This window comes from Paenisporosarcina macmurdoensis (assembly GCF_042658845.1).
Taxonomy (GTDB): domain Bacteria; phylum Bacillota; class Bacilli; order Bacillales_A; family Planococcaceae; genus Paenisporosarcina; species Paenisporosarcina macmurdoensis.
Genome location: NZ_JBHSRI010000025.1, coordinates 447,682 through 678,367 on the forward strand (window position 1 = coordinate 447,682; position 230,686 = coordinate 678,367).

General features: G+C 38.4%; 209 protein-coding genes, 1 tRNA gene, 2 pseudogenes and 3 riboswitches. Of the genes and pseudogenes, 136 read left to right on the forward strand and 76 right to left on the reverse strand.

Annotated elements, in window-relative coordinates:
- From ACFPYN_RS15880 to ACFPYN_RS15890, 3 genes are all read right to left on the reverse strand, one after another.
- Nucleotides 1-741, reverse strand: a 741-nt coding sequence (locus tag ACFPYN_RS15880) for an SDR family oxidoreductase (protein ID WP_377735519.1), incomplete at its 3' end; no start/stop codon positions are given.
- Nucleotides 742-928: 187 nt separating this feature from the next.
- The gene (locus tag ACFPYN_RS15885) at nucleotides 929-2,308 is read right to left on the reverse strand and encodes a Glu/Leu/Phe/Val family dehydrogenase (RefSeq protein WP_377735520.1); all 1,380 of its coding nucleotides are present in this window, start codon (nucleotides 2,306-2,308) and stop codon (nucleotides 929-931) included.
- Between the two features lie 207 nt (nucleotides 2,309-2,515).
- Complete coding sequence (locus tag ACFPYN_RS15890; RefSeq protein WP_377735521.1) at nucleotides 2,516-2,776, reverse strand: hypothetical protein; 261 nt, start codon at nucleotides 2,774-2,776, stop codon at nucleotides 2,516-2,518.
- A 208-nt stretch (nucleotides 2,777-2,984) separates the two neighbouring features.
- Here ACFPYN_RS15890 and ACFPYN_RS15895 point away from each other — a divergent pair, with 208 nt between their 5' ends.
- Nucleotides 2,985-3,128: a hypothetical protein gene (locus tag ACFPYN_RS15895; protein ID WP_377735522.1), complete on the forward strand. Its 144-nt coding sequence runs from the start codon at nucleotides 2,985-2,987 to the stop codon at nucleotides 3,126-3,128.
- Nucleotides 3,129-3,565: 437 nt separating this feature from the next.
- Here the strand turns inward: ACFPYN_RS15895 and ACFPYN_RS15900 are convergent, their stop codons facing one another.
- The 3 genes from ACFPYN_RS15900 to ACFPYN_RS15910 form a co-directional block, all read right to left on the reverse strand.
- Nucleotides 3,566-3,691 carry a hypothetical protein gene (locus ACFPYN_RS15900; RefSeq protein WP_377735523.1) on the reverse strand — a complete coding sequence of 42 codons (126 nt, stop codon included), beginning with the start codon at nucleotides 3,689-3,691 and terminating at the stop codon, nucleotides 3,566-3,568.
- An 808-nt stretch (nucleotides 3,692-4,499) separates the two neighbouring features.
- On the reverse strand, nucleotides 4,500-4,940 hold the full coding sequence (locus ACFPYN_RS15905; RefSeq protein ID WP_377735524.1) for a DUF2269 family protein: 441 nt from the start codon (nucleotides 4,938-4,940) through the stop codon (nucleotides 4,500-4,502).
- Nucleotides 4,941-4,943: 3 nt separating this feature from the next.
- Nucleotides 4,944-5,291 (reverse strand): ASCH domain-containing protein, encoded by a 348-nt coding sequence (locus ACFPYN_RS15910; protein ID WP_377735526.1) that lies wholly within the window; start codon nucleotides 5,289-5,291, stop codon nucleotides 4,944-4,946.
- Nucleotides 5,292-5,423: 132 nt separating this feature from the next.
- Between ACFPYN_RS15910 and ACFPYN_RS15915 the strand changes: the two genes are divergently transcribed.
- Nucleotides 5,424-6,353 carry a catalase family peroxidase gene (locus tag ACFPYN_RS15915; RefSeq protein ID WP_377735527.1) on the forward strand — a complete coding sequence of 310 codons (930 nt, stop codon included), beginning with the start codon at nucleotides 5,424-5,426 and terminating at the stop codon, nucleotides 6,351-6,353.
- Between the two features lie 111 nt (nucleotides 6,354-6,464).
- Here ACFPYN_RS15915 and ACFPYN_RS15920 read toward each other — a convergent pair whose 3' ends face one another.
- Both ACFPYN_RS15920 and ACFPYN_RS15925 read right to left on the reverse strand, forming a co-directional pair.
- Complete coding sequence (locus ACFPYN_RS15920) at nucleotides 6,465-7,220, reverse strand: DUF4825 domain-containing protein (protein ID WP_377735528.1); 756 nt, start codon at nucleotides 7,218-7,220, stop codon at nucleotides 6,465-6,467.
- A complete protein-coding gene (locus ACFPYN_RS15925; RefSeq protein ID WP_377735529.1) occupies nucleotides 7,213-7,725 on the reverse strand; it encodes an RNA polymerase sigma factor in 513 nt (170 codons plus the stop codon). Before ACFPYN_RS15925 ends, ACFPYN_RS15920 begins: the two co-directional genes overlap by 8 nt.
- A gap of 180 nt (nucleotides 7,726-7,905) precedes the next feature.
- On the opposite strand from ACFPYN_RS15925, the gene ACFPYN_RS15930 reads away from it, so the two are divergent.
- Nucleotides 7,906-8,439, forward strand: a complete 534-nt coding sequence (locus ACFPYN_RS15930; RefSeq protein WP_377735530.1) for a flavodoxin family protein — start codon at nucleotides 7,906-7,908, stop codon at nucleotides 8,437-8,439.
- Nucleotides 8,440-8,682: 243 nt separating this feature from the next.
- The gene (locus ACFPYN_RS15935) at nucleotides 8,683-9,507 is read left to right on the forward strand and encodes a squalene/phytoene synthase family protein (protein ID WP_377735531.1); all 825 of its coding nucleotides are present in this window, start codon (nucleotides 8,683-8,685) and stop codon (nucleotides 9,505-9,507) included.
- Nucleotides 9,508-9,601: 94 nt separating this feature from the next.
- Here ACFPYN_RS15935 and ACFPYN_RS15940 read toward each other — a convergent pair whose 3' ends face one another.
- The gene (locus ACFPYN_RS15940; RefSeq protein ID WP_377735532.1) at nucleotides 9,602-10,885 is read right to left on the reverse strand and encodes an ammonium transporter; all 1,284 of its coding nucleotides are present in this window, start codon (nucleotides 10,883-10,885) and stop codon (nucleotides 9,602-9,604) included.
- 12 nt (nucleotides 10,886-10,897) lie between these two features.
- Nucleotides 10,898-11,239: a P-II family nitrogen regulator gene (locus ACFPYN_RS15945; protein WP_377735533.1), complete on the reverse strand. Its 342-nt coding sequence runs from the start codon at nucleotides 11,237-11,239 to the stop codon at nucleotides 10,898-10,900.
- 675 nt (nucleotides 11,240-11,914) lie between these two features.
- Here ACFPYN_RS15945 and ACFPYN_RS15950 point away from each other — a divergent pair.
- The 4 genes and pseudogenes from ACFPYN_RS15950 (at nucleotide 11,915) to ACFPYN_RS15965 (ending at nucleotide 16,305) form a co-directional block, all read left to right on the forward strand.
- Nucleotides 11,915-13,036 carry an amidohydrolase gene (locus ACFPYN_RS15950; RefSeq protein WP_377735534.1) on the forward strand — a complete coding sequence of 374 codons (1,122 nt, stop codon included), beginning with the start codon at nucleotides 11,915-11,917 and terminating at the stop codon, nucleotides 13,034-13,036.
- Between the two features lie 130 nt (nucleotides 13,037-13,166).
- Nucleotides 13,167-13,886, forward strand: a complete 720-nt coding sequence (locus tag ACFPYN_RS15955) for a 3-ketoacyl-ACP reductase (RefSeq protein WP_377735536.1) — start codon at nucleotides 13,167-13,169, stop codon at nucleotides 13,884-13,886.
- A gap of 168 nt (nucleotides 13,887-14,054) precedes the next feature.
- Nucleotides 14,055-15,106: pseudogene (gene cax, locus ACFPYN_RS15960) on the forward strand (calcium/proton exchanger).
- 125 nt (nucleotides 15,107-15,231) lie between these two features.
- Entirely contained in the window at nucleotides 15,232-16,305 is a 1,074-nt protein-coding gene (locus tag ACFPYN_RS15965) for an FAD-dependent oxidoreductase (protein WP_377735538.1), read from the forward strand.
- 224 nt (nucleotides 16,306-16,529) lie between these two features.
- Here ACFPYN_RS15965 and ACFPYN_RS15970 read toward each other — a convergent pair whose 3' ends face one another.
- A complete protein-coding gene (locus tag ACFPYN_RS15970) occupies nucleotides 16,530-16,793 on the reverse strand; it encodes a hypothetical protein (RefSeq protein ID WP_377735539.1) in 264 nt (87 codons plus the stop codon).
- 108 nt (nucleotides 16,794-16,901) lie between these two features.
- On the opposite strand from ACFPYN_RS15970, the gene ACFPYN_RS15975 reads away from it, so the two are divergent.
- The 6 genes from ACFPYN_RS15975 (at nucleotide 16,902) to ACFPYN_RS16000 (ending at nucleotide 24,004) form a co-directional block, all read left to right on the forward strand.
- Entirely contained in the window at nucleotides 16,902-18,089 is a 1,188-nt protein-coding gene (locus ACFPYN_RS15975) for an alanyl-tRNA editing protein (protein ID WP_377735540.1), read from the forward strand.
- Between the two features lie 99 nt (nucleotides 18,090-18,188).
- Entirely contained in the window at nucleotides 18,189-20,309 is a 2,121-nt protein-coding gene (locus tag ACFPYN_RS15980) for a type IA DNA topoisomerase (RefSeq protein ID WP_377735541.1), read from the forward strand.
- 11 nt (nucleotides 20,310-20,320) lie between these two features.
- Nucleotides 20,321-20,743, forward strand: coding sequence for a protein-tyrosine phosphatase family protein (locus ACFPYN_RS15985; RefSeq protein ID WP_377735542.1), 423 nt, complete (start codon nucleotides 20,321-20,323; stop codon nucleotides 20,741-20,743).
- Between the two features lie 363 nt (nucleotides 20,744-21,106).
- Nucleotides 21,107-21,532 carry a hypothetical protein gene (locus tag ACFPYN_RS15990; protein ID WP_108584905.1) on the forward strand — a complete coding sequence of 142 codons (426 nt, stop codon included), beginning with the start codon at nucleotides 21,107-21,109 and terminating at the stop codon, nucleotides 21,530-21,532.
- A gap of 180 nt (nucleotides 21,533-21,712) precedes the next feature.
- Nucleotides 21,713-22,510, forward strand: coding sequence for an alpha/beta fold hydrolase (locus tag ACFPYN_RS15995; RefSeq protein ID WP_377735543.1), 798 nt, complete (start codon nucleotides 21,713-21,715; stop codon nucleotides 22,508-22,510).
- A gap of 246 nt (nucleotides 22,511-22,756) precedes the next feature.
- Entirely contained in the window at nucleotides 22,757-24,004 is a 1,248-nt protein-coding gene (locus tag ACFPYN_RS16000; RefSeq protein WP_377735544.1) for a M48 family metallopeptidase, read from the forward strand.
- Nucleotides 24,005-24,123: 119 nt separating this feature from the next.
- Here ACFPYN_RS16000 and ACFPYN_RS16005 read toward each other — a convergent pair whose 3' ends face one another.
- Both ACFPYN_RS16005 and trhA read right to left on the reverse strand, forming a co-directional pair.
- Entirely contained in the window at nucleotides 24,124-24,585 is a 462-nt protein-coding gene (locus tag ACFPYN_RS16005) for a transporter (RefSeq protein ID WP_377735545.1), read from the reverse strand.
- 281 nt (nucleotides 24,586-24,866) lie between these two features.
- Nucleotides 24,867-25,514 carry a PAQR family membrane homeostasis protein TrhA gene (gene trhA / locus ACFPYN_RS16010; protein WP_377735547.1) on the reverse strand — a complete coding sequence of 216 codons (648 nt, stop codon included), beginning with the start codon at nucleotides 25,512-25,514 and terminating at the stop codon, nucleotides 24,867-24,869.
- A 142-nt stretch (nucleotides 25,515-25,656) separates the two neighbouring features.
- On the opposite strand from trhA, the gene ACFPYN_RS16015 reads away from it, so the two are divergent.
- The gene (locus ACFPYN_RS16015) at nucleotides 25,657-26,265 is read left to right on the forward strand and encodes a DUF1836 domain-containing protein (protein WP_377735549.1); all 609 of its coding nucleotides are present in this window, start codon (nucleotides 25,657-25,659) and stop codon (nucleotides 26,263-26,265) included.
- A gap of 99 nt (nucleotides 26,266-26,364) precedes the next feature.
- Nucleotides 26,365-28,119, forward strand: coding sequence for a DNA helicase RecQ (gene recQ, locus ACFPYN_RS16020; RefSeq protein ID WP_377735550.1), 1,755 nt, complete (start codon nucleotides 26,365-26,367; stop codon nucleotides 28,117-28,119).
- Nucleotides 28,120-28,403: 284 nt separating this feature from the next.
- Here the strand turns inward: recQ and ACFPYN_RS16025 are convergent, their stop codons facing one another.
- Nucleotides 28,404-29,900 (reverse strand): MDR family MFS transporter, encoded by a 1,497-nt coding sequence (locus ACFPYN_RS16025; protein ID WP_377735552.1) that lies wholly within the window; start codon nucleotides 29,898-29,900, stop codon nucleotides 28,404-28,406.
- Nucleotides 29,901-30,771: 871 nt separating this feature from the next.
- Entirely contained in the window at nucleotides 30,772-31,632 is an 861-nt protein-coding gene (locus ACFPYN_RS16030) for a VOC family protein (RefSeq protein ID WP_377735553.1), read from the reverse strand.
- Nucleotides 31,633-31,937: 305 nt separating this feature from the next.
- Here ACFPYN_RS16030 and ACFPYN_RS16035 point away from each other — a divergent pair, with 305 nt between their 5' ends.
- The 9 genes and pseudogenes from ACFPYN_RS16035 to ACFPYN_RS16075 all read left to right on the forward strand — a co-directional run bounded on the left by ACFPYN_RS16035 (nucleotide 31,938) and on the right by ACFPYN_RS16075 (nucleotide 40,272).
- Nucleotides 31,938-33,437 carry a spore germination protein gene (locus ACFPYN_RS16035; RefSeq protein WP_377735873.1) on the forward strand — a complete coding sequence of 500 codons (1,500 nt, stop codon included), beginning with the start codon at nucleotides 31,938-31,940 and terminating at the stop codon, nucleotides 33,435-33,437.
- Nucleotides 33,438-33,454: 17 nt separating this feature from the next.
- Nucleotides 33,455-34,537, forward strand: a complete 1,083-nt coding sequence (locus ACFPYN_RS16040) for a GerAB/ArcD/ProY family transporter (RefSeq protein ID WP_377735555.1) — start codon at nucleotides 33,455-33,457, stop codon at nucleotides 34,535-34,537.
- The gene (locus tag ACFPYN_RS16045) at nucleotides 34,537-35,643 is read left to right on the forward strand and encodes a Ger(x)C family spore germination protein (RefSeq protein ID WP_377735556.1); all 1,107 of its coding nucleotides are present in this window, start codon (nucleotides 34,537-34,539) and stop codon (nucleotides 35,641-35,643) included. Before ACFPYN_RS16040 ends, ACFPYN_RS16045 begins: the two co-directional genes overlap by 1 nt.
- Nucleotides 35,644-35,704: 61 nt before the next feature.
- Nucleotides 35,705-36,247: pseudogene (locus ACFPYN_RS16050) on the forward strand (MFS transporter); the annotation flags it as partial.
- A 97-nt stretch (nucleotides 36,248-36,344) separates the two neighbouring features.
- On the forward strand, nucleotides 36,345-36,959 hold the full coding sequence (locus tag ACFPYN_RS16055; protein WP_377735557.1) for a PH domain-containing protein: 615 nt from the start codon (nucleotides 36,345-36,347) through the stop codon (nucleotides 36,957-36,959).
- A gap of 347 nt (nucleotides 36,960-37,306) precedes the next feature.
- Entirely contained in the window at nucleotides 37,307-37,981 is a 675-nt protein-coding gene (locus tag ACFPYN_RS16060) for an SOS response-associated peptidase (protein ID WP_377735558.1), read from the forward strand.
- Between the two features lie 17 nt (nucleotides 37,982-37,998).
- Entirely contained in the window at nucleotides 37,999-38,739 is a 741-nt protein-coding gene (locus ACFPYN_RS16065; RefSeq protein WP_377735559.1) for an ABC transporter ATP-binding protein, read from the forward strand.
- On the forward strand, nucleotides 38,717-39,751 hold the full coding sequence (locus ACFPYN_RS16070) for an ABC transporter permease (protein ID WP_377735560.1): 1,035 nt from the start codon (nucleotides 38,717-38,719) through the stop codon (nucleotides 39,749-39,751). Before ACFPYN_RS16065 ends, ACFPYN_RS16070 begins: the two co-directional genes overlap by 23 nt.
- A gap of 11 nt (nucleotides 39,752-39,762) precedes the next feature.
- Complete coding sequence (locus ACFPYN_RS16075) at nucleotides 39,763-40,272, forward strand: GNAT family N-acetyltransferase (RefSeq protein WP_377735561.1); 510 nt, start codon at nucleotides 39,763-39,765, stop codon at nucleotides 40,270-40,272.
- Nucleotides 40,273-40,737: 465 nt separating this feature from the next.
- Here ACFPYN_RS16075 and ACFPYN_RS16080 read toward each other — a convergent pair whose 3' ends face one another.
- Nucleotides 40,738-41,862 carry an NADH-dependent flavin oxidoreductase gene (locus ACFPYN_RS16080; RefSeq protein ID WP_377735562.1) on the reverse strand — a complete coding sequence of 375 codons (1,125 nt, stop codon included), beginning with the start codon at nucleotides 41,860-41,862 and terminating at the stop codon, nucleotides 40,738-40,740.
- 274 nt (nucleotides 41,863-42,136) lie between these two features.
- Between ACFPYN_RS16080 and ACFPYN_RS16085 the strand changes: the two genes are divergently transcribed.
- The gene (locus tag ACFPYN_RS16085) at nucleotides 42,137-42,652 is read left to right on the forward strand and encodes a GNAT family N-acetyltransferase (RefSeq protein ID WP_377735564.1); all 516 of its coding nucleotides are present in this window, start codon (nucleotides 42,137-42,139) and stop codon (nucleotides 42,650-42,652) included.
- A 7-nt stretch (nucleotides 42,653-42,659) separates the two neighbouring features.
- Here the strand turns inward: ACFPYN_RS16085 and ACFPYN_RS16090 are convergent, their stop codons facing one another.
- Nucleotides 42,660-43,316: a phosphatase PAP2 family protein gene (locus ACFPYN_RS16090; protein WP_377735565.1), complete on the reverse strand. Its 657-nt coding sequence runs from the start codon at nucleotides 43,314-43,316 to the stop codon at nucleotides 42,660-42,662.
- A 113-nt stretch (nucleotides 43,317-43,429) separates the two neighbouring features.
- Here ACFPYN_RS16090 and ACFPYN_RS16095 point away from each other — a divergent pair, with 113 nt between their 5' ends.
- Entirely contained in the window at nucleotides 43,430-43,936 is a 507-nt protein-coding gene (locus tag ACFPYN_RS16095) for a hypothetical protein (protein ID WP_377735567.1), read from the forward strand.
- A 103-nt stretch (nucleotides 43,937-44,039) separates the two neighbouring features.
- On the opposite strand, the gene ACFPYN_RS16100 is transcribed toward ACFPYN_RS16095, so the two are convergent.
- From ACFPYN_RS16100 to ACFPYN_RS16115, 4 genes are all read right to left on the reverse strand, one after another.
- Entirely contained in the window at nucleotides 44,040-44,882 is an 843-nt protein-coding gene (locus ACFPYN_RS16100) for a DUF1028 domain-containing protein (RefSeq protein ID WP_377735568.1), read from the reverse strand.
- Nucleotides 44,883-44,906: 24 nt separating this feature from the next.
- A complete protein-coding gene (locus ACFPYN_RS16105) occupies nucleotides 44,907-45,956 on the reverse strand; it encodes a potassium channel family protein (protein ID WP_377735570.1) in 1,050 nt (349 codons plus the stop codon).
- 80 nt (nucleotides 45,957-46,036) lie between these two features.
- Nucleotides 46,037-46,714 carry a VC0807 family protein gene (locus ACFPYN_RS16110; RefSeq protein ID WP_377735572.1) on the reverse strand — a complete coding sequence of 226 codons (678 nt, stop codon included), beginning with the start codon at nucleotides 46,712-46,714 and terminating at the stop codon, nucleotides 46,037-46,039.
- Nucleotides 46,711-47,457 carry a MerR family transcriptional regulator gene (locus ACFPYN_RS16115; RefSeq protein ID WP_377735573.1) on the reverse strand — a complete coding sequence of 249 codons (747 nt, stop codon included), beginning with the start codon at nucleotides 47,455-47,457 and terminating at the stop codon, nucleotides 46,711-46,713. Before ACFPYN_RS16115 ends, ACFPYN_RS16110 begins: the two co-directional genes overlap by 4 nt.
- Nucleotides 47,458-47,717: 260 nt before the next feature.
- On the opposite strand from ACFPYN_RS16115, the gene ACFPYN_RS16120 reads away from it, so the two are divergent.
- The 8 genes from ACFPYN_RS16120 to ACFPYN_RS16155 all read left to right on the forward strand — a co-directional run bounded on the left by ACFPYN_RS16120 (nucleotide 47,718) and on the right by ACFPYN_RS16155 (nucleotide 55,009).
- Nucleotides 47,718-48,173, forward strand: coding sequence for a YaiI/YqxD family protein (locus tag ACFPYN_RS16120; protein WP_377735574.1), 456 nt, complete (start codon nucleotides 47,718-47,720; stop codon nucleotides 48,171-48,173).
- A gap of 101 nt (nucleotides 48,174-48,274) precedes the next feature.
- The gene (locus ACFPYN_RS16125) at nucleotides 48,275-48,430 is read left to right on the forward strand and encodes a YpzG family protein (RefSeq protein WP_377735576.1); all 156 of its coding nucleotides are present in this window, start codon (nucleotides 48,275-48,277) and stop codon (nucleotides 48,428-48,430) included.
- A 236-nt stretch (nucleotides 48,431-48,666) separates the two neighbouring features.
- Nucleotides 48,667-49,473 (forward strand): ABC transporter permease, encoded by an 807-nt coding sequence (locus ACFPYN_RS16130; protein WP_377735578.1) that lies wholly within the window; start codon nucleotides 48,667-48,669, stop codon nucleotides 49,471-49,473.
- A 4-nt stretch (nucleotides 49,474-49,477) separates the two neighbouring features.
- Complete coding sequence (locus ACFPYN_RS16135; protein ID WP_377735579.1) at nucleotides 49,478-50,257, forward strand: ABC transporter ATP-binding protein; 780 nt, start codon at nucleotides 49,478-49,480, stop codon at nucleotides 50,255-50,257.
- Nucleotides 50,258-50,270: 13 nt separating this feature from the next.
- Nucleotides 50,271-51,344: an ABC transporter substrate-binding protein gene (locus tag ACFPYN_RS16140; protein WP_377735580.1), complete on the forward strand. Its 1,074-nt coding sequence runs from the start codon at nucleotides 50,271-50,273 to the stop codon at nucleotides 51,342-51,344.
- 342 nt (nucleotides 51,345-51,686) lie between these two features.
- On the forward strand, nucleotides 51,687-52,400 hold the full coding sequence (locus ACFPYN_RS16145) for a LytR/AlgR family response regulator transcription factor (protein ID WP_377735582.1): 714 nt from the start codon (nucleotides 51,687-51,689) through the stop codon (nucleotides 52,398-52,400).
- A gap of 61 nt (nucleotides 52,401-52,461) precedes the next feature.
- Nucleotides 52,462-53,562, forward strand: coding sequence for a sensor histidine kinase (locus ACFPYN_RS16150; protein ID WP_377735584.1), 1,101 nt, complete (start codon nucleotides 52,462-52,464; stop codon nucleotides 53,560-53,562).
- Between the two features lie 130 nt (nucleotides 53,563-53,692).
- Nucleotides 53,693-55,009 carry an ATP-binding protein gene (locus ACFPYN_RS16155; protein ID WP_377735586.1) on the forward strand — a complete coding sequence of 439 codons (1,317 nt, stop codon included), beginning with the start codon at nucleotides 53,693-53,695 and terminating at the stop codon, nucleotides 55,007-55,009.
- 528 nt (nucleotides 55,010-55,537) lie between these two features.
- Here the strand turns inward: ACFPYN_RS16155 and ACFPYN_RS16160 are convergent.
- Together ACFPYN_RS16160 and ACFPYN_RS16165 are read right to left on the reverse strand one after the other, a co-directional pair.
- Nucleotides 55,538-56,026, reverse strand: a complete 489-nt coding sequence (locus ACFPYN_RS16160; RefSeq protein WP_377735587.1) for an SRPBCC family protein — start codon at nucleotides 56,024-56,026, stop codon at nucleotides 55,538-55,540.
- A complete protein-coding gene (locus ACFPYN_RS16165; protein WP_377735589.1) occupies nucleotides 56,023-56,793 on the reverse strand; it encodes a metalloregulator ArsR/SmtB family transcription factor in 771 nt (256 codons plus the stop codon). The genes ACFPYN_RS16160 and ACFPYN_RS16165 overlap by 4 nt, the downstream gene beginning before the upstream one ends.
- 174 nt (nucleotides 56,794-56,967) lie before the next feature.
- Between ACFPYN_RS16165 and ACFPYN_RS16170 the strand changes: the two genes are divergently transcribed.
- Both ACFPYN_RS16170 and ACFPYN_RS16175 read left to right on the forward strand, forming a co-directional pair.
- Entirely contained in the window at nucleotides 56,968-58,413 is a 1,446-nt protein-coding gene (locus ACFPYN_RS16170) for a circularly permuted type 2 ATP-grasp protein (RefSeq protein WP_377735590.1), read from the forward strand.
- A complete protein-coding gene (locus tag ACFPYN_RS16175) occupies nucleotides 58,413-60,293 on the forward strand; it encodes an alpha-E domain-containing protein (protein ID WP_377735591.1) in 1,881 nt (626 codons plus the stop codon). Before ACFPYN_RS16170 ends, ACFPYN_RS16175 begins: the two co-directional genes overlap by 1 nt.
- Nucleotides 60,294-60,568: 275 nt before the next feature.
- On the opposite strand, the gene ACFPYN_RS16180 is transcribed toward ACFPYN_RS16175, so the two are convergent.
- Nucleotides 60,569-62,209, reverse strand: coding sequence for a tetratricopeptide repeat-containing diguanylate cyclase (locus tag ACFPYN_RS16180; protein WP_377735592.1), 1,641 nt, complete (start codon nucleotides 62,207-62,209; stop codon nucleotides 60,569-60,571).
- Nucleotides 62,210-62,467: 258 nt separating this feature from the next.
- Between ACFPYN_RS16180 and msrB the strand changes: the two genes are divergently transcribed.
- The 9 genes from msrB to ACFPYN_RS16225 are packed head-to-tail and all read left to right on the forward strand — an operon-like array spanning nucleotide 62,468 to nucleotide 70,115.
- Nucleotides 62,468-63,568 carry a peptide-methionine (R)-S-oxide reductase MsrB gene (gene msrB, locus ACFPYN_RS16185; RefSeq protein ID WP_377735593.1) on the forward strand — a complete coding sequence of 367 codons (1,101 nt, stop codon included), beginning with the start codon at nucleotides 62,468-62,470 and terminating at the stop codon, nucleotides 63,566-63,568.
- A 29-nt stretch (nucleotides 63,569-63,597) separates the two neighbouring features.
- Complete coding sequence (locus ACFPYN_RS16190; RefSeq protein ID WP_377735594.1) at nucleotides 63,598-64,728, forward strand: ABC transporter substrate-binding protein; 1,131 nt, start codon at nucleotides 63,598-63,600, stop codon at nucleotides 64,726-64,728.
- A complete protein-coding gene (locus tag ACFPYN_RS16195; RefSeq protein ID WP_377735596.1) occupies nucleotides 64,712-65,515 on the forward strand; it encodes a hypothetical protein in 804 nt (267 codons plus the stop codon). Before ACFPYN_RS16190 ends, ACFPYN_RS16195 begins: the two co-directional genes overlap by 17 nt.
- Nucleotides 65,512-66,234, forward strand: coding sequence for an ABC transporter permease (locus tag ACFPYN_RS16200; protein WP_377735597.1), 723 nt, complete (start codon nucleotides 65,512-65,514; stop codon nucleotides 66,232-66,234). The genes ACFPYN_RS16195 and ACFPYN_RS16200 overlap by 4 nt, the downstream gene beginning before the upstream one ends.
- The gene (locus tag ACFPYN_RS16205) at nucleotides 66,231-67,094 is read left to right on the forward strand and encodes an ABC transporter ATP-binding protein (protein WP_377735598.1); all 864 of its coding nucleotides are present in this window, start codon (nucleotides 66,231-66,233) and stop codon (nucleotides 67,092-67,094) included. The genes ACFPYN_RS16200 and ACFPYN_RS16205 overlap by 4 nt, the downstream gene beginning before the upstream one ends.
- Before the next feature lie 2 nt (nucleotides 67,095-67,096).
- Complete coding sequence (locus ACFPYN_RS16210) at nucleotides 67,097-67,699, forward strand: CDP-alcohol phosphatidyltransferase family protein (protein WP_377735600.1); 603 nt, start codon at nucleotides 67,097-67,099, stop codon at nucleotides 67,697-67,699.
- Nucleotides 67,686-69,038: a dihydrolipoyl dehydrogenase family protein gene (locus ACFPYN_RS16215; RefSeq protein WP_377735601.1), complete on the forward strand. Its 1,353-nt coding sequence runs from the start codon at nucleotides 67,686-67,688 to the stop codon at nucleotides 69,036-69,038. The genes ACFPYN_RS16210 and ACFPYN_RS16215 overlap by 14 nt, the downstream gene beginning before the upstream one ends.
- Complete coding sequence (locus ACFPYN_RS16220; protein ID WP_377735602.1) at nucleotides 69,035-69,709, forward strand: TVP38/TMEM64 family protein; 675 nt, start codon at nucleotides 69,035-69,037, stop codon at nucleotides 69,707-69,709. Before ACFPYN_RS16215 ends, ACFPYN_RS16220 begins: the two co-directional genes overlap by 4 nt.
- 34 nt (nucleotides 69,710-69,743) lie before the next feature.
- Entirely contained in the window at nucleotides 69,744-70,115 is a 372-nt protein-coding gene (locus ACFPYN_RS16225) for a DUF1499 domain-containing protein (protein WP_377735603.1), read from the forward strand.
- A 33-nt stretch (nucleotides 70,116-70,148) separates the two neighbouring features.
- On the opposite strand, the gene ACFPYN_RS16230 is transcribed toward ACFPYN_RS16225, so the two are convergent.
- Nucleotides 70,149-70,967, reverse strand: coding sequence for a DegV family protein (locus tag ACFPYN_RS16230; RefSeq protein ID WP_377735604.1), 819 nt, complete (start codon nucleotides 70,965-70,967; stop codon nucleotides 70,149-70,151).
- Between the two features lie 101 nt (nucleotides 70,968-71,068).
- On the opposite strand from ACFPYN_RS16230, the gene ACFPYN_RS16235 reads away from it, so the two are divergent.
- The 7 genes from ACFPYN_RS16235 (at nucleotide 71,069) to ACFPYN_RS16265 (ending at nucleotide 76,233) form a co-directional block, all read left to right on the forward strand.
- Nucleotides 71,069-71,836, forward strand: coding sequence for a DUF1295 domain-containing protein (locus ACFPYN_RS16235; protein WP_377735606.1), 768 nt, complete (start codon nucleotides 71,069-71,071; stop codon nucleotides 71,834-71,836).
- A 334-nt stretch (nucleotides 71,837-72,170) separates the two neighbouring features.
- On the forward strand, nucleotides 72,171-72,509 hold the full coding sequence (gene ytxJ / locus ACFPYN_RS16240) for a bacillithiol system redox-active protein YtxJ (protein WP_377735607.1): 339 nt from the start codon (nucleotides 72,171-72,173) through the stop codon (nucleotides 72,507-72,509).
- 116 nt (nucleotides 72,510-72,625) lie between these two features.
- On the forward strand, nucleotides 72,626-73,468 hold the full coding sequence (locus ACFPYN_RS16245) for an STAS domain-containing protein (protein WP_377735608.1): 843 nt from the start codon (nucleotides 72,626-72,628) through the stop codon (nucleotides 73,466-73,468).
- 15 nt (nucleotides 73,469-73,483) lie between these two features.
- Complete coding sequence (locus ACFPYN_RS16250; RefSeq protein ID WP_377735875.1) at nucleotides 73,484-73,999, forward strand: GNAT family N-acetyltransferase; 516 nt, start codon at nucleotides 73,484-73,486, stop codon at nucleotides 73,997-73,999.
- A gap of 93 nt (nucleotides 74,000-74,092) precedes the next feature.
- Nucleotides 74,093-74,467 carry a nucleotide excision repair endonuclease gene (locus ACFPYN_RS16255; protein ID WP_377735609.1) on the forward strand — a complete coding sequence of 125 codons (375 nt, stop codon included), beginning with the start codon at nucleotides 74,093-74,095 and terminating at the stop codon, nucleotides 74,465-74,467.
- A 128-nt stretch (nucleotides 74,468-74,595) separates the two neighbouring features.
- Complete coding sequence (locus ACFPYN_RS16260) at nucleotides 74,596-75,636, forward strand: hypothetical protein (RefSeq protein WP_377735610.1); 1,041 nt, start codon at nucleotides 74,596-74,598, stop codon at nucleotides 75,634-75,636.
- Between the two features lie 147 nt (nucleotides 75,637-75,783).
- Nucleotides 75,784-76,233 (forward strand): GNAT family N-acetyltransferase, encoded by a 450-nt coding sequence (locus ACFPYN_RS16265; protein ID WP_377735612.1) that lies wholly within the window; start codon nucleotides 75,784-75,786, stop codon nucleotides 76,231-76,233.
- 131 nt (nucleotides 76,234-76,364) lie between these two features.
- On the opposite strand, the gene ACFPYN_RS16270 is transcribed toward ACFPYN_RS16265, so the two are convergent.
- The 3 genes from ACFPYN_RS16270 to ACFPYN_RS16280 form a co-directional block, all read right to left on the reverse strand.
- On the reverse strand, nucleotides 76,365-77,120 hold the full coding sequence (locus tag ACFPYN_RS16270; protein ID WP_377735614.1) for a hypothetical protein: 756 nt from the start codon (nucleotides 77,118-77,120) through the stop codon (nucleotides 76,365-76,367).
- A 2-nt stretch (nucleotides 77,121-77,122) separates the two neighbouring features.
- A complete protein-coding gene (locus ACFPYN_RS16275; protein WP_377735615.1) occupies nucleotides 77,123-77,653 on the reverse strand; it encodes an RNA polymerase sigma factor in 531 nt (176 codons plus the stop codon).
- A gap of 492 nt (nucleotides 77,654-78,145) precedes the next feature.
- Entirely contained in the window at nucleotides 78,146-78,448 is a 303-nt protein-coding gene (locus ACFPYN_RS16280) for a hypothetical protein (protein ID WP_377735617.1), read from the reverse strand.
- 145 nt (nucleotides 78,449-78,593) lie between these two features.
- On the opposite strand from ACFPYN_RS16280, the gene ACFPYN_RS16285 reads away from it, so the two are divergent.
- Entirely contained in the window at nucleotides 78,594-78,935 is a 342-nt protein-coding gene (locus tag ACFPYN_RS16285; RefSeq protein ID WP_377735618.1) for a PadR family transcriptional regulator, read from the forward strand.
- Nucleotides 78,925-79,617, forward strand: coding sequence for a DUF1129 family protein (locus ACFPYN_RS16290; RefSeq protein WP_377735619.1), 693 nt, complete (start codon nucleotides 78,925-78,927; stop codon nucleotides 79,615-79,617). Before ACFPYN_RS16285 ends, ACFPYN_RS16290 begins: the two co-directional genes overlap by 11 nt.
- A 164-nt stretch (nucleotides 79,618-79,781) precedes the next feature.
- On the opposite strand, the gene ACFPYN_RS16295 is transcribed toward ACFPYN_RS16290, so the two are convergent.
- From ACFPYN_RS16295 to ACFPYN_RS16310, 4 genes are all read right to left on the reverse strand, one after another.
- Entirely contained in the window at nucleotides 79,782-81,149 is a 1,368-nt protein-coding gene (locus ACFPYN_RS16295; RefSeq protein ID WP_377735620.1) for a YjiH family protein, read from the reverse strand.
- 13 nt (nucleotides 81,150-81,162) lie between these two features.
- Nucleotides 81,163-82,476, reverse strand: a complete 1,314-nt coding sequence (locus ACFPYN_RS16300) for an aspartate aminotransferase family protein (RefSeq protein WP_377735621.1) — start codon at nucleotides 82,474-82,476, stop codon at nucleotides 81,163-81,165.
- Nucleotides 82,473-83,813 carry a sigma 54-interacting transcriptional regulator gene (locus ACFPYN_RS16305; protein ID WP_377735623.1) on the reverse strand — a complete coding sequence of 447 codons (1,341 nt, stop codon included), beginning with the start codon at nucleotides 83,811-83,813 and terminating at the stop codon, nucleotides 82,473-82,475. The genes ACFPYN_RS16300 and ACFPYN_RS16305 overlap by 4 nt, the downstream gene beginning before the upstream one ends.
- An 846-nt stretch (nucleotides 83,814-84,659) precedes the next feature.
- Nucleotides 84,660-85,649: an aldo/keto reductase gene (locus ACFPYN_RS16310; RefSeq protein WP_377735624.1), complete on the reverse strand. Its 990-nt coding sequence runs from the start codon at nucleotides 85,647-85,649 to the stop codon at nucleotides 84,660-84,662.
- Between the two features lie 142 nt (nucleotides 85,650-85,791).
- Here ACFPYN_RS16310 and ACFPYN_RS16315 point away from each other — a divergent pair, with 142 nt between their 5' ends.
- On the forward strand, nucleotides 85,792-86,487 hold the full coding sequence (locus tag ACFPYN_RS16315) for a class I SAM-dependent methyltransferase (protein WP_377735625.1): 696 nt from the start codon (nucleotides 85,792-85,794) through the stop codon (nucleotides 86,485-86,487).
- A gap of 25 nt (nucleotides 86,488-86,512) precedes the next feature.
- On the opposite strand, the gene ACFPYN_RS16320 is transcribed toward ACFPYN_RS16315, so the two are convergent.
- Nucleotides 86,513-87,013 carry a hypothetical protein gene (locus tag ACFPYN_RS16320; protein ID WP_377735626.1) on the reverse strand — a complete coding sequence of 167 codons (501 nt, stop codon included), beginning with the start codon at nucleotides 87,011-87,013 and terminating at the stop codon, nucleotides 86,513-86,515.
- Between the two features lie 185 nt (nucleotides 87,014-87,198).
- Here ACFPYN_RS16320 and ACFPYN_RS16325 point away from each other — a divergent pair, with 185 nt between their 5' ends.
- The 5 genes from ACFPYN_RS16325 to ACFPYN_RS16345 all read left to right on the forward strand — a co-directional run bounded on the left by ACFPYN_RS16325 (nucleotide 87,199) and on the right by ACFPYN_RS16345 (nucleotide 93,552).
- Nucleotides 87,199-88,047, forward strand: coding sequence for a DUF1206 domain-containing protein (locus ACFPYN_RS16325; protein ID WP_377735628.1), 849 nt, complete (start codon nucleotides 87,199-87,201; stop codon nucleotides 88,045-88,047).
- 386 nt (nucleotides 88,048-88,433) lie between these two features.
- A complete protein-coding gene (locus ACFPYN_RS16330) occupies nucleotides 88,434-89,369 on the forward strand; it encodes a DMT family transporter (protein ID WP_377735629.1) in 936 nt (311 codons plus the stop codon).
- Between the two features lie 407 nt (nucleotides 89,370-89,776).
- Entirely contained in the window at nucleotides 89,777-91,234 is a 1,458-nt protein-coding gene (gene dacB / locus ACFPYN_RS16335; protein ID WP_377735877.1) for a D-alanyl-D-alanine carboxypeptidase/D-alanyl-D-alanine endopeptidase, read from the forward strand.
- Between the two features lie 78 nt (nucleotides 91,235-91,312).
- Nucleotides 91,313-92,149: a GNAT family N-acetyltransferase gene (locus tag ACFPYN_RS16340; RefSeq protein ID WP_377735630.1), complete on the forward strand. Its 837-nt coding sequence runs from the start codon at nucleotides 91,313-91,315 to the stop codon at nucleotides 92,147-92,149.
- 77 nt (nucleotides 92,150-92,226) lie between these two features.
- Nucleotides 92,227-93,552 (forward strand): DUF2254 domain-containing protein, encoded by a 1,326-nt coding sequence (locus tag ACFPYN_RS16345; protein WP_377735631.1) that lies wholly within the window; start codon nucleotides 92,227-92,229, stop codon nucleotides 93,550-93,552.
- Between the two features lie 74 nt (nucleotides 93,553-93,626).
- Here ACFPYN_RS16345 and ACFPYN_RS16350 read toward each other — a convergent pair whose 3' ends face one another.
- Nucleotides 93,627-94,199: a GNAT family N-acetyltransferase gene (locus tag ACFPYN_RS16350; protein WP_377735632.1), complete on the reverse strand. Its 573-nt coding sequence runs from the start codon at nucleotides 94,197-94,199 to the stop codon at nucleotides 93,627-93,629.
- Between the two features lie 111 nt (nucleotides 94,200-94,310).
- Entirely contained in the window at nucleotides 94,311-94,754 is a 444-nt protein-coding gene (locus ACFPYN_RS16355; protein ID WP_377735634.1) for an NUDIX hydrolase, read from the reverse strand.
- 98 nt (nucleotides 94,755-94,852) lie between these two features.
- Here ACFPYN_RS16355 and ACFPYN_RS16360 point away from each other — a divergent pair, with 98 nt between their 5' ends.
- Complete coding sequence (locus ACFPYN_RS16360; RefSeq protein WP_377735635.1) at nucleotides 94,853-95,941, forward strand: AI-2E family transporter; 1,089 nt, start codon at nucleotides 94,853-94,855, stop codon at nucleotides 95,939-95,941.
- A gap of 63 nt (nucleotides 95,942-96,004) precedes the next feature.
- Here ACFPYN_RS16360 and ACFPYN_RS16365 read toward each other — a convergent pair whose 3' ends face one another.
- The 7 genes from ACFPYN_RS16365 to pepT form a co-directional block, all read right to left on the reverse strand.
- Nucleotides 96,005-96,232, reverse strand: a complete 228-nt coding sequence (locus tag ACFPYN_RS16365; protein WP_377735637.1) for a hypothetical protein — start codon at nucleotides 96,230-96,232, stop codon at nucleotides 96,005-96,007.
- A gap of 22 nt (nucleotides 96,233-96,254) precedes the next feature.
- Entirely contained in the window at nucleotides 96,255-96,560 is a 306-nt protein-coding gene (locus ACFPYN_RS16370; protein ID WP_377735639.1) for a DUF3243 domain-containing protein, read from the reverse strand.
- A 93-nt stretch (nucleotides 96,561-96,653) separates the two neighbouring features.
- Nucleotides 96,654-97,352 (reverse strand): hypothetical protein, encoded by a 699-nt coding sequence (locus ACFPYN_RS16375; protein ID WP_377735641.1) that lies wholly within the window; start codon nucleotides 97,350-97,352, stop codon nucleotides 96,654-96,656.
- Between the two features lie 2,182 nt (nucleotides 97,353-99,534).
- On the reverse strand, nucleotides 99,535-100,203 hold the full coding sequence (locus tag ACFPYN_RS16380; protein ID WP_377735642.1) for a hypothetical protein: 669 nt from the start codon (nucleotides 100,201-100,203) through the stop codon (nucleotides 99,535-99,537).
- Nucleotides 100,204-100,206: 3 nt separating this feature from the next.
- Entirely contained in the window at nucleotides 100,207-101,031 is an 825-nt protein-coding gene (locus tag ACFPYN_RS16385; RefSeq protein WP_377735879.1) for an ABC transporter ATP-binding protein, read from the reverse strand.
- Nucleotides 101,032-101,798: 767 nt separating this feature from the next.
- Entirely contained in the window at nucleotides 101,799-102,764 is a 966-nt protein-coding gene (locus ACFPYN_RS16390; RefSeq protein WP_377735643.1) for a DMT family transporter, read from the reverse strand.
- 11 nt (nucleotides 102,765-102,775) lie between these two features.
- Nucleotides 102,776-104,002, reverse strand: a complete 1,227-nt coding sequence (gene pepT, locus ACFPYN_RS16395) for a peptidase T (protein ID WP_377735644.1) — start codon at nucleotides 104,000-104,002, stop codon at nucleotides 102,776-102,778.
- 155 nt (nucleotides 104,003-104,157) lie between these two features.
- Between pepT and rpmG the strand changes: the two genes are divergently transcribed.
- Nucleotides 104,158-104,307 carry a 50S ribosomal protein L33 gene (gene rpmG / locus ACFPYN_RS16400; RefSeq protein ID WP_377735645.1) on the forward strand — a complete coding sequence of 50 codons (150 nt, stop codon included), beginning with the start codon at nucleotides 104,158-104,160 and terminating at the stop codon, nucleotides 104,305-104,307.
- Nucleotides 104,308-105,194: 887 nt separating this feature from the next.
- Here the strand turns inward: rpmG and ACFPYN_RS16405 are convergent.
- Entirely contained in the window at nucleotides 105,195-105,842 is a 648-nt protein-coding gene (locus tag ACFPYN_RS16405) for a glycerol-3-phosphate acyltransferase (RefSeq protein ID WP_377735646.1), read from the reverse strand.
- A 140-nt stretch (nucleotides 105,843-105,982) separates the two neighbouring features.
- Nucleotides 105,983-106,099: riboswitch (SAM riboswitch) on the forward strand.
- Between the two features lie 117 nt (nucleotides 106,100-106,216).
- On the opposite strand from ACFPYN_RS16405, the gene ACFPYN_RS16410 reads away from it, so the two are divergent.
- The 16 genes from ACFPYN_RS16410 (at nucleotide 106,217) to ACFPYN_RS16485 (ending at nucleotide 122,164) form a co-directional block, all read left to right on the forward strand.
- Nucleotides 106,217-107,506: an O-acetylhomoserine aminocarboxypropyltransferase/cysteine synthase family protein gene (locus tag ACFPYN_RS16410; RefSeq protein ID WP_377735647.1), complete on the forward strand. Its 1,290-nt coding sequence runs from the start codon at nucleotides 106,217-106,219 to the stop codon at nucleotides 107,504-107,506.
- 17 nt (nucleotides 107,507-107,523) lie between these two features.
- Nucleotides 107,524-108,570: a homoserine O-acetyltransferase MetX gene (gene metX / locus ACFPYN_RS16415; protein WP_377735648.1), complete on the forward strand. Its 1,047-nt coding sequence runs from the start codon at nucleotides 107,524-107,526 to the stop codon at nucleotides 108,568-108,570.
- A 638-nt stretch (nucleotides 108,571-109,208) separates the two neighbouring features.
- The gene (gene cpaB, locus ACFPYN_RS16420; RefSeq protein WP_377735649.1) at nucleotides 109,209-109,919 is read left to right on the forward strand and encodes a Flp pilus assembly protein CpaB; all 711 of its coding nucleotides are present in this window, start codon (nucleotides 109,209-109,211) and stop codon (nucleotides 109,917-109,919) included.
- Nucleotides 109,920-109,978: 59 nt separating this feature from the next.
- Entirely contained in the window at nucleotides 109,979-111,136 is a 1,158-nt protein-coding gene (locus tag ACFPYN_RS16425) for an AAA family ATPase (protein WP_377735650.1), read from the forward strand.
- 13 nt (nucleotides 111,137-111,149) lie between these two features.
- On the forward strand, nucleotides 111,150-112,499 hold the full coding sequence (locus ACFPYN_RS16430; RefSeq protein WP_377735651.1) for a CpaF family protein: 1,350 nt from the start codon (nucleotides 111,150-111,152) through the stop codon (nucleotides 112,497-112,499).
- Complete coding sequence (locus ACFPYN_RS16435; RefSeq protein WP_377735652.1) at nucleotides 112,496-113,422, forward strand: type II secretion system F family protein; 927 nt, start codon at nucleotides 112,496-112,498, stop codon at nucleotides 113,420-113,422. Before ACFPYN_RS16430 ends, ACFPYN_RS16435 begins: the two co-directional genes overlap by 4 nt.
- A gap of 4 nt (nucleotides 113,423-113,426) precedes the next feature.
- Complete coding sequence (locus tag ACFPYN_RS16440) at nucleotides 113,427-114,359, forward strand: type II secretion system F family protein (RefSeq protein ID WP_377735653.1); 933 nt, start codon at nucleotides 113,427-113,429, stop codon at nucleotides 114,357-114,359.
- A 28-nt stretch (nucleotides 114,360-114,387) separates the two neighbouring features.
- Entirely contained in the window at nucleotides 114,388-114,594 is a 207-nt protein-coding gene (locus tag ACFPYN_RS16445; protein WP_377735654.1) for a hypothetical protein, read from the forward strand.
- Nucleotides 114,595-114,615: 21 nt separating this feature from the next.
- A complete protein-coding gene (locus ACFPYN_RS16450) occupies nucleotides 114,616-116,007 on the forward strand; it encodes a vWA domain-containing protein (RefSeq protein ID WP_377735656.1) in 1,392 nt (463 codons plus the stop codon).
- Between the two features lie 15 nt (nucleotides 116,008-116,022).
- On the forward strand, nucleotides 116,023-117,801 hold the full coding sequence (locus ACFPYN_RS16455; RefSeq protein ID WP_377735658.1) for a hypothetical protein: 1,779 nt from the start codon (nucleotides 116,023-116,025) through the stop codon (nucleotides 117,799-117,801).
- A 324-nt stretch (nucleotides 117,802-118,125) separates the two neighbouring features.
- The gene (locus ACFPYN_RS16460; RefSeq protein ID WP_377735659.1) at nucleotides 118,126-118,890 is read left to right on the forward strand and encodes a hypothetical protein; all 765 of its coding nucleotides are present in this window, start codon (nucleotides 118,126-118,128) and stop codon (nucleotides 118,888-118,890) included.
- A 20-nt stretch (nucleotides 118,891-118,910) separates the two neighbouring features.
- Complete coding sequence (locus ACFPYN_RS16465; protein ID WP_377735660.1) at nucleotides 118,911-119,345, forward strand: DUF4234 domain-containing protein; 435 nt, start codon at nucleotides 118,911-118,913, stop codon at nucleotides 119,343-119,345.
- A gap of 28 nt (nucleotides 119,346-119,373) precedes the next feature.
- A complete protein-coding gene (locus tag ACFPYN_RS16470; protein ID WP_377735661.1) occupies nucleotides 119,374-119,982 on the forward strand; it encodes a hypothetical protein in 609 nt (202 codons plus the stop codon).
- Between the two features lie 88 nt (nucleotides 119,983-120,070).
- Entirely contained in the window at nucleotides 120,071-120,463 is a 393-nt protein-coding gene (locus tag ACFPYN_RS16475; protein ID WP_377735663.1) for a pilus assembly protein, read from the forward strand.
- Nucleotides 120,460-121,104, forward strand: coding sequence for a hypothetical protein (locus ACFPYN_RS16480; RefSeq protein WP_377735664.1), 645 nt, complete (start codon nucleotides 120,460-120,462; stop codon nucleotides 121,102-121,104). Before ACFPYN_RS16475 ends, ACFPYN_RS16480 begins: the two co-directional genes overlap by 4 nt.
- A 199-nt stretch (nucleotides 121,105-121,303) precedes the next feature.
- Complete coding sequence (locus ACFPYN_RS16485) at nucleotides 121,304-122,164, forward strand: hypothetical protein (RefSeq protein WP_377735665.1); 861 nt, start codon at nucleotides 121,304-121,306, stop codon at nucleotides 122,162-122,164.
- 46 nt (nucleotides 122,165-122,210) lie between these two features.
- Here ACFPYN_RS16485 and ACFPYN_RS16490 read toward each other — a convergent pair whose 3' ends face one another.
- Nucleotides 122,211-123,704: a glycine betaine uptake BCCT transporter gene (locus ACFPYN_RS16490; RefSeq protein ID WP_377735666.1), complete on the reverse strand. Its 1,494-nt coding sequence runs from the start codon at nucleotides 123,702-123,704 to the stop codon at nucleotides 122,211-122,213.
- 493 nt (nucleotides 123,705-124,197) lie between these two features.
- Nucleotides 124,198-124,428 (reverse strand): helix-turn-helix domain-containing protein, encoded by a 231-nt coding sequence (locus ACFPYN_RS16495; protein ID WP_377735667.1) that lies wholly within the window; start codon nucleotides 124,426-124,428, stop codon nucleotides 124,198-124,200.
- Between the two features lie 102 nt (nucleotides 124,429-124,530).
- Between ACFPYN_RS16495 and ACFPYN_RS16500 the strand changes: the two genes are divergently transcribed.
- The 7 genes from ACFPYN_RS16500 (at nucleotide 124,531) to ACFPYN_RS16530 (ending at nucleotide 133,517) form a co-directional block, all read left to right on the forward strand.
- Nucleotides 124,531-125,409 carry an EamA family transporter gene (locus ACFPYN_RS16500; RefSeq protein WP_377735668.1) on the forward strand — a complete coding sequence of 293 codons (879 nt, stop codon included), beginning with the start codon at nucleotides 124,531-124,533 and terminating at the stop codon, nucleotides 125,407-125,409.
- Nucleotides 125,410-125,694: 285 nt separating this feature from the next.
- The gene (locus tag ACFPYN_RS16505) at nucleotides 125,695-126,387 is read left to right on the forward strand and encodes a response regulator transcription factor (protein WP_377735669.1); all 693 of its coding nucleotides are present in this window, start codon (nucleotides 125,695-125,697) and stop codon (nucleotides 126,385-126,387) included.
- A 157-nt stretch (nucleotides 126,388-126,544) separates the two neighbouring features.
- Nucleotides 126,545-128,731 carry a histidine kinase dimerization/phospho-acceptor domain-containing protein gene (locus ACFPYN_RS16510; RefSeq protein ID WP_377735670.1) on the forward strand — a complete coding sequence of 729 codons (2,187 nt, stop codon included), beginning with the start codon at nucleotides 126,545-126,547 and terminating at the stop codon, nucleotides 128,729-128,731.
- Between the two features lie 257 nt (nucleotides 128,732-128,988).
- Nucleotides 128,989-130,011, forward strand: a complete 1,023-nt coding sequence (locus ACFPYN_RS16515; RefSeq protein ID WP_377735672.1) for a potassium channel family protein — start codon at nucleotides 128,989-128,991, stop codon at nucleotides 130,009-130,011.
- Nucleotides 130,012-130,066: 55 nt separating this feature from the next.
- The gene (locus ACFPYN_RS16520; RefSeq protein ID WP_377735674.1) at nucleotides 130,067-131,839 is read left to right on the forward strand and encodes a mechanosensitive ion channel; all 1,773 of its coding nucleotides are present in this window, start codon (nucleotides 130,067-130,069) and stop codon (nucleotides 131,837-131,839) included.
- A gap of 602 nt (nucleotides 131,840-132,441) precedes the next feature.
- Entirely contained in the window at nucleotides 132,442-132,927 is a 486-nt protein-coding gene (locus ACFPYN_RS16525; RefSeq protein ID WP_377735675.1) for a plastocyanin/azurin family copper-binding protein, read from the forward strand.
- Between the two features lie 113 nt (nucleotides 132,928-133,040).
- Complete coding sequence (locus ACFPYN_RS16530; protein ID WP_377735676.1) at nucleotides 133,041-133,517, forward strand: DinB family protein; 477 nt, start codon at nucleotides 133,041-133,043, stop codon at nucleotides 133,515-133,517.
- 488 nt (nucleotides 133,518-134,005) lie between these two features.
- Here ACFPYN_RS16530 and ACFPYN_RS16535 read toward each other — a convergent pair whose 3' ends face one another.
- The 5 genes from ACFPYN_RS16535 to ACFPYN_RS16555 form a co-directional block, all read right to left on the reverse strand.
- Nucleotides 134,006-134,644 carry a response regulator gene (locus ACFPYN_RS16535; RefSeq protein WP_377735677.1) on the reverse strand — a complete coding sequence of 213 codons (639 nt, stop codon included), beginning with the start codon at nucleotides 134,642-134,644 and terminating at the stop codon, nucleotides 134,006-134,008.
- Nucleotides 134,619-135,680 (reverse strand): sensor histidine kinase, encoded by a 1,062-nt coding sequence (locus ACFPYN_RS16540; protein ID WP_377735678.1) that lies wholly within the window; start codon nucleotides 135,678-135,680, stop codon nucleotides 134,619-134,621. Before ACFPYN_RS16540 ends, ACFPYN_RS16535 begins: the two co-directional genes overlap by 26 nt.
- Nucleotides 135,677-136,381, reverse strand: a complete 705-nt coding sequence (gene liaF, locus ACFPYN_RS16545; RefSeq protein ID WP_377735680.1) for a cell wall-active antibiotics response protein LiaF — start codon at nucleotides 136,379-136,381, stop codon at nucleotides 135,677-135,679. The genes ACFPYN_RS16540 and liaF overlap by 4 nt, the downstream gene beginning before the upstream one ends.
- A gap of 174 nt (nucleotides 136,382-136,555) precedes the next feature.
- A complete protein-coding gene (locus ACFPYN_RS16550; RefSeq protein WP_377735683.1) occupies nucleotides 136,556-137,203 on the reverse strand; it encodes a PspA/IM30 family protein in 648 nt (215 codons plus the stop codon).
- Nucleotides 137,204-137,216: 13 nt separating this feature from the next.
- A complete protein-coding gene (locus ACFPYN_RS16555; RefSeq protein ID WP_377735684.1) occupies nucleotides 137,217-137,573 on the reverse strand; it encodes a lmo0954 family membrane protein in 357 nt (118 codons plus the stop codon).
- 193 nt (nucleotides 137,574-137,766) lie between these two features.
- On the opposite strand from ACFPYN_RS16555, the gene ACFPYN_RS16560 reads away from it, so the two are divergent.
- The 12 genes from ACFPYN_RS16560 to ACFPYN_RS16615 all read left to right on the forward strand — a co-directional run bounded on the left by ACFPYN_RS16560 (nucleotide 137,767) and on the right by ACFPYN_RS16615 (nucleotide 152,848).
- Nucleotides 137,767-138,936 carry a thiolase family protein gene (locus ACFPYN_RS16560; RefSeq protein ID WP_377735685.1) on the forward strand — a complete coding sequence of 390 codons (1,170 nt, stop codon included), beginning with the start codon at nucleotides 137,767-137,769 and terminating at the stop codon, nucleotides 138,934-138,936.
- Nucleotides 138,933-139,703, forward strand: a complete 771-nt coding sequence (locus ACFPYN_RS16565) for a 3-hydroxyacyl-CoA dehydrogenase (protein WP_377735686.1) — start codon at nucleotides 138,933-138,935, stop codon at nucleotides 139,701-139,703. The genes ACFPYN_RS16560 and ACFPYN_RS16565 overlap by 4 nt, the downstream gene beginning before the upstream one ends.
- Before the next feature lie 12 nt (nucleotides 139,704-139,715).
- Nucleotides 139,716-140,864, forward strand: coding sequence for an acyl-CoA dehydrogenase family protein (locus ACFPYN_RS16570; protein ID WP_377735687.1), 1,149 nt, complete (start codon nucleotides 139,716-139,718; stop codon nucleotides 140,862-140,864).
- Between the two features lie 18 nt (nucleotides 140,865-140,882).
- Complete coding sequence (locus ACFPYN_RS16575; protein WP_377735689.1) at nucleotides 140,883-141,434, forward strand: nucleotidyltransferase family protein; 552 nt, start codon at nucleotides 140,883-140,885, stop codon at nucleotides 141,432-141,434.
- A gap of 950 nt (nucleotides 141,435-142,384) precedes the next feature.
- Nucleotides 142,385-143,665 carry a DUF4139 domain-containing protein gene (locus ACFPYN_RS16580; protein ID WP_377735690.1) on the forward strand — a complete coding sequence of 427 codons (1,281 nt, stop codon included), beginning with the start codon at nucleotides 142,385-142,387 and terminating at the stop codon, nucleotides 143,663-143,665.
- Between the two features lie 4 nt (nucleotides 143,666-143,669).
- Complete coding sequence (locus ACFPYN_RS16585; RefSeq protein WP_377735691.1) at nucleotides 143,670-144,761, forward strand: metallophosphoesterase; 1,092 nt, start codon at nucleotides 143,670-143,672, stop codon at nucleotides 144,759-144,761.
- Between the two features lie 68 nt (nucleotides 144,762-144,829).
- A complete protein-coding gene (locus ACFPYN_RS16590) occupies nucleotides 144,830-145,441 on the forward strand; it encodes a DedA family protein (RefSeq protein ID WP_377735692.1) in 612 nt (203 codons plus the stop codon).
- Nucleotides 145,442-145,450: 9 nt separating this feature from the next.
- On the forward strand, nucleotides 145,451-146,278 hold the full coding sequence (locus ACFPYN_RS16595) for an undecaprenyl-diphosphate phosphatase (RefSeq protein WP_377735694.1): 828 nt from the start codon (nucleotides 145,451-145,453) through the stop codon (nucleotides 146,276-146,278).
- 421 nt (nucleotides 146,279-146,699) lie between these two features.
- Nucleotides 146,700-148,244, forward strand: coding sequence for a diguanylate cyclase domain-containing protein (locus ACFPYN_RS16600; protein ID WP_377735695.1), 1,545 nt, complete (start codon nucleotides 146,700-146,702; stop codon nucleotides 148,242-148,244).
- Nucleotides 148,245-148,491: 247 nt separating this feature from the next.
- Nucleotides 148,492-148,669, forward strand: a riboswitch (cobalamin riboswitch).
- 180 nt (nucleotides 148,670-148,849) lie between these two features.
- The gene (locus tag ACFPYN_RS16605; RefSeq protein WP_377735696.1) at nucleotides 148,850-151,072 is read left to right on the forward strand and encodes a ribonucleoside-diphosphate reductase subunit alpha; all 2,223 of its coding nucleotides are present in this window, start codon (nucleotides 148,850-148,852) and stop codon (nucleotides 151,070-151,072) included.
- Between the two features lie 13 nt (nucleotides 151,073-151,085).
- A complete protein-coding gene (locus tag ACFPYN_RS16610; RefSeq protein WP_377735697.1) occupies nucleotides 151,086-152,126 on the forward strand; it encodes a ribonucleotide-diphosphate reductase subunit beta in 1,041 nt (346 codons plus the stop codon).
- Nucleotides 152,127-152,434: 308 nt separating this feature from the next.
- Complete coding sequence (locus ACFPYN_RS16615; RefSeq protein WP_377735698.1) at nucleotides 152,435-152,848, forward strand: VOC family protein; 414 nt, start codon at nucleotides 152,435-152,437, stop codon at nucleotides 152,846-152,848.
- A gap of 211 nt (nucleotides 152,849-153,059) precedes the next feature.
- Here the strand turns inward: ACFPYN_RS16615 and ACFPYN_RS16620 are convergent, their stop codons facing one another.
- From ACFPYN_RS16620 to ACFPYN_RS16640, 5 genes are all read right to left on the reverse strand, one after another.
- A complete protein-coding gene (locus ACFPYN_RS16620; protein ID WP_377735699.1) occupies nucleotides 153,060-154,586 on the reverse strand; it encodes a tripartite tricarboxylate transporter permease in 1,527 nt (508 codons plus the stop codon).
- Nucleotides 154,587-154,604: 18 nt separating this feature from the next.
- Nucleotides 154,605-155,054 carry a tripartite tricarboxylate transporter TctB family protein gene (locus tag ACFPYN_RS16625; protein ID WP_377735700.1) on the reverse strand — a complete coding sequence of 150 codons (450 nt, stop codon included), beginning with the start codon at nucleotides 155,052-155,054 and terminating at the stop codon, nucleotides 154,605-154,607.
- A 56-nt stretch (nucleotides 155,055-155,110) separates the two neighbouring features.
- Entirely contained in the window at nucleotides 155,111-156,118 is a 1,008-nt protein-coding gene (locus tag ACFPYN_RS16630; RefSeq protein ID WP_377735701.1) for a Bug family tripartite tricarboxylate transporter substrate binding protein, read from the reverse strand.
- 139 nt (nucleotides 156,119-156,257) lie between these two features.
- Entirely contained in the window at nucleotides 156,258-156,947 is a 690-nt protein-coding gene (locus ACFPYN_RS16635; RefSeq protein ID WP_377735702.1) for a response regulator, read from the reverse strand.
- Nucleotides 156,944-158,542, reverse strand: a complete 1,599-nt coding sequence (locus tag ACFPYN_RS16640) for an ATP-binding protein (RefSeq protein WP_377735703.1) — start codon at nucleotides 158,540-158,542, stop codon at nucleotides 156,944-156,946. Before ACFPYN_RS16640 ends, ACFPYN_RS16635 begins: the two co-directional genes overlap by 4 nt.
- A gap of 306 nt (nucleotides 158,543-158,848) precedes the next feature.
- Between ACFPYN_RS16640 and ACFPYN_RS16645 the strand changes: the two genes are divergently transcribed.
- The gene (locus ACFPYN_RS16645) at nucleotides 158,849-160,045 is read left to right on the forward strand and encodes an MFS transporter (RefSeq protein WP_377735704.1); all 1,197 of its coding nucleotides are present in this window, start codon (nucleotides 158,849-158,851) and stop codon (nucleotides 160,043-160,045) included.
- A gap of 232 nt (nucleotides 160,046-160,277) precedes the next feature.
- On the opposite strand, the gene ACFPYN_RS16650 is transcribed toward ACFPYN_RS16645, so the two are convergent.
- Nucleotides 160,278-161,078, reverse strand: coding sequence for a TIGR00266 family protein (locus ACFPYN_RS16650; protein WP_377735705.1), 801 nt, complete (start codon nucleotides 161,076-161,078; stop codon nucleotides 160,278-160,280).
- A 178-nt stretch (nucleotides 161,079-161,256) separates the two neighbouring features.
- On the opposite strand from ACFPYN_RS16650, the gene ACFPYN_RS16655 reads away from it, so the two are divergent.
- From ACFPYN_RS16655 to abc-f, 5 genes are all read left to right on the forward strand, one after another.
- Nucleotides 161,257-162,735: an aldehyde dehydrogenase family protein gene (locus tag ACFPYN_RS16655; RefSeq protein ID WP_377735706.1), complete on the forward strand. Its 1,479-nt coding sequence runs from the start codon at nucleotides 161,257-161,259 to the stop codon at nucleotides 162,733-162,735.
- 34 nt (nucleotides 162,736-162,769) lie between these two features.
- Entirely contained in the window at nucleotides 162,770-163,942 is a 1,173-nt protein-coding gene (locus tag ACFPYN_RS16660) for a saccharopine dehydrogenase family protein (RefSeq protein ID WP_377735707.1), read from the forward strand.
- A 14-nt stretch (nucleotides 163,943-163,956) separates the two neighbouring features.
- Nucleotides 163,957-165,162, forward strand: coding sequence for an acyl-CoA dehydrogenase family protein (locus ACFPYN_RS16665; RefSeq protein WP_377735708.1), 1,206 nt, complete (start codon nucleotides 163,957-163,959; stop codon nucleotides 165,160-165,162).
- A gap of 39 nt (nucleotides 165,163-165,201) precedes the next feature.
- Nucleotides 165,202-165,336 (forward strand): RAxF-45 family protein, encoded by a 135-nt coding sequence (locus tag ACFPYN_RS16670; RefSeq protein ID WP_377735709.1) that lies wholly within the window; start codon nucleotides 165,202-165,204, stop codon nucleotides 165,334-165,336.
- Nucleotides 165,337-165,437: 101 nt separating this feature from the next.
- Nucleotides 165,438-167,309: a ribosomal protection-like ABC-F family protein gene (gene abc-f, locus ACFPYN_RS16675; RefSeq protein WP_377735711.1), complete on the forward strand. Its 1,872-nt coding sequence runs from the start codon at nucleotides 165,438-165,440 to the stop codon at nucleotides 167,307-167,309.
- A 913-nt stretch (nucleotides 167,310-168,222) separates the two neighbouring features.
- Here the strand turns inward: abc-f and ACFPYN_RS16680 are convergent.
- On the reverse strand, nucleotides 168,223-169,536 hold the full coding sequence (locus ACFPYN_RS16680) for a short-chain fatty acid transporter (protein ID WP_377735713.1): 1,314 nt from the start codon (nucleotides 169,534-169,536) through the stop codon (nucleotides 168,223-168,225).
- Nucleotides 169,537-169,717: 181 nt separating this feature from the next.
- On the opposite strand from ACFPYN_RS16680, the gene ACFPYN_RS16685 reads away from it, so the two are divergent.
- Complete coding sequence (locus ACFPYN_RS16685; protein WP_377735714.1) at nucleotides 169,718-171,889, forward strand: beta-propeller domain-containing protein; 2,172 nt, start codon at nucleotides 169,718-169,720, stop codon at nucleotides 171,887-171,889.
- A gap of 43 nt (nucleotides 171,890-171,932) precedes the next feature.
- On the opposite strand, the gene ade is transcribed toward ACFPYN_RS16685, so the two are convergent.
- Nucleotides 171,933-173,684 (reverse strand): adenine deaminase, encoded by a 1,752-nt coding sequence (gene ade, locus ACFPYN_RS16690; RefSeq protein WP_377735716.1) that lies wholly within the window; start codon nucleotides 173,682-173,684, stop codon nucleotides 171,933-171,935.
- Between the two features lie 276 nt (nucleotides 173,685-173,960).
- Between ade and ACFPYN_RS16695 the strand changes: the two genes are divergently transcribed.
- Entirely contained in the window at nucleotides 173,961-174,707 is a 747-nt protein-coding gene (locus ACFPYN_RS16695) for a threonine/serine exporter family protein (RefSeq protein ID WP_377735717.1), read from the forward strand.
- A gap of 13 nt (nucleotides 174,708-174,720) precedes the next feature.
- Nucleotides 174,721-175,179, forward strand: coding sequence for a threonine/serine exporter family protein (locus ACFPYN_RS16700; protein WP_377735718.1), 459 nt, complete (start codon nucleotides 174,721-174,723; stop codon nucleotides 175,177-175,179).
- Between the two features lie 45 nt (nucleotides 175,180-175,224).
- Here the strand turns inward: ACFPYN_RS16700 and ACFPYN_RS16705 are convergent, their stop codons facing one another.
- Nucleotides 175,225-177,234 carry a sensor domain-containing protein gene (locus ACFPYN_RS16705; protein WP_377735720.1) on the reverse strand — a complete coding sequence of 670 codons (2,010 nt, stop codon included), beginning with the start codon at nucleotides 177,232-177,234 and terminating at the stop codon, nucleotides 175,225-175,227.
- Nucleotides 177,235-177,463: 229 nt separating this feature from the next.
- Between ACFPYN_RS16705 and ACFPYN_RS16710 the strand changes: the two genes are divergently transcribed.
- The 3 genes from ACFPYN_RS16710 (at nucleotide 177,464) to ACFPYN_RS16720 (ending at nucleotide 182,210) form a co-directional block, all read left to right on the forward strand.
- Complete coding sequence (locus ACFPYN_RS16710) at nucleotides 177,464-178,375, forward strand: DMT family transporter (RefSeq protein ID WP_377735722.1); 912 nt, start codon at nucleotides 177,464-177,466, stop codon at nucleotides 178,373-178,375.
- Between the two features lie 288 nt (nucleotides 178,376-178,663).
- Nucleotides 178,664-180,406, forward strand: a complete 1,743-nt coding sequence (locus tag ACFPYN_RS16715; protein ID WP_377735723.1) for an ABC transporter ATP-binding protein — start codon at nucleotides 178,664-178,666, stop codon at nucleotides 180,404-180,406.
- Nucleotides 180,387-182,210, forward strand: a complete 1,824-nt coding sequence (locus ACFPYN_RS16720) for an ABC transporter ATP-binding protein (protein WP_377735724.1) — start codon at nucleotides 180,387-180,389, stop codon at nucleotides 182,208-182,210. Before ACFPYN_RS16715 ends, ACFPYN_RS16720 begins: the two co-directional genes overlap by 20 nt.
- A gap of 38 nt (nucleotides 182,211-182,248) precedes the next feature.
- Here ACFPYN_RS16720 and ACFPYN_RS16725 read toward each other — a convergent pair whose 3' ends face one another.
- Nucleotides 182,249-183,313 (reverse strand): acyltransferase family protein, encoded by a 1,065-nt coding sequence (locus ACFPYN_RS16725; RefSeq protein WP_377735725.1) that lies wholly within the window; start codon nucleotides 183,311-183,313, stop codon nucleotides 182,249-182,251.
- Between the two features lie 122 nt (nucleotides 183,314-183,435).
- On the opposite strand from ACFPYN_RS16725, the gene ACFPYN_RS16730 reads away from it, so the two are divergent.
- Entirely contained in the window at nucleotides 183,436-184,308 is an 873-nt protein-coding gene (locus ACFPYN_RS16730) for a GNAT family N-acetyltransferase (RefSeq protein WP_377735726.1), read from the forward strand.
- Between the two features lie 344 nt (nucleotides 184,309-184,652).
- On the opposite strand, the gene ACFPYN_RS16735 is transcribed toward ACFPYN_RS16730, so the two are convergent.
- On the reverse strand, nucleotides 184,653-185,840 hold the full coding sequence (locus ACFPYN_RS16735) for a GTP-binding protein (protein ID WP_377735727.1): 1,188 nt from the start codon (nucleotides 185,838-185,840) through the stop codon (nucleotides 184,653-184,655).
- A 252-nt stretch (nucleotides 185,841-186,092) separates the two neighbouring features.
- The gene (gene helD / locus ACFPYN_RS16740) at nucleotides 186,093-188,321 is read right to left on the reverse strand and encodes an RNA polymerase recycling motor HelD (protein ID WP_377735728.1); all 2,229 of its coding nucleotides are present in this window, start codon (nucleotides 188,319-188,321) and stop codon (nucleotides 186,093-186,095) included.
- Between the two features lie 210 nt (nucleotides 188,322-188,531).
- Here helD and kynA point away from each other — a divergent pair, with 210 nt between their 5' ends.
- Together kynA and ACFPYN_RS16750 are read left to right on the forward strand one after the other, a co-directional pair.
- Nucleotides 188,532-189,392 (forward strand): tryptophan 2,3-dioxygenase, encoded by an 861-nt coding sequence (gene kynA / locus ACFPYN_RS16745; RefSeq protein ID WP_377735729.1) that lies wholly within the window; start codon nucleotides 188,532-188,534, stop codon nucleotides 189,390-189,392.
- Nucleotides 189,393-189,404: 12 nt separating this feature from the next.
- Entirely contained in the window at nucleotides 189,405-190,133 is a 729-nt protein-coding gene (locus ACFPYN_RS16750) for a glycerophosphodiester phosphodiesterase (RefSeq protein WP_377735731.1), read from the forward strand.
- Nucleotides 190,134-190,257: 124 nt separating this feature from the next.
- Here the strand turns inward: ACFPYN_RS16750 and ACFPYN_RS16755 are convergent, their stop codons facing one another.
- Nucleotides 190,258-191,289: a DUF2804 domain-containing protein gene (locus ACFPYN_RS16755; RefSeq protein WP_377735732.1), complete on the reverse strand. Its 1,032-nt coding sequence runs from the start codon at nucleotides 191,287-191,289 to the stop codon at nucleotides 190,258-190,260.
- A 143-nt stretch (nucleotides 191,290-191,432) separates the two neighbouring features.
- On the opposite strand from ACFPYN_RS16755, the gene ACFPYN_RS16760 reads away from it, so the two are divergent.
- From ACFPYN_RS16760 to ACFPYN_RS16775, 4 genes are all read left to right on the forward strand, one after another.
- Nucleotides 191,433-191,503: transfer RNA gene (locus ACFPYN_RS16760), tRNA-Ala, on the forward strand.
- A 342-nt stretch (nucleotides 191,504-191,845) separates the two neighbouring features.
- Nucleotides 191,846-191,949: riboswitch (purine riboswitch) on the forward strand.
- 203 nt (nucleotides 191,950-192,152) lie between these two features.
- Nucleotides 192,153-193,034, forward strand: coding sequence for a 5'-methylthioadenosine/S-adenosylhomocysteine nucleosidase (locus ACFPYN_RS16765; RefSeq protein WP_377735881.1), 882 nt, complete (start codon nucleotides 192,153-192,155; stop codon nucleotides 193,032-193,034).
- A gap of 389 nt (nucleotides 193,035-193,423) precedes the next feature.
- Nucleotides 193,424-193,888 carry a staygreen family protein gene (locus ACFPYN_RS16770; RefSeq protein ID WP_377735734.1) on the forward strand — a complete coding sequence of 155 codons (465 nt, stop codon included), beginning with the start codon at nucleotides 193,424-193,426 and terminating at the stop codon, nucleotides 193,886-193,888.
- Between the two features lie 241 nt (nucleotides 193,889-194,129).
- Complete coding sequence (locus ACFPYN_RS16775) at nucleotides 194,130-194,675, forward strand: DUF6241 domain-containing protein (RefSeq protein ID WP_377735735.1); 546 nt, start codon at nucleotides 194,130-194,132, stop codon at nucleotides 194,673-194,675.
- A gap of 99 nt (nucleotides 194,676-194,774) precedes the next feature.
- Here the strand turns inward: ACFPYN_RS16775 and ACFPYN_RS16780 are convergent, their stop codons facing one another.
- Nucleotides 194,775-195,041, reverse strand: a complete 267-nt coding sequence (locus tag ACFPYN_RS16780) for an ATP-binding protein (RefSeq protein ID WP_377735736.1) — start codon at nucleotides 195,039-195,041, stop codon at nucleotides 194,775-194,777.
- Between the two features lie 320 nt (nucleotides 195,042-195,361).
- Between ACFPYN_RS16780 and ACFPYN_RS16785 the strand changes: the two genes are divergently transcribed.
- A complete protein-coding gene (locus tag ACFPYN_RS16785; protein WP_377735737.1) occupies nucleotides 195,362-195,946 on the forward strand; it encodes a site-2 protease family protein in 585 nt (194 codons plus the stop codon).
- A 337-nt stretch (nucleotides 195,947-196,283) separates the two neighbouring features.
- Entirely contained in the window at nucleotides 196,284-196,769 is a 486-nt protein-coding gene (locus ACFPYN_RS16790) for an amidase domain-containing protein (protein ID WP_377735738.1), read from the forward strand.
- Nucleotides 196,770-196,825: 56 nt separating this feature from the next.
- Here ACFPYN_RS16790 and ACFPYN_RS16795 read toward each other — a convergent pair whose 3' ends face one another.
- The 4 genes from ACFPYN_RS16795 to ACFPYN_RS16810 all read right to left on the reverse strand — a co-directional run bounded on the left by ACFPYN_RS16795 (nucleotide 196,826) and on the right by ACFPYN_RS16810 (nucleotide 201,587).
- The gene (locus ACFPYN_RS16795) at nucleotides 196,826-197,686 is read right to left on the reverse strand and encodes a DegV family protein (protein ID WP_377735739.1); all 861 of its coding nucleotides are present in this window, start codon (nucleotides 197,684-197,686) and stop codon (nucleotides 196,826-196,828) included.
- A gap of 117 nt (nucleotides 197,687-197,803) precedes the next feature.
- Complete coding sequence (locus ACFPYN_RS16800; RefSeq protein WP_377735740.1) at nucleotides 197,804-198,373, reverse strand: glycerol-3-phosphate acyltransferase; 570 nt, start codon at nucleotides 198,371-198,373, stop codon at nucleotides 197,804-197,806.
- Nucleotides 198,374-198,628: 255 nt separating this feature from the next.
- The gene (locus ACFPYN_RS16805; protein ID WP_377735741.1) at nucleotides 198,629-200,431 is read right to left on the reverse strand and encodes an adenylate/guanylate cyclase domain-containing protein; all 1,803 of its coding nucleotides are present in this window, start codon (nucleotides 200,429-200,431) and stop codon (nucleotides 198,629-198,631) included.
- 19 nt (nucleotides 200,432-200,450) lie between these two features.
- Nucleotides 200,451-201,587 (reverse strand): HD domain-containing phosphohydrolase, encoded by a 1,137-nt coding sequence (locus tag ACFPYN_RS16810; protein WP_377735743.1) that lies wholly within the window; start codon nucleotides 201,585-201,587, stop codon nucleotides 200,451-200,453.
- 144 nt (nucleotides 201,588-201,731) lie between these two features.
- Here ACFPYN_RS16810 and ACFPYN_RS16815 point away from each other — a divergent pair, with 144 nt between their 5' ends.
- Nucleotides 201,732-202,082: a DUF3307 domain-containing protein gene (locus ACFPYN_RS16815; RefSeq protein ID WP_377735744.1), complete on the forward strand. Its 351-nt coding sequence runs from the start codon at nucleotides 201,732-201,734 to the stop codon at nucleotides 202,080-202,082.
- A gap of 27 nt (nucleotides 202,083-202,109) precedes the next feature.
- Nucleotides 202,110-202,685 carry a nitroreductase family protein gene (locus ACFPYN_RS16820; protein WP_377735745.1) on the forward strand — a complete coding sequence of 192 codons (576 nt, stop codon included), beginning with the start codon at nucleotides 202,110-202,112 and terminating at the stop codon, nucleotides 202,683-202,685.
- 1,208 nt (nucleotides 202,686-203,893) lie between these two features.
- Here the strand turns inward: ACFPYN_RS16820 and ACFPYN_RS16825 are convergent.
- Nucleotides 203,894-205,291, reverse strand: a complete 1,398-nt coding sequence (locus ACFPYN_RS16825) for a dipeptidase (RefSeq protein ID WP_377735746.1) — start codon at nucleotides 205,289-205,291, stop codon at nucleotides 203,894-203,896.
- A gap of 165 nt (nucleotides 205,292-205,456) precedes the next feature.
- On the opposite strand from ACFPYN_RS16825, the gene ACFPYN_RS16830 reads away from it, so the two are divergent.
- From ACFPYN_RS16830 to ACFPYN_RS16845, 4 genes are all read left to right on the forward strand, one after another.
- Nucleotides 205,457-206,710 (forward strand): hemolysin family protein, encoded by a 1,254-nt coding sequence (locus ACFPYN_RS16830; protein ID WP_377735747.1) that lies wholly within the window; start codon nucleotides 205,457-205,459, stop codon nucleotides 206,708-206,710.
- A 303-nt stretch (nucleotides 206,711-207,013) separates the two neighbouring features.
- Entirely contained in the window at nucleotides 207,014-207,559 is a 546-nt protein-coding gene (locus tag ACFPYN_RS16835; protein ID WP_377735748.1) for an RNA polymerase sigma factor, read from the forward strand.
- A 313-nt stretch (nucleotides 207,560-207,872) separates the two neighbouring features.
- Nucleotides 207,873-209,327 (forward strand): phospholipase D family protein, encoded by a 1,455-nt coding sequence (locus ACFPYN_RS16840; RefSeq protein ID WP_377735749.1) that lies wholly within the window; start codon nucleotides 207,873-207,875, stop codon nucleotides 209,325-209,327.
- 326 nt (nucleotides 209,328-209,653) lie between these two features.
- Nucleotides 209,654-209,785, forward strand: coding sequence for a hypothetical protein (locus ACFPYN_RS16845; RefSeq protein ID WP_377735888.1), 132 nt, complete (start codon nucleotides 209,654-209,656; stop codon nucleotides 209,783-209,785).
- 47 nt (nucleotides 209,786-209,832) lie between these two features.
- Here ACFPYN_RS16845 and ACFPYN_RS16850 read toward each other — a convergent pair whose 3' ends face one another.
- Genes ACFPYN_RS16850 through ACFPYN_RS16860 form a run of 3 tightly spaced genes read right to left on the reverse strand, consistent with a single transcriptional unit; the run spans nucleotide 209,833 to nucleotide 212,695 of the window.
- Nucleotides 209,833-211,407 carry an ABC-F family ATP-binding cassette domain-containing protein gene (locus tag ACFPYN_RS16850; protein WP_377735750.1) on the reverse strand — a complete coding sequence of 525 codons (1,575 nt, stop codon included), beginning with the start codon at nucleotides 211,405-211,407 and terminating at the stop codon, nucleotides 209,833-209,835.
- Between the two features lie 36 nt (nucleotides 211,408-211,443).
- Nucleotides 211,444-211,626, reverse strand: coding sequence for an SE1832 family protein (locus tag ACFPYN_RS16855; protein ID WP_377735752.1), 183 nt, complete (start codon nucleotides 211,624-211,626; stop codon nucleotides 211,444-211,446).
- 46 nt (nucleotides 211,627-211,672) lie between these two features.
- Entirely contained in the window at nucleotides 211,673-212,695 is a 1,023-nt protein-coding gene (locus ACFPYN_RS16860; RefSeq protein WP_377735753.1) for a hypothetical protein, read from the reverse strand.
- A gap of 121 nt (nucleotides 212,696-212,816) precedes the next feature.
- On the opposite strand from ACFPYN_RS16860, the gene ACFPYN_RS16865 reads away from it, so the two are divergent.
- The 10 genes from ACFPYN_RS16865 (at nucleotide 212,817) to ACFPYN_RS16910 (ending at nucleotide 225,709) form a co-directional block, all read left to right on the forward strand.
- Complete coding sequence (locus ACFPYN_RS16865) at nucleotides 212,817-213,482, forward strand: NAD(P)H-binding protein (RefSeq protein ID WP_377735882.1); 666 nt, start codon at nucleotides 212,817-212,819, stop codon at nucleotides 213,480-213,482.
- A 27-nt stretch (nucleotides 213,483-213,509) separates the two neighbouring features.
- Entirely contained in the window at nucleotides 213,510-215,357 is a 1,848-nt protein-coding gene (locus tag ACFPYN_RS16870) for a cation:proton antiporter (RefSeq protein WP_377735755.1), read from the forward strand.
- Nucleotides 215,358-215,443: 86 nt separating this feature from the next.
- Nucleotides 215,444-216,007, forward strand: coding sequence for an NADPH-dependent FMN reductase (locus tag ACFPYN_RS16875; protein WP_377735757.1), 564 nt, complete (start codon nucleotides 215,444-215,446; stop codon nucleotides 216,005-216,007).
- A gap of 281 nt (nucleotides 216,008-216,288) precedes the next feature.
- Entirely contained in the window at nucleotides 216,289-218,460 is a 2,172-nt protein-coding gene (locus ACFPYN_RS16880) for a DNA topoisomerase III (protein ID WP_377735758.1), read from the forward strand.
- A 125-nt stretch (nucleotides 218,461-218,585) separates the two neighbouring features.
- Nucleotides 218,586-219,080 (forward strand): Cys-tRNA(Pro) deacylase, encoded by a 495-nt coding sequence (gene ybaK, locus ACFPYN_RS16885; protein ID WP_377735759.1) that lies wholly within the window; start codon nucleotides 218,586-218,588, stop codon nucleotides 219,078-219,080.
- Between the two features lie 105 nt (nucleotides 219,081-219,185).
- Entirely contained in the window at nucleotides 219,186-219,803 is a 618-nt protein-coding gene (locus tag ACFPYN_RS16890) for a YczE/YyaS/YitT family protein (RefSeq protein WP_377735761.1), read from the forward strand.
- Between the two features lie 65 nt (nucleotides 219,804-219,868).
- The gene (locus tag ACFPYN_RS16895) at nucleotides 219,869-220,957 is read left to right on the forward strand and encodes a hypothetical protein (RefSeq protein ID WP_377735762.1); all 1,089 of its coding nucleotides are present in this window, start codon (nucleotides 219,869-219,871) and stop codon (nucleotides 220,955-220,957) included.
- Between the two features lie 95 nt (nucleotides 220,958-221,052).
- Entirely contained in the window at nucleotides 221,053-223,152 is a 2,100-nt protein-coding gene (locus tag ACFPYN_RS16900; RefSeq protein ID WP_377735763.1) for a peptidase M6, read from the forward strand.
- Nucleotides 223,153-223,716: 564 nt separating this feature from the next.
- The gene (locus ACFPYN_RS16905) at nucleotides 223,717-224,907 is read left to right on the forward strand and encodes a glycine C-acetyltransferase (RefSeq protein WP_377735765.1); all 1,191 of its coding nucleotides are present in this window, start codon (nucleotides 223,717-223,719) and stop codon (nucleotides 224,905-224,907) included.
- Between the two features lie 100 nt (nucleotides 224,908-225,007).
- Complete coding sequence (locus tag ACFPYN_RS16910) at nucleotides 225,008-225,709, forward strand: DNA alkylation repair protein (protein WP_377735767.1); 702 nt, start codon at nucleotides 225,008-225,010, stop codon at nucleotides 225,707-225,709.
- Between the two features lie 272 nt (nucleotides 225,710-225,981).
- On the opposite strand, the gene ACFPYN_RS16915 is transcribed toward ACFPYN_RS16910, so the two are convergent.
- Nucleotides 225,982-226,608 carry a hypothetical protein gene (locus ACFPYN_RS16915; RefSeq protein ID WP_377735769.1) on the reverse strand — a complete coding sequence of 209 codons (627 nt, stop codon included), beginning with the start codon at nucleotides 226,606-226,608 and terminating at the stop codon, nucleotides 225,982-225,984.
- A gap of 241 nt (nucleotides 226,609-226,849) precedes the next feature.
- On the opposite strand from ACFPYN_RS16915, the gene ACFPYN_RS16920 reads away from it, so the two are divergent.
- Nucleotides 226,850-227,791: an L-threonine 3-dehydrogenase gene (locus ACFPYN_RS16920; RefSeq protein WP_377735771.1), complete on the forward strand. Its 942-nt coding sequence runs from the start codon at nucleotides 226,850-226,852 to the stop codon at nucleotides 227,789-227,791.
- Between the two features lie 134 nt (nucleotides 227,792-227,925).
- Here ACFPYN_RS16920 and ACFPYN_RS16925 read toward each other — a convergent pair whose 3' ends face one another.
- The 3 genes from ACFPYN_RS16925 to ACFPYN_RS16935 form a co-directional block, all read right to left on the reverse strand.
- Nucleotides 227,926-229,281, reverse strand: coding sequence for a YjiH family protein (locus ACFPYN_RS16925; RefSeq protein ID WP_377735772.1), 1,356 nt, complete (start codon nucleotides 229,279-229,281; stop codon nucleotides 227,926-227,928).
- Between the two features lie 158 nt (nucleotides 229,282-229,439).
- The gene (bshB2, locus tag ACFPYN_RS16930; RefSeq protein WP_377735773.1) at nucleotides 229,440-230,135 is read right to left on the reverse strand and encodes a bacillithiol biosynthesis deacetylase BshB2; all 696 of its coding nucleotides are present in this window, start codon (nucleotides 230,133-230,135) and stop codon (nucleotides 229,440-229,442) included.
- A 16-nt stretch (nucleotides 230,136-230,151) separates the two neighbouring features.
- The gene (locus tag ACFPYN_RS16935) at nucleotides 230,152-230,502 is read right to left on the reverse strand and encodes a YojF family protein (RefSeq protein ID WP_377735774.1); all 351 of its coding nucleotides are present in this window, start codon (nucleotides 230,500-230,502) and stop codon (nucleotides 230,152-230,154) included.
- Between the last annotated feature and the right edge of the window lie 184 nt (nucleotides 230,503-230,686).

The following is a 230,686-nucleotide window of genomic DNA, read 5'->3' on the forward strand; positions in this document are numbered from 1 at the left end:
ATAATATTTTCCGCTTATTGAAGCTACTTCATTACTAGTAGCTAAATAAATCGCTGTTTGAGCACCTTGAGATGGCGTTAAAAAGAAAGGTTTTAACAAATTAACAACGAAACGCCCGAATTCTGTTTTTCGATCAATGCCTAAATTAGTTGAGACAGCTCCAGGATGGACTGCGTTGATCGTTACGTTCGTACCTTCTAATCGCGTAGTTAGCTCGTGCATAAAGAGCAAGTTGGCTAACTTTGAACGACCGTATCCTTTAGCTACGTTATAACCACGGGACATTTCCATGTCCTGTATATCGATTTTTCCCCACTTGTGTGCACCGGATGAAACTACAATGATTCGACCTTGAGTTGCTCGCTGTAATTCACTCATCAATAATTGTGTTAAATAAAAATGGCCTAAATGGTTAACGCCTAGTTGGGATTCATGCCCCTCAGAAGTGAACTCACGTTTAATAGTGACGACCCCAGCGTTGTTTATGAGGACATCTAAATGGTCAAATTTAGATTGGAACGCACTAGCAAAATTACGGATACTTTCAAAAGAACCCAAATCTCCCTGGATAAGTTCGATTGAGCTTGATTCGCTCAGTGAAATCGCATCCTTTAATGCAGCAAGTCCTTTTTCTTCATTGCGGCACATCATGACGACATGAAATCCTTGTTTGGCGAGTTCAATCGTTGTTGCTAATCCCATACCGGAGTTCGCACCTGTTACAATGGCAATTTTCTTCAATTAATACACCTCTTTTATTGGAAAGCAAAGTTAACTATTGCTGTTGATCTTCCACAAAACAGCTACGCTTTCCTAGGGCGAGCGTCAACACTCCACAGGCCAACAAGGTTACTGGTCATGAAGGGATTGTTTTCATACTGGCTAGCTCATGCGACCTGCACCTAGCGCAACTTGACGAAAAAAACACTTAATACAACTTACCTTGTTTGTATAAAACGGTCGACAGACGTGTGACAGAGTGAATATAACAATTTTGACGGAGCGGGAAAGGGTCGCCAAAATATTGTGGAAGGATTAAATCCATTGTTGTTTGCATTTTTACAAGTAACTGTTTAAACACTTCTTCCTCTGTATAGAACTGTGTTTCACGCCCTTGTAACCATTCCAAATAAGAAACTATTACACCACCTGCATTCGCTAAGATATCAGGAATGATGATTACGCCTTTTTGGCTTAAATAATCATCCGCTTCTTGCGTTGTGGGTGCATTGGCTCCTTCAATAATAATACGTGCTTTAACTTCTGCCTTATTTTGATTATTTATTTGATTTTCAAGTGCGGCTAAGAATAATACATCGACATTCATCGTTAATATATTTTCGCGAGGTTGAATCACAGCGCTCACAGTTATTGCTTTTAATTGTTCGTCAGTAGTTGGTAAGTCGCCGCGATTTCTTGCTGTAAATTCAACGAGAGCAGGGATATCTAGTCCATCTGCGTTAAATAAAGTGACGTTGCGATCACTAACAGCGACAACCTTGTTTTGTATGTTCTGACATCGATATGCTTCTAAAGCAGTAACTGAACCGACGTTCCCAAATCCTTGTACCGCGACTGTTAATGGTCGATTTATATATTCAAGAGCCGTTTTTGCAAAAGGATTTGTAGAAGTAGCTAATGTCTTTTCATTTGCAGTGACATAGTCATGCAATAAATAACGGAAAGTAAAGTAAACGCCTTTCCCAGTCGCTTCTCGACGACCTAATGAACCCCCATTGACCACGCTTTTCCCGGTGAAACTGCCAAGATACGGACTACCTTGGTTGATTTTTTTGTATTCTGCCATCATCCAGTCCATTTCGCGTTCTCCTGAGCCCACATCTGGTGCTGGAATGTCCTTATCAGGTCCAATGACATTATTGAAATAACGAACGTACTTGATACAAATGCGTTGCAATTCTTGTTCTGTGAATGCTTTAGGGTCAATAACGATTCCACCCTTGCCTCCACCAAAAGGAACATTGTGAAGAGCATTTTTTAACGTCATAAGGAAAGCTAAATTAACAACTTCTTCTTCATTAACAGACTCATGAAAACGAATCCCACCTTTATAAGGACCTAATGCGTCGTTATGATGTACTCGATACGATGGGATACGTACCACTTCGCCGTCTTTTAGGGGAACACGTAGAAATGACTTATGTATTTGATTAGGTGTTGAAAGAATGGCATTAAGTGAGGTAAATGCAGTTTTACGCATGTCTCCTTTTAAATCAGGTAAAAAGGTCTCGTTTTCCAATAATGCATTCAGTGATTGTTGTACGATGGATCGAGTTTGTTCTTCCATAGTAAAGCACCTCCGCTAATAATTTTGTCTAGTATATTCATACCCTTAGCATCCTGATATAAAACAGGTAAAAACCCATCAGCAAAATCTGATGGGTGATCCAAATTATCAAGAGAATTGATTTTGTGTAAATGAATGACTGCCATATTGTTGGGTAGTTTAATTAGTAAGTTCTTAAAGGGGGAAGATTGAAGTAGACATGTTTACCTAGTGAAGAGTGTTTAGTTCGTCCTTCTTCTGATTTAACTCTTGTTGAAGAGAAAGAATCGGGTCCGTTTGCCCTTGATTTTTAAGAGCATTTTCCACAGCACGATCGGCTTGTTCAATCATATGTTGAGCTTGTTGAATAAACTCCTCTGAGGGATTTGTAAAAGCTTTGCCTACAGCCTGGGATACATTGTCCACAGAATTGTGCAACCGTGTAATGACCGAATCTTCTTTCCAACTCATTTTAGTGTGATCTTCCATTTGCAAAGTCCTCCTTATATTCGACCGAGAAATCAATACATCCTTACTATGGCAAGATAGCCCCATTTTATGCATAGAGAGGATGGATTGAAAAAAAATCTGGATATAGAGATGTCTCATTGACGTACATGTAAGAGTTTTGTTATCAATTAGGGTTTGTTAAACTTTACTGTTATTTATCGTGCATTGCGCTAGCTGCACGATTCGTATGAGCCAACAAGTATTTATAGGAAAATATGGGGAAAATGATTTAAAGGAATCAACAGCAGGTTTAGGTTTCGGTATGCTAGGCGAAAATTTATTCTTTCCTTTTAATATCAACAGAATTATAAAATCCAACAAAAATAAATGAAGCAGAAAGAGGTCGAAATAGTATCTTCGGCTGAATATCTACATGAAGAAACCTACTATTGTTTAGTTAACTAAAGCAAGGTTACTGTGTGCTTTCAGGTTGCAAGTGAGCGAAGAACGCTCACCCGCCGCAGGATGAACTATATAGATAGTTGGGTGAAGTGATGAAGTCACAAGCCCAACTTACCCACCACTACCAAAGCACCAGTAATATACGAATGTCTCCTTTGTGATGCAGAAGAGAAAATTCCATACCAAGTAGTAAGAGATTTTGATCGAATGGACGATGGAGATCCAACTGTTCCGCCTATGTTTGAATGTGAACATTGCGGAGCGCAAATGTGTCCGAAGGTATACAAAGGAATACATGGAATGGTGTATAAAATATCGGACATAAAATAAACAAAAAAGGACCGGGCGCACTTTGACCGGTTTTTCTTATTGAGTCAGACTCAGCCGATGCTCAGTCTGACTTTTTGGGTTGACGTCTGAAAAAAAGAAGATGACGTCTGAAAAACCAGGATTCACGTCTGAAAAATCGCCATCGACGTCTGAAAACGTCATGTCTTCCTTCCAAAGTGTCCCTCACAACCACAGAAAAGGCTGTGGAGCAAAGCGAGCAGCCCCATTTGGCATTTATTTTTACATATAATAGCTGAGCGATGGCTCAGTTGTGAAAATCGAGGTTCACGTAGGAAAAAAGTGTGATGACGTAGGAAAAAACGTCCGTCACGTAGGGAAAATCGCCATCGACGTAGGAATCCCTCCATATTTGTGCGTGTTGATGAGATCCACAATTTGAGGGGCAATTGTGTCTACGTCTCCCACCGTTTATTGTTTTTTTATAATGAGTGTCACTGCTGACTTTAAAGAATGGTCTGAAATAAAGTAAGAAGAAGGAGACCGAAATATCATCTTCGGTCGAATATCTACTTATAGATAATATCTATTCTCTAATAAACCAGACGATCTTAACTGTGAGCTTCCAGGTTTTCAGGGAGAAAAGGACGAATCCCCGCCGCAGAATGATCGGAAAAAATAGAGTGGGGGCTTGTGACGAAGTCACAAGCCCCCACTCTTTGTTCCCTAGATTATAGTGCAGCAAAGAATGCGTCCGAAGCGCACTGAAAACCTCTTTGTGTCAACAGGAATTCTTAAATTAGATTTCTTTAACGAGTCCCGTCGGGTTTTCTTATTTAGATCATTGTACAGCAGGTAAGCGTCCGAAGAGGACTGGAAACCTGTATTACTGAATAAATGTAATCAATGTTTCGGTTTGTAATTTAGCTTTAACATGCCCATCACTTAAGTACACAATAATTTGGTGACAAAAAGACGTAGAGATGATTGCTCATCTTACGCCTTTTTGAAGTTACCACAACGTCGGTTTTATAACCATTAAAGCGAGCATTAATACCAATAAAGTTATATAAATCCATGTAGCTTTATGAAGTTTAGTAATTAATTTTAATCGGTCAGCACCTGGTTGGACAAACTTCTTGAGTGTCCCTGAAAATCCATTGGCTAGAAAGAAAATAGAGACTACCATAAGCCCAATTGTCATTACGATCCAAGGTGTACTCCAAGGCCATGGTCCTAGGTAGACGAGTAAAATACCTGAACCTACGAGAACATGACCTGCATGTTTAATTAACCGGACTATAGAACGGAAAATGACAATATAAGCTGTTTCTACTGCCGCATCTGCTTGGGGCATCTTTTTTAAAATCGCAAATAATACAAAAAGCGGACCAACCGAAACAGCAGCACTCAGAACATGAATTAAAACAATAAAAACATACCAATCATTCATTTTTTATACTTTTGCTGGGCTGAATTCATGAACCCATACTGTCATTGTTGGTAACCAAGGCATACCAGGATGGTAGGACAAAATAGATTCTTTATAATCTTCTACAGATGTGAAACCTTCTTGTTTTGCATGCTCATCTGTTAAATCACCAAGTGCTTGGTTGTAAACAGCGTCTACAACGAACGACTGCCCTTTAAGTTCCATAATTTCACCGATATCTGCATAACGACCGTTACGACGAGTGGCAGTTTTTTCGCCTTGCAATACTTTCTCAACGTCATATTCCAAAGTAACTAAACGTTCTATAGAACACGTTTTTGGAGGTAAATTTGCTTCGTTTTGATTCGTCATTTTAAATTCCACCTTTATATAAGTTAATTTAAATTGTTTATTGGGTATCTTGTTAGTAAACATTCATTCTAAGTGTACACGTTAAATAGAATTTGAACCATGATTTGATGAATTTATTAGGGAGGATTCAATATGATTGAAGACACATCTGAAACGGTATTAGCAAAAAGGGCTGTAAATCGAATAGAAGAAATAGCAGGAACATTTCCAGGCTACCGCCGTGCGCATGCAAAAGGGGAGTTATATGAAGCTACGTTTACGCCAACTGGTGAAGCCACACCGTTTACGATAGCATCACACTTAAGAGATAGTGAAGTTGAGGCAATTGTTCGTTTTTCAAATATCTCACCAAATCCATCAACAGCCGATGTTCTTGCAGCAGTTAAAGGGTTGTCAGTGCAGTTTCTATTAAATAATGGTGATGTGGCTAATTTAGTGAGTATAACGATACCTATATTTGTGACGAAATCACCACAAACATTTTTTGATATATTAAATACAGTAAAATCTTTCAAGGATGGCAAACCTCATTTTAAAGATATGGTTAAGCTTTTTACCTCCTATCCTGAAAGTCGAGCTGCCTTTCAAATGATTCGTAAACTCAAAAATCCGAAAAGTTATGCAACAGGTCGCTATTACGCAGTGCATGCATTTTATTTAGTAAATGAATTGGGTTTAAGAACGCCCGTCAAATTCGAATGGGAACCCGAAGCGGGTATAGAAACATTGTCTATCAAAGAATCTGCGTCTTTACCTTCAGATTTTTTAGAAACTGAAATGATCGATCGTTTAGAGAGAGAAGAAGTGCGTTTTCGTTTACATATTATCATTGGGAAACAGGATGACCCTACTGACGATCCGACAAAAGAATGGCCACAAGATCGACAACGACTAGAAGCGGGAGTTTTACGCATAAAAGCAAAAGCAACTGTAACTAAAGATAACTTCATTTTTGATCCAACTGTTTTACCCACAGGTATCGAATGTTCGGATGATGAAATCTTACCGTTTCGAAAAAATACCTATGCAGTCTCCTACGAAAGAAGAAAAAAGGGCGAATAACAGAAAGATATACACAATAAAAAGCAAACTGTCCACAAAATGTGTATAAAATTCAGAAAATGAGATGTTATCCACATGTGGATAACATCTCATTTAATTAAATTTAGTAATTTATTGTGTTGAATAAAATTCATCAATTGCGGAGTCACTTTTTATTACTGGAAGGACTTCATGTTCCCATGATTCAGAATCGCTAAGGTAATCGTTCATATTACGACCATATAATGCTTCGATTTCTGTTCGAGTGAATTGGAATTGATTCATCTGGTCCGCCGTTGGTTCTAAGTTAACATCGATGGAATCTAAGTTATCAATAACCATGAAAAGTACGGTAACGTTGTATAGAATCATTCTTTTTTTATCTGCCCAATACTCTTGATATTTACTAGATGTCAATTTTTCTTGGCCTTGCCAACCATAATTAATGGTTAAACCATAGGGGGGCTTTTTCGTTTGCAATTCAAAGGTTTTTCTACTCTGCGCACCAGGAAGCCCCTCCAAAATTGCACCAACAGTACTGTTATCACCTATATAAGATCCTTTGAATTGTGCGTGATCCTCCAATTTATAAGTACTTCCTTGGAATGAAATTGATGCATTCACGGAAGGTTCGAGATTGGTAGAGGACAAGAGATTGTTTCCTTGAATTGAGTTGAAAATGAAAAATGCCAGAAGTGCAAAGACCGTAATACCAGCTAAATTAATGAAGACGTGCTTATATGAATCACGACTCCTTTTTGTGGGAGATTCATTGTGTAATTCCTTAAGCAAAATAGAATGAATCGTATATTTAGACTCGCTAGACATAGTTGGTTTTGGTAACGAATTCAGTTTTTCATCTATCCGATGTTCTCGATTATTAGTCACCATCAATCCCTCCTATTTGCTTAAGTAAAGCTTTTTTTGCTCGATGATAAGTAGACCTAACTTTGTTTTCAGTCCAGTTTAACGTTATTGCAGTTTCGAAAGTGGACAATCCACTGATTCCCCTTAAAATCAAGATTTCTTTATGTTGTTGGTTAAGTGAATGAATTGCTTGAATAAGTTCAAGATTTTCTTCGTTCAATCCAACAATGTTTTCCGGAGTAAGTTCGGTTATAGGTTCTATTCTCGTATCGAAGAACAGGATATCTTTCCATTTATTGCGCTGTCTTTTTCGTATTTCATCAATAGCTAGGTGCCGAGCAATACTGTATAACCATGTTTTTGGACTTGCCTTCCGATTAAAGGATTCATAGGATTTAATTGCCCGTATATAAACTTCCTGGACTAAGTCTTCAACGTCCCGAGATCCTATTCTGTAAAGAAAGTACTGGTAGATCGCATCACTATACAAATCAAACCATTGTGAGATTTGTTTATCTTTGTCCATTGCAACCTCCAGAATTCTGTCGTTATTTATTAGTCGAATTGTTAGTGGGTTTATCGCATGTTAATTGAAAAAGAATTAAAAGTTTAAAATTATTGTGTTATTAGGCAAAATTGGCATGATTCGAGCATACACTAATACTTGCCTACATTTATGACTAAACCTAAAGGAGAACAAACCAATATGAGCATTGCTGTGATATATGGAAGTACTCGCTTGCATGGAAATACTGAACAATTAACGGAATATGTAATAAAAGGACTTGAAGTTGAGAAGATTTTCTTGCGTGATTTTCTGATTCAACCAATCGATGATCGTCGTCACACAGAAGGTGGATTTCAACCTGTAGATGATGATTATAGTGTGTTAGTTGAACGTATGATGAAGCACGATACCTTTATATTTGCGACACCTATTTATTGGTACAGTATGTCTGGGACCATGAAGAATTTTATTGATCGTTGGTCACATACGATGCGGGATGAAAAATTCCCTGGTTTTAAAAAACAACTTGGAACGAAAAAAGCCTATGTCGTAGCAGTAGGTGGAGACAATCCCTATTTAAAAGGACTACCGCTTATTCAGCAATTTAACTATATCTTTGAATTCATGGGCATTTCTTTTGGCGGTTATGTGCTTGGCAAAGCGGGTCGTCCAGGCGACATATCCGAAGATACCGCTGCAATTTCAGCTGCTGTAAATTTGATGAGAAAATAGGTAACAACTAAGTCAATTATATTGGGAGAATATAATGCCAGGCACCAGGTGGTTCTGTGGGACAAATAATGTCCCACAAGAAACAAGGTACCTGGCACTTTATTATCAGTTTCTTGAATTTTCTTTCATTAGAACTTACGGAAGACCAATTTTATTGTATGATAAGAGGATTAAGTATTCAGAAATAGTGCTATCATAAGAAGTACATAGTAGAAAAAGTAATTGGAACGGGAGGAATCGAGTATGAGCGAGGCTGTCTTATTACAACGAGAAGCGATGGATGTATTAAAACAAACGAGTCGGACTTTTTTTATTCCTATAAACTTTCTAGAGCCGACCTTGCGAAAAACGGTGGCTTCTGCTTATTTATGTATGCGTGCGATTGATGAAATTGAAGATCATCCCGATATGGAAGCAGAAACAAAGCGCCAATTGTTGACGGCGATTAGTGAAAGTATGAAAACTTCTTTTGACGCTGATAAGTATCGTGCACTTATTCAGCCTTATCAAAACTTGCTTCCAATCGTGACTCAACGGCTAGCAGATTGGATTTTATTATGTCCACCAGATGTAGTTGAAAAGGTTAAAGCGTCGACTGCTGATATGGCAGAAGGCATGGCGAAATGGGTCGTTAAAGACTGGCGTATACGGACCAAAGAAGATTTAGATGATTATACGTATTATGTGGCTGGCCTAGTGGGCTGTATGTTATCTGATTTGTGGAAATGGCACGATCATAATATTGAAACTGATCGCGAGAAAGCGATTGCTTTTGGACGAGGCTTACAAGCCGTAAATATTTTACGAAACCAAGAAGAAGACTGGGAGCGAGGCGTTCGTTTCTTGCCAGATGGTTGGGAGCGAGAAGATTTATTCTTATATGCTAAGCAAAACTTAGCGATGGGTAGCGAATACGTAAAAGATATTAACAATCGTGGGATTACTATGTTTTGTAAAGTGCCGCTTGCACTTGCGAGCAGTACCTTAAAAGCGATGAAAATAGGTCGCGAGAAAATTACACGTAAAGAAGTAGAATCAATCGTTGCCGAGCTTGAAAATCAAAATTGATTTATTAATATAAAGTGCCAGGCACCAAGGGTTTGGTGGGACATTATTTGTCCCGCTTGCCCTATGGATGTCTGGCACTTTTAATTGTGTAAAGCTATCTTGCTTCTACTGATTTTCCGAGCTGTGTAAGACGTTGGGCAAAATCATCAGATAGAGGGGCTGACCCTCTAAAGGTGTCCTTAAATTCATAAGCTTGTGTACCGTGTTCATAGAAATCCAGTCCGACAATTTCTGCTTCTTTTGAAACACGCAGTGAGCTAAACGCACGAATGACAAGCAAGCTTCCGCCGACAGTTAATGATGTCCAAGCGATGATAGCTGCAATCCCAATGATTTGCACCCCAAGTATTCCAACTCCGCCTCCATAGAATGCACCATTAGTAGTATCAAATAATCCTACAGCAAGTGTTCCCCAGATCCCTCCGATTCCATGGACAGATATCGCGCCAACCGGGTCATCAATTTTTGCTTTGACGTCAAAGAAACGAATGCTTTCAGTCATAATGACTCCTGCGATAAGACCAATAGCAATTGCGCCAATAAGGGATACATTCGCGCAGCCTGCGGTAATACCCACGAGACCACTTAGAGCGCCGTTTAGTGATAGAGACGCATCCATTCTTTTGTAGCGTAATTTTGTGTGAAGAGCTGTAGATAGAACTGCTGCCGATGCAGCAAGAAGTGTATTGGCAATGACGGTAGGTACTAGTGTCGTATCCGCTGCTAATGTACTAGCACCGTTAAAACCAAACCATCCAAGCCATAAAATAAAGACACCAAGCGCACCAAGAGGAATGCTATGACCGGGAATGACATTAACAATTTGACCGCTATATTTACCGATGCGCGGTCCGATTAACCACGCTGCAACTAATGCACCAACTGCGCCTGTTAAATGGACGACTGATGATCCAGCAAAATCAATGAAACCAAGTTGAGATAACCAACCGCCGCCCCAAACCCAGTGCCCTACAACTGGGTAAATAATTCCTGTCATAGCGACTGTTAATAGAAGGTATGCAGATAATTTCATACGCTCTGCGACAGCGCCTGAAATAATAGTTGCGCATGTTGCAGCAAATACTGCTTGGAAGACGAAGAATCCAATATCTTCACGTCCCAATAATGCGAACCCTTCTGTCCCAATCATTCCAAATGCAGACGGGCCAAACATAAGTGCAAATCCAACAAAAAAATAGAGGATTGAGCCTAGTGATACGGTCAATATATTTTTCATTAATATATTTACGGTGTTTTTTGAACGAGTAAATCCAGTTTCAACCATTGCAAACCCTGCATGCATAAAGAATACTAAAATTGCACCAATCATCATCCACATCATGTCGACAGAACTTTGTACTGCTTCAATTGCCTCCATATTCATACCCCCTTAGTATACGGCTACTGCGCCGCGTTCTTTTGTTCGAATTCGAATTGCTTCATCTACCGGGAAAATAAAAATTTTCCCATCTCCAACTTCACCTGTAGCTGCGTACTCTAAAATGGCTTCAATAACAGGTTCAACTAAGTTCTCTTCAACGACCATTTCTAATTTCAATTTTGCTGAGAATTCCATTTCGTAAGCATTGCCACGAAAAAGCCCGGTTCTTCCTTCTTGTCTTCCGCACCCAGCAATTTCAGTTACGCTTAAACCATCAATACCTTCTAACGCTAATGCTCTCCGAACATCTGAAAACACATCTGGACGAATAATTGCCTCAATTTTTTTCATTTTCCATGCTCCTTTCTTGTGCTTCTACTAACATATGTTAGCTTTCCTAACATGATAATTCAGAATAGTGAAAAAATCAAACTATTTTTTCATTTGATGTTAGATTTTCTGACATGAAGTATAAAAAAGGAGGGTTTCTTTAGACAAAAATAGCGGCTGTTGTAAAGACAACGGCCGCTACTACCTATTTATGATGTTGATTAATCGTGCAAATTTCACCTAAATAAATTCGTGCATTTTCCAACTAAGATAAAACCGCGATCATTATTTTTGTGCTTCAAAGAAAATAAATGCAAGAGTGTTTGTTTCATGGTAATGGAAATTCGAGAGTGAAAATCAGCTTAATGGACAACTAGTAACAATGAGTGGACGGAAATTGCTATTGAGTGGACGACCACACCCAGCGAGTGGACAGAAATCAAAGTTGAGTGGACAACAAACCATGATGAGTGGACAACCCGCTAAAGCATCGTGATTCCTCCAATAATAAAAAATAAATTCATAGTAGAAATAAGCTGATTATTCACCTAGGAAGGGGAATTTCGATTTAAAGAGAATTGTATGTAGAGTGTATCTACCAATGATTGTATCAAATAAGCTTAATGGAGTATGATAAATTTGGAAGTGAATATTTATACATAAAATTATCCACAGACCGATAAAAGGAGTAGACAGATGAAAATGGATCAGCAAATAGAACTACAAATTCAACAGTGGTTTTGTCATTTCCATGCCCACCCTGAAATAAGTTGGAATGAAATCAAAACAACGGCTAAAATCGCAACCATATTGGATGAGCTTGGCGTTAAATATCAGACATTTAGTGATGTTACGGGGCTAGTCGCTGAAATCGGAAGGGGCCCGGAAGTAGTTGCTGTTCGGGCGGATATCGATGCACTGTGGCAAGAAGTAGATGGAGTTTATCAAGCGAATCATTCATGTGGCCATGATGCTAATATCTCGATGGTTCTTGGCGCATTGCTTTATTTGCAAGGGCGTTCATTGGAAAAACGAGTTCGGTTTATTTTCCAACCTGCAGAAGAAAAAGGGAATGGTTCCATGGCGATGATGGATCGTGGGGCAGTGGATGATGTTACGTACTTATTTGGCATTCATTTACGACCAGTGGAAGAATTACCTTTTGGAAAAGTAACACCTTCTATCCATCACGGAGCTGGTGTTTTTTGTGAAGGTAAAATTGTAGGAGGGGATGCTCACGGCGCGCGTCCTCACCAAGGAAAGAATGCAATTGATGTCCTAGTTGCCATCCATCAATATATCAAGTCCATTTACGAATCACCATTTGAACCGTATTCGGTGAAACTGACAAACATGCACGCAGGTGGGGGAAGTCTAAATATTATCCCTGGGACGGCTACCTTTGCTATTGATGTTCGGGCACAATCCAATGCAGTATTAACACTCTTACAGGAAAAAGTGAGCGCAGGTCTTGCTCATATAGGGAATTTGTTTGATGTGGACGTATCATTCAAATGGAGTGATTACACGCCAGCTGCAGAGGTATCTGAGGAAGCTGCAAGCCTTGCAGGTGCAGCAATATGCGAAGTGGTAGGTGAAGAACATACAGCTCCCGCAGTTATTACTTCAGGGAGTGATGATTTTCACTTTTACACAATCAAGCATCCTTCAATAAAAGCGACCATGATAGGCGTGGGAGCAAACTTATCACCTGGTCTTCATCATCCTGACATGTCGTTTGACCACGACGCACTTGATATCGGTGCCCGAGCTCTTGCTGCTACCGTGTTGCGAGCAGCTCAACAAACTCGAGGATAGGATGAAGAAGAAGGTGTAGATGAGGCAGTTTTCTTTCAACCATTCTTTTGATTCGTTATACTGCCAATGAGGAAATTGCTTCTAATGAACCTTGAGGCATTCACTACATAAAGATTAGGAGGAATCCATTGTGTCAACAAATCTAAAAGGCAAAAACGCCATTATTACCGGTGCAGGACGTGGGATTGGTCGTGCTATAGCCATTGCTTTAGCATCTGAAGGTGTTAATGTAGGACTACTCGCTCGTTCGGAAGAACATTTGCAAGAAGTGGTAAAAGAAGCGGAAGCACAAGGTGTGAAAGCTGTTTTCGCAACGGCCGATGTTTCTTCAAATGACGAGGTCACGAAAGCCATTCATTCATTGACTAGTGAGCTTGGAACCGTTGATATTCTGATTAATAATGCAGGTATTGGGAAATTCGGTAAATTTATGGACCTTGAGGTTGAGGAATGGGAAAAAATTATTCAAGTCAATTTGATGGGTGTTTATTATGTAACACGTGCAGTATTACCTGGCATGATTGAACAGCAATCTGGAGATATTATTAATATTTCTTCTTCGGCAGGTCAAAAAGGTGCACCGATTACAAGTGCATACAGTGCATCAAAATTTGGTGTTATGGGCATTACAGAATCATTAGCGATGGAAGTACGCAAACATAATATTCGTGTATCTGCATTGACTCCTAGTACCGTAGCCACTGATTTAGCGATTGACAATGATTTAACAGATGGCAATCCTGATAAAGTGATGCAACCTGAAGATATCGCCGAATTTATCGTTTCGCAATTAAAATTAAATAAACGTATCTTTGTAAAAGAAGCTGGACTTTGGTCAACGAATCCATAGAATCTGCTTAAAAGATGATGCCAGGTAGAGAGAAGAATATCACTCTCTTACCTGGCATTTTGCTATTTTTGAAAAACAATTTCAAAACATGTGTAATATTTTCAGTTACTTGGGTATGGATAAGGAATATTATATTTCATTTCATTTCATTAATTGGAGAGTGACGGTATGAATCGGATTTTTACTATTCTTGTTATGATTGGAGTACCATTAACAGCGATAGGATCGTTTTTGCATTGGTCTAGTATCGCGATGTTTATGATATGTTCAGTAACTGTTATTGCCATTTCAAGTTTCATGGGACGAGCAACAGAGAGTCTTGCGATAGTAAGTGGACCTCGTATTGGTGGTTTATTGAATGCCACATTTGGAAACGCGGTTGAATTAATTATCTCGATATTTGCCTTGCAAGCTGGATTAACTGGTGTGGTTTTAGCATCATTAACGGGATCAGTGTTGGGGAACTTATTGTTAGTAGGAGGGCTTTCCTTTTTCTTAGGAGGCATTAAATTTAAAAGACAAAAATTCAGTATTCACGATGCACAGCATAATTCTGGATTGCTTGTTTTTGCAGTCATTGTGGCATTTGTTATTCCAGAAATCTTTTCAATGTCCATGAACGAGACGAAAACGCTGCAATTGAGCGTCGGTATTTCGGTTATTATGATTGTTTTGTATTTAGCAGGACTATTTTTCAAATTGGTCACACATCGTGGAGTGTATGCCCATAGCGAAGAAGGTCTAGAATCGGAACATGAAGAACCAGAATGGACGAAGAAGAAATCATTAACTTAGTAGTAGCGACTTTAGCGGTTGCGTTTGTATCTGAAAGTCTGGTCCATACATTTGAAGCAGTTGGAGAACAATTTGGATGGTCTGAACTATTTATCGGGGTCATCATTGTAGCGATTGTCGGAAATGCAGCAGAGCATTCATCTGCAATTATAATGGCAATGAAAAATAAGATGGATGTCGCTGTGGAGATCGCTATTGGTTCCACATTGCAAATCGCCATGTTTGTAGCACCGGTACTAGTCATTATTTCTTTGTTTATGCCAACTGCCATGCCATTGGTATTTACGATTCCAGAACTCGTTGCCATGGCGACGGCTGTATTATTAACAATTAGCGTATCTAACGACGGCGAGTCCAACTGGTTTGAAGGGCTCACATTACTGGCAGCATATTTAATAATGGGCATAGGGTTTTACTTGTTGTAAGGGTAAAAGTTTAGAGAAAATAATGTGCTAGGCATCCAGTTGGTCTATGGGCTATAAAAACGTCCTGCTAAAGACTTTGGTGACTGGCACTTTCGCTTTGATGATATAAGAAAAGGGGTGAGCAGATGGTGGATATTTTGTTAGTGGGAGGTGGACACGCGCATTTAGGAATTTTGCGTAGAATCCGAATGAAGGCGGTCGATTACCGAGTAACACTCATTTCAGCTTCAACTTACCAATATTATTCGGGAATGTTTTCTGGATTTACGGAAGGACTATATTCAGAACAAGAGATTCGAATAAATGTAGAAGAGTTATGCCAGCAATCAGGTGTAACGTTTATTAAAGATACGATTGTTCATGTAGATGCTACTAACCGGAAATTAGTTGGTACTACTGGCATAGAATATGGTTTTAAGTTAGTTTCATTTGATATAGGGTCAAACATTGGGTCATTAGATGGGTCAATTAAGCAAATAGAAATCAAACCAAATTACGTGTTCCCTAATGAAATTCATACATTTCGTGAAACAGCGTTTCCTGTTGTTGTGGGTGGTGGGGCTGCAGGTGTTGAAATGGCATTGTCGGTTCAAGCGTGGCGACTTAATAATGGATATAAATCGAATGTCACAGTTATCAGCTCTTCGCCCCTTTTATCTTCGGTCAGCGAAAAAGCCTCATCTAAAATAATGAAAATTGTTAAACAAAAAGGAATTGTAGTTCATGATCAAGATGAAATACAAGAGACGTCTAGACAGCAATTGACTACAAAAAAGGGAAGGAGAATAGCGTGCTCGCAACTACTTCCTTTAACCGGAGCAAAAGCGAGTACTTTATTCGCTGAATCATCACTAACACTTGATGAAAATGGGTTTTTACTAGTTGAAAGTACATTGCAAGTGAAAGATTATCCCTGGGTTTTTGGCGCAGGGGATTGTGTAACCATTCGTACGAATCCGGAGTTACCTAAAAACGGTGTGTTTGCTGTGAGACAGGAACCTGTATTATGGGAGAATATCAATCTCTATTTAACAGGTAAACCCTTAAAAAGCTTTGTACCTCAGAAGAAATTCTTATCGATTTTGTCCGTGGGTCAACAACAAGGACTTATTACATATGGTAGACATGCGTTTTATGGAAGATGGGCTTGGCGTCTAAAACATAGTATAGATATGAAATTCATGAATAAACACAAGTGACATCACATCAAAAAAGCCTTTGATCACAATTCAAATACACATCATAATGTCAAAAGTTCTTGAATGGCTTCATCCGCTTGGAGGGTTTTTCTTATTGGATTTTTGAAGAGCGAGTGCTCATTTGGAAAATACTCCTCAAAGTTGGGGGGAATCGTGGTTCGAGTTGGAATCAAGATATTTTGCAGCTTGAACGAAGGATGCCCAAACAGAAAAAGCTTTTGACATTAATCAGTCAAAAGCTTTTTCTGTGTCAGTGTATCAACATATTGGGCAATTTCTGAAATCGACTGAAATTGTTGCCCTGTATTGCGGTAAATTGAATTAAGGATATCCAGTTCATTAGATGCAGGATTAGTAACTTTTTTATAACCCGAAATCGTTGGATCGAAAAAACTGCCTATCATAAGTTCACGAAACTTATGAGGAATGTCCATCCGATTCTTACTGTGTGGAGCATTAGATATTTGTTGTCGTAAGTCTATATTCATTCCATGGCTCCTCGATACAAAATGATGGTACAGTATTCTATATACCCATTTTCATTGCTTTTTACACAAATGCAGGTCAAAACTGTGCCATTAAAGGAGTTCGTTTAAGTGAAACGTAAATTATTTTATGTAGATCCATACCAACAAAGAGGTATCACGGAAGTTGTAACTTTAGCAAAAGACGACTTAGAAAGATGGTACGTCACTTTAGAAGAAACTTTATTTTTTCCGACTGGTGGAGGTCAGCCTAATGATGTCGGCCGAATCAAAGACATAGTGGTTTTTGATGTGGAAGAAGTTGAAGGCGAAATTCGACATTACATTGCCGAGCCCTCACTAGAAGTAGGCGAATCAGTAGACATGGAAATTAATTGGCACCGTCGCTTCGATTTTATGCAACAACATACAGGTCAACATATCTTGACTGCATCTTTCGTCGAGTTATTTGGCATTCAAACGACTAGTTTTCATTTAGGCAAAGAAATAGTAACAATTGATCTTGATGTGAAAAAGGTTTCTGATGAGCAGTTGCTTGAGGTAGAAAAACGAGCAAATCAAATCATACTTGAAAATCGTCTCATTGAAACCAAGTGGGTCAGCAAAGACGAACTAGATGCGTATCCTCTACGAAAACAAGTGGCTGTCGAGGAAGATATTCGATTAGTCATTATTCCAGATTTTGATTATAACGGTTGTGGAGGAACTCATCCCTCATCAACTGGTCAAATCGGAACAATAAAAATTCTTGACACAGAAATGCAAAAAGGCAATGTGCGGCTTCATTTCGTTTGTGGCAACAGAGTGGTAGATCAACTTCATCGCAAACAAAAAACATTGCAAGAAGTGACTCAGTTATTAAGCGCTTCAGAAGATGGAGTGGTCAAATCGGTTAAAGTGTTATTGGAAAATGGCAAGAAACTGGAGAAGACGCTTGAAGAAGCCCATCAACAATTGCTGAACTACGAAGTCAAAGAACTTCTTGGTAACCAGAAAGAAGAAACTGTGTCCATTGAGCGTGTATTCCGACACCGTTCAATACAGCAATTACAAAAACTTGCACGCCTTACCGTTGCAGAGGCAACAAATAGTCAGTTAATTTTTATCGCAGAAAATGATGGTTTACTACAAGTTGTATTAGCACGAGGAACTGACAATCAAGCGAATATGAAACAATTAATTGTTCAAATCCTGCCACTCATAAATGGCAAAGGGGGAGGTTCGGAAAACTTCGCTCAAGGAGGCGGCGAGACGGACTTAACTGGTGAACAATTATTGGAGAAAATTCATTCGTTTTAATATATTGAAATAGCAAAGTCTTTATGCATAAAGTAGAATATGCGTTCGGTAAATGCTATAATTTCCCTAAAGATTTATATAAAGAAAGGTGGGGGTTTGGTGAAACCAGTGATTATTGCAGAAAAGCCAAGTCAGGCAAAAGCGTATGCAGATGCTTTCAAAGTGAAAAAGAATGAAGGTTTTTTTGATGTGCAGCCATGTGAAGCGTTTCCACAAGGTGCCTATATTACTTGGGGAATCGGTCATTTAGTCGAGCTGCGTGATCCAAAGTCTCATGACCCGAAGTGGACAAAGTGGTCACTTCAAACGTTGCCTATATTACCAGTAGAGTTTCAGTTTCAAGTTGCCAAAGGAAAGGCGAAGCAATTTGGTATTATCAAAAAACTAATCTATGAAACGGATACCGTAATAAATGCGTGTGACGTTGATCGCGAAGGGTCTAATATTTTCTATAGTATTTTTGATTACACACGCGCGCGCAATAAAACAATCAAACGGTTATGGATCAATTCACTAGAAGTAGATGAAGTACGTAAAGGATTTCTTCAGTTACAAGATAATCGCAAAGATTTGTTAATGTACGAAGAAGCCAAGGCACGTCAAATGAGTGATTGGCTCGTTGGCATGAATGGCTCCCGACTTTACACGCTCCTCATTCAACAAAAAGGAATTCGAGAAGTGTTTTCCATTGGCCGAGTTCAATCACCTACTGTTTATCTAATTTACCAACGTGCTCTTGAAATAGAACGCTTTGTTCCTGAAGCTTTTTTTGAATTAGAAGGAACGTTCCAGGCTGAACACGGTTCATATAAAGGAAAAGTGAAAGGCAAAATGAAGGCGATCGAAGAAGCCCAAGAACTTTTACAAAAACATCTAATAAACGGGACACTACCAGGAACGGTTCAGCAATTAAAGAAGGAAGACAAAAAAATACTGCCTCCAAAATTGCATGCTTTATCAACTATTCAAGCCACTGCCAATCGCAAGTGGAAATACAGTCCTGCGAAAGTATTGTCAACGATGCAAAGTTTATATGAAAAGAAACTCGTCACCTATCCTAGAACAGATACTCAATTCATTACACCAAATGAATTTTCGTATCTTGAAAGCCAAGTGGAAGCATATCAACAGTTAATCCAACAACCTTTCGACGTTGTTTCAAGAAAACCAAGTAAACGCTATGTCGACAGTTCAAAAGTACAGGAGCATTATGCCATTATTCCTACTAAAAAAATCCCGACTGAGAGAGTTTTGGCTGGTTTGCCAAGTGAAGAACGAAATTTATATGAAGAAGTTTTACGAACCACGCTAGCCATGTTTCATTCAAATTACTTATACCAAGAAACGACAGTGACGACAGAAGTAAATGGACTTGCATTTTTTTCGACGGGTAAAACGGAAATAGACAAGGGTTGGAAAGAGTTGTTTTCAAATGACAAAGAACCTAAAGGGACGAAAGAGCCGACCTTGCCAAAGCTTGTACTTCATGAACAAGTGAAAAGCAAAGTAGCGATTAAAGAAGGTCAAACTACGCCACCAAAGCCATATACCGAAGGTCAACTTATTGCCATGATGAAAACATGTGGAAAGTTTGTGGAAGATGCTACCGAAACTGAAATTCTAAAAGAAGTAGAAGGTCTCGGGACAGAAGCGACTCGAAGCGGAATTATTGAAACCATTAAGCGACACGGGTATATTGAAGTGAATAAAAACATCGTTGCTATAACAGAAAAAGGACGAGTTCTTTGTGAAGCTATCGAAGGTAACTTACTTGCAAGCCCTGCAATGACAGCGAAATGGGAAGCATATTTGAAAAAAATAGGCACTGGCACAGGATCTTCAGAATTGTTTTTAGGAAGCATTGCCAAATTTTTAAATCACTTGATTCAAGAAGTCCCAGCTCAACTTCACGATAAGACTTTTCACATGACAACAACTGAAACCTCTGTAGCTAGAAAAGAAATTGCAACTTGTCCTACGTGTCAAAAAGGAACCATTATTTCCAGAAAGAATTTTTATGGCTGCTCTGCTTATAAAGAGGGCTGCAAGCAGACGTTTCCAGCTAATTATTTAAAGAAGCGTTTATCGGACAAACATATTGAAGATTTATGTACACAGGGTAAAACACAAGGAATAAAAGGTTTTGTTTCTAAAACAGGTAAAAATTTCGATGCAAAACTTGTCTTAACGAATGGTCAACTTAAATTAGATTTCCTTTAGGAGGATTACAAATGAATGAAAAACATTACCAAGCGTTAATCGATGATCGTATTTTTGTAGGTGGAGTTGCAGATGTAGAAAGCGCAATAGAAGATGAAAAAATTGATGTCGTCTACGATTTGCGGGCAGAAGTTGCAGCATCTACCAGCCATATTAGTAAACATCAACCAATTGTAGATGACGGCGAATTTCAAGATGAGTCTATACGTACAGGAGTAAAGCAAATTGTTCAAGATTACCAAGAAGGTAAGAAAATTTTCTTCCATTGTAATTCAGGACGTGGTCGCACGGGAACAATGGCAGTAGCTACGTTAATGGAACTTCGTTTAGCAGATACAATTGAAGAAGCCGAAGCAAAAGTGAAAATGATTCGACCTGAAATCGATGTGAAACCTCAATTCAAAGAAGCATTAAAGCGAATATATGGAGCATAAATAGCATAGAATAAGTAAGTAATCTTCTGAATTGAAGGTTGCTTGCTTTTTTTGAGTGAGCATAAAAATCCTGGATTTTGATTTGCCGCAACCTCGTGTTATTAAGATGCCTAAAGTTACAGGTAGGTTATTCGTTTTGAGTGGTTCATTTCAAGGCGTTCACCAATAAAGTTCTCATGCAAATGCATCAAAAAATTATTATTAATTGTAAAGAATAACTTAAATCCCTTGAACAGCAAGGATTGTATGCTTCGACAAAATTTTTAAAATGGTCGTAAGGGAACTTTTAACCGATTTAGTAAGTGAAATTTCATTAAAAAAGGTGTATACTTACATTAAGAGAACTTTTAGAAGAGGTGAAGTATGGAGAAAGATCAAATTCCAAGTGCAGTCAACAAGGACTTCTTGACAAATGAATTAGGGTTAATTCAACACTTAAATACAACCATATTTAAGAAAAGAGATTTTTTTGTATTGTCACCGTCAGTTCAAAACAAGTCTAATGGATTTGATTTAAGAGAAGTTAGCTTGAACAAATATAATCGAATCGCTCATAATGGATATTTACTTATTCGTTACAAAGAACGTTTCTTGATTGCAAAACTTGCTAATTTCAGAAAAAAAATGATGCGTGAAGAACTTAAAGCAACTAGTACTTCGAAAACGTCTCATTGGAAGTTTATTGTTAAGGAATCTCCTACATTACACGTCGTTTGTCAAACTGACAGTGATGAAACGTATCCCCTACAAGAGCCATCAAGTAATCAATTAATTAAATTCTTTCAATAAATAATGGAAAGCATGCGTATACATCATACGTATGCTTTTTTTGTTGCGAAAAGAATGAATTTGTAAAATTACTATGTATTTTTTTGTTGCTATTTATACAAAAAATTTAAATTCTTGCTTAAAAGTTTTGAAATACGGGTATTTGTATGACAAAACCTAAAATGGGAGTTGTAAAAAGTTATGATTATGAGAGATCATCATCAAATAGAATTATCAAATCTGACGTTAGCGTATCAAGATAGTGGAGAAGGAGATGCTATCGTGTTGCTTCATGGTTTTTGCGGAAGCCATGCTTATTTCGACAAAATAATCCCCACCTTATCTGAAAGGAATCGAGTCATTGTGCCGGATTTACCTGGACATGGTGATTCCACTTTTCCTAAAGGAAATTATGAGATGGAGTATATGGCGGATACGTTAAAAGAGTTATTAGACGGTTTGAATTTGGATAAAGTAACGTTATTTGGCCATTCTTTAGGCGGATACATAACATTGGCATTTGCAGAAAAGTATGAGGAACGACTTCATGGGTATTCATTAATTCATTCAACAGCACTTCCGGATTCTGAGGATGCAAAAGAAGGTCGGAATGCGGCGATTGAAAAAGTAGAATCGGAAGGTGTTTCATCACTGATTAATGATTTGATTCCGAAGTTATTTGCTCCTGAAAATTTGGAGTCACATGCAGAAGATGTGGAAAAAGCAAAAAATATTGGCTATGAAACAACTAATGAAGGTGCAATCGGCATGCTAAAGGCAATGAAAAATCGTCCGGATCGAAATCATGTATTAAAGAACAGCAATCTGCCTGCCCTTCTAATTGCGGGTGAAAAAGATCAAGTGATACCTCCTGAAAAAACATTTTCAGTGCATAAAGATACTATTTCACAAGCATTAATTAAAGGTTCTGGTCATATGAGCATGATGGAGAAGCCGGAAATCCTAATATCCGAAATCCAACATTTTTTAAAATCCTAATGGCTAATTAACGTAAAAAACCAATGTTCTCTTGAACATTGGTTTTTTACTTTTTTAATGTGGGTTAGCATGTGGATAGAAAAGGAATTGAGGAAAATCGGTGGAGTACCTGTAACTCCTATACCAGAATAATTAACAAAAAGATTATTTGAATATATTCCCATTATTTAAGATATTGACTTTATACTAATCATCCTATAATTTTAGAGAGTTATGTAATTTTTATACAAAAGGGGAAACGAACAAGTGAAGACACCAAGTTTAACATCAGACAGAGAAACAATTTATTTTATCCTAAGTATTATTTTTAGTGTTTTTATCTACATTTTCGTTGCCGTTTCAATCATTGGAATTGGTATAGCGGTTTCAATTTTAGCGATTATACTGTATGCAAATTTAATTATGCTTGGATCCATTAGAGGGAATGGCATTCGTATTCAACAAAATCAATTCCCGGATGTATATGAGCGCGTGGTGGCTTTGTCTAACACGATGGGTTTGAAACGTGTCCCGGACGTATTTATCGTACAATCCGAAGGTGTATTAAATGCGTTTGCAACACGTTTCCTCGGACGAGATATGGTTGTCATTTATTCAGAGGTATTTGAACTTGCTAGACAAGGTGGAGCAGCTGAATTAGATTTTATCATTGCCCATGAACTGTCCCATATTAAACGCCGACATGTTTGGAAGAACATTCTTTTAGTACCGGCCAATTTCATTCCTTTCTTATCAGAAGCTTATAGCCGTTCATGTGAATATACATGTGACCGAGAAGCTGCTTATTATACTCAAAATGGCATTGCAGCAAAACGGGCTTTAACGATTTTAGGTTCAGGTAAAGATTTATATGTAGAAGTAAATGAACAAGCCTATTTAGAGCAAATCAAGAGTGAGTCAAATGTTGCCGTTTGGTTAAGTGAAGTATTATCGAGTCACCCACGTTTGCCGAAACGTATTCAAGCGATTGGTCAATATATGAACGTGGAAGGAACTCCTTCCTATAAACCAAATCAAGGGAAAATCGCTCTTGGTGTGGCATTATTATTTGGTGGACTGTTCGGTGTCTACATGTTAACGATCTTGTTATTCACAGCAGGCACAGTTGTATACGCTAAGTTAATTCCTGATTTTCTTCCAGAAGAATTTTCTGAAATGGAACCGTCTGAAGGAGAGACTCCCCTTATGACTGCTGTCTACAATGGAGATGCGGAAGAAGTAAGAGGTTTAATTGAAGAAGGGTTCGATTTAGAAGCAAAAGATGCTGATGGCTATACAGCTTTACACTATACAACATTCTCTGGAGAAAATGAGATAGCACTAGTTTTATTAGAAGCTGGAGCAGATCCAAATTCTCAAGACGATTATTCAAATGTACTAGTGAATGCAATATACAGTGAAAACTATGAATTAGCATCGATGCTTTATGATTATGGAGCGGATCCAGCAAGATCCATCAGGCGAGTCTGCTTATTCCGTTCTAGATGTGGATAACGAAGAAGATTTTCTACGTATGATAAAAGAGTAAGTACCTCATATGAAAGAGGACGTTGCGAAAGTCAGGATTGCCGACTTTCAAAACGTCCTCTTGTTTTAATTGAGAATAAATTTACTTAAAAACATTGGAAAGATGTAATTCTGTCTAAATCCGTTCCATAGTAACTCCATCTGCGTCCATTCCATCTAAATCCAGCAACGGATTCACGACCGACGAATGTTGGATAAAGCCAGAAAGAACGACCGTTTCTTAGCCATACATAAGTAAAGCGGAACAAACATCCACGAATTGCACCAGGATCTACTGCAAATATTTGTGCTCCGCCTCGAGCTCCAGCAGGTTGTTGTGGAACGAATGATGGTGGTGGTCCAGTTGGTGCGCCAGTTGATGGTGGGCCACCTCCAGGGAAACCAGGACCTTGACCAGGAAATCCTCCTTGACCTGGGAAACCAGGTGGTCTCATTTGACCAGGGGGACTTGGGAATCCAAAGCCTGGCCCTCCTTGACCAGGAAAGCTTGGTCTTCCAAAGTTAGGTGAGTCATCACGGGGGAGAAATGGGAAAAATTGATTAACCAAAAATGGGTACCTCCTTTAATCTGTATTCGAGTTAGTATATGGCTTTATCGGAGAATAGTTTGGGTGCTATAGATAGGCATAATAGGAGAGGAAATCGGAAGAACGCAAAAAAAATGCCATGCACCTAGACGATTATGGAGAAGAACTCCATAATCGCGCAAGGTGATTGGCACGCTCAAAACATTTAGCAAAAGCTTCTTGGAGAGTGGTTTCCGACCATTCAACTTGGTTTTCCGACCATTCACTTGCAGAAAGACACCGTATGCCTCATATCACACATTTTATAACACATACATATAAACGCATAAGAAGTGGAATATCGATCCTAATAAAATGAAGATGTGGAAGATTTCATGGAAGCCAAGAAATTTAGATTGTAAAAATGATGGTTTTGCACCGTAAATAATCCCGCCAATTGTGTACATTAAGCCACCTAAAACGAGTAACCAGAGACCCGTGGAGCTTAATGCCTCAGATAGAGGTAAAGCTAGGAACACGATGATCCATCCCATTCCTATATAGAGGCCAGTAGAAAGCCATCTTGGAGAGTTGAACCATACCATTTTAAAAAGAATTCCAGCGATTGCGATGCCTGAAATAACCGAAAATAACACAAATCCTGTAGAGCCGTTTAAGGCGATTAAACAAAAAGGGGCATACGATCCAGCAATTAATAAGAAGATCATTGAGTGGTCAAGTCTTCTTAAAAAAGCAATGACTCGGTCACTTTTAAGCACCATATGGTAAATGGCTGAAGTTGAATACAATAAAATCATGCTAGCTCCAAAGATTGTCACAGCAACGAAATGCAAAGGTGGTGCCGCATTTATTGATGCCTTAAATATCAAAGCAATTAACGCAACAACTGACAGAACGGCACCGACTAAATGTGACAATGAATTAAAAGGTTCTCGAATATAAGTGTGCAATTTAATACCTCCACGGTTATAAGTAGTTATTTATACTACTTATAACAATATACGTATATCGCCATATGGTCAACATTTACGATTGCTAATTTTTACGTTACAATTACACGAGTAAATGTTAATGAAAATAGAGGGATGTTAAATGGAAAACACAAAAGACATACTCAATAAACTTTCTTTAGAAAACAATATTTCACTTCAGGAAATGCCCGATATTGATTTATATATGGATCAAGTCATTCAATTATTTGATCATACGTTTAAAACGATTAAACGCAATGCTGATGAAAAGATTTTAACGAAAACAATGATAAACAACTATGCAAAAGGAAAGCTTTTTATTCCAATTAAAAATAAAAAGTATTCAAAGAAGCATCTCATTTTAATCAGTTTGGTCTACCAACTAAAAGGTTCTTTATCCATCAATGACATCAAATCTACTTTGGATGTCATTAACGATAAATTGACAAATGAAGACTTTGAACTTGAAAAATTCTACAAAAGTTTTCTATCCATTCAACAAAGAAATGCGGTAGACTTCGAGCAGGAATTCCAAAAAAGAGCAAACGACGCACATAGTGAAGTGGCTAAAATGGAAGAAAGCGATAGAGACCATCTAGAGAAAATCCTCTTAATCCTCTCTCTCGTCAACATTAGTAACTCATATCGCAAAGCGGCAGAACTGTTAATCGACGAATTAAAAGAAGAGACGATAAAAGGGACTAGCACTCCAATCAACAAAAAAGCTTAATTCCTATTAAAAAGCGTATTCTAGCTCGAATTACGAATACTTTAAATACTCATAAAAAGTGCCTGGCACTTTCAACCTGAAACAGAAGGAGTGACCACATTGTTAGACCAAGCAAGAAAGTATCTGCAAACCTACTTTGGTTATGAAACTTTTAGAACTGGACAAGAACAGGTAATTAATCAAGTGCTAAATGGAGAGAATTCCATTTGTGTTATGCCAACTGGTGGAGGAAAGTCCATTTGTTATCAGATTCCAGCATTGGTTTTAGAAGGAACCACCATTGTTGTTTCTCCACTTATCTCACTAATGAAAGATCAAGTTGATACATTAATAGAAGCGGGAATTCACGCTGCTTATATCAATAGCTCACTGAGTCATGAAGAAGTACGAGACGTGATGTACGATGTTCAACGAGGTGCGGTTAAACTTTTATATATCGCTCCAGAACGATTAGACTCGCAGTCGTTTTTAAATGAATTACGTGGAATACCAGTACCTTTAATTGCGGTAGACGAGGCGCATTGTATTTCGCAATGGGGTCATGATTTCCGACCAAGTTATCGTTTAATTAGCAGAATGACGGAGTTGTTTCCAAATACGCCTACTGTCCTTGCATTAACTGCAACTGCAACACCTCAAGTACGCGAAGATATTTGCCGCATTCTCCAAATTACTGAAGAAAATACAGTGATGACTGGATTTGAACGGTCTAATTTAACATTTTCAGTAATACGTGGACAAGACCGTGAAAAGTTTGTTAAAGACTATGTAATGAAAAATGAAAACGAATCAGGGATCATTTACGCCGCGACACGAAAAACAGTTAATCATATTTATGAGATGCTTCAAAAACGTGGGATTAGCGTAGCGAAATATCATGGCGGGATGTTCGATGAGGACCGTAGCTACGAGCAGGAAAGGTTCTTAAAAGACGAAGTTCAAGTGATGGTCGCAACGAATGCATTTGGAATGGGAATCGATAAATCAAACATTCGCTATGTCATTCATTATCAGTTGCCTAAAAATATGGAAAGTTATTATCAAGAAGCAGGCCGTGCTGGTCGAGATGGATTACCTAGTGCATGTACGGTGTTGTATGCTTCTCAAGACGTCCAAACTCAGCGGTTTTTAATTGACCAAGCACAAGATCCAAGTCGTATTCCTGGAGAACTGATTAAGTTGCAGGGTATGGTCGACTATTGTCATACAGAAAATTGCTTGCAGCAATTTATTATTCAATATTTTGGGGACACGTATGCAGACAATTGTGGGCAATGTAGCAATTGTACCGACCAACGTGAAAGTCAAGATGTCACACAAGACGTTCAAATGGTCCTTTCATGCGTCATTCGAATGGGTCAAAAATTCGGTAAAACGTTAATCGCTCAAGTATTAACAGGATCTCGAAATAAAAAAGTATTAGAATTTAGATTCGATAAACTATCAACTTATGGAATTTTAAAACACTATAATGCTAAAGATGTAGCGAATTTAATGGAATTTATGATATCACAGGAATTATTAGCTGTAGATCAAGGGTCATTTCCAACTGTCTATGTGACTGAGCAAAGTAAAGAAGTACTAAAAGGCAATCGCCAAGTATTGCGAAAAGGTGCGATCGTCACGCAGCAGGTTGCCGACAATGATCCGTTATTTGAAGAACTTCGAGTACTTAGAAAGCAATTGGCTGATGAATCAAATGTACCGCCTTTTGTTGTTTTTTCAGATAAAACATTAAAAGACATGTGTGCTAAACGACCGAAAAACGATGGAGAATTTCTTGAAGTCAGTGGTGTCGGTGCTAACAAACTCGAGAAATACGGGGAAGCATTTTTGATCGCCATTAATCAATGAGTAAAAGGATTTCGAATTATATAAAAGTCCTCTGGTGAAAATAATAAAGGTTTCATCTTGGAACACATTGTCCATCAGTTCTACATTTATTTGTTTGGGAATGGTAAAGCATGCTGTTGATATTGAAAGAAACGAGTACATTTGTCCTAGCACAAGGACGATAAATGAACAACTTAAACTGAGCCATTTGTTAAGAAATAATCTATTAAAGAAGGGCTTTTCCCATCGTCATTAATCATGACAGATAGGAAAAGCCCTTTTGACTGTTTTTCTATAAGATATAGTTATTTATCTTTTGACACTTCTAACTTCTCATTGCCCATAAAGTAAACAGCGACGATCGCGATGGCAATCGGGAGGAGTGACCATAAGAATGTAGCTGAAATGGAATTAGACATGGCGTTGATGATGACATCCAAAATATTTGGTGGGATCATCTGCCGTTGTTCAGGTTGAAAAACAGTTTGTAAATTGTCGATTGTCTGTGTTGCTTCACTAGAACTACCTAGCTTCGCTTGAATTTCACTAGTCAACAGTTTGGTTTGCAAGGATCCAAATATTGTGATCCCAAGCGCCAACCCCAGTGAGCGGAAAAAGGAATTGGTTGAGTTGGCAGAACCGCGATGATGATATTCCATCTTGTGCATACTTGCTGAAGGTAATAATGAGAATGAGAATCCTACACCCAAACCAACTAATACCATAAATAGACTAAGTAGTACGCGACTTGTTTCAGGAGAAATCGTTGACATCAGAGCCATACCGATTGCATAGAAAACCACTGAAATCGCCATGATTTTCTGATAAGAAATTTTGGTTTGAGTAATCCCCGCAAAAGCACTTCCCGCAACAGAACCAAGTAACATTGGCATCAATATAAAGCCAGCATTTGTGGCAGAACCGCCGTACACGGCTTGTACAAAAATTGGGATGAATATTGTCAATCCAACAAACGTGGCTCCATATAAAAATGCCAGTACTTGTGATGATGCGAATAAGCGATTTTTAAACATCCAAAATGAAATGATTGGTTCTGATGCTTTTGTTTCTGCCCATAAAAATACGATGGAAAACACAATAAAAATGCCGAATAACGTGTAACTTTGCCACGAATTCCATGCGAATTCCTTACCACCAAGCTCCAGTCCAAACATCAGACTTACGACAGCTGTTATCAGAGTAATTGCTCCAAGCCAATCTATTTTTAATTTCGCGGTTTGCTTGGTCTCTTTGTAGAATTTTAAAATCAAGAACAACGATACAATTCCGATTGGAACGTTCACATAAAACACCCAGTGCCAACTAATAGTGTCTGTAATAAAAGCACCAAGTAAAGGCCCCAGAACGCTGGAAGCGCCGAAAACTGCTCCCAATAAACCGGTCATTTTACCTCGTTTTTCAGGAGGGAATATATCGAAGACAATCGTAAAGGCTATTGGCATTAAGGCGCCGCCACCGATACCTTGAATAGCTCGGTATACGGCCAATTGAGGTACAGACTGCGCAATCCCGCATAAAGCTGATCCGATTAAGAAGATAGTTATTCCAAAGACGAAGAAGCGCTTACGTCCATACATATCTGACAATTTGCCGAAAATGGGCATCCCAGCCAATACGGCAACAGCGTAAGCCGAAGTAATCCATACATAACTCTCAACTCCACCTAAATCAGCTAATATCGATCCCAGTGCCGTCGCAACAATCGTGTTGTCCATTGCTGCCATCAAAATAGCTAACATCAAGCCTGTCACTACAAGGCGTAATTTTGATTTTTCTACCATATTAATTTCTCCTCTAATGTAAAAATATATAAAGTGCATACTGTAAAATAGTATAGCAATAGAGTTCTTGAAAGAGAAATTTCATAATGCGATTGTATTGGAGAATGCGCTCCATAATTTGGCCGTATAGATGAAGGATGAAAGTTAATTTAAAAATTGGAATAATAATCAAGTAGAGTTGAAATTAGAAAAATTAAAACGTTGAAAAGAATTGATAAAATGGTGAAAATCCGTGAGCTTAAGTGATGAAGTAGAATTCATTCGAAAACAAAGAGTGAAGGTATACGAAGAACATTCAAAAGTTATTCCGCAAGGTCATGAAGATACTTTGAGTAAGTCAATGTTAACTGGATGATTTATTTTTAATAGAAATTAAATTAAGCCAAGCTACGTTTATATAAAACGTAGCTTGGCTTTTTTATTGATGGATATGACGGAAGAAAGAATATGGGGCTGTCTAATAAGTCCCTAATATTTTTGAACATTGTAACCAGTCTATAATTGTCTGTCTTGCTCATGATGAACTTATGGTTGATTGGAGTGGAAGACGGCGACTCCAGCGGAATTAGCATGAGGCGAAGACCCCGCAGGCAACAAGTTGTGTTTCCACAACTTGTTTGCGACGAGTAACCGCAGGAGCAGATGTTTTTTGCTCGTCGAGGAGGCTGAGGCCATGCCCGCGGTAAGCGTCCGTCTGAAACGTAAATCAAACTCTACAAATATAAAAAAGGGAACTGCCCTTAGTCAGATTTCATGACTTTTAGGACAGCCCGTATTCTTTACGACAAGTAACCGGCAGGAGCTGCTCATGATGAACATGATGCTAGCACAAATGGACGGTAACAGCCCAAAATGTTAAGGAACTACCAAGTTAAATTTTTCCCACGAACATCTGCACTTCAATCCCCGAAGGATCAATCGCACTTACAAAATCACTTTGTACTGAAACGGTCGCACCAATTCCTTGTAATTGCCCAACCACTTTTTGTCTTGTTTCATCACTTGGATAAACAATTGAATAGCTTTTCAGTCCGAGAGTATGCTCATTACGATCAATCACAGTTGGACGTCCCCAAACATTAAGTGCGATGTGATGATGATAGCCATTTGAAGAAATAAACATGGCTTGTGTTCCATAACGATTGACGATATCAAATCCTAATCCTTGTACATAAAATGTTTCTGCCTCAGCTAAATTTGCCACACGAAGATGAATGTGGCCCATTACGGTTCCTGCAGGAATTCCACTCCATATTGTCTCTTCTGCACTCGCCACAAGACTTTCAATATTTAGAGGATCAACGGTCATTTCTACGTCTCCATTTTGCCAATTCCACTGGTCGGGACTTCGGTCGTAATAAATTTCTATGCCGTTCCCATCTACGTCATTTAAATAAAGTGCTTCACTTACTTTGTGATCAGAAGCACCGCTAAACGGATAGCCAGAGCTGTGTATGTGATTAAAAATAGTACCAAGTTCTTTCTTTGTAGGTACTAAGAATGCCATATGATATAGTCCTGCTGCATTTGGTACAGGGCTATTTTTAACCGTAGATTGTTCAATTGTTAATAGTGCATCCTGTCCATTAGCCGTGAAATTCACGATAGAAGGTGTTTGGTTAAGAATACGAAGTCCTATTATGTTTTCGTAAAATATGGTCGAGCGAGAAAGGTCTGCCACGATTAATTGGACATGTTTTGTATAAGTAGTTGGATGTTGATGAAATGTCATATGGGCTATCTCCTTTTTAGTTACGTTTATTAAGTAACTTACTTTATGTAAGTAATATTAGATTAGGTCGCATGATATGTCAACAGTTACGTTTTTTCGTATATATTTCTTCGCATTAGGCAAAGCTTGATTCAAATAAAAAAGCCTTCAACGCGAAGGGAAGTGACTAAATGAAAATATGGAAACGAGCACGGAAATTGATATTGGAGAGTAAGAAGAAACTATCAAATCAGGCTCAATCGAAGAATAAAACTAAGGATTCAAAAATAAAACCAAAGCCACAAGCTCTAACAATTAATAAAACTATGCCTGCTGAAAAAAAGCTAGAGCAAGAAACAAAGACTCAAACTACAGCAGAAAAGAAGTCGAAGTCAAAAAATCAGTCCAAAACCGAGTCTCAAAATTCACCAGAATCAATTTCACTTGAGTCTATAAAAACTGAGCTTAATGGTATTGATGATGCCGTTTTTAAAGATTTCCAAACAAAAGAAGGCGTAATAACGGTTATTTATTTGAGTTCTCTTATTGATCCTTTGACTTTACATAAAACTATTGTATTGCCTCTAGTCACTGACGATAAACAAGTATTAAAGTCTTATGAAACAGTTGATGGATGGGACAAAAAAGCTATTCTTTTGTCTATTGCGAACGGTGATACTATTCTTTATCACCAAGAGCAACGACAATACTTAAAAGCACAAACATTTAGCCCACCTCAACGCGCCATTTCTTCTTCAGAGATGGAATCAACGGTCATTGGTCCACAAGATGCATTTACAGAGTCTTTAAAAACCAACCTATCATTAATTAAAAGAAGAATTCAACAACCTGGATTAAAAAGTAATAATTATGTTATCGGAAAAGAAACTAACACAAAAATTTCGATTATTTATATAGAACATATCGTTAATAATGAAAATCTTCAGCGTATTAAAGAACGAATAAGTGATCTTGATTATGCTGGATTTATAGATATCTCCATTCTAAAACAATTGGTTGAAGATAATCCGTTTTCACCGTTTCCTCAATTTGGAATGACTTCTAGACCGGACAATGCGGTCAACTGTTTGTTAGACGGGCGTATTGTTATCGCCATGGAAAATAGTCAAAGTGTCATGATTTGCCCTTATTCATTTATTGAATTGTTCAATTCTCCAGAAGACTTTTATAACAGATGGTCAACTGCGTCGCTTTTAAGAATATTACGATTTACAGGGTTTTTTATTACGATAATGCTAACTCCTCTGTACATTTCAGCACTTTCTTATCATCCAGGAATTCTTCCTTTTGAATTGTTAATTAATATTCAGGAATCTAGAAGTAAAGTGCCTTTTCCACCGGTGATTGAAGTGCTTTTTATTGAACTCGTCATTGAGATTTTAAGAGAAGCTGGATCTCGAATGCCCACGAAAATAGGTCAAACGATTGGTATAGTTGGAGGTATTGTTATCGGTACTGCAGCAGTAGAAGCTGGTCTAATCAGTAATACACTGGTTGTGCTTGTTGCTATATCGGCTTTATTATCATTTCTGTTGCCGAATTTTCTAATGAGTAATGCAAGTCGCTTCGTTCGATATATTTTCATCCTAGCGGCTGGTTTATTTGGAATGCTTGGTCAAATGCTTGCTTTTGCATGGTTATTTAATCATTTATTGAATTTGACATCTTTAGGTACTCCATTTATGACGCCAGTTATCCCAAGGAAATGGTCCGATATGTATAACAGTGTTGTTCGATTGCCATTAGCATTTATACAAAAGAAGACAGGTATGTCTAGAGCGAAACAAATGAATAAGGATTCTTAATAAGGGGGTGTTGTGAATTGGATGTAACTAAAAAGAAAGTATTAAATGGCTATCACGTCATTTTTCTCGTTCAGAATGTAATGATTGGTATGTCCCTTTTGTCATTAAATAATTCTTTAAGTGCAGTCGGCTACAGTCAATGGTGGTTTCCGATTCTTTTTGGTATCATCGCAAATATTACACTCATTCCCATGGTCTGGCTTTCACTGCAGTATAAAGATGACGATTTGTTTGATATACACGAAAAATTACTGGGGAAATGGATTGGGAAATTCTTAAATACTTTTTTAATTATTTACGCTGTTGTCCTATTTTCGGCTATCATTCAACACTATCTAGACTTAATTCAAATTTCTGTACTACCTGAACGAAAAATAACTGGTCACTTAATTTTATTTATTTTGTTAACCGTATTCATTGTAAAAGGTGGAATCAAGTCACTTGCAAGATTTTGCATTCTGACATTTTTTTTAATGGGTTGGATCGTCTATTTTTTGAGGTGGGGAATAATGTATGGTGAAGTTAGCCATTTATTACCTCTCTTTAATTTTTCATCATCGGAATTTTGGGAGGCTTTTAGAAATGGCTATAACTCGATGATTGGATATGAGTTTCTTATGTTCTTCTTTCCCTATATTATTCATCCTCAAAAAGCTTTCAAGCACGCTTCAATTGGCATATGGATTACTATCCTTTTTTATCTCTCTGTTACCATTGTAGGAGCTATGTATTTTTCAGAGTGGCAACTTGAAAACTTATTCTTTCCTATCCTAAAATTATTTCAAGCAGTGGATCTGACGTTTGTAGAACGTATAGATACATTTGGGATAACTATTTGGGTGTTTTTAATTTTAACCACTGCTGGAGCTTATCTATGGATGGCGAAAAAAGGAATAGACTCTGTGCGTGAAAAAAATAGTAACTATCACATTTATGCTGTGGCTATCTTTACGTATATCATCATAAATCTTCCTTTCACTCAAGTGATGAAAGAAACATTGTATGAGAAAGATTTCTATGTCAGTTATGGATTAATTTTATGGCCAACCGTATTATGTATTGTCCATTTGGTCAGATGGAAGAAAAAAGAGGTGGTTTGATGAAAAGAAAAGAGTTCTTGGTTGTGTTATCTTCAATTCTTTTGTTAAGTGGATGTGCTCAACAAATTAATCAACAGTCTTTAGAGAAACTAGGATTGATTAGTGTGATAGCTTTCGATTATGTTGATGATGAAACAATGAAGATGACCGTGATTATGCCTCAACCTGCTATGGAAGCCGAGAAGCATACACAAGTTTTCACAGTAGAAACAGACATGTTACACAAAGGTCTAGCTGAAATTACAACGAAAGCAGAAAAAACGGTCACATTAAGTCAACTTCGTGTCGTTTTGTTTAGTGAGGAATTTGCTAGAAAAGGTAAAATGAAAAAATTAATAGAACTAATATATCAAGATCCAGACGTTAGATCAAACACATATGTTGGTATTGTAAGGGATTCTGCTGAAAAAATACTGACAAGCGAATATCCAGATAAACCAAATACAAGTGTATATATTAATAATACCTTTCAACCGAAACCACATACTTTTTACAGCCCTTTTACAACGATTCATGACTTTGTCTTCGATGAAACGAATCCACTACTAGACTCAATTGCACCATATGTTGAATTGAAAGATGAATTAATCAGTGTTGAAGGAATTGCAGCCTTCAAAGATGGCGGATTGACTTATGTATTTACCCTCCAACAAGGATTGTATGTTCAAATGCTAAGAGGGCAAAATAAGTTATCTATTTTATCATTGAATTTTGGTAACGATTCTTCTAAAAAAGAAAAAGTGGTTCTAGAATTTATTGAATCTAAATCCAAAATAACTTCCAACCACGACTTAGAATCTCCAAAATTAACGATTACGCTGAAATTTGAAGGGACATTAAGTGAATATGAAGGTGAAAAAAAATTAGAAGAAAAACAAGAATTAGCAAAACTAGAAAAACAAATAAGTGATCAAATTGAAGATGATGCCATGAAAATGCTTCAAAAAAGTCAAGAACTATCGATAGATCCAATTGGCCTTTTTGAATCCTTTCGTATGAGGTACAAAGGAGACTGGCCTAGTGACTTGACTGAAGAACTGTTAGCAAAAGCAGAATTTAAAATTGAAGCGGAAACAAAAATATTGGGTGTAGGGTCATTAAAATAATTGTCATGATTTTTATCAAAACCTGCGAAATGCAGGTTTTTTACTTTACACTTAAAGAAGAGCACTCGCTATTTCAACTGTTGGTTTATTTGTTTCGTTTTCGTATACCAGCATCATGTCTTTCATTTCAATTTACGCTCAATCGTTAGGAATGATCGAGACAGCCAGTTATTTTTTCCTGGTTTTTGCAGTGGCTATGCTCATTTCACGACCATTTACAGGTAGGTTATTTGGTGAAATGGGTCCAAATGTAGTGATTATACCGGCAATTCTCATATTTGCGATAGGTTTATTTGTCCTTAGTATGACCACTTCAGCTTGGATGATGTTACTTGCGGGAGCATTTATTGGGATAGGATATGGGACACTATTGCCTTGTTTCCAAACACTGGCCATTCAAACTTCACCTAAACATCGAAGCGCTTATGCAACAGCTACATTTTTCACGCTATACGATACAGGCATAGCTGCAGGTTCATTCATCTTAGGGATTGTGGCCATCTATTTAGGCTATGCCAATATGTATATGGCATTAAGTGGATTTGTCATTCTAATTGTCGTTTATTATAAATGGATTATGAAATCAAGTAATGGGAACATTTAAGTTATCCACATAGTTATCCACATTTTTATAAAATTCGAAACTTTCTGTGTGTTTTATCGTAATTATAGTTGAGCTTGAATTTTAAGGAGGAAATCAGATGTTTAAAAAATTAGCAGCAGATGCACTGGGTTTATCCGATATTGGCATCGTCGTTCCAAAAGCAGATTTTGATAAAACAGAGTCAGACGATTTTGTTATGCATGAGTCGGGTGAAGAAATCTTCTTCCTTATTAAAACGAAAGCCGATGAATATTGCTTTACCAACAAAGCATTAATTCATGTGGATGGCGCAAATGCGATAAGCAAGAAACGCATACTTAAACGTTATGAATATGCCTATAATCCAATAACAAATGTCGCGCTAGAAACAGCTGGAACCATAGACTTAGATGTAGAGATTAAGTTTACTATGGGCAACATGCCACTAACGGTTGATATTCATAAGCGGTTTTTAGCTGAAATTAAGGATTTATATAAAGTGTTATTTGCGATTTCTGTTGAAGTGAAAGAAAATGAGAAAAAATATGCCATCGCTGAGAGCAGCTTGTCATATGCCTCGCAATCAATGGGACGCCACGGGAACAATGAAGTAACGCCAGCACAATCATTTGAAGATATCACTCGATTCGCACATGACTGGATGCATGAAAATCGGTCGAAATATGCTAAAAAAGATTTTAAAGATATTTTCGAGTTATATATTAATCAATAATCTTGAAATCATCCAAGCCGTCCTTCTCATATGAGAGGGGCTTTTTTTTTGAAGATAAGTAAATATAAATTTGTTAGAGTTACACCTTCGAACGTGGACAATGGTTATCGTCCACTCACTGTGGGTTTTCATCCATTCAACTTGGGTTTCCGTCCACTCGCTAAACGTAATCTTCCATTCGCTTGAAGAAGGACACCCTTCTCCCCCAAATGGACAACGTTTTCTATGTGTGACTAATCGTCATTTCTAGAGTTATTATATTAGTATTAGCATGATATATTTCATTGCTGGATAAAGGAAATCTATGTTGTGTAGCGAATTGGTTCTTAAAGAGTGGAGGGTTACATATGTGTGGACGCTATAGTCTGTTCGCTAATTTTATGGAAATTGAAGAACGATTTGGTGAAGCTACTTTTGATAGTGAAGAATATGAAGAAAGCTACAATATTGCACCTTCACAAATGGTCCTCTCAGTCATAAATGATGGATTAAAAAACCGTTTAGGCTTTTTAAAATGGGGACTTGTTCCATCTTGGGCGAAAGATCCAAAAGTGGGCTTTAAAATGATTAACGCGAGAGCTGAAACTGTGCATGAAAAACCAAGTTTTCGTGAAGCGTTAAAGAAGAAAAGATGCCTAATCGTGGCTGACTCATTTTATGAATGGAAGCGAACGGAAGACCGAAAAATTCCAATGCGCATTCAAATGAAGAATAATGAACTTTTTGCAATGGCTGGTCTATGGGAATCTTGGAAGTCACCGAGTGGGGAACTTGTTCACACCTGCACAATCCTAACAACTGAACCAAATGATTTAATGTCGACCATTCACGATCGAATGCCTGTTATTCTTAAACGAGCAGATGAACAAACATGGTTGAATCCTGCTGTGAAAACTATTGATGAATTAAGACCATTTTTGATTCCTTTAGAAAATGGTTTACTAGAAGCATATGAAGTGTCTGATAAAGTGAACTCACCTAAAAATAATGCACCAGATTTGATTGTTAAAGTAGGGGAATAAAAGAGAGGTGAGTGTGTATGAACATTTTACATGTTAACGATGTAAGCAAATCTTATGGAAAACAGCAAATCCTTTGGAATGTTCATTTTTCAGCACAGCAAGGCCAAATCGTGGGTCTTATCGGTCCCTCGGGATCTGGAAAAACGACTATTATTAAACTCATTATGGGAATGGATCTTCCGTCGTCTGGTAATGTGGAAGTTTTGAATCAACAAGTTCCGAATCTTATTTTACTAAAGCAAATTGGATATATGGCACAGTCAGATGCACTGTATCAAGACTTGACGGGTATTGAAAATTTAAGGTTTTTTGCATCCATGTTTTTGATGAATAAAAAGGAACAACAACAACGAATTGCGTATGTTGTAAACCTTGTTCAATTAGAAAATGTGTTAAATAAAAGAGTGGCAACTTATTCGGGTGGTATGAAACGTCGGTTGTCATTAGCAGTAGCACTTATTCAAAATCCGCCATTATTAATTCTTGACGAACCGACCGTAGGGATAGATCCTGAGTTGCGGAAGTCGATTTGGCAAGAACTTACAAGGTTGAAGAATGAAGAAAATAAGACGATTATTGTGACCACACACGTCATGGACGAAGCAGAAAAATGTGATGTCCTTGCTATGATAAGAGAAGGACGTGTGATAACAACAGGCTCTCCTCAAAAACTAAAAGACGACTATCATGTGACTAACTTAGAAGAAGTTTTCTTGGAAGCGGGAGGGGTAGCTCATGCGCATCAGAGCACTAGTTAAGCGGATCGTTTTGCAACTTGTCCGTGACAAACGTACACTTGCCTTGCTATTTGTTGCGCCACTGCTGATTTTAACGCTTATGCATTTTCTATTTACTAGCAATGAAGATTCTTCAAAAGTTGGTGTAGAAGGTTTGTCGGATGAGATGGTCGAGCAACTAGAAAAGGTAGAAATTGATGTTGTCACTTATCAAGAAACGACGAATATAGAGGACGCCATTATTGAAAATGAATTAGAGGGCTACCTTGTTTCTAAAGCTGGAACATTAAGCTTAACAATTGAAAATACAGATCCTTCTCGTTCGAAGTTCTTACAAACAAAAATTCAACAAGCATTTGCTATGGGCAGTGGCAAATCCGATTTGATGAAGGGCGAATTAACCACGAATTATATGTATGGTAGCGAAGATACAACTTTCTTTGACGTGCTGAGTCCTATATTAGTCGGCTTTTTTGTATTTTTCTTTGTGTTTTTAATTTCAGGTATAGGGTTGTTGCGTGAACGGATGACGGGAACACTAGAGAGGTTATTGTCTACCCCTATCCGCAGATGGGAAATTGTCCTTGGCTATTTAATCGGCTATGGATTATTCGCTATTATTCAAACGATTATTGTAGTTGTTTATTCTGTTAACGTATTAGATATGGTGTTGGTTGGTTCCGTTTGGCATGTGCTAATCGTAAATGTTTTAATTGCGCTCGTCGCTTTAAGTCTGGGAATTTTACTTTCGTCATTCGCGGCTTCCGAGTTTCAAATGATTCAATTTATCCCTTTAGTTATTGTTCCTCAAGTGTTCTTTACTGGAATTATTCCTATCGCTGGAATGCCGGAATGGTTGCAAGTATTCTCTAAGATCATGCCGATTTCTTATGGGGCTAACGCATTGAAAAGCATAATGTATAAGGGAATGGGTTTAAGTGAAATACTTACAGACTTAGTCGTGCTGATTGGGTTTGCCACTGTGTTTATTGTTCTTAATATTATAGCTCTTAAAAAGTATCGAAAAATTTAGAGGTGATTAATGTGAAAATTATAGAAACAGAACGGCTTGTTTTACGACATATGAAGACTGAAGATGCTAAATTTATGCTAGAACTGTTAAATGAACCCGCGTGGATTAAATATATTGGAGATCGAGGTATTCGTACAATAGATGAAGCAATAAAGTATATCGAAGATGGGCCAATGACCATGTATGAAGAAAAAGGCATTGGTTTGTACTTAGTTGAGCTAAAAGAAAGCGAGACGCCAATTGGTATATGTGGTCTAATTCAGCGAGATTTCTTAAAAGATGTAGATTTGGGGTTTGCCATTCATTCAAAGTATTGGGGAAACGGCTATGCATGTGAAGCAGCTCAAGCAACATTGATTTATGGAAACGAAGTTTTAGGGTTCCAACGTATCGCAGGTTTTACATCACTGGATAATGAAAAATCCGCGAAGTTACTGCTTAAATTGGGAATGATAGAAGAGGACAAGATAAAGTTTGCTTCAACACAAGAAGAAGTTAGATTGTTTGCTATAAAATATTAAGCTATGTTAAGTATTACTGTTGATATTCTGCAAAACAGCTACGTTTTACTATGGCGAGCACCACATGGGTCGCCCTAGTAAAACGTCCGCATGTCTGTTTCTGCATCGCTACGCTAGCTTCGAAACATGAAAGGGCGTTGCATCGCTTTACTGCTTCGAAACTTGGACGTGCGTTGCAATGGAAATAAATAAAATGGGTTAACAGAGCCAATTATGGAGCGCTCTATTACTATTGTTGTTTTTTTGTATGAATGCTTTAGAAAAAAGATGATTGATTGGAGTGGAAGATGGCGACTCCTGCGGAAATAGCATGAGCAGAAGACCCCGCAGACGAGCTTGCTCGTCGAGGAGACTGAGGCCATGCCCGCGGAAAGCGTCCATCTGGAACGGAAATCAACCTTACTAAATATAAAAGGAACTGCCAAAAGTCATGGATTATGACTTTTGGACAGCTCCTTTTTATTTTTATACGCCGGGAACCCAACCTGGATTATTCAATATTCGCTGCCATAGTGGGGTTGGCATTACTAACTCTTGCTGCTTATCAATATCGAGTTTCGTCACGATTTCTTCTTCGCGACCTTGTTCTATTTTCTGTACCCACTCAGGATCGATTAATAATCCGCGTCCAAGACCGATTAGAGGGATACCTGATGTTAAGGCATTCCCTGCATCTTCAGCGGTATAAATAGAACCTACTCCGATGACTGGTACACGATCACCAACAGCTTCTTGGATAATTTCAATACGAGAACGTGTGTCTTCAACGCCACGTTTAGGAGTAGACCAGAAATCCATAAGTGAAACATGAAGATAATCTAAGTTTTTATTTGCTAATTCATCAATTAACACTAATGTATCGGACATCGTAATTCCTGGAGTTTCTGGTTCTTCAGGTGAGAAACGATAGCCGACAATAAATGGTGTTGTTGCATGTTCTTTTACCACGCGTTGAACTTCATCTACAATCGCTAATGGGAACGTCAATCGCTTCTCTAATGACCCACCAAATCGATCCGTGCGTCTATTAGAGTGCGGAGAAAAGAATTGTTGTATTAAATACGTGTTAGCACCATGGATTTCGACACCATCATAGCCAGCTTCAATGGCACGGCGAGTGGTTTGTCCAAAATCAACAATAATGGCTTCGACTTCAGCTTCTGTCAGCTCACGAGGAACCGGTTTACCTTCAGAAGGGTATGCAATAGGACTCGCACTTACAACGTCACCATTTGGGGCAATATCTGCAGGCACTTGTCGCCCACCATGGAAGATTTGCAAAATTGCTTTTGAACCTTCGTCTTTAATTGCTGTTGCTAGACGACGTAGACTTGGAATCATCTCGTCTGTATGTCCCGCGAACTCACCAGGAAAACCTTGGCCGTTCGGAGTAACGTATGTACAGGCTGTAATAACCATACTAACGCCTTTCGAGCGGTGGATATAATAATTAACTTCATCATCGGATACCGTGCCATCTGAATTTGAAGAGTAGTTCGTCATAGGGGCCATAATCACACGATTCTTAAGTTGTACACCATTTGGTAATTCAAATGGTTCTAGTAATGGTTTATATTTTTCGTTTACCATATATAATGACCTCCTGATTAATTAGTTTCAGAGCGAAAAAGGGATGTTCGAATTTCGTTGTAACTCTCCAATTAGCTCCAAATAATTAGAGTTTAATTAATTCTGTGATAAGGTAACTTTATGTCTTATTGTTGGCTGTAGTCAAAAATTCTGCCTATATAATATGTCGCTAGAAGTATCAGATTATTAGGAAATTGAGAACAATAGAGGTATTAAGACAAAAGAGGTAGAAGGTTAACACAAATACTTAGTATTAAGAAAATAGGTGTAAAGCATGCAAATACGAACTGAAACTATAAATGATTATAAGCACGTATTCAACCTCAATTACTTGGCATTTGATAATAGGGATGATGAGGCCAAGTTAGTTGAACGCATTCGTTTTTCCAACTGTTTTATACGACAATTGTCGTTAGTGGCTGAGGAACAAGAGGAAATAGTTGGCCATGTTTTATTTAGTAAGGCTAAAATCATTCAAGAAGATGGGGAGAAGGAAGTCCTCGTACTGGCTCCAATGGCTGTAAACCCTTCTGTTCAAAAGAAAGGAATCGGCAGCAATTTAATTAAAGAAGGTTTAAGAAGAGCAAAAGATTTGGGTTATGGTCTTGTGTTTTTGATCGGGCACCCAAATTATTATCCAAAGTTTGGTTTTCAGCCTGCAAGAAATCACGGCATGGAACTAACACAATTTGAAGTGCCTGACGACGTATTTATGGTTTGTGAATTAATAGAAGGTGAGCTTCAACAAACGAATGGAGAATTACGCTATCCTCCCGTATTTTTGGGGTAATAGTTTGTTAAGTATGGGGGTATTTCGTGTGAGTTTTTTCATATATCTTTTCTTTTATATACTGAAAACACCAGATAGAAATCATCAACCAAAAGGCACCAACAAAAAAACCACCAAGCACATCACTAGGATAATGAACGCCTAAGTAAATGCGGCTAAAGCCAATCGTAAGTATCATTATGGTGCTAAACAGAATGAGTACCTTGCGACCCCTAGAAGTAGGGATATGACGCCATAATAAAATTGAAAGAATTCCGTATACAGTCATGGCATTCGTCGCATGACCACTTGGAAAACTGTATCCACCGATCTCGATAAGCCGATGTAAATCCGGACGAGCTCGATGAAAGATTTCTTTTAAAAACCGAAATATATAGTGGGAACCCATTAGGACTAAGATGAATAAAAGAATTTCTGATCGATCATGCAGGACGAAGTAAAGAACGATTGCGCCTAGAACTAAAATTATATTAATAAAAGATCCTGAACCAATATAAGAGAAGAACTTCATAGTTGCAGTTAAAAATGGATTCTCTAAACGTTGAATAAAAATGATAATTAATTCATCTAAATAAATGATATCTTTAGATTTTATTAAAGGTATCATTGAGACAAAACCAACTAGAGTGATAAGTAGGAGCGAAAATCTTAACTTTGAGTTCATTGACAGCATCTCCTCAATACACAAGAATTAATGAAGTAGGGATATAAACCTTTATTTGTATGAATAACCCAATTCATTAGATTTGTCGTATACTACTAGAGGGGGGCAATAATTTGAAAAAATACATAATAATAAGTGGGTTACTGCTACTAGTGGGGTGTTCTAATGGCTTAGATACATCGAAGCTGAGTGAATCACAACAAGGTGAAGAGGGATTTATTAAGTTTTACAGTGCACCGTCTGTTGAAGTGGCAATAGATGCGTTGCCGTATAAAGTCAATCTGCCCGAGCAATTGCCATTCGAAACAAAGGGATTTAAATCTTTAGGAATTACAGATTTCGGTGGTAAAGGTCAACACCCCGAAGCGCAGTTCATCGCGATAGATGAACAAGAAAATAACTTAATCCTTTCAACTTCGACAGCACATCAAGATTATCCAGATAGTAATCCTGAAAAAATCACATTAGACAACGGCTACCAAGCTTTTTATACTGCGCCAAATGGACTCGATGTAATTGTAAAAGAAATCACTTATTCGTATACATTAATCATGCCAGACTTGGAAGAAACACAAGTAAAAGATGAATTGATGAAATTAGCTGAACAATTATCTGAATAGATATGCCACTAAAATGAAAGAGGTTGACCTATGAGCAGAGTGTGTCTACTCATGGGTCAGCCTCTTATCTGCGAACTATCGATACTTAAACAAGGTTCGTATGTTATTTAATTCGCATATATTCAACGACTTTTTGATCAATCATGCCACGTGGTTGCACTCTCTCATCAAAGTTCTCAATCAAATGATATGACTGAATAGCATCTAATAAATCATCATGTTCCGATAGTTCACGCTGCAAATGTCCATTTTCATATAATAGTTCTTGAAGTTCTTCTGCGAGAGGTCCTTCAATTGTCACTATATCTTCAGGCAAAGTAGGTTCGAAATAAAGTTTATGTAATTTTAATAAACGGGCTAATTCTTGAACTGGATCCGTGTGATCATCAACTCGAAGATCTATATAGCGGTCATTATATCCACCGTAACTTCCGTTTTCTTTAACAATTAACAAAGCGGCTGACTGTCTTCCTCGACTATCTCCACCAGCAGCATCCCCGGCAAGTAAGCTTGCTAGTAAACGTTCTGCTAACGAACCTTGTGTTTGTAGAAATGTAGATTCCATTGCTTCAAGTGTATGTTGATCCACTAAAATATTCCCTTGTGCTGCAAAGTTGTCTCCTGCAGAACCACCAGCCCAGTCGAAACAATCATCTCCAGTAAATGTAACACTGCGTCCTTGGGCATCCACAATCCCAACTTGTCTAGAAGCAGAGTTATCATCATTTCGAACCAACTCTTCTAATACTTCATGAGGGGTAAAGCCATTTTCTAACATCTCAAGTCCGTGCTCCCCATAATTTAAGTTCGCCCAGGACTGTGTTGCAATAGCACCAACTCCTGCTTTTGCAAATGGTACGACAGCACCGACGCTTAAAAACTTTGAAGCCACGGCAACTCCTAATTCTTTTGTTTCTGGATCAAAACCTACGATTGAAAATGTCATGAAGAAAACCCCCTTGTTTATAGATTAATGTTTATTATTTACGATCAATTTACGATGTGTGTCTTCATTACAAATTACATACAACACTGCATCTGAGGGGATTTCCTCAAGCAATCGGCGATTAATATCCATTTGTTTGCGATCTGCAATTAGAGTTGCTCCTTTTGCTAATAAATCATGAAAAGCGTCCCCATACGTTAGCCATTTCGGATCAGTATTCACTTCAAACAAATCCTCGCCGATACTACGACTAATTAATTGCGTGACGATGGTACTGACATTTTGATGCATTGCAGAACGAACAGCAAGTAGAGAGGTCGTTTCTTGAGACAAAATAAATTCATCCACTTTGACATGAGCGAAATTGGGGATTTGTTTTTTTGTCATGATTTCCACTGTTGTGTGAACGTGAGTAGCTAAACGTTCAACTGTTATGGCAATCGTCAACGTTTTTGCATCTCTCAAGGATGGTATTTGAATTGTATCATCTGAGAAAATAATAACGGATTTGGCTTTTTTAATATTCGCCCGAATAAATGTCTCTTCTTCAGAAGCATCACCTTGGACATAATGCACACGCTCGTTGGCAACATCTACCGGCGAAGTAGGAAGGGTATCAATAATGACAACTTCACTAAATGAATCTGATGATAATATTTCTTCCATAGCGGTTTCCGTTTTCTTTCCCCAACCAACAATGATAATGTGATTTTCTTGTGTATATGCCAACTTGCCTTCCTCCTTTCGTTTTCTAAATATAGAAAACGAATCTACTATCTTCCCAATAACAACACCAAGTAAGCCAATCCCTAGCAAATACATAAGGACGGTGAAAAGTCTTCCTGCAGCCGTCACAGGTGAATAATCACCATATCCTACTGTAGAAAAAGTAGTCATGACAAAGTAAAATGATGTTAGCAAACTTTCAAATGTATCTGGCTCCAACAAGTAAATCGTACCCGTACAAAATACAATAAAGATAAGGGCTGCAAGTAATAAGGATAAATTTTTCATACGAACTAAGCTGAGTCCTATTTTTAAGAAAAAATGCATATACGAACCTCCACGCGACAAAATTTCATTTAATTCAGTGTACCGTTTTTTAGAATGATGTACTAGGTTTTAGGAAGAGCAAAGTTTTAAATTGATACAACTTAGTGTGCTTCTTCAAGCTTTTCATTTGCAGCAGTAGAATTTTTAATAGGCCAGTCAATTTCATGTGTTTGCATATAAGTAGTGACCTTTTTGGATGATATTAAATAGCAAACAAAAATAACAATCCCGAAAATTAATCCTAAAGCTTTTCGTAAAAGAATAAGATGCATAAAGGCTTCTACACCATGGCGCATTATTAGTAATGCCATCACTGAATTCATAACCAATCCTTGTATGACAAAAAGGGCAGTAATAAGTTGAAACCACTTAATATTTTCTTTTATCGAATAAAGATGATGACTATTCGCCCGTGGAAATCCTTGTAAATAAGCAAAGTCTACTGCAAAATAAAGCGCAAGTGGTTTTCTACCTAACATGGATACTAAGTATACAACAGTAAATGCAAATCCTAACCAGACCGAATTCCACAGCATCTGTATGGCCGAACCTGAAAGCAGATCCAAAAGTGTACCGAGTAACAGAGATATCAAAATGAACAGTCCACCCACACTGAATTGCCGATCTTTTGAAAACCTAAAAATTGTGTAGACGAATCCTGGTGCAGTGGAGAGAAGCATTGCATAATAGTCACCTGTAAAATCTCGCAAGTAATTCCAAATGAAGTAGGGAAGAGCTATAAAGACTATGATTTCAATTCCTATAAACTTTGTTTTCATAAGAGCCTCCGCGACATGTAATAACCGATTGCTTTCTCAACAAAGGATCCGATTGCTGGATCTATTTGATACATGCCAATCTTGCCATTGGAGTTTTTGTGTTTAGCCCAAACCTTTTGAGCTAATTCAAAGTCGCCTTGGTATAGTTGATCAAGTAAATCTACATATCGTTTTGCAAATTGTTGTGCTAGATCACTTTGGTAATCAAGTGGAAGGTTCAAACGTATTTCATTTATTATAAAAATATATTCATCCATTATTTCATGATCATCACCGATTTTTGGAATCGATTTAAGAATAGCTATTTCCTCAGATGAAAAGTCCTTATTCCAGAGTTCTTCTAATTGCTCAAGTGAAGTCACTTTCAAGGATTTTGGGATAATCTTGTTGACTTGTTGCCAATTTGTTAATTGTTCGAGTTCACTAACTTGCAACAATGAACGTATTAAACCAATTTTTTCATCTAGTTGAGATCTTTCCAACTCGAAAATGTTTAACTGCAGTTTTAAGGTGGATTTATGATCCGAATTATTATTGTTTAGCACTTGTTGAATCATCGATAATGAAAGACCTAATTTTTTATATATCCTGATTGAATGCAATTTTATAAAGTCATGTTCTTCATAATAGCGATGTCCACCATCGCTTATTAAAGAAGGTTTAAGCAAACCAATTTCATCATAATATCTAAGCGTCCTTACTGTTGTTTCACTTTCTTTTGCAAGCTGACCAATTGAATACATTAAATCCCTCTCTTCCAGTCCTTACCAGTATTATAATACCTAACGTAACGTTAGAAACAAGAGGATAATTCAGAAAATTTAAATGCTCTTTACATATGGCTTTGTTAAAGAATGGTGTTGATATTGAAGAACAGACGGTAATCTACAGTATGGTTTAACAGAGCTTTACCTATTAATATTTTAGTCAAACTAAGAGTAATGAAATAGAAGTTTTAAGCTAATCATGAATATAATACTTTGACTGAGAAAGGAGAGATCTAATGATAAACATCCTAGTCGACGCAGATGGTTGTCCAGTTGTAGATTTAACCATTCAATTCGCTACACAATATAAACTCCCTGTCACGTTATTTTGTGATACTGCTCACAATATGCAACGTGAAGGTGCAAAGACTATTATGGTTTCTAAAGGCATGGATGCGGTGGATTTTGAACTCGTCAATCGAGTGAAACCTGGGGATATCGTGATTACACAGGATTATGGATTGGCAGCCATGGTTTTAGCAAAAAGAGGCCTCGTGATGGATCAAAATGGTCGAGAGTACACCAATGAAAATATAGATCAACTTTTACATAGTCGCCATATTGCGAAAAAAATTCGTCAAGCAGGTGGACGGATGAAAGGGCCAAAAAAAAGGCGGAAAGAAGATAATGAGAGCTTTGAAATCGCCTTCAATGCATTAATTCTGCAACAAATAAATAAGCAAGAAGGGTAAAACGGTTGATGGGTATTTAAAAATTTAGCATAGCTCAGAGGATTTCACTCATACTAATTACGATTTCTTCTTTTCATTCTTAAAAAAAGAGGTGAGAGGTAATGAGTAAGAAACAACCAATGGATGTAAAATCCGCGGAGATTCATCACAACTGGACGAGACCTAAGAGAACCAATACCCAAGTCAACGGACAAACCGAAGAATCAAAGTCTACTCAGATTTTAAAAACCAGCGCCAAAATTTACCGAAATGGATAAGTTGAATAAGAAGAAATTTTGACCCAGAGATGTTTCTGGGTCTTTTATTTTTGTAAGAAAATGGGTTAATCGGAATAAACGCAGCGTGAAACGGAATAAACCACTTCACAACAGCACCACGCCAAACAATAGAATATACACTTCTATAATTGCACTAATGCTACTCAGACCGTCTTAGATTCCATGCACATATCTTACTATACCTACATATTATTTGGATGAAGAGGTGGTGAAAAATGACGGAGTTAAAAAATCCCATAGAAACGGAACAACAGGAATGGCGTAAGCAACAAATACAACAACGATTGAAGACTTGGCTGACCATTTTTTCGCCACTATGCCTCTTGCTTATTTGGCAATTCTTATCTCAAAGCGGGTTGATTGATGCTCGGTTTTTTCCACCACCAACTGCTATTGTCTCCACATTTATTGAACTGCTGACAACTGGTGAGTTATTTCACCACATAAACATTTCGTTATTTCGAATTTTAGTTGGATTCTTACTAGGTGTAATTCCTGGTATCATAATCGGGCTGTGCATGGGCTTATATGCACCGGTTCGCCACTTTATTTCTCCTCTTATTATGGCGTTAATGCCTATTCCTACACTTGCGTTATTGCCGCTTATCTTGATTATCTTTGGGATTGGAGAAGTATCGAAAGTCGTCACCATCGCCGGAAGTGTGTTTTTCCCAGTCGTCATAAATACAGTTGCAGGTGTTATCTCAATTGATTCTATTTACTTGGATGTAGCGAAAAACTATGGTGCTAATCGGAAGGATTTCTTTATGAAAATTGCTTTACCTGGCTCGCTTCCTTTCATGTTAGAGGGGATACAAATGGGGCAGGCAATCGCGTTGTTGACGATTGTAGCAGCTGAGATGATGGGCGCAAGATCGGGGATTGGTTATTTAATATGGACGTCTTACAGTGCGTTTTTATTAAAGGAAATGTTCGTTGGATTGATTCTTATTTCATTCTTTGGCTATGTCTTTTCATTATTGTTGCGGTGGTTGCAACGAAAGCTAATACCTTGGAGGTGACGATATGGAATCGAAACCCAAAATTTCCATTCATCAATTGACGAAAGTATTTTATAAGAAAGAAAATAGTGTCACTGCGATCGAAAACATCTCTCTTGATATAGAAGATGGGGAATTTGTTTGTCTTGTTGGACCGAGTGGTTGTGGAAAGACGACACTGCTTCGAATATTAGCTGGACTTGAAAATCAAAGTTCAGGTGACTTTACTATTGAAAAGAGTGACCAGTTTCGTCCCAATCAATCCATGGTCTTTCAGGAAAGAGGAATATTACCTTGGTTAACAGTTGAGGAGAATGTAGCGTTCGGGTTAACAATGCGTCATTTGCCAAAGTCGCAAATTAAAGAACGAACAACGTACTTTATTAACAAAGTAGGTCTTACGAAATTTTCAAAAATGTACCCGAAAGAACTATCAGGAGGAATGATGCAGCGAGTTAGTATTGCGCGAGCTTTTGCGAACGATCCTGAAATTTTGTTAATGGATGAACCATTCGGAGCTTTAGATGAGCAAAATAAATACATTTTACAAGAGGAATTGTTATCGATTTGGTCTGAAACGAAGAAAACGGTGTTGTTCATCACACATAGTATCGATGAAGCACTGTATTTGAGTGATCGCGTACTACTTATGAGTGCTCAACCTGGCAGGATAGTCGCTGAAATGAAAATAGATTTGCCGCGACCCAGAAAACTAGAAGACATTCGATCAAATCCTGAAATGGCAGACAAATTTCTAGAGATTTGGCATCACTTGCAGGTAGAAGTGCAAGGTTCAAGATTGTGAAGGGAGTGTATAGATGAAAAAGTGGTTAGGGATAGTAGGTGTATTAATCTTACTGGTTGGAGGCTGTTCGGAAAAAGAGGCGGTCAAAGTTAATGACGACGTAAGCAAAGATAACCCATCAGGAGATTTAGCACCTTTAAGCGAGAAAACAAAAGTTGTGATCGCGGAGGATGGCTCAGCTTCTGGTGCAGGCTTTTATATCGCCAATGAAAAAGGGTATTTTGATGACTACAATATTGAAGTTGAGTTTGCGACATTTGCAAATAGTGACGATATGTTGCCTGCACTTGCTTCTGGAGAAGTTGACATTGCTGGCGGTATTTCATCAGCTGCATTCTTCAATGCGATTGCACAAGGTATTGACGTGAAAATTATTGCAGATAAAGGGCATAATGCCAAAGGGCGTTCCTATTTTACTTTTGTAATTGGTGCCGACAAGCAAGATGAAATTAAAGACTATAGTGATTTAAAAGGGAAAAAGATTGCTGTATCCGGTGAACACGGAGTAGATGATTATATCTATCAATTAATGCTTGAACACGCAGGTCTTGCAAAAGATGATGTGGAATTTGTGCTGATGCCTGACTTCGGCACCATGTTAGCGGCTATTGAGAATGGCTCGATTGATGCAGCATTAAATATTGAGCCCCTGATTACTCAAGGTGTAACACAAGGCATTCATGCGCGTTTTGGTGATGCAACAGACTTTGCACCCGAAGCACAAATTGCAATGGTGCTTGGCTCGCCTCAATTTATGAACGATGAACAAGATGTATCATTGCGCTTTATGGCAGCTTATTTAAAAGGTGTTCGTGATTACAATGATGCTTTCATTAAGGGCGAAGGTAAGGACGAAATTATCGACATTATGACACAATACACGGCGTTAAAAGACGCGGCAGTTTGGGAAGATGTTTTTGTTACGGGACTAGACCCAAATGGCAAAATGTTCATTGGTGATATACGTGATCAGTATGAAATGTATAAGAAAAATGGAGCCATTCGTGGCGAATTCAAATTTGACGAAGCAATTGATACTATGATTACTGAAAAGGCAGTTGAAATTATAGGAGAATATGAAAATTAGTAGTGTACTCTAAATAACAAGATTTTGATAGAAAAATATAGGAGGAAAGGGCTAAACGTCATGGTTTAGTCCTTTTTAAATGCCGAAAACGATAGTTCATATGAAGTAGCCGATATAGTGTGTCGATATGTTGGTTAATTGCTGTTAAATGTGCTTAAAATGACTCTCAAAGGTTTAGGATTGTCTGAATAATTACGGGGGTTATCATAGGATTTATAATAGGAATAATATTATTTCCCAAATATCAATGAGATTTATACATATAAACCAGTAATTGCCACGTTACCATACTACTATTCGTAGTAAAATTATTATGTGACTTAAAAGATTGGGGTTGATGTCTTGACACCTTTTAAAGTTCTGCTAGCAGACGACCATCAAGATTCACTAGAGGTAGTAGATGCTTATATAAAAGAACATCCTAATTTCGAAGTAATTGCTACCTGCAACGACGGTGAAGAGTTAGTATCAAAAATAGCTACTTATAAACCTGATATTGTCATAACAGATGTTATAATGCCGAAATTAAATGGTGTGGAAGCGATTAAGAAAGCTATGCAATTCCATGAAAAATTAAAGGTTATATTCGTCACAGGTTACGATGAATTTGCAGTAGAAGCTTTTAATCTGGAAGCTGTAGATTATATTGTGAAACCAGTAGAACTTTCTAGACTATACGCTGCATTAGAAAAGACACAAACGGATAACCGATTAAAAGTGTTAACGACCATGAATAGTAGAAAGAAGCTACCTTTTAAATTTAATGGATCCATGTTTTTTATTCCATATGACGATATCTTCTTTATCGAAAAGACAGGGAAAAAGTGTTTAATTCATACAAAAGAAGGAACGTTTGAAACATATGAACGAATAAGTGTTCTTGCCCGATTATTAGATAAATCCTTTTTTCTATCCCATAGATCAAACATTGTGAACCTCGATAATATCCTATATATAAAGCCAAAGAATGAAACATTTTTAGCTTATTTTCGGAATTTTGATAAGCACGCACATATTTCAAAACTAAAGATCAAAGAAATTGAAACTTTGTTATAGCGAAGTAGTATCTAATGGGGAAAATAGGAGTATTCAAAATTCTTCTACATGGAGGTGACAGATGACTGTCAAGAAACAAATCGTTAAGGTCGAGAGAGAGCTGCTGAAGTTTTCCTATATTATAGTGAATAAAGATTTATATATAGAAGATGTCTTTCAAGATGAGATTGGCTTATTTCCGATAGGCATCTCGAACCTTAAAGGCAAACCCATTGAGAAGGTTATTAATAAAGATTATGTGGATTTAGTCTCTAAAATCGGAATTGAAAAAAGCGAAGAATCTCCTGTTTTATATGAATTACTAAATGAACTAGATGTGGAATATGAAGTTGAAGTCCTTCCGTTTGGTCATAATATCATGATATTTATAAAATCTAAAACAAATGATAAAGACAAATTAATTGCTTTAACTAAAAAAAATAAAAAACTTGAAGCTAAGCATCATGAACTGATACTTGCAAAAGAACATGCAGATCGTGCCAATAGAGAAAAGACGGATTTACTACTTTTGCTGGGTCATGAATTTAGGAATCCATTAAATAGTATTAATGGATTCCTACATCTATTAATGTCTAACTCTGAAGAACCTTTAACAATGGATCAACAAAATCGAGTATCGAAAATAGGTAATGCTAGTAAGCAATTAGAAATGATCATGAATGATGCGATTGATTTTGTTCGCTTAGATCAAGTTAAACTGAGAGTCAAGACAGAAAACATAGATGTTTATGGACTTATTGATGATTGTATCCAGGCCCAATCTTTAGATGCTTCTGCAAAGAATATAAAGGTGATTCATCAAAAAGGAGAACCAAATCTATCAATTCTTTCAGATTCCAATAGGTTAACCCAAGTGTTGATGAATGTTTTATCAAACGCTGTTAAATATACAAATGAAGGCGGATTCATTCATGTTAACAGTTATAAATATGCAAATAGGTTGCTCATCGAAATAAATGATTCTGGTGTCGGTATTCATGACAATGATTTAGCGTTTATATTCTCCCCGTATTATCGTTCTTCTTCAACAGACTCTATGTCAACTGGATTAGGAATAGGTTTGTCGTTGGTCAAGCAGATTCTTACTGAGTTAGGTGGTTCCATTCATGTAACGAGTGAGTTAAAAGTAGGCAGTCGTTTTATTATAGAATTACCCATTTAATAGATATATTTGATCTAGGTTTGTCGTATTTTCTTATTAAAGAACCTTAGACTTGAGATAGATGGGTCGTCAAGATTGAAAAAGATTGCTAGCTAACTCAAGTGAATTTAAAAGAATATGGGTGTAATTAATGACTTCCTTAATTAGAGATATTTTTTTGAATGTATCATTAAGTATCACTATTATTACGTTGTGGAAATTCTTCTCTCAAAAAAATATAAATTCGGATTTTTACCAAAAGTCTAGTATGGCATTAGCTGGAATTTTGTCGATTTTACTATGTCTATTATTTCCATTGGATTTTTACGAGAAATTTGACTTCCATTTCTTACATATCCCTATTGGAATAATTGGGTTGTATGGAGGGGGTGCTGTAAGTTCTATTATGTTTATGGTAGCTTTTCCATTAGTTTTTCTGTTTGCTGATAGACTGGAATTAGCTATCATTCTTCTAGTTTGCCAAACTGTTGTGAATATCATCATGAGCAACTATTTTCTAAAGTGGAAAACAAATATGAAAATAGTAATTGGTACTTTGCTTACTACAGTAATTTCAGTCATATTATTGGCCACTTTGATTGTTCAAAATCCAGGAGACAATAGCATTGTTAACTTTGCTCTGGGAATACTCTGCTTGCAAATAATAAGTGTGGCGTTTTACTTTTATCTAATCGAAACATTTAAAGTAACTCAAGTTTCGAGAGAGTCTTTAATAAAAGCAGAAAAAATGCAAGGATTATATCATCTGGCAGCTGCTTTTGGACATGAAATAAGACAACCTCTTACAATTTCAAAAGGAATGCTGCAATTGTTAACAGAAGGTAAATGGCCAGCCGATAAACAACAGGAGTTTCTCTTAGCGTCTATCGCAGAAATAAATAGAGCTGAAAAAATAATTAAAAACTATCAAATATTTGCGGAACCTTATCCAAGTAAAACAGAACGATTCGATTTGGTTAATGAGATTCAACAAGTTATTAATCTAATAGAACCTATTACTGATATGACCAATATTCAAATCCAATCAAATCTGTCAGCTGCTTGGATTAATGGAGATAAAGCTAAAGTTGAGCAATGCCTAATTCATATTTGTACAAATGCTATGGAAGCCATGGAATCCGGAGGGCGTCTAACCATTCGTTCGAAGAATATCAACGGGAAATCAGTCATAGAAATTTCTGATACAGGGATCGGAATGACGAAGAAGCAAATAACTAGATTAGGTGAACCTTTCTTTAGTTTAACTGACCAAAAAGGTACTGGCTTAGGTATGATGGTCGTGTTCAGAATAGTGGAAAGCATGGGCGGTAAACTAGAGATTGACAGCGAAGTTGGCAAAGGGACAAATGTGAAAATTATTTTTACTGAAAATGACTCAGATCAGGGCTTAGATTCTATTATTAATCCAATCCATAAAGCAGGAAAAGACTATTCTATACTAGAGTAGTCTTTTCCTGTTTTTTTATTAAGTCAGACTCAGCGGTTGCTCAGTCTGACTTTTTGGGGTTGACGTCTGAAAAAAAGAAGATGACGTCTGAAAAACCAGGCTTCACGTCTGGAAAATCGCCATCGACGTCTGAAAACGTCATTTCTGCCATCCAAAGTGCCCCCTCACAACCACAGAAAAGGCTGTGGAGCAAAGCGAGCAGCCCCATTTGGCATTTATTTTTTACATATAATAGCTGAGCGGTGGCTCAGTTGTAAAAATCGAAGTTCACGTAGGAAAAAAGAGTGATGACGTAGGAAAAAACGTCCGTCACGTAGGAAAAATCGCCATCGACGTAGGAATCCCTCAATATTTGTGCGTGTTGATGAGATCCACATTTTGAGGGGTAATTGTGTCTGCATCTCCCACTGTTTATTCCCTAGATTATAGTGCAGCAGGGAATACGTCCGAAGCGCACTGGAAATTTCTTTGCGTCAACAGGAATTCTTCAATTAGATTTCTTTAACGAGCCCCGTGGAGTTTTCTTATTTATTTAGTATATTTTCTTGAGAACACCTTGAAAGCAAACCTAGATAAAACACCTTGTACACCAGATTTCGGAATATGGGCGTTCGATTGTCCATTCTCGACATATTGTTGTAGGTGAAGAAGCGTATCATCCCAACCTTTGGAACACATTTTGTAGCATGATAATGATGGGGTTAAACCAGTATGTTTAAACTCGACAGTTGTTTTTCCTGGTCCAATAGAACGTAATAGGAAAGTTACATCCGTTCCTTTCCACTCATTCCAACCTTCAATGCATGTCCAATGAACTTTTTCATTCGGGATGAGTTCCACTATTTTCATTGAATTAAATAATAATCGCTCGAAGCGAAATGAGTGAACTCCACCGATTTCAGTGCTTATGTCGCAATCGACGGTCCACCAACTTTTTATGCCTTTTTCAGTTGTAATTGCTGCGTATACTTCTTCTACAGGTGCCGAAAGTTCAAATTGCTTTACATAGTTAGTCATTCATTTTCCTCAACATATACTTTTAATTTATTTAAAAGTAAAGTCCATCCATTCGAATGAGATTCTTCCCATTTAGGATCTAATAATCCAACAGCACTATGTGATAATTTTACCGTCGTTGCCTCGCCATGACTTTCCAATCGGTAGCTATAATGACTATTTACGGCACCTTGCATTCCTAATAAGCCTTGCAAACGAATTTCTACATGTTCTTTGTAGTATAGAACCGTCCCCCAAATTGCTCCTTGTCCATTTCCCCAGTTCTCCATAAAAAATCCACCAACTTTAGGATCAAAAGTAATGTGTGAGTTTTCCTCTTCAAATCGGAATTCCCACCAATCATTAATATCGTAAATAAGAGAGTGAGAAACATCTTTTAGTGGTGCGTTTATTTCTATTTGCTGTTCAATTTGAAAAGAACTAATTTCCGTTTTCATATGGTTACTACCTCCATTTTCTAATTTTGCTTTCAATTTAGTTAAAGATATTGAGAGTGTAGATTCATATTTACTGACCCAGCGATTATACACTTCTTGAAGGGGGATGATATTTAAGTAATTTAATCGTATTCTTCCTTGTCTTCTTACGATGATTAAATGTACATCGTCCAGTACCTTTAAATGCTTCATAACTGCATATCTAGATACATCAAAGTGTTCACTTAACTCACCAGTAGATAATGGACCCTTCGTTAATAAATCAAGAATATCTACACGAGTTGGATGGGATAGAGCTTTAAAGAGATGAGTAACTTCTTCGTTAATCATGATATGGATTCCTCACACCCTTTTTAATAATATGTTACTAAAAGGTAACATATTATTTTTTTGAAAGCAAGCTTGTTGTTATGGGAAAAAGAGCAAAAATATGAGAAAAGATATGGTACACTAAAGTTACTATATTCATAATTTTCTTACTATACATCAAGAGAGGGTGTTGACATGTTTACTTCGTATAAAGTAGAACCATTTTTTGATGAGATGTTGAAGGCAAGTGGAAAACCGAAGGACCATTATGAAAAGTTTTATGATATGATTAAAAATTTTTCTGTTGAAGAACTTAAAGAAAAACATGAAACAGCCCAACTATCTTTTTTAAGACAAGGTATAACCTTTACGGTCTATCATAATAATGTGGGTGCTGAGCGGACGATGCCGTTTGATTTCGTTCCAATCATCATACCGCCAAAAGACTGGGATATTATAGAAAAAGGCATGGTTCAGCGCTCTGAAGCGTTAAATTGTTTTTTGCAAGATGTGTACAATGACCAAAAAATTATTGAGGATGGTATCATTCCACGAAATCTGGTTGAAGAAAACCCTTATTATTATGCTAAACAAATAAAAGGAATTAAAATTCCGTTAAATAATCATATTTTTCTCGCTGGTATTGATTTAATTAGAGATGAAAATGGCGAATACTTAGTGCTAGAAGACAATTTGAGAAATCCTTCGGGAATTTCATATGTCTATCAGAATCGCTACGTGATGCGTCAAGTTTATCCAGAGTTCTTTGCTAAACATTCTGTTCAAACACTAGAACATCAAGTAACTTTTTTACATGAAGCGATAATGGACCACGCACCTAAAGGAATTGCAAATCCTCGTGCAGTTTTACTAACTCCTGGAACTTATAATTCAGCGTATTATGACCATGTGTTTTTAGCACAGCAAATGGGATTACAAATGGTTGAAGGCCGGGACTTAATTGTCACAAACAACATTGTTTATATGAAAACAATTCGTGGGCTTGAACGTGTAGATATCATCTATCGTCGTATTGATGATGACTATTTAGACCCTGACGCCTTCCTTGAAGATTCGACACTAGGAGTTAAAGGATTATTAGATGCGTATCGATTAGGGAATGTAGCCATTTTAAATGGCATAGGTAATGGTGTTGCAGATGATAAAGCGATGTATGTATATGTACCTGATATGATTCGTTACTACTTAAATGAAGAACCAATCATTAAAAACGTTACAACCTATCGATTAGAGGATCCTATTCAAAGAGAATGGGTGTTAGAACATTTACACGAATTAGTGGTCAAAAATGTAGGAGCTTCTGGTGGATATGATATGCTTATTGGACCACATGCAGCAGAAGAAGAAATCGAGAGATTCAGAGAGAAAATTCTTGAAACACCTCATCAATATATTGCACAACCGACCATCAAATTATCAAGAGCTCCAGCCTATCAAGGGGAAGAATTTTACCCTTGTCATGTGGACTTACGTGTATTTGTGATGAGAGGAAAAGAAACGCATGTATTCCCAGGTGGTCTATCTCGAGTGGCATTGAAAAAAGGTTCCCTTGTCGTAAACTCATCGCAAGGTGGCGGTGGTAAAGATACGTGGGTCATGAAGTCTGGGGGATTGAGCTAATGTTAAGCCGTGTAGCAGATTCACTCTATTGGATGGCACGAAATATTGAACGTACTGAATTAAATACACGCATTTTAGACGTTCATTTAACACAAATGGTTGAAACCTCGAGTGAAGATTTGTTAGATGGGAAACACTGGAAAATATTATTTGAATCATGTTCGACAAAAGAGGAACTTGAAGAACTGAAAAATAATCCAGAAGCACACGATGAAGAGTATCTGCGATTTTTAGCGTTTGATTCAGATAATGAAAATTCTATCTTCAGTTGTATTCGAGTGGCACGAGAAAATGCGCGAATCAGCCGGGACCATTTGCCAAACGAGCTTTTTGAAATCTGGAATGATTTATATCTTTTTACACATCAAGCAGAACAAGAGCAGTTTTCAATTCATAAATTACGTGCATTTTTGCGCAATGTCAAAGTGACAGCATTAACAGCTCAAGGCATAATAGAGTCTGGTATGTCTCGAAGTGTGGCATATCGAATGATTAAAATTGGCAAATGGTTGGAGCGAGCAGAAAAAACAGCTCGTATATTAAATGTTGTATGTGAACAAACACGAGAAACACAGCTATCGTATAAAGGGGACGATTATTATGCGTGGTTGTCTGCCTTAAGAATGTTAAATGGCTACGAAGCTTACTTAAAAGTAAATCGTCCAAAAATGGATCCTAAAACCATTTTAACTTTTTTAATTGCAGACGAGTCTTTCCCAAGATCGATTCACTACAATATGAATCATGTCCGAGCTGCCGTTGATATTTTAGAAAACGCGAAGATTGCCCATTATTCTTCAGAATTATATTATGCACTCGAAAGTCTGAAGAACGATTTTGACGAAATATCTATTCAAGAATTAAATTCAGACGATATGTTAGCTTTTTTAAATCAATTCCAAAATAAGTGTAATGCAGTCGGTCAAATATTCTCTAAAACATATTATTTAATTGAACCAGTTGCTAAACAGGAGCAAACTCAAATAGTTGGCATCCCGCAACAACTCAATTTTGAAAAAGCTTCATCCATGAAATACAAGATCGAACATACGAATATTTTCGAATACGATTCATGGGTTGACCAAAGTATGAACTCCATACGACTTAAACCACGCACAGATGAGTGTCAGCGCTTGCTATCCTACCGCACAGATATATCGCCTGTAGCACTTACGAAGGAACATGTAGACATTTGGGGTAATAATGTGGAATCATTCTTTATTGCAGATCATCACAAGCATTTAGAGGTAAAGGCAACGTCGGTGGTGAGCATTCAAAAGAGTCCGTGGATTCATCGAATTGATTATTCACCTGAAATGCATGCCATTTTCCATTCTGATTTATTCAGAAGTCATTATTTAGCGTATTTGAGCAATACAGCTTACACATATTTAACGCCCGAACAAATTGAGGTTGTTGATTCGGATATTGGGCAAATGGCGAACCCAGTACAGTATGCTATTGACGTAATGGGCTACTTATATAATCGTTTTACGTATGATGGCTCTTCTACGAACGTTTCAACGAAGGCACTAGAATCGTTTGATTTGAAGAAAGGTGTTTGCCAAGACATTGCACATGTCATGCTTGGAATCCTACGTACTAAACACATTCCAGCAAGATATGTCAGTGGGTATCTATATGTAGGCGAAAATTCTGCATTGGTCGGTGACGCAGCGAGCCATGCTTGGATTGAAGTGATGGTACCTGGTATTGGCTGGGTAGGTCTGGATCCAACCAATAATGTGGAATCACTTGAAAATCATATTCGCGTAGGTGTTGGACGGGATTATGGTGATGTCAGTCCTGTACAAGGCGTCTATCGTGGCGGAAGTCATAAATTAGATGTCAAAGTATCAGTAAGCTTAATTGAACAATAAGAATAGGTATTTATGATATTAAGATAAAAAAAGATGACTCGGAATTTTTTTCCGAAGTCATCTTTTTTATTAAAGTTATACCTTCGAAATTGGAGATGGATCTTTCGTCCATTCAATGTCAGTTTCCGTCCATTCAACTTAGATTATTGTCCACTCGCGTAACATTTCCGTCCATTCGCTTGCAGATGTACACCATTCCTCCAGAGAAGGACACTTCTGTCTATAGTGAGGAATCCTGTACCACGAGTTGATCTAGAATCCGCAAAATGCTTATATCACAAGACGCGAATTTCTACTCGATTCCGTCCATTATTTTTTGCGCGATAAAGCTCATTATCAGCCATTACATACATGTCGAGCACCGGAGTTAATTGAGATTGCTTGCAATGAATTGCACCAACACTAATGGTAACTGGATGAGTTTTTCCGTTAAAATGATAAGTCAGATTTAAGTCTCGTACCGCTTGTCTGATTGATTCTGCAAATTGTTTCAATTCATTCACTTCTAATCCATTCGTAAAGCAAACAAATTCCTCACCACCATAGCGTCCAAGAATGCCTTTTTGATTACCAAACGCCGATTTCATGCAAGCTGCAACCTGTTTTAAACATTCGTCCCCTTGCACATGTCCGTAGCAATCGTTATAGCGTTTAAAATAATCGATGTCCAACATCATTAAAGCGATATCTTGATCTATATGTGATTCCTCATTCCAAACTTTTTGAAGATATTTAGTGACTTCTCTTCGACTGGCTACTTTTGTCAATTCATCGTAATAAACTTCGTCACTTAAATCTACATTAGCTTTTTCAAGTTTAACTAATAGCTTTTTCTGAATGGCAATTTCATTTTCTAATTGCTCATTCATTTTTGAGATTTGTTCTACTTCTTTCCCAGTAAACACCTTATTTAATTCAATCTGAATGATTTTAAGTTTTTGAGAAACTACTTGAGTTTCAATGGCTTGTTCTACAATGTGATATCTTTTGAAATAGTCCAGAGCCAGATGGTATTGTCCTTTTTCCTCGTAAAATTCAGTAAGAATAGTGTAAATTACACTTAATTTTTTTCTGGCGTGTATTTGTTCAGCATGTTGAACAGCTTGATTCAGATAATCTAAAAAATAACTTTCATTTTCCAAACGCTCCATTTCGGCCAAGTTAACCAATACTTCAATAGTGTAGAATTTATTACCTGTGTGCTCCAATCGTTTCAACGCACTGTCATAAAAATGTCTAGCTTGTTCAAACTCTTTTTTAATGAAATGAATTTTCCCGATTTTATTTTCAACTTCAGCCAAAGATGTAATATCATCAAGCTCAATTAACATGTCATAGCTTTTTTGTAAATAGTCATAACTGATATCCAAGTTCGAGTTTTTAAAATGCATCTCGCCGATGTTTTCTAAAATAACTGCTACGTTCATTTGCAAATGATTGTCTTGCGAAATTTGCAGTGCCTGTTCAAAAGCAGCAAAGGCTTCTTCTTCATTACCTACTTCCCGATATACTTCGCCTAAATTATTGTATACGCGACTGCTGACTAAGAAGTCTTCTAAATCCTTTAAGTGAAACAAAGCATTTAAAAAGTACTCCAAAGCTTGTTCGTATTGAGCGTAGTAAAAATAAACGACTCCTATTAAATTTAATGCTTCTGCCATGCCTCTATTGTTTTCTAACTTTTCGTACAATTGATAGGAGTCGTAAGCATGGTCATAACATCGCTCAAGTTCAGTCATTGAACGGCAAGCCAAGCCCATTGCAAATAGAGCAGAAGCTTGTGATGTTTCGAAATCGTTTTTTTCTGCAATTAATTTAGCTTCATAAGCTATTTCATATGCTTGAGATGGATTTTGAAACGCTATCCTTCTAGATTCTTTTATTAAATCCGTCAGTTGTTCAGAAACCAAATCCATGCTCATCACTCCTCTACAAATTTCATTCTACTTATTTCGACATTTTTTATCAATAAACCTTCTCATCAGAAATAGGAATATTGGATTACGTCTGAAACTCCAGAATAGAATAAAGGATACAGAAAACACTTATGCCTATTCGGGAAGCCGATACAAGCTCGAGGCAAGTGTCCGAAACACATTGAAGGGTCTTGTTATGTGCAATATGATAGGTGGATATGAAATAATAGGTGAAAACGCTAACGGAGGGTGAAACAAATGAAATTTAAACTTAAATGGATCGTCGTCGCCCTGATCGGTATTGCGATTGTCATTGGACTCGTTCTATTTATGAATTATCAGCAAGCCAAATCAAATGGTAGTGAATCAGTTTCATATAACGAGGGACAAACGGCTATTTTTGCAGGAGGATGTTTCTGGTGCATGGAACCGCCTTTTGAAAAATTAGTCGGTGTTGAGTCTGTTGTGTCTGGTTACACAGGGGGCGAAGAAGTGAATCCGGCATACAATGACGTAGCTTCAGGTAAAACTGAGCATTTGGAATCCGTGATTATCACGTTCGATCCGGAAGTTATTTCATACGAAGAATTACTAGAAGTTTTCTGGCGTCAAGTAGACCCAACAGACGCTGATGGACAATTTGTAGATCGTGGACCTCAATATGCAACGGCTATTTTTTACACAAATGAACAACAAAAAGAACTTGCGGAAACATCTAAGCAAAAAATGCAAGACAGTGGAATTTTCGAAGGTGAGCTGGTGACGCCTATTCGACAAGCTATGACATTTTACGAAGCAGAAGAATATCATCAAGATTATTATTTAAAGAGCGAACAGCGGTATGAATACTATCGTGACCGTTCTGGTCGTGATCAATTTATAGATAAAACATGGGCAAATCAATCTGAGCTCGAAATAGAATCATACACTAAATACAGTGAGCAAGAATTGCGAGACAAATTGACGGATCTTCAGTTTGAAGTTACTCAAAATGATGCAACAGAGCCCGCATTCAATAATGAATACGATAAAAATGAAGAAGACGGAATTTATGTGGATATCGTTTCTGGGGAACCTCTGTTTAGTTCGCTTGATAAGTTCGATTCTAAAACGGGATGGCCAAGTTTTATTCAGCCATTAGAAACAGCAAATATCATCGAAATTGAAGACTTTACACTGGGAACAAAGCGAATGGAAGTGAGAAGTCGTCATGGTAATTCGCATTTAGGTCATGTTTTCGAAGACGGACCAGAGCCAACAGGATTACGCTATTGCATGAATTCCGCTTCAATGCGTTTCATTCCAAAAGAAGATCTTGAAAAAGAAGGCTATGGTAAATACGTCGATTTATTTAGGTAAACAGTTATTGTGTGAGAGTTGGGGAGACCATGAAAAAACTACTTTTTATAGCTATATTGGTGTTTGTCCTAACGGGTTGTGCGAATGGCAACGAAAGGCAATCTGTCCAATTTTACATGTGGGGTGGCGATGAAAATATTAACAAATATATTGATCAAACCGTTGCCCCTTATGTACTGAAAGAATTCGATATTGAATTAAAACGTGTAGCCATGGAAACGAATGATTTCATGAGCAAACTCCAAAATGAAAAATCTGTAGGTCGAAAAGAAGGTTCAATTGACCTTATTTGGATTAATGGAGCTGCTTTTAAACAAGGCAAAGACAATGAGCTATTATCAGGTGATATCTTGAGTGATGTAGGAAATTCGCAGCGTTTTGAGCAAATTCTAGTAGTAACGGATAGTGGAGAACCAATTGACGGATTAGAAATCCCATGGGGTAAGACTTCATTTGCATTCCAAGTAAATACTGAAAATGTTAAGCAACCCCCAATGACAATCGATGAATTTACAGCATGGATTCAAAAAAATCCTGGGAGATTTACGTACCCAGACGCTAAGGACTTCACAGGAAACGGTTTTATTCGTCAACTAGTTTATGCCTTGAATCCGGGTCAAATAACAGGTGATCCAAGCATTGAGCAGCGCCAAAAAGTCTACGACTATTTAATTGATATCAAACCGAATTTATGGCGTGAGGGGAAAGATTACCCGAAAACACTGCAACAACTTGATCAAATGTATGGCAGTAATGATGTTGACTTTACGATGGGCTTTAACGAGCGACGCGCTCTTCCTTTTATTGAAAATGGCACGTTCGGCAAATCAACACGAACACTTGCTTTAAATGGTGAAGCGATTACAAATGCACATTATTTAACCATTCCTTTTAATTCACCTAATAAAGAAAAGGCATTACAAGTGATCGAAGCGTTAACAAATTTTCCAATGCAAGCGGAAAAATTAAAAAGTGACGTATGGGGAGATGGCTCTGTTTTAGCGGTGGACCAATTAACGGCTGACCAACAAGAAAAGTTGAAGTCTATTGAATCCACAGGAGACCATTATTTAAATGAATGGGAAAGCCAAAGTGATTTTTCGGCGGAGATGATTCAGCTCATCGAAAAAGAATGGAGAGACTATGTCGTTCGTCCATAAAACTGGAAGTATACTTATCATCATTATTGGAACTGTTAGTTTACTGGCAGTCGCTTTATTAGTTGTTGATATGTTGCGCTTAGTAGAACTAGTCCATCCTCTACCAACTTGGCAAGATTTTGTAGAGCCAATGACTCGTTTACTATGGTCTTCGATTTTAGCTTTGGTTGCGACGGTCATCAGTATCGTATCGGGTATATGGATCGTTCGTGGATTCTATTTACAAAAAACATTGAAGGCATCAGTGGATAGACTGTCGATTGCTTTTTACTTTCCTCATTTTATTGTGGCATTATATGTATTGGCATTGGCTAATAGTATGTATGAGTGGATGAATTTTTATCACCCAACATTCGGTTTTTTAGAAATATTACTTGCCTATTGGTTAAAAGAAGTGCCTTTTGTGGTGTTTTATTTAACCGTTACTTACACGTCTCTTGATCTTCAATCTCGCCAATTGATTCACCTCTTTGGTGGAACTAAGTGGCAACAATTTGTTCATGTTGAATGGGTAGCGATTAGAGGGCAAGTTCTAGAACTTTTCCTCATTCTATTTGCTTTTATCATTACGGCTTATGAGGTGCCTGCACTTATAGGAAGTAGTGTATATCCATTATTCGGTCCCACCATATTCGAATACTATTATTCCATCGATTTGGCCCAACGTTTCATGATTGATGTTTTGTTATTTGGGGTAGCGTTGACTTTGGTTGTTTCAACAATCGCTTTGTTAGCTTGGACAAGTCGAACACGGCAAGCATACGGAAAAGGGAGACAGACGTTATGAAGAGAATACTTTTCTTTAGCTACATCATGATGCTGCTCTATACGGTATGGCTTTTTGTGAATGGGAAAATGACGTTTTCATTTATTATGGAAGATCCATCAATTGGTCTTGCACTTACTTACACCATCTTGATTACAGCGATCACCATCTCATTAAATGTCATCTTTGGCCTGCTGGCTGGTTGGCACTTAGCAAGGAAAGTTAGGCTATGGCATGATGTATTTGTCTTATTGCCACTTATTCTGCCAGTCATTGCGGTGATGGGCGGACTCCAATTGGCACTTTTGTTGATAGGCATACCAGACCACTTAATGGGAGTGGTGCTTATTCATTTAATGGTTACACTTCCATTCTCCATTCAAATTTTTAAAAATCGATTTTTAGAACTGGAAAAAGGAATTCCCTCACTTGTACGATTATTTAAAGGTTCCAACCAAACGATGTGGGTATTTGTTTACTTCCCCCTGTTAAGCGGCAGTTTATATACAGTTGTTGTGCTCACAACAGTAATTTCTCTTAGTCAGTATGCGATTACAGCGTTTATCGGTGGAGGACTAATCCCAACCGTCACAACCTTGCTATTTCCTTACTTGCAATCGTCGAACTTTTATATTGTACATACGTCCGTGTTCGTTCTCATTACAATGATTGGTATATTTGCATTGGTGATGAAATTACTGATCTCAATCTCTAAAAAGGTGGTGACTTCGTTTTTATGATGGAGTTACGAAACGTCTCAAAAATATTTGAAGGTAAAATGGTTCTTGAAAATGTGAATCTTTCTCTGAAACAAGGGGAAGTCATGACAATCCTCGGAAAGTCGGGCAGTGGAAAGTCGACATTACTGCAACTAATAGCAGACATGGCATCAGTTGATTCAGGCGAAATTCATAAAAGCAAAGAAACGATGTGTGCGTATATTACGCAAAAGCCTCTATTGTTTAGTCATATGACGGTTTTGCAAAATATCGCATTTCCATTGAAATGCCAGGGTGTCGGAAAGAAGGCTCGACATGAAGCAGCATTAAAGTGGTTGGAAAAAGTTGAACTTTTTGGACTAGGAAATCGTTTTCCTTATGAGCTTTCAGGGGGTCAGCAACAACGCGTGTCCATTGCGCGTGCATTTGTTTATCAACCGGATGTTCTTTTAATGGATGAACCTTTTGCAAATTTAGATGTGAAGTTAAGTAGACAACTTCAACATCTTATCTTTAATGAAATGAAACAGCGTAATATCGCAGGTATTTTTGTGACACACAACTATGAAGAGACGAAAATGTATGCAGATCATACATTTTTATTGCAAGAGGGTGTGCTTACCAAAATGTCTGACGAAGAAGTTGAATTGTATTTCAATGAGGGTATTGAAATAGAGGGTCAAATAGTTGGGGTTTCTGAATGGACATTGTCAAATAAACCAAGTGACACATCCATCCCAGTTCGTTTGGAAAAAGAAATCAAATTATACGGCGTTGATTTTACAGTAGTTACTTTGCCAAATGGGCAAATGCAATTTGTTAAAAGGCAGGAAGAAACAAATAGTGCAGAACCTTTGTATCTGGTATTGAAGGAGGAGTAAGGATGTTAGATACGAAAGGACAACCATATATACAACCTCTGTTAGATACAACGGCCGATACATTTGTAAAATGGCATTTGTCAGCAAATGTTGTAACTGGTATTGCTGTTGGGATAGGAATTATGGCAAGTGTGTGGATTTATGTAGACTTGATTTGGCTAGGTCTTGTTTTCTTATGGTTGTCGGGCTTTCTAGATGCTGTGGATGGGACGATGGCTAGGAAAACAAAACCTTCTGCATTAGGCACCGTCCTTGATGTTACGTTTGATCGAGTTGTCGAAGGTGGAATTATTTTAGTGCTCGCAATCAAATACCCTGAGCATGCAGTTCTGTTGCTTATCTTAATGTTTTCTATCCTGATTGCAATGACGTTATTTTTAACGATTGGCAATGTGGCACCGAATTCAGGGAAAAAAAGTTTTCATTATGCAACTGGTTTAGCAGAGCGAACAGAAGGATTTATTTTACTTTCGATTATGGTGATCTTTGCACCGATATGGCTGTTTTGGTCAACCTTACTTTTTATCATCATAGAAGTGTTGAGTACGGTTTTGCGTTTCGCGGCTTTTGCGAAGGAAGAGAGGGAAAATCATGAAAGAACATAAAGTGGTCGTCATTGGGGGCGGCTCTGGTGGTTTATATACAGCCGCTGGACTGGCTAGGCTTCATGTTGATGTAGCCCTAGTCAATATTACTGAAAAACTAGGTGGAGATTGTCTCCATTCAGGATGTGTCCCATCAAAGTCCTTAATTTATGCATCTACACAAGGAATGACCTGGGAACAAACGACGGAGCATATAAGAAAAGTCATAGCAGAGATCCAAGTTCATGATTCAGTTGAACGATTTGAAGGTCTTGGGGTATCCGTCTATATCGGACATGCGAAATTTGTCAGTCCCTATGAAATTGAAGTAAATGGGCAACGAATTCGCGCGAAGAAATTTGTGATAGCTACTGGTTCAAAACCACGTGAATTACCCATTGAGGGCATTGAAACTATAGGCTATTTAACAAATGAATCTTTATTCCATTTGAAAGAACAGCCAAAGTCATTAGGAATTATTGGAGCGGGACCTATTGCACTTGAACTTGGACAAGCGATGTCGAAACTTGGAACGAATGTGCACATTATTAATCGTGACAAAGAAATTCTAGGACAATTTGATCGTTCTATTCGAACAACTGCAGCAAGTTATTTTGACAAAGAGATGACATTCTATCACCAAGCACAAGTTGAACGAGTCGAAGCTCAAGGAAATCAAAAGCTTCTTATTTTCAACGATGGAAAACAACTGCTGGTGGACGAAATTATGGTTGCAGCAGGTAGGGTTGCAAATATTGGATCTCTGCGACTCGAAAATGCAGGAGTTGCTATGAAAGAAGGCTTTATCAAAGTAACAGATACACATCAAACAACAAAAGCTCATATTTATGCCATTGGTGATGTAATCGATACGTATGCTCATACACATGCAGCTGGATTAGAAGCTCGTGCTGTTATCGAACATATTATATTTCCAAAAAAGAAGAAGGACCTCTATTTCGACTTTTCAGCTATTATTTACACGTCGCCTGAAGTGTATCAACTATTCGGTAATGAAAACGAAGTTGTTGAGACTTTACAAGTAACATCGAAAGATATCGATCGCTATAAAACAGAAAATATGGAAGATGTCATTATTCGTATTGGCATTGATAAAAAAGGGAATATCATTAATGCTCAAGCAGTCGGGCCACATATAAGTGATCTAATGCAGCTCGTTGCCTATACAAAACGTATGAAGAAATCCATTTCAACATGGTCTAGCATGACGGTGCCATATCCGACACATGCACAGATTTTACAACAAATCGCTAATACGTATATGTCACGTACTCTTGAAAAACCAATCGTGCAAAATTTGATCAAAACGTATATATCCATACGTGGATTAGGTAAATGAAAACCCAAACTGTTTGGCAAGAATGGCGAAAAATCATCTTGTTTATTGGATTTGCACTTATATGTTTGATCGTCCTATATGCTTTTGATGTAATTGACAAAATTGATATCGAGGCTACAAGTAACGCTGTTAGGGAATTAGGCATTTGGGGTATGGTATTGTATGTTATTGCGTACACCATACGACCCTTATTTTTCTTCCCAGCAACGCTCTTAACCTTATTCGGTGGCTATACGTTTGGTCCATTCCTTGGAACGGGATTAGATATCATAGGTGCCGGGAGCGGCGCGGTGTTAGCATTTATTGTAGCTCGTTACTTAGGTAGAGAAAAAATCGAGCGATTTGTAAAAGGCAAAAAAATTGAGCGTTTTGATCAAAGCATTCAAAAAAATGGCTTTATGGTTGTTCTTTATTTGAGATTGATCCCCTTAATTCCATTTGATTCCATTAACTATTCCCTTGGTTTAAGTTCAGTCAAATTGAAACCATATATGGCCGCCACTTATTTAGGCATTATTCCCGGAGCGTTTGTACTCAATTACATCGGTTCTTCACTACGAACGATGGATGGGAATCTTTGGATTGCGATTGTCTTATATGGTGTGATGATCATACTGCCGATTATCGTAAAGAAATATAAGGGAACTTCACAAATTCCTCTTGAAAAATAGAGTGATAAATAAGTGAATAGGAAGGGGAGTATATATGAAACTGGGTGTAACAAATGGTCAATTACAACCTGTTGAGGACAAACCGAATAGCGTATCAAGTCAAACAGACATTCAACGCAATTTTATGGAGCCAATTCCTTATTCAGATAATCGGCTACAATCACGTAGTAAAATCAAAGCAATAGTAACAAACATGAAACGAATAGAATTAGTGGAAGAAAAAGATGATTACTTGCACTATATAGAAACGTCAAAAGTGTTCAAATTTAAAGATGATGTAGAGTTTTATTTTGATGATTTCAATCAAGTGATTCAGTTCCGTTCGAAATCAAGAGTGGGGCACACGGATCTTGGAGTAAATAGAAAACGCATGAAAAAAATCACGGACGCTTTTAAGCGTCCGTGATTTTTCCTTTGAAAGATAAATAAGTCAGGAAGTTTAGAGTTTCGATACAATCGCAAAACTTCCTTGTCCCCCGTGTATGGCTATTATTGGGCTAAGTTCACCGATATTTACTGCCTGAGTTGGAAACTTAAGCTGGAGTTGTTGCTTCACTTCGTTCGCGACTTTCTCATCCCCACAATGCAGCACCCACATGTCACTTGAAGGCAGTTCAAAATCATTAATCATTTGAAGTATGGCTCTCCTTCGAGTCCGTATTTTATGAGCCACTTGAATGGTTCCTTCTTTAAACTTGAGAATGGGATGGATTTTTAACAAGCTCCCCACCAGAAAGCCTACTTTTCCGATTCGACCACCTTTCAGCAATTGATTGAGATCCGCAACAAAAATCCTATTGTGATACATATTATCTTTATGATTTAAGGATTGGCTAATTGAGAGAGCGGTTAATCCCTCTTTTTCTAATAACCTACCTTGTTCAATAAGGTCGTACAGTGGCCATGAAACGATTTTGGAGTCTACTAAGTGGACAGGAATCGACAAAGATTTAGCAACCGAGGCTACAGTGTCGAATGTGCCACTAATTTGTCGTGAGATGAGAACGGCTATGATTACGTCATATTTTTTTTCTAAAGCTTGAAATAGATTTTCAATATCATAAACAGTTGGCTGAGAAGACTTTGGAGAAGATTCAGAACGACTAAGTAAATCGTAGAAACCTTCAGCAGTTAAGTCTATGCCGTCTTTATATGAGGTGTTTTCGTGATTGATTTGCAATGGAACTACATACAAATCGGAATGATTAGCATCTTTCGGTAAATATGCCGAACTATCTGTTACCCATGCAATTTTCATATTTTTCCCTCCATTAGAACATTCAATCGAGCCAGTCTTTGTGTTACTAAGTATAATGAATGTAATCAATAAAATAAAAAATGAATGTGCAGGTGAGTCGAATGTTGGTGATAATTGCCGCATTATGTATGATTTTGTTTATGAGTGTCATTTGGATGATTGCTGTGAAACTTGATAACTATTCAATCGTGGATATTATTTGGGGAATAACGTTCATCTTGACAACCGTTGTCGTTCTTGTCTTTACAGGAAATATTAATGTTGTGTCCTTGACGATAGCTGCACTGGTTATTATCTGGGGACTTCGCTTGTCGATTTATTTATTTTCGCGAAATGCGGGGAAACCTGAGGATTATCGTTACGTTGACATGCGTAAAAAGTGGGGAAGTAAAGTTAAGCAAACGGCATTTGTTCGAGTGTTCATGTTACAAGGAACTGTTTCTCTATTATTCTCATTAGGTATATTCCTAGGTATTAGTAAAAGTGACACGATATTATCGATGTGGCCCGTCTATGCAGGTGTAGTTGTTTGGATTATTGGGTTTTTATTTGAAGCGGTTGGAGATGCACAGTTACGTGCTTTCATTCAAAAGCCAGCAAATAAAGGTCGGGTTATTACAACGGGTCTTTGGAAATATACACGTCACCCAAATTACTTTGGAGAATCGACACAATGGTTTGGTATTAGTATTGTTGCGTGTGCAGTACCATTTGGCTGGATCTCGTTTATTAGTCCCTTGCTATTAACGTTCTTCCTAATGAAAATTTCTGGTGTTCCTTTACTTGAAAAGAAAAATCGTCAGAAACCTGGCTATGCAGAATATGCTGCAAAAACAAGCGTATTTGTGCCAATGCCTCCTAAAAATTAAATCAATAAAGCCAAGTCGTCGAAATTAAACGACTTGGCTTTATTGTTGATTGGTACGCGTGAGGGAATATATCGTGACTAGCGAGTGATATATCGGGAGTAAAGAGTCGGATATCGTGACTAAAATGCATGATATCGTGACTATGCGAAATCCGCACAAATGAACGTGCTTGAAATGGTGACATTTGAATAGCCAAATGTCACGATGCTTGTGGTGTATAGTGGTCTCTATAAAGTGATGATCTCGATAAACATCTAATAGAAAGACAAATCACGTGCGATATATTAAGATATTAGACATAATAGAATAAATAGCGTTGAAAGGATGAATCCACATGACTACATATACAGAAATTACAACACTTCCACAATGGGAGACTATTTTACAACAGTCGAAAGAAAAACCATTTTTGCTTTTAAAGCACAGTACAACTTGTCCAGTCAGTGCCGCAGCATATCGTGAATTTACATCAGCTGAAACGGAACTTGATATGTATTTAGTAAAAGTTATTGAAAGTCGTTCAGTATCCAATGAAATAGGAAGTAATTTAAGTGTGCAACACAAATCACCCCAACTCTTTTTAGTATCAAATGAAGAACCGGTATGGCACACATCTCATTGGAATATTACTGAGACAAACATTATTGAAGCTATACAACATCATCAAGGATAAAAACAGGTAAACCCCGCTCAATGGTATGTTGAGTGGGGTTTTTTGATGAAAAATTATTAGATGTTTATGTTTTTTTAAGATTTTTATAGTAAAATTCTCTTAAGAAGTTTGATTGAATGAAAACATATAAGGAAGTGAGACGAATGGATTCAATAAAGCAGGTAGGCCAATATTTAATTGAAAACTCGGATTCTATCTCACTTGAAATGGTGAATTTGAGTTTAGAGAAATTAGAAATAGAAATTCCAGAAGAAATTATTCAACAATCTGTAAAGGCGAATGCGGAATTTTTAGTATTACTTGCAGATTCTTTCAAAGAAAGTAATGAGAATGCAGCAGAAGAATTAATAGAGTGGAGTAAAAAGTATGGAGAACAGCAAGCGTCTATGCTCTCACAACTCTCAGCTCTTATTAAACCTTATGCTGAAAACCGCTTAGCGTTTATGAAGCGTATTACACAGATTTCAATGGATCATAAATTAACCACTGAAGATGTTGTGGCGATTAATAACCGTGTCAGCTACCTCATGGACGTCAGTATGATTGAAACGATATTTGCTTATGAAGCTTACCGCGATGGATTAATGAGAGAACGCCAAAAAGAAATTAACGAATTGTCAGCACCGATCGTACCTATTCAAAAAGGAATTGCTGTTCTCCCATTAATAGGAGTCATCGATTATCCACGTGTTCAACATTTATTAAATAACGTTCTTCCAGGTATTCCAATGGTTGATACGGAACATTTAATTATTGATTTTTCAGGTATTTTAACGATTGATGCTGAAGTAGCTCAACATATTTTCACCATTCATAATGTACTTGAGCTGTTAGGCATCCATGTATTGTTCACAGGTATTCGTCCTAATTTATCGATGGCAGTTGTTCAAGCAGGCATTGATTTTACCGCGTTCCACACATTTGGCAGTGTCAAACAAGCAATAGAAAGCTTAAATTGATAACTTGAGGTGACTATAATGGTTCAATTAATAAAACCAACTGTTAATTTGCAGCCAGCTTATTTGTCCTTCTATGAAGAATGGAAAGCATCAGAAGAAATGATGGTACCATGGGTTATTGAAAAAGATCCGAGTGATTTTCCAAATATGGTCCAGTCTTTATTAGATGCCGAAAAAGGAATTGGCCTACGAGAAAATTTTGTTCCTGATTCAACATATTGGCTAGTAGATGAGGAATACAGAATACTAGGTGTTGTAAACATTCGCCATACTTTAAGTGATTATTTATTTAAGGCAGGCGGACATATTGGGTATGGGGTTCGGCCTTCCGAGCGACAGAAAGGCTATGCCACTAAAATGTTGGAACTAGCTTTAGAAGAAACGAAAAAGCTTGGAATCAATCCTGTATTAGTGTGTTGTGACGCTGTAAATCTCGCTTCAGATAAGACCATACGCAATAATGGCGGCGTGGAAGATATAGATTTTGTTGAAGACAACGGAAATGTGATTAAACGATATTGGATTGGCTAAAGCTTTCTTTGTAGGAATGAATATCGAGATCATAGATTTTTGACGCCATTTGTGATAGCATTACACTTTAAAGAAGTGAGGACGTGATCGAATATGATTAAAATTGAATTACCAAAACCAGATATTACGATTGTACAACGTGTGCAAGATCGTTCAAATGATGAACCAGAAATTCCTTCAGTTTTCGGCTTTATTGATTTTCATCAAATTGCCCGCGATAAAGGCGGAATTATTATGTTCTACAACAAAGAAGAAGAGCTTTTGTTCGTAGGAAAAGCACGTAAAGTAAGACAACGTGTTAAAAAGCATTTTGAAGATAATGTTTCACCAATTAAAGATCATCGTGATGAAGTAACGAAAATTAAGATTTTTTATGTGGATGATGCAATGGAACGTGAAATTTACGAAACATATGCGATCAATAAATTTGTAGCGAAGTACAATGTAGATAAAAAATTCGCACATTAATATGTAGAAAAGCTGACTATTTATAGTCAGCTTTTTTTATTGCGTAAAAATAATTACGGTTCAAAGAAATTCGTGTTGCTTTAAAAGGTAATTTTAATTACTATTGAAAGTAAGGAAGGGGTTTTGAAATGGATGATATTCGATTGAACGTCGCATTACTTAGAAGGAAAGTTCCAAACTTAACAACTGCTGCAAAATCAATTGGCATTCGACCAGCAACAGTATCCAATTTGTGCACAGGTAAAATTGATTTAGGAAAAGCGGAGGTCCGTACTTTAGTAGGTCTTGCCACACTAGCTAATTGTTCAGTAGATGAATTGATACTTCGAGGGGAGAAATTGAATATGATTGAGACACAAATTAAAACATTAGATTTCTTTGCACCACTTGTAAAAGGCGGTACGACTGGAATAGTAGCTAGACCAGGCATGGGCCAAATTGTGATCTTAGCCGAACTAATGCATCGATTTAAAGAGAGTGAATACACAACCGTGTTTTTACTACCCGTTAAGAATCATCAAGAACTAGAAGGAACGACTGAATTAGCTAATATTGTAACGACAACAATCGATGAAACATTTAAAATCTTAACTTCACAAATTGGCGATGTAATTTTCATTACAGACAAGAGTTATATTGTGTCTGGTGAACTATTTGATCTGCAAGAAAAATTAGTTGCAGAAAGGGTACAAAACATCACAACGATACTTGTCGATCTTTCTGGAGAAGTGGTAGATGAAGAGTTGCCGTATGGTCCACTTGAAACATTGTGGCAACTTGATGCAGATTTAGCTATACGTCACCAATTTCCAGCCGTGCATCCGATTTATTCCACGTCTTCTATTTTAGAAGGAATTGAATTAGATCAACGTCATTTTAATCTTAGACAACGTACTCAAAAATTACTACGTAGATATCGTGAGTTGCGTTCAGTGATGACAGTGCATGGTAGGGAGAAAATTCCTGCAGGGGAGTTGGAAACATATCACAGGGGCGAACGACTGGAAGCCTACTTTACTCAACCACTATTTGTTGCAGAAGACTTTACAGGAAAGCAAGGGAAAGCTGTACGGTTGGCGCTGACTCTCCAAGACGTGGAATCGATCTTAGAAGGAAAGACAGATCACCTATCGGTAGATGAACTAAGATATTGTGGAAGTTTAGTGTGATGTCACAGAGAGTGGGAATTCACCACTCTCTTTTTTGTCGAAATACATGAGGAATCTAATCTGAAAATAAAGGGAATAGGTGTGTATGTATCGAAATAGTATATAGTATGAATTATTAAATAATTTAACTAAACAGGAGGAACTCAGATGACTTTTAAAGTTCAACGAATAGAAGATTTAAAGAAAGTCGATGTGTCGCAGTTGGTAACCGAAAGTGAAGAAGAAGGTTACCGTTTCTTAACTCGTTTAGTAAATGATTATGAAGATGGCTCTAATACGTTTAATAAAAATGGGGAAGCTCTTTATGGTGTGTGGGAAGGTCCTGAAAAATTAGTCGCAATTGGCGGAATTAGTCAAAATCCATACACAGAGAATAAGGATGAAGCTCGACTGAAGCGATTTTACACACTTGGTGATGCACGTAGACAAGGCGTAGGATCTCAATTACTTTCGGAACTAGTGAACCATGCAAAAGGAAACTTTAAAAAAATCACATGTCGTACAGAATCAGCAAAAGCAGATGCTTTTTATAGGGCAAACGGCTTTGAAGAAACACATGATACACCTGAAACCACTCATGTAATGAAATTAGGGTAACTATAAAAAAAATGAGGATTCGCAAACACATGCGGATTCTCATTTTTTGAAGGAGTGTTCATATTGGCTAAAGTAACTGGAATTGGTGGCGTGTTCTTTAAAAGTGAGGTCCTAATCAAATTACGCAAATTCTATAATTCGACGATTTCGAAAGTTTCCAGCATACGATGGAATCTAGCGCCATGACCTTCAGCAGCTTCAAGGAAATAGTATTGCGTGATAATAAAACTTCCTTCTTTGCCATTACTGATGACATAGGCATGGACCACTACACTATCTGGTTGATTCCCATTAATCCCATGTAATAAATAGCCAGTTACCGGTTCTGTAACTTCTTCAATGGCTCTTAGTTCAGGGAAATCCTTCTTCAGCCCTTCTTCATATTGCTCTACAAGTAGTTCTGGTTTAATATCAGGAAGTTGTTTGATTTCCATTGATACATCTGGATAGTTTTCAGGAAGCGGATCTTTCGTCGTAATGAGGTCCGATTCTTCGCCTTTGATCATCTTGTAGCGCTCTTCATCGACATAGATGACGTACTCCGAGTCAGTTCCTTCATTTAGTTGAACTTTCGTTTCTTCATCTTGACCTTCGATATTTTGGATCACTTCTTTTTCAGGGACAAACATATCCTTAATTCCTTTTACAAATGCCGCGCCTGTATCTGTTTGCAAACTCAATGTTATTAATATACCTGCAGCTGCTGTCAAAATAAGTGGCATTACACGGCTTCTTTTTTTCGTTTTTCTACTATCTTTTCTAGTCTTTCTTTCTGCGCTGAACAACTCGTTTTCTAACATAACCCAAATTTCATCCTTCAGTCCAAGACTATCCTTCTCTGTTCGTGCATGAAGGTCATCTATTGCTTTTTTATCAATATTACTCATTTTTAGGCATCCTCCTTTTCGGTTGAAACCAACTGATCTTGCAGTCGTTTCCTTCCTTTGAACAATCTGGACTTTACTGTGTTTTGATTAAGGTCAAGAATGTCAGCGATTTCTTTCTCGCTGAAACCCTTTACGTATTTTAGAATGAGTGGGATGCGCTGTGTGTCATCTAGCGACTGAATCACTTCGTATAAATTGGAAAGACGATTAACAGATTCCACTGGCAGGGAAGGGTCATTTTCTAAGTCGGGATGTTCGAACTTGGAGTATGCTGAATCCTTCTTTAGTAACCGCATGCATTCATTAGTTAAGATCCTATAAAACCAAGGATCAAATGGTAGGTTCGGATTGTAGCTTTCTATTTGTCGGAATACACGAATGAAAGTTTCCTGTACAGCATCCTTAGCCATTTCACGATTCCGTGTAATCGCAGAAGCTGTTCGAATGGCATATCCTGAATAGGCTTCGTAAAAACGTCGAAAAGCATCCTTATCCCCCGATTGTATTTGTATAATCCATTCATTATTATTCAATCATTATTCACTCCTTCCGGTACAACGATAATTTGTTACTCTTACTATATTTACCCTTAGAAAGGCTCAGAAGTTTTCGGTGTTGAAAATAATGATTAAAATGAGTCAAGTTCATCATTCTTAAATCGGAAGTTAATACAAACTGAGATTCTTTCGATTTCCGTTACGGACAGTCCGTATGACACTTCGTCCAATATCTTTGCGATGAGTAACTGCAGGAGTATGTGTCTTTTTCCTGCAATTCACTCCAATTTAAAATGCACTTCAATTATTCGTGTATTATTTATCAAAAGGCATTTTTGAAATTGACTCATGAATACGAATTTGATTAACGTGTTAGCTGTTCTTAATTAGATGTACTTTATCACATTCGTATGTGAAATGTGGTGAGGATTATGGAAGCCAAGGAACCTGGGAAGATAACAACACGTATGAAGGCTTGTATCGAAAATCGGAATAAAATAAAACCTAGCTATGCAGCAACACGCTGCGTTATCTAGGTTTTTGTGAGTTGATTTTAAGAAAGATACGAATAAATGCAATGAAGACAAGAAGGGCAGAACATCCCCAGGCGAAGAACATGGATAATTCTAGATCGATATTTGTGCGGAGGACAGGGTGTATTTGTTCATCAAAAAGATAATATAAGAAGGGACTGCTTCCTCCAATAAATAAAAGAATTGCGACAAGATATCTCCAACTGGACAACAATGTACTGGAAAAAAGGATGATGCCAAGAATAAGAGGAATCAGGATTTGTAGCAACTGTATCATCATATTAATGGGATCTGTCATGAGGATATCTCCTTTTTTACCTCCATTCTATGTTTGACAATGAGCGATTATCAATATAAACTAACGTTAGCTACTTTGTAAAACAAGGTAGCTGGTATTTTAATCGCTATCTTGTTATACAACGTACTGTGAGGGAGGAAAGGTCATGTCACTTAGAAGCCAGCTGCTAAAAGGGATATTAGATGGATGTGTACTGGCAGTTATTGCGAAAGCACCCGTTTATGGCTATGAACTTTCGAAAAAATTGCAAGATCTTGGTCTCGGAGACGTAAGTGAAGGAACGATTTACCCTGTGTTATTACGTTTACAAAAACAAACACTAATAATGGGGGAAATAAAACCTTCAGAATCTGGTCCAAACCGTAAATATTATTCGCTGACGCAAGAGGGTATTGTAGCACTCGAAATGATTTCAACTGAATGGCAACTACTATCGGTACCGATTAATGCTTTATTAATGAAAGGAGAATGTACTCATGAACGTTAATGAACTAATCAAACAAAATAATGAAAAACGAGAAAATCTGAATGAAGAAAATAAAAAATATTACACAGACTTGATGTTATACATTCGCACAAAATTAACATTGTCTGAACAACAGGCAGAAGAAGTTCTAATGGAAATCTTAGATCACTTATTGGAAGCTCAAGAAGAAGGGAAGACAGCTAGTCAAGTATTTGGGGGAAATCCACAAGCATTTGCAGATGAACTCATTGAACAATTGCCTGAAGAAGAGAAGCGTGACATGGTCAAATTTATAGGACAACTGGCATTTAGTTTAGTGGGCTGGTTTTTAGTGACACGTGGATTGGTATTACTATTATTCACTAATTTTGTGGGTGCAAGCACGACGGTTTATATTATTCCAACACTTATCATTTTCGGATTGCTTGCAGGTATTGTGTTTTTAAGCGTCAAAGTAATATTTGGATTAATTCATCAGTCACTCTTCAAAGAAAAATCAGCCGATAAGATGAATTTGATTAAAGTTGGATTGTTTGGGGGAGGAAGTTTCGCAGTAATATTAGGAGCGAATTATTTTATTCGAGGTTTTGGTCCATCGTTTGAATTTCCTTGGTCAGCATCAATTGGAGCGGGTACCGTTTTTCTATTAATTTCCTGGTTGATGAAATTCAAAACGAAGCACTCTATTGTTTCCAAAGGATAGCCTTTGGAGTGAATTTGCTCCTTGCAAGCACTAGGTGAATTTTCTAAACTAAGTGTACTTCTTATAGTGCATCTTGATCTATCCGAAAAACGGAATTAGCCCCGCTAAATGCGATGCTAATTCCATTTCGTTTATAATAGAGTTATTCGTAACAAGCCTTAATTTTAAGAAACGAACAGGTGAGCGAATAGAACAATGATTGGTAAAGTAATGATTGTACGTAAAACAAAGATAATCACAAGTTCCATGAAGTTAACTGGAATATTTGAGCGTAAAATCAAAATGCCGATTTCAGACATATAGATTAATTGCGTTAGTGATACACCAGCTAAGACGAATTTTGTAAGATCACTCTCAATGCCACTACCTAATATTGCAGGTAGGAACATATCTGCAAAGCCTACTAAAATAGTTGGTGCAGCTTCAGCAGCTTCTGGTAACCCTAGTAAAGTTAATACCGGAATTAACGGATACGAAATGATTTTGAATAATGGCGTGTATTCAGCAAGTATTAGTGCTAGTGTACCTAGAGCCATAACAAGTGGAATCAAACCTAACCAGATATCTAGTACAGTCTCAGCACCAGACTTTGCAAGATGCTTCGCACTACTAACTTGGTTAGCCTTACGACGTGCTTCATCGAACCCCCATTTAACTAATGAAACTCCTTCTGGGATCGTGTCATCAATTTGTTTGCCAACTGGCTCGTAGTAAGTATCTTCTTTACGTGACAATGGTGGAATACGTGGCATGATAATCGCTGCCACTACACAAGCAACTGAGACAGCAATATAGAATGGCAGGAACAAGTGACCGATACCAACGACATTTGCTACAACAAGACTAAAGGCAACAGAAGCGATGGAGAATGTTGTGGCAATAACAGAAGCTTCACGTTTTGTATAATAGCCTTCATCATATTGCTTCATTGTTACCAAAACCCCAACTGGTGCAGCCCCCATCCAAGATGCCATGCAGTCAACTGCTGAACGGCCAGGTAGCGTAAACACAGGTCGCATCACTTTATTAACTAATGCACCTACAAACTCCATTAATCCGAATTCAACTAACAATGGTAATAAAATACCAGCAAATAAAAACCATGTTAGCAACACTGGAGCTAAATCATATAACACTACGCCACCAGTATTCCTAGAAGAAATGGCTTCAGGTCCAATTTCATAAAACGCCATAATCCCTACTGCAAACCCAACGACTCGAACGATTAGACCGAATGGGCCAGTAATGAAAATAGACCGTAAAAATGTTGAATTTTGAACAAAGGTTGGTTTCAATGCTGTTGCCGCTATGGTTGCGACTGCTGAAAAACCGAGTAGTAATAAAATAAATGCAGGAATCCACTCACCAAATGTAGTCTGTAAATATGAAGCTAAAATCCCAACCCCGATTGTTACTTGTCCGTCATACTTGACGGGCACTAAAAATAACAATGCCCCGATCAGTGACGGAATGATAAACTTCCATGTTGCTGACGATGAAATCGTCGTTTCCCCTTTGTAAATCGTAGTCATGTTCATTTCCCCCTTATGCTTTGTAAGCTAGTAGTGCTTGATTCAAAACATCAATCCCTGTATCAATCTGTTCTTTGGAAATAGTTAACGGTGGAATCATTCGAATGACTTCACCTGAGTTCCCACATAGATAGAAAAGTACACCCCTTTTTAAGCATTCGTCTAATACTTCCATCACGGCTTGGCCATTTGGTTTGCCTGTTTCAGGAACTTGAAGTTCAATGCCTATCATCAAACCAACGCCTCTAATATTTTTAATAAGTTTATGTTTCTTTTTCAACTTTTCAAGTTCCACTAAAGCATAAGCTCCCATATTCGTTGCGTTTTCAAGTAACCGTTCTTCTTTCAATACTTCAAGTGAAGCAAGTGCTGCTGCACAAGCAATGGGATTACCTCCAAATGTTGTGCCGTGAGTACCTAGTGGCCATTTAGCCATTAACTCTTTAGATGCAACAGTTGCGCTTAGAGGGAGACCAGCGGCAATCCCTTTAGCAATCGCCATAATATCTGGAGTAACCCCAAATGTTTGCGCTGCAAACCAGTTGCCCGTTCGACCAAAGCCAGTTTGAACTTCGTCAAAAATCAATAAGATGCCATGACGATCACAAATCTCTCGAATTTTTGCTAGCCATTCTTTCGGAGGAATAATATAGCCGCCTTCTCCTAAAATTGGCTCTAAAATCATACAAGATACTTCTTCTGGTGTTACTTGATGGTTAAAAAGTTTCTCAACATCACGTTCTAGTTTTTCCGGGAAGAACGTTTCAGGATTTGCTCCTTCAGGTAAATCATCTGGATGCGCATACGGCAATTGATAGGTTAACCATGAAGGTTGTAAAAACTTTCGATACTTACTTTTGGAAGTGGTTACACTTAAAGCTCCGATTGAACGTCCGTGGAAACAACCAGTAAATGACACGACATACGGTCGTTGAGTTGCATATTTCGCTAATTTAATTGCGCCTTCAATTGCTTCAGTTCCACTGTTGGCGAAGAAGAAGTTATCAAGTTTCGGAGGCAATATTTGTTGTAATTCATGTGCTAGTCTTAAAATAGATTCATAGATTATGACTCCAGAAGGTCCATGAATTAACGTGTCTGCACTATCCTTAATTGCTTGAACGACTTTAGGGTGACGATGTCCAACGTTTTCTACGGCAATACCTGAAGTGAAGTCTAAATATTTCTTTCCATCCGCTCCGTAGTAATAACAACCCTCAGCTTTAATTACGGGTAAATTGGGATGGTCTTTTGCCATGCTGGGTGCGAGTAAGTTTGCAATTGATCCGACGAGATGCTGAAAATCTTGTTGTTTTACTGTCGTCATTCGGTCTCATCTCCTATTTGGGTGTGTAAATGTTTTTTTAACTTACGAACAACAGAAGGTTGGCTTATTCCTAATACACGTGCCATTTCCGTTGTCGTCTTATAGTGGTTCTGTGCATTCAATAATACTTTTTTCTCAACAAAATCTAGAATAGTTGGAAGTGTTTGTCCTTCAATCTCAAAACCTATTTGTTCTTCATCCATTGGACGGTAGTTAGCAGGCAAGTCTTGAAGAGTGACAACATTTGTTTCACTTTCGATGAAGCTACGTTCCAGTACATTTTGTAGTTCGCGGAAATTACCTTCCCATTTCAGTTGGAGGAGATACACATATAAATCATCTGTAATTTTTTTAGGGTCATTGTATTTCTCGGTTAATTTTTGCATGAACTGAGCTATAGCTTTTTCTAAATCCTCAGGTCTTTCGCGTATTGGTTTTATTTGAATGGGAGCTATATGCAGTAAATAAAATAAGTCTTCGCGTAATACACCTTGTTTTACTAATTCGTCTAATGGAGTTTCACTTAACGCAATAATTCGAGTTGAATGTTGGTTGTTTAGTAGGTTGAATAGAATCGTTTGAGAAGAAATAGATAATTGGTCAATTTCTTTTAGGACAAGGGAACCACCATCTGCAAGAGATAAATAACCTTGTGACATAGACTCTTTGTTGCCAGTGAAAGCGATTTCAAAAACTGTATCAGGTATCGTGCCGCAATTAACTTCGATAAACGGTCCATCACTTCGATTGCTTTGTGAATGAATAAATTTCGCTAACGAAGTTTTACCAACACCGCTTTCACCATGTATGACAATCGGTGCATCAATTCGTGCCATTTTAAGAGCTGTCTTTATTGCACGGATTGAAGAAGGACTTTCCATAATGGAGCCAGCCATTTGAATGTGCTGATCTCGTAAATGAGCTAATTCTTCTTTAACTTTGGACATTTCAGTTTCTAAATCTTGTAAGTATTCCTTCATGACAATTAGTTCAGAGAGTTCAAAAGAATAACTAATCACAAACTCAACTTCACGCTGATCATTGAAAAGCGGAATTCCTGTAATAAGTACTTTGCGACCAGATGGAGTCGTCTGAACGGTAACCACTTTCTTCTTTTTCTTGACCACTTCAGGAGTAATAGCAGGTGAAAAAATCCCTTGCGCTTCTAAGTCATAAACAGACTTACCTAAAAGGTCTCCAGGCGATAAACCATAATGCTCACCACTGATTTGAGTTACTTTAATAATTTTGCCTTCACGAGTAGTAATGATGATATCTTCATCATGTGTATCTATAATTTCTTCATCAGTATTTGGAAGTAATAACATCGAATTCATTATTGTACTCCTTTATTCATTCTTGTATAGAACTATACAATAGTGAATAATCTAATTACAAGTACAATTTAAATTATTCTAATAATTTATTTATTCTCAGATAAAGTCTCTGTTGTATATTGCGCATTCAGCACGTGACGTATGATCTGTAAACAGATTGTATTTGCGAATTAAAAAGGAGCTAAGTGATTACGTCACTTAGCTCCTTTTTTCATGATTTAGAGAATGTAGCAGTGATTTTTGATGTGAAGTGACCCAAAAAGCCCTTCAATATAGAGGGTATCTCCCTTGTTTTGCATTTAGTTGTAAAATTTGAGTGTTTAGTTGTAAAAAAGGAGCACTTAGTTGTAATTTTGAACGATTTAGTTGTAAAAATCACGGGTTTAGTTGTAATAGTAAAATTATGGAATAATAAACGAAGGTGTCACTAACAGAAAAGGCTTTTGGTGGCAGCCAAAAGCAGTAATCTGGTCTTTAGTAATGATGTTTTGCAATGAAGGTTTTGATGTCACTTCACTTTCGTTTATCGCACAATGGCATTATCCTAGATCCTTAGTTAAAGGATAATTTTAATACACATTAAAAAGACGCCATATTAAGGCGTCTTAGGTCGTTGACAAAATTATTTTTATAATCAGATCACTCAATCTTTGTGAAGTTGTCTGCCGGTGTTTGACGATTAAGCATAAGGACCGTTAGCACTTTTTCAAACTTCTGGTAAAGTATTAGTAGCAGTCTCTGCTGGTTTTTTATACATTCCAAATCAAGTTTGTCTGATACGCCATATTAAGGCATCAAGTTTAGTTATAAATCTATCCGAATTAATGTCCAATTGGAGTGTTTTCACTAGTATTTCTTGCCAATCACTTTCCATGAAGTACGAGAAATTTCTTCGAGTTCTGAAGCATCAAGTTTGAATGTCAAAGCACCCACATTGTCTTGGGCATGATGAACTTTTGTGGCACCAGGAATTGCAAAAACGGTCTCTCCATGATATTGAATAGTCCAGTTTAACGCAACTTGACTCGCACTGACATTGTACTTTTCGCCAATGGCATCCAGTAAAGAAATGAGTGGTTTAGATTCTGCTAAACCAGCTTCTTTAAACTTACGTTGAAGTTTTCGAGGACCTTTTGCATCTCGGATTAACGCAGGATTATCATGGAATTTACCTGTTAACAATCCTTGTTCAAGAGGTGAATAGGCAATAATAGAAATCCCAAGATCCTTTGCACGGTCAAGTGTGCCGTTCTCTTCAATGCGACGGTCAAGTAGGCTATATTTCACTTGATTCGAGGCAAGAGTGAGTCCGTTTTCAGTCAATATCCGATGTGAATTGACCATGGCAGCAGCACTGAAATTACTAACACCCACATGTTTGATATGACCGTTTTTCACAAGTTCAATCATCGCTTTTATTTGTTTATCAACAGAAGAAAGGGAGTATGGTTGGTGGATTTGATACAAATCAATCGGACGATTATCCAATGCTTCTTTTCTGATATCAATTGTTTTTGTAATAGAGGCAGCCGTTCGAAACATAGGCCACCATTTGGTTGCGATTTTAGCATCTTGTGCTGATGCCCCAATATTAGTAAGGGCTTTGGCTAATATCTTTTCAGATTCTCCACCACCGTACACCTCTGCTGTATCGAACCAATTGATTCCGCCATCTAAAGAAGTTTTTATGATATCTTCGGTCAATTGATCATCTAAAGAACCCCAAAACTTACCAACGACGCCAGTCCCTTTGCTAAACTGCCAAGTTCCGAGTCCGAGGGGGGACAAGAGTAAATCTGTTTGACCTAAAGGTCGTTTCATTATATTGTTTTTCATAGACTTCAGCCTCCAAAAGAGCGGTATTTGGGGTAAGTGTAACACTTATTCTCAGAAGTTAGCGAATCTCTAGCGGTTTGAAAGTTTCATTAAACTATCACATAATAAAACTAGCATGTTTACATACAAAGGGGGAAGAACAGTGAAAGACGATTTAGAATTTGATATGGAAATGGCAAGAGAATATGATAAAGGGATTCGAAGAGCATTACCTACATACGATGCGATGTTCCGCATGGTTCAGTCTTTTTTGCGAGCTCATGTAGAAGACGAAGCTAACGTCCTTGTGATTGGTGCAGGTGGAGGAAATGAAATCGTTACATTTGGCAAAGCCAATCCTACATGGACGTTTGCTGGTGTTGATCCGTCGGAAGCGATGCTAGAAGTAGCTTTACAAAAAGCAAAAAATGAAGGCATTGAAGAGAGAGTATCTATATACACGGGGACTGTTGAACAAATTGACTTTAAAGAAACATTCGATGCAGCCACATGCTTACTTGTTCTTCATTTTGTTGAAACCATAGAAGAAAAACTGAGTTTATTAAAAACAGTAAAGGAATTGCTGCAACCAGGATCACCTTTTGTTCTCGTGACAATGTATGGCAATCAATCCAAACCAGAATTTGATGAACGCATGAATTTATGGAAGTCCATTTGGCTAGATTTAACGGACTTAACACAAGAAGATGTGAACGGGATGGAAGAATCAGTTCGAGAATTGTCTTTTATTTCTTCCACTCAAATAGAGGAACTTTTAGAACAAGCCGGTTTTGAAAGAGTTACACAATTCTTTTCTACCACACTGTTTGGAGGGTGGATAGCACATTCTGACAAATAAAAAGACAAGGCATTGGCCCTGTCTTTTATTCTGTCACGGGTGCTTGAAAATAAAAGTTAGCTTTATTGGATAGCTCTAGAGGATCAAGCTTATGAAAATCAGTGTTGTTTAAATTTCTTCGTTCAAACACCATCTTAAATATGGTCCCGTTATAGTCAGGATTACCTTCTAAATTCTCAATCGGTGTTTCAATGGCTAAATCCACTTCTTGTACTTCTAATTGTCGCTTTACATCTTGTAGGACATTTGCACAACTTTCGAGTGTATCTGCTTTAAAATCTTCATACGTTTCATCTTCAAAAGCATAGGTTGATACGATGATTTTCATGTTCCCATTTTCTTCGTCAAATTCAATAAGGTTCACAGCGTCATCTTCAATTTCATGACGGTATCCGAAGTTTTCCATGATGGAGTTACTAATGGTTTGATCTAATTCGCTAATTGGAGTTATGCTTTCTTCCGAACTGGCTACGTCAGAACAACCAGCAAGTAAAGCAAAAAGGAATACCATAAGTATTTTATTCATTGGGCAGTCTCCTTTAAATTGATTCGAGAAAATTATAATCGATTAACTGATGAATTGGTATATCTTTCATTGCGCACCAGAAAATAAATTTCTATTTTTAGACAACTCCCAATCAAAATAGGTTTCTACTTTTATTAGAACGGGAAATATAGTTGTAAGATTACTAGTAGAGGAAGTGTCCTAATTTGAACACGCCAACAAAAGCACAAGCTAAAGATAAAATGAAGGAAGCAAAACCGTGGGTACGTCGATTCGGGCGTTTCGGGTATATGGCAAAAGGCGTAGTTTATGGAATGATTGGGGTGCTGGCAGCTCTTGCAGCTTTTGGACCAGGTGGTGAAACGACAGGAACTTCCGGTGCATTGCAATCTATTGCAGAAATGCCATTTGGAGAAGTAGCATTGTGGATCATCGGAATTGGTCTAATAGGTTACATTGTATGGGATTTCATTAAGGCTATTAAAGATCCTGAAAACGAAGGTACGGATGCAAAAGGTCTCATAAAACGTACAGGTTATTTTATTAGCGGAATCATCTATGCGAATTTGGCGTTTGGTGCCATTAAACTGGCAAGCCACACTGGAAATGCTGGTAGTGGAGACTCAGAGAAAACGATGTCAGTAAACTTGATGGAACAACCTTTTGGCGAGTGGCTTATTGGATTAATTGGAGCAATCATTATCGGTTATGGTTTGTATGAACTGTTTAGTGGAGTGAAAGAGAAGTTTATGGAGAAATTCAAGACAAATGAAATGAATGCTAAGGAACGTAAAGTGGCACTAATTTCAGGAAAAGTGGGACTAATTGCACGTGGCGTCGTCCTATGTATGGTTGGATTCTTTTTTATTAAAACAGCTTATACCCATGACGCAAATCATTCAAAAGGTCTCGGAGGGGCTTTAGACGAATTGGCAAGTCAACCATTTGGTCAGTTCATACTTGCAATGGTTGCCGTTGGACTAATTTTATACGGAATTTATCAAATCATTCGAGGTCGTTACCAACATATGAACTTTGGACATAAAGGGAAATGAAAAACGAGGAGCTGTCCTTAAAGTCATTAATATGACTAAGGGTAGTTCCCTTTTTATATTTTGTGCATTAGATTCCGTTGCAGCGCACTACCATGTTTCGAAGTAAGCGTAGAGATGAAACAGGTGGACGCTTTCCGCGGGTATGACCTAGCCTCCTGAGGCCAACAGGATGTTGCACACAATGGTGTTACCACTCGGTGTGGCTTTCTTAGACTAGCCCGCCTGCGACGAGTAACCGCAAGAGCACTTTATTTATATGAAGGGCTTTTTAGACTATGTTTATCCAATAATTCTTTAGTAGAAATAGAATATGATAGTATTAGTTAATAGCGAGAAAGATTAGAAAACTATTAGCGAACGAAGGTTCAGTAAAGGAAGTACTAATTATGCGGGTCTATGTAGCACTTATTTCTCTTAGTCTCATTTGGGGATTATCTTTTGTATTCATTTCGATTCTTAGCGAACCAGCAGGTGTTTGGGGAACGGTTTTTATTCGCTGTTTAGCAGGGGCATTATTATTGATACCATTGCTATGGTATAAAAGGAAAGACATCATAAAACCGATTCCTTGGAAACCGTTATTAATAGTTGGTGTGATAAATGCAGGTTTGCCATGGGGATTAATTGCTCTTAGCCAAACTCAAATTGACAGTAGTTTAGCAGCCGTCCTCAATGCCTTTACACCGATATTTACCGGGTTAATGGGGTTGCTATTTTTTGGCTCCGTATTACTGAAACAACAATGGATCGGAATAGCGACTGGTTTTATTGGCATTTTGATTATCATGGACTTTGATATTTCTTTACTATTTGGTGAAAGTTTTGTGGGGATTGGAACGATGGTCTTAGCGACGATGTTTTATGGTTTCTCTTCACATTATGTACGCAAACATTTAAGAAATGCGGGTATCATATTTGTCACAACGAGTACGTTAATCGTTGGAGCAGTTGTAGGTGGGGTAATGATGCTTCTTACAAATCCCAATCAATTACAAACGCTTACACAAAGTGTGAATGGAGAAATCATTTTTGCTATTGTTGGACTTGGTTTCTTTGGTTCAGGAATTGCCCATTTATTGTTTTTCTACTTAATGAGAGAAAGAAGTCCGGAATTCGCGACATCCGTGACTTATTTGATTCCAATTTCGGCGATTTTCTGGGGCTATTTTTTGCTAAAAGAGCCAATTTCACTTCATATGATTATGGGCTTACTGGTCATTTTATGTGGCGTGTATTTAACAACTCGTCCAAAACTCACCTTTCGTTTTTTTAGAAAAGCTACGTTAAAGAATGCTGATCTGGAAGAACGAACGAAAGAGTAAATTTGCACTTAGCATGTAAATGAACGAGGTTAAAACGCCACATCCTGCGCCACAGAGACTAAAAGATAAGAAAACACCATACGATGCCACAACAAATACGGTTGTGGTTTTTTCTATGTCTCTGGAAAACAGTAGTGTTTTATCTGGTTGTCATTTTATTCTGAATAGACTTGGGAGAAACGAGCATAATGGGACGAAAGATGTGGAAGTTCTGTTAATTACAGCATGTTTGCATCGCAACGCACATATATAGAAATAGACAATCATCATGACATCTATGAGAAAAGAACGGATTTTAAAAAGTTTCCACAAAATACATAATATTCAAATTATATTATGATATGCTCATTTCCATACTATCTTTTAGGAGGGAAAACATATTGAGAATTAAAAAATATATAGTTGTCATGTTAATTGCCGTTCTCGCGTTTTTGCCGTTTCTCTTGGATGGCAATCAGCAAAAAGTAATAGCCACGGACGATTATGCTCAGCTAGGAAACAGTATCAATAAAATCCTTCAAGATGAACGTCTGGATGGTGCAACAACCGCAGTCAGTATTCGAAAGGCCACAACTGGTGAAATCGTCTATGATCATTTTGGTGAAACTAGATTACACCCAGCATCCAACATGAAACTCCTGACAGCAGCTGCTGCTCTAGAAACACTCGGTGAAGATTACCGTTTTTCAACGGAAGTGTTAACTGATGGTCAAGTAAAAGGTGGCGTGTTGCAAGGAAACGTTTACTTGAAAGGTAAGGGAGATCCAACACTGTTGAAACAAGATTTTGATGTTTTTGCAGAAAATCTTGCTTCTAAAGGCATTAAGAAAATTAATGGCAAGTTAATTGGAGACGACACATGGTACGACAATATTCGTTTATCGTCAGATATTAACTGGACGGACGAATCTTACTACTATGCAGCACAAGTTTCTGCACTTACCGCATCTCCAAATGCAGACTATGATGCGGGTTCAGTTATTGTTGAAGCACATGCTAATGGAAGCATCGGAGAATCAGCTACCATTAAAGTGTTACCAGAAACTGATGTAGTGAATATCGTTAATCGATCTAAAACAGTCGCATCAGGTGGAACAAAAACCATTACAATAGAGCGTGAACATGGTACAAATAACATCGTTATTGAAGGAACGGTTCCAGTAGGTGGAACTGTCACACGTGAATGGATTGCCGTATGGGAGCCTTCGTATTATGCACTTGATCTTTTCAAAAAATCTCTAATGGAAAAAGGGATAACGTTTGGAGGACAATCACAAGTCACTCTTGGTAAAACGCCGAAGCAAGCGGAATTGATTACATCAAAAAATTCTATGACCCTTAAAGAATTAACTATCCCATTTATGAAACTTAGTAATAATTCTCATGCTGAGGTATTGGCAAAAGAAATGGGTAAAGTGATATATGGTGAAGGTAGCTGGGAAAAAGGACTTCAAGTAATTGAAGAAAATTCTGCAAAACTAGGTTTGAATATGGAGACGATTTTGATTCGAGATGCTTCAGGTATGTCTCATATCAATTTGATTCCCTCAAATGAAGTAACAAATCTTCTCGTTTCTGTCCAAAAAGAACCATGGTACCAGACATTTTTAGCCTCACTCCCTATAGCAGGTGTGGGTGAACGTTTTGTTGGAGGTACTTTGCGCAATCGTATGAAAACTGGTGCAACTGTTGGCAATGTCAAAGCTAAAACGGGAACGTTAACAGCAGTTTCTGCTTTAGCGGGCTATGCCACCACGAAAGACGGTGAGTTGCTTGTATTCTCAGTGATTATTAACAATGATTTAGCAGCTGTTACTCCAATTGAAGATCAAATTGCCACGGCTATAGCCAACTATACAAAATAAAAATAACGACTAGCTTCCCATATTAAAATGTGGGAAGCTATTTTTAGGTAGTAACAATATGAATACAAGGAGACTCAAATGTTAACAACAAAACAATTACAGGATATTGAGACACTGCAAAAAGAATGTGAAAGACATGATAACTTACAGCTGAAATTAAACTGGGAAATGTTGCGTAACCGAGAGACTGATCAATTGGATTTTTTAACGTATGACAATGAAGAATTGATCGCATTCTTGGGTGTGTATGCATTTGGTTCAACTGCAGAAGTGTGCGGAATGGTGAAGCCAAGTGAACGACGACAAGGTCATTTTTATGAATTGTTTAGTAAAGCGAAAGTGGATTTGAAACTCCACGGATTTAAAAATATTTTACTTAATGCTCCAGCAAGTTCTGAGGCTGCAAAAGCATTTCTAAATGCTGAAGGAGCCATTTATAAATTCACTGAGCATCAAATGTATTGGCAACCACAATTGCTCGAAGCTTCTGAAGGTTTCACTTTGAGACACGCAACCAGTAACGATATCGACATGAGAGTTCGGCTAGACATCGAAGCGTTCGGAGTGTCAGAAGAGGATGCTAAAGTAATGGAAAGTCGAATTGAAAGTGATGAAGATACCGATATGTTCATGATTACAATGGATGACAAAACGATTGGGAAAATTCGAGTGAAAAGAGAAGATGGCGAGGCTTGGATTTATGGTTTTTGTATTCTTCCCGACTACCAGGGGAAGGGAATAGGGAGTAAAGTGTTGAGAAAAGTTGTCAAAGACCAAAGTTCGTTAGGGCACTCTGTTCATTTAGAAGTGGAAACAAAAAATGAACATGCGTTAAAGTTATACGAATCTGTTGGATTTAAAGCAATACATGCACAAGATTACTATGTATATCAAATTAAAACCGACTCCAAGTGAGTCGGTTTTGCATGTCATCTATTTTCATTTAAAATGCTATGATAAAGTTAGTTTACAAGGACGAAGGAGAGGATTTTATGGATCGATATTGGTTGAAAATAAAAGAAAGCATTTGGTTTATACCGACGTTGTATAGTTTATTTTCAGTAGTATTGGCGATCATTTTTTCGACTATTGATCATTTATTTGATCAAACGCTATTATTGTATGTACCCCATGTGTTACTGACGACCGTTGATCTAGCGCAAACAATCTTAGGGGGATTATCAGCAGCTTTACTGACGATGACGACTTTTACATTCTCCACAATAATGGTGGTATTAACCACTTACTCTTCGCAATTCTCACCACGGACATTGAAAAATTTTGTGCGTGACCCAATGGTTTGGAGAGTGTTAGGTGTCTTCATGGGAGGCTTTATTTACACCACATTATCGTTGCTATTTATGCAAGAATCGATTGCAGGTGAGTCTGTTATCTCGTCATTAATTGGTGTGTTGTATGCCATGATTTGCTTGATTTTCTTTGCTGTTTTTATACATCATATTGCTCGGAATATCCAAGTGAATACATTAATTGAAAAGCTAACAATCGAAGGAATTGACGCAGTTGGATGTTATGAGGCATTTTTGAAACGGGAAGATATGACAACCCAAACAAATGATAATTGGACAATAAGAGGGACAGCTTATCCAATAACTGCTCGACGTGATGGCTATTTACAATTGGTTGATATTGAACAACTTATTGCATTAGCGCAAAAACATAAGGGTAAAATCGAAATGAATTGCTATATTGGAGATTTTGTTCAAGAAAAAACCCAGGTTTTTACGCTTTATACAAAGGAACAACTCACTCTTCAAGAAATAGTTGGCAACCTTTTTGTTGTGGGTGGTGAGCGAGATACACGGCAAGATCCAGTTTTCGCCATTCAAAAAATGGTTGAAGTGTCTCTTCGCGCTATCTCACCAGGAATAAATGATCCGAACACGGCTATACATAACATACATCAATTAGGCAGATTACTAGGTTCGTATAGCCGACTTCCAAGGAGAGATTTTATCTTTATGGATGAAGATAAACAATTAAGAGTAAAAATGAGCATACATACATTTGAAGAAGTGCTGTATCACACTTTTCACCAGTTAAGACATTACGGGAAAAGTGATATTTCTGTATTGGGTGCGATTACAGACTCATTAACAATGGCGGCTGATCTTTCACCACTAGAGAGCAAAAAAGACATTTGGCTTATTCAACTATATGTTCTTGAGGGGATGGAGAATAGTGATTTCCAAACATTAGATCGCGTTTTCTATCAAAAGAAGATTGATAAATTAGCGAATCTAGTTGGAGAAGGATCGGTCGATTTAAAAATTTTTATGACAGATGAAAGTAACTAGTCGATAAAGTTTACTCAATTTCCATAAAAAAATGCGAAAGCATCAGGAAAGAAGATGTTTTCGCATGGCTTTGATTAATATTCTTTTAACATATTGCGTTTTTTCTCAGTGTTGTACTCAAGAACTTCATTTGACGGGTCATAAGATTCGCCATAGAAATGTTCGTCTTTAAAAGTATGAATGTTTTCATACGTCCATTTCATAGCTTTATAAATGTCTAGTTCATCTTGATTAACTGGAGACCAATATAAAATTTCTAATACCGTATTCTCACCTGTCGCAAGAGAACGACGGATATAACCTATGCGAGATGCATGTTTGAAATCTTCACGAGCATAGAATTTAAGGCGTTTTTCAGTATCAGTATCTTCATAATTAACTGGTTCAACTTCGAGCAAGATAGGTTTGTTTTTTTCTTTTAATTGATTTAAGAGTTTGCGACCTAAACCTTCTCCGCGTGCGTCTTTAGAAACAAATAAGTAATCGACAAAGACAAAGTTTTCAAACTCAACGTACATTAGCACGTGTTTTGGTCCCTCATCTTTTATATAAACATTACCTTTTTCAGCAAGTAACGTTTCCATATGTTCTTTTGACTTCATTTCTTCGATGGGGAAATATTGATTGAGTTTTTCGTACCAATTCATTTAAACAGTCTCCTTAAAAATTTATTTTACCCGGAGTTTTTGTTTGTGTAATAATGTAAGAGGAAAAAAGTAGGCGAGAAAAAATCCTCGATATTATATTTACCCACTTAGTTAGATATCTAAACATTTTCTTAAAAAGTTTTTATTTGAAGCTAATAGTTGATGTGGCAGGTTGTCAATTGGAAAGAAATTTAAACTCAGAGTCTCTTCTGCGTTTGCTTGAAGTGTACCTGTAAAGGTCTTCGTTTGATAAACCACCGTCACTGAATAAAATTCATCCCCATTATCAATCTTAAAATAATAGTCAGGACCAGAAAACACCTTACATAATTCTAAGTCTGAAACGCTTAATCCAGTTTCTTCTAAAACTTCTCGACTGGCGGTTTCTTCCAAACTTTCACCTAAGTCCATTAATCCACCGGGTAAACCGAATAATCCTGGTTTACGTTCTTGCAATAATATTTCATTAAACTCATTTTGAATGATGACTACTGCTCCCGGTAAGATAAGGGGACGGTGACCAACATATTGACGGATTTCTTGATAATATTCCATAATTACGTCCTCCCTTAATCATTTAAACTATGTATACCCGTTATTGCCAAAAATAACTTATAATAAGAGGTACTAACACATTCAAGGAAGTGAATTTATTGACGAAAAAGCTTTGGTTTCAAGTAGGAGTCGGAATACTACTCGGATTATTAATAATTCGGATGTTTATAGAAGTAAAAGGGATTTTTTCTCCTCTCGTTATTATCGGTCAAACCATCTTTTTGCCTCTATTACTGGGGGGCGTATTATTTTACTTATCTAGACCAATTCTTAACTATTTAGATTCAAGAGGCTGGAAAAGATGGACAAGTTTATTAGCTATCTTTGTAGCAATGGGTCTTGTGTTCTGGATTTTCTCGGCCTTAATAGGTCCTGCCATAACGAAACAAGTAAACGATTTGGTAGATGAAGCACCTGCTATTACTAAAGACGTTGAGGAAATGATTGCGGTAGCTCTCGATCAAAAGAACAGGCTTCCTGATGCGATAGAACAATCAATAAATGATCAATCTAGTAAAGTGGCAGACATAGCTAGAGGATTTAGCAACTGGGTAATTGTCTTCGTTCAAAGTTTAGCACAAGGGTTATTTGCATTAGTTTTAGTACCATTTTTCCTTTTTTATATCTTGAAAGATCATGAAAAATTTGCCCCGTTTATTGCTAATTTCTTTAGTGGGGAACGCAAAACGTGGATTCGTAAAACGCTAGTAGACATCGATGGAACATTGAAGGCGTACATTCAAGGTCAGCTAGTTGTCAGTGTAGCAGTTGGGATTATGTTACTCATAGGCTATTTAATTATTGGTTTAGATTACGCAATCCTTTTAGCGTTTTTTGGATTGCTAACAAATGTAATACCATTTTTAGGTCCGTTTATTGCAGTTGTTCCCGCGCTCATTATTGGTTTTATTCAAGAGCCACAAATGGCCATTTATGTAGCAATTATCATGCTCGTTGCTCAACAAATTGAAAGTAATTTAATCTCGCCTAACGTAATGGGAAGAGCGCTCCATATCCATCCATTAACTGTCATTACGATTATTTTAGCTGCTGGAAATATTGCTGGATTATGGGGAGTCATTTTAGCCATTCCTACGTATGCAGTTATTAAAACGATATTGAAAAATGCTTATGCGAGACGCACCGAAATTAAAGAAGCGGCAACATCAACGGTAGAAGAAGAATAATTCGTTTTTAAAAATTCATATAAATAAACCCCGGTACTCAAAATTGAGCGACCGGGGTTTATTTTATTCAGGATATCTGTCTTCACTTGCTGATGTATCTTTAGTATGACGTTTATCTTTTTCGTCTTTAACTTTTTGATTTAATTCCTCGATAGGAATAGCATCAACCGTTTGCATATCTTCATGCATATCGAAAAGACTTTCTTCTTCAGTTTTAACTAAATCGGGATTGTCTAATTTACGCCCTTTTTGATTCTCACGTTCTTTTTCGTCAAAAGGTTTGTTCGTCATGTCAATCCGTCCTTTCACATACTTATTTTCTCACCATATTAACTAACATGTGAGATAGAGCATGTTGTTGATCTTTGTCGCCAGACTTCCATAATTCTTGTAACAAGTTTTCTTCACTGTTTTTTGGTTCTTCATTTTTAGCTAAATAACCAGCAACCATTTCAGCTGTTTTCGCTAATTGCTCTTCACCAAGTCCTAATTTTTCACCAATTGCAACTTTATCGCCCAAATAAGATTTAAAGGTTGAAAAATTCGCTAAAATTTCATCTTTCTTTTCAGGACTAACGTTGTTTAATTCTTCTTGAACTTTACCTTGAATGTTTTCCATGTCATAGACACGCTCCTTTTCATCTTCTTAGATTAGGTTTATCCTAATTACTCACAGCTAAAACCTATGGATGTGTAAAATGGGTATTTTATACTATTCGAGTGGACAAAATCCACACTTTAGTAAACCAGGCACATCTTTTGAAAAACAACAGGTCGTACGAACCGTAGTATTCAATAGTTGTGCAGGTTCTAAACCTTGTAAATATGTGGAAAAGAGAGATTTTGGAGCTATTCCTACCCAAACTTCATCTGATTTTAAGATTTCCAGATCTATTCTGGCTTGCTTTGAAGTAGTGGGTTGAGAGAGCATAACTGCGTAATGCCACAACAGAAAACCAAATACATTTTCCCATAATGTTAAAGGGGAGACAGAAGAGTGCTTACGGATTTCTACAAGTAAAGAATGGATTTGATCCTTTAAAATTTTCTGTATGATTAATTGGCGAGGCTGTTTTTCAATATCGACGTAGTGAATTTTATCAATATACATGCTAATGCCTTTATTTCCATATTCCACATTTGCAGCAAATTGTAAGTCATCAAGTTCACCCAACCAAACTTCATCGTATGTGGCTAGCATGACAAATTGTGTCGAGGCAAACATGCCGTAGCGACGCATTAAGTAGGAGGCAGCAACTGTTCTGTTATCGATGCCTGTAATTGCTTGTACAATTGATAAGAAGTCAACTTCTTGTAATTGTTTCAGTGTAAATAGCGGATGTAATGGAGCTGTGATATACGTGCTATACATATTTAATTGTCTGATTTGATCGTTCGTTAAAGTAGTCATGGCTTAAGTATACAAAACTTCAACGAATAAAGTATTGACTTGTTAAGTGATAATGATTATCATTATCGTATAAGAAAAATTTCTTTCTGAAAATCAGGGAAGAAACCATGTCAGCGACTTTTCTCCAAATCGACGCTGACGTAACGCAACCTTAACCCCCCTCATCGTTAAGTTGCGCAAGTCAACATTATCTGATCCATGCGCTATTGCATGGATCTTTTTTGGTTCTTCGGAGCAAGAAGGTTTTCAATGCGCTTCGGACGCTTCCTCTGCTGCATGATAATCTAGAGATTAAAGAGTGGGGCAGGGATTTCATCCTGCGCTCCATGAAAACCTGTACGGGCACAGTTAAGATCGTTATGGGTTACTAGAGAATAGATACTGTCTATACGTATATAGTCGGCCGAAGATGCAAATTCGGCCTCTATTGTGCTTACTTTATTCAGACCAATCTTTTCTAATCTAAGGCAAATAGGTTTTCAGTGCGCTCCGGATGAATCTTCTGCTGCACTATAATCTAGAGAACAAAGAGTTGGGCTTGTGACTTCGTCACTTGCCCAACTCTATTTTTATAGTTCATTCTGCGGCGGGGATTCGTCCTTCGCTCCCTTACAACCTGGACACGCCTAGTTAAGTTCGTTTGGTTTACTACAGAATAGACACTATCTTTATGTAGATATTCGACCGAAAATGATATTTTGGTCTCTTTCTGCTTACTTTATTACAGACCAATCTTTTTCTAATCTAAGGCAAATAGATTTTCAGTGCGCTTCAGACGCTTTCTCTGTTGTACTATAATCTAGAGAACAAAGAGTTGGGCTTGTGACTGCGTCACTCGCCCAACTTTCTTTTTTCAGATCATACAACGGCGGGGATTCGTCCTTCGCCCCTGAAAACGTGGTCGTTCATAGTATATTATTTATACGGTAATCAAGAATTGACACTCTTTACATGGATATTTGGCTGAGGATGCAATTTCCGCTCCTTTTGTGCTTACTTTATTTCAAACCATTCTTTAAAGTTAGTAGTGACAGCAAAATAGACAGTGGTTGATGTTGAAAATCCCTTTTTTCATTCATCCGATAAATCTCAGTCTGACTTTTCGAGGTTGACGTCTGAAAAATTAGCGTTGACGTCTGAAATATGGGCATTTACGTCTGAAAAACATAAATGACACAAAATTTGGGGCACCACTTTTCTTTATAGATGATTCTGCGGCGGGGATTCGTCCTTCGCTCACTTACAACCTGGACACGCCTAGTTAAGTTCGTTTGATTTACTACAGAATAGACACTATCTTTATGTAGATAGTCGACTGAAAATGATATTTTGGTCTCTTCCTGCTTACTTTATTCAGACCATTCTATAAAGTTAGTGTGATACTTACTCTAAAGAAAAAATAAAGGCGTGCTAGCCAGAGACACAAATGGTTTTTATTTGTGGCTCTGGTTGGCAACCTGGGGGTAGTTCTTTAAATTGAGCGGGCGCTAATCGCTCGCAGGACATTTCGCTCCGATGAGAGGCACAATTGACCTTTAAATTGTGCCTCTCATCAACACGACACACTCTCGCGGGCTCGTTAAAGAAAAAAATTCCCAAAATAAAGAAATGAAAAAGTAGCCGAAATTGTATCTTCGGCTACTTGGATTGCTGAAAAAAAGTGACGATTCTCTAGTAAACCAAATTTAATAAATTATTTGCTATCAGGTTGTAGGGGAGCGACGAAAGCATCCGAGCCGCAAAATTATCTGTAAAAGTAGAATGGGGATGTGACATCGTCACATCCCCATTCTACTCAATCTCTAGATAATAGTGCAGCATGGAGTTGCTTTCCAAAGCTCTCCGGAAACCTGAGAATAAATTGATTTGCATGTAGTCGTGTATCCCCTCAAATTGTGTCTCTCATCAACACATCACACTCTCGCGGTCTCTTTAAAGAAAGAACTCGCCAAATGCAATAGTTAGCCGAAATTGTATCTTCGGCTACTTGGATTACTGGAAGAAGTGACTATTCTTTAATGAACCAAAATCCAAACACCATTTTCTAACAGGTTGTAGAGGAGCGACGTAAGCAGCCGAGCCGCAAGATAAAGATGCAGCATGGTGTTTTAAAAGCTCGCCGGAAATCTGCGTGATAAAGTAATTCTTAATTTTATTATTGTGAATAAAAATTTCAGTTCGCTTATTTAGCGTGAGGACAGTACGGACATTTTTTCGTATTAGGCATTTCTTTCAATAAACAACAGGTGATACGTTTGTAGTCTTTCATTGCATCGAGTGCTGATTGGTTTTGCAAGTATTGTTTAAATGGAGAACGTCTCAAATGTGGTGTCCAAGTGCTGTCGAGCAATAAATAATCTAAATCCGTCGACGCTGACTCCACACCTTTTTCAAGTAACTGACTGTAAACCCAAATGACATATCCCCAAATGTTTTCCCAAAGTATTAATTTCGAAATAGTCGCTTGTTTACTAAAGTTTTCAACAAGTGGATGGCCATAAGTATCTAGCACGAATCGCAAAGCTTGTTGGGAATTTTGGACTTCTATAAAATCTTCGCTAGCTACAGTGAACTTAAATGTATATTCATCGTGTATAATCCCTACTTGTTTCAATGAACCAGTAAAGACTTTCTGATGAACTGCAATGGTTTGAAATTGAGCTGCTAAAAAGAATCCAAGACGACGAAAAAAAACAGATGCAGCTACGGCATCCATAGGCGCATCCGTCACGTCTCGTACAGTTTGAAGCAACTGTTTACTACCGATTTCAGTTTGTATATCCCCAAGCGTCATCAGTGGTTTTCTAGCATCATCAACAAATACTGAGAGTCCTTCGAGTGATTGCTTCATACCTTAGGCTCCTGTAGAAGAGCGTATTTCAGGTACCACGCAGCGTCCGCGTCCAAAAGGAATACAGTGAGGCGTACCGAACATAGGGTCTTTCGAAACTTGGCACTCCATTCCAAAAACAGAACGCACTAAATCACATGTAATGATATCTTCCGGTTTTCCTTGTTCATGAACTTTCCCGTCTTTAATAGCGATGATATTGTGTGCATAACGAGAAGCTAAATTCAAATCATGTAACACCATTACGATGGTGCGATCTTTTTTCTCGTTTAATTCAAACAATAAATCTAAGATCTCTATTTGGTGTGTCATGTCTAAGTATGTTGTTGGTTCGTCAAGTAAAATGACATCCGTGTCTTGTGCAAGTGTCATTGCAATCCAAGCTCGTTGACGTTGACCACCTGATAATGTATCAACCGCACGGTCACGTAAATCACTAATGCGAGTTGCTTCCATTGCTGCTTCCACTTTTTCAGTATCTTCTTCCGTCCAGCGCTTTAACCAAGATTGGTGTGGATAACGACCTTGTTTTACTAAATCATAAACCGATAAGCCTTCGGGCGACACAGGGGATTGTGGTAAAATGCCCATTTTTTTAGCTACGTCTTTAGAAGTCATGCGATGTACATCTTTGCCATCTAATAGTACAGAACCGTTTGTTGGCTTTAATAGGCGTGCAATTGAACGAAGAAGAGTGGACTTGCCACAACCGTTACTACCAACAAAAACAGAAATTTCTCCACGAGGTATATGTAAATCCAAATTCTCAAATAATAATTGATCCGTGTATCCAATTGAAAGGGATTCAGTTTTAATAGCAGTAAACATAATTGTATGGCCTCCATCTAACTGATAGGTGTTCTCAATAGAATTAATCATAACATAGAACCTTCATCTGGTGAGAATCATTTTCATCGTTTTACTGAAAAATTATTACAAAGGTGTGAAGGGAGGTTCACTTTATAAAGCAAATTGACATTGTGCCGATAGATATCCAAAGTGGACGAAATCGTTATGATTAGAATCCTTTTTTAAAAGAAAGTATATAATTTTAGTTCCATAAATCCAGTGTTTTTAGGTTTTTTGGACAAAAAGATTGATTCATTAATATTGTTGATTTCCGTTTCAGGCGGACGCTTTCCGCGGGGCGGGCGGTGAGCCTCCTCGGTCGCTTCGCGATCTGCGGGGTCTCACCTGTCCCGCTGATCCCGCTGGAGTCGCCGCCTTCCACTACAATCCATGAAGTGAGTAGTAACAAACAAGAAAACCTATCAATTGCTTATTGCGAAGACACGAATAAATGATTCTAAGTTAGCTAGAGATAAAACCAACCTATAATCGTAGTTGCCATCTATATTAGTTGATTGAAGCGCAGGTGGCGACTTCTGCGGAAATAGCATGAGCTGAAGACCCCGCAGGAACACAGTGACGAGGAGACTGAAGCCATGCCCGCGAAAAGCGTCCACCGTAGCGAAAATCAACAGGCTACTCTGGTTACTCTTCTTAAAAGGTCCTGGCGCACTTTACCCGGTTTTTCTTATGGTACTTAAAAAAAGTAGAAATGATGATTAAACAAAAAAACAAGCAAGATCTGTCTAAGCGACGGACCTTGCCTGTTTTTGTTTAAAAATTTTCGTGTAAAAACTGTGTAAAATAAGTCCGATAATAATGATAACTAATCCTATAAAAGCAATGGGTTCAGGTAAAGGCACACCTAGCAACATCATTTCGCCTGCTATTACAAATAAGATCTGCGTAGCTTGAGTTGCTTCAACGGCAGCAAGTTTTCCTTGATTTTCTCGAACGCGATCTGTAGCCATAAAAAACAAAGTTGTTGCAATAACACCTGAACTGATACCAACGATCAAACTTTGGAAAACTTGGCTACCCGAAGGAAGTCCTACTGAAAAGACTGCATAACTAGCGAGCAATAGCCAGACAGGTAGTGTTGCGATTGTCATCCCCAGAACACGACTAATTGGATCAAGACGTCCCCCCGTTAATTCCATCATTTTACGATTACCAAGAGGGTAGGCGATTGCTGCAACTAGGACAGGTAATGTTCCGAGCAAAAGTGTTCTTGGGGACACATCATTTGCATGAGGGATTTGTATCAGTATTATGCCAATCAAAATCACCATAGAAATTACAAGAGACACTAGAGGGATTTGTTGTCGAACTTTACGAATCCCATTCGATGTATGAATCGTTATTAAAAACAAAGGAGCTAATAACACACCTGCGATGATGGTCACTTGCCATGTCCCCGAAATGAGCCAACCTGGACCATAGGCTGCGGCATATGTAATAGGAGCATAGAATAAAACAAACGCAACAAAGCTCCATACAAACCAGGAAACAGGACGAGATTTCATTTCAGCTATGAGGGTTCCCATTCTTCCTCGAAGACCGACCAATACCATCAAAAAAGGGACCATGAAGAAATAGCGTAATGACGCACTCCACATCCAACTGCCTCCGGAAAGCTCCATTGAACGGTTCAAAATAAATGTCACCGCAAAAAATAAAGATGCCAGAACTCCAAGTCCTATCTCTTTCAAGATGTCACTCCTTAAACTTGTCTTTCAAATAGTTGAATCATTTCAATCATTACTTGAGTAGCTTTTTCCATATTATCAACTGAAATATATTCATATTTTCCGTGATAGTTTTCTCCACCTGTAAAGATGTTTGGAGTCGGTAATCCCATATAAGACAATTGAGATCCATCTGTTCCTCCTCGGATTGGAAGGACTAAAGGTGTAATTAATAGATTTGTCATAGCTTGATGAGCAATATCAACAATTTCTTTAACGGGCTCTATTTTCTCACCCATATTGTAATATTGATCATTTAGTTCAACTGTAATAGCATTTGGACCAAACTCTGATTTCACTTCAGCAGCAGCTTTTTCAAATAATGCTTTTTTTACTTCAAATTTTTCTTTATCAAAGTCGCGAATGATATATGATAACTGTGCTTCTTCCACATGGCCGCTAAAATTCATTAAATGAATAAATCCTTCATAGCCTTCAGTCTTTTCAGGAACTTCTTGTGCTGGCATTTGAGACTGGAACTTCATGGCGATTGTTAAAGCATTGACCATTTTGTTTTTTGCAGAACCTGGATGTACGCTAGTTCCATGCGTGATAACTTTAGCCGCTGCTGCATTAAAACTTTCAAATTGTAGTTCCCCTAGAGGACCACCATCCATTGTGTAGGCATATTTCGCATCAAATTTCTCGACATCAAATTTATGAGGACCACGACCAATTTCTTCGTCAGGAGTAAAAGCAATTCGAAGCTTCCCGTGTTTAATGTCTGGGTTTTTAATTAGAAATTCCATAGCCGTGACAATTTCAGCAATACCTGCTTTATTGTCAGCTCCTAATAATGTCGTACCATCTGTTGTAATTAATGTATGGCCAATATAATTGTTTAGCTCTGGAAAATCGCTAGGAGACATAAATGTTGTTTCATTTAATGTGATGTCGCCACCTTCGTAGCAGTCGATTCGTTGAGGATTCACATTTTTCCCTGTATAATCCGTTGCTGTATCAACATGAGCTAAGAAGCCAATGGTTGGCATTTCATGATCTGTATTGGAAGGCAATGTGGCAAATAAGTAACCACTTTCATCAAGTGAAATTTCTTCCATACCGATAGATGCTAATTCTTTTTCAAGTTCATGCAGTAAATCCCATTGTCCAGGTGTTGATGGACATGTCGAACTGTTTGCATCAGATTGTGTGTCTATTTTCGCATAGCGAACAAGGCGTTCAATTAATATTTCTTGCATCCCATTCCACTCCCTTAATTTCAATAAATCTATTATTAGTTTATCATTATTGGAATCATCTAGGAATAAAGATAATTGCAATTGGCGGTAAAAGAAATAGTATGGTATATTATAAAACGTAATCATTACTATTTAATAAATTGGAGGATATCATTATGAGAGTAAATATCACGTTAGCTTGCACAGAGACAGGCGACAAAAACTATATTTCAACTAAAAATAAACGTAACAATCCAGAACGTATTGAGATGCAAAAGTATTCAAAACGATTAAAGAAAATGACATTGCACCGCGAAACTAAATAATAGGCTTTGTATTTACTGTTGTAAATTGTACATTTGCGTTAGGGGTTGTCCTAAAAGTCATAAAATATAAATATTGGTGTTCCATATTTATATTTAGTAGAAGTTGATTTTCGTTGCAGGCGGACGCTTTCCGCGGGCATGTCCTCAGCCTCCTCGACGAGCAAGCTCGTCTGCGGGGTCTTCCGCTCATGCTATTCCCGCTGGAAAGATATTGGACGAACTGTCATTCGTCCAATATCTTTGCGACGAGTAACCGCAGGAGCAGTCTTTTTTGCCGCCTTTCACTCCAATAAACCATAAGTTCATGTGCAAAACAGACAATTATAACTTTTTACAATGTTCTAAAGTAGGTGCAGAAAAAAGAATCAATTTTCTCCACTTATTTTATATTAGGGACTTATTAGGCAGCCCCAACAAGTTTGAAAACCACATACTTGTGGCTCTCGTTCTCTATGCTTTTTCTTCTTGAAGGTGCATAAATACTCTATTGTTTGTTTTTTATTTTGCCACAAGGGTTCAGTATATTATGATGATACTTATTAAATTTAATTTAACTTAACTCATGCCAATTTATCTTGAAAATAAAAGCAGCAAGAAGAGGCCAAAATAGTATCTTTGGCCGAACATCTATGTCAAGAAACCCTCTATTCTGTAGTAAACCAAACCCGAATAATTATGTGCTTACAGGTCACAAGCCCATCCCTTTTAGTCTCTAGATTTATTGTGCAGCAGGTTTAGCGTCCGAAGCGAACTGGAAACCTGTCATCCTTAATAACGGTCAAAGTTTCGTTTCTTGAATTTTATTACTCCACGCTCTTGCGTGGTTCTTCAATATCAACTGCATTCTTCAACTTAGCAAAGTAGTAAAAGCGATCTTCTCATAAATTTCATGAGGACATCGCTTTTTTCTTTTTCAAAACAGTAGAAACTTTAGGTTCAGTTCCAATCCTTATTCGCAAGATATTTTCTCTATGTTTCCAAATAGCTAAAGTGAAAAGAGTTAGTGAGATGATGGCTGGCCAAAGTCCTTCTGTAAACCAAAATACATACACTAAAAATGTTAAGTATAAAAAAAGAACGCCTAATGGTAAATAGTCAGTTAAGAGAGATAGTAAGATTAGCAATGCCAATCCGACACAACCCATTCTCCAATCGACAGCAAACATTATTCCAATAAGGGATGCCGTTCCTTTGCCGCCATCAAAATTCATCCACAAAGGAAAATTATGTCCGATGATGACAGCTGCTCCCATTAATAAAAGCAGAGTAGGGGTGTCATCAGTAAAGAGACTGTGCTTATGTAATATCCGGGCTAAAAATAGGACAGCGATGAGTCCTTTACCAATATCAAGTAGAGCTACTAAAGCCCCGAATTTCAAACCTAAGACAATCGTTGCATTAGACGCTCCAGAATTTTTTACTCCTTGCTCTTTTACCTTCACACCCGATACCCATTGTGCGATATAGGAGCCATGTAAACTGCCAATAAAATAGCCTGCTAGGATAATCAGTAGCGCAAGTAAAGCAAGATTCATAATCTCAACTCCTTATATCTGCTCAATCATTAAACGTTTGAATATAGTCTGAAGTTTCGAAAAAAATAAATAATTAATTCTTGACTTTTTCTTCCTGTGGAACATATACTGTTTCTCAAGATGGAAAATTGAATCAAATACTCTTATCAAGAGTGGCGGAGGGACTAGGCCCTACGATGCCCAGCAACCGGCAAGTGAAGAACTTGCAAAGGTGCTAATTCCTACAGATTTCTTCATGTGGATCTGAAAGATAAGAGGAGGTATACGCATTTGCGAGCCCCCTCTTCTTAAGTGAAGAAGGGGCTTTTTGTATTCCAAAACTCCTCTTTCTCCTCCACTCTTCCATCTAAACCACAAATCAGGAGGAAAAAACAATGACAAATCTTCAACCAGAAACGCTACTTTTACACGGGGGACAGCAGCCAGATCCAGTAACAGGTTCTCGAGCAGTACCCATTTACAAAACAACTTCTTTTGTGTTCAGAGATACTGAACATGCTCAAAATTTATTTGCTTTGCAAGAGGCAGGAAATATTTATTCTCGAATAGGCAATCCGACAGTGGATGTATTTGAACAACGAATTGCTTTACTTGAAGGGGGTACTGCCGCAGTAGCACTTTCGAGTGGGATGGCAGCCATTGCATTTTCTATTCTAAATGTTGCTGGAACAGGTGATGAAATCGTTGCGGCGAGTAATTTGTACGGTGGGACATATAATTTATTTGCAAACACACTCCCAAGGTATGGAATTACAGTGAAATTTGTTGACTCAACAAATCCTGAGAATTTCCGTGATGCCATTACTGAAAGAACCAAAGCAATATTTGGTGAAATTATTGGAAACCCAAGCCTTCATGTATTAGATGTTGAGGCAGTTTCTAGCATTGCACATGACAACGGAATACCTTTGATTATTGATAATACATTCGCGACTCCATACGGATGTAATCCTATTGAATTCGGTGCAGATGTAGTCGTCCATTCCGCCACAAAGTGGATTGGTGGACATGGCACATCTATCGGAGGAGTAGTAGTGGATGCAGGAACGTTTGACTGGAATAGCGAAAAGTTTCCAGGGTTTACGGAGCCAGATCCAAGTTATCATGGATTGCGATATGCAATTGACGTTCCTCAAGTCGCGTTCGCCATCAAACTTCGTGTTCAATTACTGCGTGACTTTGGTCCGTGTCTAAGCCCAGAGAACGCATTTGCTTTTTTGCAAGGTCTTGAAACATTGCATTTACGTGTCCCTAAACACAATGAAAATGCTGCAGCGGTGGCTGCATATCTAGAGAGTCATCCTGCAGTGGAGTGGGTTAATTTTAATGGATTTGAATCACATCCATCACATCAACTGGCTAATAAATACTTAAAGAATGGATACGGTTCAATTGTGAATTTTGGGATCAAAGGAGGTCGAGATGCTGGTCGGAAAATTATCGATAGCGTTCAAATTTGGTCTCATGTTGCTAATGTAGGTGATGCTAAGTCGCTTATTATTCATCCAGCTTCTACTACACATCAACAGTTAAGCGGAGAAGAATTAAGGAAATCAGGTGTCACTGAAGAATTGATTCGACTTTCAGTAGGATTAGAGTCGGTAGAGGACTTAGTAGCGGATTTAGAGCAAGCGATAGAAAAAGCAATCGTCGTACCGATTTAACTTGGAGGTGAGTTTTAGTGGTAATAGGAAGTGTAGGAATAGGAAACTTCCAAACAGAGTCAGGAGAACTGCTCGAACAAGTCGAACTTTCATATGAATCGTTTGGTCCATCAGATGCACCTGTAATTCTAATTTGCCATGCTTTAACTGGAAATCAATATGCAACCGGAACTCCGGAAAAACCCGGATGGTGGAGCGGGTTAATTGGAGCAGGGAAAATAATTGATACAAATGTATTTCAAGTAATTACGTGGAATGTTCTGGGTGGTTGTTCAGGTTCAACTGGTCCATCAACGATTAACCCCACAACCGGTGAATCATATCGCGCGTCCTTCCCAACTATTACAATTCGAGATATGGTCCATGCTGAAAAACAGGGATTACTCGCATTGGGAATTGATAGACTCCATGCAGTAATTGGGGGTTCACTTGGTGGCATGCGCGTTCTAGAGTGGGGGCTCCTTTACCCAAAAGATATGGATGTACTGGTTCCTTTAGCAGTTACTCCTTATCTAAGTGATACAGGAATTGCCTTTAACTATATTGGTATCCATGCAATCGAAACAGATGCAAACTATTGCAATGGAAACTATATGTGTTCTTCACATATCAAAGGGTTTGAAACAGCACGTATGGCCGGGTTAGTTACTTATCGTAGCGAACAATTACATAAAGACCGTTTTGCTCGAAAAACCACAAGTACTGGTTTGTTTGAAATTGAATCCTATATGAAATATCAAGGAACTAAACTAACAAACCGTTTTGATGCCAATAGCTACCTTACACTGTTAAGAGCTATGAATACACATGATATAGGAAGAGATAGAGGCGGAATTGAACAAGCAGCTAAGAAATATGAGGCAAAAGTTATCGCTATAGCATTCACGCATGACTTACTTTATCCGCCTGAGGACGTGCATTCTTTTACAAAACTAATTCCTAATCGTCAATTTTACTTGGTGAACACGAAATTCGGTCATGATGGATTTTTAGCCGAATTTGATAATTGGGGTGCTCTATTAACGGATCATTTAAGGGCTAAAGAATGGCAAAATATTAAGTGACGCTCTGACTTTGCGGACTAACGATCCTATTGTAAAGTGAGAGATAGTCTAGTATAAGAGTTTACAATAAAATATAGACATAAAGGCATGATGCCAATTACTCAAATGAATTACATTATTAAAAGAATGCTATTGGATAAAGATTGGTAAATAGTTAACTTTGGTAAAAACAAAATAGATCCTATAACTTGTCATTGGAAGCCGCTAAATTCTCTCTATACATAGAGAATTTAGTGGTTTTTATTTATGAAATAACATGACAAAATGTTGATTAGTTTAATTTAAATCATTGATTATCCTAATATCAGTTTAATTGGAAATCAGTGGAAAAAATAAAGAATCAATAGTCCCGACTTTTAACATATAAAGGATATATACAGGTTAATATGAATTGTTTTGTGTTAAAAATAATCATTATTACGTTAATTAAATTAATTTCCCATTATATAGGAAGAAATAAGTGCACATAAATAGGTTTATAGACACGGTGCAAAGGAACTAATGCAACTATTTGCTGGGTAAGCAACTTTGACAATAGAGGAAGGTAATGGTAAATGTTAAGTGTTATTATTGTAATATTTTGAAGTGTTTTGCCTGAATAGGTATTTTTATACCATGTTGAAATGAGGAATCGTGAAATGTTAGAGGCGAAAAGAAGAGCGGCCATATTTTTTATTTTGGCATTTATCTTAGCATCAGCTACTGGTTATATGGTGCTACAAAAAGTTAAAGACTTAAATTCGGATTTAGGGGCAATGACAAAGATTTATGTAGCAAAAGCGGATATTCCATCAAGGACAGTTATTCAAAAGAATCAAATGACTGTAATGGAGTTACCTAATAAGTTTGTTACGGATTCGCACATTACCTCTTTTAGTGACTTGGAATCTCAAGTATCCGTCGTCCCTCTTTCGAAAGGTGACATGATTACGCAAAATATGATTAAACCCGCCTCCAATCTACAAAATGAGAACAATAGATTAGTAACTTTACATCGTACGGATAAAGTACAATTCGATCAAGTAATCGAAGCGTTAGACCGAGTAGATATTATTGTATCAACTGATAATAAAGGAGAGCGTAATACCTCTGTTTTCATGAAAGATGTCGTCGTCCGCTTTTCTCAAGGGTCTGGTGAAAAATTTGCGGGTGTTGCAGTCGAAGTGACGGCTGAACAGGCTCCAAAATTGATACATATGCAAAATTATGCAGATCACATTCGAATTTTAAAAGCTAATGTGGGTCAAAATAGTGTCCCTTCCGAAGAAACTGAAGATCAAGCCGCACTAGTGGAAGAACCTGCGGAGACGAAAGTCGAAAAAGAACCGGTAGTTACAACACCTGAATAAAATGCTATTCGCATAGTAGCCTAGACTTTGGACAGTAAGATGGAAAAGAGGTTGAAGTGATGGAATCATCCGCAAATATATTAATTGTTAGTGAATTACAACAAAATACATCGCAGTTAAAGACAATTGCTGAGAGTTTTTCAAATGAAGTAACAAGTGTGAATTATTCAGATGCAATTCGAGAGATGAACCGAGAAACACGTGACATTGTCATAGTCTCCCAATCGGAAACTGAGGCATCTGTAGAATTAGTCCAATCAATTCGTATGGTCAATCCAGCGTGCCTTCTATTATTTGTAGCAAATGCTTCTGATTTTACGTTACTTCGAAATATTATCCGTTCAGGAGCAGATGAATTTTTTGTCTTTCCGGATGAAACTAGTTTGTTCACAAGTAGGTTCCCTACAATCGTCAAGAATTATGAAATCAAAAAAAATTCAATGGAAGAAGCAGCTGTAACGTACGGTCGTAATCGAGGACAAATTCTTTCTTTCTATAGTGGAAAAGGAGGAAGTGGTCGTACGTTAATCGCTTCTTCAGTTGCACAAACCTTAAAACTCGAGTCCACAGCAGAAGTGATCCTAATTGACTTAAACACTCAGTATGGTGGCATTGAAAATGTATTCTCTATCGAATCGAATCGGTCACTAGCCGATCTAATGCCAGTAGTTGAAGAACTGAATGAAAGCCATATTAGAAATGTTGCGGAGACTCAGCAAGACTCTAAATTAGAAATATTAATTAGTCCTTGTGATGCGGAGGTTGCGGAATTAATTGGCGAAGAGTTTATCGCTAAATTAATTCGGACATGCCGACGATCCTTTGATTACGTGCTGATTGATTTACCAAGTCATATGAATGCTCAAGTCGTTACGGCACTTGAAGAATCGGACAAAATATTTTATATATTATCACCTGATACATCTGCGATGAAGACTTTAAAGCAATTTGAGACGCTAAGCTCTAGATTAGGTATTCATTTAGCGAATCGCATGGAAATCGTACTGAATGAAATTGCGAAGGAAAATGAAGTACAACAAACTGATTTGAAAAATGTCTTGAGATTTCCAATCGCGGCTTCGATTCGCAGGGATATAAAAGGACTGCAACCTTATATAAATAAAGGGATGCCAGTAAGAACAATCCAAAAAGAACGTAAACTAATTCTTTTTGCAAAAGATATTAGGAAATTCTCGCGAGATTTATTAAAGCAATAGGAGGTGAAGAGGATTGAGTTCACTGTTTGTAAAAAGAAAAGAGAAGCTACTTGTACAGAAAAAGCCCTCCTCTTATGAATATGAAAACCACCTCGTCGATGAATTAGTAGAGCATTACAAGGCTCGATTATTAAGAGATACGAATTTAGAAGCATTAACAAAATTGTCTTCTGGAGAAATGCGATTGCGTATAGAGCAATATGTCTCAACCTTTATGTCTGAAGAGAAAGTAATTATATCAAGACATGATAAAGAGCTGCTGATTACAAGAATTCTTGATGAATCCGTTGGTTTTGGTCCATTAGAGCCGCTCATAAATGATCCAGAAATCACGGAGATTCTTATTAATGGCTATCAAGAAGTATATGTTGAGCGCAGAGGTAAGTTAGCAAAAATTCATATCTCATTCAGGAGTGATGAGCATGTTCGACACATCGTTGATCGAATAGTAGCTCCTTTAGGGCGACGTATAGATGAGAGTTCTCCAATGGTAGATGCTAGATTACCTGATGGAAGTCGGGTAAATGCAGTCATATCCCCAATTAGTTTATCAGGCACTTTAGTATCCATACGAAAATTCAGAGCAGATCCATTTAAACTGGAGGATCTAATTGAATTCAACTCTTTAGATGTATCAATGGCTACATTTTTAGATGGCATTGTCCGAGCAAAAATGAATACCTTGATAAGTGGCGGAACTGGTTCTGGTAAAACCACCTTATTAAATGTTATTGCAACATCAATACCAGAAGGTGAACGAGTTATTACTATAGAAGATTCTGCTGAACTTAGACTCGATCGACCCAATGTTGTTGGAATGGAAGCAAGGACAGCAAATGTGGAAGGTAAAGGGGAAGTTAGCATTCGTAACTTAGTGCGAAACGCTTTACGTATGAGACCTGACCGAATCATTGTCGGTGAAGTTCGAAGTGGAGAAGCATTTGATATGTTACAAGCGATGAACACGGGTCATGAAGGTTCGATAACAACTGTCCATGCAAACAACGCTGATGATGCATTAAGACGTGTCGAGTCAATGGTCATCATGGCAGGAATGGATTTGCCTTCTACAATCATACGTGAATATATTGCAGGGGCCTTAGACATTATTATCCAAGCTACACGATTGACAGATGGAACGCGTAAAATCGTTTCTATCTCTGAAGTTCAAAAAAATGATGGCAAACATAAAATTGTTGAAATTTTTAAGTTTGAACGGATAGGCCTAACAAAAGATGGAGATGTCGAAGGGTATTTCACGCCAACTGGAGAGGTACCTCAGTGTCTAAATAGAATACGCGTATTTGGAATTGAAATGGATGAATCGTTATTTGTTCCAGTTAAGCGTGGTGCCGCCGTATGATTGAAGCGTTTCTTGCAATGTTGACCGTTTTGGTGCTAATCATTGGAATGTATTTTTTCCTTGGATATCGAAAGGAAAAGAGAGAATGGCGAAAAAATGTTCAGCAATTCTACCGAGATGGTGAACGAAGAAAAAGTATGCTGATTGTTATTGGAACGAAATACGATGAAACGGAATCTGCTAAAATTCTAGAAAAAAAATTAGTAGATGCGAGTATTGGATTTACACCTTCTGAATTTATTGGCGCTTTAATCGTATCTTATATGGGCCTAGTCATATTTCTACAGACTTTCTTTAATTTGAATATGCTTTTATCTTTAGTCATTGCCCTCCTAATGATAGAAGGAGGACGACGTGTTCTATTCATCATTCGTAAGAATAAAAAGAAACAATTGTTAGTAGAGCAATTACCAGAGATATGTAGAGTCTTAGCTAATGCGACGCGCGCTGGGATGACACTTAACCAAGGTATTCAACTTGTTTCTCATGAAATTGCAGCACCAGCAAAGATGGAATTTAAACGGTTAGCTCATGAATTATCACTTGGTATTGACTTCAATGCTGGAATTCGTAGCATGGAAAAAAGAGTGGACGATAAAGAATTCCAATTATTCACGGCCACCATGCTGATCCAAAAAAAAGCTGGGGGTAACTTATACGCCGTTCTGGATGAGATGAGTAAGACATTGGAAGAACGAAAATTATTAAAACAAGAAATTAAAACAATGACTGCAGAGCAACGCTACATTTCATATATAGTGCCGGTAATTCCTATTTTTCTAGTACTAATGATGAATAATATTATAGATGGATTTTTAGAGCCACTCTTTACTGGATTGGGATTAATCCTACTAGCGTTCTTCTTAACCGGAACTATATTAACATTTGTAATTGTACGAAAAATTACAAACATAAGGGTGTGATGTAATGGATGGCATTATCGCATTATCAGTCCTAATCTTCGTACTCTTTATTGGTATTGCTCTTCGTTCTTCGTTTGTGTATTGGCGTGAACGAAAAGAATTAAAAGAAACAGTAGAAGAATCACTTTTTGTATTTGATGAATTTTATCGAAAAACATCGCGCAAAGAAAAATTGATGGCACGAATGTTTAAATTTGCAGATGACTTTGCTGAGCTAGGTCAACGAATAAATTTCTTCAGTGAAAATGAAGAGGTCGAAAAGTGGTTGATTCAATCAGGACATCCTTATGAATTAACTGTCGAACGTTTCCAAGGCTTAAAAATGTTTTTAATGATTGCTGGATTTTTTGTCGGTGGAATTTCACTCATATTGCTTTTGCCATTTTCACAATTCATGATTATTTTACTTCCGATTTTCGGATACATGGCTGCAATCTTATGGATACGGTCTAAAGCAAAAAATAGACAAACTGAAATCTCATATCAACTTCCTGATTTTCTTGATACGATGAGCGTTACATTGCAAGCTGGTGTAGCAATGGATCAAGCGATTCGTGATATTGTTCCATATTTTGAAGGCCCAGTTAAAGAAGAGTTTGGACGTTTCATTCAAGAAATAGGGTTGGGTGTTCCACGATCTGAAGCCTATCGAACATTACTGGTTCGTAATAATTCCAAAGAGTTTCAACTATTAATAAAGTCCTTAATTCAAGGAGAGCGACTGGGCGTTCCCATTGCAGATACATTTAAACAACAAGCAGAAGAAATGCGGAAATTGAAGAAAGAAATGATCAAAGAACAGGCAGCGAAAGCATCGCCAAAAGTAACACTAGTTACAACTTTTTTGATCTTACCATCTGCTCTCGTTTTAATCGGGGGATTGATGATAATCAATATGTTTAACCAAAATAAGGGTATTTTTGATCTATTCCAATAAAAACAAACTCAAAGGAGAGAAAAACAAAATGAAAAACTTACTAATGAACGCATGGATGAATATGATGGTACCTGTAAAGAACGAAAAAGGGGCACAATCTCTAGAATGGTTGGGATTAGCTGCACTATTAATTTTGGTATTAGGAATTGTTTCAACAGCGGTAAGTAGTCAATCGTCTGGAATTACTGGAATAATTGAAAGTATCATTTCAAAAATCACTAGTATGGTCGGTTAATATTTACCTAGGGGGAATTTGATGAAGAGAATAACCACATTTTTACTATTCGCATTGCTTATTCTACTTACTGGATGTAATGCAGACGAACCTAAAGAGACTGGTATTGTACCAGGTGAAACAATAAAAAATGAGGAAAAAGAACCCGAAGAAAAAGAAACTGATTCGCAAGAGAATGGAACTGCAAAGAATACCGAAGTAGAATCTCAACCACTTCCAACGACATTGAATGAACTAGCTTTATTGCCTCCGGGCTATACGGAACGCTTATCAATTGTTGATGAAAAAGATCAAAAAGAGATTTTGAAATTGACAAAAGATTTACCAGAGATCTCAAAAGATATGTCAAATGAAGAATTAGATAATTATTACAATCAATTATTGGCTTTGTTTCAACGAGACTTTAAAGGGCCGGAAGATATTATTGATAAATTAAAGTTTCAAACGATTGGTAATCCAGAAATAGAAGATCCACGCAAACAGTTCAAAGAAAACTTAAACGTCATGGTTATATTAGATGCTTCTGGAAGCATGGGTAAAAAGATTGGCTCCCAAACTCAAATGGAGGCTGCTCAAGCGGCAATTAAGAAATTTGTAAACGGATTGCCAAAAGAAGCAAATGTAGGATTACGTATTTATGGTCAGGAAGGGACAGGAAATCAAGCAGACAAAGCTCTTTCTTGTAGTAGCAGTGAGTTGCTGTACCCGATTTCACCATTTGATGCAGCAACATTTAATGAATCTTTATCAAAAGCAAAACCAGCAGGATGGACACCTATCCAACTTGCTCTAAACGAAGCACAAAAGGATTTAGCAGCATTTAAAGGTGATGAAAACACAAATATCGTGTATCTGGTAAGTGACGGAATATCCACTTGCGAAGACGATCCAATTACAGCGGCAAAATCATTATACGATTCAGATATTACGCCAATTGTTAATGTCATCGGTTTTAATGTAGATAGTGATGGTCAGAAACAATTAAAAGAGATCGCAAAAGTAACAGAGGGCACTTATCAAGATGTTACGAGCGAAAAATCTCTTCAAAATGAGTTGGATCAGGCTAAAATGCTTGCTGAAAAGTGGGAACAGTGGAAAGAACAATCAACTAAAGAAGTTGGTTATGAACAAACGAGTAATAACATAGACATCTTTGTTTATATGGTTGATGAAGAAGGCAAATACATTTATGAACGACAACAAATTGGCTTTATTCTCACATATCTTTTTCAAAAACAAGACAAAATGTCGCAAGAAAGTCATGATTATTTAACGACTAAACACAATGATTACCATGCGTGGATTAAAGAAGAATATGACAAATTAAAAGCTGAGTTAAAAACTTTAAATGAATTGAATTCGCAAGAAGCTATAAAATCCTTAGAAGAAACGTATCAAAACAGTACTCCATAATAAGGAGGTGCATGAATGAGGAATAGCGGAGTGAAAAGATTATTTGCCATTACCATGATTTCTTTTTTATTGTTTTGGACAGCTGGACCATCTATTATGTTGGCCACATTTATTACACCTGGAACACCAATAGCGCCTGGTACTGCAATTAAACCAGGTGACCCAATCTCGGGAGGACAATTTATTGCTCCTGGGGAAGTACTAACTCCTGGTGACTCTTATTTACCAGGTCAACCAGGGTACGGAAACATCCCTTCTGTGTCCGGTCAACCGATTATTCCAGGTACAACAATAACAAATGGCATATTTATTACACCTAACTATGTAAGCGCACCATTTAGTGGTTGGCAACTTGGTACACCAATAACTGGAGGTCAAGGACCAGATGGTGGACAAGGCGGTACAGGAGATGCTGGCACAGGAGGCACTCCAGGAACCGGTGGACAAGGCGGATCAGGAGATTCTGGAACAGGAGGCACTCCAGGAACTGGTGGACAAGGCGGATCAGGAGATGCTGGAACAGGAGGCACTCCAGGAACTGGTGGACAAGGCGGTACAGGAGACGCTGGAACAGGAGGCACTCCAGGAACCGGTGGACAAGGCGGTTCAGGAGATGCTGGAACAGGAGGCACTCCAGGAACTGGTGGACAAGGCGGATCAGGAGACGCTGGAACAGGAGGCACTCCAGGAAGCGGTGGACAAGGCGGATCAGGAGACGCTGGAACAGGAGGCACTCCAGGAACTGGTGGACAAGGCGGTTCTGGAGACTCTGGAACAGGAGGCACTCCAGGAAGCGGTGGGCAAGGCGGTTCTGGAGACTCTGGAACAGGAGGCACTCCGGGAAGCGGTGGGCAAGGAGGTTCAGGGGACTCTGGAACAGGAGGCACTCCGGGAAGCGGTGGGCAAGACGGTTCAGGAGGCGGTTCTGAAGATTCCAATAGCCAGGTGGATCGTGGAGTAGCAGGTGACATCGCAATTGTTGCAGGTAATGTGAAAAAATATGTATTCGGGTTTGGTGATACGGTTCTTCAAGGGGCTACTGCACAATACGCCGGATACACTATTAATGAATTAGCATCTGGAAATTATAAAATTACGGGTCAATCCAGCATTAACAACCAATTCTTTAACCATTTTTATGATAAGTTCAAGAAATACGAGCTGAATGATCGAAATGCATACTTGCCGACCCATGGAGCTAACCCGAGATTTAATCGAGTAGATGCTTTTATAGATAGCAAAAAAATTGCAGATATCACTTCTCCAAAAACATTCATAAACTCAGCTTGGAAAAGCGCTAAGAGCAGTATGAATAAAGGTTTTAATTTATTTTCAAAAGACTTCTATGGAAAATCGAATTTGATGAAATTGAATGGTCCTGTCAATTTGGCGCTAAGTTCATTCAATAGCATCTACGATTATTCAGCAGGAGGTAAATCATCAATAGGACTAGCATCCACTGATTTTGCAGCTGATCTGACAACTGATGTAGCAATTGGCGTCGGAACCACTGCCTTATCCACTATAGGAGCCAGTATGGCGGCAGGTGCGATAGGAGGCTCAGTGGTTCCGGGATTAGGTACCGTTGTTGGGGCAGCAGCAGGTTTGTTAGTAGGTTTGACTGTCACACTACTGTTGGAAACAGGCCCTGGTAAAGCTGTGAAAAAAGCTGTTAGGGATGGCGTTAAATTTGTCTATGATGGCGCAGTAAGTGGCGTCAAAGCTGCAGGGAAAGGTATAGCAGATGGAGCAAAAGGTCTGTTTGACGGAGCTAAGAGTCTATTTGGCTTTTAACTGAAGAGAGGGTGGCAACCCTCTCTTATTTTTCATCAAAATTATTGAGAGAGGTGATTACATGTTCAGTATGAGGAAATTAATACAGGCAATTGGAGCCAGTATTCTAATCACGGTCTTATTTTCTTTCATAATCGGTTTTTTTAATATTCCATCTTTTAGTGGCTATATCGTTTTCCAAATGATTTTGACATACGGTTCTCTTGGATACTTTTCCGTGAAGTGGAACCCTAAAACTCCGTATACAGCAGCTTTTCTGGGGGCAACAATTGTTTCCATCCTCAGCATACTCACCTCGTATTTTTTACTGAATATCTTGGTGTTATGGGATCCAGCTGGAATTGGGCGGAGCATGACCTGGGCAGTACTGCTGACATTGTTGGTAGCAATCATCACGGTTTACATGCAGCAACGGAAGGTAGGAACATTAGTATGATTGGTGAAGCATTCAAAATCTACAGTCGTAACTGGTTTCCTATTCTAATGTGGAGTTTTATCATCATTGCACCAATTACTGTTTTCAGTTATTTGGGGATTGTCTATGTATATAGCAATGATATTTTACATAATGAGTCCTTTCTAGCAGGGTGGTTGCTAATGCTAAATTTCATTTTATGCATCCCTCCCTTTTTGAAAATGGTCAAAAAAGATGGAATGGATGAAACGATAAAAGTTACGGAAGGTTTGTTTTTCTTTGCAAAAAGATTCGGTGTGATTTTACTCGTTGCAACAATTGTTTATGCTTTAGGATTGATGGGCATGTATTTATTATTCATACCAACCGTGGTTGCTATTTTATTTTTGATTATTTTCCCGTTTTTCGTGGAGTCGCTGAGTGTCTGGGAAACTATTAAGCAGACTTTCAGGAAAATGAGAGACGAGAACCTATCGATTATTGGAGATATCTTGGTTATTGCTGGTTTGAACATTGTTTTATGGACAAGTTTAATGATGTTTTTAGAAAGTTATGAAACGAGTATTTTGGCATTTTTAATCATACGTGTCACTCTTAATGTGTTAATTCTTCCTATTTTGTACATATATTTGTCTTTGAGGTATAGAAGTGATGATTTTGCTTTGGATATTTAGTTGAGGAGGGAGTTGCATAGATGGTCAGCAAAGTTGAAAATAAAGCTCCTGAAAAGAAAATCAAAAAGATAAATGTCTTTTTAATGGTGATTTTATCTTTCATCACAATGGGAACATATATTGGCTATTGGTTTGTAAAAAGAAGTAAGGACATTGAAAGGTTAGAGCTTAATCACCACGTGTCATTCGGAACTTGGAAATTGTTTACTGGCCTTTCTTTAGGAATGTTACTTATCCAATTATTTGGTGGGATGATTTTAAGCGAAGTAGGATTATTAACAATGGATTCTATAAATATGATGTTTTCATTTCTATTTGTTGGCATCTTGTATTATTCCGTATTTAGAATTAAAGAAGTAATCGAAGAAAACTCTGAAATTGAATTTAACAAATATGCCTTATTTTTCATGCATATCTACTATGTACAATACAAATTAAATCGAACATCCCTGTAAAACTGGTGTTCTAAAAGAGGTGTAACTATTGGAAACCCAAAAAATGACTACAAAGAGCGTTTCATTTACTAACAACCGCATTTTCATAACGTTTGCACTGTTTCTGCTGCTGGGCTTGCCAGCGAGTTTCATTCCTGAAGAAACATATCTAAAATGGTTATTGATCAATTTCAGCATTGCTGTGCTTCTGACAGTAGTTAATTACATGATTTGGACGAAACAGAAGAATGATAGCAAAAGGTATTTTTCACTACACTCTTTTGTGATGATGCTCGGTTTGGCATTTTACGCAACATCTCCAATATTAAGATTAATTTACCCTTCCATGTATTTTTGGATTCTTTTAGGTGGGTTGATTCTGTACACTGTTTTCCTACTTTCGAAGTACGATGCAATTGCTGGTGGACTATTAAATCCTAGAAAAAAAGGGTTCAAATTATTGGTTTTTTCCTTTTTTTCTATCGTCTTTGTAGCGGGAAGTAGCATATGGGGTTATATGCTAGCATCAGATGCTGCACCGGTAAATGAAGTGGCTATTATCATGTTTTTCTTGGGACTCTTCTTATTGATGGTAGCACCGTCAATGCTTGTCACACCAAAGCGTGCAGAAGAATTGAAAGCTCCAGAACATAATTAATAAAACTGTAAAGTTGTTTAAGAGCATGTTAATAAAATGGCTGCAAGAATGAATGAGAACTTGTAATTTAAAAAGATGAGGTGATTGTATGAAGGGTATTAAAGCTATAAGAAATGAAAAAGGTGCTTTAAGCATAGAATTTTTAGGGATTCTTCCTTTCTATTTCATGTTCTTCGTACTGCTATGGCAAGTCGTTGCTTCCGGTTATGCGATCATGAGCTTAAAATCTGCAGCCAACGATGGTGCATCTGTGTATGCAATGTCGGAAGATATAGGTGAGGCTGAAAATACGGTTATGCAATCAATCGGTGGTAGTGCGCTTTTAACAGGCGCCAGTGTCTCGATTAGCCCTCAAGGAAACGGTACTTTTACTTTATCAGTAAGTGCTCAACATCCACTTGTTTTTGTACCAACTGAGTGGAAAACTAAAACTGCCGTTTCGCTCAATTCAAAAGCTGCAGGTAAGGTGTTTGTTCCATGAAATATTTAAGTAATGATAGAGGTAACTCTGCTTTTTATTTGATTTGGATTATTGGTATTTCAGCAGTTATTTTCGTTATTGTGGTGAATATTGCCAAAGTTTATGTGGTCAAACAACATGCAGCTACTGCTACTCAACAAGCAGCTTTTGCTGGAACGGTCGTTTTATTGGAAGCGACACAAGAAGGAATCGAAAGTTTTGATAGTGATTTAACAAAGTCTGCAGCTCAAAAAGTAATAGATAAAGGTAAATCGATTGAAGATCAGATTGATGAAAAAGTGGACGAATTTGTCGAGCAAGATGAAGATCTTCAAATAGCTTACATCAAAGCTTATAATTTGGTTCTTCCTGAAAAAATAGAAAAACATCCTCAATTTAAAAAAGAAATGGCAGATACTTTTAGAAATTCTGGACTTAGTGGGAAGTTACTTAGTATAGTCCAATCAACGATCACAGCAAACGAAGCGAATGCCGAATCAGTTGAAGTATTGCTATCCGATACGAAATGGCGTGTAGAAGTTACAGCAGATGCTACGTATAAGACGATTACAGATGGAACCTACCTAAAGTCATTCACTTCCGATATTAAGCAAAAAGGAATAGGACCATCACTTCAATATCTGGAAAGTATACCTTTCTAATGAATCAGTCCTGGTAAATCCATGAGGACTGATTTTTTTCGTGTAAAATTGATTATGCTCAAATGAATCCACTGATAATATTGGAGCTTCGCTTTTATTATTTGGTTAGTAAGATGTTTGAAATTATTGTGTCTGCTTTTATGGTGCCAAAAGAAAATGTTGAAAGACTTTAATATAAAAAAGATAAGGGGGTGAAAGGATGACAAAAGTAGTCGGCTACGCATTCATATTATTTGGGATAGTTATGGGCATTTATAGCACAAGTCAACTTTTTTCGGAATTATGGTTTGCCATATTTATGATCGTTGTTTTTTCGTATGGTCCATACCTTGTGGGCAATAAGTTGAGATTGTCTACTAAAGATTTCAAGAAAAGTTTTTGGCAACTTACTGGAGCTTTTATTGTCGGAGTGATTTTGACACCAGGTTTTCTATTGTATATACAAAATCAAAGTGATGTGTTGGAGAAGATTTATGATGCTGAAAGTGAATTCTACTTTTTTAAATCAGGAACCGGAAGTAATGTAGCAATTGTTTTTGCAGTATTTTTTGTTCTAATTACTTCACTCGGATACAGAGTGGCAAACGGATGGAAAGCGGGAGGGCATCTACTCACAGGATCGATTGTCGCATTGGCTCTATTCTTTTTCGTTTATCAATATATGACATTTGATTCGTATAGCGGCATCCACAAGGAGCGAGGATATGTGAGTAAAGCGTGGAATGAAGAAGAAATAGGATTATCGTTTGGATCGATTAAAGAGTTCAGGATTGTACCGTATGTCCGATATGGCGCCGTTAGTAATCCATCTGAGGAAACAGAATTTATGTGGCGATTAATTATTGTCCCGCTGGACGGGAAAGAATTTGTATACAACAGACAATCGATTGATGGGAACTGGTTGTCACAAACAAAAGCACTGCAGGAAAAAGCAACGAAAGAGCATATTCTTTTCACGGTCATTCCTATGGATGCTAACACATACAAATGGTATCAAACTGAATTAGAATTGACTGAAGTAAATCCAAAACCTTATAACGAATTTTTTGGAATCAAATAAAAAGCCAATCACTCAAGAGAACTGAGTGATTGGCTTTAATTTATGATTATGATTTAGAAATTTTCATTCTTTTTACTTCATCAGTAAGAGATTTATACAAGGATACCATCATCAGTACCATGATCAAGGAGAATGGGAAGGCGGCTACAATTAACAGGTTCTGCAAGGCGCTTAAGCCATCTGCTGATAATAAAATTACTGCAATTGAAGATTGTGCAATTCCCCAAACAACTTTTACCATGTTTGATGGATTTAACGAACCATTAGTTGTTTGCATTCCTAGCACGAATGTTGCCGAGTCTGCTGATGTGATAAAGAATGTACTGATCAAGATGACCGCAATAATCGATAACACCATAGACATAGGCAATTCATTGAAGACAGCAAATAATGTTTCTTCCGTTTTTAACCCAGTTAAATCAGTTACTTTTTGTTGAATGTTTATTGCCGTTGAACCAAATGCTGCGAACCAGAAGAAACTCACTAGGGATGGTATTAACAGTACCCCAATTAAGAATTCTCGAATAGTACGTCCTTTTGATACACGTGCAATAAAGATTCCGACGAATGGTGACCAAGAAATCCACCAAGCCCAGTAGAAAATCGTCCAACCGTTAATCCATTCACGATTTCCTGCATCAAGAGGTGCCGCGCTGAAACTCATGCGAACTACATTTTGTAAATAGCTACCTAAAGAATCAGTAAACATGTTGAAAATTAATAATGTCGGTCCAAGGATGACAACTAAGGCTAAAAGAGTAACCGCTAATATCATATTCGCATTGGATAAATACTTAATGCCTTTACTTAATCCTGACCAAGCCGAAATTAAGAATAATACTGTTACGACAGCGATAATAACAACTTTCACCCAGTATTCATTTGGAATACCGAAAATATAAGATAATCCACCGTTAATTTGAATAGCACCAAAGCCAAGAGTAGTGGCAACTCCCACGACCGTTGCGAAAACGGCGAAAACATCTACTAACACGCCCCAAGGACCGTTCATTTTGTCTCCGAAAATCGGCTTCAATGTTGCTGAAATTAACCCAGGCTCTCCTTTACGGAACTGGAAATAAGCGAGTGCTAAAGCGACAATCGCATAAATGGCCCATGCATGTAATCCCCAATGGAAAAACGTGTAACGCATGGATTCTCTAAAGGCATTTCTTGTTTCTGGATCAGCCGTTGCAGGACTAATTGCATAATGAGATAGCGGTTCTGCAGCTCCCCAAAACACAAGTCCAATACCCATACCAGCTGAAAATAGCATGGAGAACCAAGAAATTCTTGAATACTCAGGTCGATCTGTATCCTTACCTAAACGGATTTTACCAAAAGGACTTACAATAACAATTATAGTGAAAAGCACCATAAGTGAAACGACGCTTAAGTAATACCATCCGAAGTTAGTAGTAATAAAAGATTGCATTGTTCCTGTTAGTTTTTCGAAACTAGTAGGTGCGAATGCTCCAAACCCTACGGCTAACGCAACTAATGCTAACGCATACCAAAATACATTTGTAATATTCTTCATGTTTCCCCCTCAAGTCTCTTGTTTATTTTGTGACACAATGGTTCACACTACGCAACTTATTGGTTAATGTCAAATGACCATGTACCATAAGTGTAGGTAAACGATCAATATTATAGTCATATTAACCTGAAAGGTCACTAGTTATTAATACCTGTTTATTAAGATAGTTAAACCTTGTAATAGTTGGGAATTTAGGAGTTTTCTTCAATGTGAATTATTTTGATGTAACTCCTTGAATCAAACTAAGTAATGGATTCAAGGAGTTTACCGTCGGGGTTAGACTTATTAGAGTTTTTCGAGTTCATTGTTCTATAAGTCGGATATCTTCTTTTCGATGTCTAGATCTATGCGCCAGCTCACAACTAATGGCAGCAGGAAGTTGGGGTATGAAGGTCGCGAACTTAACCTTCCTTCCTCAAATGTGAAAGCAAGCTGTTCAATCGAATCTCTTGCTGCCCCGGTGATGAGTTAAAGTAATGCTTTACCTTTCATGTCAGTCTTCGTCTTTCACGTCGATGTCATCTGGAATAGGCGTATTGCGCCATTCATCGATTTGGCGTTTGACGTCTTCAACTTGTTCCAAGTGACGTTCGAATTGAGATTGGTTAATTAAATATTGTTCCCCATCATGGACTGATTTTATGCGTCCGTCTAATACATAACGACGTACTTGTTGTTCAGGCATGCTTAAAAAATCAGCAGTTTCTTCTATTGATAAATACACAGGCGACACACTCCTTTTTCTTCATTATAGTTTACGAAATAGCGTATCTCAATATACATAAAATATGGTAAAGTACAGTCAACAACTACTTGAGGTGACTTTATGAAAACGGTGATCCCTTACTTCCTTGTTTTACTAGCTGCTGTGTTATGGGGCACAACTGGAACAGCTCAAACCTATTTACCGCAAAATGCTCAACCTTTAACCATTGGTGCATCTCGATTAGCAATAGGTGGATTTTCATTATTAATTATTATGATTCTAATGAAAAAAATCAATTTCCGCACGTGGCCGTGGAAAACAACGATTGTTGCAGCTCTATGTATGGCTTTATTTCAACCCTTGTTTTTTACTTCAGTCCGAGTTACGGGAATAGCTATTGGAACAGTAGTTGCAATTGGTAGTGCACCAATCTTTTCGGGTTTGATTGAGTGGTTTTACCTCAAATTGAGACCGTCTCGTGCATGGATAATGGCTACGGCACTTTCAGTTATCGGATGTAGCCTATTATTTTTAAACAAAGATGCATTAACGGTGAATCCACTGGGAGTAACTTTATCACTAATAGCTGGTTTTGTATTTGCCATATATACAATTGTTAGTAAAGCGCTATTAGCAAAAGTCGAAGCAATTCCAGCAGTTGCTATGACATTTTCAATAAGTGCGATTATGTTAATGCCCTTTTTATTTATTTTTGATAGTTCATGGGTTACTGAACCAGCTAATATAGCAACCATTTTATACTTAGGTTTTATGACAACAAGTGTTGCGTATATTCTCTATTTAAAAGGTCTTCAAAAAGTACCTTCCTCATCTGCAGTAACTTTATCTCTGGGAGAACCTTTAACTGCTGCTGTCCTAAGTGTGTTTATTGTAGGGGAAGTGTTAAGTGCAGTTTCTTGGGTCGGAGTGCTTCTTCTACTCGGAGGAATTGTCGTATTAACATTCAGTGGAAGAAAACGAGCAAAAAAAATCGAATAAATGAAAAGTGTCTCTGTCCCTAGAGACACTTTTTTAACTTTTTCGTGGAATATATGGGCGAAGCGGATTAAATCGCAGCCCAAGCCGATTAAAATGGATATCAAGCGGAATAAACCACCAATGAAGCCGAATAAACAGAAGGCGGAGCCGATTATATCACCAATGGAACACTCGAAAGAGATAGCAACTTCATTTCTTAAGAAAATCTTCACTTTTATGCTAACTGTTTGTTAAGAATTGGTGGATACAATTGGTATTATAAGAAGTAGAGAAGAGGTGCAGCGGATGACACAATTTACGGTACTCGTAACGGATGACGATCAAGACATTCGAGATGGGATAGAAATTTATTTGAAAAATGAAGGTTACCGGGTCTTAAAAGCTTCGGATGGCTTAGAAGCATTAACGATATTAGAAACTAATGATGTTCATTTAATTCTTCTCGATATTATGATGCCAAATATGGACGGCATTCAAGCTACATTTAAAATTCGCTCAGAGCGCAATATTCCTATCATCATGTTAAGTGCTAAGGCCGAAGACTCCGATAAAATACATGGCTTATCCGTTGGAGCAGATGATTATGTCACGAAGCCATTTCATCCCATGGAGCTCATGGCAAGAGTGAAGTCACAGTTACGCCGCTACGTGCACCTCGGAACATTTAAAGAACAGAAATCAACGATTCAAATAGATGGACTTTCACTCGACATGGAGTCTAAAGAAGTAACACTCGATGGAGAATCCATCAGATTAACGCCGATAGAATACAAAATCACGGAGCTGTTAATGACAAATGCAGGCAGAGTGTTTTCAATTGGTGACATTTATCAACGCGTTTGGAACGAGCAGGCTTATAACGCAGAAAATATCGTCGCTGTTCATATACGTAAAATTCGAGAAAAAATCGAAACAGATCCTAAAAATCCTAGATATGTAAAGGTGGTGTGGGGCATTGGCTATAAAATCGAAAAGTAAGGCTTCGCATTGGTTATCCATTGTTGCACTCACTATCGGGATGCTTAGTCTCATGTATTGTTATTCGTTTATTCAACAATTGATTGAGCAAGGTTTTTTACACTCTAATCGAACCATGGTGCAATTGACGCGCATGTTGAAAGGAGGGGCTTAATCAATGAAGAATAGTGCATGGGTCTTTTTTGTTTTAATTAGTATCGTCTTATTTGCGGTTACCTCAGTCGTTTCTGTTGGACCAAAATACGTTGGTGGATCATATTATGAGTCTGGAAACTTCCAGGAGTCTTTTGATTATAAAATTCAAGAAATAGGACCAATTTTACTAAGTAGACTGGATGTTGATGAAGAAATTGAAAACCTACAAGTAGAGCCATACGAAGTAGAACAATACCGGGTTTATTATGGTTCCCAAATAGACCAGATAAGAATGGTTCAAGAACAATACCAAGAAATGATCAACGAAGCGGAACAAAATGGTGAAAGCGTTATAAAGGAAGAACTTGAAAAAGTCCGTGACAACAAAATCGCTGAAATACGGGAAATGGATGACGATACCGTTCGCGAAAAAATACTTTCTGCCAAAAAAGAAGTATTGCGTAAATATGATGCACATATTTCAAATGCCGTTTCACAAGTAAAGGTAAATCAACAATCACTTGCTTATAAATTGAAAAATGTTGAAACAGGTGAAAGTTTCGTATTTGGAGATATAAATGAAGAAGCAGCATATTCGAAAGTTTTCAACCAGAAAGAAGGATATTTGACCGTCTCTTCAATTGACCAAAATTATAGTCAGGAAAATGATGAGTTAGAAGCATTGTCGATTTACAATCTATACGAATTGGTTGGGGATGAGTCATCTCAATTTAGTGGCACGTTCATCATACCTAAAAACATGGTATCAAATGAACAGCTAGCAGAAATGCGTCATTACGAGCAAAGCAAATGGTATTTTATTGCAACTTGCATGTTGGGATTATTGTCAGCAGCGGGAGCTTTTTGGCTATATAGAAAGAAAAAAGTAGAAGTCCTTATTATTCCGATGCCTAACTGGATAAGACAGTTAAGCCTTGAATGGCGTATAGGAGGCATATTAGTTTCTGTATTTGGATTGTTTTGTACGTATTATCCATTAACGGAACGCATTGATGGCATGAGGTATGATCACCTAATTGGAGTTAATATAGTAAACACTGGATTGTTATATATCTTTTTGATTGTGTTCTTAACATTAACAATTGTTCAATTAATTTGGTTGTTTAACGACTTCCAAAATAATAATTTCAAACAACTATGGAAAAATAGCAGTATCCCAAAATTAACAGGCATGATTCAAGAAGTCTTTTTGAAGCGTTCTCTAGGAAACCAATTCGTGATGCTCTTGGTTGTCGTATTTTTAGCAGGGCTAGGTCTTGGAGGTGTAGTCATATTGCCGGTCCTAATCGTGGCATATGCACCACTTTTCGTATTAGTCTTTCTTCCTGCTATGTATTTACTAGTCAAACGCGTGGCCAATTACAACAAGCTAGCCATAGCTACTGAACAAATGGCAAAAGGACAATTAATTGGAGATATAGAGATTCGTGGGAAATCTGTTTTTGCAGAACATGCAAAACATTTGAATAAACTACGTGAAGGCGTGCGCATGTCACAGTCTGAACAAGCGAAAAGTGAACGTTTAAAAACGGAGTTGATTACAAATGTGAGTCATGATTTAAGAACACCGTTAACATCGATCATCACGTATACGGATTTATTGAAGAAACCTGACTTAACAAATGAAGAACGCCTATCGTATGTTGCCATTTTAGATCGTAAATCACAGCGGCTAAAAACATTGATTGAAGATCTATTTGAAGTATCAAAAATGGCTAGTGGCAATATGGAACTTCATAAACAAAAGGTTGATTTATCACAATTGATGCAACAGGCATTGGCTGAACATGAGGAAGAAATTCAAGGAGCTAATTTAGATTTCCGCGTAACTCCTCCTGCTAAATCTTTACACGCTTATGTAGATGGGCAAAAATGGTGGCGAGTACTGGATAATCTTATCGTCAATTCAATTAAATATACGTTACCTGGAACACGTGTTTATGTAACTTTAAAAGAAGAAGATGGTTGTGCATTATTTATAATTAAGAATGTCACTAGATATGAACTTGGTGAAGATGTGGATGAATTATTTGAACGGTTCAAACGTGCAGATACATCGCGTCATACAGAAGGATCAGGGTTAGGCTTAGCCATTTCACAGTCTATTGTAGACTTGCATGGCGGATCCATGCGCATTGAGTTGGATGGGGATTTATTTAAAGTCACCGTGTCAATTCAGACCATTTAAGTAGTACTTACTTTATTCAAACCTAAAAAGAACCCAAATCGCAATTCGATTGGGTTCTTTTTAGTGTTAAGAAACTAAAAGTTAGATTCGAAATGTGAATAATACATAATTGGTCGATTAGTCACGATTACGAACAACTTCTACTTAATTAATAATATTATCCATAAATTACCGCGCGATAAATTGATGGAACCGTGTTAAAAAGATGCAAATGGGGTATTTAAAAGAAGGATGAAAAAAAATGAGTGGGTGATTACATGAATACATCGAAATGGATGGACTTACGCACGCGGTTCCGTCATATATTATTCGCTATCATAGGCTTAATTATTTTGGTGGTTGTCGCTACAAGTGGTTTTATGGCTCTAGAAAATATAGCTTTATTCGATGCTTTTTATTTAACGATTATTTCCTTAATGACTGTAGGATACGGGGATATAGTTCCGGAAACGGACGCAGGAAAAACATTCGCATTGATACTAATCCCTCTAGGTGTTGCTGTCGTGACATACGCAATGGGTGCAGTTGCTTCTTATTTCATTGAACATCAACTTTCAGTAAAGGTGTGGAATAAACGAATGGAACATACAATTAAACATTTGGAAGGTCATATCGTTGTTTGTGGATTAGGTAGAGTTGGTAAACAAGTGTTTGAACAATTAAAAGAAGAGGATGTACAAGTCGTTTACATTCATGATTCTGAAGAAGAAATGGTTGAAGTTTTGTCAGAAGGAGCACTACGAATAATAGGTAGCCCGTTAGATGATGGAGTATTAAAAGAAGCAAATGTTGAAAAAGCGAGAGGGTTAATCGCAACTTTACCTAGCGACTCAGACAATGTATTTATTACGATTAAAGCTAAAGCCTTAAATGAAAAGCTTGAAGTCGTGGCTCGAGCAGAAAACGCAGGGTCAGAAGAAGTATTGCTTCGAGCAGGAGCTAGTCGAGTAATAAATCCTTCTACCATTGGAGGTCGTGAATTAGTGAGTTCCGTATTGCGACCACAAGGTACTGATTTAGTTAACCTACTTATTCATACAAAAGAAAAAGAACAATCTTTAGAAGAAATATCTCTCGAAGATGCGTGCAAGTTAGTAGGTAAAACATTAAAAGAAGCAGCCATACGCTCAGAGATGGGTGTTACTGTATTAGCGATTCGTCGAGGAGACAAATTAATTAGCAATCCTTCAGCGGATGAAAAATTACAAGAAAAGGATATTCTCGTTATTTATGGAGAGAAAGATGCCAGTGAAGCGTTTAAAAAGGAATGCAGAGGGTAAAAGAAGATTGTTGAGTTATTACAAATAATTATGAATTTTCAAAGGAGGATACATGATGATGGATCAGTTTTATTGGAGAGATACACTCTCGTTTTTACCAGAACTTTTGCTAGCTTTGTTGGTATTATTAATTGGATTTTTTGTGGCAAAGTTCTTAGAAAATCTTACGTTTAAAGTATTACGTAAAGCTCGTGTAAACGAACGCTTAGGAAATAAGAATGAAAAATGGACAGTCGAAAAGATAATAAGCAAGGTCGTTTTCTTTGTTGTCTTAATTTTGGCGTTTGTTCTATTCTTTAACATTTTAAACTTAAATACTATGGCAGCACCTTTTGTATCTATGTATTCAGGCTTAACAGGTGCCGTATTAAACATTTTAAAAGCAGGCTTAATTCTATTATTTGCTTGGATATTGGCTACAGTTGTGAAAAAAGTCATTCAAATGGCTGGCAACAAGCTGAACTTAAACAAATATGTTGAGAAAACAGGAATGGATCCAAATCCAGCAGAACAAGCAAAATGGACAGATACAGCAGCTAATGTTGCATATTATCTTATTTTCTTGTTATTTATCCCAGCCATATTAAATGCGCTAGGAATTGACGGACTAAGTGGACCATTTGAAGGAATGTTAGCTAGCTTCTTTAACTTCATTCCGAAGTTAGTGTCTGCAGCGATTGTATTCTTTATTGGTTGGTTTGTTGCGAAACTAGTTCGTAACTTACTAGAGAAGTTTTTACAATCAGCAGGAGCAGATCGTTTAGCAGAACGTTTGAATATTTCTTCATTCTTTGAAGGTTCAAGCATTTCAAAAGTCGTAGGAATCATCGCGTTCATCTTAATTATGATTCCAGTATCAATTACTGCACTTGAAATTTTAGATTTAGACGGCATTTCAGGACCTGCAGTAGGGATGTTAAATGATATTTTAGGGATGTTACCGAAAATAGCAATTGCTATTGTTCTAGTATTAGTTGGTATCGTTGCAGCTAAATGGGTGAAAGATTTAGTAGTTTCATTACTTGAAAAACTGGGTGTCAACTCAATCTTCGGTAAAATGGGCTTCAAATCAGGAACTGGTTCAGCACCAACATTTGCAACACTATTAGGTACAGTTGTACAAGTTGTCATCATCTTATTGTTTGTAGTAGAAGCTTTACAACTACTTGAACTTGAATTCATGGTGACATTAGCAACAGGAATATTTGCATATTTACCTTCAGTTCTTGCTGCCATTATTATTCTAGCAGTTGGTTTCTGGTTAGCTAATCTTGCTGAACAATTAGTAGGAAGTGTGATGAGTCATTCTTCTGGCACACCTCATGTACTACGTTATGTAGCAAAATATGCGATTCTTGCATTCGCATTCTTTATGGCTTTAGATCAATTAGGTATTGCAGCTTCAATCATTAACTCAGCGTTTATTCTAATCTTAGGTGGCGTTGCATTAGCATTTGGCCTAGCATTTGGACTTGGCGGACGCGATCATGCGGCTCGTTACTTAAGCAAAATGGAAAAGAGTTTAGCAAATGCTGAAGTGTCAAAAGAGAACTATAAAGCTGAAAAAGAAACAATTAAAGAATCATTAAAAGAAACATTTAACACGAATAAAGATCCAGAACAAAAATTACGTGGGAATTCTGCTCATGTGGATGAAGCAAGACCTGTAAATGATGTCACGGTAGCTGATGAAGGCTACAACACACCTTCAACTGATGAAGTTCATCCTTATGATGAAACTCCACCAAATGAAGGAACTTCATTTAACAAAGATGCACATGACAGTTGGAACAGCACTAAACCAAGTGACGATCCATTCCGACCATAAGAAGTAATAAGTAAAAAGCAGTAACTCCCGGTATATGGGGTTGCTGCTTTTTTTGATGAAAAGAAGAGGTTAGGGTGAAAACTATGACGCTAATGACATATTGTGAAAGCAACAATATCAGAAATCACATGCCACGTAGTAAATATAGTCCATCACGTTGTAATTATGAGACTTCACGTAGGAAAAAAGGGGTCGACGTAGGAAAAAACTGCCCTGACGTAGGAAATATGTGATTCACGTCTGAAAACACGATCATATCCAAAAAGCCATCCAACAGAAAAGGCTGCCAGTCCTACCGGCAGCACCATTCAAGATTTTCCAATTACACTAAACATGCAGAAAACCTTTGAATACCCCCCAACGCTAGCGCTTATCGGGTTTTTCTGTGGGAGAGGTACTGTTTAATAGAGTGAGCTGTCGCTCAGTCTGACTTTTTGGGGTCCACGTCTGAAAAAATCAAGTTGACGTCTGAAAAAAAGGACCTCACGTCTGAAAAAACACCATTGACGTCTGAAACGCTCAAATTGATTTCGATATAATGTAATCTTTTTCCCGGGTTCTTTCGTTTACTAAGAAATGATAGATGAGAGGAAGGGATTTATATGAACAAGAAATTAGGCGTTTTACTTATTGGAGGCATGTTAGTGTTAGGAGCATGTGGAGAAGAAGAAGCACAACCTGCTGCTAATGAGCCTGTTGAAGAAGAGATGGAGACATCTGAAGAAGTTGTAGAAGAAGAGGTTGTAGAAGAAGAAGCAACAGAAGAAGAAACGGTTGAGGAAGAAGCGACAGAAGAAGAACCGATGACTGATGCAGCTGAAGCGGCAAGTGGGGAGGCATCTCCACTGTTGAAAAAAGGTGATATGACAAGCTTTGTCTTTAATGAAGCTGGAGAATTTAATGTATTTTGTGAACCACATCCAGTAATGAAGATGACGGTAGTTGTGGAAGAAGGTGCTACAACTTCTGGAGAAGTAGCTCTCGATATAGCTGATTATGCATTTAGTGAAAATATAACAGTGGCTCCAGGAACAGTAATCACTTGGACAAATCAAGACTCAGCACAACATAATGTGGCTTTTGAGTAAGTTATTTATTTAGAAGGACAGGGGGAAGAGACCCTGTCCTTTTATATTTCTATTTCTTTTTCCAAGTATTTCAGCTACGCTTACTTTATTCTGAACGTATGAGGTGGATGAATATGGAAACAATCAATCAAATGAAATTTGCACGAATGTATACAAACGGTCGTTTACAATCAGTGAAAGATGAACAATGGGATATTCAACCAGAAGGATTCAATAACACGATCCGCTGGAATGTTGGGCATATCTTTGTCTCAATGGAATCATTCATTAAAAAAAGCATTCCAACTTATGAGCCAGTCCATCCCGAATGGATTCCTCTATTTAAAGGCGGTTCAAAGCCAGAAGATTGGAATGTTGAACCACCAACAAATGAAGAACTTCTTGCAGCACTAGCAGAACAACCAAAACGAGTAGAAGAGATTTTATCAGGAAAAGTAGGCCAACCACTTCCTGAAGTCATGCCAATTGGCCCGCTTTATAAAATGGCAACGATTGATGCGGTAATTCAATTTGCAAGTTGGCACGAAGGAATCCATGCTGGTGTTATTTACGCACTGAATAAAGTAACCTCAGAAAAATCACGAAAATAGAGAGTGCTGTCTAATAAGTCCCAAATATGAAACAGGTGGAGAAAAACAACTCGTTTTTCTCCACCTGTTTTTATGTTTAATATTCTTCCTGTTGAAAGTAGCAGATTATGGGCTATTGCCGTAAGCCAATTCCATTTTGACTTTCGTTAGTAGTAACTTTCATTTTACAAAAAGCGATTATTATTTAGTATGTAACTTTATAAAGAATACGGTTGATTGTAGTGAAAGGCGGCGACTCCAGCGGGAATAGCATGAGCTGAAGACCCCGCAGACAAAGAGTTGTGCAAAAATAATTTTGCACAACTCTTTTGCGACGAAGCTAGCGTAGTGATGCAGGAGCAGATGTTTTTTGCTCGTCGAGGAGGCTGAGGCCATGCCCGCGGAAAGCGTCCGCCTGTAACGGAAACCAACCTTTACTAAGGAATTGTACCTTTATAAATTCTATTTTGTGTGCAATTTAGACTTCATAGCAATAGTAGGAAGGGGGTCTAACTTTTCGGCACTAACCCTTGTTGAAAGGCATAGACCACTGCTTGAGTACGGTCTTGCACATCAAGTTTAGATAATATATTACTTACATGAGTTTTGACGGTCTTCAAGGCAATAAATAATTCATCAGCAATGTTTTGATTACTGTGACCTTTTGCCATTAACAGTAAGATTTCATTTTCACGATCGGTTAACTCTTCATGAAGTGGACGGTCTATTCCTTGGCGCATACGTTTCATCATTTTATTCGTAACTTCAGGTTCCAACACCGTTTGGCCATCTAATGTTTCGCGAATGGCTTTGGCGAGTTGTTTAGCATTAGATGTTTTTAAGACATAGCTGACAGCGCCTGCTTCTAATGCTGGATACACTTTATCGTCGTCCAGGAAACTTGTGACAATCATGATTTTGGCTTCTGGCCATTGTGAAATGATCTCTTTCGTAGCTTCAGCCCCATTCATAATGGGCATGACCATATCCATCAACACAATATCAGGGCGAAGCGATAATACTAAATCTACGGCTTCTTTGCCATTAACTGCTTCGCCGATTACTTCCATGTCTGCTTGTGCTTGCAAGTAAGCAGACACGCCTATTCTGACCATTTCATGATCATCTACTAGCACGATTCGTATCATCAACTTCGACCCCTTTCTCAACAGGAACTTTAACTTCTACAATGGTGCCTTGTGATGGAACTGAAACAATTTTACTCGTTCCACCCATTTCAATCGCTCGTTCTTGTATGTGATGTAAGCCATAAGAACCCGCATTACCATCATCATCTTTCATAAAGCCGACTCCGTTATCTTGAACACGGAAAATGGCGAGTCCGTCACGTTCTACAAAAAGAATATCGACCTCACTAGCATTTGCATGTCGTAATGTATTGGATAACGTTTCTTGTGCGATACGGAATAAGTGATCTTCAGCGCCTTTTGAAAGGGCTACGTCTTCTAAACGGAAGCGAATGGTAAAATGAACTTTTTGTTGCAACTCGAAAAGTAATTCTTCGAGACCTTGTGCTAATGTTTTGTTGTGAAGTGCTGCTGGACGTAAGTGAAGTAGCAGTGCACGCATTTCAAGTTGCGCTTGTTGCACTATTTTTTCTGCTTGTGCCAATGGTTTTGGAATTTCTTCTGAATCATTTTCTTGCTGCTCAGTCATCGCTGATAACAACATGGAAGCGGCAAATAATTGCTGAGACACTGAATCATGAAGTTCCCGTGCTAACCGTTGACGCTCTTGAATGATGCGTTCTTGAATTCGTTTATCTTCGCCTTCTGCACGTTCGTCTGACATCCTTAACAAACTTTTCTTTTGAGTCGTAATTAACATGGATACTTCGCTAAGTGATTTCTTTAACTTAGAAGAAACCATTGGAACTTTGATGTCGCCGCTTTGTTGATCGGTAGTCAGAACAGATTGCATATAAGTTTCAATTGCACGTTCTCTTTTTCTAGCCAGTTGTGTGGTCGATAGGGCAACGCCCATACTAAGGACGAGTAATAATATGGCTAACCAAATAGCAATGGGCAAATTCGCTTCTTCTATTGACCAAAGAGGTAGCCAAGTCTCATAAGTTGGCCAACCCAAAAGGTAAGTTAATAAGGAAACTAGTAAAGTTGCAAGAAGTGAAAATAGTATAAAGCTTCGTCCGATAAATCCGCTCATTTACGAATCACCTCAACATCCCCAAGCCAAGTAGACACTGCAATAATAAGTTCTGAAGATGCGCTACCTTGTGCTTCGATATAGCCATTTTGAAGAACAATCGATTGATTCCATAAACGCTTTTTACTCGCACCAAAGATTCGAGCATCTCCTAGAAGTGTTGTGTAATGAATACGAACAGGAATTTCATAAGGAACGTGAATTCGTATTTTCCCTATACCTTGTCGAACGGATATTAGAGAGGTACCTTTTGGTAATACGGTTTGAGTAGCATCAATCGTAATGTTTCCATAGAAACCTTGTACATGAACATCCTTCCATTCGTATGCTTGAAAAGGGGTACTCTGAATCGAGAAGAGCTTATTTTGAATGAGTGCGTTAGGCGTTTCTGTTTCATCACCAAGAAATGGTTCGATAATTTGTTGTGTTTCATCGCCTTTCCAAAGTCGAATTAAAATATAGACGATGGTTGCAACAATAAATAAGCGCAGACTCCACATGGAAATCAGGGCAACCCCTAAAAAGGCAACACCGCTCCAGAAAAATAAACGACTTTTTCTTCGCAAACTGATATAAATTAACCCGACACCAAAAAGAACGAATAACACACTTCCATTATGAAAAAACATTACCTCTACAAAAACGAGTAGTAAGGCAGATAATAGCCAAAATGTAATGCGATCAGTTGGTATTCGTTGCATAGCTATTCCTCCTTTTTCGAAACGGGTGAGACGTAAACCGTAAAACGCCACTCTAGCTTAGTGCGAGATGCTGCTGGTAGCTTGGAAAGTAATTATCTTTTTTAGTAATTTGAAAAATGGAGAAGACGAGTGCCTTCTCCGCATTTCCTAGTGCCTAAAGCTTTTCCTTATAGTTTACACAATTTCATGTGTTGGTTGTTCTTTTTTTTCTAATTGCGCTAAACGACGTTCCATAGAAGAAACATCATGATCTTTCTCAATACGTTGACCAAGACGGTCAATATATTGTTCCATTTCGTCAAATGCGACTAAACGATTGTCGGCATTCTTCGATGATTCTGGTTGTAGCATACGGTCCATTTGGTGATGAGCGCGAGTAACGTTTTCTTTGCCCATTAATTGAAGCTGACGTACTTTCATATCTTTTACTTTATGTTTCATTTCTTCATATTTCTGTTCAAGCCCAAATAACTCCTCAGTTGTGCGCGAAATACTAGCTTGTAGAACTTCTGCTCGATTGGTATAGGCTGCAACTTCTGCTTTAGCAAAATCAATTAATTCACCTTCATTTGTTTGGTTTGCAAGTTCCAATTGTGTGGTTCGTTTTGCCAGCATCTCTTGAGATTCTTGTAGCTCTTTTTCAAGCTGTATTTTTAGTTGAGATTGTCTTTCGATCCACGTACCCGTTTTTTCTGTTTGTTTTTCGGCTTCGCGAATATATTGATTTAACATGGCAATGGGATTTTTTTGTTCCTTTTTATCAAAGGCGTTGTGTAAATCTGCTTCGAATGCATACTTAAATCGTTTCCATAATGTTGTCATGTGTGTTTCCTCCTTATTTGTTTAGTTCTTGCCATTGTTTTTCAAAATTTGTGAAAGGATCTGAAGAAAAGGCAGTTGCTTGATTAGAAAGTACAAGTGGTTGTTGTTTCCACTTTCGAACGACATACCATAAACCAACAAGCGCAAGAATTCCGAAGAAACCAGGTACATTTGCAACTGCAGATAGTAATCCAATAATTCCAACGGCTATCCATAACACTTTAGAAAGAGTGGATCCTCCTTTTAAATAGAAATGCATACCTGCGAAAACAAGCAAGGCAGATAGTGCAAGCCCAAGTAGCGATCCTAAATTGACCAGTGCTACAATTCCTGCAATTGTTCCGATAACAATTAATCCAAATTTTTTCATGTGTTTGTTTCTCCCTTCTATTTGTACATTTATCGTACCAATTCGTTTGAAATGTCTAAACGGTCTTAAAATGCATCTTTTGCTAAGACTTAAGACGTAGATAATTCTAAGATGAAGGTGGAATTTCGAATGAAACTTCTGTAAAATAAGAGTGAGTGAATATTCATTCAATTTTGATAAATGAGGTGTAACGATGAAAGAAGTCGTGATTATAGATGGAATACGTACGGCAGTAGGACGAAGAAAAGGTAAGTTCACACATATGCGCCCAGATGAATTGGCAGCTACTGTTTTAGAAAAATTAATTGATCGTGTCGGCATTGAAAAAGGCGATGTAGAAGATATTATTTTGGGATGCGTCTCACAAGTCGGTGAACAAGGTGGAAATATTGCAAGAACAGCGGGTCTTATTGCAGGGTTTCCAACAAAAGTGCCAGGCACCACAATAGATCGTCAATGTGGATCCAGTCAGCAAGCGGTTCATTTTGCTGCGCAAGCCATTGCGTGTGGAGATATGGATATCGTGATTGCAGGCGGTGTGGAAAGCATGACCCGTGTGCCGATGATGTCAAATATGGGCGATGCGAAGCCAAGCAAGAAATTGCTAGAGCAATATGAAATCATCAATCAAGGATTATCAGCTGAACGAATTGCAGAACAATGGGATTTATCTCGTGAAGAATTAGATGCATTTTCTGTTCAAAGTCATGAACGCGCCTTCAAGGCAATAGCGGAAGGCCGTTTTGAAAAAGAAATCGTATCAATTGAAGTGACAAAAGAAGATGGAACGACTGAGCTATTTTCAGTAGATGAGGGGCCAAGAGCAGGAACTACTTTAGAAACACTGCGTGGGCTAAAGACCGTATTCGATGAAAATGGAAGAATTACGGCCGGCAATGCGAGTCAAATGAGTGACGGAGCTTCTGCAGTACTATTAATGTCACGTGAAAAAGCGCAAGAGTTAGGGTTAACCCCACGTGCTCGTATTCACACGCGTGTCGTAGTTGGGTCAGATCCAACGTTAATGCTGACAGGTCCGATTGCAGCGACTCAAAAAGTGTTGGAGAAAGCACAGTTAACAATAGAGGATATGGACGTGTATGAAGTAAATGAAGCATTCGCTTCAGTGCCGCTTGCTTGGTTAAAGGACATAGGTGCTGATCCTGCAAAATTAAATCGCAATGGAGGAGCTATCGCCCTTGGCCATCCATTGGGCGCATCAGGCACGAAACTGCTTGTCACGTTGTTACATGAACTAGAACGTACAAAAGGCCGCTATGGACTCCTAGCGATTTGTGAAGGCATGGGGATGGCGAACGCGACAATTATTGAGAGATTTACAGAATCGGAGGATCCAGCATGAAGACTTCTGAAGTAATCGCCATTGTAACGGGAGGCGCATCGGGACTCGGGGAAGCAACCACTCGTCACCTTGTAGAAAAGGGTGGGAAGGTTGCCATATTTGATTTGAATGACCAGCGTGGGCAAGCATTAGTAGAAGAACTAGGTCACGATCAAGTTGTTTATTTTCAAACAAACGTCACTGATGCAAAACAAGCCGAACAAAACGTTGCACAAGTAGTTGAACATTTTGGCAAAATTAATCTGTTAGTGAGTTGCGCAGGAATTGCTACGCCTGGAAAAGTAGTGTCACAAAAAGGTCCACTAGCACTCGAACGTTTTGAACAAGTCATTCAAGTGAACTTAATAGGTACATTTAATGTGTTGCGGGTTGCTGCACATGCCATGCAACAAAATGAACCAAACGATGAAGGCGAGCGAGGTCTCATTATAAATACCGCGTCAGTTGCAGCATTTGAAGGGCAAATTGGTCAAGTCGCATACAGTGCATCTAAAGGTGGTATCGTCGGGATGACCTTACCGATTGCCCGTGAATTTGCGAGAGACGGCATTCGCGTAATGGCCATTGCCCCAGGGCTTATTGAAACACCATTGTTTGAAGGATTGCCTGAGCCAGCACGTGTAGCTCTTGCAAGTTCAGTTCCATTCCCAAACCGCTTAGGTAAACCAATTGAATATGCTCAATTAGTAGAGAGCATTGTCATTAACCCCATGTTAAATGGCGAAGTGATTCGTTTAGATGGTGCTATTCGCATGCAAGCGAAATAAGGAGGAATTTTGATGGGGAAATATCGTTTTGAAACAGATGAACATGTGATGTTCCGCAAGTCCCTTCGGAAATTTTTAGAAAAAGAAGCGGTTGCCCAATATGAAAAATGGGAAGAAGACCGCATGATTCCTAAATCATTTTGGAAAAAGCTTGGAGAAATGGGCTATTTATGTCCCCAAGTCGAAGAGGCGTATGGCGGGCTTGAAACGGATTTCCGCTATGCGGTGATTATTGGTGAAGAACTGGAACGCGTAGGAGCAAGCTTAACCGGTGTTGGTTTGCATAATGATATCGTAGTACCCTATTTCGAAGCTTACGGTACAGATGAACAAAAATCACGCTGGTTGCCAGGTTGTGTAACAGGCGAACATATTACGGCCATTGCCATGACAGAGCCTGGAGCTGGATCTGATTTAGCAGCGATTCAAACAACTGCTGTAAAAGATGGCGACCATTATATTGTGAATGGATCGAAAACCTTTATAACTAATGGCATTAATGGGGATCTGATACTAGTTGTGGTGAAAACTGATACAAAAATCGAACCGAAACATCGCGGCATCAGCTTACTTGTTGTTGAAGAAGGCATGCCTGGATTTACACGTGGACGTAAACTCAATAAAGTAGGGATGCACGCTCAAGATACAGCAGAGTTGTACTTTGAAGATTGCCGCGTGCCAGTGAAAAATCTCCTAGGCGAAGAAGGTAAAGGCTTTACGTATTTGATGGAAAAACTTCAGCAAGAGCGTTTAATGGTAGCGATTTCTGCGCAAACCGCTTCTGAAGATATGGTCGAAATGACACTGGATTATGTAAAATCGCGCAAAGCATTTGGTAAACCAATCTCCGCTTTTCAAAACACGCAATTTAAACTAGTGGAAATGACCACTGAAGTCGAGCTTGGCCACTCGTTCTTAGAATCGCTAATTGAAGATCATATAGCAGGGAAAGAAATTGTCTCTAAAGTATCGATGGCAAAATATTGGTTAACCGAGACAGCGAAGAAAATTTCCGGAGAATGCCTGCAGTTACACGGGGGCTATGGTTATATGGAAGAATATAAAATTGCCCGACGTTATCGTGATATTCCAGTCGCATCCATCTACGCAGGAAGCAATGAAATCATGAAAGTAATAGTTGCGAAGAAAATGGGGTTATAGAAGTAAGCGAGGAACAGCATGAAATTAGTAAACGAGCAAGACATTAAGGAAGTTATTTCGAAAGATAAGTGGATGATGAATGTGATTCGGCAAGCAGCAAAACTGGAGTTACCTGACTGGTGGATATGTGCAGGTTTTATAAGAGCAAAAATATGGGATGAGTTACATGGGTTCTCTGAAAAAACCATACTTCCAGATGTGGATGTCATTTATTTCGACTCGAATCAGCTAGACAAACAAAATGAAAAGTTGTTCGAAAAACAATTAAATATATTAGACGCTACAATCCCTTGGTCTGTTAAAAATCAAGCAAGAATGCATAAATTGAATCAGGTAGAGCCCTATACATCCTCAATAGATGGAATGTCAAAATTTCCAGAGACAGCCACTGCTATTGGAATTACTTTGGATGAAAAAGGGGAACTTCACTTAAGTGCTCCTTATGGAGTTGAAGATTTAATCGCGATGAAAATTCGTCCCACTCCTTATTTTGAAGGCTCGCAAATTTATGATGACAGAGCAAAACAAAAAAAGTGGTCAACCAAATGGCCAAAAGTAACAGTAGACTAAGCGACAGGAATATCTGTCGCTTTCCATTTTTTTATTACACCAATAAAGTTAATTATGGGGCAATTGCGCCTTTGGCTAGTACACCTTTATTTTTTCTTTTAAGTGAGTATTACTCCTAACTTTAAAGAAATGTCTGAAATAATGTAAGCAAAACAATTTGTCACTCAGGTTTCCGGTGAGCTTTGGAGAGCAATCCCACGCCGCACTATTATCTAGAGAATGAGTACAATGTGGATGTGACGATGTCACAAGCCCCACTCTTAGTTCTTTAGATTATAGTGCGGCAGAAGGTTCGTCCGAAGCGTACTGGAAACTTAGCCGTGTCAGCTGAGTGCCCAAAGCTTAAGTGGTATTCACGTTTTTCAGACGTCGATGCCCATTTTTCAGACGTGGAGGTGTTTTTTTCAGACGTCAACCTCGAAAAGTCAGACTGAGATTTATCGGAAGAATGAAAAACGGGTTTTTCAACATTAACCACTCTGTTTTATGCTTTATTGTAAGTGTCACTACTCACTTAAAGATTGGTCTGAAATAAAGTAAGCAGAAAGAGGCAGAAATTGTATTTCGGCCGAACATCTATGAAAAGATAATGTCTATTCTTTAGTAAACCAAACGATCTTAACTGTGAGCGTCTAGGTTGCAAGGGAGCGAAGGACGAATCCCCGCCGCAGAATGATCTGGAAAAATAGAGTGGGGCAAGTGACGATGTCACAAGCCCCACTCTTAGTTCTTTAGATTATAGTGCAGCAGAAGATTCGTCCGAAGCGTACTGAAAACCTTTATTTCTCAGTAAACATTATCAGGTACTATATATTTGCAATTGCAATCATACTTGCTATTTTTAAATATACTTAGTGAAATAATTCAACTCCAAATCAACACCGCGTATTGCAATGAGAAATCACGCATATCATGATATACTTTCCAAAAACAACGAGGAGGTGCCTTTTATGCCGACCAATTTGCCTGCCAGCTTGACGAAAGACCTAGCGCTGACAGTATACAATGATGGCTTCGCTTTAGTTCAAGAAGTCCGCTCCATTCCTCCACTTTCAGACGATCACGTCATCTATTATTTAGACGTTCCACAACAAATTGAATCAAATTCAGTGCAAGTAAAAGGTTTAGTAGTCACTGAGCTTACCTATGAATATGACTTAGAGGATCGCTTCAAGTTGCTAGAAAAGTATATTGGGCATGAGATCAGACTCGTCAATAAGAAAACAGGCGACGAAAAAGCCTATCTTTTGTTAAGTGTGCAAAATGGGCTGGTACTCGCAGACATGCAAACGCAGGAAATCGTTCTTGACGCAGAAGGTGAGATTCGATTGCCAGATGGTCCGGAAGAAGTGATGTTAAAACCCACACTCGTGTGGCGCATCAAGGAACAAACTGGTGAAGACACACGTGTCACGTATTTAACGCGTGGACTAAGTTGGGATACAGATTATGTGGCGCAAATCAGAGAAAATGATTTCGATTTGACTGGGTGGGTCACGTTAACGAACAACTCAGGTATTGCGTATCAAGAAGCTAAAGTAAAGTTAATGGCTGGTACAGTAATTCGGGCACCAAGTCTCCTGCAAAAAACGATGCTATACGAGCAAAATTCAATGGAACCCGAACGACAAGCTTTTGCCGATTATTATTTATATACACTGCCTGAAAAACTGACACTGGAAAATCGTCAACAAAAGCAAGTTCAACTCTTTGCTGCTTATCAAATCAAATCCCATACACTCTATGAAGTGGATGCGTACAGCGACCATCCAACGGTGTACTTTACTTTCCGAAATGATGCGGCAAACGGTTTGGGAATCCCGCTGCCACGAGGAAGATTTAAATTGTACAAAGAAAATCCGAAAGATGGGTCTTCTGAATTTATCGGGGAAGATTTCATTCCACATACAGCAGTGGGTGAATTGGTCCGCATTAAATCAGGTGAAGCGTTTGATATTACGGTGGAAAGTGATGTCGTTGCAGAATACAAGAAAGACGGCTATGAATTTGAGGAAGTCGAATACGTAATTCGCAATCAAAAAGATCTGCCGGTTGAACTTATCATCAACCACGGTACAAGTTACGGTATATTTGATGTGGTCGAATCAACACATAATTGGAAGCGCAAAGATGACGATATACAAATATTTGTACCTGTTCCAGCAAAATCTGAAGTGAAAGTGGCATTTACCATTCGGTATGACCGAACGCATGATGTAAAGGTGAATTAATCATATGAAAAGAATCAGCATAGGTACTTTAATCCTTACAATTTATGCACTACTAGTTTATTATTTTGGCTTTAACACGTATCAATGGCTTGAAACGTGGAACCTCTCAATTCACCCAGTAATCTTCGGGATAATGTGGTTCCTACTTGCCTTTGGCTACATCATTGGAAAGTTTAGTCATGGATTAAAGTATTTCAGTATGATTGGGTCATATTGGTTTATCGTCATGCAGTACGGTGTGATTTTATTCCCATTAGCATCCGTTACTTATTTCATTTGGCCATCTCAGCAAACGATATTTATCGTAGGAAACGTGGTGGCTTTTATCTTTTTACTTATTTTTATCGTAGGTACATATATGGCGTTTTCTCCGGTTGTTCGTCATAAATCGATTCACATCAACAAGGATTCTGGTTCCCTTCGCGACTTAAAGTTGGTACTCGCTTCTGATTTCCACTTAGGTCTTCTTTCAAATAAAAAGCATTTGCAACGGTTTGTGAATTTGGCCAATGCAGAAAAACCGGATGTGGTGTTGTTGGCGGGAGATTTGGTGGATGATGATCCCATTTGGTTTGTCAGTGATGGGATGTCTCCAGTCATGAGGCAGTTGAAGACGACGTATGGGGTTTATGGGGTTGTCGGTAATCATGAATACTATGGTCGGAAAATTCCTCTGTTAGTGGATGAAATGAGAGAAGCGGGCGTACAAATGTTACTAGACGAAACCATTTGTATTGAAAATACGTTCTATGTAACGGGTAGAGAAGATGCAACGAATGGCAAGCGCATGTCTTTGGCAAGTTTGAAGCCAAACAACGATGAGCTACCTTGGTTTGTCATGGACCATACACCGTATGATTTAAAGACACCTTCCGAGCTTGGTGTGGATATGCATGTATCAGGGCATACGCACCGTGGGCAAATGTGGCCAAATCACCTATTTACGCGCCGTTTATTCGAGCTTGATTACGGGTATAAACTTAAAGGCTTGATGCACGCTTTTGTGTCATCTGGGTTTGGATTTTGGGGGCCGCCGCTTCGATTAGGGTCTCGTTCAGAGCTTTGGTCGATTACTGTCACGTTTTCGACGAAATAAACATTGGGAAAAGTTGCGCAAGATTGTTACCATAGAAGGTAGAGAAAATTTTTGGTTGGAGGCTGGACATGGAAAACTGGATTACCGATATAATGAGCCAGTATGGATACTTAGGTATATTCTTGCTTATTATGCTTGAAAATATTTTTCCGCCAATACCGTCGGAAGTGATATTGACGTTTGGTGGATATATGACGACGCAGTCAGATATGACGGCAATGGGTGTTATTTTAGTTTCAACGGCTGGTTCAGTTGCTGGGGCTGTCATTCTTTATGGGCTAGGTCTACAACTTGATGTAAAGCGCTTAGAGAAAATTGTGGATCGTTATGGACGGGTTTTACGTTTAACGAGAAAAGATATTCACAAAGCTGATAGCTGGTTTGATAAATACGGCATCTGGACGGTATTGTTTTGCCGCTTGATTCCATTGATTCGCAGTTTGATTTCGATTCCTGCAGGGATGTCGAATATGAAGTTCGGACTATTTTTGTTATTCACGACCGTAGGAACACTGATTTGGAATACGATTTTAGTATCAGTTGGAGCGGCTGTTGGCGATAACTGGGAATCAATCGTAGGCGTTATGGACGTCTATTCAAATATTGCGTATGTAGTGATTGTACTTGTAGGACTAGCGGCAATTTGGTGGTATATACAATTCCGGAAAAAAAGAGCATAAGGAGATATTATGGAACTATTTGATTTACTGAAAGCGTTAATACTAGGGTTTGTGGAAGGAATGACGGAGTTCGCTCCCGTTTCTTCTACTGGGCATTTAATTATTGTTGATGACATGTGGTTAAAAACTTCCGAGTTTCTCGGCAAATATTCTGCAAATACATTTAAAATTGTGATTCAGTTAGGATCAATTTTTGCCGTTATTGTGGTCTTTTGGAAACGTTTATTTAGTCTTGTTGGACTATATAAGATGAAAGACGTAGCACCAGGATCTCAGTTGAAATTATCACATGTTATCGTTGGTTTAATTCCAGCAGGCGTATTGGGTGTGTTGTTTGAAGATTTTATTGATGAGCATTTGTTCTCTGTTGAAACGGTATTAATTGGGTTAGTTATCGGAGCATTCTTAATGATTGCAGCCGATAAATTTGGACCGAAAGTACCAAAAACGAAAACGTTGGATCAAATTACATATAAGCAAGCATTCACTGTAGGGCTTGTACAATGTTTCTCTTTATGGCCAGGTTTTTCACGTTCAGGAGCAACCATTTCTGGTGGTGTCATATTCGGTATGAGTCACCGTACGGCTGCTGATTTTACGTTTATTATGGCCGTGCCAATTATGTTTGGTGCTAGTTTCTTATCGTTATTTAAGAACTGGGGGGACATTGAGGCGGATCATCTATCGTTTTATATAGTTGGATTCATTAGTGCCTTCGTGTTTGCTTTGATTTCTATTAAGTTCTTCTTGAAATTAATTGAGCATGTGAAGTTAACGCCATTTGCGATTTATCGTTTGGTATTAGCTGCTGTGCTAGCATTTGTTATCTATTTCTAAGTAATTTTGAAGCGGTCTCACTATGAGGCCGCTTTTCTTGTGGGATTTTTTTCTCTCAAAGTCGATACCAGCCACATAACTTGTTAAGGACTTCCACTGAAGCTGGATGTCCCCATTTTCGTTGAAACGCTCGTAGTCGACAAAGAACCGCTGTTAGTCTACAAAGATTCGCCGATAGCCATGTCTTTTGCGCCGATAGACGACACGAAACCGCTCTTAGCATGCAAAAATCCGCTAATAGCACAACATGAGCCACCATAATGAAAACATAACTTGTTAAGAACATCCGCATAATATGGCAAAATGCGACCTGTTTAGACGGTCAATGTGTTTTATTCGACAATTAATAGTGAGAAAATTACAAATTTAATTTATAATGGAGAGATATACCTAGTGTAGTAGGGGAAATGAGGTGGTTAAGATGGCAATTTCAACTGTTTTATATTACTTTCTTGCCTATATTTTACCTGCATCTGCTTTACTAGCGATGTCTTTCGTGGTGATGTTCCGTAATCCTAAACGGACTGAACATCAGCTTGTTTTTATCATTATTAACTTGTATGCATTTATGTTTCTTGGAGAATTTATTCGCCATATTTTACCGGTCGAAAACAGTGCATATATTCATGATTACATTACAGTTGTAGCGGGTTTGTTTATTGTGATGTTCGGTTTTCATTTTTTTGCTAAAGTGTCTAAAATGGAAGAAATCATGCCTAAATGGTTATATCCTAGTTTATTTTATGTCCCACTACTATTCCTTGTTTTTTACATGTTTACAATCGATCCTAGTCAAACAATCGAAAATTATGTAAGACAAGGACATTGGATTTATGGGAAACTAGATATGGCTTACTATGGGGCTGTTCTTACTAGTTCACTCATATCTTTACCTTCATACTTTATGTTAAGGAACGGAATAAAACGTGTCCATACTAAACAAGATATCGAACTTTTAAAGTTTCTCTCTTGGACTGTTTTAACCATAATCGTAGTCATACTTGTATTGGGTCTGCCAAATTACCGTGGGGCCATGCCTCCTTATCCTTATTTATATACTGGGGTTTTATTAGCAGTATTATTTACTTATAGCATGTTAAAATATAATTTTTTGTCAAATGTCAACGATCAATATGCTACTCTCTTTAACTTGAATTCATCAGCTATCTTTATATTTACTGAGAAATGGATGGTAGAGCAAGCAAATGAAGCCGCACTGTTACGATTTCCTGAAAAAAAGAAAGAGTTCTTTGCTTTATTCCGTGCAAATAAAGATGATGAACAATTGTTAGCTATTCAAAATCAATTAAAGCAAGGAAATTCAATCCATTCTATTTTGTATCATATGAAAAGTGATGTTGTCGATGCTTATTTCATGCTAGACGGGAAACGGTTTATTAAAAATCGGGCGATTTCCTATTATTTAATTTGTCGTGACATTACCGAAGAAAAACTTGCAGATGACCGTGTTCACTACCTCGCTTATCACGATATGTTAACGGGTGTGGCCAACCGTGCTTCATTTGTTCAATTATCCGAGAAATATATAGTCAATAATCCAGACCGTATCGCGTATTTTGCGTTATTGGATTTAGATCATTTTAAAACGATTAATGATGTTTATGGACACCTAGTCGGAGATGAAGTACTTATTCATACAGCCTCAGTCCTCAATGAGTTGGTTGCTGGAAGTGGGCATACAGGCCGTATTGGAGGGGACGAGTTTGTTATTGCGGTTTCAAAAAATAAACGTTTCGTAAATGTGAATCAGTTAATGGATCAAATTCTAATTGCTTTCCAAGAACATCCTTTCGTTTATAGAGATGTGTTGATTGAAATAGAACTAAGTATTGGGTGTAGTACGTATCCGTTTGAAGGAAGAACGTATGATGAGCTTTATGCACTCGCTGACCAGCGAATGTATTCTGAGAAAAGAAAGCGCAAAGAGCGAGCGGAAATGGAGTGATTTATTGTTGTCTCAACAAGAAAAAGAGCTTCACAAAAATGAACAAGTCAGTTATTTAATGAAGCATGGGATTGGCTCGAACGCGGACAAGTTGCTGCCGAAAATATTGCAAAACAACAAGATAAAAAATATTTTTTAAGTGAATTAGTGAGCGTTAATAAGGGTTAAGAGAATTCTAAGATATTTCGGCTATTGAACGATAAAACACAATATGTTAGATTGATATTTATACAAAACACAATATGTAGTATGTAAAAGAAAAAATGGTACCAGCAATGGTTTAATAGGGAATTCGGTGAAATACCGAAGCTGTCCCCGCAACTGTAAGTGCAACGACTGTACGAAGTCCACTGTGTCACGACACGGGAAGGCGTATGGAAGGCTAATGCACGAGCCAGGAGACCTGCCATTTTTTCATAAGCATCACTTTCTTCGGGGGTTGAGGAGTGGAAGCGAGCTATCTGTAGCGAGCGATATTCCATTTTCTCGCAAACCACTTTAACTCCTTTCATTCTAACAATCATGAGCGATGGCTCAGCCGAAAAGGCTGATTCATCGCTTTTTTGTGTTAATAAAATTGGGCTTTTGGAAGGGGAATATACGATATGCAAAAGGTATTATCAAAAAAATATGCTAATATTGATCAGTTATTTACATTATTTACAGAGGATCAGTTAGCACCACTATTGCGTGCACATGATAAGTGGATGAAGAAAAATCCTGAGGCAACAGATGCGCAATGGTCTCAAGCGATGGTGTTAGAATCTCTCAGTCATCTGGACGAAGAGGAGCCATTTTGGACATTCGTAGCTGCACGTATTTATTTAGTGCAAGTGTACAGTGAAATCGCCATTTTACGTAGCTGTTCAATGGATAATGTTTACAAGGACTTCTATAAACATCTCACTCGTTTATCAGACAAAGGATTGTATGATGCTCGATTGCTTCAATCTTATACAAAAGAAGAAATTATAGACTTTGGTGAAATACTTGAACCACAGCGTGACTCGCTTTTTACATATATCGGATTAAAAACGTTAATGGATCGATACGTGGCAAGAGACTTCGATAAAACGACAGCGGAACTTCCACAAGAACGATGGCTCATCATTGCCATGACGTTAATGCAAAATGAATCATTGAATCGCTTAGAGAAAGTAAAAGAAGCATATTGGGCGATGAGTAATTTATATATGACGGTGGCAACGCCAACACTTTCTAATGCCGGCAAGCCACATGGCCAGTTATCAAGCTGTTTTATTGATACGGTTGACGATAGTCTGCAAGGAATATATGACTCTAATACGGATGTTGCAACTTTATCAAAATACGGCGGTGGTATTGGCATATACATGGGGAAAGTGCGTAGTCGCGGTTCCTCAATTCGTGGATTTAAAGGTGCCTCAAGTGGGGTCATGCCTTGGATTAAACAATTGAACAATACAGCTGTTAGCGTCGATCAACTCGGTCAGCGCCAAGGAGCAATCGCCGTTTATTTAGATGTTTGGCATAAAGACATTTTGCCGTTTTTGGACTTGAAGTTAAATAATGGTGATGAGCGAATGCGTGCCCACGATATTTTTACAGGCGTTTGCTTGCCAGATATTTTTATGGAAAAAGTACAAGCGCGGGAAGAATGGACTCTATTTGATCCTCATGAAGTCCGCACCTTAATGGGATATTCTTTGGAAGATTCTTATGATGAAAAGCGTGGAATAGGCTCGTTCCGTGACAAATATCAAGCATGTGTAGCAGACACACGCTTGTCTAGAGAAGTTGTACCAGCAATTGATATCATGAAACGAATTATGCGCAGTCAACTTGAAACAGGTGTCCCATATATGTTTTACCGTGACGAAGTGAACCGTATGAATACAAATAAGCATGAAGGCATGATTTATAGCAGTAATTTATGTACAGAAATATTTCAAAACATGAGTGCTACTGAATTTGAGTCCATTACGATAGAAGATGATATCATCGTGACACGCCGAAAACCAGGTGATTTTGTCGTCTGTAATTTGTCTTCAATCAACTTGGGGAAAGCAGTACCGGCTGGAGTCTTAAAACGTCTCATCACCGTGCAAGTTCGCATGCTCGATAATGTGATTGATTTGAATATGATTCCTGTCCCGCAAGCCGAACGGACAAACGCGAGATACCGGGGAATTGGTCTTGGCACATTTGGTTGGCATCACTTATTAGCATTAAAATCAATCCGCTGGGAAACGGATGAAGCGGTCCAGTTTGCAGATGAACTATATGAAGAAATCGCCTACTTAACGATCGAAGCATCCATGAGCTTATCGAGGGAAAAAGGACCGTACCCGTTATTTAAGGGGTCAGGTTTCCACACGGGTGACTATTTCGAATCTCGTGGATACACATCAAAAAAATGGCGTGAACTTCGCTTTGACGTGTCGATGAACGGCATGCGAAATGGCTACTTAATGGCCGTGGCACCGAATTCTTCTACATCGATTTTAGCAGGAAGCACGGCTAGTATTGACCCGATTTTCCAAAAGAGCTATTCAGAAGAAAAGAAAGACTACAAAATTCCAGTAACCGTACCGGATTTAAATAAGGATACGACTTGGTACTACAAATCAGCGTATTTCATCGATCAACACTGGACGCTGAAACAAAACGCTGCTCGTCAACGCCATATTGACCAAGGGGTATCGTTGAATTTATATGTCCAAAATACAATCAAGGCGAAAGAATTGCTCGATTTACATGTAGATGCATGGGTAAGGGGGTTGAAGACAACTTACTATGTACGTTCCACTTCAATTGAATTAATGGAATGTGAATCTTGCTCAAGCTAAAGGGGAACTGTATATGACGACAATCGAAAAACGAAAGCTCATGGATAAAGATGCACCAAATCGTTCAACAGGTATCGTAAATGGTGCCTCTTCGAATATTTTAAATTGGGATGATGTCCGCTTTAGTTGGGCATATCCAAAATATAAAAGAATGCTCGGCAACTTTTGGACTCCATTTGAAATTAATATGGGTTCGGATGTAAAACAATTTAGTTCCTTGAATGATTCAGAGCGACAAGCATTCTTAAAAATTATCGGCTTATTGGCATTGCTAGACAGTATTCAAACTGACTTTGCGGGAAAAGTGGCTGACTACCTAACTGATTCCAGTCTAAACGCGCTAATGATTATTTTGGCACAACAAGAAGTCATTCATAACCATTCATATTCGTATGTGTTATCTAGTTTGGTATCAAAGGATGAGCAAGACCGTGTGTTTGATTACTGGCGCACGGAAACCGTTCTAGAAAAACGCAATGAATTTATTATGAAAGGGTATGAAGATTTTTCAGAAAACCCAAATGTAGATTCGTTACTAACAGCGATTGTCTATGATGTCATCTTGGAAGGGTTGTTTTTCTATTCAGGATTCGCGTTTTTCTATCACCTGGCACGTCATCAAAAGATGGTAGGAACGAGCACGATGATTAACTACATCAACCGGGACGAACAAATTCATGTGGATTTATTCGTGAAAATTTATCAAGAATTGTTGAGTGAATATCCTGAGTATGATACGCCAGAAAGAGCGCGAGAAGTGGTAGGAATTTTCAAAGAAGCAGCGATGCTTGAAACGGAATGGGCACGTGAAGTTATCGGAGACCGAATCGATGGACTAGATGTTGATGACGTAGAAGAATATATATATTTTTATGCAAATGTTCGCTGTGCCCAACTCGGTTATGAACGTCCATTCCCTGAATATCGTAAGAATCCATTAAAATGGATCAAAGCTTATGAAGATGTAGATCAAGGTAAAACCGATTTCTTCGAACAAAAGTCTCGTCAATATGTCAAAGTAAATGTGCAAGATAATGGATTTGATGATTTGTGATGTTGGATAGAAGCTTCTCGTTTTTACCTATTTAGTATTCAGGGTTATCGCCCAAATTTTTGGAGTTTCCGCCCAACTTTTTGTGGTTTTCGACCAACTTTCTGGAGTTTCCGCCCAACTTCGCAATGTTACCGCCCAACTTTCTATACTATCCAACCATTTGCATGATTTTTTAGCGCACTCAATAGAAAGGGAATATGTGATTCCCGCTTTTAATATCTTTCTGTTACCTACTTTAAAAAGGTTTTTATAGAGAAGCGGCGAATTTTATAAACGATATCTATTTTTTATTAAGGGGATGTAAGTTAATGAAACCAGTTACTCCATATTTAACGTTTTATGGTAATGCCAATGAGGCAATCGCTTTTTATGAAAAAACATTTAGACTTGAAAACAGAGAAATGCACAAGTACGGAGAAAGTGATTTCCCCTCACCACCAGAAGCAGCTGACTACATTATGCACTGTCACTTAACCGATGGAACCTTTAGCATTATGCTTGCAGATTCTGCAACTCCAGGCGAATCAGGGACATCAAATGTTGCAATGATGATTGATTGTGAAAGCGAAGAAGAAGTAAATCGCCTATACAATGCTTTGTTAGAAGACGGTAAGGTGATTATGGAACTGCAAGACACGTTCTGGGGAGCAAAATACGCAAAAGTAAGCGATAAGTTTGGCTATACTTGGGATTTAAATTTTGAAAAAAGACAAGCTGAATAACAACATGTGAAAAAGATAGATGGGGCTGCCGCTAAACTGGCAGCCTTTTTTTTGTTGGATAAAATTGGGTGTGGGAGAATAAAACACATTGAAGGGGAATAAATCATCCGCCAAGGGGAATAAACAAACATCCAAGGGGAATAAACCCTCAACTAACAACATTAAAAAAGCTGAGCGTATATATACGCCCAACTTCTATCCTATCATTCACTTATTCTTCGTCATTGACAAGTACATTTCGACCTTTGAGTTTCAAAAGAAGCGGAATGACAATCCAAGCAATGGCTGCAATGATAAATACTAAAGAAAGTGGTTTGGTTACGAAAATAGAGAATTCTCCATTTGAAATCGTCAAAGCACGGCGCATATTATTCTCAATCATAGGACCTAATACGAGTGCCAATACAAGAGGTGCTAGAGGATAGTCGTTTTTCGCTAATAAATAACCAAGAAATCCACAAGCCAGTAACAAATATAAATCGAAAGTGGTGTATTGAACGGCATAGACACCAAAAAAGGAAATCGCTACAATAATCGGCAGCAGATACTTTTTAGGTGTTTGAATAATTTTTGCAAACACTTTAACGAGTGGCATATTTAAAACTAGCAGCATTAAGTTACCAATAAACATACTTGCAATTAGACCCCAAGCAACCTCAGGATGATCTTCAAAAAACAAAGGACCTGGCTGAATGTTGTACATGATAAGTGCACCCATCAATATGGCAGTTGTTCCTGAACCAGGAATTCCAAGTGTTAGCAACGGAATCATCGCACCACCAGATGCAGCGTTATTTGCTGATTCTGGTCCTGCTACTCCTTCAATTGCACCAGTACCGAATTTCTCAGGATGTTTACTGAATTTTTTCTCTGCCATGTAAGAAAAGAAAGAGGCAAGTGTTGCACCTGCACCAGGCAGAACACCTATGAAGAAACCTAAAAATGAACCCCGAACAATAGGTACGGCACTATCTTTTAAATCTTGCTTAGTCGGTAAAATACGTTCGATTTTGGCAATGGCACCATCTTCTTTGTCTCGTTCAAGAATCGTTTTAAAGACTTCACCAAGAGCAAATAATCCGACGGCTATTGTTAAAAATTCGAGACCTGAATACAGAATAGGCAAATCGTATGTAAAACGAGCAATCCCTGAAACGGCGTCGATCCCAATGGTTGCTAAAAGTAAGCCGAATATCGTCATAATTAATGCTTTAGTCATTGATTTTCCGGCTAATCCACTAACAGCACATAACCCGAGAAGCATGAGAGAGAAATACTCAGCAGGGCCAAAATTAAGGGCAACTTTTGAAAGCGGTTTTGCTAATAAAACCAATCCAATTAACGAGACAATACCTGCAACGAATGAACCGATTGCGGCGATAGAAAGAGCAGCGCCTGCGCGACCTTGCTTGGCCATTTGGTAGCCATCTAATGTGGTGACAACTGACGATGATTCTCCAGGGGTATTCAAGAGAATAGACGTTGTGGAACCTCCATACATGGCTCCATAATAAACTCCGGCTAATAAAATAATTGAACTAGCAGCTGCAGCTTCAGTAGGCATGCCAGAAGTTAAGGTGGAAGTTACAGGAATAAGGAGGGCGACACCACTCATTGGTCCTATACCTGGCAATACTCCAACGGCTGTTCCAATTAAAACGCCGACAAATGCAAACAAAATATTTTGCCACTGGAATGCGACTGCAAATCCATTAAATAGAAAATCTAAAGTACTCATGCCAAAACTCCTTTCACTTTAAAACTCTGGGAATCCAGGCAATGACCCGCCAAGAAATTCTGCAAAAAAGTAATATACACCGAATGAAAAAGCACCAGCGATGAGAATCGTACTAATCCATTTCCCACGCTCCATTGTTTGAAATGCAATAAGCAAGAAAATGAATGTCGAAATAACATATCCGACTGGTTCTAAAACAGCTGCATATACCGCAGCGCTTATGAAAATAATTAAAAATTTAACATACTGAATAGGTTCTTTTGTTCCTGAGACATGTGGGTATTTCATCGTTTCAAAAAGTAAGCGAATGCTTAATAAGATAAGGATGATTCCTAGTGCCAGTGGGAAAATATTAGGTCCAACAGAAGAACCGTATGCACTTTGTGAAATTGAGCGGCTTTCAATAACAAACAAAAGACCAATCAGTAAAAAGGCGATACTTGCGAAACGATCGAACGTTTTACTCATTATCTTTCACACCTCCTAAAGAAAAGGGCGACCGCTATTGCCGTCGCCTTCATTCATTATTTTTGCATGTCTAATGCAGTCAATAATTCAACAATCACCTTGTCTTGATCTTCTAAATACGTAGTAAAGTCTTCGGCATTACGATATTCACTTTGCCATCCGTTTCTTTCAAGCTCAGTTTTCCATTCATCTGTTTCAACTAATTTGTCTAACTTCGATGTCCAGTAATCATAGGCTTCGTCGGACATATCTTTAGGTCCAAATAATCCGCGCCAAATTGTGAATTCTGTATCAAGACCTTCTTCTTTGAAAGTAGGGACTTCACTTAGCACACCTTCTAAACGTTCAGAAGAACTAACAGCTAGCACCCGTACATCACCTGATTTTACAAACTCACTAATAGTTGAGGCATCGGTTGCGATTACGTCCGCATTATTTCCGAGTAGTGCAGCAACCGCCTCGCCACCGCCATCATAGGAAACGTATTTGACAGCTTTTGGATCAATGCCATATTTATAAGCAGGAAGAATTCCAACTAAGTGGTCCATTGAACCAGGTGCTGATCCACCAGCCAGAGTGATTTTACTTGGATCTGCTTTTATTGCATCTAACACATCTGTTAACGTTTTGAATTCTGAATCTGCTTTCACAACAATTGCGCCGTAATCACGTGTTAATTGTGCTAGAGGTTTAGTATCTTTATATCCATAAGGGCTGTTACCTTCAGCTTTGTTGTTATTAATTAAAATAGGAGGAGATTTAACCATTAATACATAATCATTTTTCACTTCTTTGGTAGCAAACTCAGCCATGTATACAGCCCCGCCGCCACCTGGTTTGTTTTCAACAATAATTGGCTCTTCGACAATCTTGGTAGCATTCATCGTTTTGGCAATTGAACGAGCTGTTAAGTCCCATCCGCCACCAGCTCCAGAAGGTGCCACAATAGTAATCGTTTTTTCAGGGTAGTTAGATGATGCGCTTTCATTTCCTTCGCTTGAGCATGCTGCTAAACTTAAAGCCAATGAACTTGCTAAAACTACTGTTGATAATTTTTTCCACATAAACGATATCCCCTTTAAATGAATTGGAAAAAGACAGCGCTTTCAAACGCTGTCTTCAATTTATCAGAACTTTTATTCAATTCAATGTTTTGGGTCATAAGTGAAATAAAGGTCTTTGTCGTCATTTTGTTCATAAAGTTCACGCAGGGAAGTACCTACGCTCTGGCCGACCAATCGTGCCATAAATGAGCTCAGCTCTCGCTTTACTCTCTGAAACGAGAAATTCTAGATATCTTCTTGCAGTAGACCTACTTAGTCCACATGCTAGCCCAAGCTTTTCAGCTGTTATTCCTTGCGTTTGTTGCTTTAACTCGACCACTACTTTATCCATAGTAATAGGATCAATTCCTTTTGGTGTCAGTGTAATATCAGAAGAATTGGGTCCAGACTTAAAGGGGTGCCACAATAATTGAATGGACTCTTCTTCTAATTTTCCAAGACTTGCGAGTGTTTTTCTTTTTTCTTGGTAAGCATGCAGACTGTCTTGAAAACGATCGAAGGTTAACGGTTTTAGTATATAGTCAATGACGCCACCTCTAAATGCTTGTTTCACGACACTCACTTCCGCAGCGGCCGTGATAAAGATGATGTCTGTGTCGGTGCTTTCTGTCTGGATAAAAGTCATCAACTCAGTGCCCATCATATCTGGTAAATAAACATCAAGTAACACTAAATCAGGTTTCATAGCCGAAACCCAATCCTTTGCCTCAGCTCCCGTATGAGCAGAACCAACGACGACAAATCCTTCAATTTTATCAATAAAACGACGGTGAATATCAGCGATTCGTGGATCATCTTCTATAATTAAGACTTCTATTAGTTCACTCATACGGAAAACCCTCCTTTTGGAATAGAGATGACGAAAAGTACGCCATTTAAATCCCCATTTTCAATCGATACGACTCCATTTAAATCGTTAATATTCTCTGCAACTTTTACTAAACCGTAGCCACGATCTTGTCCTTCTTTCGTTGAAATGCGCTTCTTGAATATATGTTGTTGTAATTCGGCACTAAGCCCGTTACCGGAATCTTCAACTTCAATCAAGATTTCTTGTCCATTATCTAAAACAAACAATCGCACCACCCGATCTGATTCTGCTAAATGTTCAACCGCTTCAAAAGCATTGGTCACTAGATTTCCAATAATGGATACAAATAAGCTTTTTTCTAAAGGTTTAGGCAAGCTGTTTAAGTAACTATCTTCATCTAAAATAAATCGAACTTTTAATTCACGCGCACGATTAAATAAGCCAATGACGAGACCACCTAAATAAGGGTCTTGTAATCTCTTTGTTACGAATTGGATAAGAGATTGATGTTCTTGTTTTTCGTCATGGATAAGATGAAGTGCTTCCTCCAGTGAATTAAGTTGGATGAGGCCGCTAATGGTATAAAGAAAGTTTTGGTATTCATGCGTTTGAGCTCGCAGTGCTTCTGTATATTGTTTTACTTGTGAAAGTTCAGTGGTTAATTGATCAAAATCCGATTGCAAACGAAAACTCGATACAGCGCCTACAATTTCTGTCCCAATTAAAATAGGTATTCGATTGACAATGGCTTTTTTTCCGCGTATCTCCATTTGTCGGTCAAATTGTTTTTCTCCATTTAAAAGAACTTGAGGGAGGAGTGTATTAGGTAACACCTCTTCAATCGAGCGCCCAATCAATGTTACATCTTCTGGTAAAGATAGAGTTTCGTAAGCGGCTTTATTCATCATCGAAATGCGTGCATCCTGATCGACCATAATAATTCCTTCGCGTACAGATTCAATTAGTGTATTTCGTTCAGTGAAAAGATGAGCAATTTCAGCAGGTTCTAAATTGAATAACACTTTTTTTATGCTTCTCGCCAAAATGGTTGAACCGATAATGCCTAGTACGATAGCCAAGAGAACGATTGTAATAATTGAATCCACATATTCAAAAAAGGTATGTGAGATGTCGGCTTTTAAAAACCCTACTGAAATAATGCCCACTATTTCACCTTGATTATTTCTAATAGGTGTTTTTCCTCTTAAGGCAGGTCCTAGTGTCCCGGTTGCTTCTGAAATATAAGATTCTCCATTATTTAAAGCGCGTTCATTGTCGTCCCCAACCATTTTTTCACCTATACGTTCAACAACTGGATGTGCATAGCGAATTCCTTCAATATTTCCAATCACCACATATTGTGCACCAGAAAGCTCGCGAACTGCTTCGGCAATAGGCTGTAAGACAACGGAAGGATTTTCATTTTCAAATCCAGCAACCACATCTGGTCGATTTGCCGTAGTCATCGCAATATTTAGAGCACGATTGCCGATCTGCTGTTCAATACTTTGAGACATGGTGAAATAGAACGAAGCACCTATAAGAAGCGAAATAGCGGTGACAAATAAGGCACCATAAACAAAAATTTTAAATTGTAACGATCGATTCTTCAAGCTATCACTCTTTTCGCATAATTAGTGCTATTATGACGAGTCGTGAAAGAATTGGCAACAAAAGGTTTTGAAAAGAACAGTGGGGATGGAATTAAATGAGTAAACCATTAAAAAGTGGTCATATTTTTTAATGAATTGGTGACATTAGTCAGAATAGTATTTATAATAAATTAAGTTTTAGAAAAGGAGAGGTTTATATGAAAAGAACAACACTGACTTCACTAGTTAAATTGGAGGACATGTTGGCATAAGATGTGAACTCCGATTTGATTTAAATCAAAATCAAATTAACGGAGGAAAATAAAAGTGGCGATACAAAATTTTTATTATATCGTGACAAGTTCACGATCGTTTTTTATTCAAATGGTGTTTACTTTGAACGCCATTTATTATGTTACACAAGCAGATTTAAATGCATTACAACTTATACTAATAGGGACTATTATGGAAGTTTCGGTGCTCTTATTTGAAATGCCGACAGGTCTGTTTGCAGATCATTATGGCCGTAAGAGATCACTTGCTATAGGTACTTTTGTGATTGGATTCGCTCATGTTTTGGAAGGAAGTACACCAGAGTTCTGGGCGATTGCTGGGGCTTCTGCGTTATGGGGAATTGGCTGGACATTTATTAGTGGAGCGGAACAAGCATGGATTGCTGATGAACTTGATGGTAAAAATTTAGAGGAAACTTTTTTACGTGGATCTCAGTTTTCTTCATTCGCACGATTTGCCGCAATTGTAGCAAGTGTGTCCATTGCAATCATTTGGTCTGTTCAAATTGCGATTTTAGTAGCAGGCACCATGCTGATTGTTCTTGCAATATGGGCATTTATTAATTTGCCGGAAACGAAATTTGTCAAAGTTACACGTACAAAAGGGGTATCAGGTGTTACACATATGATAGCCACAATTAAATCAGGCCTGGAGCAAATTCGTGGTAATACTGTTCTTGTAAGTATTGCGGTAGTGACCTTATTGTGGGGACTCGCGAGTGAGGGGTTTGACCGTTTGTATGGTGCTCATTTCATTACAGACTATGATTTGTCAGAAAGTGAATCTGTGTATTGGTTCGGCACCTTTTACGCTATAGCCTTCTTGCTTAACATTGTCGTACTGAAGTTAGTAGAAAAACATATGAGTGGCCGCTACGCGAATGTGCTGTTGTTAACGAATGCCGTATTGGTAGGAACTATGATTGTCTTCGCGTGGACTGGACAGTTGTGGCTGGCCGTGGCGATGTACTGGGTGACAAGTGCACTCAGAAATGTAAACTATCCATTGATGAGTATTATTACAAACGAACGTCTGCAATCGAAAGGCCGTGCTACAACCCTTTCCATGTTCGGTCAACTTGATGCTTTTGGTCAAATTGCAGGCGGGCCGTTAGTTGGCTTACTTGCACTGTACACATCCATTGCAGGAGGTATCACAACTTCTGCGTTGCTCATCCTACCTGTCCTATATTTCTTGTGGCGAATGAAAAAGAAAATGACAGTTTCATAGTTCGATTAAGTACCTGGTGCGAAAGAGCATCAGGTGCTTTTTTGAATGTGGTTTTTGTGGAAAAACATGGGGGAAAGGGAATAAACCACGAATGAAAGGGAATAACGGGCTAGCGAAAGGGATTAAACCAAGTTTGAAGGGGAATAGCGAGTCCACGTAAGGGAATAAAACCAATTGAAAGGGAATAAACAAAAAACAGTGCACCATTCCTGGCGCACTGATTCCATAAAACTTATTTCCCGCCTAATATATCAAACAATCCGCCTGCTAGAGAACCTTCACCCTTAGAGCCGCCACCTGGTGTTTGCGGAGCGGCTGCGAAGACGCGGCTAGCAAGTCGGCTAAATGGCAATGATTGGACCCAAATAGTTCCTGGGCCCCGAAGTGTGGCAAAGAATAAGCCCTCGCCGCCGAATAATGCTGTTTTGACACCTTTCACCATTTCAATGTTGTAATCGACTTCTTGTGTCATCGCGACTAAACAGCCTGTGTCCACGCGCAATACTTCGCCTGGTTGTAAATGTTTCTTGTGAATAGTTCCCCCAGCATGTAGAAACGCAAGTCCGTCACCTTCGAGCTTTTGCATAATAAATCCTTCGCCACCAAAGAATCCTGTTCCAAGTTTACGTTGGAATTCAATGCCGACTGATACACCTTTAGCTGCTGCTAAAAATGCATCTTTTTGACAAATAACTTTCCCGCCCATTTCACTCAAATCCATCGGGATGATTTTTCCTGGATAAGGTGAAGCGAAGTACACATGTTTTTTCCCAGAACCGGTATTCGTGAAAGTAGTCATGAATAAACTTTCTCCTGTAAGCATGCGTTTACCAGCGCCCATTAATTTACCCATTATGCCACTACCTGCAGAACCAGCAGAGCCGTCTCCGAAGATGGTTTCCATGGCAATTCCGTCTTCCATCATCATTAAACTACCTGCTTCAGCCACAACTGTTTCTTTTGGATCAAGTTCCACTTCTACAAACTGCATGTCATCTCCGTATAATTTGTAATCAATTTCATGGTTGTTCATTTGTCTCATTCCTCCAAAAATTAAATTCTACTCTTTCATACGCTATTCACAGGAAAAAGTTTCATACATCATCAATAAGTAGGAATATTCCGTTTTTTACATAAACGAAAAGGGATAGTCTATTTTGTGTCGAATAAGTTATAGTGAAAACGTTTTCAAAACGAAAGGGGTAAGGTATATGCAATTGAACAATTACATCGGTGGAATTTGGCAGGATGCGGGAGATGCTAAGTACGTTCCTGTGACGAACCCAGCAAATGGCGAAGAGTTAGCGCAAGTAAGATTATCAACTAAAGAAGATGTCAATCTAGCTGTAGCAGCTGCAAAGGAAGCTCAGAAGAAATGGGCGCTTGTTCCTGCACCGAAACGAGCAGATTATTTATATGAAATAGGTCGTATTATGAAAGAAAAGAAAGAGCATTTGGCACAAGTGCTGACAAAAGAAATGGGTAAAGTCATTGAAGAGGGACGCGGAGAAGTGCAAGAAGGCATTGATATGGCGTTCTATATGGCTGGAGAAGGTCGCCGTTTATTTGGTGAAACAACGCCTTCGGAACTTGCGGATAAGTTCGCGATGAGTGTTCGTGCACCAATCGGCGTGGTCGGACTCATTACCCCATGGAACTTCCCTGTAGCAATTGCCACGTGGAAGTCGTTCCCGGCAATTGTAGCTGGTAATGCATTCTTATGGAAGCCAGCAACAGAAACGCCAATGATGGCATATGAAATGGCGAAGGTTTTTGAAGAAGCGGGACTTCCTCCTGGTGTCGCGAATATTATATTCGGTTCGGGTGTAGAAGTTGGAACAGCAATGATCGAACATCCAGATGTAAAAGTCATTTCGTTTACAGGATCAACTGAAACGGGTCGCGCAGTTGCAGAACGTGGCGGTCGTCATTTGAAGAAAGTTTCACTTGAAATGGGCGGGAAGAACGCAGTCATTGTAATGGATGATGCGGATCTTGGATTGGCAGTAGAAGGTATTCTTTGGAGTGCTTTTGGAACTGCAGGTCAACGCTGTACCGCATGTAGCCGAGTTATCGTGCATAAAGATGTTAAAGAAGAACTTGAAACACTTCTTCTGACTGCGATGGAACAATTAACGATTGGCGATGGTATGGATGAAACAGTGAAAATCGGACCAGTAATTAACAAAAAAGCATTAGATAAAATCCATAACTATGTCCAAATCGGAAAAGATGAAGGTGCTACATTACTTGTTGGTGGTGAAATTCTTGCTGAAGGTAATTTAGCTAAAGGAAACTATTACGCGCCTACTTTGTTCACGAATGTAGATCGCGACAGCCGAATTGCACAAGAAGAAATTTTTGGACCAGTCGTTTCTCTTATCGAAGTGTCGAGCTTAGAAGAAGCGATTGAAGTAAATAACAGCGTTACATTCGGTTTATCAAGCAGTATATTCTCGCGTGATGTTAACACGGTATTTAAAGCTCAACGTGATTTAGATACAGGCATTGTGTATGTAAATGCTGGCACAACAGGTGCTGAAATTCATTTACCGTTCGGTGGAACAAAAGGGACAGGGAATGGCCATCGTGATTCCGGCGTTGCTGCTCTTGACGTGTATACAGAGTGGAAGAGTATCTATATTGATTTTAGTGGCAAGTTGCAACGAGCTCAAATCGATAACTCATAATAAATAGACTATGTTTTACAAAGGGGATGTAAAAATGAAAGTTGTTGTATTAGGCGCGGGGTTAATGGGGAAAGAAGCAGCACGTGATTTACTAAAGAGCGAAAACGTTGAAAAGGTATTTTTAGCTGACGTTCATGTCGAGCAAGTGCAAGCTTTTAAAGAAAAAATTCAATCCGACAAAATAGAAGCAGTCCGTTTAGATGCCAATAATGATGCGGAATTAAAAGCAATAATGAGCAAAGGCGATGTTGTCATTAACGCATTGTTTTATTCGTTTAATGAAAAAGTAGCACGCACTGCGGTTGAAGTAGGCGTACATTCAATTGATTTAGGCGGTCACATTGGTGGAGCAACGGATGCTGTTCTTGATTTAGCGGATGAAGCAAAAGCAAAAGGGATCACAGTCATTCCGGACCTAGGGGTAGCTCCAGGAATGATAAATATTTTGTCGGGGTACGGTGCAAGTAAATTAGACGAAGTGAAATCAATCAAACTGTATGTAGGTGGAATTCCAGTTGAGCCAGAGGGTCCATTGAAATACAATATCGTCTTCTCCTTAGAAGGCGTTTTGGATCATTACACAGACACTTCTCATGTCGTGCGAAATGGTCAATTGCGTGAAGTTCCCTCATTATCAGAAATCGAAACGATTCATTTTGATGGCTTTGCAGAGCTTGAAGCGTTCCATACGTCAGGTGGAACATCGACATTAACAAAAACATTCCCAAACGTTGAAACACTTGAGTACAAAACGATTCGTTACCAAGGGCATGCCGATAAATTTAAAGTATTAGTCGATCTTGGCTTAACGAATAAAGAAACAAAAGTAGAAATAGATGGAAAAACGATTAGTACACGTGAAGTGTTAAAAGCAGCTTTAACGCCTGGATTACTATTAGGTGACAAACAAGATGCCGTGCTGCTACGTGTCATTGTATCTGGTGAAAAAAATGGAGAACCAGTTACATATGAATACGAATTAGTTACGAAGAAAGATATGGCTGATCAAGTAACAGCAATGGCTCGTGCAACAGCAAATACGATTTCAGTCGTTGCACAAATGATTGGCAACGGAGAAATTACCAAACGTGGCGTTTACCCACCGGAACAAATAGTTCCTGGTGATGCTTATATTGCAGAAATGCAAAAACGCGGTGTGCATATTCAAGAAACCATTAAACAATCAACTTCGGTTGCAAACGGATAATAGGGGGCAACATCATGAACTTCGAATTTACAGATGAACATAAGTTACTTCGTAAAACAGTTCGACAATATGTAGATGACGAAATATTGCCTCATATAGCCGAATGGGATTCTACTGGCGGGTTTGATCCTAAAGTGTGGCAACGATTAGCAGAGTTAGGTTTTATGGGAGTATGCGTGCCTGAAGCATATGGTGGTAGTGGAATGGATTATAACGCCTTAGCTATTGTTTGTGAAGAGTTAGAACGCGGTGATACAGCGTTTCGAACAGCAGTATCTGTTCATATCGGCTTAAACTCTATGACGTTAATGCAATGGGGTACCGAAGAACAAAAGCAAAAATACTTAGTCCCTCAAGCAAAAGGTGAACAAATCGGGGCTTTTGGGTTAACGGAACCAGGAGCAGGTTCAGACGTTGCTGCAATGTCCACAACGGCAACTCGTGACGGTGACGATTACATTTTAAAAGGCCAAAAAACTTGGATTTCTCTATGCGATAAGGCAGACAACTTTGTGGTCTTTGCATATACTGATAAATCAAAGAAACATCATGGCATTAGTGCGTTTATCGTGGAGCGCACCATGGAGGGCTTTAGTTCTAAAGCAATTAAAGGGAAATACGGTATTCGTGCAGGAAATACGGGAGAAATTTTCTTCGATGAGATCCGAGTACCAGCTGCAAACCGTATAGGACAAGAAGGCGAAGGCTTTAAAATCGCTATGTCTGCCTTAGATAATGGTCGATTTACTGTAGCTGCAGGTGCAGCTGGATTAATCATGGCTTGTATTGAATCAAGTGTGAAATATTGTAATGAACGCGAAACATTTGGTAAACCAATTGGTAAACATCAATTAGTTCAACAAATGGTCGCGAAAATGGAAGCGGGTCTACAAATGAGCCGTCTTCTCGTATACCGTGTAGGTGAGTTGAAAAATAAAGGCGTACGCAATACACGCGAGACATCTTTAGCTAAATGGCAGGCTTGTGATTTTGCCAATCAAGCTGCAGATGATGCTGTTCAAATCCATGGAGCTTATGGATATTCAGACGATTATCCAGTTGCAAGATATTTACGTAACTCAAAAGCACCAGTCATTTACGAGGGAACAAGAGAAATTCATACCATTATGCAAGCTGAGTATGTGCTAGGATATCGTGAAGACAAAAAATTATCGAATATGCTGCCGAAATGGCCATTTGAAATCGATCAAGAAATGTGATAGAATATTCTAAAATCAATGAACGGAGGTGAGGAAAGAATGAAAAACGCTGTGACTGCACATGGATTTATATTGGGATTTTTATCCGTTTCATGTGCGATTACTCATGAAATTGTGGCTTACGGGACGGGTCTGTCCATTTTAGACAATTACATGAACATCACAGCTGATTAGACATTCTTTCCAAACCGTTATGAACGGAAAAAGACTGCTCTCTTCGAGCAGTCTTTTTTTGTGCTTCCAGCTGTGTTCAATTCGAAAGGAAGCGAAAAATTATGATATGTACAATACAAGAAATTAGCAAAATGCTCGGTGGAAATACCATATTTGAAGAGCTCTCATTAGCTATAAAAACGGGAGATAAATTGGGAGTCGTTGGTCGAAATGGCTCGGGGAAAACGACCTTATTTACATTGCTAGCTGGAATTGAAACACCTGATGTAGGTAGCATACATTTTAAAAAAGGTACAAAAATCAGCTACTTAGCTCAAATCCCTTCATATTCAGAAGTAGTCACAGGCCATGATGTGTTGTTAATGGCATTTGAAGAGTTAGTCGAGCTTCAGCAAAAAATGACTGTACTAGAAGTGGAAATGGCACAAGCAAAACCGGATGAACTGCAAAGACTTTTAAAACAATATGGGGATATTCAAGAAGAGTTCACACTTCGGAACGGTTACTCAATGGACTCAGAACTTGATAAAGTGGTTCAAGGGTTACAGTTAACGTCGTTTGTTAACCGTTCGTTTACCAGTTTAAGTGGAGGCGAACAAACGAAAATCATGCTCGGGAAATTATTGTTAACAAAGCCAGATCTGTTGTTACTCGATGAACCGACAAACCATTTGGATTTATTTGCAGTTGAATGGCTTGAGCAGTATTTAGTTGATTATGAGGGGACAGTTGTCATCATTTCGCATGACCGCTATTTCTTGGATCAAGTTGTTACGAAAGTAGCGGATCTAGAAGAAGGCGAATTGATACTTTATCAAGGCAATTATTCATCTTTTGCTATTCAAAAAGAAGAGCGGATCATGCGGGAATTCCAAGACTTCGAAGAGCAACAGAAAAAAATAAAGAAAATGAAAGAAGCAATTAAAAGATTGCGGCTTTGGGCAAATGAAGCGGTTCCTCCAAATCCAGGCTTGCATCGTCGTGCCCGTAATATGGAACGTGCTTTAGAACGTATGGAAAAAGTACGCAAGCCTCTCGTCGATCCGAGAAAAATGACGTTAGTGTTTGACGCGGCACCACGAAGCGGAAAAGAAGTAGTCGTAATGGAAAATGTCTCAAAATCCTTCGGTGACAATGTGTTGCTTCGCAATGCTGATTTTAATGTCTATTGGAAAGATCGAGTGGCAGTCGTCGGTCGCAATGGAACCGGGAAATCGACGATTTTGAAATTGTTACGAGGCGAAGTGCCAGTTGATGAAGGTGTAGCAAGATTAGGCAGCAATGTTCGAGTCGGATTTTTGTCGCAGCATTTTGAAATATCGAATCCGAAAGCACGTTTAATTGATGCTTTTCGTGAAGAAGTATCCATGTTTGAAGGAGAAGCCCGTCATGTGTTAGCCCGATTTATGTTTTACGGTCCAGATGTATTTAAACGGGTGAGCGACCTAAGCGGTGGCGAACGCATGCGTCTAAGATTAGCGCAGCTCATGTATCAAGACGTAAATTTGTTGATGCTAGACGAACCGACCAACCATTTAGACATTGATTCACGAGAAGTTTTGGAAGAAGCGCTGGAAGATTTCCAAGGGACGATTTTAGCGGTATCCCATGATCGCTACTTTTTAAATAAATTATTCCCCCGAACGGCGTGGCTTGATCAAGGAGAATTGACCACATTTGAAGGTCCATATGAATGGGCTAGAGGTAAGTGGGATGAATTACAAGCTCGACGCCAAGAGGAAGAGGTGAAGAGCGTTGAACTAGTAGGGAAAGTTAAAGCCATTCGCGTGAGAGAAATATTATCTCGACCAATCGAAGAAGAAATCGCAGAACTTGAAACTGCAATTGTAGATATAACCATTCGCATAGAAAATCAAGAGGATTGGGAAGTTTATGAACAGTTACTTTCTGAGAAATCAACGTTAGAGTTTAGACTTGAAGGATTGCTTGAACAATGGCTAGAGAGTTCATAATACGTAAAGGGAGCTGTCCCATAGTCATAATATATGACTATGGGCAGTATCCCTTTTTTTATTTAGTAACTGTTGATTTCCATTTCAGACGGACGCTTTCCGCGGGCATGGCCTCAGCCTCCTCGACGAGCAAGCTCGCCTGCGGGGTCTTCAGCTCATGCTATTCCCGCTGGAGTCGCCGTCTTCCACTCCAATCAACCAAGTGCTTCATGGCAAAATAGATAATTATTACTGTTTACAATGTTTGAATGTAGGTGCAGATAAAAGACTCATTTTTCTCCACTTACTATATTAGGGACTTATTAGACAGCCCCTTATCTTGTAAACAAAAATTTATGTCGAATAAGTAAATATTTCCTGGGAAATGATTGTCGAATCAACTCTTCAACATGAAAAGAAGAAGGAAAGCCATTTTTCTTACCACGAGATATGTCGTATCGGATGCTCCTTATATACAAAAATATTTCCCAAAAGAACCCTAATAAATTACATCAATAGCTGACTTCATGCTATAGAAAATAGGTGGAAAAGTATAGTTGGAAAATATCATCTTGATTAAAGTGGAATTGAACTTCCACTTTACAAGCTGTGTCGTTTTCTTTTATTCATTTTTAAATATGTTGTATATAACTGTTGATTTAAACAGGCAAATGATTGTAGTGGAAGGCGGCGACTCCAGCGGGAAAAGCGTGTCCAGGTGAGACCCCGCAGGAGCTTGCGACGAGGAGGCTCACGGACCGCCCGCGGAAAGCGTCCGCCTGTTTCTGCATCGCTACGCTAGCTTCGAAACAATATGTCGCGCTGCAACGGAAATCAACAGAGTAGTATTTTTAACATGAAAAAGGGCTGTCCCAAAAGCCATGAAAATTGACTTTTGGGACAGCCCCTAATGGACGGAATAAGTGAATTTATTTTAGAAGAAATATAAACCAAAGCTTATAACAATACCACTTAAGATAAGAACAAATAGGCAGTAGCCCATAATGTCTTTCGCACGTAGTCCAGCAATAGCTAGTGCTGGTAATGCCCAAAATGGCTGGATCATGTTCGTCCAAGCGTCACCCCATGCAATGGCCATAGCAGTTTTTGAGTAGCTTACGCCAAGTGTATTGGCTGCGTCCAACATGATAGGTGCTTGCACAGCCCACTGACCTCCGCCTGATGGGACGAAGAAGTTGACGATACCGGCAGCGTAGAATGTGAATAATGGGAAAGTGTTTTCATTCGAAATGCTAACAAATGCTTCAGACATGACGCCAGCTAATCCAGATGTAACCATCATACCCATGATTCCTGCATAGAATGGAAACTGGATAATGATACCCCCAGCTGTTTTTACTGCATTAGCAACAGCAGCTAAATAACGTTTCGGAGTACCATGGAAAATGATACCGAGTACCACGAAAATTAAGTTGACGATATTAATATTCAAATCGAAGCCTTTTGTTGCAAAGTGATAGCCAAAGTAAACTAATCCAAATGCGCCAATTAAAAATGATAAAATATAGCTGTTTTCCATTTTTGCAGCAGGAGTTAAGTCGCCAACTTCTTCGACTTCTACTGGCTCTTCTAATAGAGCGGGATCAACAATAAATGTATCTTCTTTTTTAGGCATCATCCAGCGATTTAATAATGGAACGGTAATAATTAATAGGATGACAATGACTAAGTTATATGTAGAGAAAATCGTTTCACTTGTCGGAATAACACCCATTTGTTGAGCAAATGGATGACCTTCTGTTGCGATGGACAACGGAATGGAGCCAGCTAATCCACCGTGCCAAATAACAAATCCTGAGTAAGCGCTCGCAATTAACAAACGATAATCAACGCCAGGAACTTGACGTGCAATTTCTTTTGCAAACAAAGCACCAATAACTAAGCCGAAGCCCCAGTTAATCCAACAAGCAATTAATGAAACAAAGCTTACAAGTAAAATAGCTGAGCCCGGTGATTTTGCTCCACGAGCCATCGTGCTTAGCAATCTTTTGAAAAGAGGACTACTGGCTAATACATGTCCTGCGACTAGAACAATCACCATTTGCATGGTAAACGCTAGCAAGCCCCAAAATCCATCTCCCCAATAAACCACCATATCTAGTGGACTTGAATCTGTTAAACCGACGCCTAATAAAAATACCAAAAAAGTTAAGATTGCAACGAATATGTATGGGTCTGGCAAATACCGTTCCATGAGTGTGTTCGAAAAACGTGTAAGAGTTTTCAACTTTCTGCTCCTTTCGATTCTTCTCCCGTCCAATGTCTACTTTATCCTAAGTTCCGAATTTTATCTATATGAATTATTAAACTATTCAAAATGAATAAATAATTAACAAATTTATGAAACGAAAATGTTTGAGGACGGTCTAATGAAGTAACGAAGCAGTTGGGAAAGGGGAGAGAGTAGTATGAAAAAGAGAAGTGTATGGCTGATTATAGCAGCGGTGGTAGCTACTATCGTCTTATCTTTTGCATTTTTAATTGATAAAGTTACGGTAAGTGCCTCGTCGATTGTCTTATCTGAACAGGGGTGGAAGGCCAATTTCTCGGTTCCGCTGAAAGCATCTGCTATTGGGGACGGAACGATCTATTTGGTTGATCAGCAAGGAAACAAAATGGATGCAGATTTAAAACTTGCGAAAAACGGGCGCTCTGTTGAAGTAAATGAACTTAAACCTGGTTCATATACCTTACATATCAACCGAGATGCCATTCAAGGTGGGTTTTTTAAATCAATGCCGACAAGTAAATTATCCTTTACGGTCCACAAGGATTTACAATCTGTGAAATCGGAAAAAGAACTGAAAGATTACTTCAAAAAGTTACAAAAATTGATGGCTTCTAATTTTTCAGGTAGGGGAGTTATGACAGAAGAAGCTGAATCAAGTGATTCAAGTAACAAGTCTTCCGCTTCGGGAAGTGGAGAAGCAGCGTATTCGGAGACGAATAATCAAGTGGAAGGTGTAGATGAATCAGATATTGTGAAAATGGATGGGGAATTCATTTATGCAATAGTGAATGGTCGCGTTATTATTACAGATATTCGCAAACCTTCCGCAATGGCAAAAATGGCAGAGCTTCCTTTTGAAGCTACATTTTATCCTATGCAGTTGTTTTTAAATGAAGATACACTCATCGTTTTAGGCGATAAACAAATCCCTTATGAATACGCTGAGCCAACTGGAGATGTTTCAAATAAGATGATGATGCCTTATAACAGCTCGACAAATGTGCGATTTTACGACGTGAAAGATAAGAAGAATCCCAAACTCGTGCGGGAAATTGGCGCTGAAGGATATTTAAATGGAGCTCGCAAAACTGATAATATGTTGTATTTCGTAACCAATGTAATGCCAAACTATTGGGCAATGCAAGAAGGTGGAGATGTAGAGCTTCGTCCGTACGCATTTGATAGTAAAAAAGACGACAAAGCTTCACCAATGGCGTACTCCGATTTATCTATTTTGCCAGGTACATTAGAAGGCACATATAGTGTAATTACTGCCATGGATCTTAACAATCCGAAAGATTCTCAAGTCGTATCGAAAGGTTACTTGGGTGGAAGCAATGCCATGTATATGTCGAAAGACGCGTTGTATTTAACTGCACCGATCTACATGCCAGTTGAAAATGATGACAAGAATCAAACAACCAGCGATAGAATGTGGAATCCACAAGAAACGAATACAGAAATCTTTAAATTTGGATTGGATGGAACCACAGTTAACTTTATTTCATCTGGTGAAGTGACTGGTATGCTACTTAATCAGTTCTCAATGGATGAACACAAAGGCTATTTCCGGGTCGTGACAACTAAAGGATTTACCTGGGACAATGAAGCACCTTCTGAAAATAATTTATTCATTTTGGATAAGGGGATGAAACAAGTCGGTTCGATTGTTGGACTGGCGAAAGGAGAGCGTATTTACTCCGCCCGTTTTATGGGGGACAAAGCCTATATGGTGACGTTCAGAGAGAGCGACCCATTGTTCGTCATGGATGTTTCAAATCCTACAGCGCCGAAAGTATTGGGAGAATTAAAAATTCCTGGATTCAGTAATTACTTACATCCGCTTGACGAAAATCATTTAATTGGGTTTGGATATGATACCAAATCTCTTCCAAATGAAAATGGTGGCGAGCCAAGAATTGTCACTGGAGGTATGAAAATTTCTTTATTCGATGTCACCGACTTCACAAATCCAATTGAAAAGGATATGGAGATTATTGGTGGTCAAGGAACCTATAGTTCACTGCAGCATGATCACAAAGCATTATTCGAACACCGTGAAAAAGGATTATTTGGTTTCCCAGTCACGCTGTACGAAGGTTCAAATAAAGAGGGTTACGGGGAGTATGCTGGTGAAGGAGCCATCATGTATGAAATCACAGCTGAAAAAGGAATAAAGCAAGTAGCTAACTTGATTAAGCAACCAAGTTCGAGCCAACTCTATGAAAATTATGAGCAACTAGTTCAACGCATGGTCTATGCAGGAGATACCCTTTATACCATTTCAATGAAAGAAATGAAGAGTTACGATTTAAATACGTTTAAAGAGATTGGTGTTGTGACATATTAAAAAGAAGGCAGGCCACTGTAGCGAATCGCTTAGTGGCCTGCTTTTATTCTGCTTCAATTGAAATATGTTGGAATGCTGTAACATCAAATAACCCAGTATCCGTTAATTTAAGTGACGGTATTACTGGTAAGCTAAGAAAAGATAAGGTTAGGAATAAATGGAAATCAAGAGTTGGGTGAATGCTATGCATCGCTTCATGTAATTCGGAAAGGGAATGAATAGCTTCATCCAAGGGGACTTGCGTCATCAAACCAGCGACGTTTAAAGGGAGTGAAGCCAATACCCGGCCTTCGTTAACAACGACTAAACCGCCTTGAATATCTTGCAACTCTTGAATAGCCACGATCATATCCGAATCGTTCGTACCTAGAACAATCGCGTTATGTGAGTCATGCGCAATAGTGGTGGCAACTGCTCCTTGTTTTAGTCCAAAGCCTTTCACAATGCCAAGACCAATCGAATGTTTATGATGATGCCTTTCAATGACCGCTAATTTTAGTTGATCCAATTCTATATTGGGAACGAATACTCCATCCACAATCTCAACGTCTTCAATCAATTTGTTTGTGACAAGTTGGTTTGGGATGATTTCAATAATCGTTGCTTTCGAACTAGTAGAAAATGGTATGGCTAATTTCTCTTTTGTTATCGTGGGTAAATGAACAGATTGGCTAATTCGAACCGAACATTTTTCTTGCGAAGGAGTAGGGTTCAGCATCACACCATGTTCAGCCACCTTGATCCCTTTTTTCCAAACAGCTGCTACATTAAAAGTCGCAAGGTCATCTAAAACAATAAAGTCTGCTTCAAAACCAGCTGCGAGCGCACCTTTTGCGGATAGTCCGTAACATTCAGCCGCATTTAAGGTAGCTAATTGAATCGCTTGAAGAGGCTCCATCCCTGCAGCTATAGCCAGTCGAATTGCATGGTCAATGCTTCCTTCATCTACTAATTCGTCTAAATGTTTATCATCCGTACAAAATAAGAATCTTCGAGCATTATGTGCAGTAACAGCTGGAAGTAACGCGTTTAAATTTTTAGCCGCTGAGCCTTCCCGAATAAGTACATACATGCCTTGAGAGATACGATCTCTTGCTTCATCTGCCGTCACACATTCATGGTCTGTCTGAATCCCGGCTGCACGATATCCACGGATTTGTTCCCTTTGTAAACCTGCACCATGACCGTCAATTCGTAAGCCGGCTTCTTGAGTTAATGCCAGTTTTGCAAGCATGTCCGTATCACCACGTAACACAGAGGGATAATCCATTACTTCCGCAAGGCCGAGGACACTTGGATGCGACAGAAGTGGTTGCAGATCATTTGCATCAAGCTTTGCTCCTGCATGTTCAAATGAAGTCGAAGGCACACTAGAAGGAAGCATCACGAAAATATCCATAGGACTTGTTTCTGCATCTTTTAACATAAACTCAATGCCTTCAACACCCGACACATTGGCGATTTCGTGTGGATCCGTAACAACTGTTGTTATCCCATGAGGTAGAAGGACATCTCCAAACGCAGAGGGAGTTAACATGGATGATTCAATATGAATGTGGCCGTCAATTAAACCAGGTACAACGCAGCGTTCCATTGCGTCCAGTTCTTCAATACCTTCAAATGAACCTGTGGTATCAATGGCAACAATCATACCATCAGCCACAACGATATCAGCAGTCGTCCAAGCTAACGAAAATACATCAGCTACACGGGCGTTTCGTAGGATGAAATCGGCGGGGTGTAGTTGTTGAGAAACCGCAATGCGTTTCTGTAGTTTTTCTATTGCACTATGCATGTTTTATGCTCCTCGTACTTAATTTTAATAATAGGGTAATAATCTTTTCTGAGATGTTAAGTATGTTAATTGTACATCCCAAATGCAAGGTTGAATAGTTTCGAATGCACACAATGTTCGGTCTAGTTTCCTTAGAGTAGCATTCCAAGAATTCCTTACATACCATAGGACTTGGTAAGTCGAGTATGAGAATAATAATTCCCAACAATATTTGTCTTTTGTGCTATGTTTCGTTAAGATTGGGCAAAGGTGATAGTGAAAGGGGTGGGCAAATACATGCTAAATGAGAAGAATGATTTGGCAATTGATTGTTGTCTACTTGCAGGTCGATTAATGATTGAAAGTGGTGCGGAGACTTATCGCGTTGAGGATACGATGACACGTATGGCAATCTCCCAAGGGCTAATCGGTACACAAAGCTTTGTAACACCAACAGGCATCATGTTTTCACTTGGAAAAGATGGCTCGACACGAATGATGTCTATCAGAGAACGTTGGACAGATTTAGAAAAGATCGCGTTGGTTAACCAAGTGTCCAGAAGACTAACTACAAACGAACTTACTATAGAAGAAGCGTATGAAGAATTGCAGAGAATTGCAAGTGCAAACTTGATGTTTCCTTTTATCTGGCAGTTTATTGCTGCTGCTGTTGCTAGTGGTTCCTTCCTCATTTTATTCGAAGGTACATGGTGGGATGTTCCTGCAGCAACAATCGCAGGAGGACTAGGATTTCTTGTTGTTACCTTAATTCACGAATTAACGCGCGTTAAATTTTTTGCTGAATTTATTGCCGCCTCGGTTGTTGGCAGTGTTGCTTTTCTCGCGATCTTAGTTAATATGGGATCAGATTTAAACATCATCATCATTAGTGGTGTTATGCCGTTGGTTCCAGGATTACTGATTACCAATGCGGTTCGGGATCTTATGGCGGGTCACTTTGTATCAGGGGTATCAAAAGGGGCAGAAGCGTTACTAACGGCTTTTGCAATTGGTGCAGGTGTTGCACTCGTACTATCATTTTAGGAGGAGTGTCAACATGACTTGGATTATTCAAGGAGTATTAAGTTTCATCATTGCCATCTCATTTGCCATTATTTTTAATGCACCGAGGAAAAAGCTCGTGGCATGTGGAGTTGTTGGTATGAGTGGATGGCTCATTTTTAGTGTTTTTACATTGGTTTCAGGGGATTCCGTTCAAGCATCATTTGCAGGTGCATTTATGGTGGCGCTGGCAGCTCATATTTTGTCCAAACGATTTAGAATGCCCATGATCATTTTTAGTGTACCAGGAATCATTTTATTAGTTCCAGGTGGTCTGGCCTTTAATGCGATGCGAAATATTGTTGAAAATGACTATTTAACGGCCATTGGATTTGCTTCCAAAGCATTCATGACATCGGGAGCCATCGCCATGGGCTTGGTATTTGCTGAAGTTTTGATGCAATTGATTTTTAGATATTTACGTAAAAGAAAGACGGCTACTCACATAACATGAGGAGTCGTCTTTCTTTTGAATTTATCGTGATAGCTTTTATGTTTCTTATAGTTTTTCAATTTCACTGGCTGGCACAGGATAGCTAACATAGAACCCTTGAATGGCGTTACAACCAAGCTTGGTTAACAATTCGTATTGCTCTTTAGTTTCTACGCCTTCAGCTAATACGCGTATGTCCATCGATTTACCAAATTGAATCATCCCATGTACAAGTTTTTGCAGTTTTTCTTGTTTTAAAATACCAGAGATAAAGGATTGGTCAATTTTGAGCTCGGAAATCGGTAACAACTGCATGTAACGGAATGAAGCATAGCCTGTCCCAAAATCATCGAGAACAAATACGATCCCATCCTCTTGGAGTTGTAACATTTGACGAATAATCGATTGTTCAGACTCTGCTTCTAAGGCAAATTTTTCTGTAATTTCAATTTGCAATAAGTGTGCAGGGCAGTCGAATTTCTCTAACGTTTGACGAATCTTCTTCACCATGTTCTTATCTCGAAACTCGCGAATAGAGGAGTTTACACTGACTTTCATAGGCATGCCATTTTTTGACCAATGAGCTGCTTGTTCACAAGCTTTTTCAAGCATAAAGGTGCCGATATCATGAATCATTCCGGTTTCTTCTGCAATCGGAATTAGTTCATTTGGTGTTATCGTTCCAAGAATCGCGTCTTCCCAGCGTACCAAAGCTTCTACAGCATCTATTTTACCAGTGGATAAATCAATTTGAGGTTGATACATAACTGATAAATCTTTATGATGTAGTGCTTCAATTAATCGTTTTTCGATCATGGCTTTTTTACTTAAAGCCACATGATTTGCCTTCGAAAGACTGATGATGTTGCCGCCGCCTTCTTGTTTAACCTTATGAATCGTTGCACTCGAAGCTTTCATCAAATGTGAAAAAGTCAATTGATCCTCAGGATATCGCGTAATACCACCACTAATGGAAATTGGAATGGCTTTATTACGAATATAAATAGGGTGTTGTTTCAAATAACTTAAAAATCCTTGGATAAACCAATCGCTAAGAGGAGTTAATACGACGAATTCATCTTCTCCGACTCGTGCGATATCACTGTCTTGAAAATACATTTTCAATCTCATAGCAAACTCCAGCAATAATGTCGTTTCAGATTCTTCATCATGCATGTCTTTTAATGTATAAAACTTATCAATATCTAAAAATATGAATGAAAAATGACGTTTTTCTACAATAAGGCCAGATACGATATTTTCAAGGCGATGGCGATTCATTAGCCCAGTTTCTGGATCAACATAAGCAATTTGCTCAAGATGCATTTGTAGTCGTTTCTTTTCAGTAATGTCTTTTTCTAAAATAGCAAAATATAAAGGCTCATCATTCGTTGCTAGAATTGGAATGGCGGTCATATCAACCCAATACGTTTCACCGTCTTTGGTCAGTTTTTCGACTGATCCTTGCCATACGCGATTACTTTTTAATGCATACCAAATTTGGTTGACCAATTGCTCTGCAGAGTCTTCAGGGAAAAGTTGCCAGAATGACTTGCCAATTACACGTTTTGGCGTCCATTTACTTGATTTTAAAAATAATGGGTTTGCATATGTAACTAAGCCATCTATATCTAAATTGGTCACCATAAACGTTTCATCTAAGCCCATCTTAAAGCTTTCTAACTCTTGCTCTATGTTTGTTTGATTTATCTTCTGTAAATTATCGACCTCAAACACAAACATTACATACTGTTCATGACCGATTGACATGGAATTTAAAACTGCCGATGCGTGTATCGATTGTCCTTGTTTTGATTGAAGAATAAAATTTTCAAATCGAATCGACTCTTCACTTTGAAGCACTCGATTCCAAGTAGATGGATGAATGGCTGAACGTTCTTCGCTGTTAAAAGGAAAGAATTTACCAATGATTTCATCTGCTGGATAGCCAAATGTTCTCTCAGCCTCTTCACTCCACCAAAGCACCGTGGCGTCCTTAGCAGTCAGCATCATTGGGAAAGGGACATGATTTTTTACACTGTTGCCAATCTCCAATTGTTGTTGCATACCTTTCATTTCGCAGGACCCCTTGTTTATAATCTATCTTCCATTATAGAGAGTTCTTAACATCAAGTCACCTAAATAAATATGTTTATTCAGAAAAATACAGGGGATGGCGAAAAGTTGAATTAAATGGAAATGAATGGGTGATTTTGCTTGAAACCCAAATATTCGTAAATTGGACATTGAATTACCTGTAATCAAGCGTAAGATACAAGGTAAGTAGTTGAGAGTAGGTGAGTACATGTTTAGAACAAAAGGAATCATGTTAATCGTGTCCGGTGCCATGCTTTGGGGATCCACTGGTCCATTAATAGAATGGATTTTATCAAACTCTAGTTTAACTGTCCCATTTATGTTAACTATCCGACTCCTTGTTGCTGGCCTAGGTTTGCTAGCTTTCTTGAAAATACAAGGAACATCATTAAAGCCTATATGGCGTCAATCGTATTGGTTCAAGCGACTAATTATCTTCGCACTATTTGGCATGCTGGGAGTTCAATATTCATTTGTTGCTGCAATCGAAGCAAGCGATGCAGTGGTGGCCACATTGCTCCAGTTTTTAGCGCCTATTTTTGTGGTGATTTTTGTGTCTTGGGGCTTGAAAAAATGGCCACCTAAGTACCAAGTGTTTGGCATTGTGGGTACGCTGTTCGGCTTGTTCTTGCTATTAACAAACGGATCTTTCACTAATCTATTGTTGAGTCCAGAGGCGCTTGCATGGGGTATTGCTGTCGGTTTTAGTTTTGCATTTTATACATTGTACCCAGGAACTCTTATGAAAGAGTGGGGTGTACTGTTAGTGGTTGGTTGGTCCATGCTAATAGGTGGTGTTGTGCTAGGAACCATAAGTCGAGTCTGGCAATCAGACGAATGGTCGTTACTATTAGACTGGAAGTTATCTTCTTTATTATTAACCGTCATCGTCATTGGTACAGTAGCATTTATCTTATTCTTAAGCAGTATGAAATACATAAGTGCGATTGAAACGAGTATTTTATCAAGCATGGAGCCACTAACCGCGATGGTGATTTCAGTAATTTGGTTGCAACAAGTGCTAGGCAAATGGCAACTAGTAGGCGCTCTCGTGATGCTAGTATGCGTGACCTGGTTATCCGTTGCAGGAGAAAAGAAACCTAAAGAAAATAAAACGTGAGACACCTATTCTTATGAATATAGGTGTCTTTTTGAAGATTAATAATTTCCTTTTTTATACTTTTACAACTAAAACGTAGATTTTTACAACTAAAATGTCCAAAATTACAACTAAAGGTGCAAATTTTACAACTAAGGTACCCAAAATTACAACTAAAGCCAAGAAAGCTCTAACCAAAATAGAAAATCTCAGCAGAACGAATGATACCTTTAACGCTCTCGTTGTGGCATAATAGTGAACAATCAGATTATTAATTCGTTTAACGAAGAAGTTTCAGGAGGACATCACGTGAAAACCGTATTTTCTTATGTCAAACCCTATAAATGGCCGATTGCAATCGCTCTTATCCTTATGCTAATAGAGCTTTCTGTCGAACTTATTCAACCACTCATCATCGCTAAAATCATTGACGATGGCATCATGAAAGACGACGTGTCAGTTATTTGGACATGGGGAGGGGTCATGATGCTTATGGCCATCATTGCATTCTTGTCCGGTGCAACGAACTCTTTCTTTGCTTCACATGCTTCACAAAGCTTTGGTTTTGATGTAAGGACAGCTTTGTTTAAACAAGTGCAACAATTTACAGTTGCTACGTTTACGAAATTTCCAACAGCTGGTTTGATCACACGACTGACAAGCGATGTAACAATGGTTCAAAACGTACTCTTTATGAGTTTACGCATCATGTTACGCGCGCCACTACTTGTTATTGGTAGTATCATCATGGCCTTTATCGTCAATGCATATCTCGCTATGTTCTTGGTCATTGGTGCTCCGTTCCTCATCTTTTTCTTATATTACATGGTTAAAAAAGGCGTTAGTTATTTTGCATTAGTTCAAGTTCGACTTGATCGTGTAAACCGTGTGCTACAAGAAAACTTGCAAGCAGTACGGTTAGTCAAAGCTTATTTACGCGGCACGTTTGAGTCGTCGCGTTTTGAAAAAGTATCAAATCTGTTGAAAATGGATACAGTGAAAGCCTTGCGCGTAATGGAAATCATTTTGCCATTATTATTACTAGTCATGAATATTAGTTTGCTTGCCGTATTATGGTTTGGAGCATCTGAAATCAAATCAAACAATGCTCAAATTGGGGAGTTAGTGGCAATTGTCAATTACGCCATGCGCATGACAGGAGCTTTCTCGATGTTCGCCTTTATCATTATGGCGTTTGCACGAGCAAAAGCTTCTGCTGAACGTATGGAAGAAGTGTTACTGGTCAATGAAGGACTTGAACGAGATGAAGAGACAGGTAAGATGCTTGGTACAACTGAAGGAGAAATAAGCTTCCACAATGTTACGTTTTCGTATCCGAATACACTTGAACCAGTACTGAAGAATATTTCGTTTGCCGTTAAGTCAGGAGAAAAACTAGCCATCATGGGGGCTACAGGTGCAGGGAAATCAACCTTATTGCAACTCATCCCGCGCTTCTTTGAAGCAACTACAGGCTTAGTGAAAGTAGATGGGAAAGACGTAAATAAGTGGTCATTAGATCAGTTAAGGCAAGCCATTGGGCTCGTCCCCCAACAATCACTGTTGTTTACAGGTAGTATTTATCAAAACTTAGCATGGGGCAAAATCGAGGCATCAATTGAAGAATTACAACATGCTGCTAAACAAGCACAAATTCATACTTCTATTGAACAGTTTGCGAAAGGGTATGACACGCGAGTTGGACAAAAAGGTGTCAATTTATCTGGAGGTCAAAAACAGCGTCTATCTATCGCTCGTGCATTGGTTCGAAAACCGGAAATTTTATTGCTTGATGATAGTACAAGTGCGTTAGATGTGAAGACCGAAGCAGCACTTTGGGAAGCTTTAGATAAAGAACAAGCTACGATGCTCGTTGTAACGCAAAAGATTCGTACAGCAAAAGGTGCAGACCGGGTGTTGTTATTAGACAATGGTCAAATTGCAGCTTATGGCTCGCATGAAGAATTACTCGAAACTTCCGATTTATATCGTCAAATTGCAGAGTCACAACAAGAACAGGAGGTGCCTGCACATGCGACAGATTCCATTTAAACCCTTTGGCTACGAGCCTGTTTTGACCAAAGAAGATATTACTCCTGTGAAAAAGAAAAAAGGGGAACGGGCGGGAGATTGGCAAGGTGTGTTAAAACGCATTTGGCACCTCGTGGATGAGCAACGCGCTCTGTTAGTCACCGTACTTCTACTAGTCTTTGTCAGTTCAACTCTGGCACTGATTGGACCATTTTTACTCGGTAAAATAATTGACAATTACATTGTGCCTGGAGAATTTGCAGGATTACAATCGATGATCGTTTGGTTAATCGGCATTTATTTCTTCTTATCATTGTCCATGTTTTTGCAAAACTATTGGATGATTGGCATCGCACAACAAACCATTTACAGAATGCGTACTAATTTATTCGCTCATTTTCAAAAGTTATCCGTATCCTTTTTCTATAAACGACAACATGGCGAATTGATGAGCCGCGTAACAAACGATATTGAAAATGTCAGTGCCACGTTAAATAGTTCATTTATCCAAGTGTTCTCTAGTGTTTTAACGTTAACTGGGACCGTCATTGTCATGCTTATGCTAAGCCCTCTGCTAACACTTTTGACCATGACCATCATTCCTGTGATGTTTTACTCCATACGTTGGATTACAAGAAGGACAGGGAAACTCTTTAAAGAACAGCAACAAGCAGTTGGGGATTTAAACGGAATGATTGAAGAAACGATTTCAGGTCAACGAATCGTCAAAGCTTTTTCTCAAGAAGATCGTGTAACGGATGAGTTTATTGAGAAAAGTGAACGTTTACGTAGAACAGGATTTTGGGCGTTAACATACTCAGGATTCATCCCGAAAGTCATGAATATGTTAAATAACGCGAGCTTTGCGATTGTTGCAGGCGTTGGTGGTTTGCTAGCCTTGAATGGTCAAGTGACAATCGGAACCATCGTCATCTTCTCGGAGTATGCGCGTCAATTCACACGTCCATTGAACGATTTAGCCAACCAATTTAACACTGTATTATCTGCAATTGCTGGAGCAGAACGCGTTTTCTCGATTATGGATGAAGAGGTTGAAAAAGATGAAGCAACTTCAAATTTGAACACCGTATTAAAAGGCAAAGTTGAATTTGACAAAGTATCCTTTAAATACGAACAGTCCGATGATGACCATACCATTCGGAATGTTAGCTTCACCTTGAAACCAGGAGAAACCGCTGCACTAGTTGGAGCAACGGGAGCAGGGAAGACTACGATTATGCAATTGCTTGCCCGTTTTTACGAAACCAATGAAGGACAAATTCGGATTGATGATATACCTATTCACGAATTACCACGCCAAACGTTACGCAGTCAAATTGCTTTTGTTTTGCAAGATCCATTTTTATTTGAAGCTACTGTAAATGAAAACATTCGATACGGTAGATTAAATGCGACGGACGAAGAAATTATGGAAGCAGCCAAACAAGCGAACGCCCATGACTTCATTGAAAAATTGCCTGAAGGCTACGACACGGTCTTAACTGCAGACGGTGGGGAAATCAGTCAAGGACAAAAACAGTTGCTATCAATCGCCCGTGCTCTTGTTGCTGACCCAGTGATTTTACTGTTAGACGAAGCAACAAGCAGCATCGATACGGTGACAGAAATGAAGATTCAAGAAGCACTAGAACGGTTAATGAAAGGACGCACGAGCTTTGTTATAGCCCATCGATTAAATACGGTCAGACAAGCAGACGTCGTTTATGTCATGGACCAAGGACAATTGATGGAATCGGGCAGCCAACCAGAACTCATTGCTCAAAAAGGATTGTATTACCATATGTTGAACGAAGCAAATGTATAAAAAGAAGCTGAACCTCAGTTAACGAGGCTCAGCTTCTTTTAGTTTGGAAGTGGTGTAGTTGGAGTTTTACGCTTCTTAGGCGAGAACCCTCCAAGTAATAATTTACCGTGTGGAACTAGTTTTTGAATGATAATTGACGCAACGATAGGAATGATTAAGCCGAATATCGTAAATCCAATGATACCGTATTGGAAGTAATCATTTAACACAACATCTGTGAAGATGTGTAGATACATGATGGAGATAGAATGTTTTTCAATTCTTTGTAACCATTTCAATGACATTCGAGATGCAATCAATTGAAACACCCCAACAAACACGAGAGTAAAGGATAGTGGAATTAATAAATCCAATACTAGGTGATCATAACGTAAGAATTTCATACTTAAATGATAATCAATGACGTTGAACCAATCAAGTGAAAAAGCTGAAACGCTACCAATGATTCCTGCGATTAACCAAGGTCTCGTGACATTCATCCATATATTTTTCATATAATATCCGAAAGCAAAATAGACAACCGCCATCAAAGCCACGTCTATGTTCCAAATCATCGGAATGGTTTGGGAAGCTTCATCAGGTGCGCCTCCAATAACGCGCATCGCAAACAAACTTTCTAGATGAGCAATTAAATAAAAGACAGTTAATATGCCTATTTGTTTTATACGATTGAAATACTTGGTCATCCAAATAAAGAACAAGTAGGTAAAGAACAACGTCGTGACGAACCAGAATACACCGTATGCACCTCGTGCAAAACGACCACCGATGACAAGTGTCCATATATCATTTAAGTACCATGAGACATCCATATTCCCTGAACCAATTTCCATACCGTAACGAATCACGGTAATTGTTACAAGGAAAAATAAGTATGGTACGATTAATTGCATAAAGCGTTTGTGAATTGCTTGTTTTGTAATCCCTTTTTCTAAAATTGGTTTAAAGAACATTCCGCTCAATATGAAAAAGGCAGGCATGTGGAACCAATAAATATATTTCGCAAGAGGGAAATCAAGTTGCCCAGGGTAGTGGCCGATAACGACAAGAATCATTAAGAATCCTTTCGTGACATCCACCCAAGATAAACGTTTCTTCTCCATGATTTAGCTCCTCCAATTAATCTAACTGTCGTTAGTATATAACCGTTGTGTAGGGGAAATAAACAGTTGTTACCAAAATGAAACACAATAGACACAGCAATGAAAGAAAGGTGGCAATACTTGTGGACATTACCATATTGACCGTTTCGTTCCCTTTAGACGTTGAAACATCAAGTGAAATACAGGCATTAGTTAGAAACAATGAAGTACTAGAAGAGATTAATTATCACCAAGTTTTAAATCTTCCTGTTATAACAGATCCATTATTAAAAGGTTTCGCGGTGCTTGCCTACGCTGGAGATGATGTAGTGGGAGTCATTACGGCCATTGATATGATTGGTATTCATTCATATGAATGGAGCGCTCTAGTGCATGTTGATTTCCGGAGACAAGGACTCGGACATGCGTTAATCCAAGAATTACAACGAAACTTAGAGATACGTGGATGCGAAAGTGAACTCGCTCTTACGGTCAAAGAATCACCTGCAGGAGCTGCTTTCTTACAAAAAGAAGGATACGAATGGAACTTCTCCGAAGCTACTTTAAAAGCACAAGAGAAAACGGTCAAAGTGGATGTTGCTATAGATATTGTTCCATTTACTTCGGAGAGACAAGACTTGACACAAATTTTAATGAGCACTTTTGGTGATACCGAAGATGAGGTACACACAATGCTAGAGTTTAATGTATCGAGTCCCTCTAGACATGTCTTTATAGCGAAAAAGCAACAGCAAGTTGTCGGTACTGTTACGGCTGTGGAAGAAGGCACCACATTGTGGATTACAGCATTAGCGACAGACCCCTTGCATCAAGGTCAAGGCATAGGTTCCGCGCTACTGGCATTCGTCCGAGAAGAAGGTGCCAGAAGAGAAAGTGAAGCGGTCATGCTAGATGTCGAAATAGATAATGACAAAGCATTGTCCGTTTATGAAAAAGCAGGATTTAAAGCAATTTCACAAGTTGATTATTACGTTAAAACACCCGAAACCATTTGATGGTTTCGGGTGTTTTTTCTAAGTCATTAAAGGAAGTTGCTTTTGCTGTCTTTCTGGTGAGGATTGCTGTCCATCTGCAAGCGAATGGTCGGAAAACTTCAGTGAGTGGTCGAAAAGGGCGTGTGAGTGGTCAAAAACATCACTTAAGTGATCGGAAATTCAAGTTGAATGGTCGAAAACCTACATCGAGTGGTCGGAAAACAGAAACTCCTTTTAACCAATTAGCCTTCTCCAAGCGAATGATCGAAAAAGTTACGCGAGTGGACAGAAACTCACAATGGGTGGACAGAACACCACCCCCAGACAAATCCCAATGCCATAAAGCCTAATTCAACAAGGCATCATCAATTCGCAGCAACAAAGGGTGGTAATGGATCAGACAATGTTGTCCAATCGCTATTCATTTCTTCGTTTGTTAGTAGACATTCGTCAAGTTGAGCCTCTATCTCATCGCGGTCCATATCGAGTCCAATCCACACCATTTCAGTTTGACGATCTCCGTGTACATCATCCCATCTTGCTGCAATGGTTTCGTCTTCAGCCATAACTTGACGCTGTTCAGCTTTTGAAAGAGCAGCTATCCAATAACCAGCACCTTGGAATTGTAGAGAATTGCCCGCTTGTGATAAAAGGCCAGCCATTTTATTTCGTGTTGCCAACCAGAAGAACCCTTTAGAACGAATAATTTCTTGAGGGAATTCACTTAGCCATGCATTCCAACGCTCGGGATGGAACGGACGTTTACGTCTATAGACAAAAGAGCTAATGCCATATTCATCCGTTTCCGGAACATGCTCTTCATTCAATTCCTTTATCCATCCTGCTGACTGGCTTGCTTGTTCGAAATCAAATAAGTTTTGATTCAATATCTCTGAAGGGGGGACCACACCTTTGTTGATGGGAATTATAATCGCATCAGGATTCATTTTTCGAAGAAATCCTTTAAAAGCTTCTATAAATTCAGCTGTTACTAAATCTGTTTTGCTAACTAAAAGAATGTTGGCGAATTCAATTTGATCGATTAATAAATCAGACACGTCCCGCACATCATGCTCATCATCGGTTTGCTTCCGCTCAAACAGAGATTCGCCACTTTCGTAATCAGTCCAGAATCGGAACGCATCAACCACTGTGACCATCGCATCCAAACGACAATATTGGGATAGATCTATACCAATTTCTTCATCAATATATGTAAATGTTTGTGCAACAGGAATCGGTTCAGAGATACCTGTTGATTCAATGACAATATAATCAATATCTCCTTGCTTTGCTAACTTCTCAACCTCAATCATTAAGTCTTCGCGCAAGGTGCAGCAAATGCATCCATTTGTAAGCTCTACTAATTTTTCTTCAGTGCGAGAGAATCCACCATCTTGTATTAGTTGTGAATCAATATTAATTTCGCTCATATCGTTGACGATAACCGCGATTTTCTTACCTTCTTTATTAGCGAGTAAGTGATTTAAAACAGTTGTCTTACCAGCGCCAAGATAGCCACTTAAAACTGTAACGGGAATTTGAGTTTGCATATGTTCGCTCCTTCGTAATTTAATGTAAATAGTAATCATTACGATTTAAAGAATACATGGATTAAACGAAACATGCAAGAGAAAACAAAAAACGTTTCTCCTCAGTGGAAGAAACGTTAATTGATTTAGCGTGATTATGATGATAAGTTGATGTCTTTTTCAAGAGGATTGGTGTCCTCCTCCAGGCGAATGGTCGGAAACCCATAGTTAGTGGTCGGAAACAAAAAAACGTTCCTCCGTAGGGGAGCAACGTTAATCATTCAATAAAAAATACTCACGTGTCGGTGCAATTAAGTGCAATTCGTGCATCGGTCTTGTCATGGCTACATACAACAACTTGCGATCAATAGAATGTTGACGGAAAGGGATGTCAATCGCAACGATTAATACCGCATCAAACTCCAATCCTTTTGCTAAATGACTAGGAACTATTAGTAGCTTCTCCTGATCAATATCTGAATGATCACTAAGCAATTGAATCGGAAGAAAATCTTCGAGTTGTGAAGCGATTGATTTTGCTTCAGTGGTAGTCTTGCAAATAAGTGCAATGGAATGGTGGCCACGACTGCGTATTTCCTGCAGCAATGTAACGATTCGTTGACCATCAATAGTGGTCATTTCATAAAATTGTGGGTCAATTCCATGGCGAACAACTGGTTCAACTAAAGGTAAATCTTCATCCATTTGCAGTAAAATGCTGTTAGCCATATCCATAATTTCAATGGTCGTTCGATAACTTTTTTGTAGCGTTTTATATGTAGCTCTTGGAAATAATTCAACGACTGGATCCCACGAAGTAAGGGCTCGGTAACTGTGAATTCCTTGTGCTAAGTCACCAACCATCGTGAACATATCCGTCTCTAAGCCTTCTTTTAATGCGTAAAGTTGAAAAATGCTATAGTCTTGCACTTCGTCAATAAAAACCACACGCATTTTCCATTCGTCTGGTATGCCCTTTAACCGAGCATGCATGTAATAAAGAGGTGCTAGATCTTCTATTTCCCATGTTTCAATTGAATTGGTTTTATGGAAAGAAAGTCTTTGTTCGTTAGTCCACTGCAGAGTATGGTCGTTAATTAAGTTTTCATCCGTTACAAAGTCGCGATACATCTTCTTAATGTTCGCTTTCTTAAAGCGTTTCAAGTAAGCAGAAGCTGTTGTTTTCGATTCTCTTTCTATTAAAGGAATCCTGCGGTCACGCTCATCAATAAACTTCGTAACTTCCGATTTTCGTTTTGCCGCATCTCGAATGCCAAATAACGCTTGATCTAGAGCTTCATCGAACTTTTTATTTAACATTAACAAAATTTCTTTTTTCTTTTGACGCACATGAGATTGTAAAATCACTTTGATACGATCTAATCGTTTTTCAATCGGCATGTATGCAAAGTCATGAAGAAATAGTTTTTTTAATCGAGCACCGTGCATAATGCGATATTTTTCAATGTAAATATCTTCGAACTGATCGGCAACCGACTTCTCATATTGTTCGAGGTAGGCATCTATTAATTCTTTATAAAAAAGAGAGCCTTTCATTCGCGATTGCCACAACATCATTTCGTCTGGCGCATCTTGTTCGGTTAAAGCAGCTAACTTCAAGTTCGAATCTGTTAGCTTTAATTTAATGTTAGTTGCTTGTAAGACGTATTCAGCATAAGTGGTTTGACAAATCTTGCTTACCCCGAGTTCTGGTAAAACATCCGCTATATAGTCCATAAATAATTTAGATGGCGCTAAAATCATCAATTTCTCAGCAGGGAAATGTTCACCCATGGTATAGAGGAAATAAGAAATTCGGTGAAGAGCGATCGTTGTTTTTCCACTACCTGCTGCACCTTGCACAAGAATTGGTTGTTTTAAATGAGCACGAATAATTTCATTTTGCTCAGCTTGAATGGTCGACACAATTTCAGTTAAGCGAACATCCGCTTTTCCGGAAAGAGCTTCTTGAAGGAGCTCATCATTGGTCGTTAAATCAATGTCGCGAACGGATTGTAACTCACCTTTTTCAATGGTATATTGACGCTTTGAAAACAGATGACCAGTAAAGGTGTCTTCTCGAACATCATATTCAATGTCCCCGAGCCGCCCATCGTAATACACATTGGCAACGGGGGAGCGCCAATCCACAATAATTGGCTCTTGCGTTTCTCTATGGAATAAAGACGTCTTTCCGATGTACAGCATCTCACTGTCTTCACCGTCTTTTTGGAAATGAATGCGCGCAAAATAAGGTTTTTGCTGAATGGCTTCTAATCCCTCTTTTTGAGAGCGAGCCATTTCGAAAAACCGGGCGTTTGTTAAAATGTTCATATAGCTTAAACTGGAATCTAAATAATCGAGATCGGCCATGGCGTGACGAATATTTTCTTGAGCGGATTTTACATCGCGCTTGGATTCGTCTAGTAACTGTTGCATATATTTTTTGGTGTAGGTCAGGCGCTCGTGCTCTTGCTCAAAATCAGGATGTTTCTGTGTCATACAGTCCTCCGATATGAAGAATTTTGCGTCCTGCAAATGATGAATTGAAGATGTTGGGGCTTGAAAACAGAATAGAATCGTAACATAGTTTAATATCGATAAGCAATAAGAATTTTCGCAAAATTCAAGTAGTATATTAAAGTGGTAGATCTCGTGTCATAATACAGGTAGCCGAGTTGAGTGAAAGTAGAGAATTAAGGGGATTTTATGATGGACAAACAATCATTAGACAACGGACAAAACCGCGCAGCACAAGGGGAAGCGGGATTACATACAAATTTCAAAGAAGAAATGACGTACGGGGAATACCTACATTTAGATAAATTATTAACAGCACAAGATAGTTTAAGCGGCCACCACGATGAAACATTATTCATCATCATCCACCAAGTTTCTGAGTTGTGGATGAAACTCATCTTGCACGAACTCCGCGCAGCGATTACTAATATAGAAAATGATGATTTACAACCAGCGTTTAAACAACTGGCACGTGTATCGAAGATTCAAACTCAAATTATTCAAGGTTGGGATGTATTATCCACTTTAACTCCTGCCGAATATATGGAGTTCCGTTCTTCACTTGGAAATGCTAGTGGTTTCCAATCGTATCAATATCGCATGATCGAGTTTGCACTTGGCTACAAAACGAAGCATGTTTTGAAAATTTACGAAAAAGACGAAGATTTACTGAACACGCTAACGAAAGCTTTCCATGAACCAGGATTATACGATGCAGCGATTCGCAAGCTAGCCCGAGCAGGACTACCAATCGATGAAGGTATTCTGACACGTGATGTATCCACTCCTTATGAGCCGAATGCTAGTGTCTTAGCAGCATGGACGACTGTCTACCGTGATGTAGATACTTACTGGGAGCTGTATCAATTAGCAGAAAAACTCGTAGACATTGAAGATTGGCTTCAACAATGGCGTTTCCGTCATATGAAAACAGTTGAAAGAATTATTGGCTTTAAACAGGGGACTGGCGGATCATCAGGCGTCAATTACTTGAAAAAAGTGCTAGATCAATATTTCTTCCCAGAACTATGGACATTGCGCACAGAAATTTAAGGAGGTCTAGATATGAAAATATATGCCCATCGCGGTGCGTCCGGTACGCATCCTGAAAATACACTTGCAGCCTTTGAAGAAGCTTCTCGTCTTGCTATTCACGGCGTTGAGTTCGACGTACATGTATCAAAAGATGGCGAGTTAGTTGTCATTCACGATGAAAGAATTGATCGCACGTCGAACGGAGTGGGCTATGTCAAAGACTTAACACTAGCTGAATTACGTGCTTACGATTATGGAAGTTGGTTTAATGAAGACTTTGCAGGGGAATCAATTCCGACTTTAGAAGAAGTCTTAAAGACCTTTCAACACACGACACATCATGTGAATATTGAGTTGAAATCAGACGTCTTTCCCTATGAAGAAATGGGAGAGAAAGTTCTATATTTGGTCGAGAAAATGGGGATGGCTGATCGAGTGGTAATCTCGTCATTTGATCATGAAGCCATTCGGAATTTTAAACGATCGGCTCCTCATATCGAAGTGGCTATATTAACCATGGAAGTACTCGTGGATGCATACGATTATGCGCGTGTTATTCCAGCGGATGCCCTTCATATATACTTGCCAACAGCGATGCGCAAAATGACAAAAGATGCATTACTTAAAGGAGCAATCATACGCGTCTTTACCGTTAATGATGAGGACAATGCACTTGCCTTGGAACAAATAGGTGTGCATGCAATATTCACTGATTTCCCTAAAAGAATGAAGCAGTTGTTTGATTTAAAACAGGCATAGGAAGGGAGAAAGGAAGAAGTGGATATTCCTTTCTGTCCATTCGCTTGGAGCTGGACAGTTGGTCTCCTCAGTACGCACAAAACCCCACGTTCTCCTAAATAAACGGAGAACGTGGGGTTTTCAATTACCATTTTGCTGTATGTTCTTCAATGCAACCGAGTAATTGTGTTATGGCTAGTCGAGAGCCGTCTTGTAAATAAACGACGCCGTTATAATAGCCCACCATTTGATATACGGTAGACGTGACGAGTCGAGCGTTGATCTTGGCTTCACGTTTAAAAAATGGAGTGAACGTTAAATTCACATCTTGTGAAAATTTTGATCGAATATGCCAGGGTTTCATAAAGTCTGTATTGTCGTAGGTGAAATTTACATCTTCTGAGATTTTAGACATTTTACCATTAACAAACACAGCATTCTCTGTCATCCCTGTACCATCTGTCCATTTTCCGCCAAAGTTAAGACCTATTCGCTTATTTCCTACGCGTTGAGAAGCCATCGCCCAGTTCCATGAAGCGGTTCTTGGCCAAACCCCACGACCATAATCAAGCACAGCGTAGCTATCTTCGGGATTAAATGAATAGCGCTTGTCCCCAAGTTTTACGAAACCACGAGTTGGCAACGTATGATGTTTGGCAGTATGTTGAAATAATTGACGATTCCATGGAATCACCACATTTAACGAATCATCGTCTTCCGGATGCTCGATATGTAAATCGGCATGAAGCAAATCACCATCAAAATTTGAGATGGTTACGGCCATATGAGTTTCGTTTTGCATATGTAGTAGCTGAACAGTCATTTCGTTATTTGAAAATTTCACTGTTTCAAGTACTTGATTAGGCATATGTACACGTTGTCCAAGTGGAATAGTAACCGTCTTTTCGAAAAAGCGTTGCGTTTCATAATCTAAGAAATAGACACAACAAACGGTCGCATAATCCATATGACGTATGGTGGCTGAAAATAAAATATCTTCACCGAATACACACCAATAATTCCATTTTTTCTTTCGCATAAAATGACCAGACAGATTACTATCAATTAACGGTTTTCGTGAAAAACCGATGGCAGCTGGGTTTAAATTTCCTTTTGAGTCGCATAAAGATATTGGAGCTAGGATCTCACGTTCTGCGTGTTGTTGCACTTTTTGCATCTCGCCACCCTCTCGCCTCTTGAATCATCACGTAAATTTGCTATATACTACTTATTGTAACAAATATATTCATTTAGGGATATTAGCTCAACTGGCAGTTGTTTAAGTCGACGGTACAATCAGAATTAATTCAATAGTAATACGGGGCCGTAGTTTAACGGGAGAATGACACAATGGCATTGTGTAGGCGGCAGTTCGATTCTGCTCGGCTCCATACCTTTTCTTCACTCAAATTTCAACTTGTGCAAACTTAAAACTTGAATGAAGAACTACTAGCACTTTCACTATTTCAGAATAGTGAAAGTGCTATTTTTATGTCATTAAATATGGAGAAATTAATCCGTTTTGTCCTATTATCGGACCGTGTTCAACACCAATTTGTAGAGCTGGTTTTTTTAAAGGTAAAGAAAATATTGACTAAAAAGTGAATTATTTTGAAATTCGAATCGTTTTTTCTCTCTTTTATCCCTTAAAGACGAACATTAAATAGTTATTTAGAACTTAATATTCACCTTTCTGTTGAATGTCTTTTATAAGTTTGTTATATTATCAACATAATAATATTAATAACAGTACTCGTATATGCTCAGTAATATGGTCTGAGCGTTTCTACTTAGTTCCCGATGAAAGAACTGGACTACGAGTTGAAGTATTCGGTTGTTCGGCATTTTTGCTGTTACCATTTTATGATTAGCATGAGTTCAGTTTTGCTTAATTGTTATTACTTTAACTTTCGTAGGTCTAGTAGGTAGAAATCATTCTATTTCCTAGACTTTTTTCTATGGATCAAATCTTCGAGTATATCAAACACCAAGGAGGAAAACGGATTGAAAGCAACAGCTAGTATAAAGGAGAGATTATTAATGAAAAACAATAGGATGAAAAAATCCGCTTTATTAGGAATTATTGCTTTACTGTTTGTATCGGTATTAGCAGGTTGTACTTCAACATCAGAAAAGGATACTGTTCAAGAGAATACTCAAAGACCAATTATGATTCAAGGTCCAATGCCAATAGAAGCTGAAAAATTTGCTGAGAAGTTAGAAAATGTGAAAGAAGAACAATCTGGGGATTTTGTATTTTACATAGGAACTTTAGACAACTATCCTGTAATTGTTGCAAAAACAGGTAAGGGAATGGAAAATACAGCAGCTGCTACAGCAGTGGCGATTGAAAAATATAACCCTATAGCAATCATCAATCAAGGAACATCAGGTGGGCATGATCCAGATTTAAACGTATTTGATATTGTTTTAGGAAAAAGAACGACAAACTTGGGAGCTTTAAAAACAGGAGATAAGGGCGAAGGCGAAGGCATTGATCCTACTACCTGGAAACCTATGGATTTGATGGCTTCTGAAGGAAGTGCAGGAGAAGATCCTAATGCTGAAAAAGCTCGTTTCTACGAGGGAGATAAGGAATTACTCGCAGCTGCAAATGCAGTTAAAGACAAATATACTGAGGGTAAAATTGTCGAGGGTACAATAGGTTCTGCAGACGTTTGGAATAATGAAGTGGATAGAATCAAATGGTTCCACACGAAATATGGCACATCTGTTGAAGAAATGGAGGGTGCAGCGGCAGCACAAATTGCTAAAGCATACGATGTACCATTTTTGGGGATTAGAGTGCTATCTAATAACAAAACAAATGGTGGTCAATACAACCCAGATACGGCAACCGCATGTCAGGAATATGTTTATGAAGTAGTGAAAAAATATATATCTACAATGCCAAGCGAATAATATAGTAGACCCACATTTACTTCAAACCAAGTAAACAATTGCACAGCTGGAAGTGTGAAGGTCGTCGGTTAGATGCCGAGCTACTCCATTATAGTAATAAACCACTCATATCAATTAATGAGTGGTTTATTTTTTTAGTTTTTCAACCAAAAAATATGACCTTATTTTCATAGCAGTTTAATATATCCGGAATTCTCAAGTATTCTTTATTGCTATCAACCCAGTCATATTGTTAGTGGTCTACATATTGTAATTCATATGAATTGAAGAAAGGGAGACTCATTTGAACGAACACCTAAGAAACATATATAGGTTAATCAATCTTGATCCAAACGCATTTAAGCTTTTGACGTTCTCGAAGCATCACTTTTGCTTGCGGGGAGAATTAAATGTCTGACTTTAATCCACAGAAATTATCAGTGAAACTCATGCCGCCTGCTACTTCCGAACAACCAATAGAAGGAAGGAAATATACGCTCACTCATTCTGATATTACTGCTGAATTATTTTTAGATATTGGATATGTGTACAATTATGAGGCTGTTAACTGGAAAATGCGGGATGAAGTGCTGGCGAAATGGAAAAAAGATAAGCATGGTCGTTTAAATTTAGTAGGAAAGGCATATATAGATGGAGGAGAGTTCGGTGAAAGTGTTTCAGGCATTCGTTTTAACATATTCAAAAAAGAAATGGAAACTGCACTAAAAGGAATTGTATATGGAGACCTACCATTTTACGATAACTATCCCGACTTGCTTGATGCCCCCATATTTATATATTATGAATCAGTTTATCCACAATATCGTCAGATTTATTACTATGGGACACCGCGCCAATATTTAGAGCAAATCTAGAATTCAGAGACGTTAGCACCTACTTAATCTTTGTGATTAAATAGGTGCTTTTTGTTTTATGTCGAACTAGCAGACATATTGTCAATTTATGCTGAATTCAAAACAATTCCTTTTCAATGTAAGTTACTTACATTAATATGAAGATTACATCTTATTTTTCAGATTTTTTTATAGTCCTAATCGTCTATTCATAACGAGTTTTATTCTAAGTGGTGGATTAAATTTTTAATTGGAGTGAAATATGAAAGAAACTAAAACAAAATTCAAATTCACAAGACTTCAAAAAATCGTTTTAAGTGTCACTGTTTTAGCGTTAATTGGCTATATTGGTTTTAGTATGTATGGGGAAAACCGTCCTATCATTAAAAAAGACGGAACAATTACAGAAAAAGCAACTGAAGATGGTGGGAAAATTATAATTGTAGATGAAGGGAAGAAGATACCAGTTGAAGAGGAATTTCCTTTCACTATGAAAGATTCTCAAGTAGCTACCGCCATTCATGCTATGTCTCATCAAAAAATTGAAGCGGATGAAAAGTGGGGGTTGCTGCCTTTAACTACAGAACGAGTGGCAAGATTAATGGACGTAATTGAAACCAATAAGAATGATTATAAAAATGCGCGTTTATATATGGGGATTCTTACTCGTTGGTCGGAAAATGATTTCTCACAAATAGACCTTGAACACAATCAAATTTGGGAAAGCCAAGGTGGTACGATTGGAAGAGCAACAGGCATTCTTAGCTATGAAGAAGAAGTAAAGTATATTGAACAATATTATGAGTAAAAGAGGCACTCACAGATTGTGAATGCTTTTTTTGCTGTATTGTAGTAAAACCATTCCAATTCACTTGATACTATCTGATTGAAAAGGGAAACGATATGGTTACCTGTGTGCCCAATCCAACTTTACTTTGGATGGGATGGATATTTTCCCGTGTTGTCGTTCAATAATTTTATACGTAAGCATCAAGCCGAGCCCAAACCCTTTGTCGTTGTTTGAATAGAATGGCTCGCCCAACTTCTGAAAATGGTCCTCCGGAATTCCGACCCCATAATCAATACCATTCAGTGCAATCCAATCGCCGTCCGGTCTAATAGTAATGCAGAGTTCCGTCTGCAAACATTGAGTCAATGCCATTTTGAATAACATTTAAAATTGCTTGTTCAAGTAACCCTTCTTCGCTTCATATAATAGGATCTTTCAAGCCATATTGAATTATGTAGTCAGTATAATCTTGATTAGAGTTGATCTTGAATAACCACTTATGTAATAGAGTAAGATAGTTGGTATAGAACTAATTAATAGAAGAAATGTTGGTGAAACCCATCTCGTAACATGGTACATTAGATTCAAGAAGAGCTTTGTAGAATACGTGAGGCAAGGCTTCATTATAAAAAGGTTGAAGGCAGGCGGGGAGAATAGAATTTTTAGCATTTTCATTATCAGAAATTCCAAATGTATTAATTACATTGGTTATTGCCTTTACGCTTCATGAATTTATGCATGCGTGGATGGCTTCAGTTTTCGGGGATGACACAGCAAAGAATGCAGGACGTGTTACGCTGAATCTGCTTAAGCACTTGGATGTATTCGGAACCCTATTAATATTTATCGCAGGAATTGGTTGGGCTAAACCCGTACCAGTCAATAGTACATACTTTGCAACCAGACGTGTCCAATCCATCATCGTTAGTTTAGTTGGACCTCTTAGCAACTTTGTTTTAGCCTTTATCGGATTTAGTATTTTTTATTTTATTCCAGTAAACCAATCGTTTGAAGCATTTCTTAACATCTTTGTGACTCTTAATGTAGTACTAGGCGTCTTTAATTTATTACCGCTTCCACCGTTAGACGGCTACCGCATTGTATCCAGCTTGTTTCCAACAAACATCCAGATGAAACTTGTGCCTTTAGAAACGTACGGTTCCATAATATTTTTAGTGGTGATGTTAACGCCAATTGGTGATTTCACCATACTGCCATTTATCAGTAGCAGTATAGGTATAGTTATGAATTCGTTCTACTCATTTTATGAATTACTGTTGCCAAATTAATAATTCGAATTTTATCATGTACCACTCATGTTTTTTTTATGAGTGGTTTTTTGTTTATAAAGAATTCAGGAGGGAAGCCGATATGCAAAATTTTTACCATTTTAGCAACCATTTCATTGTTAACGGTGGGAATGATGACCGTCAACCTGTCTAGCACAGTACGTGCGATCAAGCTAACTCAGATGCCATATAGAAGGATTAACGGAATGGAGTAGACAGTAATTACGAATCCATACCCCTCACATTAATACACCAAATACACTCCTACTCACTAACAGACAATCCATTCTTCTAATTCATTCGATTGTTACATAATCTCTCTTGAGGGGGAATTTACATGTACAATCGCCAGGCAGCTGTTCAATATGCAAATACATGGTGGAATTCAAATAATCCTGCGTATCCGATCTTTGACGATGATTGCACGAATTATATCTCGCAGTGCTTAAGGGCAGGGGGAGCACCTATGCGCGGCTATCCCACACGTGATAAAGGGTGGTGGATAGGCGGAGGTACTTGGAGTTTTAGTTGGAGCACCTCACACTCACTTCGTTGGTACTTGGATACGTCAACGGTTGGTTTGCAAGCTACTAAAGTAGCGAATGCCAGTGATCTGCAATTAGGAGATGTCATTAGCTATGATTTTCAAAATGATGGCCGTTTTGACCATACCACAATTGTAACGGGGTTTAACGGGAGGGAACCGCTAGTAAATGCGCATACAGCTAGTAGTCGGCAAAGAGATTGGCGATATACGTCATCTCCAGCTTTTTTAGATGAAACAAGGTATATTTTCTTCCACATTAAAGATTCATTTACATGAAAAAACCCTTGGGTTACCAAGGGTTTCACTTGTTTTTATAATAAAAACGTTAAAAATTAGTCTTCTGCAGGTACATGCCACATTGCTGCGATTGTGCCCTCGCCAGCATGGACAGCAAGAACAGAGCTGATTTCACCGACGCGTACTTCTAGATTTGGTACTTTTGCTTGAATTAAGTTTTTCAATTCTTCCGCTTGAGCCAACACATTACCTTGCATAAGATCAATTGAACGAACGCCGTCTTTTTCGTAAGCATCAACGGCTTTATCAACTAAATAGTTAAGTGCTTTCTTTTGAGAACGTACTTTATCAAGTGCTTTTAATTCGCCAATTTCATTTAAATGAATAATTGGCTTAACTTGCAATAAGCTTCCTAAGAAAAATTGAACGCCACTCATGCGTCCGCCTTTATATAGCTGGTTTAAATTGCCGATTAGGATGTAGTTTCGTAAGTTTTTCACTTCGCCACGCAGTTTTTCTGCAATTTCTTGCAAATTCATGCCACGATCCTGTAGGAAAAGTCCACGCTCTACAAGTTTTGTAATCCCAGATGATAAAGCAAGTGAGTCCACACATTCCATTTGAACTTCAGCAATTTCTGCACCTGATTTAGATGAAGACATAGTTCCGCTTAATTTTGAAGAAACATGTACGGCTAAAATCGCTTCGTAATCTTCGCTGATTTTTTCGTACAGTTTGGCAAATTCACCTGCAGCTGGTTGTGACGTTTTTGGGAATTCATCGGCATTACGAATACGATCGTAAAGTTGTTCGGATGTTAAATCGACTCCATCCGCGTATTGTTCTTGTCCAAAATGAATGGCTAATGGTACAACATGTACATCAGGGTGGGCAGCAAGAATATCACTAACATAAGCGGTACTATCAACTACCCAAGCAATTGGTTTCTTTGTCATCAACTTAACACCCTATCTTTATTTAAGAATTTTGATTATTTAATATTATACCATCAAAAGTATTATATCGCGATGGTCTTAGGTTTTAAAAGAAATAAAGCTATTCCAATAATAATGTTAAGAGCGTTTCCATTTTTGTTCACCAAAGGATTGTTGGAAGTCAAAACGGTGTCGATACATAATTAATATAATCGCAACAATAATGGGCCATGCACGTTGAACTTCATTAAAATAGAACACTGATCCAATATACGCTAAATAAGCGAAAATCATGCTGAGTGTGGCACTTCGAATGAATGGAATAACAAGGAAAAACGCAACACTGAAAGCAATCGCAAATAGTAGATTAAATGTCAGTCCAATCCCTACAAAAGTCGCGATCCCTTTACCGCCTCTACCTTTTAACCAGATTGGAAACATATGACCACAAATTACGAGTAGACCACCAAGTGCAACTGCCCATTCTGGATAGCCGAAATAGCGTCCTGCAAGAATAACGATGACTCCCTTTAGAGCATCACCCAAAAATGTCAGTAGGAATGCACCTTTTCCAATCACCGCTCCTGCATTACGAGCACCTAAGTTACCACTACGATGATCGCGTAAATCAGTTTTATATAATTTCCCAACCCACCAAGCTGTTAGGACATTGCCGAGTAAAAAGGACGCGATGAAATAAACAATCATGCGATACCCCCAGTTCATACTTTCTTTCTATTATGAAGGAAAGGAAGCATTAGGGGAATAACCAAATATAATTAGGAGGAAATTGGATAGTTGCGACAATAACAGTTAAAGTTGCGACAATAACGTGAAAAGTTGCGACGATAACCAATAAAGTTGCGACAATAACATGAAAAGTTACGACGATATCTCTATTCGCTCAGGAGAATCATTTCATGCCAATAAAAAAGCCTACGATTTTTCGTCGTAGGCCACCAATTAGTTCTGTTTTAATCGCACTAAACGAAACGCGCCGTCAATTCCTTGAAGGGAAGCTTCAAAGTAATCAGTTGAATACTGGGCAAGTAATGTTTCTGACTCGGAATTCCGTAATAAATCCTCAAATCCTTGTTGACTTAATACTAAATCATCACCAACACTTTGGTTTTGAATGCGAGCAGCCATATTCACTGTACGCCCAAAGTAATCGAGTAAATCGTTGGCATTCACCGCGATTACTGGACCGCTGTAAAAGCCAACTTTGATAGAAACAGGTTGTGACAAGTTTGCATTTAACTCATGTACTTGAGCTTGAATTGCGTGCGCTGCTTTTAGAGCCAAAGTATCTTGGTAAAAGCCAGCCATAACAGAGTCGCCTATCGTTTTGATAATTGTGCCGTGATTAGATTGAATATGTTTTTTCAAGTAATCAAAGTGCTTTTTCACATCCGAATAGGCAAGTGCGTCACCAATGGCTTCATATAATTTCGTAGACCCTTTTAAATCCGTAAATAAAATCGTCATTTCACCAACGCCAATTTGTTGATCAGGAGACAATACTTCCGTTGCAAATAAATCACGGAACAGTTGGAGGGACGTTACTTCACGAGCGGTTAACGCAAATGAATCCCATTCCGTTTCTTCTAGGGCAACCACAATTTCATAGTTCGCATGATTATCAATGAGGATCTCATCTTGCGTACGAATCACGTCTGTAGTAAATCCTGATTCTGTATACGTAAGGCTATCCTTAACTTCGGAATCTTCACGATTAATGTCAACACTGTGATTAAACTTTACTACTCGCAAACGCAACTCTTGCGGCCAATTTTTCACGTTCATCGTGCGGCTTTCGCCAGGCGGAATGCGAGTCTGTGCGACAACATGTGGGGAGTTCATTGGGCCATTCAGACAAAATAGTTGTTCATCTGTTTTTCGAATGGATGGATTAATGATGAATCGCATTTCAACGTAGCGATCGAAATTCACTTCGTAATCCACTCCACACAAATCACAATGGACCGAGTTGCTCAATTGTCTCAACGAAGTAGTTTGTTCTTTAGAGACACGACAGTTTGGACACATTAAACTCCATTGTTGATTAAGTAAACCTGCCTTAGTCGCTAGTAAAAACATTTCTATCGTTTCAAGTTTCGCGTAGCCACGCTCATACGCCCATTTTAAAGGCTTAATATGACTCACTTCATCGTCGTTATGTGCAGTTATCATATGTACTAAACTATGTATCATTTGTTCATTCGAAAAAGTGTTGCGAAGTCTTTCTAGCAATATCGTCATACGCTCTGTATTTACGGATATTGACTGCTTTTTCTGAGGTCTAGGATCGTCCGCTGATGTATTTTCTTTGTACGATAAAGTGTAAGGAAAAATGCGGCGGAGTTGAGGAATAATTATCATCTTTAATGCGATCTTTCCAAGAATATTTCGAATGGTGAAATCTGAATCTAGGATAAGACGTGTTCGAGTGTCACTGACTCGTTGTAAACTGACCGTCCATAAAGCACGTGCAACAGGTCCGATTGAATAAGTTCTCTCTATGACGTAATGCGAAAATTTAACCCACTCGAACGTGTGCTCAGTCCAAGCCGTTTTTACGAGACCTAATGCTTTTGCTTCCGCTTTCCGATGTAACACTTCGTTATCGTATGAGTAGTTCGAAAACTGGACAGGGAACAGCCCAATGTATTCATTTAAATGGTTCGTATCGGATAGAAGAGTCCACAAGTCTGCAATCGATAAGTCGAATTCGCGTTCTTCGTGAAAGATGACATTCTTGTTCATAAGCAGGCTCCAATCTCTATTACGTATATTTAAGGCGGATATCAATAAATGTATCGATATTTTGGTAGAATAAATCGATTAGAGACGGATCAAAATGCTTCCCTCGTTGTTCCAATAGGAAGGTCATGATATCTTCCATGGACCATGCCTTCTTATACACACGTTCACTTGATAAAGCATCAAAAACATCGGCAATGGCAGTAATGCGTCCAAAGATATGAATCTCTTGTTCTTTTAGACCATTCGGGTAACCAGTTCCATCCCATTTTTCATGATGTTCATGTGCAATAATCGCTGCTGTACGTAACAATTGGCGGCTTGAATGTTTGAACACATGGTAACCAATAGATGTGTGCGTTTTCATCAAATCAAATTCTTCTTTAGATAATGGACCAGGTTTTAATAAAATCGTATCTGGAATCGCTACTTTTCCAATGTCGTGCATAGGGGAAGCGAGTTTTAACAAACGACACTGGGACTCGGATAAACCAGCTAACTTCGCTAATTCATAAGAATATTTTGCAACACGTTTTACATGATGACCTGTTTCTTGTGAACGACTTTCCCCGATTTCACCCATGGTCTCAATCATTTCTCTTTGGGTTTCAATGAGTTCATTGCGTAAGATGGAAGATTCTAATGACTTACCAGAGTAAGAAGCTGCTAATGTTAAGACTTCCTTATCCCGTTCTGTAAATATTTCACTAACGGTCATTTTATTGATTGCTTGAAAAGCTCCGATGACAATCCCTTCAGAGTTTCGAAAAGGAATGCATAAGACAGATTTTGTCCGATAGCCAGTGGAGCGGTCGATTGCTTCATTAAAACGTACATCTTCATATGCATCATTTACAATAATTGATTCGCCGGTAGAAAAACTATGACCTATGAACCCACTTTTCTCAGGAATAATTACTCGTTCAATCCCATGTGCTACAATAGTCCATAGTTGATGAGTTTCTGGATTGTGTAGCCAAACCGTGCAGCGATCTGCAAGGACAAGACTTTTTCCTAAGTCGGCTAAAATCATTAGTAACTTATCTAAATCAGTTTCTGCTGTGATTTTCCCCATATATTCAAAAATGACCGCAAGTAATTCTTCTGACTGCAGCTCGTTTTGAGGATGAAAAGAGGGTATTGGATCATTTTTAAACATATCGAAAATCCTTCCTAGCTAGAAGCGATGGTTGTTTTTTTAAGGAAATTGTTGGTATGATAATATTACCATAGGTTAAACGAATCTAATAGTTTAGATAAGCGACGCCTGGACTGTTTTTTCATCGATTTGGAGGAGCTTGGAATGACGGTATTTAGTTATTTGCTCATAGGCCATTTAATAGGCGATTTCTTGTTTCAAACGAGTTGGATGGCGATGTTCAAGGCAACCAAATGGCTACCTTTAGTCGTACATTGCGTCGTTTATACCATTTCCGTAACTGCCGTAGTTTTCTTTGGCTATGGTTTATTGTCGATAGGGGCAATAGCACTCTTATTCGTAAGTCATATATTCTTAGATCGACGCGTATTTGTTGCCTGGTGGGTAAAACAGATCATGCAGACAAAAGGTTCGGAGTCAAAATGGCTTAGTATTATGGTCGATCAAATTTTCCACATAATCATTTTAGGTGCAGTTGCACACATTTGGTTTTAACTTGTTAGCGAAAAGGAGAACTTACACATGAATGAACAATCTTTATCAGTACGCGATGCAATACTACAACGCCGCTCAGTCAAAGTATTTAATGGACAACCTGTAGAACGCGACACATTAATGACAGTTTTGGAAGATGCAAAATGGGCACCAAACCACGGAAACCGTGAACCATGGAGATTAGTTGTTGCTTGTGGTAGAGAATTGACTGAACTACATACGGTGTTACGCGAATTTGGCGTAGCAAAGTGGAAAGACCTTTCTGAAGACGATTTAGCCAAGCAAATGAAAAAATTTGTAACTCCTGGAGCTTATGCATTTGTGGTCGTTTCTGAAGATGTACGTCAAAAAGAACGATTAGAAGATTTTGCTGCGGCAAGTAGTTACATCCAAAATGCGCAATTATTAGCTTGGGACTTAGGTATTGGAGCTTGTTGGAAAACACCTCCATTTTTAGATGCACCGAAATTCCGTGAAGCTCTAGGCGTAAAAAAAGCTGAACGAATTATTAGCATGCTACAATTCGGTTATTTTGACGAAATGCCAAAAGCCAAACCTCGCAAATCTGTCGAAGAATTCGTTACTTTCTTCGGTTCAAAATAAAAAAATCCCGACTCATCGCACTTATGCGAGCGTCGGGATTTTTTACTTATTAGGCAAGCCAGTTTATCACTCAGGTTTCCGGTGAGCTTTGGAAAGCAATCCATGCTGCACTATTATCTAGAGAATGAGTACAATGTGGATGTGACATCGTCACATCCACATTGTAATTTTACAGATAATCTTGCGGCTCGGATGCTTTCGTCGCTCCCTTACAACCTGGGAGCAAATGGTTTGTTGAATTTGGTTTACTAAAGAATCGTCACTTTTTTCAGCAATCCAAGCAGCCGAAGATGCAATTTCGGCTACTTTTGCATTTCTATATTTTGGAGAGTTCTTTCTTTAACGAGTCCGCTAGATTGATTCGTGTTGATGAGAGCCACAATTTGAAAGACAATTGTGGCTCTTCCTCTGAGGAAATGTTCTGCGAGAGATTAGCGTCCGCTCAATTTAAAGAACTACCCCAGGTTGGTAGCCAGAGCCACAAATAAAAAACATTTGTGGCTATGGCTAGCACGCCTTTATTTTTTCTCTAGCTTATAGTGCAGCAGAGAGTTCGTCTGAAGCGCACTGAAAACCTATTTGCCTTAGATTAGAAAGGAGAATGGTCTGAAATAAAGTAAGCAGGAAGAGACCAAAATATCATTTTCGGTCGAATATCTACATAAAGATAGTGTCTATTCTTTAGTAAACCAAACGAACTTAACTAGGCGCGTCCAGGTTTTCAGGGAGCGAAGGACGAATCCCCGCCGCAGAATGATCTGAAAAAAGAAAGTTGGGCGAGTGACGCAGTCACAAGCCCAATTCTTTGTTCTCAAGATTATAGTGCAGCAGAGAATTCGTCTGAAGCGCACTGAAAACCTATCTGCCTTAGATTAGAAAAAGATTGGTCTGAAATAAAGTATGAAGGAAGAGACCGAAATATCATTTTCGGTCGAATATCTACATAAAGATAGTGTCTATTCTTTAGTAAACCAAACGAACTTAACTATGCGCGTTCAGGTTATAAGGGAGCGAAGGACGAATCCCCGCCGCAGAATGATCTAAAAAAACAGAGTTGGGCAAGTGACGAAGTCACAAGCCCAACTCTTTAATCTTTAGCTTATAGTGCAGCAGAGGAAACGTCCAAAGCGCACTGAAAACCTATTTGCAACAGTTAAGAAAATATCACTCAGTCTTATCATTCTGTAAAGAAAGGTCCGAATTAAAACTTACTTCTTCAAATCTTGTGGAGCAAACTTAGCGATTTCATAATAGTAATCGCCTATAACTCGAAGACCTTGGTCAAAATTCTCTAAATGGAAATGCTCGTTTGGTGCATGGAAATTCTCCGAAGCTAATCCGAAGCCCATAAGGACAACAGGCAGTCCTAAAATTTCATCAAATGCTGCCACGATTGGAATAGAGCCGCCACCGCGTACATAAGAAGTAGGTACATTATATACTTTTTCGTATGAACGACCTGCTGCTTGAATAGCTGGATGATCGAAAGGCGTAATAAATGGTTTTCCTTTATCAAACTCAGTGACTTCTACTGAAACCCCAACTGGTTTATGTTTTTCAATATGTGCTTTTAATTTCTCTACGATTTCATCAGGATCTTGATTTGGAACTAAGCGACACGTGATTTTGGCGCCAGCATCAGCAGGGAGTACCGTTTTAATCCCTTCACCAGAGAAACCACCGAAAACTCCGTTAACTTCTAAAGTTGGACGAACCCAAGTACGCTCTAAATGTGTATAACCTTTTTCACCAAATAACTCTTCTACACCTAATTCTCTTTTCAATGCTTCTTCGTCAAATTCAAGTGCAACATAGGCAGCACGTTCTTCTTCTGTAACTGGAAGAACATTGTCATAGAAACCTTCAACTTGAATCGTACCTTCTGCATCACGGAATGAATTAAGTACTTCTACTAAAGCATGAATAGCGTTTTGAACACCGCCGCCGTACAATCCAGAGTGAAGGTCGCTTTTCGCACCTTTTACTTGAATTTGAACACCAGCTAAACCGCGTAATCCATAACATACAGCAGGTTTCCCTGGACCTTGCATACCCGTATCTGAAATGACAATGATATCAGCTGCAAGTTTTTCAGTATTAGCCAATACATACTCAGGCAAGTTTGGACTTCCAATTTCCTCTTCGCCTTCAATACAGAATTTCACATTAACAGGTAAAGAACCTTCAGTTTTGAATAAAGCCTCAATTGCTTTTACATGCATGTAAACTTGTCCTTTATCATCACTGGCACCGCGTGCAAATAATTTGTTGTCGCGGACTTGAGGATTAAACGGCTCTGATTCCCATAAATTTAAGGGATCCACTGGTTGAACGTCGTAATGACCATAAACTAAAATGGTTGGCTTTCCTTCAGCATGCAACCAATCTGCATACACAACGGGATGACCTTTCGTTTCATCTATAGATACATTTTCTAAACCAGCTTTTTTCAATGAGGCAGCTAACCACTCAGCAGCAGTTAACATATCTGTTTTATGATCAGATAATGCACTGACACTTGGGATGCGCAAAAATTGTTTTAATTCATTTAAATGTTCTTCGCGGTTCAATTCAAAATAACTATTTAGTGCTTGTAAATGGCTCATCGAATCCCTCTTTTCGCAAAATTTCGTGAATGGAAATAGTATAGCACAAATCTATTAAAACTTTGTAGAGTGGCAAAAGGGACAGGTAAATTCGGAATATGGTATGATATGAATACTAGAAATTGAGCGGATTTTTTTTGACTCATATAGGAGGAAACACCGTTAATGGAATTTATAGCTTTGGCCATTAGTTTAGTCTTGTCGTCTTTCTTTTCAGGCAGTGAAACGGCACTAACTGCAGTAAATAGGATGAAGGTCCAGCTTCGCGCGGAACAAGGAGAGAGGATGGCACAAAAACTTCTCATGTTAATCGCGAAACCGGACCGCATGATTACGACAATTTTAATCGGAAACAATATTGTTAATATAGCCATGCCTACATTATTGACACTAATCGCATTAAAATATGATTGGGATATTGCCCTAGCAACGGCTGGTTTGACAATTATCATCATCATCTTTGGTGAGGTATTGCCAAAAACAATCGCAGTGACGTTTGCAGATAAAATAGCGTACATCGTGGCACCAATCATTTCAGTTCTTGTTCAACTTTTACGTCCTCTTACTTTCTTAATTGCGAAATTCACAAATATCTTCATTCGCATTATTTCAAAAGGTGCCGTAAAGGAAGCAACATTAACTAAAGAAGAGCTGCGTTCGATGGTAGATATCGCATCAACAGAAGGAACCTTCAAAGAAGATGAGTCTGAACGACTTAAAGGCGTTTTAGATTTCCCGCATAAAGACGTAGAAGATGTATTGGAAACGCACCGTACAGAAATAGTCGGTATTCCAACTAACGCTACATATGATGAAGTACGCGATATTATTTTAGAACATTATTACACGCGCTACCCGGTATATGAAGATAGTATGGACCATATTGTCGGTATGTTTTATTCGAAAACATTTATCGAATGGTCAATGGATCCAACGATGGATATGCATGATTTAATAGACAAAGACCCATTGTTCGTCGTCCAATCTGTTAGTGTTGAGAAAGTATTTAAACAAATGCTTACTAAGAAAAAACATATGGCAATTGTCCTCGATGAATATGGTGGTACACTTGGAATTGTAACGCATGAAGATATTATTGAAGAAATGATTGGCCAAGAAATAGAAGATGAATCTGATGAAGATGAAGATATTTTAGTTTATGAAATGACTGAAAATCGTCTCATTTGTCATGGTCGACTAGAAATTGAAGACGTAAACGAAATGTTCAAAGTTAAAATTCCAAATGATCACGATACAATTGGCGGATTTGTTCTCCAACAATTAGGACATATGCCGGAAACGGGTGAGCAGTTCAGTTATGAAAAACTTCATTTTGAAGTAAATGAAATGGACCGCAATCGCATCTTACAATTAACTATTACCATAAAAGAAAACGAAGAAGTGCTGAATGACGAATAGTCATCAGCACTTTTTTTCTGTCTTAAGAGTTCTACAAATAGAATAAATAATAGGTTAGTGATTGCTTAAAGGGAGGGGCGTTTATTCCCGTTCGTTTTGATATAATCACTTTTGTTGAAGTTTTAATGCCTTTCACTCATGTTCCGATTCCTGTCTTCTAGCGCCGGTGTCACCCTTACTCCCCCTGTTACACTTTTCTTTCTTACACGTTTGTAATTAATTTGAAAGTGAATACGATAGAGCGTAAGGTTCGTTTTTGGCAAAATAAAAGCATCAGCAAGAATCGAACGGAGGACATTTCGGATGAACGGACAAATAGAGCAAGTGTACGAGGAATATCATCGTTATATATATCACTTATGTTTAAAATTGACACGCAACCAAACGGAAGCAGAAGATTTAATGCAAGAAGTTTGGATGAAAGTAGTGCGTTACGAAGCATACGTGAAAGATGTGGATCATTTAAAAGCTTGGTTAACAACGATTTGTATGAACACATTTCGCGATCGCTATCGCAAAACGGTTCGTCGTAGCAAACACATATTAAATCAACCTGATCAATTAGATGTTCCAGTGCTTGATTTATTTCCAAGTGATTCACTAACTGCCGAAGATATTTTGGAAAAAGACGATTTATCTCAAATGGTGCAACTGAAAATTGCAGAGCTTGATGGCATTTATAAAACGACGGTCTTATATTTCTATGTATACCAATACTCACTTATTGAAATTGCCGATTTGATGAAAGTATCCATTGGAACGGTTAAGTCTCGTCTCTTTAGAGCGAAACAACGTTTAAAAGAAATGATGATAGCAGATACAGCTGCTGTTGAATATCTACCAGCATAATGAAATCACAGTCCTTGCGACTGTGATTTTTTGAATTTATAAGGTGAGCGGAGGCTCAGTCGGACTTTTTGGCATTCACGTCTGAAAAAATGCTTATGACGTCTGAAAAAAGGGCATCGACGTCTGAAAAATATCGGTTCACGTCTGAAAACTATAAAAGAAGAGATAACCTATTATGACGAATCTAGTTATAATTTAAATAGATACCTCAACTTCAATAAATTTTTTCAATACACCATCTAATACGGTTTGTGCATTTAGAAACAAGGGAATACGGAGATAAAACAGGGGTATTCACAAGGGGGAAAAGCGTATGGCCAACAAGCCTCGCAATAACTGGAGCAAGAAAAAACGTATTATCATAGCTTCTTTAGGGATCTTTGCACTTATTTATATAGCTGCTATCATGTGGCATACATTTAAGCCACTACCAAAAGGCGTTTCATATGAAGGCAAATTACATAAAACAGAAACGATAGAAATGATTACGGATTTGACGTATTCACAAGATAAAGAAGGCAAGGGAATGGTCCATGAAAACAACATTTTTGATGCCGTATATACCATGATTGAAGAGGCAGAGGACTTTGTTGTTGTCGACTTTTTCTTATTAGACGGTTATTACGATGAAAAAGAGGATTTCCCTAAAATTGCGGACACTTTATCCACAAAATTAGCAGATAAGAAGAAAGAAAATCCTGACATGCCCGTAGTTTTTATTACCGATCCGCTTAATCGTGGATACGGTTCATTTGAAAATGAATGGTTTAAAAAAATGCGAGATGCTGGAGTTGAAATTGTCTATACTGACTTGGACTCCTTGAGAGATTCCACACCAATATATTCTGGTATATACCGAACGCTTTTTCAATGGTTTGATATCGGTGGAGAAGGTTGGATTGCAAATGCTACAGCAAGCGAAGCGCCTAAAATGACAATCGCTTCGTATATGACATTACTAAACATAAAAGCAAATCATCGAAAAGCAATAGTGACGGAAAAAGAAGCCATGGTGACCTCATCAAATCCACACGATGCGAGTGGTTTCCACGGGAATATTGCATTGAAATTAACAGGACCTGTTATAAACGATATTTTAGAGGCTGAAGAAGCCGTTTCCTTATATTCTGGTGGACCTAAACTTCCCCGAGCAGAAGTGGAAGAGGTAGAAGGGCAATACGAAGTTCAGTATGTAACAGAGAAAAAGATTTTGGATGCTTTGCTTTCTGATTTGGCTGAAACCAAAGATGGCGATAAGATTTGGCTTGGCATGTTCTTCATCGCTAAGCGTGACATTGTAAATGCTATAATCGATGCTGCGAATCGTGGAGTTGAAGTTAATATGGTACTAGATCCAAATGAAAATTCATTTGGTCAAGAAAAATCCGGCCTGCCGAATCGTCCAGTGGTTCAAGAGTTGGTGGAAGATTCGAACGGAAAGATTAATGTTCGTTGGTACAATGCCGTAATCGGACAGTACCATTCGAAAGCTATTTGGATTCAGACAGATGAACACACTATTATTTCAAGTGGCTCAGGAAATTATACAGACCGAACGCTTGACGATTATAACCTTGAGGCTAATCTACGAGTCATTGCACCGAATGACAGTGAGCTGGCTGTAGAAATGGAAGAGTACTTCGAACGTCTTTGGAACAATGAAGATGCCATGTATACTTTGGACATAGAAGAGTTCCAAGATGAATATACATGGTGGCAACGATGGATTTACACATTCCAAAAAGCCATTAAGGTAACGACTTATTAATATTGAGAAACCCTGCGCTAAGGGTGCAGGTGATTTCCGTTTCAGGCGGACGCTTTCCGCGGGCGGTCCGTGAGCCTCCTCGTCGCAAGCGCCTGCGGGGTCTCACTTGGACTCGCTTTTCCCGCTGGAGTCGCCGCCTTTCACTACAATCACTTGTAAATATATTTTCTTTCATCTAAAAAAGGTGAGGTTCCTTTATCTATTCAAAACCTAACAGAATGTGTCGGCTTTTCAATCTAAACAAGCAATTCTTCCCTCAATTTGTCGAGGAAAAGATTGCTTGTTTTTGTTGTATAATACTTGCATTAATATCAGGTGGTGTCCCGTTGATTTCCAATCAAGAATCTATAAAGCTAAGTCCATTTATGCCGATTTACGATTTAGATGCGCCAAAAGATAATATGATTCGTCAAATCAATGAACTTGTCGACTTCTCTTTTAACTTAGCCCTAAATTAAAGAAATCCACAAAAAAGCCGCTGAGCATCAGCGGCTTTTCCTTTTACCTATTCTTGTGTATCGTCTACTGGCACTCCAGTTTGGAACCAATCTTCAACGTTCCAGACTTTCGTTGCTAAGCCTTCATAAAAATCAGGTTCATGGCTTACTAACACTATAGTGCCTTTATATTCAGACATGGCACGTTTTAGTTCTTCTTTTGCATGTATATCTAAATGGTTTGTCGGCTCATCAAAAAGCATCCAGTTACTTTCTTCCATCATCAATTTACAAAGACGAACTTTGGCTTGCTCACCACCACTTAAGCTTTTCATTGGGCGTGAAATATGTTCGTTTTTCAAGCCAGTACGTGCTAAAGCACCTCGAACTTGATTTTGTTCCATACTCGGATACGTTTTCCAAATCTCTTCAATAGGTGTCACATTGTCTGCCTTAACTTCTTGTTCGAAGTAAGAGGTAGTTAAGAAATCTCCACGTCTAACACTTCCGCCTAGTGCAGGAACTTTGCCTAGCATCGTTTTTAGTAAAGTAGATTTACCAACACCGTTCATACCGACAAGGGCAATCTTTTCTCCGCGCTCAATCGTAAACGATAAAGGAGGTAACAACGCTTTGTCATAACCAATGACTAAATTTTCTGCTTCAACTACATAGCGACTTGGACTACGAGACTCTTTAAAACCAAATTGAGGCTTAGCTGCAGTTTCAGGTTTATCAATGCGCTCTATACGGTCGAGTTGCTTCTGACGAGACTTGGCACGACCTGTTGTAGAGTAACGCGCTTTGTTTTTAGCGATAAAGTCTTCCTGCTTCTTAATGAAATCTTGTTGCTTCTCATAAGCATCGACATGCTGACGTTTGTTCATTTCAGCAAGTTCGAGGAATTTTTCATAAGTAGCTGTAAATCGAGATAACTTTGAAAACTCCAATTGGAAAATAACATCAACGATCCCACTCATGAATTCTGTATCATGTGAAATAAGTAAGAATGCGTGTGGATAATTTTTCAAATAATTCGTTAACCACCCAATATGCTCTTCATCTAAATAGTTGGTAGGCTCATCTAGTAGCAATACTTTTGGTTTTTCGAGAAGCAATTTAGCTAGTAATACTTTCGTACGTTGACCACCTGAAAGAGCAGATACTTCTCGCTCTAATCCAACAGCATCTAAGCCAAGACCACGGGCTACTTCTTCGATTTTCATATCAAGTGTATAAAAATCACCAGCATCTAAAGCGTCTTGAATATCAGCCATTTGCTCGAGTAATTCTTCTAATTCTTCTGGTGATGCGTCACCCATTTTGCTCGTGATTTCATTCATTTCTGCTTCTTTTTTATAAAGCGGTAAGAATGCATCGCTTAAAGTATCACGCATTGAACGACCTTGTTCTAAACGAGTATGTTGATCCAAATATCCGTAATGAGTCCCTGGAAGCCATTCGACTTTGCCTGAATCATAAATGATTTCTCCAGTAATAATGCTCATTAAGGTAGATTTCCCAACGCCGTTTGCCCCAACTAGTCCAACGTGTTCACCTTCGATTAAGCGAAATGATACGTCTTTAAATAGTGTACGGTCACCAAATGTGTGACCTAAATTATCAACTGTTAATAATGCCATGATTCCATTCCTCCATAAAGAAAACTCGCAGGCCTGTTACAGCGCCGCGAGCTTTTTGTTTAGTTCTGCGAGTTGTACTTCCATATTTCCTAAACGTTGCTCGGCTTGTTCAATCATACCGGGGTGACCAGTGGATTCTAACTTTTCCATGTCGCCTTGCAAACGTGTATAATCCATTTTTAATTCAGCAATTTGAGCTTGAATTTCTTGTGAAGTCATATAAGAGAAACTCCTCTTTTAACTACTATTGTACCACAAGATTGGATTATTTGGTGATTTCACGTGCTTCTTCTTGAATGATTTTTTCTAAAAAACGTTGCATATTCGAATTATTCAAAGACAATTTTAACGACAATTGCTTTTTAATTGCTCGTACACTGCGGTTTGGATGAAGAATAGTCTCCATTACGGCGTTTTGCAAATGGGATTGTTTCAACTTGCGGCCAAGGCCCAAATAGATAAAGCCATTCGCTTCTTTAGGAAAAGCATGTTGTGCTTCTTTTTCATCTTCCGCAACGACAATACAAGGCTTGCCAATTACTGCTACGAAATAAGGAGTATAGCTTGCATCGCAAATGACTAAATCAGATTCACTTATAAGTTGTATCGGGTCATCACAATCAACAATCCGAGTTTGCTTGCGTCCTAAAGCCATTAGTTTCAAGTCATCACGACTATGCGGATAACTTGAATGTAGAGCCACTGTAATCGCAAGAGGGATTTGTAGATGTAATAAATGACGCAATGTACGATAAGACAAATTATCTGCATCATCATCTGCAAATGTCACCACGACATGAGGGAGAGGAAGTGCTGGGGCTGTTTTTAAACCAGAATTTGCATAAGGCTCTAATTCGTCTGGAACGACAAATGCAGAGGGGCCGACAACATAATGAGAAGGTACTGGCTCACGATCTTCATGGTAAAGCGAGTGAACTACACGTGTAGCGGCTTTACCACCCTCACCAAAATCGTCAAAGTGTAGGGTAACTGGAACCAGTGACGATAGTAATTTCCCTTCATCAATATCAGTATCACAACCATCCGAAATGACCACATCAGGTTCATATTCTTGCAAGAGCTTCTTCAAATCAGCTTTTCGTGCATATGAGAGAGGGGCAAACCCCTGTTGATCCAGCTTTTGAAGAACTACTGTTTGTTTTTCAGGAGCTGCAAATAGAATGCGATGAGATGCTAGTAACTTAGCAATTTGTATACATCTCGTGACAGGATAGCCCGCACGTCCAATCGTAAATAAAATGGTTTTTTGCTGAATTTGGTTGCTCATTTCATTCCCACCTTTCATCTTCTATTTAACGTATGGGAAGTAAGCCCTCTGTATGAGTAATTGTTCAGAATTTGACCATTCATATGGTAAACTTAAACAACTAGGATTTGAGAAGGGAGTGATGATCGTGGAGAACAGAACAGCGTTAGTGGCAGGTGCAACAGGACTTACAGGTTCACATCTCGTCAAGTTTCTTTGTGAAAACGAAGCTTACGAAAAAGTAACGATCATTGTCCGCCAAGCAATTTCGTATAGCAATCCTAAATTAACAATAAAAATTAAGAATCTAGATCAAGTAACGACCAATGATTTTGAAGGGGTAGATGATTTCTTTTGTTGTTTAGGGTCTACCATGAAAAAAGCTGGATCTAAAGATGCCTTTGAGCAAGTCGATTTAATAGCGCCTGTTCAAATGGGGAAACATGCACAAGCTCAAGGCGCACAACATATGCTTGTCATTTCAGCGATGGGTGCAAATCCAAAATCATCAGTCTATTACAATCGAATAAAAGGAAAGATGGAGGAACAAATTTCCGATTTGAAACTTCCACATGTATCCATATTTAGGCCGTCTTTATTGACAGGGGAGCGACAAGAATTTCGTTTAGGGGAACGCTTTGGGGCAATGGCTATGAAGGTGTTAAAATCCTACTTCATAGGACCGTTGAAGAAATACCGGGCTATAGAAGCTAAGCAAGTGGCTTTTGCCATGATGCAAAAAGCAGTAGAAACACCTTCTAGAACAGTAGCGATTTATGAATCAGAGACGATTGAAGAAGTGAAATAAGTAGCAAAATAGTATTGAGGTGATTCCATGTTCGATTCGCTCTTATTTGATTTAATGTTCGTCATTTTTTTAGGAATTGCTTCACAGTGGTTAGCTTGGCGTTTTAGGATGCCAGCGATTGTACTTATGTCCATTGCGGGTTTGTTAGTGGGTCCGATTCTTGGATTTATTAATCCGCAAGATAGCTTTGGCGATTTATTCGGTCCAATTATTTCTCTAGCAGTAGCCATCATCCTTTTTGAAGGAAGTTTAAACTTAGATTTCAGAGAAATCCGTGGATTTAACAAACCTCTTTTTAGAATCGTGACCTTGGGTGCTTTTATCGCATGGATTGCGGGGTCCCTAGCCGCGCATTATTTAGCTGGACTGTCATGGGCCGTCGCCTTTGTCATTGGTGGATTGTTCATTGTGACAGGACCAACAGTGATTCTTCCTTTACTTCGACAAGCAAAACTTAAGCCGAAACCAGCCGCTATTTTAAAATGGGAAGGAATTGTCGTCGATCCATTTGGCGCTCTTTTAGCTGTTTTTGCTTTTGAATGTATTCAATTTATTAATGATGAAGTGACGCTAAAAGCATTGCTTATTTTCTTTGCTGCATCTTTATTTGCCGCATTGTTAGGATTTGCAGCTGGTCGAGTTCTTGGCTGGATGTTTGAAAGTGGGAATGTACCTGAATTTTTAAAATCTCCAATGGTCTTCGCAGTTGTCTTATTGACGTTTGTGTTGTCCGATGAAATCATGCATGAAACGGGTTTGCTTGCTGTTACTGCAATGGGAATGACCATGGCGAATATGCATATTGCTTCGATAAAAGACATGAGGCATTTTAAAGAAAATATTTCAGTGTTATTGATTTCAAGTATTTTTGTCATGCTGACAGCTTCATTAAATCTTCAAACGCTAACGAGAATTCTTGATTGGAGAATTATCATATTTGTAGCTGCCATGCTGTTTATCGTGCGTCCTTTATCCATATGGTTATCGACAATCGGTACAGATTTGACGAATAAGGAAAAGACATTGATTGGTTGGATTGCTCCTAGAGGGATAGTGGCGCTAACGGTATCAGGTTATTTTGCCAACGTCATGTTAGAAAAGGGTTATGAAGATGCAGATATTTTAATCGCTTTAACATTTGCCCTCGCCTTTTCGACAGTGGTAGCACATGGATTTTCAATTAGTTGGGTAGCGAAAAAATTGAATTTAGTGGCCTCTGAAAGCCCAGGCGTATTAATAGTCGGTGGCAATCGATTTACTACAGAATTAGCGAAATCGCTTCATGATTTACAACATCAAGTTCTGATTATGGACAATTCTTTTGAACACTTAAGTGAAGCGCGGAAATTAGGATTGAATTCCCAGGTGGGAGAAATTCTTTCTGAACAAACGGAGTACAAAGTTGATTTGACGCCTTATCCATTGATGATTGCTGCAACTGAAGTAGATTCCTACAACGCACTTGTATGCTCGAACTTCGTACCCGAATTGGGACGTAAATCATTATTTCAGACAGCACTACATCAAGGAGATGCTAACGATTTCCACCAATCACTTGGTGGACGCATATTGTTTAATCAAAAAGAGACCATTTATCAGTTGAATGAGCGGGTTGTAAAAGGTCAAATTATTCGTAAAACTTTAATTACCAATCAATACTCGTATACCCAATACTTACGAGATCGTGAAGAAGACACGTTGCTTTTATATGTGATGAAGGAAAATGGTAAGCTTGAATTTTACACAGCCAATCATGAAGTTCTCGCAGGCTCTGGAGATACAGTCGTTAGTTTGACCCCACCAACAAAGGAAAAAGCGAAAGTTCAAGAGCGGATTGAAGCAGACCGCGCAAAACAATCTCAGCCTAAAGAATGAACTTAAGTCTTTCAGAGCATGTGTGCTTAGGGCGATCCTCTTCTTTTTGATACAATAAGAAGAGGATAGCGTTTAGGAGGATGACGATGAAAATTTTACTTATAGATGGGACAATTATTGGCTCTAAAACAGGGGCGATTCTCGACCAAGTGAAAGTATATATTGAACAACTAAATAGCGAGTTAGATTTGGAAATCATGAAACTAGCTGATTTTCAACATCAGTTTGTGGATGGTCGACCACTTGGCGAATACAACGATGATATGCGCCTCCTTGTCCGTAAGTTTGAAGAAGCGGATGGTTACGTGTTAGCAACACCCATTTTCCAAGGGTCCATTCCAGGTGTCTTGAAAAACGCTTTTGATTTATTGCACCCTCGTACCATGCGCTACAAACCAGTTTCCATTGTCGCAAATGGTGGGACGTTTCAACATCACTTAGTTATTGAAAACCAATTGAAGCCAATCCTAAATTACTTCCGTTGCCTCGTAACACCGAACTATGTGTATACGACAAGCAGTCATTTTGGAGAAGGCAACGTTATCATTGATGAAGATGTGCATGATCGCCTACGTGAACTAGCACGAGTATTTGTGCAGTACGCAGAAATGAGCACACATCTATCAAAAGTAACAATCGATAAACATTAAAATCTTAATGGACCACTTCGCGAAGAGCTTGCGAAGTGGTTTTTTGTTGGGAATTAGTTGATTTTAGAGTGATTCGCTCATAGAATCGTGCTAACCGCTGATAGTCGACAAGCAAGCGCTTATAGAATCCCGTTAACCGCCGATAGTCGACAAAGAACCGCCGATAGACAACAAAAATCCGCTGATAAGACATCACCCAACAACAGCAATGCCATCGATTCATTTTAGAATCGATTCACTTTCCGTTATAATGGAACTTACAGAAGAGAGGGGCGGCCAATTTGTCAAAATCAGTAGTACTTGCAGAAAAACCATCCGTAGCACGCGATATTGCTCGCGTCCTCGGTTGTCATAAAAAAGGAAATGGCTTTTTAGAAGGAACACAATATATTGTGACATGGGCACTCGGACACTTAGTTACTCATGCTGATCCAGAACAATACGATAACAGCTTTAAAGAATGGAAACTTGAGGATTTGCCGATATTACCTCAGCCATTTAAACTCGTACCAATTAAACAAACGATGAAACAATTTAACGCCGTGAAAGCACAACTGAATCGATCCGATGTAAATGAAATCATTATTGCAACCGATGCAGGGCGTGAAGGGGAGCTTGTCGCTCGTTGGATTTTAGACAAAGCCAAAACCAAGAAACCCATTAAGCGATTATGGATATCTTCCGTCACAGACCAAGCCATTCAAAAAGGTTTCCGTGAATTAAAAGACGGACGTGCCTATGAACATTTATTTGAAGCGGCTGTTGCAAGAGCGGAAGCGGACTGGGTGGTTGGCATTAACGCGACACGTGCATTGACCGTGAAATATAACGCTCAATTATCGACTGGACGTGTGCAAACGCCAACTCTAGCGATGATTGCCACACGTGAAAAACAAATTAGTGATTTCACATCTAAACCTTTTTATGGTTTACAAGCGCTGACGAATGAAGCGAATTATACGTGGTCATTTGGTCCAAACAATCAAACGAGCAATTTTAATAAAGAACAAGTCGAGCAAGTTCTTAAAAAATTAGACACTAATAAAGAGGGCAAGATTTCTTCTATTCAAACGACACCAAAGAAACAGCCTGCTCCTCCATTATTTGATTTGACGGAACTTCAAAAAGAAGGGCATCGTCTGTTTGGTTGGTCAGCAAAAGAAACATTATCAACCTTGCAAGGATTATACGAGCGTCATAAAGTGGTGACCTATCCGCGTACAGACTCGAAGCATTTATCAAGTGATATGAAGTCGACGTTAATTGATCGAATTAAAGCGGTCGATTTGCAGCCTTATCGAGCAGCGACAAACAGCATTTTACGTTCAAGTACTATTCAACCTCAAAAAGGTGTAATTGATGATGCGCGTGTTAGCGATCATCATGCGATTATTCCAACAGAAGAATCGCCAGTGTTACAGAATTTATCAGATAAAGAACGTAAATTATATGACATGATTGTCAAACGATTTTTAGCAGTCTTTTTGCCACCTCATGCCTATGATCAAACTGTCATTACGCTTGAAGTTAACGGTGAAAACTTCACTGCAAAAGGAAAGACTGTTCGTGATGAAGGTTGGAAACGCGTCTATCAACAAGATAAAGATGACACATCAGAAAGTACATTACCACCCGTTCAAAAAGGAGACACGATTGAAATTCGTGCCATCACGATGACGCAGGGAGAAACAAAACCTCCTGCACGTTTTAACGAAGGAACCTTGTTAGCGGCGATGGAAAATCCCTCTTCATTTATGGCAGGGGAATCAAAAGATATCATCCAAATGGCGGTGGAAACAGGTGGACTTGGTACCGTAGCTACGCGTGCGGATATTATCGAAAAGTTATTTAATAGCTTTGTCATTGAAAAGAAAGGCAAAGATATTCATACAACATCTAAAGGGAAACAGCTTTTAGAATTGGTTCCTGAGGATTTGAAGTCACCTTCCTTAACTGGGGAGTGGGAACAAAAATTAACGAAAATTGCTAAAGGTACGTTGAAGAAAGAGCAATTTATGAAAGAAATGGTACTGTTTTCGAAAACAGTTGTATCTGAAATTAAACAAAGTGATCAAAAGTATAAGCATGACAATGTCACAGGCAAGACATGTCCGACATGTGGCAAGAATTTACTTGAAGTAAATGGCAAGCGTGGGAAAATGCTCGTATGTCAAGACCGTGAATGTGGCTACAAAAAATCAGTGTCCATGCAAACTAATGCACGTTGCCCAGTGTGTCACAAACGTTTGGAAATGCGTGGTGAAGGTGATGGTAAACTGTTTGTTTGTAAATGTGGACATCGAGAAAAATTATCTGCCTTTGAAAAACGTCGTGAATCTTCAGGTGGTGCAAAAGCTAATAAGAAAGACGTACAGAAATTCTTGAAACAACAAGATGAGCCGGAAAATACAGCGATGGCTGAGGCTTTGAATAAGTTATTGAATAAGGACTAGAGATAATTTTGATAGAAATTTGTCTTGCTTCATGCGTCATCTCTCGGGACCCTGTAGCTCGTCCTTCTAGCAAATGATGAGCTACAGATGCGCCTTCACTTTTCTAATGAAACGAGGATATGTCTATGGCAAAGTCGGCAAAACCAGCAAAAACGAATGCAGTGCGCTTGCTTGATCAACAAAATATCGGCTATGAATTGTTTGAGTATGAAGTGTCTGATGGGCTAGTCGATGGTGTTTCAGTGGCGCAAAAAATTCAACAACCTGTTGAAAAAGTTTTTAAGACACTTGTCGCAACTGCGGGACCAGGAAAAGTATTTGTCTTTTTAGTTCCTGTTGCCCAAGAACTGAATTTGAAATCTGCGGCGAAAGCAGCGGGGGAAAAGAAAATTGATATGCTTGCTGTAAAAGATCTACTTGGACTAACTGGATATATTCGTGGAGGGTGTTCGCCACTTGGCATGAAAAAGTTGTATCCGACGTTTATTGATGAATCCGCAAAAGAGCTAGATACCATGATTGTAAGTGCAGGGAAAATCGGCATGCAGATTCATTTAGCACCAAGTGATCTATTGTCATGTACACACGGTGTTTTCGACTCGTTAACAAGACAGAACTAAATTTCGATTTACGAATAACATGGACTGATATACTATAATTAAAGGATTCAAATCCATTCATGCTATGCATGAGTGGATTTTTTGTGGAAAGAAGGCGTTTTTAACATGACAAAAAATTTTTACATACGTTGGAGCTTTTTTATCGGTGGAATGATGTTCTTAGCACTGGGAATTGCCTTGACGATAAGAGGGAAATTACTAGGTATAGCTCCGTGGGATGTTTTACATGTAGGCTTATTTGAAAATTTTGGATTAACAATCGGAATGTGGTCGATTGGAACCGGCTTACTACTCGTGCTTGGTACTTCGCTTTACTCGAAGCGTTGGCCGCCTATTGGCACGTGGTTAAATATGATTTTAGTGGGCTTGTTCACAGATTTATTTCTATGGATAATGCCAGTTGTATCAAGTCCCGTTGTGCAAACCATCTTCTTTGTTAGTGGAGTAGGGATAATGGGATTTGGTGTTGGAATGTATATTGCATCAAATATTGGAGCAGGACCTCGTGACTCACTCATGCTTATCCTCGTAGAAAAAACTGGTTGGACCGTGAAACGAGTCCGTACTTTGCTTGAAATAGTGGTTGCCTTACTTGGTTGGCTTCTAGGAGGTCCAGTTGGTATTGGAACAATAATCGTTGCATTAACACTTGGTTATATCGTTCATTTCACGTTAAATATTTCAAGGAATTGGATTGCGAAATTAACGGTTTTAACTCCTTAATAGACATGTTTTAACTCTCCCTTTCATATAGTAGATTCAGTCTATACATTGAAAGGGTTGATTATATGAATGGAACTATAACGCATCAATTTGGCAGAGCTTTTACAGGACAAGGGGAAAAAAATATTTATACAGATTTGATCAATGAAGCACGAAAAGTATACTTCATTAAATCCCCACCTACATTTAAATTATCCGATTTATTTAAACAAGTTGGCTACCACTATGTAAAAAGAGGATACGATATTGAATGGTTTTATGATCCTTTGCACACTGATGTGATTGAGGCTACCTATGTGAAAAGTAATCGTATTTTATTTATTCAAGCTTCCCATCCAGTATCATTTGAACCGAAATATTATGGTAGCACTCATCATGTGATATCGTTTTATGAAGCTTATGACGAACAAAAGTTACGTGAACACGGTGGATTTTTACGAGAAAAAACATTGCACAGTGAACAGTGGCTAGCCAAAGCATTACAAACTTTAACTACTGCTAAAAACATCCATGACGAATGGGAAGTTCCCTATGTCGACGGTATGGATTGGAACGGTTTTGATACACAAGCAGAAGCCTTGTTTGCTGACACATTCACTACACTTAAATTTAATAAACCTTCACAACGTCACCATCGATTAATGGGAACGTTAACGCCGGAAGGACCAAAAGATCATTTTGACTCATTAACGAAAGGGGTCAAAAGACGCATATTCATCAAGGGTTATCCCGGAAGTGGAAAATCAACATTGATGAAACGTTTTGGAGAACATGCGGAGAGTCTAGGTCTTGATACCCAGTGGGGCTGGTGTGGACTCGACCGTAACAGCATCGATTATGTATGGTTACCAGAGCTTCAAACCATTCTTTTTGATAGCACAAGCCCGCATGAATACGAGCCTGAACGTTCGGGAGACGAAATTTACGATGTTAAAAAATTCCGAGAACTGAATGAAAATGAAGGGCTACTTGTGGACGGCATAATCGGCCGATACAGAGAAGTTATCGTACATGCAATTGAGTATTTACAAGTATATTGTACGGATGACGAGACCATAAGAGAGACTTTAGACACCTGTGTTAATAACTATAAATGGCAAGAAATCGAGATGAACCTATTCCAAAAGATAGATAATTCTTCCATATCTAAATGATTAAATAATCTCATTCTTTAGAATTATTACAAGTGTTACACTTGAACCTCTAAAACTATTGTCAGAAAATTCAATAGTCGAGAGGGGAAATGAACATGAATAAAAAGAAGTTGTTTTCAATACTATCTACAGGTGCACTGGCTGCATCACTGTTCTCACCTGCAGCAATAGCTCCAGTTGAAGCGGCAAGTCCATACGCAAATTTTAATACAGCAAAATACGGCGATCGAGTGGATATCGATCAATATTTAAATGAATTATCTACTAGTGAAAGCTTCCAAAAAGAAGCGGACCGAATCATTAAAGCGCAAGCGGATGAAGTGGAAGGCGGTAGTGAAAAAGCTGCCGAAGAAACTCCTTTCACATTTGATGGTGGAACGAAATTGTTCTTAGACCGTAATTTATCGTTTAAGGATTTCACATTACGTAGTGTCGGTGATAACGTCGAAATTTGGGTAGCGAATGATTTGGCTTATGGTCCGAACAACCCGAGACCAGCAGATGTTGTAACGCAAGCTCAAGTCGATACATTGCGTGACGAGTTTGATGGCAATATTTATCCCGTAGCTACTGATTTCTTCGGAACACCAGATGCATTAGACGGTTCCGAGTCGCCACTACCTGGCATGGTTGGATTGCCTGAAGGATACTATGAAGGTTCAGACAAAATCATTATGTTAGTAGATAATGTACAAGATGAAGGATGGAATGATCCTAGCTATCCATTCTTTGTAGCAGGCTTCTTCTGGCAAACGCTTGAAAACTACACGGATCGAAATATTGTCACCATTGATACAAACTCATGGGAAACTCGACTCGAGTCTACTTTCTTTGGGACAACGATTCATGAACTTCAACATTTAATTCAAGCAGACAATGATGGCTCTGAAGAAACTTGGTTGAACGAAGGAATGTCTACTTTCTCTGAATTTTTAGGAGGATACGGTCATGGTGAAGGGTCAATCAACTTCTATTTAGATCATCCTGAAAATTCATTAGTAAACTGGGATGAGCATGGAACAGCTAAAACAGGTCCAGAAACGATTGCAGATTATGGCCAAACATACTTGTTCACACTATATATGTACGATAAGTTTGGCAAAGAATTCATCCGTGACTTAGCGGTAGATGGAAGTTCTCAAGGGATTGAATCTGTTAATCAACAACTAGAATCATTGGGAACAGGTAAAACATTTACTGACGTTTATCAAAATTTCATGACAGCACTTGCTTTAGATGATTCAAAAGTAAGCAGTGATTACAAATTTGATAGCATCAGCTTACGTGAATTGCCAATCAACGCAGCTGGAGATAAACGTGGCAAAACAATTGATTTCGAAAAAGCATTAACGTTTGAAAAAGAAGGCGTTCCAGCATGGGGCGGCGATTTTAAAGAGTTTAACTTCGATAAAAATGTACGTTCATTGAAATTTGATGGAGTTGATTTCCTTCCGTTACAATGGTCAACCGTTGAAAATCCATTAGATTCTTCTGAGCAAGTGCTTCATGCAAACAATGGTGACGAAGCCGACCAAGCATTAATTTTCAATGCACAAGTACCGACTGAAAACCCTACTTTAACATTCGATCATTACTATGACATCGAAGAGGGCTGGGATTATGCGGTCGCTCAAATTTCAACAGATAACGGTGAATCATGGACGTCATTATCAAATGAAAATACTCGTTCAGATGTAGTAGAAGAAGGTCATCCAACGATTAAAGAAAACGTTCCTGGCTTTACAGGTCATTTAGAAGAATGGACAACTGAATCATTTGATTTATCAGCGTATGCGGGTCAAGATGTTTTAGTATCATTTAGAAACCTGACAGACTGGGGTTACAATGATGATGGGTGGTTCATAAAAAATATCAACCTTGGTGAATTCTCTGCAGATGGCACATCAACAGATGCTTTCAAATCGCTTGCAGAACTAAAAGGGGAATATGTAGACTTCACTGTATCGTTAATTCAGACACGTACTAACGGAGAACAAAAAGTAATGCAAATTGATCCATTCGACGTGACAGATACAGAAGCTTTACAAATCCGTAATTTCTTAACACAAGGAAATGTCAAAATGATTACTTCTTATGCAGCTAATCCTGGCGATTTAAATCCAGTTGATTTCACTTATGAAGTAGTATTTCAAGATAAAAAAGGCAAGACAACAAAAGATAAAATGAAAAACTAATGAACGAATGAAAAGCGGGCTCAAATTGAGTCCGCTTTTTGTTCGTTCAAAAGTTCCTTCTAACTTGCAGATGGGTTATTGTCCATTCAACCTTGTTTGTCGTCCATTCAAAATGGATTTCCGTCCACTCACGTAAGGTTTCTGTCCATTCACAATAGGTTATCGTCCACTCCAGTAGCTTTATTGTCCATTCGCCTGGAGGAGGACACAATTCCACCTAGGAAAGACACTTTTCCGACATTCAAATCTATGTTAAAGAAAACAATAGATCGTACTCAACAACGTTATAAGTATAGTTGCGCCTAGCAAGCTCATGCTGAAAGTACCGCCAGCGAAAATGCACGAAAAAATATATTAATTCAAAAGCACCGCCATGAATCGTGCAGGAGAAAATGATAACTTCATCTATCTAAAACCGAAGTCATTCCGCAATTCATCTTCTCTTTCACATCACGCTTTTCTTCATTCAATGAATGGCTTATGTTAAAATGGAAAAGATTATATAACAGCGTTTAGCCAATGATAGAGAAGTGGCACATAAATCCGCTTGAGAGGAAGATGAATTTGTCAAACGTACTAGATGCATTTTTACAAGAAAACTTACAAGAATTAAAAGATCAAGGTTTATACAATGAGGTTGATCCAGTTGAAGGTCCAAACGGGGCGAAAATTCAAATCCGTGGAAAAGAACTCATCAATTTATCTTCAAATAACTATTTAGGCCTTGCAACAAATGAAGAGCTTAAACGTATTGCCAAAGAAGCAATCGATAAATACGGAGTTGGAGCAGGTGCGGTTCGTTCGATTAACGGAACGCTTGATTTACATGTGAAATTAGAAGAAAAACTTGCTGAGTTTAAAGGTACAGATGCAGCAATTTCATATCAATCAGGATTTAATTGCAACATGGCCGCAATCTCAGCGGTAATGGATAAAAATGATGCGATTCTGTCGGATCAATTAAACCATGCATCTATTATTGATGGCTGCCGTTTATCTAAGGCGAAAATTATTGCTTTTAAACATTCTGATATGGACGATTTACGAGAAAAAGCTAAAGCTGCACAAGAATCAGGTCTTTATAATAAAGTCATGATTATCACAGACGGCGTATTCTCTATGGATGGTGACATTGCGAAGTTACCAGAAATTGTACAAATTGCGAAAGAATTTGATTTGATTACGTATGTAGATGACGCACATGGATCGGGTGTTACCGGTAAAGGTAAAGGGACAGTGAAACATTTTGGATTAGAAAAAGATATCGACTTCCAAATGGGCACATTGTCTAAAGCAGTTGGTGTTGTTGGCGGATACGTGGCCGGTAAACAACCGTTAATTGACTGGTTAAAAGTGCGTTCACGTCCGTTTTTATTCTCAACAGCAGTGCCACCTGGCGATGTTGCAGCAATTACGGCAGCACTTCAAATGATCATGGACTCAACAGAACTTCACGATAAGCTGTGGGACAATGGCGATTATTTGAAAGCTGGTCTAGATAAATTAGGATTTAATATCGGTGCATCTGAGACACCTATCACTCCTTGTATCATTGGTGATGAAAAACTAACACAACAATTCTCGAAACGTTTATTCGAAGAAGGCGTCTATGCCAAAGCAATCGTCTTCCCAACTGTGCAAAAAGGCGCAGGTCGTGTGCGTAACATGCCAACAGCCGATCATACAAAAGAAATGTTGGATGAAGCAATCGTTATTTATGAAAAAGTCGGCAAAGAGCTAGGCGTTATCAAGTAAAGCAGTTTAACACTCGAATGTGTATAAGCATTCGAGTGTTTTTTTCTTATAAGCCATTTTATTTTGAAAAGAGTATTTCTTTACTACTGGAGGTAAGCTTATGACATATGAGGAAGTTATGAATTATTTAGAAGAAGTTGGCACTGAGCAGACACGAGAAATATTTATTAAACACGGTGCACGTGATTTGTTTGGAGTTAAAGTTGCTGATTTGAAAAAGATTTTGAAGTATGTGAAAAAAGACCAAGAGCTTGCCTTGAAACTATACGAATCTGGAAATTCCGATGCCATGTATTTGGCCGGTTTAGCAATTGATGCAAAGTTGATGACAAAAGAACAATTACAGTCATGGGTAAAAGAAGCGTACTGGTATATGCTTTCCGAATATACCGTAGCATGGGTCGCCGCTGAAAGCCCATATGCACTAGAATTAGCGCGTGAGTGGATGCAATCAGATGAAGAAATGATTGCATGTGCTGGGTGGAGTACATATTCGAGTTATTTAGGCTATGCCGGTGCAGATGACTTGGATTTGCAGGAAGTCTCTCGATTATTGGAACAAGTAAGAATGAACATTCACGAAGCGCCAAATCGTGTACGGTACGATATGAACGGATTTGTAATTAGTACGGGCGTATATGTTCCAGAGTTAAGAGAAGATGCGCAACGAGTGGCACAAGAAATTGGCAAAGTGCATGTTGATGTGGGGGATACGGCATGCAAAGTGCCACTCGCTTTTGACTACATCGAAAAAGTAATTTTACGTGGTGAGCTCAATAAGAAAAAAACTTTACGATGTTAAGAATTTAAGTGACCTCGACGCGAACAACATGCGTCGAGGTTTTTCTGTTTAGTGATTCGTTATCAAGTTAAGATGTTTTCACAAGAAAACGAGTTCCGTTGCAACTTTTCAGGTTTCGTTGCAACTTTTCTATTTTCGTTGCAACTATCTAGGTTTCGTTGCAACTATCTAGGTTTCGTTGCAACTTTTCCGATTTCGTTGCAACTAACCAATTTCCTCCTAATTTTTCAACAAAAAAACCACGCGAACGAGCCGCGTGGGCAAATTAAGAATTACATATGATGTTTTAAGGAATGAATGACAATATATTTCTGTACGCCACGTGAACCGTCAATGGCTTTTTTGGATTCGATCGTATACATTTCTTGATAGCCTTGTTCAAAGGCGTAAAGTGCGTGCAATGCGTGAAGCATCCAGTCGACACTAATATTTTCTTCCTGACGTTCGGCTTCTTCAAAGTCGCCTTTTTTAGCAGCGATATAAGCAGCGTAATATGATTTCAAAGGGTCGCTATCAATCTTTTTAGCATATGTATCGGCTGCATCAATATTTTTAAGATGCAATGCCAAAATAGTTTTATATACATTTTGCATATAAGGTTGTTCGTGCTTCTCTAAAATCACACGTAAACTCGTTTCCACCTCGGCATCATTGCCGTGAGCCAAGGCAAGTGGATACGCAAATAATGGCTTCTTTTTATTCGCGATTAAGTATTTCTCAATAGATTTTTCATTATTTGATCGATACACAGTGAATATTTGAGGCAGAACAACAAAGGCTAAGAGGAAAACTAAAATAGTTAAAATAACGACAAAAAATGGAAATTGTAAATAGAATAAAAACGTAGCTAAGATAAAGGCTACAACATAGGTAATGCTCAATCGAAAGAATTTTATCATTTAATTAGTCCCTTTTCTATTTAGTATAACAAAATAGCCTAGTAAAGGAATGTCTGTCTTAAATCTATTAGAAATGTAAACAATATCTATGCTTATCTAATACTCTAATATTTAACGTATTGTACTTTCACAATGAACACACTATAATGAATACGGGATAAAGGCATTTACATCAATGTTTTATCGAAATAATTTGTATTTCTGGAAAATACAATTGTTCAAGTGTAGAGGAGGAAATTATATGAAGAAAATTATGATTACTGGCGCGTTAGGTCAAATAGGATCAGAATTAATTGTGAAATTACGTAGTATTTATGGAGCAGATAACGTTTTAGCGACAGATATTCGTAAAACGGATTCCCCTGTTATTGAAAGTGGTCCATTTGAAATACTAGATGTTATGGATGCAGAGCGCATGCACACACTTGCCAAAGACTTCGGGGCAGATACGATGATGCACATGGCTGCATTACTTTCCGCTACAGCTGAAGCAAAACCTTTACTTGCTTGGAACCTCAATATGGGTGGATTAGTTAATGCGCTTGAAACGTCACGCGATTTAGGACTTCAGTTCTTTACGCCAAGTTCAATCGGTGCATTTGGTCCATCAACTCCTAAACAAAATACACCTCAAGATACATTACAACGTCCAACCACGATGTATGGCGTGAACAAGGTAGCGGGTGAATTATTATGTGATTATTACTTCCATAAGTTCGGATTAGACACACGTGGTGTTCGTTTTCCTGGGCTTATTTCTTATGTAACTCCACCAGGTGGAGGAACAACGGATTACGCAGTAGATATTTATTACAAAGCGTTGGAAACAGGGAAATACACATCTTACATTGAGCAAGGAACGTACATGGATATGATGTATATGCCAGATGCATTGCAAGCAATTGTTGATGTAATGGAAGCCGATGCCTCAAAACTTGAACACCGCAATGCCTTCAATGTTACGGCTATGAGCTTTGAACCTGAACAAATTGCTTCGTCCATTCGCAAGCATATTCCAAACTTCGAGTTATCGTATGACGTGGATCCAGTTCGTCAAGCAATCGCAAACAGCTGGCCAGATGCGATTGACGCAACCGCTGCTAAAAATGAGTGGGGCTTCAAAGCACAATATGATTTAGACTCAATGACGAAAGATATGCTCGACAAGCTAGCTAAAAAATAAATAAATAGTAAAAAGCTGACATATCCTGATAAAGGGTGTGTCAGCTTTTTTGTATGATGTTTTCTTTCACATATCCAAGAAAAAGCTGACTTTAAAATCGCGTAGCGCGAAATTAAAGTCAGCTTTTCTATTTTTTAGAACAATAAATGTGCGACACCAGCGATAATTGGCAAAGCAATTACTGTACGTAAGACGAAGATAATCAGTAAGTCTAAGAAGTTTACTGGGATTTTTGAACCAAGTAACAATCCACCAACTTCAGACATGTAGATTAATTGTGTAACCGAAGTTGCTGCGATGACAAAACGAGTCAATTCTGACTCAATCAATTCCCCACCTAATAGAGCTGGTAAGAACATGTCGGCAAATCCAACAACTATCGTTTGTGCTGCTTCAGCAGCTTCAGGAATTCCAAGAACCATTAACAATGGCACAAATGGTTTACCTAACCAAACGAATACATCTGTATAAGTGGCAAGCATTAAAGCGATTGTACCAAACGCCATAACGACTGGCGCAACGCCCATCCACATATCGAGAACGTTTTTTAAGCCGTCCGTAATAAATTTTGTTACCGAACGGTTTTTATTCGCTGTTGATAAAGCATTTTCCAAACCATGAGTCACAACGTTATACCCTTCAGGTAATGTTTCAGTCGTCTCATCAAAGGGACGACCATCAATGTATTCATCAGGTTTACGTGACAATGGGAAGATACGAGGCATAATAAATGCTAACACAATCCCAGAGAAAACTACCGTTGCATAAAAGGGAAGGAAATAACTTCCTAGGCCAATTTGTTCAATCACGACAATCGAGAATGTAATTGACACAACAGAGAACGTAGTCCCAATGATAGCCGCTTCTCTTTTCGTGTAAAAACCTTCTTCATACTGTTTACTTGTTAATAAGACACCAATTGTTCCATCGCCAATCCAAGAAGCAAGGGCATCAATAGAAGAACGACCAGGTAATTTGAATAGAGGGCGCATGATTTTCACCATCATGGTACCAAAGAATTCAAGTAATCCGAAGTTCAAAAGTAACGGTAAAAGGAGTCCTGCAAATAAGAAAATAGTAAACAAGAATGACAATAAACCAGTAGTAGAAAGTAATAAACCACCAGTATCTTCACTTGTAACAGCTTCAGGTCCGATATTCGCAACAACCATCACGGCAAAAACTGCACCTACAATACGTACAATTGTCCAGAACCAGTTAACTTGGAATAACTTTTCGAAAAATGTTTGATCTTCAGGATTTGGGTCTTTTTTAAATTGATAAATGATCGAACCAAGTGCAGCTAAGATCATCACAATCGTTACAGTCCAAGGCATAATCGGTTCAACATAACCTGCTACTAGATTAGCTAAAATCGCCACAGGAATTTTCCATTCACCATCAAACTTGAATGGAATCATGAATAAGAATATTCCGATAATTGAGGGTATTAAGAATAATAGCCATGTAGATAGTGAAAACTTCTTCAAAAAGGGTTCCTCCTATTATGTATATTTATTCAATCTTTTAATTCTCTGATAATGATACTTGCAACCATAGAAAATGTCCACCATTGTTTTCGAGTGAATATTTACCAAGGCTCATAAAAAAACCGAGGGACCATAGTTCATGGCACCCTCGGGACGTATTAAAATGATTGTTCGAAATCTTCATGCCAGCGGTAATAATAGAAACGCTCAAATGAAAGCCAGTTTTCAGCTTCTGGTTCGCCTTCAGCTAAACGTTTATCCATTTCAGCTAACATCCAAGCCGTTTGTGAAATATGAGCTCTCATGGCACCCATTTTTTGGTCGCGAGCTTCACGAATATCATGAATGACGTCCGGTTCACCTAATTCATCTTTTGTATTATTCGCAAATGCGACAGCATACAATTTCGGACGACTTGTTTCATCCATTCGACGAACAGCTCGAACAACTGCACGGGCAGTCGCTTCATGATCTGGATGAACAGCATAATTCGGATAAAATGTAATGACTAATGAAGGATTTGTTTCTTCTATTAACTTCGTCATCATTTGGACCATTGTTTCATCATCTTCAAACTCGACGGTTTTATCGCGTAAACCCATCATGCGTAAATCTGTTAAGCCCATCGCGTCTGCTGAAGCCAATAATTCTTGTTTGCGAATATGTGGCAAAGATTCTCTCGTTGCAAATGGGGGATTTCCTAAGTTACGACCCATTTCTCCAAGTGTTAAACATGCATATGTAACGGGTGTTCCTTGCTTAATGTATGTTGCAATTGTTCCTGAAACACCGAATGCTTCATCATCTGGATGAGGGAAAACAACTAATACATGTCTTTCGTTTGGAAGTGTCATCTGTGTTCCTCCTTCATTAATACGCAAATGGTGTTTCGCTTATATGAAGCGCCACCGCTAATTTTCCGCTTTGATCGTGTCCAGCCATCAACAGGCGTCCATGTTCATCTAACTCAAAATGCGTGATGCCTTGAGCATAAACCCAACCATGAGGTAATTTTAACCCCACACGATGTGGACTTTCGCCAGCTACTTTCCCCAAATCATACTGTATAACAATATTTCGAATAAACGCACCTGCATTAAAAACCGTCTCATCAAAATGAGATGCATAGGCACCATTGGTTGTTTCAAGATGTAAATAAATATCTTTATTAGCAAAGGAATTCAATAATTCCTGCAATTTCTCAACATGTACAACTTCCATTATATTGCCTCCTCATAACACAAAACTTCTACAACTTAGTATAGAGAATTCTGTCGAACAAAGCGATTAGCTTGCTCGGAATCATTAAAAGTGTCTACTTAGCTAAAGATGCGTTTAAGGTAGACAGAGATTTTGTAATAAGAAAACCCGTTATTATGATTTTTTTTCGTCACACGAAATAAAA

Coding starts and splice junctions, on each gene's coding strand:
- ACFPYN_RS15885 (WP_377735520.1), bottom strand. CDS start 2,308: ATGGAAGAACAAACTCGATCCATCGTACAACAATCACTGAATGCATTA.
- ACFPYN_RS15890 (WP_377735521.1), bottom strand. CDS start 2,776: ATGGAAGATCACACTAAAATGAGTTGGAAAGAAGATTCGGTCATTACA.
- ACFPYN_RS15895 (WP_377735522.1), top strand. CDS start 2,985: ATGAGCCAACAAGTATTTATAGGAAAATATGGGGAAAATGATTTAAAG.
- ACFPYN_RS15900 (WP_377735523.1), bottom strand. CDS start 3,691: ATGACGTTTTCAGACGTCGATGGCGATTTTTCAGACGTGAATCCTGGT.
- ACFPYN_RS15905 (WP_377735524.1), bottom strand. CDS start 4,940: ATGAATGATTGGTATGTTTTTATTGTTTTAATTCATGTTCTGAGTGCT.
- ACFPYN_RS15910 (WP_377735526.1), bottom strand. CDS start 5,291: ATGACGAATCAAAACGAAGCAAATTTACCTCCAAAAACGTGTTCTATA.
- ACFPYN_RS15915 (WP_377735527.1), top strand. CDS start 5,424: ATGATTGAAGACACATCTGAAACGGTATTAGCAAAAAGGGCTGTAAAT.
- ACFPYN_RS15925 (WP_377735529.1), bottom strand. CDS start 7,725: ATGGACAAAGATAAACAAATCTCACAATGGTTTGATTTGTATAGTGAT.
- ACFPYN_RS15930 (WP_377735530.1), top strand. CDS start 7,906: ATGAGCATTGCTGTGATATATGGAAGTACTCGCTTGCATGGAAATACT.
- ACFPYN_RS15935 (WP_377735531.1), top strand. CDS start 8,683: ATGAGCGAGGCTGTCTTATTACAACGAGAAGCGATGGATGTATTAAAA.
- ACFPYN_RS15940 (WP_377735532.1), bottom strand. CDS start 10,885: ATGGAGGCAATTGAAGCAGTACAAAGTTCTGTCGACATGATGTGGATG.
- ACFPYN_RS15945 (WP_377735533.1), bottom strand. CDS start 11,239: ATGAAAAAAATTGAGGCAATTATTCGTCCAGATGTGTTTTCAGATGTT.
- ACFPYN_RS15950 (WP_377735534.1), top strand. CDS start 11,915: ATGAAAATGGATCAGCAAATAGAACTACAAATTCAACAGTGGTTTTGT.
- ACFPYN_RS15965 (WP_377735538.1), top strand. CDS start 15,232: ATGGTGGATATTTTGTTAGTGGGAGGTGGACACGCGCATTTAGGAATT.
- ACFPYN_RS15970 (WP_377735539.1), bottom strand. CDS start 16,793: ATGAATATAGACTTACGACAACAAATATCTAATGCTCCACACAGTAAG.
- ACFPYN_RS15985 (WP_377735542.1), top strand. CDS start 20,321: ATGAATGAAAAACATTACCAAGCGTTAATCGATGATCGTATTTTTGTA.
- ACFPYN_RS15990 (WP_108584905.1), top strand. CDS start 21,107: ATGGAGAAAGATCAAATTCCAAGTGCAGTCAACAAGGACTTCTTGACA.
- ACFPYN_RS15995 (WP_377735543.1), top strand. CDS start 21,713: ATGATTATGAGAGATCATCATCAAATAGAATTATCAAATCTGACGTTA.
- ACFPYN_RS16015 (WP_377735549.1), top strand. CDS start 25,657: ATGGAAAACACAAAAGACATACTCAATAAACTTTCTTTAGAAAACAAT.
- ACFPYN_RS16025 (WP_377735552.1), bottom strand. CDS start 29,900: ATGGTAGAAAAATCAAAATTACGCCTTGTAGTGACAGGCTTGATGTTA.
- ACFPYN_RS16030 (WP_377735553.1), bottom strand. CDS start 31,632: ATGACATTTCATCAACATCCAACTACTTATACAAAACATGTCCAATTA.
- ACFPYN_RS16035 (WP_377735873.1), top strand. CDS start 31,938: ATGCCTGCTGAAAAAAAGCTAGAGCAAGAAACAAAGACTCAAACTACA.
- ACFPYN_RS16045 (WP_377735556.1), top strand. CDS start 34,537: ATGAAAAGAAAAGAGTTCTTGGTTGTGTTATCTTCAATTCTTTTGTTA.
- ACFPYN_RS16055 (WP_377735557.1), top strand. CDS start 36,345: ATGTTTAAAAAATTAGCAGCAGATGCACTGGGTTTATCCGATATTGGC.
- ACFPYN_RS16060 (WP_377735558.1), top strand. CDS start 37,307: ATGTGTGGACGCTATAGTCTGTTCGCTAATTTTATGGAAATTGAAGAA.
- ACFPYN_RS16065 (WP_377735559.1), top strand. CDS start 37,999: ATGAACATTTTACATGTTAACGATGTAAGCAAATCTTATGGAAAACAG.
- ACFPYN_RS16070 (WP_377735560.1), top strand. CDS start 38,717: ATGCGCATCAGAGCACTAGTTAAGCGGATCGTTTTGCAACTTGTCCGT.
- ACFPYN_RS16080 (WP_377735562.1), bottom strand. CDS start 41,862: ATGGTAAACGAAAAATATAAACCATTACTAGAACCATTTGAATTACCA.
- ACFPYN_RS16085 (WP_377735564.1), top strand. CDS start 42,137: ATGCAAATACGAACTGAAACTATAAATGATTATAAGCACGTATTCAAC.
- ACFPYN_RS16090 (WP_377735565.1), bottom strand. CDS start 43,316: ATGAACTCAAAGTTAAGATTTTCGCTCCTACTTATCACTCTAGTTGGT.
- ACFPYN_RS16100 (WP_377735568.1), bottom strand. CDS start 44,882: ATGACATTTTCAATCGTAGGTTTTGATCCAGAAACAAAAGAATTAGGA.
- ACFPYN_RS16110 (WP_377735572.1), bottom strand. CDS start 46,714: ATGAAAACAAAGTTTATAGGAATTGAAATCATAGTCTTTATAGCTCTT.
- ACFPYN_RS16115 (WP_377735573.1), bottom strand. CDS start 47,457: ATGTATTCAATTGGTCAGCTTGCAAAAGAAAGTGAAACAACAGTAAGG.
- ACFPYN_RS16120 (WP_377735574.1), top strand. CDS start 47,718: ATGATAAACATCCTAGTCGACGCAGATGGTTGTCCAGTTGTAGATTTA.
- ACFPYN_RS16125 (WP_377735576.1), top strand. CDS start 48,275: ATGAGTAAGAAACAACCAATGGATGTAAAATCCGCGGAGATTCATCAC.
- ACFPYN_RS16130 (WP_377735578.1), top strand. CDS start 48,667: ATGACGGAGTTAAAAAATCCCATAGAAACGGAACAACAGGAATGGCGT.
- ACFPYN_RS16135 (WP_377735579.1), top strand. CDS start 49,478: ATGGAATCGAAACCCAAAATTTCCATTCATCAATTGACGAAAGTATTT.
- ACFPYN_RS16140 (WP_377735580.1), top strand. CDS start 50,271: ATGAAAAAGTGGTTAGGGATAGTAGGTGTATTAATCTTACTGGTTGGA.
- ACFPYN_RS16150 (WP_377735584.1), top strand. CDS start 52,462: ATGACTGTCAAGAAACAAATCGTTAAGGTCGAGAGAGAGCTGCTGAAG.
- ACFPYN_RS16155 (WP_377735586.1), top strand. CDS start 53,693: ATGACTTCCTTAATTAGAGATATTTTTTTGAATGTATCATTAAGTATC.
- ACFPYN_RS16160 (WP_377735587.1), bottom strand. CDS start 56,026: ATGACTAACTATGTAAAGCAATTTGAACTTTCGGCACCTGTAGAAGAA.
- ACFPYN_RS16165 (WP_377735589.1), bottom strand. CDS start 56,793: ATGATTAACGAAGAAGTTACTCATCTCTTTAAAGCTCTATCCCATCCA.
- ACFPYN_RS16170 (WP_377735590.1), top strand. CDS start 56,968: ATGTTTACTTCGTATAAAGTAGAACCATTTTTTGATGAGATGTTGAAG.
- ACFPYN_RS16175 (WP_377735591.1), top strand. CDS start 58,413: ATGTTAAGCCGTGTAGCAGATTCACTCTATTGGATGGCACGAAATATT.
- ACFPYN_RS16180 (WP_377735592.1), bottom strand. CDS start 62,209: ATGGATTTGGTTTCTGAACAACTGACGGATTTAATAAAAGAATCTAGA.
- msrB (WP_377735593.1), top strand. CDS start 62,468: ATGAAATTTAAACTTAAATGGATCGTCGTCGCCCTGATCGGTATTGCG.
- ACFPYN_RS16190 (WP_377735594.1), top strand. CDS start 63,598: ATGAAAAAACTACTTTTTATAGCTATATTGGTGTTTGTCCTAACGGGT.
- ACFPYN_RS16195 (WP_377735596.1), top strand. CDS start 64,712: ATGTCGTTCGTCCATAAAACTGGAAGTATACTTATCATCATTATTGGA.
- ACFPYN_RS16200 (WP_377735597.1), top strand. CDS start 65,512: ATGAAGAGAATACTTTTCTTTAGCTACATCATGATGCTGCTCTATACG.
- ACFPYN_RS16205 (WP_377735598.1), top strand. CDS start 66,231: ATGATGGAGTTACGAAACGTCTCAAAAATATTTGAAGGTAAAATGGTT.
- ACFPYN_RS16210 (WP_377735600.1), top strand. CDS start 67,097: ATGTTAGATACGAAAGGACAACCATATATACAACCTCTGTTAGATACA.
- ACFPYN_RS16215 (WP_377735601.1), top strand. CDS start 67,686: ATGAAAGAACATAAAGTGGTCGTCATTGGGGGCGGCTCTGGTGGTTTA.
- ACFPYN_RS16220 (WP_377735602.1), top strand. CDS start 69,035: ATGAAAACCCAAACTGTTTGGCAAGAATGGCGAAAAATCATCTTGTTT.
- ACFPYN_RS16225 (WP_377735603.1), top strand. CDS start 69,744: ATGAAACTGGGTGTAACAAATGGTCAATTACAACCTGTTGAGGACAAA.
- ACFPYN_RS16230 (WP_377735604.1), bottom strand. CDS start 70,967: ATGAAAATTGCATGGGTAACAGATAGTTCGGCATATTTACCGAAAGAT.
- ACFPYN_RS16235 (WP_377735606.1), top strand. CDS start 71,069: ATGTTGGTGATAATTGCCGCATTATGTATGATTTTGTTTATGAGTGTC.
- ytxJ (WP_377735607.1), top strand. CDS start 72,171: ATGACTACATATACAGAAATTACAACACTTCCACAATGGGAGACTATT.
- ACFPYN_RS16245 (WP_377735608.1), top strand. CDS start 72,626: ATGAAAACATATAAGGAAGTGAGACGAATGGATTCAATAAAGCAGGTA.
- ACFPYN_RS16255 (WP_377735609.1), top strand. CDS start 74,093: ATGATTAAAATTGAATTACCAAAACCAGATATTACGATTGTACAACGT.
- ACFPYN_RS16260 (WP_377735610.1), top strand. CDS start 74,596: ATGGATGATATTCGATTGAACGTCGCATTACTTAGAAGGAAAGTTCCA.
- ACFPYN_RS16265 (WP_377735612.1), top strand. CDS start 75,784: ATGACTTTTAAAGTTCAACGAATAGAAGATTTAAAGAAAGTCGATGTG.
- ACFPYN_RS16270 (WP_377735614.1), bottom strand. CDS start 77,120: ATGAGTAATATTGATAAAAAAGCAATAGATGACCTTCATGCACGAACA.
- ACFPYN_RS16280 (WP_377735617.1), bottom strand. CDS start 78,448: ATGACAGATCCCATTAATATGATGATACAGTTGCTACAAATCCTGATT.
- ACFPYN_RS16285 (WP_377735618.1), top strand. CDS start 78,594: ATGTCACTTAGAAGCCAGCTGCTAAAAGGGATATTAGATGGATGTGTA.
- ACFPYN_RS16290 (WP_377735619.1), top strand. CDS start 78,925: ATGAACGTTAATGAACTAATCAAACAAAATAATGAAAAACGAGAAAAT.
- ACFPYN_RS16295 (WP_377735620.1), bottom strand. CDS start 81,149: ATGACTACGATTTACAAAGGGGAAACGACGATTTCATCGTCAGCAACA.
- ACFPYN_RS16300 (WP_377735621.1), bottom strand. CDS start 82,476: ATGACGACAGTAAAACAACAAGATTTTCAGCATCTCGTCGGATCAATT.
- ACFPYN_RS16305 (WP_377735623.1), bottom strand. CDS start 83,813: ATGAATTCGATGTTATTACTTCCAAATACTGATGAAGAAATTATAGAT.
- ACFPYN_RS16310 (WP_377735624.1), bottom strand. CDS start 85,649: ATGAAAAACAATATAATGAAACGACCTTTAGGTCAAACAGATTTACTC.
- ACFPYN_RS16320 (WP_377735626.1), bottom strand. CDS start 87,013: ATGAATAAAATACTTATGGTATTCCTTTTTGCTTTACTTGCTGGTTGT.
- ACFPYN_RS16330 (WP_377735629.1), top strand. CDS start 88,434: ATGCGGGTCTATGTAGCACTTATTTCTCTTAGTCTCATTTGGGGATTA.
- dacB (WP_377735877.1), top strand. CDS start 89,777: ATGTTAATTGCCGTTCTCGCGTTTTTGCCGTTTCTCTTGGATGGCAAT.
- ACFPYN_RS16340 (WP_377735630.1), top strand. CDS start 91,313: ATGTTAACAACAAAACAATTACAGGATATTGAGACACTGCAAAAAGAA.
- ACFPYN_RS16345 (WP_377735631.1), top strand. CDS start 92,227: ATGGATCGATATTGGTTGAAAATAAAAGAAAGCATTTGGTTTATACCG.
- ACFPYN_RS16350 (WP_377735632.1), bottom strand. CDS start 94,199: ATGAATTGGTACGAAAAACTCAATCAATATTTCCCCATCGAAGAAATG.
- ACFPYN_RS16355 (WP_377735634.1), bottom strand. CDS start 94,754: ATGGAATATTATCAAGAAATCCGTCAATATGTTGGTCACCGTCCCCTT.
- ACFPYN_RS16365 (WP_377735637.1), bottom strand. CDS start 96,232: ATGACGAACAAACCTTTTGACGAAAAAGAACGTGAGAATCAAAAAGGG.
- ACFPYN_RS16370 (WP_377735639.1), bottom strand. CDS start 96,560: ATGGAAAACATTCAAGGTAAAGTTCAAGAAGAATTAAACAACGTTAGT.
- ACFPYN_RS16375 (WP_377735641.1), bottom strand. CDS start 97,352: ATGACTACTTTAACGAACGATCAAATCAGACAATTAAATATGTATAGC.
- ACFPYN_RS16380 (WP_377735642.1), bottom strand. CDS start 100,203: ATGAAGCAATCACTCGAAGGACTCTCAGTATTTGTTGATGATGCTAGA.
- ACFPYN_RS16385 (WP_377735879.1), bottom strand. CDS start 101,031: ATGTTTACTGCTATTAAAACTGAATCCCTTTCAATTGGATACACGGAT.
- pepT (WP_377735644.1), bottom strand. CDS start 104,002: ATGCAAGAAATATTAATTGAACGCCTTGTTCGCTATGCGAAAATAGAC.
- rpmG (WP_377735645.1), top strand. CDS start 104,158: ATGAGAGTAAATATCACGTTAGCTTGCACAGAGACAGGCGACAAAAAC.
- ACFPYN_RS16405 (WP_377735646.1), bottom strand. CDS start 105,842: ATGAATCTTGCTTTACTTGCGCTACTGATTATCCTAGCAGGCTATTTT.
- ACFPYN_RS16410 (WP_377735647.1), top strand. CDS start 106,217: ATGACAAATCTTCAACCAGAAACGCTACTTTTACACGGGGGACAGCAG.
- cpaB (WP_377735649.1), top strand. CDS start 109,209: ATGTTAGAGGCGAAAAGAAGAGCGGCCATATTTTTTATTTTGGCATTT.
- ACFPYN_RS16425 (WP_377735650.1), top strand. CDS start 109,979: ATGGAATCATCCGCAAATATATTAATTGTTAGTGAATTACAACAAAAT.
- ACFPYN_RS16435 (WP_377735652.1), top strand. CDS start 112,496: ATGATTGAAGCGTTTCTTGCAATGTTGACCGTTTTGGTGCTAATCATT.
- ACFPYN_RS16440 (WP_377735653.1), top strand. CDS start 113,427: ATGGATGGCATTATCGCATTATCAGTCCTAATCTTCGTACTCTTTATT.
- ACFPYN_RS16445 (WP_377735654.1), top strand. CDS start 114,388: ATGAAAAACTTACTAATGAACGCATGGATGAATATGATGGTACCTGTA.
- ACFPYN_RS16450 (WP_377735656.1), top strand. CDS start 114,616: ATGAAGAGAATAACCACATTTTTACTATTCGCATTGCTTATTCTACTT.
- ACFPYN_RS16455 (WP_377735658.1), top strand. CDS start 116,023: ATGAGGAATAGCGGAGTGAAAAGATTATTTGCCATTACCATGATTTCT.
- ACFPYN_RS16460 (WP_377735659.1), top strand. CDS start 118,126: ATGGGATCCAGCTGGAATTGGGCGGAGCATGACCTGGGCAGTACTGCT.
- ACFPYN_RS16465 (WP_377735660.1), top strand. CDS start 118,911: ATGGTCAGCAAAGTTGAAAATAAAGCTCCTGAAAAGAAAATCAAAAAG.
- ACFPYN_RS16475 (WP_377735663.1), top strand. CDS start 120,071: ATGAAGGGTATTAAAGCTATAAGAAATGAAAAAGGTGCTTTAAGCATA.
- ACFPYN_RS16480 (WP_377735664.1), top strand. CDS start 120,460: ATGAAATATTTAAGTAATGATAGAGGTAACTCTGCTTTTTATTTGATT.
- ACFPYN_RS16485 (WP_377735665.1), top strand. CDS start 121,304: ATGACAAAAGTAGTCGGCTACGCATTCATATTATTTGGGATAGTTATG.
- ACFPYN_RS16490 (WP_377735666.1), bottom strand. CDS start 123,704: ATGAAGAATATTACAAATGTATTTTGGTATGCGTTAGCATTAGTTGCG.
- ACFPYN_RS16500 (WP_377735668.1), top strand. CDS start 124,531: ATGAAAACGGTGATCCCTTACTTCCTTGTTTTACTAGCTGCTGTGTTA.
- ACFPYN_RS16505 (WP_377735669.1), top strand. CDS start 125,695: ATGACACAATTTACGGTACTCGTAACGGATGACGATCAAGACATTCGA.
- ACFPYN_RS16510 (WP_377735670.1), top strand. CDS start 126,545: ATGAAGAATAGTGCATGGGTCTTTTTTGTTTTAATTAGTATCGTCTTA.
- ACFPYN_RS16515 (WP_377735672.1), top strand. CDS start 128,989: ATGAATACATCGAAATGGATGGACTTACGCACGCGGTTCCGTCATATA.
- ACFPYN_RS16520 (WP_377735674.1), top strand. CDS start 130,067: ATGATGGATCAGTTTTATTGGAGAGATACACTCTCGTTTTTACCAGAA.
- ACFPYN_RS16525 (WP_377735675.1), top strand. CDS start 132,442: ATGAACAAGAAATTAGGCGTTTTACTTATTGGAGGCATGTTAGTGTTA.
- ACFPYN_RS16530 (WP_377735676.1), top strand. CDS start 133,041: ATGGAAACAATCAATCAAATGAAATTTGCACGAATGTATACAAACGGT.
- ACFPYN_RS16535 (WP_377735677.1), bottom strand. CDS start 134,644: ATGATACGAATCGTGCTAGTAGATGATCATGAAATGGTCAGAATAGGC.
- ACFPYN_RS16540 (WP_377735678.1), bottom strand. CDS start 135,680: ATGAGCGGATTTATCGGACGAAGCTTTATACTATTTTCACTTCTTGCA.
- liaF (WP_377735680.1), bottom strand. CDS start 136,381: ATGCAACGAATACCAACTGATCGCATTACATTTTGGCTATTATCTGCC.
- ACFPYN_RS16550 (WP_377735683.1), bottom strand. CDS start 137,203: ATGACAACATTATGGAAACGATTTAAGTATGCATTCGAAGCAGATTTA.
- ACFPYN_RS16555 (WP_377735684.1), bottom strand. CDS start 137,573: ATGAAAAAATTTGGATTAATTGTTATCGGAACAATTGCAGGAATTGTA.
- ACFPYN_RS16560 (WP_377735685.1), top strand. CDS start 137,767: ATGAAAGAAGTCGTGATTATAGATGGAATACGTACGGCAGTAGGACGA.
- ACFPYN_RS16565 (WP_377735686.1), top strand. CDS start 138,933: ATGAAGACTTCTGAAGTAATCGCCATTGTAACGGGAGGCGCATCGGGA.
- ACFPYN_RS16570 (WP_377735687.1), top strand. CDS start 139,716: ATGGGGAAATATCGTTTTGAAACAGATGAACATGTGATGTTCCGCAAG.
- ACFPYN_RS16575 (WP_377735689.1), top strand. CDS start 140,883: ATGAAATTAGTAAACGAGCAAGACATTAAGGAAGTTATTTCGAAAGAT.
- ACFPYN_RS16580 (WP_377735690.1), top strand. CDS start 142,385: ATGCCGACCAATTTGCCTGCCAGCTTGACGAAAGACCTAGCGCTGACA.
- ACFPYN_RS16585 (WP_377735691.1), top strand. CDS start 143,670: ATGAAAAGAATCAGCATAGGTACTTTAATCCTTACAATTTATGCACTA.
- ACFPYN_RS16590 (WP_377735692.1), top strand. CDS start 144,830: ATGGAAAACTGGATTACCGATATAATGAGCCAGTATGGATACTTAGGT.
- ACFPYN_RS16595 (WP_377735694.1), top strand. CDS start 145,451: ATGGAACTATTTGATTTACTGAAAGCGTTAATACTAGGGTTTGTGGAA.
- ACFPYN_RS16600 (WP_377735695.1), top strand. CDS start 146,700: ATGGCAATTTCAACTGTTTTATATTACTTTCTTGCCTATATTTTACCT.
- ACFPYN_RS16605 (WP_377735696.1), top strand. CDS start 148,850: ATGCAAAAGGTATTATCAAAAAAATATGCTAATATTGATCAGTTATTT.
- ACFPYN_RS16610 (WP_377735697.1), top strand. CDS start 151,086: ATGACGACAATCGAAAAACGAAAGCTCATGGATAAAGATGCACCAAAT.
- ACFPYN_RS16615 (WP_377735698.1), top strand. CDS start 152,435: ATGAAACCAGTTACTCCATATTTAACGTTTTATGGTAATGCCAATGAG.
- ACFPYN_RS16620 (WP_377735699.1), bottom strand. CDS start 154,586: ATGAGTACTTTAGATTTTCTATTTAATGGATTTGCAGTCGCATTCCAG.
- ACFPYN_RS16625 (WP_377735700.1), bottom strand. CDS start 155,054: ATGAGTAAAACGTTCGATCGTTTCGCAAGTATCGCCTTTTTACTGATT.
- ACFPYN_RS16630 (WP_377735701.1), bottom strand. CDS start 156,118: ATGTGGAAAAAATTATCAACAGTAGTTTTAGCAAGTTCATTGGCTTTA.
- ACFPYN_RS16635 (WP_377735702.1), bottom strand. CDS start 156,947: ATGAGTGAACTAATAGAAGTCTTAATTATAGAAGATGATCCACGAATC.
- ACFPYN_RS16650 (WP_377735705.1), bottom strand. CDS start 161,078: ATGAACAACCATGAAATTGATTACAAATTATACGGAGATGACATGCAG.
- ACFPYN_RS16655 (WP_377735706.1), top strand. CDS start 161,257: ATGCAATTGAACAATTACATCGGTGGAATTTGGCAGGATGCGGGAGAT.
- ACFPYN_RS16660 (WP_377735707.1), top strand. CDS start 162,770: ATGAAAGTTGTTGTATTAGGCGCGGGGTTAATGGGGAAAGAAGCAGCA.
- ACFPYN_RS16665 (WP_377735708.1), top strand. CDS start 163,957: ATGAACTTCGAATTTACAGATGAACATAAGTTACTTCGTAAAACAGTT.
- ACFPYN_RS16670 (WP_377735709.1), top strand. CDS start 165,202: ATGAAAAACGCTGTGACTGCACATGGATTTATATTGGGATTTTTATCC.
- abc-f (WP_377735711.1), top strand. CDS start 165,438: ATGATATGTACAATACAAGAAATTAGCAAAATGCTCGGTGGAAATACC.
- ACFPYN_RS16685 (WP_377735714.1), top strand. CDS start 169,718: ATGAAAAAGAGAAGTGTATGGCTGATTATAGCAGCGGTGGTAGCTACT.
- ade (WP_377735716.1), bottom strand. CDS start 173,684: ATGCATAGTGCAATAGAAAAACTACAGAAACGCATTGCGGTTTCTCAA.
- ACFPYN_RS16695 (WP_377735717.1), top strand. CDS start 173,961: ATGCTAAATGAGAAGAATGATTTGGCAATTGATTGTTGTCTACTTGCA.
- ACFPYN_RS16700 (WP_377735718.1), top strand. CDS start 174,721: ATGACTTGGATTATTCAAGGAGTATTAAGTTTCATCATTGCCATCTCA.
- ACFPYN_RS16705 (WP_377735720.1), bottom strand. CDS start 177,234: ATGAAAGGTATGCAACAACAATTGGAGATTGGCAACAGTGTAAAAAAT.
- ACFPYN_RS16710 (WP_377735722.1), top strand. CDS start 177,464: ATGTTTAGAACAAAAGGAATCATGTTAATCGTGTCCGGTGCCATGCTT.
- ACFPYN_RS16720 (WP_377735724.1), top strand. CDS start 180,387: ATGCGACAGATTCCATTTAAACCCTTTGGCTACGAGCCTGTTTTGACC.
- ACFPYN_RS16725 (WP_377735725.1), bottom strand. CDS start 183,313: ATGGAGAAGAAACGTTTATCTTGGGTGGATGTCACGAAAGGATTCTTA.
- ACFPYN_RS16735 (WP_377735727.1), bottom strand. CDS start 185,840: ATGCAAACTCAAATTCCCGTTACAGTTTTAAGTGGCTATCTTGGCGCT.
- helD (WP_377735728.1), bottom strand. CDS start 188,321: ATGACACAGAAACATCCTGATTTTGAGCAAGAGCACGAGCGCCTGACC.
- kynA (WP_377735729.1), top strand. CDS start 188,532: ATGGACAAACAATCATTAGACAACGGACAAAACCGCGCAGCACAAGGG.
- ACFPYN_RS16750 (WP_377735731.1), top strand. CDS start 189,405: ATGAAAATATATGCCCATCGCGGTGCGTCCGGTACGCATCCTGAAAAT.
- ACFPYN_RS16755 (WP_377735732.1), bottom strand. CDS start 191,289: ATGCAAAAAGTGCAACAACACGCAGAACGTGAGATCCTAGCTCCAATA.
- ACFPYN_RS16765 (WP_377735881.1), top strand. CDS start 192,153: ATGAAAAACAATAGGATGAAAAAATCCGCTTTATTAGGAATTATTGCT.
- ACFPYN_RS16770 (WP_377735734.1), top strand. CDS start 193,424: ATGTCTGACTTTAATCCACAGAAATTATCAGTGAAACTCATGCCGCCT.
- ACFPYN_RS16775 (WP_377735735.1), top strand. CDS start 194,130: ATGAAAGAAACTAAAACAAAATTCAAATTCACAAGACTTCAAAAAATC.
- ACFPYN_RS16780 (WP_377735736.1), bottom strand. CDS start 195,041: ATGTTATTCAAAATGGCATTGACTCAATGTTTGCAGACGGAACTCTGC.
- ACFPYN_RS16790 (WP_377735738.1), top strand. CDS start 196,284: ATGTACAATCGCCAGGCAGCTGTTCAATATGCAAATACATGGTGGAAT.
- ACFPYN_RS16795 (WP_377735739.1), bottom strand. CDS start 197,686: ATGACAAAGAAACCAATTGCTTGGGTAGTTGATAGTACCGCTTATGTT.
- ACFPYN_RS16800 (WP_377735740.1), bottom strand. CDS start 198,373: ATGATTGTTTATTTCATCGCGTCCTTTTTACTCGGCAATGTCCTAACA.
- ACFPYN_RS16805 (WP_377735741.1), bottom strand. CDS start 200,431: ATGAACAAGAATGTCATCTTTCACGAAGAACGCGAATTCGACTTATCG.
- ACFPYN_RS16810 (WP_377735743.1), bottom strand. CDS start 201,587: ATGTTTAAAAATGATCCAATACCCTCTTTTCATCCTCAAAACGAGCTG.
- ACFPYN_RS16815 (WP_377735744.1), top strand. CDS start 201,732: ATGACGGTATTTAGTTATTTGCTCATAGGCCATTTAATAGGCGATTTC.
- ACFPYN_RS16820 (WP_377735745.1), top strand. CDS start 202,110: ATGAATGAACAATCTTTATCAGTACGCGATGCAATACTACAACGCCGC.
- ACFPYN_RS16825 (WP_377735746.1), bottom strand. CDS start 205,291: ATGAGCCATTTACAAGCACTAAATAGTTATTTTGAATTGAACCGCGAA.
- ACFPYN_RS16830 (WP_377735747.1), top strand. CDS start 205,457: ATGGAATTTATAGCTTTGGCCATTAGTTTAGTCTTGTCGTCTTTCTTT.
- ACFPYN_RS16835 (WP_377735748.1), top strand. CDS start 207,014: ATGAACGGACAAATAGAGCAAGTGTACGAGGAATATCATCGTTATATA.
- ACFPYN_RS16840 (WP_377735749.1), top strand. CDS start 207,873: ATGGCCAACAAGCCTCGCAATAACTGGAGCAAGAAAAAACGTATTATC.
- ACFPYN_RS16850 (WP_377735750.1), bottom strand. CDS start 211,407: ATGGCATTATTAACAGTTGATAATTTAGGTCACACATTTGGTGACCGT.
- ACFPYN_RS16855 (WP_377735752.1), bottom strand. CDS start 211,626: ATGACTTCACAAGAAATTCAAGCTCAAATTGCTGAATTAAAAATGGAT.
- ACFPYN_RS16860 (WP_377735753.1), bottom strand. CDS start 212,695: ATGAGCAACCAAATTCAGCAAAAAACCATTTTATTTACGATTGGACGT.
- ACFPYN_RS16865 (WP_377735882.1), top strand. CDS start 212,817: ATGATCGTGGAGAACAGAACAGCGTTAGTGGCAGGTGCAACAGGACTT.
- ACFPYN_RS16870 (WP_377735755.1), top strand. CDS start 213,510: ATGTTCGATTCGCTCTTATTTGATTTAATGTTCGTCATTTTTTTAGGA.
- ACFPYN_RS16875 (WP_377735757.1), top strand. CDS start 215,444: ATGAAAATTTTACTTATAGATGGGACAATTATTGGCTCTAAAACAGGG.
- ybaK (WP_377735759.1), top strand. CDS start 218,586: ATGGCAAAGTCGGCAAAACCAGCAAAAACGAATGCAGTGCGCTTGCTT.
- ACFPYN_RS16890 (WP_377735761.1), top strand. CDS start 219,186: ATGACAAAAAATTTTTACATACGTTGGAGCTTTTTTATCGGTGGAATG.
- ACFPYN_RS16895 (WP_377735762.1), top strand. CDS start 219,869: ATGAATGGAACTATAACGCATCAATTTGGCAGAGCTTTTACAGGACAA.
- ACFPYN_RS16900 (WP_377735763.1), top strand. CDS start 221,053: ATGAATAAAAAGAAGTTGTTTTCAATACTATCTACAGGTGCACTGGCT.
- ACFPYN_RS16910 (WP_377735767.1), top strand. CDS start 225,008: ATGACATATGAGGAAGTTATGAATTATTTAGAAGAAGTTGGCACTGAG.
- ACFPYN_RS16915 (WP_377735769.1), bottom strand. CDS start 226,608: ATGATAAAATTCTTTCGATTGAGCATTACCTATGTTGTAGCCTTTATC.
- ACFPYN_RS16920 (WP_377735771.1), top strand. CDS start 226,850: ATGAAGAAAATTATGATTACTGGCGCGTTAGGTCAAATAGGATCAGAA.
- bshB2 (WP_377735773.1), bottom strand. CDS start 230,135: ATGACACTTCCAAACGAAAGACATGTATTAGTTGTTTTCCCTCATCCA.
- ACFPYN_RS16935 (WP_377735774.1), bottom strand. CDS start 230,502: ATGGAAGTTGTACATGTTGAGAAATTGCAGGAATTATTGAATTCCTTT.